Here is a 228,605-nt window from a genome sequence, read left to right on the forward strand (position 1 = left end):
ATTAAAGTCCGTGACCTGAAAATCGGGGCAACGGTCTATCCGCCCGGCGAACGGCCGCATGACATCGAAATCGTGCATGGCGTCAGCTTTGATCTGGAAAAGGGCAAGGTACTCGGTCTCATCGGGGAATCCGGTGCCGGCAAATCTACCATCGGTCTTGCCGCCATGGCCTATGGCCGCGGCGGTGTGAAGATCACCGGTGGAGAGGTCTGGATCAACGGGCGTGATATCCTGAAATCCTCGCTGCGCGATGTGCGCCGCCTGCGCGGCGGTGAAGTGACCTATGTGTCGCAATCCGCAGCTGCTTCGTTCAACCCGGCCAAGAAAATCATGGAACAGGTGACCGAGGCCGCGGTGGAGCAAGGCAAGTTCTCCAAGAAAGACGCCGAGGCCCGCGCTCGGACCCTGTTTGCCAAGCTCGGCCTGCCGGATCCGGACAATATCGGGGACCGCTATCCGCACCAGGTGTCGGGCGGTCAGCTGCAGCGCTGCATGACAGCGTTGGCGCTCTGCCCCGAGCCCGATCTCGTGGTCTTTGACGAGCCGACAACCGCACTGGATGTGACCACCCAGATCGACGTGTTGAAGGCGATCAAGGAAGCGATCCGCGACACCGGTGTGGCGGCGCTTTATATCACCCACGATCTGGCGGTGGTGGCACAGGTCAGCGATGACATCATGGTACTGCGCCATGGCGACATGGTCGAATACGGTGATGTGGATCAGATCATCAATGCACCGCAGGAAGACTACACCAAGGCGCTTGTCTCGGTCCGCTCGATCGAGCATGAGGAGAAGGCCCCGTCAGGCGATCCGGTGCTTAGCATCCGCAACATTACCGCGCGCTACAAGGGCACCAAGTTCGACGTGCTGCATCACGTCAACGCCGATCTCTACCCCGGCCAGACGCTGGCGGTGGTGGGTGAATCCGGTTCCGGCAAATCCACCCTCGCCCGCGTGATCACCGGCCTTCTGCCGCCGCGCGAAGGGGAAATCGAATTCGCAGGCCGCGTGCTCTCTCCCGATCTGGCAAGCCGGACAAAGGATGATCTGCGCGAATTGCAGATGATCTACCAGATGGCGGATGTGGCGATGAACCCACGCCAGACCGTGGGGACTATCATCGGGCGCCCGCTGGAGTTCTACTTCGACATGAAGGGCGCCGAAAAGCGCAAGCGGATCATCGAACTTCTGGATGAGATCGAACTGGGCGAAAGCTTCATCGACCGCTACCCGGCCGAGCTGTCGGGCGGTCAGAAGCAGCGTGTCTGCATCGCGCGGGCACTGGCGGCCAAACCCAAGATGATCATCTGTGACGAGGTGACATCGGCGCTCGACCCGCTGGTGGCGGACGGCATTTTAAAGCTGCTGCTGAACCTGCAGAAGATCGAGAACGTCGCCTATCTGTTCATCACCCACGATCTGGCGACGGTGCGGGCGATCTCGGACAATATCGCCGTGATGTATCAGGGCCGCGTGCAGCGCTATGGCAGCAAGACCGAGGTGCTGTCTCCGCCGTTCGACGATTACACCGATCTGCTGCTTGGGTCGGTGCCGGAAATGCGGCTGGGCTGGCTCGAAGAAGTCATCGCGAACCGCAAGATGGAAAGCGCCGGGAACTGATCCGGCGCCTCGGTCACAAAACACCACAGGCCCGCGCAGCTGCGTGGGCCTGTGCCGATAAGGGCGGTCTCACCCGCCGGGCAAACGCCAAGACAAGGATTGCCAATCATGGACAACAAACTCCTCCTCATCATTCTGGACGGTGTGCCGTGGCGCAATTTCCGCCGCCTGTTCGGAAATCTAGAAGGCTGGGTCGACAGCGGTGAAGCCCGCGTCTGGAAACACCGCGCCGTGCTGCCGTCGATTTCCGCCAGCTGCTATGCCTCGATCCACACCGGCGTGGCCCCGGCGGAACATGGCTGCACCGGCAACGGCAACGTTTTCCGCCTGTCGCACAAGGACGTCTTCAGCCAGGTACGCAGCGGTGGCGGCACGACCGGAGCCGTGGCGCATAGCTTCTGGTCCGAGTTCTTCAACCGGCACCCTTTCGATTTCGTGCGCGACATCGAATACGATGAACCCGAAAGCGAGACCATCAACCACGGTCGTTTTCACAGCATGACCGGTTACGGTCTCATCAACCAGATGACGCCCTCGGATGTGGATCTCTTCGGCACGCTCACCAACCTCGCCCACCGGTTCGATCTGAACTATGGCATGCTGCACACCTGCACGCTGGACAGCATGGGGCACCGGTTCTTCCACGACTGCCAGGAGATGGACCATGCCTGCGCGGTCATGGACGAGATGCTGGCGCCCTTCATTCCGCGCTGGCGCAAGATGGGTTACGAGGTGATCGTCACCGCCGACCACGGACAGGACGAACGCGGCCACCACGGCGGACGCAGCCCGCTGCAACAGGAAACCGCGCTCTATTATTTCGGCGATGCCGAAGGCCCCCATGCGGACACCGTCATCGACCAACTGCAACTGGCACCAACAATCCTGAACCGGCTGGGGGCGCCCATCGCCGATACAATGAAGGCCAAACCCTTTCTGAGCTGATGCAAACGGAGCACCCATGCTGAAACCCGCAGTTGCCTGCCTTGCCCTATTCGCCGCTCCGGCAGCCGCGGGCGATTTCTGCCATGATCTGTGGTACACACGGAACGCCATCATGGACCGGGCCGGGTATTGCTTTGGTTCCGCTCTGGGTCAGGCGGTGTTCGGCACGGGGCCCTGCATCGGCAAATCGGTCAGCCTGACGCCGCAGGATCAGCAACGTGTCGCGCAGATCCAGGGAATGGAGCGCGACATGTCCTGCCGGGTGAATACCAAACAGCACCATCTGGATCTGGATGATTTGCATATCCGCAGGCAGCTGTCGGATCTGCCGATCCCGGACGAGATACAGGGCGCGTGCCTCGGCTGGATGGGCCCCGCGACCGCGCTGCATGCCGGGCATAGCGAAGCCAGCCCCGTCATCGGGCAGATCCTGCCCGATGACACCGTATCCTATAGCCACTGGCCCGATGCGGGCTGGACCTACGTCACCACATCTGCGGGACATGGTGACTGGCGCGTCAAAAGCGGCGGCTGGCTGAACTATGAAAAGGCCGGGGAGGTCCCCTGCCGGGATTTCGCGGGCTGATCACCCGCCCCCAACCCTAATCGTAAGGCCAGATTTCCTGGCCCAGCGCCTCAATGGCGAGCGAGATACGTTCGAAACTGTCGCGGGCGCGGCCAACTGAATGGCGCGCGCGCAGATAACCGTGCACCAGCCCTTCTTCGTTGATCCAATGGGCCTTGCCCCCGGCCGCGAGGATGCGGTCCCGGTAATCGCGGCTGTCATCGCGCACAGGGTCGCAATCGGCGCTGATCAGAATGGTCGCGGGCAGTCCGGAAAAGTCGCCGTCCTGCAGCGGCGCATAGGTGGGATCGCCTTGGGGCACCTTGCCATCCTTGCAGCGTACCCCCTGATAAAACAGGATTTCATCCCTGGTCAGCATCGGAGCCTTGGCATGCTCGAGGTAGGATCCCGCATTCACATCGCCGCCAAAGGCGCCATAGATCAGCACCTGCCCCAGAATGCGATCCGTCCGCCCCCGGGCGTGATGGGCCACCGCTGCACAAAGGTTAGCGCCAGCACTGTCGCCAGAGAGGACAATACCGCCCTCATATTCTGACAGGATCCATTCAAAGGCCGCCCAGGCGTCATCGAACATCGCCGGGTGCATATGCTCGGGCGCCAGACGATAGTCGACTGCAACCACGCGATATCCGGTCTGGGCGCAGATCTCGGCGCAGACGTCATCATGGCTTTCCAGCCCGCCAACGACAAAGCCGCCACCATGGCAATACATCACCGTGCGCGTCGGGTCCCCGGCAGTATAGATCCGCACCGGCACCCCATTGACCTGCCGGTCCTCGGTCTCGACCACATCAGGGCGGGGCGCCAGAAAACTGCGGGCCATGGCGTTGTAGATCTCGCGTTGCTCCGGAACCGAACGCTCTGCCGTATCCGCCGGATAACAGTCGTTGGTGCGGCGAATGAACGCCCAGGTTTCCGCGTCGATCAGTTGTTCGTAGTCCATGATCTGGAAGCCTCCCTTTTGCCTGCTGAGGCAAACCCTAGGCCACGCCATGGCAGGAAGGGAATGCCCAAAACGACACAAAGCGCCCTTTCAGGCGCTTTGTGTAGAATTCTGATATCAGACCAGAGTCAGCCCTGATCCTGCGGCAGATGCTCCCACGGGCGGGTAAAGCCCCCCAGAACCTGACCGATTTCGCCGTCGCTGGCGCCGTTGGCCTCGACCTGCGCGACAAGGCCGCGCTTCTTGTCGTCGATCACTGCTTCAACGCGGGTCGGCAGCCCCGCCTTCAGCAGCGCTTCGTTGTAGATCCGGGTGATGGCATTCTTACGCAGGTCCGGTTTGAAAACCTTGCCAACGGCCGTCTTCGGCAGCTCGTCCAGCACCGTCAGATGTTTCGGGATCGCCGCGCGTTCGTGGATGTGCACCTTGCAGTAATCCATCAGCTCTTCTGCCGTGGCGCTGGCACCATCGACCAGTTCCACAAAGGCACAAGGCACCTCACCAGCGTGAATATCGGGCTGTCCGATCGCCCCGGCAAAGGCGACGGCCTCGTGCCCGAGCAGCGCCTCTTCGATCTCGGCGGGATCGATATTGTGACCGCCGCGGATGATCAGGTCCTTGGCCCGCCCGGTGATCCAGACATAACCATCAGCATCGACACGCCCCAGATCTCCGGTGCGCAGGTATTTATCGTGGAAATAAAGGTCGGCGTTCTTTTCCGCCTCGGTATAGGTATTGCCCGCATAGACACCGGGGTTGGACACGCAGATCTCGCCAACCTCGTCGGTGCCGCACTCCACCAGCCCGTCGGCAGTGGATTTGATGATCTTCACATCGGTATAGGGGAATGGAATCCCGATCGAGCCGATCTTCTTTTCTCCATCCACCGGGTTACAGGACACCAGGCATGTGGCCTCGGTCAGACCGTAGCCTTCGACAATATTGACGCCGGTGGCCTTCTCAAACCGGCGGAACAGTTCGACCGGCAGCGGCGCCGAGCCGGAAAAGGCCGTTTTCACCGTCGACACATCCGCATCAACCGGGCGCTGCATTTTGGCCGAGATCGCGGTCGGCACGGTGATGATAAAGGAAATCTTCCAGCGTTCGATCAGCTTCCAGAAATTGTCGAACACCCCATCGCCGCGATAGCCCTGCGGCGTCGGGAAAACCACATGCGCGCCCGAGGCCACTGCTGCCATCACGATCACATGGCAGGCAAAGACGTGGAACAGGGGCAGCGGACACATGATGTTGTCCTCTTCGGTAAAGAGCAGGCTATGCCCGATCCAGCCGTTGTAGATCATCCCCGAATAGGTGTGCTGCGCCACCTTGGGCATGCCGGTTGTACCACCAGTGTGGAAATAGCAGGCGACGCGGTCCTCGGTGCCGTCGGCAAACTGCAGCGTGGTGGGCTGACGGCGCATTTCCTTGGTGAAGCTCTTGTAATCGGCGTGGGCCAGCTGCGCCTTATTCTCCAGCTTGGGCCGCACCAGGGGCACGATCCAGGATTTCGGCGGCGTCAGATAGCGGTTCAGGTCCACCTCAAGGATGGTGTTCACATGCGGCGCATGGCGCACCGCCTCGGCCACCTTCTGGGCCACGTCGGTCTTCGGGAAGGGTTTGAGCGTCACCACGACCTTTGCGTTGGTTTCCCGCAGGATCGAAGCAATCTGCTCCGGCTCCAAGAGCGGGTTGATCGGGTTCACGATCCCCGCAACGGCACCCGCCAACATGGTCACCAGCGTTTCGGTGCAGTTCGGCAGGATATAGGCGACAACGTCCTTCTCCCCGACGCCCAGCTCGCGGAACAGATTGGCCGCTTGGGTGACCTGATCCTTGAGCTGGCTCCAGTTCAGGGTTTCCGCCTTGTCGTTCGGGCCGGAAAACAATTGATAGCTGATTGCATTATTGGTCGGGAACTTGCCTGCCGTGCGGTCCAGCAACCCGTACAGAGTGGTCGGCAGGTCCCGCGCCTCCCACGGCATCTCGTTCTCAACTGCCTTGCAATCTTCCACTGTGGCAAACGCCATTGCTTTCCTCCCCTGCCCCCTGTCCCGGGGGATTATCTCCTACGATCAAGATGGTTGTAAAACCCGCGCTGTGCAAGCGCAGCGCAAGGGTCACGTCAAGGCAGGGGCGCATTTAACGCTGCGACAAATCATTAGCTTACGAAAGGGAAACCGGGCCGTGGGGCGGAATGTGTCCGTGCAGGAAGGTTACTCTGCGGCAAGCCCGTCAGTGAACTGGAGGCGCGCCAGACGCGCGTAAAGCCCGCCTTCGGCAACCAGCGCATCATGCGTGCCGGTGGCCACGATGCGGCCCTCCTCCATCACCACGATCCGGTCGGCCTTTTTCACCGTCGCAAGCCGGTGCGCTACGATCAGCGTGGTGCGGCCTTGGCTCAGTTCATCCACGGCAGCCTGCACCAGACGCTCGCTTTCGGCATCCAGCGCCGAGGTTGCCTCGTCCAGCAGTAGAACCGGCGCATCGCGCAGGATGGCCCGGGCGATGGCGATCCGCTGTTTCTGACCACCAGACAGCATCACACCGCGCTCGCCCACATAGCTGTCATAGCCTTCGGGGAGGGCCGAAATGAAATCATGCGCAGCAGCGGCGCGGGCGGCGGCTTCGACCTCTGCATCAGTGGCGTCAGGGCGACCAAAGCGGATGTTTTCCCGCGCGGACGCGGCAAAAATAATCGGATCCTGTGGCACCATGGCGATATGTTTGCGGAAGGCATCCCGGCGCAGATCACTGAGCGCAACACCATCCAGGCGCACCGCACCGGCGTTCGGGTCATAAAACCGCTGGATCAGCTGAATGATCGTCGTCTTGCCTGCGCCCGACGGGCCGACAAAAGCCACCGTTTCACCGGGTTCGATGGAGAGAGAAACATCGTCCAGCGCCAGCACATCGGGGCGCGCGGGATAGCGGAACATCACGTTTTCAAAACTGATTTCGCCGCGCACCGGCTCAACCAGCGCCTTGGGCGCGCTGGGATCGTTGACGGCATCCTCGGCATTCAGCAACTCGACCAGCCGTTCGGTGGCCCCGGCCGCCCGTTGCAATTCGCTCCAGATTTCCGACAGGGCGGCGACGGAGCCCGCCACCAAAACCGAGTATATGACGAATTGGATCAGGGTGCCTTCGGTCATCACACCGGCGCGCACGTCGATGGCGCCCATCCACAGCACTCCGACGATGCCGGAAAACACCAGGAAGATCACGATGACCGTCAGAAACGCCCGCGTGCGGATCCGCTTGCGCGAAACGTCGTAGGAGGTTTCGGTCATCTGCGCGAATTGCAGACGGCTTGCGTCCTCATGAGTAAAGGCCTGCACGGTCTGCACCGCACCCAGCGCCTCTCCGGCATTGCCAGAGGAGGCCGCGATCCAGTCTTGGTTTTCGCGGCTGATAGCTCGCAAGCGCCGTCCCAGCACCAGAATCGGCACAATAACGGCAGGGACGATCAGCAGCACCAGACCAGTCAGCTTGGCCGAGGTCAGCAACATCAGGAACAGCCCGCCGCCAAACAACAGCATATTGCGCAGGGCAATGGAGACAGAAGAGCCGAGAACCGACTGGATCAGCGTGGTGTCGGTGGTGATCCGGCTCAGCACCTCGCCGGTCATGATCCGCTCATAGAACACGGGGCTCATCCCGATGACCCGGTCGAACACCGCCTTGCGGATATCAGCCACGACCCGTTCACCCAGCCGCGTCACCAGCGCATAGCGCAGGCCGGTGCCCACAGCCAAAAGGGCCGCCATCGCCAAGGCGGCCATGAAATACTGGTTCAGCAACGCATTGTCGGAGATGCGAAAGTTGTCCACCACCCGGCGCACGGCCAGCGGCAGGCTCAGCGACACGCCTGCGGTCAGGACCAGCGCGCAGGTGGCAACGAACATCAGCGCCTTGTAGGGGCGCATGAAAGGCCACAGCGCCGCCAGCACTCCGATTTTGCGCGAACTTTGCCGCTCTTCTTTCGCGTTCGGGGCTGCCGTCTTGCGCGCCATTGCTGATCCTTATGACAATTTCCTGGCAAAGCCATGAGCCTTGCGGTCCAGTGTGGTTCATGGCCCTCAAGGCCCCGCAGGTCAAGCGTTCCGCCCATGGGCATCTGGACGCACACCTTGTTAAAAGTGGCAAACGGCCCCTGAAACTGTGACCAATCAACAGAAGACCGTGCCGGTAAATCAGAAAATCTATGCTTGGGGGAGTTTCTGGAGCGGGTAGCGGGAATCGAACCCGCACCTTAAGCTTGGAAGGCTCTTATGATACCATTTCACCATACCCGCTCAGAGTAATCCGTGATTTATTTGAAGCCGCAGGTGAGGTCAACCACCTTCTTGACCACAAAACCCAGGATAAGGGATGCGCGCCCCTCCTGGCGCGAAAACTTCTATATCAAAGGGGCTTGCGCGGAATTCCTGCCCGAACCTGAGGGCAGCACACGCTCGTTCCAGCGGTCATCTCCCATCAATGTGCAACCGGCTGCGGCTCTGATCTTTCGGCCTTTGTAACAATCAGGATAGACAGGCGCCTGAGCGGCCCTAACTGTCACCCATCCCCATCGTCTTGCCGCCACAAACGCTGCATTGGAAACCGCCTCCATGACCACGAAGACCGCCATTCTGACATCCCACGGGCAACCTTCGGCGCCAGAGCCGCCGGAACGCGCCCTTGCCGCCTTGGCGGCAGAGGTGGCGGTGCATCTGCCAAGTTGGGATATTCGCTCCGCCACCCTGGCCAATCCCGGCAGGCTGGATGCGGTGATGACAGACGGCGCCATCATCTACCCCTTTTTCATGGCCCGGGGCTGGTTCACCGCAAAGGTCCTGCCCGAGCGGCTGTCGGGACGTGATTACACCATGGCCTGCCCCTTTGGGCTGGATCCCTCCCTGCCCGGTCTGACCGCAGCTGCCCTGCAAGACGCGCAAAGAGAGGCCGGATGGGTCGACGCCCCCCTCTCCGTGCTGCTCGCTGCGCATGGCTCCGCCCGCGGCCCAAAGGCAGCCGAAGCCGCAGAGGCGTTCGCCACCCACCTGCGCGCGCTTCTGCCCGGCGCCCAGATCAGCCCCGCCTTTGTGGAGCAAGCCCCCGGCATCGACACGGTTGCACGCATCCTGCCCCGCCGGACCCTGTGCCTGCCGTTTTTCGCTCAGGCCGGTGATCACGTACGCGAGGACATTCCAGAGGCTCTCAACAGCGCCGCGTTCGCGGGACAGGTCCTACCGGTTGTCGGCGCCCTGCCCGGCACCCCTGCCCTGATCGCAAAGGCCATTGCCGCCGCCAACAGCGGGTAAGACCAGCCAATCGATCGGCAAGCCATGACAAACGCATGGCCGCTGGCAGGTATCTGCTTGTTTTCCGGAGCTATGTCGCTGTGGATATTTGGAGGCGAGTACCGGAATCGAACCGGTGTACACGGATTTGCAATCCGCTGCGTCACCACTCCGCCAACTCGCCTTCTGCCCTGTCGCCAAGGTCTTTGTGGTGTGGCGCTGGAAGTAGCGTGATTCATTTCCAAGCACAAGGCCAAACCTGCATTCCGCGCCAATCATGGACAGCGCTTGTCCCATCTTCGGGACAAGCGCCAGCGAAGGTTCAACCTTTCAGGCGGAACCTCTGGATTTTTCCGGTTTCCGTCTTGGGCAGCGCTTTGGTGAAGACCACGGAGCGCGGGTATTTATAGGGGGCAATGCTCGCCTTCACGTGGTCCTGCAACAGCTTGACCAGCGCGTCCGAGGGCATATGTCCGGCGGTCAGCACCACATGCGCCTCGACGATCTGGCCGCGCGCCTCGTCCGGGGCGCCGACGACAGCGCATTCAGAAACGGCTTCATGCGCCAGAAGCGCGGCTTCCACCTCGGGGCCGGCAATATTGTAGCCGGAGGAGATGATCATATCGTCATTTCGGGCGGCGAAATGCAGGTAACCCTCTTCATCCATGACAAAGCTGTCGCCAGTGACGTTCCAGCCGTCCTGGACATAGGTTTTCTGGCGCTCGTCCGCCATGTAACGGCAGCCGGTTGGCCCCTTGACCGCCAGGCGGCCAATCTCTCCGCGCGGCGCCTCATTCCCATCGGCGTCCAGCACCCGCACCTGATAGCCTGAGACGGGTTTGCCGGTGCAGGCGGGCTTGTGGTCGGTGAACCGGTTGGTGATGAAGATATGCAGCATTTCCGTGGCACCGATGCCGTCCAGCATCGGTTTTCCGGTCTTCGCCATCCACTCGTCATAGACCGGCGCCGGCAGGGTTTCCCCGGCCGAAACAGCCGCCCGCAACGACGACAGGTCGGCGCCTTCCTCCATCGCTTGCAGCATCACCCGATAGGCGGTGGGCGCCGTAAAGCAGACGGTCGCCTTGTATTTTTCAATGATTTCAATCAGGTTTGGCGGTGATGCATTTTCCAGCAGCGTCGCGGCAGCGCCAAAGCGCAGCGGGAAGATTGCCAGCCCGCCAAGGCCAAAGGTAAAGGCCAGCGGCGGTGAGCCGACAAAGATATCCTCGGGCTGCACATCAAGCACTTCGCGCGCATAGCCATCCGCGATGATCAGAAGATCGCGGTGGAAATGCATGGTCGCCTTGGGGGATCCCGTGGTGCCCGAGGTAAAGCCCAGCAGCGCTACATCATCGCGCCCGGTTTCAACCGCATCAAAGGTCACCGGTTTTTCCAGCGCCAGACGGTCAAGTTCCGCATCGTGGTTGGAGGTGCCGTCAAAGCCGACCACCGACGTCAGGAAGTCCGAGGTCTTGGCGCAGGAGACCAACTCATCCATCAGCCGCGTATCGCAAAGCGCGTGGCTGATCTCGGCCTTGTCGACGATGGCGGCCAGCTCTCCGGCGCGCAGCATCGGCATGGTGTTGACCACCACCGCGCCCGCCTTGGTCGCGGCCAGCCAGCAGGCCACCATGGCCGGGTTATTGGCTGAGCGGATCAGCACACGATTGCCCGGTTTAACGCCCAGATCCTCGGTCAGCACATTGGCCAGCCGGTTGGTCCAGTCAGACAGTTCCTTGTAGGTGCGGCGCCGTCCGTTACCGATCAGAGCGGTGTGATCGCCAAAGCCCTTTTCCACCATGGCATCGGTCAGCTCGACCGCGGCGTTCAGCCGTTCCGGGTAGTCGAAGCCCTCTAGCAGGAAGTCCGGCCATTGGTCCGCAGGTGGCAGGTTATCGCGGGTGAAGGTGTCGCTATGTGCGGTCGGTCCCAGCATCTCATTTGCCTCCTTCAAAGGCGCCAAGTGTCTGGCGCGCGATCACCACCCGCTGGACGTCCGATGCGCCCTCATAGATGCGCAAGGCGCGGATATCGCGGTAAAGTTCCTCGACCTTCTGACCATGGCGCACACCGTCCCCGCCGTGCAACTGCACCGCCTTGTCGATGACCTGCTGCGCCTGATCGGTGGAGAAGAGCTTCGCCATCGCCGCTTCGCGGGTCACGCGGGCTGCACCGGAATCCTTAGTCCACGCGGCGCGGTAGACCAGCAGAGCCGCCGCATCCACATCCAGCGCCATATCGGCGATATGCCCCTGCACCATCTGCAGATCGAACAGCGGCGCGCCTTGGACCTGACGGCTGGTGACGCGGCTTAGCGCCTCGTCCAGTGCCCGGCGGGCAAAGCCAAGGGCCGCGGCCGCAACGGTAGAGCGGAAAACGTCCAGAACCGACATGGCGATCCGGAACCCCTGCCCCGGTCCACCGATCATCGCGCTTGCCGGGATCCGGCAATCGGTGAAGCGCAGGGTGGCAAGCGGGTGCGGCGCAATCACCTGCTGGCGTTCGACCACCTCGAACCCCGGCAGGCCGGCAGGCACGATGAAGGCAGACAACCCCTTGGCGCCCGGTCCCTCTCCGGTGCGGGCAAACAGAGTATAAACGTCTGCAATCCCGCCGTTTGAGATCCAGGTCTTTTCTCCATTCAGCACATATTCATCGCCATCCAGCGTCGCTGTCATTGTGGAATTTGCCACATCCGAACCAGATTGCGGTTCCGTGAGCGCAAATGCCGAAATCCCCTGCCCGGAGCGGGTCAGCGGCAGCCATTCTGCCTGTTGCGCTTCGTTGCCGAACAGGGAAATCGCCCCAGTTCCAAGACCTTGCATGGCAAAGGCAAAGTCGGCGAGCCCATCGTGACGGGCCAGAGTTTCCCGGATCAGGCACAGGCTGCGCACATCCAGGGTTTCACCGGCTGGCGCGCCGGAATGCTGCGCCCAGCCGCCCTCTCCAAGCGCGATCACAAGCGCCCGGCAGGCGGCATCGGTGTCCGAATGGTCGATACCGCTGACGGTCTCGGCCGCCCAAGCATCCAGATCCGCTGCCAGCGTTCTGTGCCGGTCCTCGAAGAATGGCCAGTTCAGAAATGTCCGGTCCGCCATGATGAAACTCCCCTTTGGCTGTCTTGTGCAGCTCTTCTCCGTCAATGCGAAGCCCGCCGCGGCATAGACCGGGCGGGCGATAGAACTCAGTCTCCTTCGAAGACCGGTTTTTCCTTGTTTACAAAGGCATGGTAGGCGCGTTCAAAGTCTGCTGTCTGCATGCAGATTGCCTGCGCCTGGGCCTCGGCCTCGATCGCCTGTTCGATGGACATCGACCATTCCTGCGCCAGCATTGTCTTGGTCATCATGTGACCAAAATTCGGCCCCGCCGCGATCCGCGTCGCCCATTGGCGCGCCTCTGCGGTCAGCTCTTCGGCCGGGACCAGCTTGTTATGGAAACCCCAGGCGGCGCCTTCCTCGGCGCTCATCGAGCGGCCGGTATAAAGCAGCTCAGCCGCGCGGCCCTGACCGATGATCCGGGGCAGGATGGCGCAGGCGCCCATATCGCAGCCCGCCAGACCGACGCGGGTGAACAGGAAGGCCGTCTTGGCCTCGGGCGTGGCGATACGCAGATCCGACGCCATCGCGATGATCGCCCCTGCGCCCACGCAGATGCCGTCAATCGCCGCAATTACCGGCTTGCCGCAATTCACCATCGCCTTGACCAAATCGCCGGTCATCCGCGTAAACGCCAGCAGTTCCTTCATGCTCATCTTGGTCAGGGGGCCAATGATATCATGCACATCCCCGCCCGAGCTGAAGTTGCCACCATTGGAGGCAAAGATCACCGCCTTGATGTCATCGTCATAGTGCAGCTCGCGGAACCAGTCGCGCATCTCGGCATAGCTGTCAAAGGTCAGCGGGTTCTTGCGCTCGGGCCGGTCCAGCGACACGGTCGCAATGCCATCTTCGACATGGCAGAGAAAATGTTTGGTATCCGTATTGATCATCGGCTTTCATCCTTGTTTTCCAAACGGCGGGCGACAGCATCCAGCGCCTCGGCCATGGTCTGCGCCGCCTCGGGGGGCACATCGGCGAACATCTTGTCGATCCAGGCTTCATGCGCTTCGGCCTGCCGTGCGAATTCGGCGCGGCCCTGCGCGGTCATCCGCACCAAGCTGGCGCGGCGGTCGCCCGGCACCGGTTCGCGCTGGACGTGGCCATCCTCGACCAGACGTTCGATGATGCCGGTCACGTTGCCGTTCGACACTTTCAGCACGCCAGAGAGCTGGCTCATCTTGAGCCCGTCTTCGTGCTGGACCAGCGCTGCCATCACATCGAAACGCGGCAGGGTGGTCGAAAAATCGCGGCGCAGGTTTTCGCGGATCTCGCTTTCCACCGCGCGGGTCGCCTTCAAAACCCGCAGCCACAGCCGCAATCTGTCTTTTGAGGTTTCCGCCACGTTCAGATCTCGCCTCCTGATATGGGCAGGGCAGAACCGTTCACCGATCCCGCCCCCTCGCTTGCCAGCCACAACGCCGCTTCGGCAACCTCGGCAGGTTGGATGAAACGACCCTGCGGATTGCTGGCGCGCAGTGATTTTTCCGCCTTCTCCGGGGTCATCCCGGTCTTGGCGACGATATTATCCACCGATCTTTGCAGGAGCGGCGTTTCAATGAAACCCGGACAAATCGAATTTACCGTGATGCCGGTGCGTGCCAGTTCCAGCGAGAGCGCCCGCGTCAACCCGATCACGCCGTGCTTTGCCGCGCAATATCCTGAAACATAGGGGTATCCCTTCAACCCCGCGGTCGAGGCGATGGCGATCATACGGCCCCAGCCTGCCTCTTTCATGCCAGGCAGCGCCGCCTGCCAGAGGTTGAAAACCCCCGCAAGATTGACCGACAGGGCGGCGCCGAAATCCTCGGCACTCATCCGGTCAAAGGGTTTGGAGGGCGCTGCCCCGGCATTGGCTAGGGCAATGGCGACCGGTCCGTTCTTGTCCGCCGCCTCGGTGAGCGCTGCCTCAACGGCAGCGCGGTCGGTGACATCGCAGGTCAGCGGCAGGGCCTTGGTCGCCGCGCTGACCTCTTCCAGCGGCTCCATCCGGCGCCCCAGGATGGTCACGCGGGCGCCCTGGCCCGCGAACTGTGCCGCCAGTTCGGCGCCAACGCCAGAGCCACCGCCAGAGATGACGACGTGTTTGCCCGCGACACTCATGCCCGGATCACCTCTGCGTCGCGGTCCGCCAGACGCCAGGCCTGATCCCGCCCCGCCTCGTAGGGCAACGGCCAGGCGGCCTGTCGATCCCCGATCCGGGTGGCTTCGTGAAGCGTCCAGTAGGGATCCGCCAGATGTGGGCGCCCCACACAGATCAGATCGGCGCGGCCTGCCATCAGGATCGAATTGGCATGATCGGCCTCGTAGATATTGCCGACAGCCATGGTCGCGATGCCTGCCTCATTCCGGATACGGTCCGAAAACGGCGTCTGGAACATCCGCCCATAGACCGGTTTCGCGTCGATCGAGGTCTGACCAGCAGAGACGTCGATAATATCGGCGCCTGCTTCAGAGAAGGCCTTGGCAATCTCGACCGCCTCTTCCGGTGTCACACCTTCGTCGCCGATCCAGTCGTTGGCCGAGATCCGGACGGACATCGGTTTATGGGCAGGCCAGACGTCACGCATCGCCTTGAAGACCTCCAACGGGTAGCGCAGGCGGTTTTCCAGCGAGCCGCCGAACTCATCCTCGCGAATATTGGATTTTGGCGAAATGAAGGAGGAGATCAGATAACCATGCGCCGCATGAAGTTCGATCATGTCAAATCCGGCGCGCTCTGCCATCTCGGCCGAAGCGACGAATTCAGCCTTCACGGCCTCCATTTCTGCGCGGGTGATTTCGCGCGGGGTGGCGTTATTGGGGGACCAAGGCAAGGGTGAGGCCGAGACCAGATCCCAGTTGTCCTCTTTCAAAGGCGCGTCCATCACTTCCCAGCCCACCTGAGTCGAACCCTTGCGGCCCGAATGGCCGATCTGGCAGCAGATCTTGGCCCGGGTTTCGCTATGTACGAAATCGGTCAGACGGGTCCAGGCGGCTTCATGTTCTGGCGCGTAAAGACCGGGACAGCCGGGGGTGATCCGCCCTTCGGCGCTGACGCAGGTCATTTCCGTATAGACCATTCCGGCGCCGCCTTTGGCGCGCTCACCATAGTGGATCAGGTGCCAATCCGTGGGACAGCCATCCACCGCCTTGTACTGCGCCATGGGGGAGACGACGATGCGGTTCTCCAACGTCATGTCGCGCAGTTTATAGGGGGCAAACATCGGCGCGCGCACTGGCGCATCCGCCGGAACACCCGCCCGCTCCTGGAACCATTTTTCTGCCGATTTCAGCCAGTCGGGATCACGCAGACGCAGGTTTTCGTGGGAGATCCGCTGCGAGCGGGTCAGCAGAGAATAATTGAACTGAACCGGATCCATATCCAGATAGCGTTCGACTTCCTCAAACCATTCCAACGAGTTACGCGCAGCTGACTGCAGGCGCAACACATCAAGGCGCCGCTCGTCCTGATAGCGTTCAAAGGCGCGTTCCATAGACGGTTCTACCGTCAGCAGCTCGGCCAGGGCGATGGCGCTGTCAAAGGCCAGCCGCGACCCCGATCCGATCGAGAAATGCGCCGTGGCCGAGGCATCCCCCAAGAGGACGATGTTTTCATGGTGCCATTTTTCGCAAAGCACCCGCGGGAAGTTGATCCAGACAGCCGATCCGCGCAGGTGGTCGGCGTTGGACATCAGATTGTGGCCACCCAGATGGTCGGCAAAGATCTCTTCGCAGGTGCGAATGATCTCTTCCTTGCTCATGTCCTCAAAGCCCCAGTTGTCCCAGGTCTCCGCAGAACACTCCACGATCACGGTCGCCGTATCCGCATCGAATTGATAGGCGTGGATCCAGACCCAGCCGTGTTTGGTGTTTTCGAACACGAATGTGAAGGCATCATCGAACTTCTGATGGGTGCCCAGCCAGATAAACTTGCACGGGCGCACGTCGATATTGGGTTTAAAGTGTTCCGCGAACTCATTGCGGACGCTGGAATTAAGCCCATCACAGGCGACCACGATGTCATAGTCATCCTGATAGTCCGCTGCCGGTCCGACCTCGGTTTCAAACTGCAGGTTCACCCCGAGCTCCCGCGCGCGCTCCTGCAGGATCAGAAGCATCTTCTTGCGCCCGATCCCGGCAAACCCGTGACCACCGGACACCGTACGCACGCCGTTGTGCACCACCGCGATGTCATCCCAATAGGCAAAGTTCCGACGGATGTCGGCGGCGCTTTCAGGGTCATTTTCCGTAAGATTTTCAAGCGCATCATCGGAAAGAACAACACCCCAGCCAAAGGTGTCGTCCGCCTTGTTACGCTCAAACACCGTGACATCAGCGTCCGGCTGACGCAGCTTCATTGAAATCGCGAAGTAGAGCCCCGCGGGACCACCTCCCAAACAGGCAACTTTCATGATCCTACCCTCCGCATGAGATTGTTATGTTGGGATCAGGATAAGCGAGACGACAAACACTTCAAGCTTAAAGTTTCATGCTTGAAATTTAAGCACCCCATTCCGGGGCCCATCGTTTACCACTTAGCAACCAAGAGAAGGTAAAATTGAATGCAAATAATTTGAGATTTGCAGGGCGTGCAGAGATCCTATCCCCCCGATTGGTTTGTCTTTTGTGTTTTTACATCAATACACAGGCATCATACATTAATGTGGATAAACCTGGGATAACTTTGGGATAAGACATCCCGTTTGGCGAGATCGTGAGCCACATCACTATGCGATCCGGCGCCCCACTGCCAATCTGACGCAGACCTCACCGGATATCCTTCGAACCTTCGCCAGAACAGAAGCCCCTCCTGTGGATGAACATGTGGGCAACATTTGAATGAATCTGGCAAACCAGTCAAAATCATTGAATTTTGTAAATTTGGAGAGGCCAAGGACGATCACACGTCAAATTTGCTAATATTTTAGACAAACCTTATCTCCCCGCAGTTTCATCTGATTCCCCCCTGTCCTCCCCTAAAATCCAGCATCACAAACGGTTCGGCTGACTGTAGCGGCTAATGGGACAAGCGCCTGGCCAATCTGCGGCAACCCAGCAGAAAAAGGCCCCGTTTCCGGGGCCGCGCCATTATTTACTGTCAGAAAGGTCGCCGCGCTCAGAGCTCCCGCAGGTATCGCATCACAGCAGGTCTGACGGATTGATCGCCCCGGTGGCGGGAGTCCGAAATAATCTTGCGGACATCTGAAAGGTTAACACGCATTAACAAAGACTTGACCGGCCCAATTGAAGCAGGCCGCATCGACAGCGTCCGGATTCCCATCGCAGCAAGACAGACGGCCTCGATCGGCCGTCCGGCATCTTCGCCGCAGAAACTCAGCGGTGTTTCGAACCTGTCGCAGCGCTCCACGATCTGCTCGATAAAGGTCAAAAAGCTGACGTTCAGCGTGTCATAGCGTTTTCGGACGCGCTCATTCTCTCGGTCGGCAGCAAAGAAGAACTGCTTCAGATCGTTGCCGCCGATCGAAAGAAAATCGACTTCTTCAAAGAACTTATGCGGCGCAAATGCCAGCGAGGGGGTTTCCAGCATCGCCCCCACTTCCAGCCGTTCCGGCAGCGCGTGGCCAAGGATTCGCTCGCGCTCCAGCGTCTTGTCGATCTCCTGGCGCGCAGCACGGTATTCTTCGAATTGCGCAACAAAGGGGAACATAATCGACAGCGGCCGCCCATTGGCCGCCCGCATCAACGCCTGCAGCTGCATGCGCATGACGCCCGGCTTATCCAGACCAACCCGGATTGCCCGCCAGCCAAGCGCTGGGTTCGGCTCATCCGTCGGCTTCATATAGGGCAGAACCTTGTCCGAGCCGATGTCGAGCGTCCGGAACACCACCCGCTTGCCATGCGATGCATCCAGAACCCGCTGATAGAGCGTCACCAGCTCAGACCGCTTAGGCATCTGATCACGCACAAGAAACTGCAGCTCGGTGCGGAACAGCCCCACCCCTTCGGCGCCAGAGCCTTCGAGCGACGGGAGGTCGGCCATCAACCCTGCGTTCATCAGCAAGGTGACGTGTTGCTCGTCTTGCGTAATGGCAGATTTTTCCCGGATCGAGGCATAGCGCTCCTGGGCATCGGCCTGCATCGCGATCTTGTCCCGAAAGGCGCTAACCACGGTTTCATCTGGGCGCAGATGTACGACTCCCTGATCGCCATCCACCATGATATGATCGCCGTTCAGCGCCTCGGTGGTGATGCGTTTGGCGTTCACCACCAGAGGAATCGCCAAGGCACGCGCCACGATCGCCGCGTGCGAGCCGACGGAGCCTTCCTCCAGCACGATGCCGCGCAGCGAGCGACCGTATTCCAACAGCTCGGCCGGGCCGATATTGCGGGCAATCAGAATCGGGTCCACTGGCAGATCGGCGCCGGTTTCGGCGCCCTGCCCAGTCAGAATCCTAAGCAGGCGATTCGACAGATCATCAAGATCGCTCAGCCGTTCCCGCAGGTAGGCATCCTGCACCTGAGACATACGCGCCCGGGCCTGGGACTGCTCCTTTTCAACCGCGGCCTCGGCGCTCAACCCGCGCGAGATGTCTTCTTCCATGCGCCGCATCCAGCCTTTGGAATTGGCGAACATACGATAGGTTTCAAGAACTTGCAGCTGATCCTTGTCTCCGTTTTCAGAGATCTTCAGCATCTTGTCGACACCAACGCGCAGCTCCTCCACGGCCTCGTTCAACCGTTCCAGTTCACGGTGCGGATCATCGGCAATCGGATTTGTCACCACCACACGTGGCTCATGCAGCCATACGTGGCCTTCGGCAGCGCCCTCTTGGGCGGCGGTTGCGCTCACCAGAACCGGTTGCTGGTGCATCGGAGACAGGGCTGCGCCCTCGCCCACAAAGGCACCGAGTTCCGCCATTTCGGCGATCACCATCGCCACCACTTCGAGCGCGTAAACCGCATCAGAGGAGAATTCGCGCGCTTCCTTGGACTGGACGACGAGCACGCCCATCATCTCGCCCAGACGCTGGATCGGAATGCCGAGGAAGGAAGAATACCGCTCTTCGCCGGTTTCCGGCATATAGCGGAACCCCTTGGCGTTCGGGGCATCGGGAGTGTTGACCACCTTGCCGTATCTGGCCACCCGGCCCACCAGACCTTCGCCAATCCGCATACGGGTCTGGTGCACGGATTCGACGTTCAGACCCTCTGTCGCGCAAAGCTCAAGGGTTTCGTCATCGCGGAACAGGTAGACCGAGCAGACCTCGGTCCCCATGCTGTCGGCAATCAGGTGAGTGATCTTATCCAGACGGGCCTGGCCAGGGTCATCCCCGGCCATGGCCTCGCGCAGGCGGCCTAGCAACCTGCGGCTCTCGGATTCAGTACTTTCGACCATGGGCCCTGTTCACGTAATTATTGTGCCAGGCAGCCCACGCACGATCAGGCTGCCTTATCCAGTTCAAAGGCATCATGCAGTGCCTGAACAGCAAGTTCCATGTATTTCCGGTCGATGAGCACGGAAATTTTGATCTCTGAGGTTGTAATGACCTTGATATTGATCCCCTCATCCGAGAGCACCTTGAACATCTTGGCCGCCACGCCCGATTGCGAGCGCATGCCAATCCCCACGACCGAAACCTTTGCAACGTCCTTGTCGGCAACCAGTTCGGCGTAGTTGAGATCGCCCTTTTCCTTGCTCTCCTGCAAGGCCTGTTCGGCGCGCGCCACCTGATCGGTGGGGCAGGAAAAGGTCATATCCGTGCGGCCCTCGTCCGAGATGTCCTGCACGATCATGTCCACATTCACGCCTGCATCCGACAGGCAGGTAAAGATGGTTGCCGCAATGCCGGGACGGTCGGCGACCGATTGCACGGTCAGCTTGGCTTCGTCGCGGGAATAGGCCACACCGGCCACAACGTTGGATTCCATGATGTCCTCCTCGGCACAGACCAGCGTGCCAGCATTGTCATTTTGTTCTTCGAAACTGGACAGAACGCGCAGCCGAACCTGATAGCGCATCGCCAGTTCCACCGAGCGGGTCTGCAGGACCTTCGCCCCCAGAGAGGCCAGTTCCAGCATCTCTTCGAATGCGATCTTGTCAAGCTTGCGGGCCTTATCGCAGATGCGTGGGTCCGTGGTATAGACGCCGTCCACATCCGTGTAGATATCGCAGCGCTCGGCATCGAAGGCCGCCGCAAAGGCCACCGCCGTGGTGTCCGAACCGCCCCGGCCCAGCGTGGTGATGCGCCCTTCGGGGCTGATGCCCTGGAAACCGGCAACAACGGCCACGCGCATGCCTTCGGCGAATTTGGCGCTGATATTCTCGGTCGGGATTTCTTCGATCCGCGCCTGGCTGTGGGCGCTGGTCGTCTTCAGCGGCACCTGCCAGCCCTGCCAGCTGCGCGCGGGAACATCCATTTCCTGCAGCGTCAGCGCCATCAGACCGGCGGTGACGTTTTCGCCGGAAGACACCACTGCGTCATATTCGCGGGCGTCAAACAGCGGCGAGGTTTCATTGACCCAGCCAACAAGCTCGTTGGTCTTTCCCGACATGGCCGATACGATGACAATGACATCATAGCCTTTGGCCACTTCGACACCGACCCGCTTTGCCGCGCGCCGGATCCGGTCAAGGTTGGCGACAGAGGTGCCGCCGAATTTCATTACTAGAACGGGCATGGGGCATTCGTCTCCGTGCGCTCGCAGATTCCGATCACCGCCTCATAGGGGAGGTCCGTGATCAGGGCAAGACTGCGGATTGTAGCAATACAAGGGCCAAACCGCCGCAGGGGGCCCTGCCTGAGGCCCCAATCCCCCTTACACGACCCCAGAGCTCCGGCGTGGTGTCAGTTGCGCCAGAACCGCAACGTCAGGATCGCGTAGACCGCCATCAGTTCCAGACGCCCGATCAGCATGGCCGCGCTCAGGATCCATTTAGCCGCATCATTCAAGGTGGAAAAATTGCCCGCAGGCCCGATGATATCGCCCAGCCCCGGCCCGACATTGGCCACTGCGGTTGCCGCGCCCGAGACGGCTGTGATGAAGTCCAGCCCTGTCAGAGCCAGCCCCCATGACACAACCCCCAGCGTCACCACGAAGAACATGAAAAAGGAAATCACCGAGCTGAGGACATCCGGCCCGACCGGGCGTCCGTCAAAGCGCGGAATGAAGATACCGTTGGGGGAGCGGATACGCTGGATCTGAACCCGGATCGAGGCAAACAGGATCTGATAGCGGAACACCTTGACCGAACAGGCTGTGGAACCCGCGCAGCCACCGATCAGACCGATGAAAAAGAACACCATGATCAGGAAGCTGCCCCACTCCATATAGTCAACGCTGGCATAGCCGGTGCCGGAAATGATCGAGGTGATGTTGAACAGCGCCTCGCGCAGGGCCTGCTCGGGGTGGTGCGGGAAGATATAAAGCAGCACGCTGGCGGTCACGATGATCAGCACCAGAATAGTGCCCAGAAAGGCGCGGATCTGGCTGTCGCGCAGCAGCGGCTGCCCCTGCCCGTTGATCAGCTGTACGTAGCGCACGAAGGGCAGCGCCGCCATGATCATGAAGAACGATGCCGCGTATTCGGCCGGACCGGAGAAGGTGCCGAAAGAGGCATCGTAATTCGAAAAGCCACCGGTCGACATGGTGGTCAGGGCATGCACCAGCGCATCAAACAGCCCCATGCCCAGCACCACATAGACCACCATGCACAGCAGCGTCAGCGCCACGTAGATCAACGAGATCTGACGTGCGATCGTCTGCGCACGGGGCAAAATCTTCCCCATGGTATCAAAAGCTTCGGAGCGGAAGATCTGCATACCCCCGACCCGTAGCTCGGGCAGAAACACCATGGCGACGACAATGATACCAATCCCGCCGAGCCACTGCAGGATACCCCGCCACAAGAGGATCCCCCGTGGCAGGTCATCAAGGCCGGAGATTACCGTGGACCCGGTGGTGGTCAGCCCCGACATCGCTTCGAAAAACGCATCTGTAAAGCTGAGCTCGGTCGCCCCCATCATCAGCGGGATCGCACCGAACACCGGCAGCGCCGCCCAGACCGAAGTGGTCAGCAGAAAGGTCTGACGAATGCTAAGCCCCTGCCGCACTGAATTGCCACAGCTGAGCGCCAGCAGCCCGCCCGCCAGAATGGTGATCAGGCCGCTTTCAAGAAACACCGGCCATTCGCCCTGCCCATCGTAAAGATCGATCAGGAACGGAAAGACCATCATGGCGCCAAGAATGACGACCAACAGGCCAATGACATATGCGACCGGGCGAAGATCCAACATGACGGGCAGCGTTGGCGCCCCCTGCGCAAAGTGTCAAGTCAAAGGCGGCGTCATGCCTTCTCGGCGTCACTCTTTGCCGCGGAGCGCTCTGGCAGCGCCGGAGGCTTGGACGGCGCGCGTTTTGCCTTGGACGCGGTGGATTGTGCTGGTGCTGCTGTGGTGGCTTCAGCCTTATTCGCCTGTGGCGGAGTGGATGCCGCAGCGGACGGCTTGGCTGTCGCCTTGGCCGCAGCTGTGACCGCTGCGGGCTTTGTTGCTGCAGGTTTGGCCGAGGAAGGTTTCGTTGGGGAGGCTTTTGCCGGTGCGGGTTTTGCTGCTGCGGTCTTGGTGGGTGTTCGTGTCGCTGGTGCAGGCTTAGCAGGCGATGTTTTGGGCGCGGTCGTCTTTGCCGCTGTCGACTTAGGCGTTGTCGCCGCAGGCTTGGTTGTCGTCGCCTTGCGGGCCGCTGCCTTGTTCTCAGTCTTACTCGCAGTCGCTGTGGTGGCAGCCGCCTTGGGCGTTGCGGGTCTGGCCGCGACCGGTTTCTCTGAGGCAGGTTTGGCAGCAGGCGATTTGCGCGCCGTAGTCCTGGCCGCCGGGGCGGCTTTGCTTTTACGCGCCGGACGTCGCGCAAGGGTCTTGGTTTTGGCGGCCGGACGTTCGCTGGTTGCCCGTTTTGCAGGTGTTTTCGCTTTTTGCGGCGCCGGGGCCGGAGCAGCAACAGCAGCCGGTCTGAACACCGCCGTTCCGGCGGTCAACAGTACATGCGTCAGGCGTATCTGTTCATAAGGCGCCTGAACCGCCAGCGCCGTCATCGCACGCCAGCATCGCAACTGTGTCCCGGCAGAATAGCCGACCCATTGCGGCAGCGTTGCAGGCTGATCTTGGAGGATGGGCGAAAAGAACATCGGGAACTCCTTACATCAAAGAGATCCGGCATGGATATCTGGCCAGCAGAAGGATTCCGTAGCCATCTGGGTCCGGACCTGATGGAAGGCTAACACGAGAATGCGGCAACGCAGCAAAAAAATGCGGCGCTGCAGCGGAAATTCGCGCTTGAGTGATACCGGAACAGGCAGGAGGCGGCGCAACGTGCGCCGCTGCCAACCTGTTACCCCCGATGGATCAGGGTCGAGAACAGCCCCGGATCAAGACTTGTTTCGGCAAACAATGGCCCTTGGGTCAGCACGCTGACTGCATCGTGGCTGTGCAGGCTTTCCTGATGGCTGGCCACCACGCGAAAATCGCCAATGCGCGGATCGCTTTGCAGGGCTTCGCAGAACAGGCGCGCAGCATCCTCGACAAAGATCGGGTTGGCAGCGTTCAGTTCGGCAAAGGCCTGTTCGTCCTCGCGCTTGACCATGACCTGCGTCTCGGTAGGCACCGCGCGGCGGCAATGATCAATCAGATCCTCGAACCACAGGCAGGGGGCCTCGGGGTCGATCTGCACCGACAGCCGCGCCACCGAGCGCTGCGAATGCGGGGTTGCCAGTTGCCCGCGCGACTGGCGCGCGTGTTCCGACAGTTCCAGCGAACAGGGGCAGGTCGAGGAATAGACATAGTCCAGATGCACGATCTTGTTGCGCACCCCGTCCCGATCCACCAGCTCCAGCGCGATATCGTAATATTGATAGCCCGACAGGCCCGAACGCAGGCTGTCGATCTTCACCGGGAAGGAGAACCGCATCTGGATGCGCGCGTCCATGCTGCCGAGATCGCTGAGGTAATCCTCAAGCGCGGCCTCGATCACCTCAAAGCTGAAGGTCTTTTCCGCGTGTTTGTAAAAGGACCGCATGATCCGGGACATGTTGATGCCCTTCTTGTCGGCCTCAAGGCTGACGGTGCCGGTCACGCTGGTTTCCAGCGTCAGATCGCCATTGTCCCGTGTGTGAAAGCGAATCGGCAGACGGAAGTTGGAGATCCCCACATGCTGGATCTGCTCATTGGCGCCGCGGATCAGGCTGGAAGGGCCGTTCTGCAGGTCGGGCAATGTGGCGCGATAGCCCTCATCCGCCACAAAATCCTCGGGGTAGTTGCGCGACAGATCGGGGTAGTTCTGCACCGCCCGCTCTGGCAGAAGCCGGGCAACGGCTGGGTCAAGCTGCGCAATTTCCGTCTGGGTGGCTGTCGCAGCCCATTGGCGAAGCGTCTCAAGAGCCGCCTCTGCCTCGGTCCGGTCCGGTGTCTCGTCCACGCCGCGCATATGGATATTCATACGACCACTTCCTCCGCTGCTGCTACGCCCCGGGGCGCAGCGATGTTCAGTATTACTCTGTTACGCGGGAAAACACAAAATGGATCAGACAAATACGGCAGGTTCCGGCCCGGAACTGACCCCGCACCACAAGTGAACCCGCCCCGGCCCGCGAACAACGCGGGCCACAGCGTCCCCAAGACTTCAGCCGCCGCAGGCGTCCAATGCCTGCGTCAGATCCGCAATCAGATCCTCCGGATCCTCAAGCCCAACCGAGAAGCGCACCAGACCCGGCGTGATGCCCAGCGCCACCTTCTGATCATCGGGCAGCCGCTGGTGGGTGGTGGTGGCCGGATGGGTTGCGATGGATTTCGCATCGCCGAGATTGTTGGAAATCACCGGAATCGTCAGGGCGTTCAGGAAGGCAAAGGCCGCCTCCTTGCCATCTTTCAGATCCAGCGACAGGACCGTTCCGCCCTTACCGCCCAGTTGCCGCTGAACCAGCGCGTTCTGGGCATGATCGGCTAGGCCGGGATAGATCGTGCGCGCCAGCTTCGGATGCCCCTGAAGGGCAGTCGCAATCTGCAGCGCCGTTTCGGCCTGTGCATTCACCCGCAGGGAAATCGTCTCCAGCCCCTTTAGCAGCGTCCAGGCGTTGAACGGGCTAAGGGAACCGCCGGTGTGCTTCATATAGGGCTCAACCGTGCCGCGGATGAAATCGCGTGTGCCAAGGATGACACCGCCCAGAACCCGGCCCTGACCGTCGATATGTTTGGTGGCCGAGTAGACCACCACATCCGCGCCTTGTGCGATGGCGTCAGAGAAGACCGGCGTCGAGAACACGTTGTCCACCACTACCGTCGCGCCGACGGCATGGGCGATTTCCGCGACCGCAGCCACGTCGATCACTTCCAGCGTCGGGTTCGACATGGATTCAAAGAAAACCGCCTTGGTGTCCGGTCGTACCGCAGCGCGCCATTGCTCCAGATCGGTTCCATCGACGAATGTCACTTCGACTCCGAAGCGGGTCAGGATGTTTTCAAGGATATAAAGGCAAGAGCCAAACAGCGCCCGCGCCGAAACAACGTGATCGCCCGCCTTAAGAAGCGAGGTCAGCGCGCCATTGACCGCTGCCATGCCAGAAGCGGTGGCAAAGGCATCCTCGGCGCCCTCAAGCGCGGCGATCCGCTCTTCGAACATCGCCACGGTCGGGTTGCCATAGCGGGCATAGATGAACTCATCCGGGCCGGTTTCGATGAACCGGGCCTCGGCCTGTTCGGCGCTGTCATAGACAAAGCCCTGAGTCAGGAAGATCGCTTCGCTCACCTCGCCCCATTGGCTGCGGCGGGTGCCGCCGTGCACCAGTTTGGTGCGGCTGTTCCAGTTGCTGTCTTTCGTGTCGTTCATGGCACACACTCCTGCGCGTCGGCGCAATAAAAAACCCCATTCGGCCAAGCGAAAGGGGTTCCTTTGCGTCCTGACCTCTTTAGCGGTGTGTTTAACGTGGCCCGCAATCCGGTAACAAATCCCACACGTCCAAGATGGCAAACCTCAGAAATTCGGCGGGACAGAAACCGGAGAATTAACCAATTTCTTTCATGGGGTCTTTGCCGCGACCCTGCCCCTCTCACCAGCAGTTCGATTGGGGCGACCCCAGACGACCGGTAAGGCTTGCGCCTTAACGCAGGCCGCCGCAACTGCGCAAGTCCAAATGCACCGCCCCTCGTCAGATTGAGCAGGCCTCGCACTCGCGTGCCGCCCACACAGGCAGGTGTCACCGCCGCCAGACGGCTTCGCGGCCGCGGACATCGATCCTGTCGGCCAGACCGGAAAACTCACCCTTAAGGAACTTCTGAAACCGGGACACCGCGGGGCGCACCGGGCGGTCGTTGCGCCAGAGCAAACCCAGTTGCCGGTCCGGGTGTTCAAGCTTCACCGGCAGCGCTGTGACCATATTGGACGGTCGCTGCATGAACACCACTGAATAAGGCAGCACCGTCAGCGCATCCGATCCGGACATGATGCGCAGGATCGCCGCCAGCGAGCCGCCAGTAAAACTGACGCGGAAATCGGTGATGCCTACGATCTCCAGCGCGTTTTTCAGGTCCGCATAAAGAGGGCTGCCCGCCGGGGGGGCGATCCAAGGGTATTGGGCGATATCTTCCAATCGAAACGTGGATTTACGCGCCAATGGGTGCGACGGCGCGCAGGCAATCACGTTGCGGCCACGCAGGATCGGTTCAAACGACAGCTCTTCCGGGATGTCATCGCCGCGCATCGGGCAGATCGCCAGATCGATGTTCCCCGTCTTCAGCTGTTCAGACAGCTCCGCGAAATAGCCATAGCTTTGCTGGATCGCCACATCCGGGAAAGCAGATTGGAACGACGCGATCATGTAGGAGATCACTCCATCCATGAAGATGGGCGTCCCGGCGATCCGCGCAGTGCCCGCCTTGCCCCCTGAATAAAGCTCCGCCGCGATGCGCGCCGCCTCACTTGCCTGACCGATCACCCGGCCCTGTTCGGCCAGCGACAGACACAGCTCGGTCGGCCGCAGCGGCCGGATACCCTTTTCAAATAATCGTGAACCGAGCCGCGACTCCAGCATCGCAACCGTGCGCGACAGGCTGGGCTGGGACTTGTTTAGCGCGGCCGCGCCTTCACTTAGCCCGCCCGAGTCGACGATCGCTGCCAGGATGCGCAGGTGATTGGGATCGATGTACATAACATCGTGGTATATTAAATGCCGTAATCTCGATCAACAGACCATTCACTGAGGTTTAACGTCCGGCACAACCGGAGGAGAAAGGTCTGAAATGACACAAGAGGCAGAAACCGCAACAGATGGTGTGCGCGTTGTATTCCAGGCTGGGGTGAAGGACATCCTTGTCGCAGAGACTCAGCGGCTGGGCGCGAAGAACGCCCTGGTTCTGTCCACCCCTCAGCAATCCGACGCAGCGCTGGAAATGGCCGAAACACTGGGCGAACTGGCCGCTGGCGTTTTCTGTCAGGCGGCGATGCACACCCCCGTCACCGTCACCGAAGCGGCCATGGCCCACGCCAAAGAGGTCGCAGCGGACTGCATCATCTCAATCGGCGGCGGCTCGACCATCGGGCTGGGCAAGGCAATCGCCTATCGCACAGGCCTGCCGCAGATCGTGATCCCGACCACCTACGCCGGCAGTGAGGCAACGCCGATCCTCGGTCAGACCGAGAACGGCATCAAGACGACGCTGAGCCACCCCGAGGTGCTGCCCGAGGTCATCCTCTATGACCCCGAGCGCGTCGCAACGCTGCCGGTTGCCATGACCGTGACCTCAGCGCTCAACGCCATGGCGCATGCAGCCGAGGCGCTTTATGCGCGCGACCGCACCGAAAAAACGGTGCATTTGGCCATCGACGGGCTGAAGGCCTTCGTCGACGGCCTGCCCCGCGTTCTGGCCGCGCCTACGGATCTCACAGCCCGCGCCGAGACGCAGCGCGGCGCATGGGCCTGTGGCACGGTGCTGGGCCAGGTCGGCATGGCCCTGCATCACAAGCTGTGCCACACGCTGGGCGGCTCATTCGACCTGCCCCACGCCGAAACCCACGCAATCGTTCTGCCCCATGCCATTGCCTATAACGCCCGCGCGGCAGCGACCGAACTGCTGCCGATCTGCGATCTTCTGGGCGGCGAGAATGCCGGGCGCGCCTTGTATGACTTTGCACAAAAACTCGGGGCGCCGCTGGCGCTGCGCGATCTGGGTCTGAAGGAGGAAGACCTGGACCGCGCCGCCGAACTGGCCACCACCAAACCCTACCCCAATCCGCAGCCTGTCACGCGCGACGATATCCGCGCGCTGCTGCAGGCGGCCTGGGCGGGAACACCACCCGCCCACTGAACCGGGGCTTCGCGAACACTTTTGATGACGTCAGGGAGGACATCATGATTACACGCCGTAAACTGCTCAAATCCACCGCCGCCACCGGCCTCACGCTTGCTGCCGGGGGCCTGGCGGCACCAGCTCTGGCCCGGGATGCCAAGATCCGGCTGGGCTATGTCAGCCCGCAATCCGGCCCGCTGGCCGCATTTTCGGACGCCGACCGGTTCATCATCGACGGTTTTCTGGCCTCGGATGCAGGCAGCAACTTCGAAGTGATCGTCAAGGACAGCCAGTCCAACCCCAACCGCGCCGCAGAGGTCGCCAAGGAACTGATCATCGACGACGAGATCGACATGATGCTCGTCGCCTCTACCCCCGAGACGACCAATCCGGTCGCCACCACCTGCGAGGCCGAGGAAATCCCGGTGATCTCCACCGTGGCCCCGTGGCAGCCCTATTTCATCGGTCAGCAAGGCAACCCGGGCGATCCCGGCAGTTGGCGGCCGTTTGATTTCAGCTTCCATTTCTTCTGGGGGCTGGAAGACGTGATTTCCACCTTCACGGCGATGTGGAACCAACTCGACACCAATAAATCGGTTGGTGCGATCTTTCCCAACGATGGCGATGGCAACGCCTGGGGCGATCCCAACGTGGGCTTCCCGCCGGTGCTGGACGCCCAAGGGTATAAGCTGACCGACACCGGCCGCTACCAGAACCTCACCGATGACTTCAGCGCCCAGATCAATGCCTTCAAGGCGGCAAATGCTGAGATCGTCACCGGTGTGCCGATCCCGCCGGATTTCACCACCTTCTGGACACAGGCCAAACAGCAGGGCTTCACCCCCAAGGCCGCAAGCATCGGCAAGGCCATCCTGTTCCCGCAGGCGGTCGAGGCTCTGGGCGATCAGGGGCACAACCTGTCCTCCGAGGTCTGGTGGTCACCGAACCATCCGTTCTCTTCCTCGCTGACCGGGCAATCCGCTGCCGATCTGGCCGCAGGCTATAGCCAGGCGACGGGCAAGCAATGGACCCAGCCCATCGGTTTCGTGCACGCGCTGTTCGAAATGGCGGCCAGTGTCATGGGCCGCGTCGAAGACAGCCGCGACCCGGATGAAGTTGCAGCCGCGATCGCCGCAACGCAGCTGGATTCGATGGTGGGACGCATCGCATTCGACGGCAAGGGCCTGCCGCCATTCGCCGCCGCGAATGTCGCCAAAACCCCGCTGGTGGGCGGTCAGTGGCGGCTTCAGGACGATGGCAGCTATGATCTCGTGGTGGTGGACAACTCCGATCACCCGGAGATCCCGACCGGCGGCAAGATGGAAGAGATTTCCTGATCCCATCCTGCCCTCGCGGGTCCTGCTGCACATAGGACCCGCGCCCTCCCCCGGCCTTTTCACACCCCGTCCTGCGGACTGGCAAAGGACCTTTCATGTCGATCCTCTCTCTCCAATCGGTTTCAAAAAGCTTTGGCGCCCTGACCGTGACCGACGATGTCACCTTCGAGGTGCCACAGGGCCAGGCGCTGGGTATCATCGGTCCCAATGGCGCCGGGAAATCGACGCTGTTCAACCTGATCACCGGCAACCTGACCGCCAATTCTGGCACCATCAATTTCGAAGGCCGCGACGTCACCCGCACCTCGGCAATGGACCGCTGCATGGCGGGGATCGGACGCTCGTTCCAGATCCCGCAACCCTTTGAAAAACTGACCGTCTACGAAAACCTTCTGGTCGCCGCCACCCATGGCCGCCGCCTGGGTGAGGCCGCCGTGCGGGACGATTGCGCCGATATCCTGGAACGCACGGAGATGATCCGGCGTGCCAACACCCCGGCCGGACAGTTGTCGCTGCTGGAGCGCAAGCGTCTGGAACTGGCCCGCGCCATGGCGACCCAGCCTAAGCTGTTGCTACTGGACGAAATCGCAGGCGGCCTGACCGAGGCCGAGTGCCAGTCGCTGATCGGCACCATCCGGGACATCCACGCGCAGGGCGTGACGATCATCTGGATCGAGCATGTCCTGCACGCGCTCACCTCGGTGGTGGAGCGCCTGCTGGTGCTCGATTTCGGCAAGGTCATCGGTCTGGGTGACCCCGACACCATCATGGCCAGCCGCGAAGTGCAGCAAATCTATCTGGGGATCGAAGTCTGATGTCATTGCTGGAAACCCATAACCTGACCGCCCACTACGGTGATTTTCAAGCCCTGTTCGGGGTGGATATCACCCTTGAAGAGGCGGAAACCGTGGCCATCATCGGCGCCAATGGCGCGGGCAAGACCACGCTGATGCGCTCGATTGCCGGGGTGCTGCGCAATGCAGCCGAGGCAGTCACCTACGATGGCCGCCCCGTTGGCGCGCAGCCCGCCGATGAAATCATGGCGCAGGGCGTCGCCATGGTGCCCGAGGGGCGCAAGCTGTTCCCCTCTCTCTCGGTCGAGGAGAACCTCCTGATCGGGACCTACGGGCGCAAAAAAGGCGGCCACTGGACGCTGAACACCGTCTACGATCTGTTCCCCATCCTGCGGGAGCGCCGCAACAGCCCCGGCACGGCCCTGTCGGGCGGGCAACAGCAGATGGTCGCCATCGGCCGCGCCCTGATGAGCAACCCGCGGGTTCTCTTGTGTGATGAGATCAGCCTTGGCCTTGCCCCGGTGGTGATCAAGGACATCTACGCCGCCGTCCCCGCGATCAAGGCGGCGGGCGCCTCGCTGGTGGTGGTGGAACAGGACATCGCCCAGGCCATGGCCGTCGCCGATCGCGTCTACTGCATGATGGAAGGCCGCATCACCCTGTCTGGCACCCCCGAGAGCCTCAGCCGCGAGGCCATCCACGACGCCTATTTCGGAGCAGCCGCATGATCTGGATCGACACGATACTCCAAGGCATCCTTCTGGGTGGCCTTTATGCCCTTTTTGCAGCCGGGCTGAGCCTGGTGTTCGGCATCATGCGGCTGGTAAACCTCGCGCATGGCGATCTGATCGTGATGGGCGCCTACCTGATCCTGTTGCTGGTGACGATGCTCGGGATCTCTCCCTTTCTGGCGCTGCTCATCGCCATGCCGGTGATGTTCGTCCTTGGCTGGGCCTTGCAGAAGTTCCTGCTGAACCTGACGCTGGGCGATGACATCCTGCCGCCGCTGCTGATCACCTTTGGCCTGTCGATTGCGCTGCAAAACGCCCTCTTGGAAGTCTTCTCCGCCGACAGCCAGCGCCTGCCGCCCAACGCGCTGACCACGGCATCGGTGCAGATGGGGCCGATCTCGCTTGGCGTGATGCCGCTGCTGACCTTTGCCTCGGCCGTTCTGGTCATCGTCGGGCTGAACCAGTTGTTCTACCGCACCGAACTGGGGCGCGCCTTCCGCGCCACCTCGGATGATCCGACCACGGCCAGCCTGATGGGGATCAAGCCCGCAAACATCTTTGCGACCGCGACCGGGATCGCATTGATCATCGTGACCATCGCCGCCCTTTACCTGGGCCTGCGCGCCAACTTCGACCCCAACATCGGACCGGCCCGGCTGATCTATGCCTTCGAGGCGGTGATCATCGGCGGGCTTGGCTCTCTATGGGGCACGCTGGCGGGCGGCATCATTATCGGTGTGGCGCAGACCCTCGGGGCCGCGATCACCCCGGAATGGCAAATCCTGGCCGGGCATGTCGCCTTTCTTCTGGTGCTGCTGATCAAACCGCGGGGGCTGTTCCCCCGGGCACACGACTAAAGGGGGCAGACATGACATACACTGTATCCACCCGAACCCCAGTCTCGCGCATCGCGGCAATCCTTGGCCTTGGCGGCACGCTGATCTTGGCGGCCCTGCCCTTCTTTGCCGGGCGCGGAACCATTCAGGACATGTTCTTTATCCTGACAATGCTGGTGCTGGCGCAGTTCTGGAACCTTCTGGCGGGCTATGGCGGTCTCGTCAGCATCGGTCAGCAGGCATTCGTCGGCATGGGCGCCTATGCGCTGTTTGGCGGCGTGATCCTTTGGGGACTTGATCCGGTCTCGGCCATCCTTCTGGGCGGCATCGCGGCGCTGGTGATTGCCGTGCCCACCGCATTTTTCGCCTTCCGCCTGAACGGTGCCTATTTTGCCATCGGCACCTGGGTCATCGCCGAGGTTGTCCGCCTCAGCGTCGCACAGTGGAAGACGCTTGGCGGCGGCACCGGCACCTCACTGCCGCGCAGCGCCACCCGCGACATGTGGCTGGTCGAGATGATCGAAGAGGTGCTGGACGTGCGCTCTGCTGCGGCGCGCGATATCCTCGCCTATTGGCTGGCGCTGGTGCTGGCGCTGGCGACGATCGGCGGCATCTACTGGCTGCTGCGCAGCAAGAACGGACTGGCCCTCGCTGCGGTGCGTGACAACACCGAAGCGGCCAAATCCGTTGGCGTCGACGCCGGACGCATGAAGCTGGTGGTGTTCCTGACCTCGGCCGTTGGCACCGGCCTCACCGGGGCGCTGATCTACCTGCAAAAAGCCCGGATTTCGCCCGACGCCGCCTTCAGCGTCACCGACTGGACCGCCTATGTGCTGTTCATCGTGGTGATCGGCGGCATCGGCACCATCGAAGGTCCGATCCTCGGCGTTCTCATTTTCTTTGCGCTGCAATCCCTGCTGGCCGATTTCGGTAGCTGGTACCTGCTGACGCTGGGCCTTCTGGCCATTGCCATCATGCTGATCGCCCCGCGTGGGCTCTGGGGACTGATCTCCGAGCGCACAGGGCTGCACCTTTTCCCAATTCGCCGACCCCTTCGGGGCGGCAAACTATCACCATCGGAGGAATAAACATGGCTGACATCACCACAGAGGTTCTGATCATCGGCACCGGGCCTGCAGGGTCGGTCGCGGCGGCACTGTTGTCGAGCTATGGCATCGAGAATGTCGCGATCAACCGCTATCACTGGCTAGCCAATACCCCGCGCGCGCACATCACCAACCAGCGCACGATGGAGGTCCTGCGCGATCTGGGCAAAGAGGTCGAAGACGAGGTCTACCTCAACGCGATGGACCAGAGCATCATGGGCGAGAACGTCTTCTGTGAAAGCCTCGCCGGTGAGGAAATCGGCCGGATGAAATCCTGGGGCACCCATCCCCTGTCCAAGGCCGAGCACATGCTCTCCTCGCCGACCTTCATGAACGATCTGCCGCAGACCTTTATGGAGCCGATCCTTTTCAAGACTGCCTGCAAACGCGGCACCCGGGCGCGGATGAGCACCGAGTACAAAAGCCACGTGCAAGACGCAGAAGGTGTCACCACCACCTGCTATGACCGGATGACCGGGCAAGAGTTGACGATCCGCTCGAAATATCTGATCGGCGCCGATGGTGGCAATTCGCTGGTGGCCGAGAATGAAAACCTGCCCTTCGAAGGCCAGATGGGCGTCGGCGGCTCGATGAACATCGTGTTCCGGGCGGACCTGTCGAAATACGTCGCCCATCGTCCTTCGGTCCTTTACTGGGTGATGCAGCCCGGCGCGGATGTCGGCGGCATCGGCATGGGGCTGGTGCGCTGTGTGCGCCCGTGGAACGAATGGCTGATCGTCTGGGGCTATGACATCAACGAACCCGCCCCCAACGTGGATGAGGCCATGGCGACGGATGTGGCCCGGCAGTTGGTGGGCGATCCCGAGCTTGAGATCGAATTGCTCAGCGCCAACACCTGGACGGTGAACGACACCTACGCCACCCAGATGTCGCGCGGACGTGTCTTCATCATGGGCGACGCCGCCCACCGCCACCCGCCGTCGAACGGTCTGGGCTCCAATACCTCGATTCAGGATGCCTTCAACCTGGCGTGGAAACTTGCCGCCGTGGTCAAAGGTCAGGCCGGGGAACGGCTGCTGGAAACCTATTCCGAAGAGCGCGCCCCGGTGGCCAAGCAGATCGTCACCCGCGCCAACCAGTCCATCGGCGAATTTGGTCCCATCTTCGAGGCCCTTGGCATGACCGGCGGCACCGACATTACCAAGATCAAGGCCAATATGGACGCCCGCTGTGACTCCACCCCCGAGGCCGAGGCCCAGCGCGAGGCGCTGAACAAGGCCATCGCCTTCAAGAAGTACGAGTTCGATGCCCATGGTGTCGAGATGAACCAACGTTACCGGTCAGATGCGACCGTGACCGATGGTCAGATCGAGCCGGATTTCAAACTGGATGCCGACCTGCACTACCAGCCAACCACGTGGCCCGGGGCACGCATTCCCCATGCCTGGTTGTTCGACGCGGCGGGGCAGAAACACTCCACCCTTGATCTGGCGGGCGGCGGTGCCTTCACAGTCTTTACCGGCCTTGGCGGCGAAGCCTGGGTCGAAGCGGCCAGCAAGATCGCCAAGGAGTTCGGCATCACGCTCAACGCCCATGTCATCGGCCCACGTCAGGAATACATGGATTACACCGGCGACTGGGCCCGCGCCCGCGAGGTCGGCGATAGCGGCTGCATCATCACCCGCCCCGACCAGCATGTCTGCTGGCGACACGATGGCGCGCCCGACAATGCCGAGGCCGAGCTGACCCGCGTCTTCAAAACCATTCTGGCCCGATAGGAGGCGACAATGAGCGATCAGGAACAAGGGTATTTCACCGAAGAAAACTCGGCCGAGGTTGTCATCAGCCGCAATGCCAACGCCAAGAATGAACGCCTCGCCGAGGTCATGGCGGTGGTGACAAAGCATCTGCATGCCGCCGTGAAGGAGATCGAACCGACGCAGGAGGAATGGTTCGAGGCGATCCAGTTTCTGACCAAGGTGGGTCACGCCTGCAACGACTGGCGGCAGGAGTTCATCCTGCTGTCCGACAGTCTGGGCGTCTCCATGCTGGTCGATGCGATCAACAACCGCAAACCCTCCGGCGCCTCGGAATCCACCGTCCTAGGCCCCTTCCACGTCGAGGATGCGCCCGAACTTCCCATGGGCGCGGATATCTGCCTGGATCAGAAGGGTGAGCCTATGCTGGTCAAAGGCCGCATCACCGGCACCGATGGCCAACCCATCGCCAATGCCAAGATTGATGTCTGGCAGGCCAATGACGAAGGTTTCTACGACGTGCAGCAGAAGGGTCTTCAGCCCGATTTCAACCTGCGCGGCGTGTTCCGCACCGGGGCCGATGGCACCTATCATTTCAAAGGCGTGAAACCGAAATACTACCCGATCCCCGATGATGGCCCGGTGGGGCAGATGCTGACGCAACTGGGGCGCCACCCCTACCGGCCCGCGCATCTGCACTACATCCTCGAGGCAGACGGATTTGATACGCTGATCACCCATATCTTTGACCCGGATGATCCCTATATCCACTCCGACGCGGTCTTTGGCGTGAAGGAAAGCCTGCTGGCCAAGTTCGATCTGATCGAAGATCCCGCCCGGATCAGCGCAGCCGGTTTCGACCGCCCCTACTACGAGGTCGTGCACGACTTCGTGCTGGCGCCGAAATCATGACGGCGCCCTGCATCATCTGCGTGGCAATCACCGGCAGCTTGCCACGCAAGGAAAACAATCCCGCCGTGCCGATCACCGTCAGCGAACAGATCGAAAGCACCCATGAGGCTTTTGAAGCGGGCGCTGTCATCGTGCACGCCCATGTGCGCAACGACGATGAAACCCCCTCCAGCGATCCGGACAAGTTCGCAGCGCTGAAGGAAGGTATCGAAAAACACTGCCCGGGGATGATCATCCAGTTCTCCACTGGCGGGCGGTCCGGCGCGGGCAAGACACGCGGCGGCATGCTGCCGCTTGCACCGGACATGGCGTCCTTGTCGGTGGGGTCGAACAACTTCCCCAACCGCGTCTATGAGAACCCGCCGGATCTGGTCGATTGGCTCGCCTCTGAAATGCGCAGTTATCAGATCAAGCCCGAGATCGAGGCCTTTGATCTGTCGCATATCCTGAAGGCCTCCCAGATGCATGCGTCCGGGCAGATCACGGACACGCCCTATGTGCAGTTTGTCATGGGGGTGAAAAACGCCATGCCTGCAGACAAGGCGGTGTTCGATTTCTACGTCGAAACGGTAAAGCGCCTGTTCGGTGCGGACGCGCCCTGGTGTGCGGCCGGGATCGGGGCAAACCAATCCGTTCTCAATGAATGGTCCGTGGCGGCAGGCGGGCATGCCCGCACCGGGCTCGAGGATAATATCCGGCTCGACAAGGATCGCCTCGCCCCCTCGAACGCGGCCTTGGTGAAGCGGGTGGTGGCCCTCTGTGAACAGAATGGCCGCAGCGTTGCCGATGCCGCCACCGCGCGCCGGATCCTGGGCCTGCGCCAAGGCGCGCAGTAGCGCATCATCGCGCGCAGCTTCCCCGGCCGTCCCAAGCCGACCGGGGAAGTCCTGATTGCGGCGTCCTCTTCGGTGCCGCGCCTTTCATTCCTCCCCTCCCTCTGCTCCCAACAGCTGCCGTCTGCGATCACAGAGTTGTGCGCGCGCCGCTGGTCGTCTTGCTGCCCCGGGGCGATCTATGATCACATGGCGCAGCCAATCACTGGCAACACCGGATAAGGGAACAGGGCATTGCAGGAACCGATCGATCTTTACTACTGGCCAACGCCGAACGGCTGGAAAGTCTCTATCGCGCTTGAGGAAATGGACCTCCCCTATCGGGTGCATCTGATCAATATCGGCAAAGGCGATCAATTCGCGCCGGAGTTCCTCAAGATCGCCCCCAACAACCGGATGCCCGCGATTGTCGATCCCGCTGGCCCGGGCGATGCGCCCCTGTCCCTGTTCGAAAGCGGCGCCATCCTGCAGTATCTTGCCCGCAAGACCGGGCGCTTCTACGGCAGCGATGAACGGGCGCGCCTAATGGTGGATCAATGGCTGATGTGGCAGATGGGCGGGGTTGGCCCGATGGCTGGTCAGGCGCATCACTTCCTGAAATACGCGCCCGAGGACCTGGCCTATGCCAAGGACCGCTACAGGTCCGAGGTCGCCCGGCTCTATGGCGTGCTGGACCGGCAGCTGGCCGAAAACGAATATGTGGCGGGGGATGAGTTCACCATCGCCGATATGGCGATCTGGCCCTGGGCGTCGCTCTGGGAAGGACAGGAACAGACGCTGGAGGACAAACCGCATCTGGCCCGCTGGCTGGACCTTCTGTGGCAGCGCCCCGGCTTGGTGGCAGGGCGTGCCCTCCACGCCGATCTGCGCGCCGACCGCTCGGACAGCAAGGCGCAGGAAATCCTATTTGGCGGCAAGGACTGACAGCGCCTTCATGATGCCAACCGCAGCGCGCCCTGCGCGCTGCCCGGCCCAAGGCTGTTTGTGGCGCATCCTTGATGAGCCACACAGGCGCGGGAGCCCTGCGCCCCGGAAATTTACGCCTTAGGGTCTTCGACCTCTTCGTCTTCCTCAAGACCGTATTTCTGCAGCAGCGGCCCCTGGGTCATGAAGAACAGGAACATCGCCACCGGCAGACCGAAGGTCTTGAAATAGACCCATGTGTCAGTGGTGAAGAACCGCCAGATCACCTCGTTGGCCACGGCCAGACCCAGGAAAAAGCCGCAGATCCGTCGGGTGAGGATCATCCAGCCCGCTTCTTCCATCGGCATGACTTCTTCCATCACCACCTTCAGCCAGCTTTCGCCGCGCATCAGCCCGACGGCCAGCAGCCCGCCGAACAACAGGTAGATCATCGTCGGCTTCATCTTGAAGAACCGCTCGTCGTTGAACCAAACCGACAGCCCGCCGAACAGTACGACCAGAACCAGCGTCGCCAGCTGCATCTTCGACAGATGCCCGGTCAGCTTCCACAGGGCGGCAGTCGACATCATCATCAGCGGCACAAAGGCAGCCGTCACCAGGATGAAACCCTTGTATTCCTCGCCCCCGATCAGAAAGATCTCATCCTTCAGCTTCAGATAGCCGATGAAAAACAGAACAATGGGGCCGAACTCCAGCACCATCTTCAGGATCGGATTGATTTTCTTGCCAGCCATTGGCGCTCCTGTTCGGTTGTCTTCCGGCGGCCCGCGTCAGCCGCCCACTTCCACAATCACCGCGCCCAGCGCGATCAGGGACATCAGCGCAATACGCCGCGGCCCCACGGTTTCTTTCAGCACCAGCCAGCCGATCAGCGCGGCAAAGACGGTCGAGGTCTCCCGCAGCACCGCCGCTTCGCCCACCTTGTCGAGCCGGGTCGCCAGCATCACCGCCCCGAAGGAGGCAAAGGCCACCAGCCCGCCAAAGACGCCCCGGACCAAAAGCGGCCCCGGATCCGGGCGCTCTGCCATCTTGCGCCAGCGCAGGTAGGCCACCGGAGGCATGGCGATCCCGTCGATCATGAAGAACCAGGCCAGAAAGGTGAACGGGTTCGCGGTGGCGCGGATGCCATAGGCGTCGTAGGTGGTGTAAAGTGCCACAAACAGCCCCGTCAGAACCGCAAGGCCCAGCGCCACCATCAGCGTGTCGCGGTTGGTTTCCAGATAGCGGTAGTTATAGGCCGCCAAACCAAAAATCCCCATGAGCAGCACCGCAACGCCCATCCATTGCATCACCGTGAAGGTCTCGGAGAACAGGTAATAGGCGCCGATGACGGTGAACAGCGGGCCGGTGCCCCGGACCACCGGGTAGACCACGGTATAGCTGCCCTTGGTATAGGCCAGCGCCTGCAGAACCTTGTAGGCGACGTGAATGACCCAGACCACGGCAAAGATCGGCCACATATGCGGCTCGGGCCAGGGCACGACGAAAAGCGCGAACGGGGCTGCCATCAGCCCGTAGGAGGCGTCAATCGCCCCGCGTGACAGCCAGGGATCGTGTCGCCCTTTTTGAAGTGCACCAAAGACCGCGTGCAGGAAAGCCGCCATCAAGGCCAGCATTAATGCAGCCTGGTGGCCCGCCTCGGTGCCCTCCAGCGAGATCAGCCAGTCGCTCATCCGCGGTGGCCCTCAGGGCGCGACGGCGCCGGGACAGTGGACCTCATCCGGCCGACGAACCGGCGGCTCAAGATCGGTCCAGCCCGGTCAGGGCCGCGGCAAATTCTTCCGGATCAAAGGGAGCAAGGTCATCGATCTGCTCACCCACACCGATGGCATGGATCGGCAGGCCGAACTTGTCCGCCAGCGCCACCAGCACGCCGCCCTTGGCGGTGCCGTCCAGCTTGGTCATCACCAGCCCCGAAACATCGGCCAGCTTCTGGAAGGTGTCGACCTGGTTCAGCGCGTTCTGGCCAGTGGTGGCATCCAGCACCAAAAGCGTATTGTGCGGCGCGGTCTCGTCCTTTTTGCGGATCACCCGCACGATCTTGGCCAGTTCCTCCATCAGGTCGGCGCGGTTCTGCAGCCGCCCGGCGGTGTCGATCAGCAACAGATCCGCCCCGTCCGCTTCGGCGCGGGCCATCGCGTCAAAGGCGAGGCTCGCCGGATCCGATCCTTCGGGCGCGGTCAGTACCGGCACCCCGGCGCGGTCGCCCCAGACCTGCAGCTGTTCCACCGCCGCGGCGCGGAAGGTATCGCCGGCCGCGATCACCACGTTCTTGCCCGCTGCCTTGAACTGGCTTGCCAGCTTGCCGATGGTGGTGGTCTTGCCGGATCCGTTGACGCCGACAACCAGCACCACCTGCGGCCGCTTGGCGTAGATCGGCAGTGGCTTGGCCACCGGCTCCATCACGCGGGCGATCTCGGCCGAGAGCAGTTCCTTGATCTCCTGCGTGGACAGGCGTTTTCCGAACCGGCCTTCGGCCATATTCGCGGTCACCCGCAGGGCCGTATCCACCCCCATGTCCGAAGCGATCAGCAGCTCTTCCAACTGCTCCAGCATATCGTCGTCCAGCACCCGGCGCGGCGCAGTGCCCCCGGCGCGCCCCATGAGCCGCCCCAGCAGCCCCGGCGATTTCTGCGGCTTTTCAGGCTCTGGTTCGGGGATTGGTTCAACAACAGGTTTGGGGGCGGCGGGCTTCGGTTCAGTCGCAACAGGCTGCGGCGTAGGCACCTCCTCCGCAACAGGCTCCGAAACTTGCGGTGCGGCCTCAGACGCAGCTTCAGGGGCAGCGGTATTCTCGACAGCAGCCTTATCCTCGGCCTTCTCGTCGGCCCCTTCCGCAACAATTGCATCCAGCCCATCCTCCAGTTTCGAAGAGGATTTGAACAACCGGTCCTTGAGCTTTGTGAAAAACGCCATCGGGGTCTCCGCAGTAAGTCTGTAACTCACCTAATGCGGTTTGCCCGCGGTTGCAAAGCGGATGACAGCCCTGAGGTCAGGAAAATGCATACCAAAAGCCAAGCTGGGCGCCCCAATAGAGCGGCCAGACCGCATAGGGGGCAATCCGGCGAAACCGGTGCCCCTCGGGCAGTACGAAGGTTTCAAAGGCCAGAACCACGTCCGATGCGACAAAGGCAAGGGCAGCAGGCAGCGCCCAGACCAACGCGCCCTGCCCAGGCAGGGTGGCGGCAGCCGCCCCCATCGACAGGATGATCGGGATATAGGCCAGCACCGCGCCCTTCAGCGCCCCTGCGCGCGGCGCAAGTACCCGCACCATGATACCGCCCAGAAGGACCAGAGCGATCACGATGGCCAGACCCGGCATCTGCACCAGCTGCGCCATATCGCTGCCGGGCGTGCTGAGGAACAGCACAACATAGGCCAGATGCCCGGCGGCAAAGGCCCCGACCCCGGCCATGAAGGCACCCTCCCCATCGCGGGACAGGCAATAGTCGCCCAGCGCGCAGAGCAGCAGCCCCAGCGCCAGCAGGACCGGTGCCCCGGCAATCAGCCCCAGCAAAGCCAGCAAGGCAACAGAGGAGGTTTTGAGAATACTGCGCAGCAGCCCTGCGGGGCGTGCCGTGAAAAACAGATAGGCCAGCGCGCAGCCTGCCGCGGCACTCAGCAATACGGTTTCCATTCTGGCCTCTCTCCCCTGCCTCATCTCGCTACGGCAGATGCCGCGCGTCATTGCCCCGTATGCTTGCCCGAGGCGCTGGCTTCGGTCAAAGGTAACCAAGGGAAAAGCACGCCCTTCATCCCTTTGCACCTGCACAAGGACCGCCCCCATGTTCTGGTTTGCCATTGCCAGCCTGACGCCGCCCGTTCTGATCGGGCTTGCCAGCCTCTGGGGCGGGGTCTGGAGCTGGGCAGCCCTTGGATCCATGTCCGCACTGGTGCTGGTACTGGACCGGATCGGGCAACGGGCGCAGAACCAGACCGGCGCGTGCGGCGCAGAGGCGCTTCAGGTCGCGTTGGCTCTTGCCCATTTTGCCTTGCTGCTGCCAGTGGCCACGGCCCTGCCCCGGATTAGCTGGGGCGGGGCGATACCGCTGGTTCTGGCGCAGGGGTTGTTCATGGGACAGATCTCACATCCCAACGCGCATGAGCTGATCCACCGCCCAGGCCGGGCCATGCGCCGCCTCGGCGTTCTGGTCTACGCCACCATGCTGATCGGGCACCATGCCTCGGCGCATCTGAAGGTGCATCATGTGCATGTAGCCACACCACAGGACCCCAACACGGCCCGACGCGGCGAAGGCTTTTACCGGTTCCTGCCGCGGGCCTGGATTGGCTCTTTTCGCGCAGGACTGGCTGCTGAAAACGCCGCGCGGCAGCGCAAGCAGGTCCCCCCGTCGAACCTCAGCCATCCTTATGTGGCCTATATCGCTATCGCCTTGCTGTGCTGCGCGGCCGCCTATCTGGCAGGCGGCGTCGTTGCACTCATTCTTTTCCTGTTTGCCACAGCCCATGCGCAGATGCAGATCTTTCTGGCCGATTACGTGCAGCACTACGGGCTGCTGCGCCAAACCCGTGACACGGGCCGCCCGGTGCCCGTCGGGCCGCAGCATTCCTGGAACGCACCGTATTGGTATTCTTCGGCGATGATGCTGAACGCGCCGCGCCATTCCGACCACCACGTCGTGCCCGCCCGCCGGTTCCCCGAACTGCAGTTGACGCCCGATATGCCGACACTGCCGCATTCCCTGCCCGTGATGGGCGCGATTGCGCTGATCCCCTCCCTCTGGCGGCGCAAGATGGGGCGGGAACTGGCCAAACTAAGCGGCAAGCGGTCCGAAGGCTTGGACTGAGCCCGACCTGTCTGGCACACTTCACTCCATGCGGACCTTGTTGATGATTCCCCTCTGCGCTTTGCTGGCTGTCCCCGGGATGGGCAAAGCCGCTGAGCCGATGGGCGCTGAGGAGTTCGACAGCTACACCCGGGGCAAGACGCTGTTCTATGGCTTTGATGGCACCGCCTACGGGGTAGAACGCTATCTGCCGAACCGCCGTGTCATCTGGTCCTTCCTCGATGGCCGCTGTCAGGAAGGGCACTGGTACCAGCAGGCCGATCAGATCTGTTTCCTCTATGAGGACCGCAATGATCCCCAGTGCTGGCGGTTCTCCCTTACCCCCAACGGTCTCAGCGCGCGGTTCCAGAATGACCCCGAAGCCACCGAGCTTTATGAGGCCGAGGATATCGGCGAAGAGATGATCTGCCTCGGCCCCGACGTCGGGGTCTGACGCGCGCTCACTCCGCGCCGAATAGTGAAGTACGGGTCGGCAGGATCAAATTGCTATCAGAACAGCGATCCCTGCTCCCCATCATCCGGGGTGCTCTTGGGTTTGGCCTTGGGCTTGCTGGCCTTTGGCTTGGCTGTCGACGCCTCACCGCCGCCTGTCTTTGCAGCTGGCGCAGGTGCACCGCCCAGATCAAGCCGTCCGTCTTTGAACTCGATTTCCAATGGCCCCGCTTTTTCGGCCGCGGCGCGGGTGGTGATGACGGTCTGACCGGACCGCACCACAGCATAGCCACGCTCCAGCGTTGCCTTGTAGCTGAGGATCTCAAGCTGCCGCCCCGCCGCCGAAAGCTGTTGCCGTTGCCGGTCAAGCCGTTGCCGCTGCACAGTGTCCAGCCGCTGGCCCAGCTGGGTGATCCGATCCTGACGCCGCTGGATTTCCTGCTGGATGGGCCGCAAGGACAGCCGAGATGACAGGTTGCGCAAACGGTCCGTCCGCCCCGCCACAAGCTGCCGCAGGGTGGAGGGGCGCAGGCTTGCTGCCGCCTCGCTCAGCTGCACGCGGCGGCGCTGCACCACCGAGGTCAGCGCACGCGGCAAGCCATCGCTGGCCTGATCCAGCCGCTGCCGTGGCGTTTCCAGCAAGGTTTCCGGGCGGGGCAAGGCCCGCGACAGATCGTTCAGGCGTTGGCGGCGCAACTGCACCGCCTGTCCCGCGGCGCGCGCCAGCCGGGCGCCCTGATTCTCGCTCCAGCCCAGAAGATCCAGCCGTACTGGCACCGCCAGCTCCGCCGCTGCGGTCGGCGTCGGCGCCCTACGGTCCGATACAAAATCAATCAGCGTGGTGTCGGTTTCGTGCCCCACGGCAGAGATCAGCGGAATATCCGAGGCCGCTGCTGCCCGGGCCACGATTTCCTCGTTGAAGCCCCAGAGATCCTCGATCGAGCCACCACCGCGCGCCACGATGATCAGATCCGGGCGCGGTAGAGCGCCGCCCGGGGTCATGCGGTTGAAACCTTCGATGGCGCGGGTCACCTCCGGGGCGCAATTGCTGCCCTGAACGGCAACTGGCCAGACCAGAACCTTGCGCGGGAACCGGTCCCGCAGCCGGTGCAGGATATCGCGGATCACCGCCCCCGAAGGCGAGGTCACGACCCCGATGATTCCCGGCAGATAAGGCAGTGGTTTCTTGCGCTCAGGCGCGAACAAACCCTCGGCCTCAAGCTGTTTTTTGCGTTTTTCCAGCAGCGCCATCAGCGCGCCCTGCCCGGCGACCGCGACCTCTTCGACGTTCATGTTGTACTTGGACTGCGCCCCGAAGGCCGTGAGGCGGCCGGTGACGATCACCTCCAGTCCCTCTTCGGGCACCACCGACAGACCCGCGACCTGACCTTTCCAGGTGGTACAGGCCAGCACGTTCCGGTCGTCCTTGATGTCGTAATACAGATGCCCCGAACGCGCCTTGAACACCCGCCCTACCTCGCCGCGTACACGGATCCGGCCAAAGGTGCTTTCGAGGGTGCGTTTCACCTCACCCGAGATCTCGGAAACGGTGAATTCCGGCGCGTTCTGACCGGGGGTGGGATCGTCGAGCAGGTCGGACATCGGCGGATCTTTCGGACTGTTATCTGGGCAGTTGAGGTGGCGGCAGGCCTGCGACCATACGCAGTTCTTGTTTTACAGGCCCGCGCAGCATAGAACCCGCGACAAGCATGGCAAGCCCCCGGCGCAGGTGTCATTTCCTGCTCCAGACAGGCCGCTGCCGCATGGCGATATACGCTCCGGTTCCGGGGCGGACAGACCGGAGAAGACGCGATGAATATCCTTATCCTTGGCAGCGGCGGGCGCGAACATGCTTTGGCATGGGCGGTGATGCAGAACCCCAAATGCGACAAGCTGATCGTGGCGCCGGGCAATGCGGGCATTGCCCAGATCGCCGATTGTGCCAGCCTTGATATCGAGCAAGGCGGCGCGGTGGTGACCTTTGCCGAGGAAAACGCCATCGATTTCGTCATCGTCGGCCCCGAGGCGCCGCTGGCCGCAGGCGTTGCGGACCGGCTGCGCGAGGCGGGCATTCTGGTCTTTGGCCCCTCGCAGGCGGCGGCGGAACTGGAAGCCTCCAAAAGCTTTACCAAGGAGATCTGCGACGCGGCCAAGGCGCCAACCGCAGCCTATGGCCATTTCACCGATGCCGAGGCCGCCAAGGCCTATGTGAAGCAACAAGGCGCCCCCATCGTGGTCAAGGCCGACGGTCTGGCCGCTGGCAAGGGCGTCATCGTTGCGATGGATGAACAGACCGCGCTGGATGCCATCGAGGACATGTTCGGTGGCAGTTTCGGCGGCGCGGGCGCCGAGGTGGTGGTCGAGGAGTTCATGGAGGGCGAGGAAGCGTCGCTGTTTGTACTGGTGGATGGCGAGGACGTGCTGTCCATCGGCACCGCGCAGGATCACAAACGCGTCGGCGAAGGCGATACCGGTCTCAACACCGGCGGTATGGGCGCCTATTCCCCGGCCCCCGTGCTATCGGCCGAGATCGAAGCCCGCGCCATGGAAGAGATCGTCAAACCCACCATGGCCGAAATGGCCCGGCGCGGCGCGCCTTATCAGGGCGTTCTTTATGCCGGTCTGATGATCAAGGATGGTCAGCCCCGTCTGGTGGAATACAACGTCCGCTTTGGCGATCCGGAATGTCAGGTTCTGATGATGCGTCTTGGCGCCCAGGCGCTGGACCTGATGCACGCCGCCGCCGAAGGCCGCCTGAGTGAAGCGCAGGTGAACTGGGGCGATGACCACGCCATCACCGTTGTCATGGCGGCAAACGGCTATCCCGGCTCTTACGAAAAAGGCACCGAGATCGGCGGTCTGGACGCCCTGCCCGAGGACAGCAGCAATATGGTCTTCCATGCCGGCACCAAGGCAGACGGCGGCAAGGTTCTGGCCAATGGCGGCCGGGTGCTGAACGTCACCGCCCGCGGCGACAGCCTGGCTGAAGCCCGCGACCGGGCCTATGCGATGGTCGACCAGATCGACTGGAAAGACGGGTTCTTCCGCCGTGACATCGGCTGGCGCGCCCTGTCGTAGCAGGTACAGTTTCCGGGGGCTGCCGACCTGGTCCGGGGCAGCCCTCAGTTGACCACTCCCACTTTTGTTGAAGGACCCTGCCGATGATCCTGCGCGAAAAGCCCGGCATTGTGGCGTTGCTGTTTGCGGTGCGTGGCTCTGTCCTGCCCCGCATACTGCCGCGCATTCTTGCGGTCTCCGCACTGGCCGCTGTGGTGGTCTGGCTGGACGGAAATATTCTTGCGCTGCCCCACACCAACGCCGCGCCCTTTGCGGTCTTCGGCGTGGCCCTGTCGCTGTTTCTCGGTTTCCGCAACAACGCCGCCTATGAACGCTGGTGGGAGGGGCGCTGCCTCTGGGGGCAGCTGCTTGCCGATCTGCGGGCGCTTGGCCGCGATGCGGAGCTGTTCCTGCCGCAGCGCGAAGATCGGCAACAACTGTTGCGACTGGCGCTGGGGTTCATCCACCTGCACCGGATCAATCTGCGCAAATCATCGGATTTCACCCAGGCAAACGCATGGGCCGGTGAGGATTTCTCGCAGGCGCCGCATCCGCCCTGCGCCGTGATGAACCGGATGACGACATTGGCCGCACAATCCGCGCCCGACGGGTTTGCCCGCAAGGCGCTGTCAGAGCGCCTGTCCTCGATCACCCTGGCCCAGGCCGGATGCGAACGGATCGCCGCGACGCCGCTGCCTTACGTCTACTCGCTGCTGGTGTTCCGGACCACCTATCTCTACTGCCTGCTGATCCCCTTTGCGCTGCTGGAAAGCACCGGCTGGATGACCCCCGTCTTTGTCGCCATCGTGGCCTATGTGTTCTTCGGCCTTGCCGAGGTGACCGAGGAATTGTCGCACCCATTCGGCGAAACCGTGAACGGCCTGCCGCTGGATGCGGTGTGCCGGACGGCCGAAATTTCTCTTTGCGACCATCTGGCGCAAACCCCGCCCGCGCCGATGACACCGCAGAACTATATCCTGACCTGAGAGCGCGCCCATTGCCCGGCCCGCCCTGCGGCTTTTGCGCTGTCTATAAGTGTTTTCAGCAGCTTTGCGGTAGGTTACTAACTTGGGTCAAGCCTGGGAGGCACAATGCACAATGGACAAACACCCGGATCCCGCCACGCTGGACAGGCTCTATGCCGACCGCGATCTGGCACAACTTGCCTTTGAATATTCCCCCGTCGGCATCGTGGTGACGGAAAACCGCGTGCTGCGGGAATGCAATCAACGGTTCTGCGACATGTTCGGTTATGCGCGCGAAGAGCTGCTGGACCAGCTGTTTTCCTTCCTCTACCCGTCGGACGAAGAGTTCCAGAACCTGCGAAACCGCGGTGACAAGAGCCTTGGACAGGGCAATCCCTACTGGGACGAGCGGGTGATGAAGCGCAAGACCGGGGATCTGTTCTGGGTGCGGGTGCGGGGCCATACCTTTACCCCAGATGAGCCGCTGGGCCGCGCGGTTTGGAGCTTTGCCGACCTGTCGGGTGTGCGCCCTTATCAGCCGCTCACCCGGCGCGAACGCGAGGTCTATTCGCTGCTGCGTGAAGGCAAGACCAGCAAGGAGATCGCCCGGATCCTGACGCTCAGCTATCGCACGGTCGAGGTGCACCGGGCGCGGCTTCTGAAAAAGGTTGGAGCCAACAATACCGCCAGCCTGTTCTCCTCGCTCGGGGATATCGGCGGCGATCACGTGGTGGGCGGCAACAGCCCGTGACTGGCGTTTCCTCACGGCTGACACCGGAGCGCCTGGCCGCGTCGGATGCACGTCTTGAGGCGGTTCTCGACCTGATCCGGCGCAGCTTTGCCTTCATGGAGGGGCGCATCGATCCGCCCTCCTCGATGCGGCGTCTGACGGTAGAGGCGCTGCAGGAACAATGCCGACGCGGCGAGATCTGGATCCTGGGCACGCCGCCCTTGGCCTGCGTGTTCCTGACCCCGAAACCGGACTGTTTGTATCTTGGAAAACTGGCGGTGGAGGAAAGCAGCCGCGGCGCCGGTCTGGCGCGCATTCTGGTGGATCATGCGGCCCAGCGGGCAAGGGAACTGGGCCTGCCCGCCGTGGAGCTACAAACCCGCGTGGAGTTGGTTGAGAACCACCAGACTTTTTCACGGCTGGGATTTGTGCAGGTCGGCGCCACGGCGCATCCCGGCTATGACCAGCCAACCTCGCTGACCTTTCGTCGCCCTGTCTGAGAGGTCTGCTTCGAGGGTGCATCGTCGCCCTCCCGCCCGCTGAGGCGCATTCACTGAATGCTTCCAGCCCTTGCGTCGGCGCCGCACCTCGGCAGGCATGTTGCCTTATTCGCAGGTCAGGGCATCCTCAACCGACTGCGTCCCGGAAAAGGGGCCAATGTCGCGGGTCTTGATCCCCGCGACGGTCAGGCGGGAGGCCATGATGCGGGACCAGCTGGCATTGGCGGTCACAATCTCGGGGTCGTTTTCACAGCTGCTAATGCCGGAGGTGATGAAATCCTGCCCGATCCGGTGATTGGTCAGCCCAGGCAGGCTTGCAACCTCGGTCAGCGTCCTGCCGTCATAGCGCCAGATGCGCAGTGTCTTGGCCAGATGCGGCCGGTCGATATAGGCAAGCTCCACATGGCCATCGCCATCCAGATCCGCCGCGCCGATAGGGGCCAGCCAGCGGTTGCTTTGCCCGATGTGTGGTGTCTCCGCGATCTTCCCGGTAGCGCCATAAAGCGCCAGCGCCGCCCCCCGCGCCATGTCCGTTTCCACGACCATGACAGCGTCGGCACGGCCATCCAGTGACAGATCCACCAGACGGGGCTGCAGATCCTCGAATACATGATCCTTGGGTAATTCGATCTCGACACGCATCGTGGTGCCATTCGGCCCTGCAAATGTCAGGGAAAGACCGGACCATTCTACCGCGTCCCCCAGTACGCCATGGGCATAGCGTGTCGTCGGGCCGGTATACTCGGCGAACAGGATCTCGCTTCCGCTCGGGTACCAATGACCGATGTCATTTTTTCCCATTTGCGCCGTGGCCGAACCGCTGCCAAAAACTCCCCCGCACAGGAGCCACATGCATAACACCTGCCCCGCGCGGCGGATGGTGCGGGGCCAGGATCGTGACGGCAGACGCCGCGCTCCTGCCCCCGGCAAAGTCATCAGATCTGCTTTTCGGGCATCTTTACAACGAGACCGTCCAGAGCATCCGTCACCTTCAGCTGACAGGTCAGACGGGAGCGCTCGGGATCGGGCTCAAAGGCGAAATCCAGCATGTCCTCTTCCATGTCATCCTTGGCGGGCAGCTTCTCGACCCAGGCAGGATCGACATAGACGTGGCAGGTGGAGCAGGCACAGGCGCCGCCGCAGTCGGCTTCAATCCCCGGAATATTGTTATCCCGCGCGCCTTCCATCACGGTCAGCCCGTTGGCCACTTCCACAACATGCTCGGTGCCGTTGTGCTCGACATAGGTAATCTTTGCCATGGTCGTTTCTTCCCCTTCTCGGTCCTTCCCGCTTGTTTATCCAAGGCCCCGCCGCTGCACCAGTGCAATCTGCCCTGCCCCGGGCCAGGGGTGGACTTTGACGGCACATGTTCTATTTTTGTTCCTAAATTTCCAAACCACCAAAGCGTCACGATGACACCCGCCCCACCACAGAAAAGCCGCACCGCCCCCGGATGGCCTCGCCCGCCCGCCTGCCTCAGGGCTGCCGAGCTGGAGCGGGTGCCGCAACAGGCCCGCGTCACGGTGGCCGGGCTGGTGATCCTGCGCCAGCGCCCCGGCACCGCCAAAGGGGTGATCTTCATCACGCTGGAGGATGAAACCGGGGTGGTGAATGTCATCGTCTGGCGCAAGGTATACGAGGCCTACCGCCGCGCCGTCATTTCCGGGCGGCTTCTGCGGATCACCGGCCGCCTGCAACGCGGCGACGGTGTCACCCATGTGATTGCCGAAGGGATCGAGGATATCTCGGGCATGCTGGACATCCTGCTGAGCCGTCAGGGACGCAGCGAGGATCCGGCCTTTGCGCCAGTGCAGAAAATGGACTAACCTGCGGCAAAACCCGCCGGTCTGCCTGCAGACCCTCAGAGGTCCGAGCATATGATCAGCGCCCCCTTGCCGAGGCTCCAGATACGACAGCTGAAACGCCCGTCGATGCCGCCCCAGATAAGACATCTGGCAGGGTTGCTGCGGCGGCCCCTGCTCCAGTCCTCGGTCATCCTTCTGACATTCGCAGCGCTCAGCGCCTGTACACCAGCCAGTGCCCCCGGCACCGGCGCCGATGCGCGCTCCCGACCTGCAGCCCCGCCCGGCGCGGCGCCGGACAGTTGCTGGGACCGCCACGTCAGCCCCGCCATCATCGAAACGGTAACTGTCCAGGTTCTGGCCGAGCCGGAACAGCGCGACGCCGATGGCCGGATTGTTCAGCCCGCTGTCTTCCGCACCGAAACCCGGCAGGACATCGTGCGCCCGCGCACCGAAAGCTGGCTGCAGATCACCTGCCCCGTCGACATGACGCCGGACTTCATCGCCTCGCTACAGCGCGCCTTGGCCGTGCGGGGGCACTACAAGGGCAGCGTTACCGGCAAGCTGGACCGGCCCACGCGGCAGGCGATCCTGCGCTATCAGCAGCGACACGGCCTTGAGAGCCACATCCTGTCGCTGGACAGCGCCCGCCGTCTGGGCCTGATCGCGATCCCGAAATCGTAAGCGCAACAGCAGTTCCCCGCCCGCCCTGCCTCTGATAGTGTCTGGCGCAAAAGACCGTACCGGCGCCGGAAAACGGCACCCCGGACAAACCTCTGCGGAGATGACACGATGCGACATGACCGCCTGCCGGACACAGGGTTCCTTTCCGGGGCCTCGGCGCCGCTGCGGCAGATGCTGGAAAGCCAGGCCAGTGACATCCGGCTGTCCCAAGGCGAAGTCCTGTTCGAGCAAGGCGATACCGGCGATGCGCTTTATGCCATCATCGAGGGCGCCCTGGAGTTCTCGATCCTGTCCATCGCGGGGCGCAAGCTGACGCTCGATCTGATGCGCCCCGGAGCGGTGTTCGGAGAGATCGCCCTGTTTGATCCGGGAGCCCGCACCGCGACAGTCACCGCCAGCGAGCCCAGCCGTATCCGGCGGCTGCGTAACCGGGATGTGCTGGCCCAGATCCAGCAGCACCCGGAGCTGGCCGGAGACTTGCTGCGGCTGGCCGGGCAGCGCATGCGCTGGATGAATGCACAGCTGAACGAGCAGGTGTTTCTGCCGATGCCGGTCCGGCTGGCCCGCAAACTGCTGTACCTCACCCCGGACGGCGGCGACGGGCGCCTCGGATTGTCGCAAAGCGAGCTTGCCGAATTTGTCGGTGCCACCCGCGAGGCGGTGTCGAAAACCCTGTCAAACTGGAAACGCAGCGGCATCATCGAAATCAACCGCGGCGCCCTGCAGATCCTGGATCGCACGGCCCTGGGCCTGCTGGCGGAACCAGAGCTGATCTGAGCCAGACGACATCCTGGCGCCAAACGCCCCTGAAACACATTTTCTGACATTGGTGTGAACTGGGTCACAGAGCCGGGACCGCTGATCTGCGAAGGTCATTTCAAGGGCAGGCATTTACCGTTCCATCCCAATGCCCGCCTGTACCTACAAGAGCCATGTGCCCGCCAGCACATGGCTCTTTTCTATTCGCGCCCAGAGCCCAGAGCCCAGAGCTCAGCGTGGCGCCACCCGCCTCCGGCCCCAAATAGAAAAGGCCGGGACAATGCCCGGCCTTTTGCACGAAGTCCTGCGCCGCGCCCGGCGGCAGGTCCGTGGATTATTCCGCCAGATTGAGCGCCACGAAACGCGGCTCACCGTTGCGGCGGACCAGCAGCAGGAGCGACTTGCGGCCCGCTTCCTTGGCCTCGTCGATACGGGCCTCCAGATCGCTGATGCCAGAGAGTTTCTGCTGCCCGGCTTCGGTGATCACATCACCTGCGCGCAGGCCCTTCTCCCAGGCTTCCGAGGTTTCGTCGACCGACAGGATCACCAGACCATTGGTGCCTTCGGGGACATTCAGTTCACCACGTAGCTGGTCGTTCAGAACGCCAACCGACAGACCCAGAAGCTGCTTCTCGGTCTGCTCCTGCGGGGTATCGTCCCCACCGGCAGGACCGGCCTTGCGCTCGGCATCTTCACGACGACCCAGCGTGACCTTGAGCGTCTCAGTCTTGCCTTCACGGTAGACGATCACGCGCACGGTCTTGCCGACTTCGGTGTTACCCACGGTGCGCACCAGGCTGCGGGTGTCTTCGACATCGTTGCCGTCAAAGCTGAGGATCACATCGCCCGCCAGCATGCCGGCCTCTTGTGCCGGACCTTCGGGAACGTCTGTAACCAGAGCGCCTTTGGCTTTGTCCATGCCCATCGCCTCGGCCACGTCACTGGTCACGTCCTGGATACGCACACCCAGCCAGCCACGGCGGGTTTCGCCGAATTCCTTCAGCTGTTTAACCACCTTGCTGACCACGTTCGACGCCATCGAAAAGCCAATCCCGATGGAGCCGCCATTAGGCGACAGGATCGCCGTGTTCACGCCGACAACCGAGCCATCCATATTAAACAGCGGCCCGCCCGAGTTACCCCGGTTGATGGCTGCGTCCGTCTGAATGTAGTCGTCATAGGAACCCGAAAGTTCCCGGTTACGGGCGGAGACGATGCCCGCCGACAGAGAGAACCCCTGCCCCAGCGGGTTACCCATGGCAATCACCCAGTCACCCACACGGGCGGTGTCACTGTCGCCAAAGGTCACGAATTTCAGCGGCATCGGCGCATCGACCTTCAACAGGGCGATATCGGTATTGGGGTCGGTGCCCACCACCTTCGCCGGGAGCGGCTGTGCAGGCTGGCCGTCGCCGGGGAAGAATTCGATCTCGATCTCGTCAGCGGATTCGATCACGTGGTTGTTGGTGACAATATAGCCGTCTTCGGAGATCACGAAGCCGGAGCCAAGTGCCGAAGAGCGGCGGGGACGGTCATTGCCGCCATTGCTTCCATTGCGGTCCTGGAACTCGCGAAAGAAATCTTCGAAGGGAGAGCCTTCGGGGACGATCCCCTGTGGACCAGACCGGCCTTCGATCACGGTCGTGGTGGTGATGTTGACTACAGCAGGGCTGACTTTTTCCGCCAGCGGTGCCAGGCTTTCGGGGCGGGCCTGGGCCATCAGGACCTGGGCCAGTACCATGATGCTGCTGATCAGGGCGAGCATCAGAAGCCGCCATAGCGCCCCTGTCCTGTCCTGCGCATCAGAATAAGAAATTGCCTGTGCTTGCACGGCACTACTCCTTGTCATCGCCATTCCGGTTTTTCCTCCTGACCTCTGCCTGCGGTTCCACGCGTGATCGGCAGAAGTACAGGATGGGATTAATGTAGGGACTCTCTCCCTCGCTGCAATGAATGTTGCACGTCTTCGAGGCAAAGTGAAAGCGGTAGAGAACCGGAGCACGCCATTTTCCCCCATTTAATCCGTCACTTAAAGGGCACCAAGAATCCACCAGGATGCCCGGCGCGGCGATCATCACAAGGTTTTGAACAAAATTGCAGGTTTGGTGCAGCTCAGGGTGTTCCTTGCAGCCCCTGCCTTTTCCCGCCTTTTCCCGCCAGACCAGGGCTGGGGAGACACCAGCAGCGGACGTCAGCCCGGCTGCCCCTCCAACGCGACGCAAGCCACGCAGAGCAAATGAAAAGGGGGCCGACGCAATGTCGGCCCCCTTTTATTTTTGAAACTCTTCGAAACCCTGTGAAACCAGCGCGTTATCGCGTCGAAACTCCACCGGTCGAGGATTTCAGGTAGTTGAAGAACTCGCTGTCCGGCGACAGAACCATCGAGGAATTGCCGTCCTGCATCGACCGCGCATAGGCGGTGAGGCTACGGTAGAACTCGAAGAACTCCGGATCGCGGCCATAGGCTTCGGCGAAGATCGCGTTGCGCTCCGCATCCGCTTCACCGCGAATGACTTCGGCTTCGCGTTCAGCTTCGGACACCAATTCGACCTCGGTCCGGTCCGCTTGCGCACGCACCCGCTGGGCGGCTTCCTCACCGCGGGCGATCTCGTCGGCGGCCTCTCGCTCACGCTCGGCGCGCATCCGCGCAAAGGTAGCATCGAGGTTGGCCTGCGGCAGGTCGGTACGCTTCAGACGCACGTCGATCACCTCAATCCCGAAACCGCTGGCCTCGCTGATCGCACCGTTGCGGATGCGCAGCATCAGGGCAGCCCGGTCCGAAGACAGGATGTCATTCGAGCTAACGGAGCCCAGTACCTCACGCGTCTGAGCGCGCATGATCTTGTCCAGACGGTTTTCTGCGCCCGGAATGCCGGAGGCACCCACCGCCTCACGGAATTGACGCAGATCGGTGATCCGGTAGCGGGCAAAGGCATCGACCACCAGACGGCGGTCATCCTCGGGTGTGACTTCCAGCGGGCCAACCTCAAGGCTGAGGATCCGGTCATCATAGGTGACAACCTCGTCGATCAGCGGCACCTTGAAGGCCAGACCGGGCTGTTCCTGTACCGCGACCACACGGCCAAAGCGCAGCACCAGTGCCTTTTCGCGCTCGTCCACGATGAAGACAGCGGACAGGGCCGCGACAACGGCGATCACCAGAATGGGGAGGATAAACGTAGTCTTTTTCATCATTTGCCCTCCGTCCGGCGCAACTCGTTAAGCGGCAGATAAGGCACCACGCCCTGGCCGCCTTCGCCGACGGACGAGTCGATGATGACTTTGTCCACGTTGCCCAGCACCTCTTCCATGGTCTCCAGATACAGACGCTTGCGGGTCACCTCAGGCGCCTTTTCATATTCGGCAAGAACCGCCGAGAAACGGCTGGCTTCACCGCTGGCCTGGTTGACCACCTGAGCACGATAGGCTTCGGCCTCTTCCAGCGTCTGTGCGGATTGACCCCGTGCGGAGGCCAGTTTCCGGTTGGCATAGGCATCCGCTTGTTTTTCCAGACGGTCACGTTCCTGACCGGCGGACTGCACTTCGCGGAAGGCATCCTTCACAGGCTCTGGCGGATCGGCACCATCAAAGTTGACCCTGACGATGTTCACGCCACTGTCGTAGCTGTCCAGCGTCGACTGGATCAGCTCCTCAAGCCGCGAGGTAATCACACCCCGGTCCCGGTTGAGGATCGGTGCCAGTTCGGACTGGGCAATGATTTCCCGCATAGCGGATTCGGCGACAGCCTGAATCGTGGCCCGCGGATCGCGCAGGTTGAACAGGTACTTGTCCGGCTCGTTGATGTTCCAGACGACCTGGAAATCGACGTCGATGATATTCTCATCGCCCGTCAGCATCAGCCCGGCATCAACCCCGCGCGAACCTGCGCCGATGTTCTCGGTCTGCTCGACCAGAACCGGGATCACCTCGTAGGTGACCAGCGGCCAGGGGGCAAAGTTCAGACCGGGCTGGCCGGTATCCCAGTATTCGCCAAGGAACAGTTCGACAGAGCGTTCTTCGGTCTTGACCGAATAGAAGCTGGCCATGCCCCACAAAACCGCAGCGGCAATCGCGCCAATGGCTACGGTGCCTTTGGTGAACAGCGGCGCACCGCCGCCGGAACCACCGCGACCACCACCGCCGGAGCCATCACCGCCCCGGCCGCCCATCAGGACCCGGAATTGCTCCTGGCCCTTCTTGAGCAGCTCGTCGATTTCGGGAATCTGAGGATCCTCGGGGCGACGGCCACCGCCGCCGCCACCGCCGTTGTTATCGCCCCGGTTGCCTCCACCGCCACCGGAAGAGCCTCCGCCCCCCCAGGGACCACCGCTATTTCCCGCCATGTGTCTCCTATCCCTTTGCTGCCGCATGGTTGCGGCACATGTTTTCCTGCGACCTAACCTGTGGTCCGAAACCGATAATTCAAGCGGTCCGGACCGGAGTCTTCATCGTCACAAGCTCTTCGGACATGGTCGGGTGCACCGCCACGGTCCGGTCAAAGTCTTCTTTTGTCGCGCCCATCTTGACCGCAATGCCTGCCAGCTGGATCATCTCGCCCGCGCCGGGTGCGACGATATGGCATCCCAGCACCTTGCGAGTGGCCTGGCTGACGACCAGTTTCATAAGAACCCGCTGCGCGCGCCCGGCAAAGGCCTGCTGCATCGGCTTGAACGATGTCGCATAGACCTCGATCGGCTCCTGCTTGGCTGCGTCTTCCTCGCTCAGCCCCACGGTGCCCATTTCAGGCTGGGTGAAGATTGCCGTCGGGATCAGCTCATGATCCGGGCTTGTCGGGTTGCCGTTGAACACGGTTTCGACAAAGGCCATGCCTTCGCGGATCGCTACCGGCGTCAGGTTGACCCGGTCGGTCACATCGCCAATTGCATAGACAGACGGCACCCCGGTTTGGCTGTACTCATCGACCAGAATCTCGCCCTTGCGGCCGCGTTCGATGCCAAGACCTTCGAGCCCCAGATCATCGGCATTGGGCGCACGACCGGTGGCATACATCACCTGATCGAACAGCGCCTCATCGCCATTGGTGGCCTTGACGCGGATCTTGTCGCCCTCGCGAGCCATCTCGATCACATTGGTGCCCAGATGCAGGTTGATCCCAGCCTGGCACATTTCATCGGAGACCAGACCGCGCGCCTCATCGTCGAAGCCGCGCAGGATCTGCGCACCGCGGTAGTATTGCGTGGTTTTCACGCCCAGCCCGTTCATGATGCCGGCAAATTCGCAGGCGATATAGCCGCCGCCGACAATCAGGATGCTCTCAGGCAGTTTATCAAGGTGGAAAATATCGTTTGAGGTGATCGCCAGATCGCTGCCCGGGAATTCCGGCACGATGGGGCGGCCACCGGTGGCGATCAGGATGTGCTTGGCGCTTTTGCGGGTCCCGTCGGACAGCTCCACCGTATGGGCGTCGACCAGTTTTGCGCGCGCATCAAAGCTTTCGACACCGCTGTTTTTCAGAAGATTGCGGTAGATCCCTTCGAGCCGGTCCAGCTCCGCTTCCAGCTTGCCCTTGAAGGCATCCCAGTTGAAGGCGCCGGGCTGAATGTCCCAGCCATAGGCCTGTGCATCCTCGACCATACCAGAGTATTCGCTGGCAAAAACCATCAGTTTCTTGGGCACACAGCCACGGATCACGCAGGTCCCGCCATAGCGGTCTTCCTCGGCCAGGGCGACCTTGGCACCACCGCCAGCCGCCACACGTGCCGCGCGTACGCCGCCGGAGCCACCGCCAATGACAAAGAGATCATAATCAAAACTCATGGAATTTCAGCCTTTTCAGTCCGCCAGATCCGTGAACAGGTTGTCGGTCTCGACAAAGTCGAGCCTGTCCTTCTCCACGGTTCCTTCATTGATATCGCGTGTTTCAACCTCACCATCGCCATAGCCGATGATGACGGTGTCACAAATATCGATAAAGAGTCCGTTTTCAACCACACCGGGGATCTGGTTCAGCACCATGGCAAGCTGCCGGCAATTGCCGATCCGCTTCAGATGCAGGTCCAGAATATAGTTGCCTTCATCCGTCACAAACGGCGCATCACCATTCATCCGCAACGTCGCTGTACGCCCCAGAACATCCATAGAAACAAGGGTTTCCTCGATCAACGCCTGAGTGGTCTGCCAACCAAAGGGAATCACCTCTGCCGGAAGCGGGAAAGCCCCCAGTGTTTCCACCTCTTTTCCGGCATCGGCGATAACAACCATTTGATCGGATGCGGTCGCGACGATCTTCTCCTGCAACAGCGCACCGCCGCCGCCCTTGATCAGGTTGAGGTCGGCGTCAAATTCATCAGCGCCGTCGATGGTCAGGTCGAGCCACTTGGCCTCATCCAGCGAAATCACCCGGATGCCCATTTCACGCGCCAGCTCCGCCGTGCGGGTCGAGGTCGGCACCGCCGTGAAATTCAGACCCTGTTCGCGCACCATCTCGCCAAGGCAGCGCACCAGCCAGGCGGCGGTGGATCCGGTTCCCAGCCCCACGCGCATGCCATCCTCGACCAGATCGGCAGCCCGTTTCGCGGCAACGAATTTTGCCTTGTCGATGGGTGACAGTTCTCCGGCCATAGTAACGGCTCCGTGATAAGGGTTTGATGGCCTTATAAAGAATGTCCCCCGGAAGGGCGAGAAACAATTCCACGGCTTTTGCCATGTATCCTTGGCGGCTGCGGAGCCTTTGGCGTGTTTCCTATTGGAAACGCCGGAAACGGACGTTACCCCTGTGACGAGTATTTCTAAGGTTGCCCCATGACGCCCAGCTACCGCCTTCACTATGCCCCTGACAACGCTTCGCTGGTGATCCGGCTGGCGCTGGAAGAGATGCAGCAACCCTATGAGACGGTTCTGATCGACCGCCGGGGCGGCGCGCTGGACAGCCCAGCCTATCGCAGCCTCAACCCGCAGGGGCTGATCCCGGTACTGGAAACGCCTGCTGGCACCCTGTTCGAGACCGGCGCGATCCTGTTGTGGCTGGCCGACCGCCACGCTGCGCTGCTGCCGATGGCGGATAGTCCGGACCGGGGATGGACGCTGAAGTGGTTGTTCTTTCTGTCTAACACCCTGCATGCTGACCTGCGCATGCTGTTCTACCCGCAGAAATACATCGGCGATGATCTGGCGCAGCAGGATACGTTGCACCGTCATCTGACCGACCGCCTCACAACACATCTGACCACGCTGGAGCGCGCAACCAGCGACGGCGGCATCTGGCTGGCGGCAGAGGATCCTTCGATACTGGACCTCTATCTCGCCTGCCTGATGCGCTGGATGGCGCTGTATCCCATGAGCCGGGATCGCAGCTGGTTCGATCTGGCCGCCTATCCGCGCCTCTCTGCCATGCTGCACCGCCTTGAGCAGCGCCCCGCTGCGGCTGCCGCCCAGACCGCCGAAGGTCTGGGTCCTGCGCCCTTCACCGCCCCTGTTTACGCAAATCCCCCAGAAGGATCGGCTACCTGAATGTTCCTCTCCGTTTTTGATATGTTCAAAGTGGGCATCGGCCCCTCGTCCTCGCACACCATGGGCCCGATGGTGGCAGCGGCGCGGTTCCTTGACCAGATGCGCGCCTCGCCCTTTGATTTTCACGGGCTGCGCGCCTCGCTGCATGGATCGCTGGCTTTTACCGGCGTCGGCCACGCCAGTGACCGCGCCACCACCCTGGGCCTCGCCGGGTTCCGCCCCGACACCTACGACGACGAAAAGGCCGAAACCGCGCTGGCCCAAATCCGCGAGACCGGTCAGGTCAGCCCCGAGGGGCTGGGCACGCTGGCCTACAACCCCAAGACGGATCTGATCTTCGACTACGATCACACGCTTGAAGGCCACGCCAACGGCATGATCCTGATGGGCACCGATGCGCAGGGCGACGTGATCCTGCGGCAGGTGTTCTACTCTGTCGGCGGTGGCTTTGTGCTGACCGAAGAAGAACTGGCCGCCGGCAAGGCGACGGATGAAGGCGCGCCGGTGCCCTACCCGTTCAAATCCGCCGCCGAGATGCTGGAAATGGCGAAGCGCAGCGGCAAAAGCATCGCCGCCATGAAACGCGCAAACGAGGTCTCCCGCTGCAGTGAAATCAGCCTGAAAGAGGGCACCGCGCGGCTGTGGCAGGTGATGAACGATTGCATCAACCGCGGACTGGAGCGCGACGGCATCCTGCCCGGTGGTCTCAGCATCCGCCGCCGCGCCAAGGGGATCCACGAGGCACTGATAGCCGAGCGCGGCATGAACCTGACTGCGCCGCATACGATCAACGACTGGATCAGCGTCTACGCGATTGCCGTCAACGAAGAGAACGCCGCCGGCGGACAGGTGGTGACCGCCCCCACCAATGGCGCAGCCGGGGTGCTGCCGGCCGTCATGCGCTATTACCTCGATCACGTCCCAGGCGCATCCGAGCGCAATATCGAGGATTTCCTGCTGACCGCCGCCGCAATCGGCGGGCTGGTGAAATTCAACGCCTCCATCTCGGGCGCCGAAGCGGGCTGCCAAGCCGAAGTGGGCTCCGCTGCCGCGATGGCGGCTGCCGGTCTTTGCGCCGTGATGGGCGGCAACCCCGAACAGGTCGAAAACGCCGCCGAGATCGCGCTGGAACACCATCTGGGCATGACCTGCGATCCGGTCAAAGGTCTGGTGCAGGTGCCTTGTATCGAGCGCAACGGTCTGGGCGCGATAAAGGCGGTTTCCGCCGCATCGCTGGCCCTGCGCGGCGACGGGCATCATTTTGTGCCGCTTGATGCGGTGATCGAAACCATGCGGCAGACCGGCGCCGACATGAATGAAAAATACAAGGAAACATCGCTTGGGGGGCTGGCCGTAAACGTGCCAAATTGTTGATCAGGCAGGATTACCTGTCTTGCCCTTCCCGGGACGCCCGCCTAGCGTGCGTTTCATGACCCAAGATCGTCCCCTTCTCGGCATCCTTCTGATGCTTGGCTTTTGCATCCTCGCGCCGCTGGGCGATGCGGTGGCCAAACTGCTTGGCCAGCATATCCCACTGGGAGAGCTGATTTTTGTCCGTTTTGCCGCACAGGTGATTCTGCTGATGCCGCTGGTCTGGGGGGGCGCCCGCATGTGGCGCATGCGCGGGCGTGTGCTGCGGCTGACCTTTTTGCGTACCCTGCTGCATATCGGCGGGATCGGCGCGATGTTTACCGCCCTCAAATACCTGCCGCTTGCGGATGCGGTGGCGATTGCCTTTGTCATGCCCTTTATCATGTTGCTGATCGGCAAGTTCATCCTGCTCGAAGAGGTCGGCCTGCGCCGCATCCTGGCCTGCGTTGTCGGCTTTGCGGGCACCCTCTTGGTGATCCAGCCCAGCTTTGCCGAAGTTGGCCTGCACGCCCTCTGGCCGCTGGCGGTGGCGGTGATCTTTGCCCTGTTCATGATGGTCACCCGGCAGATCGCCAAGGAGACAGATCCGATCAGCCTACAGGCCGTATCCGGCACGATGGCCTGTGTTATGCTGGCGCCGCTGCTGCTGATCGGCGATCCGCTGGGGATCGAGGGATTGCAGATCGTGATTCCGGATCTGTGGACCAGCTTTCTGATGCTTGGCATCGGGGTACTTGGCACCGGCGCGCATCTGCTGATGACCTGGAGCCTGCGCTATGCCCCGGCCGCAACCCTGGCGCCGATGCAGTATCTGGAAATCCCGGTGGCCACCCTGTTCGGCTGGCTGATCTTCATCGAACTGCCGGATGGCCTCGCCGCCCTTGGGATCACCATCACCGTTGCGGCGGGTCTTTACGTAATCCTGCGCGAACAGGCCGTGGCGCGGCAAGCGGCGCAATCTAGCAAGGCCCCGGTGACGCAATCACCTGCATAAGTGGTGCCAGATAGCGGCGCGGCACGATGCCCAGCAACCCCGGCCCATCCGCTTCGATCCAGACCGGCCCCACGGCGCGGTTGGATGTTCCGATCCGGCTGGTCGGGCACATCTGAAGCCCCTCGATCGGCCAGACCAGCCCACCGGAGCGTCCGGTTACCGGCTGCATCGGGAACAGCGACACCACATCGCCCGCCGCCATCGGCAGGGCAATACGCCGGGTGACGTGAAATACCAGTTCAGTCGCACCGATCAGAATGCAGGGGCTGCGCCCGGGCTGGATAAGCGTGTGAAAGGCCGCCAACTGGTGATCGACGCGCGCCCCAAGGAACCCCGCCCCCAGTACCACCGGCGCTCGGATCGACCGCAGCGCCTTGTCAAAATCCGTGGTGTCCTGCTCTGGAAGATGGAACAGGTTTTCCGCAGGCAAACGGTTTTGTACCGCCTCAGGCAGCGAATCGAAGTCCCCGATCACCGCCTCAGGTACGTGTCCCTGCTCCAGCGCGGCCCCCGCGCCGCCGTCCGCAGCCACGAGCACCGGCGCATGGCGCAACGCCTCATTCAGGTCTTCCAGACCCAGATGACCGCCACCAACCAGGGTTACTGGCGTCATCTCATCAACAATCAGCTTATTCATGCCGGGATTTCTCGCAGATCTGGAAACAGGCCACAATCTAAACACAAAATGATACGATCAATTGCACGGATTCGCGCAGAATTTGACGACCTGATCCATACTGTAAACGTCAACGACTTTGGTGAGGACGCGCAGCCCTATGGTACAAAATAACAAAGTTTTGACCGTTTCTTACGGGACATTCTCCTGCACGCTGGAAGGGTTCGAGGACTCCTTTGGCACCATGAAGGCGATTGCAGAGTATTTTCGTGACCTGGCCTCTGACGACCGATATTTCGGTGCCGAACCGCCGCAGCCCGACGCAGACATGCTCGCCCGTATTGCGCAGCGGGAGATCGCACGTCAGGTCGAGGCCCGCACCAGCACCGAAGGCATCCATCTGCGCGCCGCCACAGCGCCACAGCCCGCTGCAGACGCAGCGGTTTCAGACGCACCGACTGAAGAAGCGCAGGTTAGAGGTACCCAGAAAACAGATGTTGAAGACACTGTCGCTCCGACCAGCGAACAGCCAGAGCCGACAGAACACAGCGCAGCCGAGCCGAGCATCGAAGATTCCCCGGCGCCCGAAGCCTCCGCCGACGAGGCCGCAGAAGAACCCACGAAAGCAACGGATACTGATGAGGCGGACGGCGATGCCGACCCCCTAGCCGACGAAGAGCAGGCACAGCCCCCAGCTCCTGACGCGGACAAGATCGCCGCCATCTCGGCCGCTGCCGCAGCCCATGACAGTGAAGTCGCCGAAGCTGCAGAAGACGAAGACTCAAAGCCCGCCAAAGCAGCTGAAGACGAAAGCGCCGAAGTGGAAATCGCAGAGCCGAAAGCGCCGAAGCGTGACGCCGCTGCCGCCGAAAGCATCGCCGCCAAACTGCGCCGGATCCGTGCCGTGGTGTCCCAGACCCCACAAGAGGATTTCTCCGAAGACGAACACGCCGAAAGCATCCTGTCAGAGGCCGCAAGCGACATCTCCGAAGCCCTGGCCGAGGACGCGGCCGCAGAGGAAGCCAAAGTCGACGAAGACACTTCGGAGGATGACGAGATCTCTCGCGTTCTGGCCCAGCTGGACAAAAGCAACGCCGAAGCCGAGAACAGCGTAGCGGATCAGCCCGTTGTAGAGGCAGCGGTTGAAGCTGAACCTGCGCCCGAGACAGCCCCGGAACAGGAAACCGCGCAGCCAGAGGCACAGGCTGAACCGGAACAGGCTGAACCAGCCGCCGAACTTGACCAGGCCGAGCCGGAAGCGGCTGAGGAGCCGCGCCGTCCGATGCGCGCCCGTGTTATCAAAGTCAAACGGGCCGATCTTGAACAGGTTGTCGCCACAGGTGCCCTGACAAACCTTTCCGACAGCGCCGAGGACGAGCCCGCCACTGCCTCCGCAACCCCTGGCGTCGACAGCAGTCTGTCGGACGAGGATGAAGCCGATCTGATGCGCGAGCTGGCAGAAGTCGAGGCCGAACTCCTCGCCGCCTCGCAAGAGACCGAAGAAGACCGGCAGGAAGAGCAGAAAGCGGAAACCGCGACGGCAGAAGAAAGCACCGAAGAGGCCGAAGCGGCAGCTATCGCCGAGGATGCTGCAAAGAAACGCCCGGCAGCCCCTTCCGCAGATTTCCCCGACAGCGATGTATCGCGGCTGATGGATGCAGCAGATGCCAAACTCGACGCGCCGGAAACCGCCTCTTCGCGAGAAACCTACGGCCATCTGCGCGCCGCGGTGGCAGCAGCCGAGGCAGATCGCTCTGCCGGTGGCAGCGCAGGTAGCGAAAACAGTGAAGACGCCTACCGCCAGGATCTGGCCAGCGTGGTTAAACCGCGTCGGCCGGTACCGACCGGTGCCCGCAGCGCGCGCGAACGGAGCAATGCGTCCCGTCCCGCGCCTTTGAAACTGGTGGCGGAGCAGCGCATCGATCCCTCCCCCGCAGCCGAGGACAACGCCAGCAGCACGCCGCAAGCCACGCGCCCCGTGCGCCCGCGTCGGATTTCGGTGCTGAAGGATGAAGGCTCTGCCTCGGATGCCAATGCCGCAGATTTCGCGGCCTATGCCGCAGAGCGCGGCGCGGTCGAGCTGCAGGATTTGCTGGAGGCCGCAGCCGCTTATATGAGCTTTGTCGAAGGCCGCGATCACTTCTCCCGCCCACAGTTGATGAACAAGGTGCGCGATGCAGGCGCTGCCGAATTCAATCGCGAAGACGGGCTGCGCTCCTTTGGGCAGTTGCTGCGGGAAGGCAAGATCGAGCGCTCCGAAAACGGCCGCTTTGCCGCAACCGAGGAAACCGGCTTCCGCCCGGCCAAACGGGCCGTTGGCTAATCCGACGCGGTAGGGGTTTGCACCCAAACCATCCAAACGAAAAGGCGGGCCGAACAGCCCGCCTTTTTTGCATTTGGATATGCTCTTACCGGACCGGGTCTATTCTTCCGGTGGCTGATCCGGGTCGGCCTGACCGATACCCCGAAACACGAACTTGAACGGCAGCGCCCAGGCGATGCCCAGCACCGCATAGACCAGCAGTTCAACCACCACCGGCGGTCGGTTCAGCAGATTGAGGATAGTCACCGCGATGACGATATAAAGCGGCATGCCAATCAGCAGCAGCACCAGCGCCCAGCGACGACGGGCCTTGTAGCTGAGACGGGGTTTATCCGCCATCAGTCCGCAAACGGGTCTGTCACCAGAATGGTGTCATCCCGCTCCGGGCTGGTGGAGAGAAGCGCAACCGGGCATTCGATCAGCTCTTCCACGCGTTTCACGTACTTGATGGCATTGGCAGGCAGGTCGTTCCAGCTGCGCGCGCCTTCGGTGGATTCGGACCAGCCGGGCATTTCCTCGTAGATCGGCGTGCAGCGGGCCTGCTGGTCTGCCGCGGTCGGCAGGTAATCCAGACGTTCTCCGTCCAGATCGTAGCCGGTGCAGATCTTCAGCGTCTCGAACCCATCCAGAACGTCCAGCTTGGTCAGCGAAATACCGTTGATGCCAGAGGTGGCGCAGGTCTGGCGCACTAGGCAAGCATCGAACCAGCCACAGCGGCGCTGACGGCCGGTAGTGGTGCCGAATTCATGCCCGCGTGTGCCAAGGCGTTCACCATCCGCATCGGGTTTGCCGTCGGCGCCCAGCAGTTCTGTCGGGAACGGGCCTTCCCCCACGCGGGTGGTATAGGCTTTGACGATGCCCAGAACATAGTCGATGGACCCAGGCCCGATACCGACACCCGTGGCCGCTTGACCTGCAATCACATTGGAGGAGGTCACAAAGGGATAAGTGCCGAAATCGATATCCAGCAGCGCGCCTTGGGCTCCTTCGAAGAGGATCCGCTTTCCGGCCTTGCGTTTTTCGTTGAGAACCTTCCAGACCGGCGCCGCATAGGGCAGGATCTTGGGAGCGATCTCTTTCAGCTGCGCGATCAGCGCGTCGCGGTCGATCGGGTCGACGCCAAGTCCCTTGCGTAGCGGATCGTGATGCTGCAGCGCCCGGTCCACCCGGGCCTCCAGCGTGGCTTCGTCTGCCAGGTCGGCAACGCGGATGGCACGGCGGCCTACCTTGTCTTCGTATGCCGGGCCAATGCCACGACCGGTGGTACCGATCTTGGTGCCCTTGCTGGCGGCTTCTTCGCGGGCGCGATCCAACTCACCATGCAGCGGCAGGATCAGCGGCGTGTTTTCGGCGATCATCAGCGTCTCGGGCGTGATATCGACGCCCTGTTCCCGCACGGTTTCGATCTCCTTGATCAGGTGCCAGGGATCAAGAACCACGCCGTTGCCGATGACCGACAGCTTGCCACCACGCACAACACCAGAGGGCAGCGCGTGCAGCTTGTAGACCTTGCTGTCGATGACCAGCGTATGGCCAGCGTTATGGCCGCCCTGAAAGCGCGCGATCACATCGGCGCGCTCGCTCAGCCAGTCCACGATCTTGCCTTTTCCCTCGTCGCCCCACTGGGCGCCGACTACGACGACATTGGCCATATCCGGTCCTTTATAGCTGTCTGGTTCAAACCCGGGCCGGTATAGCGGTGCCGCAGGCCCAGTAAAACCGCAAATTCGCCGCAGCAGCGGGTCGGCGCCGTGATTCTTGCCGGTTACCCCGTGTTATCCGTCCTGCAGGACCACCGGATGCCCATGCGGAGTTTCCAGATAGGCCTGTTTCCACCCTTCGCGGGTGGTTTCGACCTCCTCGGCGGGGGCGACGCCGTCCTCTGCTAGAATCGCCTCCAGGGTTTCAAGCCAGGCGGTGAAGTAGTCATCGCCGCCGTTGAGGTCTCGCGACACGCCATGCCGGGCCAGGGTGGCCGAGAACCGCGAAACCCAGTCGGCCCAGGTGAAACGACCGCTTTCATTGAGATGCACCGTCAGCGCAAAGGCCTGCGCGTGCCAGGGCTGCTCAAACGCCGGTTCCGGGGCATCATCAGGACGACATATGTTCATGGTCATACAGCCTCCAGATAGCTTTGCCACAGGTCCAAAACCACCTCATCCGCCGGGTCTTCCGGATGGCTCCACAATTCCCCCGCCGGGAAAACGACCGTATAAAGTGGCTCCGGCGCCTCACCCAGACCGTGCGCAGCGCTGTCTGGCAGCACGTGGGTTCCTTGCAGGCGTAGAATGCGGCCCGTCGCGCCGGTGGCATAGGCAGGCAGCCGTGTGTGGCCGCCATCGACCAACCTGCTGCCACCGGGATGGCGCGTGCGCACGCTCTGGCCTTCGCTGAAAACCGGCTCCGGCCCGCCGGTGCGGGTAGCGGGACCGCCCTTGGCCAGCATCGCGGCCACGGCGTCGGCAGAAAGTTTTCGATCGGCCAGCGGGTGTGGGCCATCCCCTCCCTGCCCGGCCAGATCATCCTCGCTAAGGACCCCCTTCTGGACCAGAAGATCCGCGAGCGCGGCAAGCCAGATTTCATAGTAGGAAAACCGGGTGTAATCGAGCGGCGCCAGTTTTTCGCGGGCATGGCGGGAGGTATCGATGTTCCACTGCCCAAGGGCGCCACAGGCCAGCGTCACCGCCAATGCGCGGGCATGCCACTCTGCCGCAAACACCGGCGCATTCGCCCCCTCCGGCCGTACTGGTCCGTCGCCAAAGCGTCCTCCCATATCATGCAGTCGGGTCATCAGGGCGCCCCAGGCGTTTTCGGCAGGCCGGTGCCCACCATGCTGTCGCGGGTCACAAGCGCAGCAAGCGCATCTTCGTCCAGTCCTTCACTGCCCTCGGGACGCATTGGAAGGACCAGATAACGGACCTCGGCGGTGGAATCCCAGACCCGCACCCGGGTGCCTTCAGGCAGAGTCACGCCAAATTCAGAGAGCACCGCACGCGGCGCCCGCACGGCGCGGGCGCGGTAGGCATCCGATTTATACCAGCCCGGCGGGATTCCCAATAGCGGCCACGGATAGCAACTGCACAGGGTGCAGACGACCATATTATGTTGCTCGGGTGTGTTTTCGACCACCACCATGTGTTCTCCCTGACGGCCATAATAGCCGAGTTCGGACAACACCGGGTCCGCATCCGCCAGAAGCGCTGCCTTGAAGGCGGGATCGCTCCAGGCGCGGGCGACCACGCGGGCGCCATTCTGCGGGCCCACCTTGGTCTGATAGGTGTCGATGATCTCATCGAGTGCAGCCGGGTCGATCAGCCCCTTGCGGGTCAGAATCGTTTCAAGCGCCTTGACCCGCAGGGCGGGATCGGGCGGCAGCAAAGCATGCGGGTGGGCGGAATGATCATGTGGCATGGTCAAACAGTGCCCCCCGGGCGCCAATTCTGTCCAGTCACAAATACCGGAAATTCCGCAGAAGGGCGCGAAAACAGGGCGCTTCCCGCGTCCGGTTCTGTTTCATTTGACACATTCGGGCGCGACAGAATGCGGCCCGGCCAACTCGGCCCTTGCCCCTGTCTGCATTCTTCCCTATTTACCGCCCGATACTGAGCCAACCGCCGCAGGGACCCATGGAAAACGTTGTACTGATCATCCATCTTCTTCTGGCTCTGGGCCTGATTGCTGTCGTTCTGCTGCAACGGTCCGAAGGCGGCGGCCTTGGCATGGGCGGCGGTGGCGGTGGCGGCGCAATGACCGGCCGCGCTGCAGCGACGGCGCTGAGCAAAGTTACCTGGATCCTCGCAGCGGCCTTTATCGTCACCTCGATCACTCTGACCGTTCTGGCGGCCCAGAAATCCGCAGGTTCTTCGGTTGCTGACCGCATCGTTGCACCCGCTGGCGACGACGGCGCAGAGACGGCACCGGCGGCGCCCCTTGGCAGCGACCTGCTGCCTCCGGCAGAAGGCGACAACGCACCGCTGGTACCCAGCGCCGACTAACCTACTACAGCTAGAAAATAAAATGGGGACCGTAACAGCATCTTGCGGTTCCCTTGCGCTTATTGCGCGAATCCTTTATACGTAAAGTCCCGTGATGCTGCGGTTTTTACAGGCCGCCGGGCAGCTGAAATCTGACTTCTCACGGGGGCAGCCGAACACTCATGGCGCGATTTATCTTTATCACTGGTGGCGTTGTTTCATCGCTTGGCAAAGGGCTGGCATCTGCAGCCCTTGGCGCATTGTTGCAGGCACGCGGCTACTCCGTTCGCCTGCGCAAGCTGGATCCGTATCTGAACGTCGATCCCGGCACGATGAGCCCCTTTGAACACGGCGAGGTCTTCGTCACCGACGATGGCGCAGAAACCGACCTCGACCTTGGTCACTACGAGCGGTTCACTGGCGTACCGGCGCGCAAGACCGACTCGATTTCATCGGGCCGCATCTACACCAACGTGCTGGAGAAGGAGCGCCGTGGCGACTACCTCGGCAAGACTATTCAGGTGATCCCGCACGTCACCAACGAGATCAAGGACTTCATCTCGATCGGCGAAGACGAGGTCGATTTCATGCTTTGTGAGATCGGCGGCACCGTGGGCGACATCGAAGGCCTGCCCTTCTTCGAAGCAATCCGTCAGTTCAGCCAGGACAAACCGCGCGGTCAGTGTATCTTCATGCATCTGACCCTGCTGCCCTATATCAAGGCCTCTGGCGAGCTAAAAACCAAGCCAACCCAGCACTCGGTGAAGGAACTGCGCTCCATCGGTCTGGCGCCTGACATTCTGGTCTGCCGCTCAGAAGGCCCGATTCCGAAGAAAGAGCGCGAGAAGCTCGCCTTGTTCTGCAACGTGCGCCCCGACAGCGTCATCGCCGCGCAGGATCTGAAATCCATCTACGAGGCGCCGCTGGCCTACCACCGCGAGGGCATGGATCAGGCGGTTCTGGATGCCTTCGGCATTGCCCCGGCCCCCAAACCCAATCTGATGCGCTGGGACGATGTGGCCGACCGCATCTACAACCCCGAAGGCGAAGTGAAGGTCGCCATCGTGGGCAAGTACACCCAGCTGGAAGACGCTTATAAGTCCATCGCCGAGGCCCTGACCCACGGCGGCATGGCCAACCGCGTCAAGGTCAAGATCGAGTGGGTCGACGCCGAACTGTTCGACCGTGAGGACGCCACGCCGCATCTGCAGGGGTTCCACGCGATTCTGGTACCCGGCGGATTTGGCGAACGCGGCACCGAAGGCAAGATCAAGGCAGCGCAATACGCCCGCGAGCACAATGTTCCATATCTGGGGATCTGCCTTGGCATGCAAATGGCGGTGATCGAAGCCGCCCGCAACGTGGCCGGGATCACCGAGGCCGGTTCTGAGGAATTCGACCACGAGGCAGGCAAGAAACGGTTTGAACCCGTCGTCTACCACCTCAAGGAATGGGTACAGGGCAACCACAAGGTCAGCCGCAAGGCCGATGACGACAAGGGTGGCACCATGCGTCTGGGCGCCTATGATGCCACGCTGGCCGAAGGCTCCAAAGTGGCCGAAGTCTATGGCAGCACCCACATCGAGGAACGTCATCGCCACCGCTATGAGGTGGACATCAAATACAAGGACCAGCTGGAGGCCTGCGGGCTGAAATTCTCCGGCATGTCCCCGGATGGCCGCCTGCCGGAAATCGTCGAATGGTCCGACCATCCCTGGTTCATCGGCGTGCAGTTCCATCCGGAACTGAAATCCAAACCCTTTGCGCCGCATCCCCTGTTCAAGGACTTCGTGCGCGCGGCCAAGGAAACCTCGCGTCTGGTGTAAAACCAGAGTGACAAACCAAATTCAGCAAACGGCAGACCTAAACGTCTGCCGTTTTGCATTTCACCCTGCACTGTCGCCGCGACACTATACCGTTCTTGCAACTGGCTGCGGCCCACCCCATTCTGCCACTCATGATACGGGCCTTTCGCAAACTCATCGAAGATCAGATCCGCTCGGCCAATGCCCGGGGGCAGCTCTCTGGGCTTGAGGGCGAAGGCAAACCCCTCCCCGACCGCACCGGACAGGAACTGGTTGATCCCGGTTTAGCGGCGGGATTGCGGGTGATGGCCGAGGCAGGCGCGGTTCCCGAAGAATTCACGCTCAAGAAAGAACTCGACGCAGCCCGGGCGGAATATGCCACACTGACCGATGCAGAGGAGCGCCGCGCAGCCATGGCCCGTATCGCGGATCTGGAACTGCGCTGGGGCATGGCGCGGGATGCGCGTAAATCCTTCTTCCGTTAGCGCAATCGCTCACACTGTTAGCGCAACCGTATGACAGGCCAGTTGTTTCTGTTCACGGGCACGGTATAGACGGTTGGAAATAGTCCAACAGATATTCGCGGAGATCCCGACCCATGGCGCAAGAGACGTCCACCAAGCAGGAACAGTTTGACCGTATTGCAAAGGGCAAGGGCTTCATCGCCGCATTGGATCAGTCGGGCGGCTCCACCCCCAAGGCGCTGGCGCTTTATGGTGTGATGGAAGACGCCTATTCGAACGATGATGAGATGTTTGGCGAGATCCAGAAAATGCGCGCCCGGATCATCACCGCGCCGGATTTCAACAGCGACAAGATCCTTGGCGCGATCCTGTTCGAAAAGACGATGGACAATGCAATTGATGGCATTCAGGTCCCCACCTACCTGTGGGAAAAATGCGGCGTAGTGCCCTTTCTGAAGGTGGACAAGGGTCTGGCCGACGAACAGGACGGCGCCCAGATGATGAAACCGATGCCTGATCTGGACGCGCTTCTGGCGCGGGCCGTGGCAGCGGGGATCTTCGGCACCAAGATGCGCTCGGTCATCAAGGAAGCCAACGAGACCGGCATCAAGAATGTGGTCGCCCAGCAGTTCGAAGTGGGCAAGCAGATCGCCGCCGCCGGACTGGTTCCGATCATCGAGCCCGAGGTCGATATCCACTCCGCGACCAAGGCCGAAGCCGAAGCCATCCTGAAGACCGAGCTGAAAGCCGCGCTCGACGCCCTGCCGAGCGGCACCAAGGTTGCGCTGAAGCTGACCATCCCGAATGAAGCCGGTCTTTATGATGATCTGGCCGACCACCCCGAGGTGGTGCGCGTTGTTGCCCTCTCCGGCGGCTACAGCACCGACGATGCCTGCGCGAAACTGTCCCAGAACCCCAAGATGATCGCCTCCTTCAGCCGCGCGCTGACCGAAGGTCTGAACGTGTCGATGAGCGATGCGGAGTATAATGCCGCCCTTGGCGCGAATATTTCCAAGATCTATGACGCGTCGCTGTAAGGCGCGCTAACAGCAAAAGATCCGGGCCGCGTCTGATATCAGGCACGGCCTTTTCCTTTTGTCCCGGATGTGAAATCCTGTTTCTAGTATTGCAGCTCCGGGCAACAGCCACGGGCGTGATGATTTGCAGCAGGAACCATCCAGCGGGATTTACGATGGCACAGAGTGACGACGACAAGATTGATGGCCGTCTGCACGGCGAACAATTTGAACCCGAGGGCGAGGATGGCCTGCTGACACGGCTGATCTACATGCTGATCATCGCCGTCCTGATCTCACTGGCGCAGACGGTGCTGGGCGTGGTGACTGTCATTCAGTTCGTGGTGATGTTGCTCAACAACAAGCAGCCAAACGAACGGCTGGCGGAGTTCGGCACGGACCTTGGCATCTGGGTCGCAAAGGCGGCGCACTATCAGACCGCCGCCAGCAAGGTCAAACCCTGGCCCTGGACGGATCTGGACTGACAAGGGCATTCCACCCTATCGCAGGACAAAGACCAGCAGCGCCAACAGGGTCACACTGACCACCGCCCGGATCGCCAGAGCCACCCGGCGCCGCATTGGTCGGTTTCGCAGGAACTCAGCCATAGTCGAACCTTTCTGACAGGATTCGGCCGGATGAGACGCCACGTGCGATCAGGTGATCCTCGACCGTATCCATCATGATCGGCGGCCCGCAGAGAACGAACAGCCACTCTGCAAACTCATCATCCGTGAAACTCCCATCCAACAGGTCTGGGCCGATCATCCCGGTCTCCCCCTGCCAGCCCACAGGTGGCTCTGACAGTACCAGAATCGTATCCTCGCGCGGCAGGTCCTCCCGGAACACGATCTGCTCTTCAAGGCGGTTGCCATAGATCAGCCGGACCCGGCGCGAATCCCCGGTCAGGCGCATCTGGTTCAGAATGCTCAGCATCGGTGCGATACCAACGCCGCCCGCGATCATTGCGATCCCTGGCTCTGACCGCCCCTCCACGGACATGCTGCCATAGGGACCATCCAGATAGGCGCGCATACCCGGCTTCACCTGATCCAGAGAGCCGGTGAAATCGCCAAGCTCCTTGATCACGAATGACACCTCTGCCCCCGCAGCCGGGGCGGAGCTGATCGAGAAGGGGTTTTCATCAAGCGAGAAGGCCGAGTGACCAATGTTCAGCCAGGCAAACTGCCCGGCCTTGTAGCTCAGCCCATCGTGCCCTTCCGGCCTTAAGGTCAGGCCCCATTGCCGGGGCGTCAGGCGTTTGATCTTGGCCACCCGCCAGGGCCGCGCCCGCAGCGGCTCAACCACATAGACCCAGACCAGCGACCCCACCGCCACGGCGGTCATCCCACCCCAGAGCCAGACCATGGCAGGGTCAGCGCTGTAGCGCCCCGCCGCCAGGGCATGATGCAGCAAGGCACCGGCGATCAGCACCGCGCCAACCCCGTGCATCAGGCGCCAGGTCTCGTACTTGTAATCCAGCTGCGTGCGAAAGGCAGCCAACGCCACCAGTGTGGGCAGCAGCAGGAAGGCGACAATCCCGGTCGACAGGGCGGAAAAATCGGTCGTCACGGTCAAAACCCGCGTCTGATCCCAAGGCCGTTGCCCGCCGACAAGGCTGCCGCCGTAGAAAAACGGATGCAGCAGCGCAAACACCAGCGCCACCCGCGCCATGACCTGATGAAACCGCATGGTCACATCCATACCGATCTCGGACGACACCCGCCTGAACCGGCCAGACAAGACGAATTCGGCCAGGATCATGGCATAGGCGAGCATCCCCAGCCCGGTACCAAGTTCAGCCCCGAAAGAGCGCGGCGGTCCCCCGAAGATCGCAGAGACCACAAGCGGCGATATGACCACAGCAACGTAAAGCAGTATGAGAAATAGCGATTTCATAGGCCTTGTCTGATCGGTTTCCCTGTCGGCGTCCTTGATCCGTCTCAATATCCCGCAGTGCGATCACTGCCCTTGTGGCTTGTGGCCTATTCCGGTTCTTCCCACAGGTGGGCGGCGTCGGCCAAGATGGCATCGGCCCGGCTGCGGACCAGTTTGTAAAACACCCAGTTCTTGATTTTCTTGCTGGTCACCAGCCCGGTCTCTTGCAGGACGCGCATATGGTTCGTCACCGTCGGCTGTCGCAGCCCGATCTTCTCGGTGATGAACCCTACACAGACCCCGTCCCTGACCAGATCACCATCCTCCTGTGGCGGAAAATGCCGCTCCGGATCGCTGAGCCAGTGCAGAATTTGCAGCCGGTTCTCATTGGCCAGCGCCTTCAATGCGGTGGCCGTTGACAGCAAATCGGCATAAGTATAGTCAATCATCTATATAGATTCTCCGCTATGCAGGTCAGTCATGTCACAGCGCAACCGCTCTTACAACTTTGTCCATTGTGATGTCTTCGCATCCCGCCCCTACTCCGGCAACAGTCTTGCAGTTTTTCCCGATAGTGCGGGCCTCAGCGCCGCACAGATGCTGACCATGACGCAAGAGCTGCGCCATTTCGAATCCATCTTCCTGACGGAAACCGAAGGCCGGATCGAAGCGCGGGTCTTTGACCTGAGCGAGGAACTGCCTTTTGCTGGCCATCCGATCATCGGAGCGGCCTGTAGCCTTCATATGCAATGCGGGGCGCCCGGGCAAAAAACCTGGACCTTCACCCTGCAGGGCGGCCGAACAGTGCGCGTGACCACCATGTCCCGCGCCGGACGCTATTTCGGAACGCTGGATCAGGGACAGCCCGATTTCCTGGGCACCGCGCCGAACAACAGCCGCACCGCCTTCGCCGAAGCCTTCAACCTGTCCACTGGTGACCTGTCGCCCCTGCCGCTTGAGATCATATCGACCGGGTTGAAGTACCTTGTGGTCCCCGTGACCGGCGGACTACGTGAGGCCCGGATCATGGTTCCCGATCTTGAGGACAGGCTGCGGACCGTTGGCGCCGAATTCGCCTATCTTTTCGACACGGAAACCTTCGAAGGCCGCCACTGGAACAACGACGGTCTGCTTGAGGACGTCGCCACCGGCAGTGCCGCTGGTGTCATCGGCGCCTATGCATTGAAACACGGACTGGCGCAGGCGGACCACACCTTTACCCTGACGCAAGGCCACTACATCGGACGGCCCAGCGCCCTGCTCGTGACCCCCTATGGCACCCCTGATGCCATCAACCATGTCACCGTTGCGGGCGAGGTTGCCTTTGTCGGAACCGGAGAGATCAGCGCGCCATGATCCCGATCTACACCGCAGAGGATATTCGTCCCCATATGTCTGTCGCGGATCTGATCCCCTCCGCGAAACAGGCCTTTCGCGCGCTGTCCGAAGGGACGGCAACAGCGCCTGTGCAGGTGCTCTACCCATCACCGGGCGCAGACATTCATGTGAAATCCGCGACGCTTGCAGGCTGCCGCATTTTTACGGTCAAGATGGCGGGATGGTCGCAGGATCTCGCCAACATCGGCGCACCACCGTCGAGCGGAATGATCGCGGTGTTCGACAGCCAGACCTGCAGGCCAGTTGCTATCCTGCAAGATGATCATCTGATCTCGGATTACCGGACCGCCGCCGCTGGCGCGGTCGTGGCCGATCTTCTGGTCGCCGACCGGGCGCAACACGCCGTCGTCATCGGCACCGGCACGCAGGCGCGGCTGCAGGTTGAGGCGCTGCTTTTGGTACGTCCCGTGACCTCGGTTCAGGTCTGGGGGCGGGTGCGGGCCAAGGCGCAGGCGCTGGTGGATAAGTTGCAGGCACAATTTGCTGGGGTGCAGTTTGAGGTCGCCGATGATCTGGAACAGGCCGTCCGGTCCTCCGATGTGATCCTGACCGCCACCGGAGCAAAACAGCCGCTGATCCATGCCGATTGGCTCAGCCCCGGCCAACATATCACTTCGGTCGGATCAGACGACGAAACCAAATGCGAAATTGATCCCGTGGCCCTGTCGCAGGCGCAGGTCTTTGTCGATGCGCGCGCGTCAGGCCTGGCTTTTGGCGCGCCGCACCGTGCGATCCGATCCGGACTGATGGCCGCGACAGATCTGACCGAAGTCGGTGCGGCGCTGGAGGCGGGCATCTCCGAAAACCCTGAGCGGACAAGCATCGCCTGCCTGTCCGGGCTCGGGGTTCAGGATCTCACCGCGGTCAATGCCATCTGGCCCAAGCTGTTGCACAAGGCGCCGTTGCCGCCTCAGGGCGCGCCTATCAGTCCTTGAACTGCGGCGGGCGTTTCTGCATCTGCGCTGCAATGGCCTCCATCTGGTTGGGCGTGCCGATCAGGGTCACTTGCTCGCGGCTTTCCTCCATCAGCACTGCGGCCTGATCGGCGGTTTCGGCCACACCGATCAGCCGTTTGGCCGCGCGGATGCCTTCGGGGTTCTTGCCTGCGATCTCTGCCGCCAGCGCCTGCGCAGAGGCAAGGGGATCGTCGGACACTTCGGTCACCAGCCCCCAGTCCAACGCCTGCGGAGCCTCGAACACTTCGGCGGTATAGGTCAGGCGTCGCAGCACGTCCGAGCGCAACAGCCGGGGCAACAGCGCCATGCCGCCCATATCGGGGACGATGCCCCATTTCATCTCCATCACCGAAAACCGCGCATCCGGCGCAGCGATGCGGATATCCGCGCCCAGCGCCAGTTGCAAACCGCCGCCAAAGCAGACGCCCTGCACGGCCGCGATCACCGGCACCGGTACCCGGCGCCAGGCCATCGCAACCTCCTGCACCTCGTTTGCATCGTCAAAGCTGCGGGCCATCAGCCATTCTTCGGGATCCATCTGCCCCATCTTGGCAAAGCTCATCAGGTCAAGCCCGGCGCAAAACGCCTTACCCTCCCCCGCCAGCACCACGGCCCGCGCCTTGGAGGCGGCGACCTCGTGCCCAGCGGCGATGATCCCCTTGATCATCTCATCGTCCAGCGCGTTCATCTTGTCCCCGCGCGTCAGCGTCACATGGGCGATGTGGTCTTTGTACTCGACGGATACCCGTGCCATCTGCGGTTCCTCCTGCTTTCGGTTTGCGCCAGACTGCACCGCAACGCCGCCGCGATCCAGACTAACGCCGGGGCAGATTGGATCGGGACGAACCGGCCTAGCGCAGGATCGGCGGCAGATCCGCCACCGGCAGCCGCGCGAAACTGTCACTGTCCAGCGTCATCACATAAAGCCGGTCGCCGACAATGCGCCCGCCAGTGGTGATCCCCAGCCCGCCCGCAGGATCCTGCAGGGTGCGTAGAATGTTACCATCCGCATCGAACTGCATGATCATGCCGCGATGGATCGGCGCCGGGCGCACCTTCGGTCCCAGCCGCCACAGCACCTTGCGCAGGAAGGGATAGGGCATCAGCACTTCGGACGGCACGCGCGGGCTTGCAAAGGCCAGCCAGAAGGTGCCATCGCCCTGCGCCTCAAGGTTATCCGGATAGCCCGGCAAGTTGCCGAGAAACAGTTCCTGCTGCCCGGCGTTGGGACCGGTCAACCACAACCGATGCACCCGGGCGCGGCCCGTTTCGTTGATCAGCAGGAAATCCTCATCCGGCGACAGGGCAACACCGTTGGTATAGACAAACCCGGTGGCGATTTTCTCAACCGTGCCATCGGGGGTGCGGCGGGCCACGTAGCCCGTGTCGGACTGTTCCCAGACGGTCAGCACCGAGGTGGGTTTGGTGCCGCCCATGGTCTCCGGATCAAACCGGTCCGAGGAATTGGAGAAATAGATCGTGCCATCGCGCGCCACATCCAATTGGTTGGCATAGATCACCGGGGCACCGTCAATCTCGCTCACCAGGGTTTCCAGCGTGCCGGGGCCGTTCCAGCGCATGATGCCACGGAAACTGTCGGCGATATAAAGCGCGCCATCCGGCCCGGCCTTCAGCCCCAGCGGCCGCCCGCCCAGCGCCTCCACCAATTCGGGTTGGTCGCCATCAATGCGATAAAGGTTCCCGTCCAGATCGGTGGTGTAGACCGTCCCATCCGGCATCACCGCCAGATCTTCGGGACCGATGGCGCCATTGGGCAGGACCACCTTTTGCGCGCCCTCAAGGGCGGTGTTTTCCTCAAACTCTCCGGTAAAACCCGGCCCCTTGGGCGGGTCATAGGACACAGGTTCGACCGGTACCGGCCAGAACAGAAGGTAGGCCAGCCCCAGCGCCAGCACGCCCAGAAAAATGCGCATCGTTAAATTCTCCCAAAACTGGCGCCAGTCTGCGCTGCCCAGGCGCCCTCTGCAAGGCTAGCCACCCGCAGAACCTGCGACATTCGCTGCCGCCATGCCCACTTGATGCGGCGGGCCGGTTCACGTTATCTGCCCGCATGACCACACCTCGTTATACCCCGCTTACCCAGTCCCTGCCTGCAACCGTGCCCTTTGTTGGCCCCGAAACGCAGGAGCGTGAGCGCGGCGCGCCCTTTGCCGCCCGCCTTGGCGCCAATGAGAACATCTTTGGCCCCTCGCCCAAGGCGATCGCCGCGATGCAGGCCGAAGCGGGCGAGATTTGGAAATACGGCGACGCGCAAAGCTATGATCTGCGCATGGAACTCGCGACGTTCCACGGCGTCGCGCCTGAGAATATTCTGGTCGGCGAAGGCATCGACGGGCTGCTTGGCTATCTGGTACGCATGCTGGTGACCAGCGGCGATCACGTAGTGACATCGCTGGGCGCCTATCCGACATTTAATTACCACGTCGCGGGCTTTGGCGGCACACTGCACACGGTCCCCTATCGCGACGACCACGAAGATCCCGAGGCCCTGTTTGCCAAGGCTGCGGAGGTCGATGCCAAGCTGGTCTACCTTGCCAACCCCGACAACCCGATGGGCAGCTGGCACAGCGGCGCCGATATCGTTGCCGCACTGGATCACCTGCCCGATGGCTGCCTGCTGTTGCTGGACGAAGCCTATGTGGAATGCGCGCCCGAAGGCACCGCAGCGCCGATCGACATCAACGATACCCGCGTCATCCGCATGCGCACCTTTTCCAAGGCCTATGGCATGGCGGGCGCCCGCGTTGGCTATGCCATGGCGCAGGCGGATCTGATTTCGGCCTTCAACAAGGTGCGCAACCATTTCGGCATGAACCGCATGGCGCAGGCGGGCGCATTGGCGGCGCTGCGGGATCAGGACTGGCTTGCGCATGTGACGAATGAAATCGCAGTGGCCCGGACCCGCATTGGAGAGATCGCCAGTGAGAACGGCCTGACTGCCCTGCCCTCGGCCACCAATTTCGTTGCTATTGATTGCGGACAGGACGGAGCCTTTGCCAAGGCGGTACTGGACGGCCTGGTGGATCAGGGCGTTTTTGTACGCATGCCCTTCGCCGCGCCGCAAAACCGCTGCATCCGTGTCAGCTGTGGTCGGCCCCAGGACCTGGATGCCTTTGCCAAGGCCCTGCCCATCGCGCTGGAGCGCGCCCGACAAGCCTGAGTAAAGGGTATCGACCAAAACCCTGCGACCGACCGGCCGCAGGGCGCTTTACGCCGCATTCACTGAATTGTGTCAGTCTTGCCCCGAACCACGTCACATCGCGTTTGGGGAACTGCATCATGCAACAGGACAAGACCGCACGGAAACAGCCGCATCAGGCGGCGGCGCAGACACCGGATCTGCTGGAAACCACCCTGCGTTTTGCCGTCATCAACATGCCGTGGATCTTTTTCACCCTCTGGCTGCTCTACGGCATGGTGCCCGTGTTGCTACTGGCCGCGCTGATCAACCACATGATCACGCGCCTCGAGATGAGAACCTGAAACGCGAGCCTGACCTCAGACGGGGACAAGACCCCGTCTGATCAACTGTTTTGGCTCACGCCCTCTCAGGACGCCTTTTGCCCGGCTTCGGACAGAACTGCAGCCGCCGCATCCAGCGCCCCGGCGCCATGGTGAATATCAAGGGCGCGCAGGCCCGCCTCGATACCGCCCAGAAGCCCCATGACCATGTGACCGTTCAGGTGGCCCATATGGCCCAGCCGGAAGAACCCGTGCCATTCCGGGCTGCGCGGTGGCGCCATGCCAAGACCGATCCCCAATGTCAGCCCCAGAGTCTGCTCCAGCCACTCCCGCAACTCGGTCGCGCGGGATCCGCCCAGACGCAGCGCCGTTACCGCATGAGAACGCAGCGCCGGATCGGTCACGTTCATTGCCATGGGGCCGTCCTGCCCCCAGGCCTCACACGCCGCCCAGATCGCACGGGCCAGCTGCGCATGCCGTGCCCAGACGTTTTCGATCCCTTCGGCGTGGATCATGTCGAGCGAGGCCCGCAGCCCAAAAAGATGATGGGTCGGCGCGGTACCGCCGAAATACTGGTAGAACTCTTCCGGGTTGGCGCGCGGGGTCCAGTCCCAGTAGCGGCTGACCCGCGGCATCGCGGCGCGCACCCCGGCGGCCTTGTCGTTGAAGAACACGAAGGCCAGCCCGGCCGGGACCATCAACCCCTTCTGGCTGCCTGTGACCATGACATCGACGCCCCAGTCGTCCATCTCGAACCGGTCACAGCCCAGCGAGGCGATGCAATCGGCCATCAACAGCGCCGGGTGCTGCTCCGCATCCAGAACCGCGCGCAGGCCGGGTACCTCGTTACGGATCGAACTGGAGGTATCGACATGCACCCCCAGCACCGCCTTGATCTGATGGCTGGTATCCGCCTTCAGCCGCTCGGCCACACGGGCCAGATCCCAGGGCGCATGGTTGCCAAAGTCGATGACCTCCACGTCAATGCCCAGCCCCTCAGCCATTTCCGACCAACCGATAGCAAACCGCCCCGAGGACGGGACCAGCACCTTGTCCCCCGGCTGCAGCACATTCGAAAGGGCAGCCTCCCAGGCGCCATGACCGTTGCAAATGTAGATCGCCGCGTGATGCTTCGTGCGCGCCACCCGGCGTAGATCCGGGATCAGTGTCGCGGTCATATCCACCAGCTCACCCGCGTAGATATTGGGTGACGGACGGTGCATCGCCTGCAGCACCTGATCCGGAATCACCGAAGGTCCCGGGATCGCCAGATAGGATCGCCCTGCCGATAGGTTTAATGTCCCGCTCATTTTTGATCTTCCCTGCAATGGAACCCTGGGCCTGGGGCCGGTTCGCGCTCAAATTTCCGGTACAGTACAATGCGGCAGAGGAAGGTCAATTCCACAATGGGTGCAGTGCAACGGGACTGCCCATCAACCGGGCATGGCGCAAAGCTTGCGCCTAAAGCCTCAGCTGCTTAAATGGCCCGGGTCAAAAACAGAAAGCGCCGCATGACCCGCACATCCTGCAAATACACCAGCCGGAACCGTCCTGCATGACCCGCAAACACACCTCCTCGAAAGAGCTGATCATCTGGCTGTGGCGCGGTTATCTGCGCCATTACATGGGCCTGCTGGGCCTTGCGGTGGTCTTTATGCTGATCGAAGGCGGCACTGTTGGTGCGCTCAGCTACATGATGCAGCCGATGTTCGATCTGGTCTTTGTCGCCGGAAATTCCGACGCCCTGTTCTGGGTCAGCCTGGCCTTTCTTATCATCTTTTCCCTGCGCGGTGTCGCCAGCGTCTGCCAGAAGGTCATCCTGTCGAAGATCTCGCAGACTTCGGCTGCGCATATGCGCAAGGACATGCTGGACCGGCTGATCCGTCAGGATCCGGCCTTTCACCAGGTGCACCCGCCGGGCTTCCTGATCCAGCGCGTTCAAAGCGACGTCATGGCGATCAATCAGGTCTGGCAGGCGCTGATCACCGGTGCGGGGCGCGACATGGCACAGATGGTGGCCGTCCTTGGCGTTGCCATCAGCGTCGACTGGCGCTGGACCGCGATCATGCTGATCGGCCTGCCCCTGTTGTTGCTGCCGATCTCGGCGCTGCAACGCTATGTCCGCAAGAAAGCCGCCACCGCGCGCGATCTTGGTGCTTCGTTGGCGACGCGGCTGGACGAGATTTTCCACGGCATCGTGCCGATCAAGCTGAACAGCCTGGAACAGTATCAGGCGCGCCGGTTCAGCACCCATATGGACCAATTCGTGCGCTCCGAAGTGCGTGCCTCTTTTGGCACCGCCTCGATCACCGGCATGATCGATATCATGGCCGGTCTCGGTGTCATGGGCGTGGTTCTTTATGGCGGGCAGGAAATCATTAGCGGCGAAAAAACCGTCGGCCAGTTCATGAGCTTCTTCACCGCTATCGGTCTGGCCTTTGACCCGATGCGCCGCCTCGCCTCCATCAGTGGCACCTGGCAAAGCGCCGCCGCCGCGATGGAGCGCATCAAGGAACTGCTGGACGCACCTATCAAGCTACTGCCACCGGTGAAACCCGTGGCCGCGCCAAAGGGCCTTCCCGAGGTGCGTCTGGATCACGTCACCCTGAACTATGGCGACACCACGATCCTGAAGGATCTGTCGCTGATCGCCGAGCCGGGCAAGACCACGGCGCTTGTCGGGGCCTCGGGCGCCGGTAAATCCACCATTTTCAACCTTCTGACAAGGCTGGTCGATCCGCAATCCGGACTGGTCACCATTGGCGGCACCCCGGTGGGCGATCTCGCCTTCGAGGACCTGCGCGGCCTATTCTCGGTGGTCTCACAAGAGGCGCTGCTGTTTGATGAAACCCTGCGGGAAAACATCCTTCTGGGACGCACGGATGTCAGCGAGGCGCGCTTGAAAGAAGTCTTGGACGCCGCCCATGTGTCCGACTTCCTGCCCAAGCTGGCCAATGGTCTTGAGACGCTTGTTGGCCCGCGCGGCTCTGCCTTGTCGGGGGGACAGCGGCAGCGGGTGGTGATCGCGCGCGCCCTGCTACGCGACACGCCAGTGCTGCTGCTGGACGAGGCAACCTCGGCGCTGGACGCGCAATCGGAAAAGGTCGTGCAGCAGGCGCTGGACCGGCTGTCGGGCGGGCGCACCACGCTGGTCATCGCCCACCGCCTGTCCACCATCCGCAACGCGGACAAGATCGTGGTGATGGAGCGCGGCGAGGTGATGGATCAGGGCACCCATGCCGAGCTGCTGGAGCGCGGTGGGATCTACGCCGATCTCTATCGCCTGCAATTCCAGGACGGCAAGACGCTGGTAGAACGCGAAGACCTCAATATGGCGCAGCCTCTGGCGGCGCAGCAGTCTGCGGATCAATCCGGTCTGTTCCGGCGTGTCTGGCGCCGGGTCTTCCGGTAAAGAAACAGAGGGTTATTTGCGATAGGCCCGCGCCAGCCGCTCTGGGCTGACGCCAAGGGCATAGCGCGTGAGCGTCCAGAGATTGCGGGCGCCACGCCGCAGCCAGCCGTCGCGCTCGTATCGCGCGGCCGAGGTCTGCGCCTGAACCGGGATCTCGACAAGCCCCTTCAGACGCAGCGACAGGGCAACATCCTCCATCAATGGCTGATCGGGGTAGCCGCCCATTGCCTCATAATCGCTGCGGCGCACAAGCAGCCCCTGATCGCCGTAGGGCAGACCAAACAGACGCGCCCGCAGGTTCGCCCAGCCTGCCACCAGCGCGGGACGCAGCCCCCGGGCCCGGAACGCCAGGCGGAAATACCCCGGCCTGCCTTCGCCCTGCTCCAGATGGCGGGACACCGCATCGCTCCAGCCCGCGGACAGTCGGGTATCGGCGTGCAGGATCAGCAGCCAGTCGCCTTGTGCCGCTTCGCAGCCCCGGCGCAGCTGTCCGCCCCGCGACGGCGCGCCGCTCAGCAGTTCGGCACCGACCTCTTCGGCAATGGTGGCCGTGTGATCCTGCGATCCGCCATCCGAGATCACCAACTCCCGGATCAGTCCTGAGGCCAACCCCTCCATCAGCGCCTCAAGGCAGCCGGGCAGTTCCGCCTCGGAATTGAGTGTCGGGATCACGATACTGATCGGAGCGGGCATGGGCAGTTTCCTGTTCAACTCGGCTGTGATTTCTATATCACTTGCTGAAACAAGAACATGGTGATCTGCTGATCCGCCCCCATCAACTGGAGAACAGACATGAGTGCCCGCACAATTCTTCGCCTGTCCGGCCCCGACACCCGTGACTTCCTACAGGGGCTGGTCACCAACGATGTCGCAAAACTGGACCAGAACGTGCTGGTCTATGCCGCAATGCTGACGCCGCAGGGCAAATATTTGGCTGATTTCTTTCTGGCCCCTGACGGCGCGGACGTTCTGCTGGATGTCGACGCGGATCTGGCCGAAGGGCTGATGAAACGCCTGTCGATGTACCGCCTGCGTGCCGATGTTCAGATCGAGGTCACAGATCTGGAGGTGCGCCGAGGCACCGGCCCCGCCCCCGAAGGCGCCTTTGCCGATCCGCGCCACCCGGATATGGGCTGGCGCCTTTATGGCGCCGAGAGCGGCGATGACGGCAGCGACTGGGATGCGCTGCGCATCGCCCATTGCATACCCGAAAGCGGCGTCGAACTGACGCCGGACAGCTATATCCTTGAGGCCGGGTTCGAGTCGCTGAACGGGGTCGATTTCCGCAAAGGCTGCTATGTCGGGCAAGAGGTGACCGCCCGGATGAAACACAAGACCGAGCTGCGTAAGGGGCTGCAGATCGTGGAAATCGAAGGGTCTGCCCCCGTGGGCACCGATATTACCGCCGGAGACAAGGCCGCAGGCACCCTTTTCACGCAAAGCGGTGGCAAGGCGATTGCCTATCTGCGCTATGACCGTGCCAGGGACAAAGACTTGCAGGCGGGCGAGGCCCGGCTCTCCTGGTCCGAGTAGGCGGCCCTATAACACGCAAGCCTCATTTAACCTGTTGGGTTTAGTTACTCAGACGTCGGCATGTTATGGCGGCGACGGTATCACTGAGGGATTACTCAAATGCGTGCGATTTTTCTGCTGGCCCTGACCAGCCTGCCCTTGCAGGCAGGTGCAGCCGATTACTGGGAATACAAGGACTGGCGCGTTTGGAGCGAACAGATCGACACTGGCGAAGACCTGCGCCGCACCTGTGCGGCCTCAACCGGCGGCGATGGCGACCCGGTACTGCGCCTTGAGGTGTCGGACGGCGATGTCGGTCCGCCGGATTTCTATCCATACCCGGTGATCAGCGAAACCGCGCCGCGCCATTACACCACGCAGATGCAGGACGGTCAGGTCATACAGTTCCGCGTCGACACCGGCACCATCTTTTCCGGCGCCGCCTTCGTCACGCTCACGAATGAAGGTCTTGCGCACGCCGAGGCCGCGATTAACCTGCCCAACAACCGGCCGGTCCTGAAGGCCATGAAAAAGGGCAGCAGCATGGTGATCGAGGCGGGCGGACGCACCATCTTCCACGCCTCTCTCGCCGGGTTCACGGCAGCCTATGGCAAGATGATGGATGTCTGCGGCTTCAGCCTGTCGCTCGACTGACCGCAAAGAACGCAAAGACGTTATGCAAAAGAAAGCCCCGCGCAGGACTGCGCGGGGCATTATAGCGTCAATGCAGCAGGCCGGATCAGGCGCGCTCGGAGTATTCCATGGTTTCGGTGTTCACCACGATCATCTCGTCCTGACCGACGAAGGGCGGCACCATGACTTTGACACCATTATCCAGGATCGCGGGCTTGAAAGAATTCGCAGCCGTCTGGCCTTTTACAACCGGCTCGGTTTCGACGATCTTGCAGGTGACCTTCTGCGGCACGGTGGCGTTCAGAGCTTCGGACTCGTAGAACTCGACAACGATGGTCATGCCATCCTGCAGGAACGGGCGACGATCACCCAGCAGATCGGCGGGCAGTTCGATCTGCTCATAAGTCTCGGTGTCCATGAACACGAGCATGCCGTCGTTTTCATACAGGAATTGCTGGTCTTTCTGCTCAAGGCGCACACGTTCGACCTTGTCGGCGCTGCGGAACCGCTCGTTCAGCTTGGAGCCGTTACGCAGGTTGCGCAGTTCGACCTGAGCAAAGGCGCCGCCCTTGCCGGGTTTGACGTGATCGACCTTCACAGCGGCCCACAGACCGTCGTTGTGCTCCAGAACATTGCCAGGGCGGATTTCGTTACCGTTGATCTTGGGCATCGGAAAAATCCCTCTCGGGTGGTTGATGAACTCTTAACTGCCCCTATATCTGGCGTGGACTCGGCTGGCAAGACAACGATATCTCGTGGGCACCCCCGGCAAGCTATGCACAAATCGCATGAAAGCTATGCATCTACGGGCTATCCGAATCGTCATAGTTCCGTCATAAGGAGCGCCACGCCGAAATTGCAATAGCAAGAACAACAAAGGAAACGGGATGCGAGATTTCGTTGACGGCACCGCTTACAATAACGAGCAAGGCAACCGCGCACGCAAACTTTTTGCCGCCGTGGTGCTGGCCGCATTGGACGACGCCATCGCTGACGACAAGAAATACGGGAACGGCCCCGAGCAGATCGCGCGGTGGGCGCGCTCTCGCGATGGCCGTGAAGTCCTTTCCTGCGCCGGGATCGACCCGAACGAGCGCGTGGTCGAAGGGCTGATGGAATTCGTCGGTCGTGGCGTGCGGACTTCGGTCGCACTGTCGCGTGAAGAAAGCGAGCGCCGCAATGCTGCACAGGCCGAAGCTGCCTGATCTAAGCTGCCATTGAGACACAGAAAAGCGCGTCCTGGGGGGCGCGTTTTTCTTTTGTCGCTCCGCTTTTTTCGCCTGCGCTTTCCGTACACCTCCTGTGCACCCCGCTCGCCCCCCTGTACACCACCACAACATCGCAGCGTCACCTCAGCAGGCCCCTGCCCCACCATCCAAACAGGCCATGCTTTCGATTGCTGTTGACCTGCGCCCGCCCGCATTGCAACTGTCTGCGCGAACGAGTGTTAGCGGTGGGGCAAGCGCATGACGGCACGGGCACTGATGATCCAAGGCACCGGCAGCAATGTCGGAAAATCGCTTCTGGTTGCGGGGCTGGCGCGCGCCTATACGCGGCGCGGCCTGCGGGTGGCGCCGTTCAAACCGCAGAACATGTCGAACAACGCGGCTGTCACCCCCGAAGGTGGCGAAATTGGCCGCGCGCAGGCGCTGCAAGCCCGCGCTGCCATGCGCGTGCCGCATACGGATATGAACCCGGTGCTGCTGAAGCCCGAAACCGATACTGGTGCGCAGATCATCGTTCAGGGAAAACGGCGCGGAACCCAGGGCGCCGGATCCTTCATGCGCGATAAATCGGGGCTGCTCGAGGCTGTATTGGACAGCTATTACCGGCTGGCCACTGACGCTGATCTGGTGCTGATCGAAGGGGCCGGTTCTCCGGCGGAAACCAACCTGCGTCCGCGCGACATCGCCAATATGGGTTTTGCCTGCGCGGCAGAGGTGCCGGTGGTGCTGGTGGGTGACATTCACCGCGGCGGCGTCATCGCGCAGATCGTCGGTACCAAGGCAGTGCTGGAGCCCGCGGATCTGGAACGCATCGTCGGCTTTGCGGTGAACCGGTTCCGCGGCGATCTGAGCCTGTTTGACGGCGGGCGCGATGACATCGTGGCCCGCACCGGCTGGCCATCGCTGGGCGTTGTTCCCTGGTTCTGGGACGCCTGGAAACTGCCAGCCGAGGATATGATGGACATCGCCTCCCGCGCGGGCGGCGCCTGCAAGGTGGTGGTGCCACAGCTGGAGCGGATGGCGAATTTCGATGATCTGGATCCGCTGGCCGCCGAACCGGATGTGACGGTTGAAATCGTGCCGCCCGGGCGCGCCCTGCCCGGCGATGCGGATCTGGTGCTGATCCCCGGCAGCAAATCCACCATCGGCGATCTCGCCTTCCTGCGTGCGCAAGGCTGGGACATCGACATCCTTGCCCACCACCGGCGCGGAGGTCATGTTCTGGGTCTTTGTGGCGGCTATCAGATGCTTGGCCAAACCATCGATGATCCGGAGGGCGTCGACGGCCGCCCCGGCAAGGTCGCCGGGCTTGGCCTGCTGGACGTGCATACAACCATGGTGGGCGACAAGCGCGTGACCCTGACCGAGGCCACCACGCGGGAGGGCAACCTGCCGGTCTCTGGCTACGAGATCCACATGGGACGCACCAGTGGCCCCGATACAGACCGCGCCTGGCTCAGCGTCGTTGGCCGGGCCGAGGGCGCCGCCTCTCCGGATGGACGCGTGCGCGGTTCATATCTGCATGGGTTGTTCAGTTCTGACGCCTTCCGTGCTGCCTTTCTGGCCGGTCTGGGGCACGAAAGCCGCACCTCCTACGAGGATGGCGTCGATGCCGCTCTGGATGACCTTGCGACGCATCTGGAGCGCTACATGGATCTTGATCAACTGCTTCAGCTGTCACAGCCCGTCAGCGCCCGCACATAGGCGCAGCAACCCGCGCCAGAGCGCGACCGCGCCGCGCGCAGCGTGGCGCCCGGCCCAACGGGAGAGGGGATTTGAAAAATGCCCGATCCGGGCGGGAGCGCTCTGCCCTGATGTTCGGCTTGCGCGCCACTTACACGGGACATGACCGTAACTCAGGAGGCAACCAATGCCACCTAATGCCGTAGCGCAGGAGGTCAGAGCAGGTCTTGTGCGGCCAGCGCCCGGTGGATTTCCCGGCGCACCAGTTTACGGACGTTGCGGGTGATGCGCTCACCAAGCGCGCCCTGCAATTCTTCGCGAACAATCTCGGCCACCAACTCGCGCAGGCTGTCTTCGTCCAGATAGCTGTCCTCTTCGGTCAGCGCGTCCAGCGTCTCGGCTGTGATGGCCTCTTCGGCAATGCCGCGTGCTGGGTCAACAAAATCAGCTTCGGTCCCAAAGTCGGCATCTTCACCAGCAGCTTCTGCAGTCACGCTGTCAGACCAGGACACAACTTCTTCATGCTGTTCAGCGGTCTCCTCAGAAGACAGATCCTCTTCGTGATGATCCTGCCACTGCAGCGTTTCAACGTTGGTGCCTGCATAGGGGTCGCTGGACCTGCCGTCTGGCTCCCATTGCCCTTCGGAGCGCGCAACCTTGGCTTCCAGCTCCGTAATTTTCTGCACAACGGCGAACACCCGGTCAGCTGGGTCAGTCTCTTCCAGCATTGCATCGGAGAGGGAGGCTTCAGACTGCGCCTCTACCTCATCAGAAGCATCCTGAAAGCCTTCAACTCCGGTTACGCCCGCCGCTTGATAGAGGGTCGCCCAGGGATCTTTCCAGGGCGCATCTTCCCCCGCATCAGTGGCATCCTCATCGGAAGGGCTCTGGGCTTCCTCTGCCGGTGTTTCTTCTGCCGGTTCAACGGCCTGCCCCGCCGCCCCTGCGTCTGTCTCATCAGTCGCCACCGAGGCGAGGTCTGTATCGACTTCCACCCCCGGGATCGAACTGGCGCTGATGTTGGTGACCTCAGGGGGTACCTCCCGCGCATATGCGGTATCGATAGGGTCGGCCGCCTCTGGCTTGGCCTCTGACACCCGTAGCGCAGGCGTCAGCACAAGTCGCGTCGCCGCCTTCTCGGACCGTGGTTCGGCTGGCTCTGGTGACGCAGGCTCCGCAGACCCGGTGACCCGGGCAGCCCCTTTTCTGTCGTCTTCACTCACGAGACGACGGATAGAGGACAGGACATCTTCGATTTCTGCCTGTGTCACAGGTTCGGACATAATAATCAGCACCACTTTAGCCAGTGACACAACTGTAGCCGCCGAACGGCGGCCACACAACAATTAGGGTAAATTTTCAGTTGTTCCCGGCAGCACCCGCCGCCAGAACGCGCGTCAGTCGCGGCCCAGAGCCTTCAGCACCCGGTCCAGATCCTTGCTACGCTTGCTGATATGGGCCGGAGCGTCCTTGACCAGATTATAATACAGGGTCGGATCATAGATCTCGACGGCAAGCCCCAGATGCTCGGCTGTGAGCAGGCCCTGCGCCTGCAACAACTGATAGGCCGCCAGCGCCTGATTGGCTCGCGCCTGCACCCGCGCGGTCTGCGCGCCCAGAAGTTCCTGCTCAGCCTGCAGCACATCCAGTGTCGTGCGCGCGCCCAGCGTGGCCTCTTCGCGGATCCCTTCGAATGCGACCTGCGCCGCCCGCACCCGCTCGACCGAAGACACAAGGCTGGCCCGCGCTGCTTCAAGCGACACATAGGCCGCCGCCACCGATTGGGTCACGGATCTTTGGGTGGAGATCAGCGCGCCCTTTTCGGCATCCAGCCGGGCAATATCTGCCCGCCGCGCTGCGGCAAGCCCGCCGCCCGCGTAAAGCCGCTGGGACAGGGTCAGGCTAACACCTGAGGTATCCGAATCGCCGTTGCCGTTCAGATCATAGGTATGGCCTGCATCGGCGCGCAGGCGCACGCTGGGGCCAAGGTTCTTTTCAGTGCTGGCCGCAGTATGCTGCGCTGCCTTCACCGAATGCTGACGCGCCAGAAGGCTGGGATGATTACGCATCGCAACGCTTTCAGCGGCCTGCAAGGAGGCAACCCGCTGCGGCAGCGGCGGTTGGCCTGCAACTACGTTGATCGGGTTGCCGACCACCTCGATATAGGTCGCCTTGGCCTCCAGCAGATCGCCCTGGCTTTCGGTGAGGCTGGCCTGCGCGGCTGCCACACGGCTTTCGGCGAGGGCGACATCGGTGCGGGTCACTTCGCCGACCTCGAACCGGTCCTGAGCGGCGCGCAGTTCTTCGCGCAGAAGACGCAGGTTGTTGCCCCGCAGGCGCACGGTGTCCTGCTGCAACAGCACGTTCACATAGGCCTGAACGGCGGAAAACAGAACTTGCTGTTCGATATCCAGCAGGCTTTGACGGGTGGCCAGAACCGTTTCCTGCGCCGCCAGCTGACCCAGCCGCGAGGCGCCGCCGTCATAAAGCAGCCATTCCATCGAGACACCGACATCAAGCCCATTGGTATCGTGGTCGCGGAACCCGAAGGTGGAGATGCCCCGGCTGTAGCGGTGGCTTGCGGTCATCGCAAAATCAACGATCGGGCGCAAACGGGCAACCGCAACAGCGACGCTTTCATCCGTGGCGCGCAGCAGCGCCCTGTTTTGCTCCAGCAATCCGCTGGTTTTGTAGGCGCCTATCATGGCGTCCGACAGGTTGTCCGCCACCGCGGATTTTGGCGCGGCCAGCGCCGCTGCAACTGCGCCGACATATACAAACGTTTTCAAAAAACGGACCGAGAATTTCTTTCGCATCGGTTGCCTTATCGTTTGCCGCGCCGCCAGCCGCGGTTGGTTTGCCTCACCCCGCGCCCCCTGCCCGGGACGCGGGAATATTCTGCCCCGGCGGGTTATAGTGCGAATTCGCGAACCTTTTCAAAGCCCGGCAGTACCGGGGCGCCCGCGTTGAATGCAAAGCGCCAGGAAACCTGGCCGCCTGTCTTATGGCCGATCTTCACCTCTCCCAGCGCGCCGGTCATGAAGACCGCGGCGATCCGGCCACCATCGCGCAGCTGTTCGAGCAGCGCCGAAGGAACATATTCGACGCCACCCTGGATCATGATCACATCATAGGGACCATGTTCCGCTGCGCCTTCGGCCAACGCACCAACGTGCACGATGGCATTGTCAGCTCCGGCCTCGGCCAGTTGATCCTGAGCATCGCGGCCCATGTCCTCGTCCTGTTCGACGCCGATCACCATCTGGGCAACGCGGGCAGCCACAGCCGTGGAATAACCCAGCCCGCAAGCCACATCGAGCACCAGCTCATCATTCTGGATATCCAGTGCATCCAGAACCTTGGCCAGGGTGCGCGGCTCCAGCAGGACGCGGCTGTCGCCAAGATCGATGTTCTGATCCGCATAGGCGGCTTCACGTTGTGCATCAGGCACAAAGCTTTCGCGAGGTACCGCGAGCATCGCTTCGATAATCGGGTATTTCGTCACATCCGAGGGGCGGACCTGGGTGTCGACCATCATGCGGCGACGTTCGGCGAAGTCAGTCATGTGCTAAACTCGTCTGTTCAGTCTGTTGATATTGCTTGTGCCACATCGCGGAAGGCGCGGCAACGGTGGCTTTGGGAAATTGCTGGGCTGATGCCATGCGGCATCTACTTCTTCTTCACGAATTTCGTGAGGATAACGATCCGCTGACCTTCGACCCGCCCTTCGATGTGTTCGGGGTTGTCCTGAACCAGGGAAATACCGCGCACCGCCGTACCGCGTTTGGCGGTGAACCCGCCCCCTTTGACCGGAAGGTCCTTGATCAAGACAACGTTATCACCTTGCGCCAGAGGCGCGCCGTTGCTGTCCACATGGGCGCTGGCCGCCGGAATATTGTCGGCCCAGGCGCGGGTTTCATCGTCCAGCCACAGCTGCTCGGCCAGATCGCGGGCCCAGTCCTGATCGGAAAGACGTGCCAGAAGACGCGCCGCCAGCACCTGCACGGCAGGCTCTTCCGACCACATCGATGATGACAGGCAGCGCCAGTGGTTGGGATCAAGATCTCCGGCGATCTGCTCTGCACAGGTGGCACAGATCTCAACCCCGGCGCCGTCCGGCCCTCCCGGAACCTCAACAAAGGACAGGGGCGCGTCGGCGGAACAGAGGGCGCAGGGCATTAGGGTATCTCCGTGTCAGAATAGCTATGATCGCTTTAGACCCGGCGCGCGCCAAAGGAAAGCGCCGCCCGACGCCACGCGCGCCTATGCCCCGGTCACTAGTCTTATTTGGCGCACTTCTTGCAAAAAGGTGTCGCAGGAAGCAGGTCCAGCCGTTCAGCCGAAATGGCATCACCGCAGATCTGACAGAAACCGTAGTCACCGCTTTCGATACGCGCCAGTGCCGCATCGATCTGACGCAGCTCATCCAGTTCAGCCTTGCCAAGGCTTTCCAGCACCTCGTCGCCCTGCCGCTCGGACGATCGATCCTCCCAATCCTTGGGCATAGGCGCGTCCAGCGTGTGCTCCACCTCGACCAGATGCCCTGTCAGAGCCTTGCGCCGCGCCTCAAGCGCCTCTTTACGGATCTCAAATGCCATTCGTCTAATCCTCCCGATAGGTCGTGTTCGGTACATGTTGCCACGCGCTTATCCCCGAACACCTAATAGAGAACATTGACCTCCATCAACAAAGCTGTCGAACCGCGCAGCTCGATGAGCAGCGACTTTCCGCCTCTGGCTGCTCATCTCAGGCGATGCTAGACAACACGCAAAGAAGGATGGAGTACACCATGATCAAACATGTCCTGATTGCCCTGAGCCTGCTGAGCCTGGCTGCCTGCGAAACCGCAAAAGGTGCGGGCCGCGACATCAACAAAGCCGGAACCGCCCTTGAGCAGGCGGCCGACGACATTCAGAAGAAACTGTAAGGCTGGGCGCAGGTCAGCGCAGGTTGTAAAGCTTGCGCGCGACCAGCCACGTCACCGGAAAGGCCGCGATAAAGCCAAGCGCTGCCGCGATCAGGATGGGCTGAAGGCTGTCCTGCCCCGTGGCCAAGGCCGCTACCACGGCGCTACCTGCAAGGGTGGAGCCGATAAACAGATGCAGGATGAAAGCAAGACGATACATGTGATGGCCTTTCCGAATAGATGAATCGGGGTCCTGTCGGTGAACCGGACCCATGCCATCATGTTTCAGAATTTGCTGGTAATCGCCTTGATCTGGGTCAGCTTCGGCGCTGCGCGCACCTGAATGGCAGGCCCCTCACAACTTCAAGGCGGACAACCTCACGATTGCCCACCTCAGTCTATATTCAAAATGGTGTGAATTGGGCCAGAGGTCAGTCGCGCGGCTGTTTCCGGCGATCCTGCGGGCGCGGCGCCACGGCTTTTACCCGGATCGGTTCAAAATGGTTCACCACCGGAGTTCCCCGGCGCGGCCCTGCGTCATCATCGCGGGCCAGTGACATCACCGCCCAGGCGAATTGCACCCCGGCAAAGACAATCCCGTTCATGAACCAAAGAATGCCGATCGCCAGAAGCCCGACATCAGACGTACTGACCAGCCCCCAAAGGTTCATTACGTTGAACCAGAGCAGCAGCCCGACGAAGACCGCAGCGATTCCGAACCCCAGCGCAACGTTGCGGATATAGAGTTGAATGAGCTTTGGCATGAGATTCCCTCCATAGGCTGCTTCTTAATGTTAGCACCCGGCGGCAGGCGGTCCAGAGAATAAAGCGGAAAATACATGCGATCGGCGGAATTTGTCCTGCATCTCCTCCACGATCGGAACGAATATCGATCCCCCCCTGTAAAAACAAAAACAGGCGCACCGGGGTGCGCCTGATTGCAAAGGTCACCTGAAAAGAAGGTTCAGAACGCTTCGGGGCGCGCTTCGCGGGCCATGTGATCCAGAACCGCGTTAACGAATTTCGGCTCTTTGCCTTCGGGGAAAAACGCGCGCGCCACATCGACGAATTCGTTGATCACCACCTTGGGCGGGGTCTTCGTCTCGACCAGTTCCGAGCCTGCAGCGCGGAACAGCGCCCGCAGGGTCGGGTCGATCCGGGCAATCGGCCATTTCGCAACCAGCGCGCGGTCGGTCATCTGGTCGATCTTGGCCTGATGATTGACGGCGCCTTCGACCAGCTGGCGAAACAACTTGGGGTCACCCTCGGCATATTCATCACCTTCATAGACAGCGCCGAAACGGTGATCCTCGAATTCGACGATCACCTTGTCATAGGTCTGGCTGCTATGCTCCATCTGGAACAGCGCCTGCACGGCAAAAAGCCGGGCCGCCGATTTCATCTGAGTCTTGCCGTTGCCCTTCGGGGCGCTGTCTGGGTTGGTCATGCCGTGGTGGATCCGTTGTCTGTGCCAGCCAGCTGGATGGCCTCGGAAGGGGCCTTAAAGCCGACTCCCTTGCTCTGGGCGCTCCACTTACGCGTCAGTGCGATCAGATGCAAGGCCGCAGCCGCAGCGCCGCCGCCCTTATTCTGATCGGCAGGATCGGCGCGCACCTCGGCCTGGGCGCGGTTCTCTACGGTCAGGATGCCGTTGCCGATGCAAAGACCCTGCAGGCCCATCAGCTGGATCGCGCGGCTACTGTCGTTGCAGACCGTATCGTAATGGGTGGTCTCGCCGCGGATCACACAGCCCAGTGCCACGTAGCCGTCAAAGTTCGAGGTGCGGTCAGCAATCGAGATCGCCGTGGGCACCTCCAGCGCGCCGGGCACTTCGACCAGATCCCAGGTGCCGCCAGCGGCCTCGATCTCGGCCTTGGCGCCTGCGACCATATTGTCGGCGATATCCTTGTAATAAGGCGCAACCACGATCAGCAGCTTGACCGGTTTGTCAAAGCTGGGGCGCGGCAGGATGTAGTGGCTTTCGTGTCCGGCCATATCAGTCTTCCTTCAGGATGGGGCGGCTGCCGACGATGGACAGCCCATAGGCATCAAGACCCACATATTTGGTCGAGGGGGAATCGGTCAGCAGGATCAGGTCCTTCAGGCCGAGGTTCGACAGGATCTGCGCGCCAATGCCGGTCTGTTTGATGGTCACCGTGCGCGACCCGTCATCCTCATAAGCATAAAGCGCGTTGCGCGGCTGGCGGAACAGGGTCACAACCCCGCGCCCCTCGGCAGCGATGATCTCCATCGCGCGGGGCAATTGACGGGCGGATTTGGGACCGAGGCCCAGAATATCCGTCGCCTCGTGCAGGGCGTGGGTGCGGGCCAGAACGGGCTCGGGCGTGGTGATGTCACCCTTGATCATCACCACATGTTCAACGCCGTGGGTCTGATCGGTGAACAGGCGCATGTCCCATTCGCCGCCGAATTCCGAATTCACGATCTCCCGCGAGGTTTCGGTGACCAGATTGTCGTTGCGGGCGCGATAGGCGATCAGATCGCTGATGGTGCCGATCTTCTGGCCGTGCTCAGCCGCGAAGTCCACCAGATCGGGCAGCCGCGCCATGGTGCCGTCTTCCTTCATGATCTCGCAGATCACACCCGAAGGATGCAGCCCGGCCAGGCGGGAAATATCCACGGCGGCTTCGGTATGGCCCGCACGCACCAGAACGCCGCCGCGTTTGGCGCGCAGCGGGAAGACGTGGCCCGGCGTTGCGATTTCCGCCATCGAATTCTGCTCGTTGATCGCGGTCGCGACGGTCAGCGCCCGGTCGGCAGCGGAAATGCCGGTCGAGACACCTTCGCGCGCCTCGATCGAGACGGTAAAGGCAGTCTCATGCCGGGAGGAATTATTGACCGCCATCATCGGCAGCCCGAGGCTGTCGATCCGGTCCGCGGTCATCGGCAGGCAGATCAGCCCGCGCCCGTGTGTCGCCATGAAGTTGATGGCATCGGCATCCGCGAATTGCGCCGGGATCACCAGATCGCCCTCATTCTCGCGGTCCTCGTGATCCACAAGGATGAACATGCGACCCTGTCGGGCCTCTTCGATGATCTCTTCAATCGGGCTGATTGCGTCGCGCAGGCGGGCCTCGACCGGCCCCGGTGTTTCAAAGCTCATGTCATGGCCTTTCATGATCCGTGTCGCAGGCCCTCGAATGGCGCTGCCGCGTTGCCAGCGAAATAGCGCAGCCGCGCCCCAAAGGCCAGCCCGCTTGGCTCTCTTGGAATCACGGACGCGACGTTTGCAGATGCGCAGAAGGCTGCTAGCGTTCCAGCATAAAACCAAAATCAGACCAAACGCGAAAGCCAAGCCCATGCGCACTTCCCGTATCCTGCAAGCCTATGAAGCCCACGCCGAGGGCGAACCGGGCCGTGTCATCACCGGTGGCATGCCGCTGCTGAAGGGCGCCAGCGTGTTTGAGAAAATGCAGGACATGGCGGCCAACCACGATGAAATCCGCCTGATGATGCTGCGCGAGCCGCGCGGCAATCCAGGGCTTTGCGGCAATGTCCTCGTGCCGCCCTGCCATCCGGAGGCGGACGCCGGTTTCATCATCTTCGAGCAGACCGAATACCCGCCGATGTCCGGCTCCAACACCATCTGCGTGGTGACGGTGCTGCTGGAGACCGGAATCCTGCCGATGATTGAACCGGTGACCGAGCTGACACTAGAGGCCCCGGCCGGGTTGATCCGGGTGCGCGCCGAGTGCCGTGACGGCAAGGTTACACAGGTCAGCTTTCGCAATGCGCCCGCCTTTGCCGTGCATCTGGACGCCAAGGTCGAGGTGACGGGACTCGGCACCGTCGCGGTCGATGTGGCCTGGGGCGGGATGTTCTTCGTTCTGGCCAATGCGGACCGGCTGGGCGTCGATCTTTCAGCAGACAACGGCAAGGACATCACCCGCGTCAGCGAGGCCATCCGCCACGCCACGGCCGAGCAGCTACCCGTCATCCACCCGGAGAACCCCGCGATCACCGGCCCAACAATCACCAACCTCTGGGGGGCGCCCATTGCCAAAGACACCCATGGGCGTGGCGCCATCACGCTGTCGACCGGTGCCTTTGACCCGGCGCGCCCGCAGGATGCCAGCGGCATTCTGGACCGCTCCCCCTGCGGCACTGGCACCTGCGCCAAGATGGCGGTTCTACATGCACGGGGCCTGCTTGCGCCGGGACAGGACTACGTCAACGCCGGGCCGCTTGGCACCACCTTCACCGGACGTATTGTCGAAGAAACCAAAGTCGGCCCCTACCCCGCCATCGTACCAACCCTGTCCGGGCAAGGCTGGATCTATGGATTGTCCAGCTACACGCTGGATCCCAGCGATCCTTTTCCTGCGGGCTATACCGTCGGCGATATGTGGTGATGCGCGCCGCGGCAGCGGCGCGCCTGGCCCAACGCCTCGGGCCTGCATCTTCGATGCTGGCTCAGGGGGCGGGAGCCTCCCTGCGGTTCGCAGGATGGGCGGCTCAGGCGGACTGATGCGCGAAATACTCGCTGGCAGAGAGATAGGCAGCCGCACGCGCGGCGGTGCTCCATTCGCTTTCCAGCGGCGCATCCCCGATCACCACCACCGAGGCGCCGGGCAATCCCTGGCGACGCATCACGTCCTGAACCCGCACGCGCATCTCGGACCAGCTGTCACTGAACCGCGGCGCCGCACCCGCATCGTTCAGAACCGGGTGCGCGGTGAGGACCGCCTCGGGCGTATTGGGCCGGTGCACTAGCGCCAGTTTGCTGGCGTTCTGCACAGCCTCCAGCGCATGCCGCTCACGCTCAGGCATATGGGCGCCATAGGCAATGATGCGCAGCGCGTTGGAGGAGAACAGCAGCCCGGTGATGTCCTGCCCCGAAGTCTGCCGCACGCGGGCGTAGGTCTTGTAGTCCATGCCCAGCTCCGCGGAGCGTTTGATGCGCATCTGCAGAACCAGTTTCGGGATCGTGTTGGGCATCAGCTTTTTCTGGGCGCTGCGCCAGGCGTGTACGCGCCACGCCCGGCCCTGCTCCATGCTGGGGCCGTTATTGTGGCCGATCCCGGCGGGCGCCGCGCCGGATGCCAGACCAGACATCACCCGGCCTCCGCCAGCCGCGCCACGTAGCGGGCCAGCGTGTCGATTTCCAGATGGACCTTGTCGCCCAGCTTCACATCCCCCCAGGTGGTCACCTCTTTGGTGTGGGGGATGAAATTGATACCGAAATCACAGCCTTCCACATCGTTGACCGTCAGCGACGTCCCGTTGAGCGCCACCGAGCCCTTGGGGGCGATGAAACGCGCCAGATCCTTGGGCGCGCGTAGGGTCACCCGGGTGCTGTCGCCCTCATCCGTGATATCGACCACCTCGGCCACGCCATCGACATGGCCCGATACGATATGGCCCCCCAGTTCGTCCCCGACCTTCAGGGCGCGCTCAAGGTTGACGCGTTTGCCCACGGTCCAGGCGCCGATGTTGGTCTTGGAAACGGTTTCTGCAGAGATCTGAACATCGTACCAATCCGGTCCCAGCTCGATTACCGTCAGGCATACCCCATCCGAGGCGATGGAGGCGCCCAGGTCGATCCCTGCCGTATCATAGCTGGTGCTGATGCGCGCGCGCAGATCGCCCTCTTGTTCCAGCGCCTTGATGGTGCCGACGTCGGTGATGATACCTGTGAACATGGGGCTGCTCCTTGCCAGTCGCCTGAACGGGTCAGGGCCCGTCCTCCATTCCGTGTTGGCCAAGAGGTAGCGCCTGCACCCTGGCTTCACAAGTCCCCGCAGGCCCTGCACGCAGTGACTTGGCACCGAACCCGTTTGCACGCCCGCCGCCTCAGCCTTAGTTTCGCCCCAGTCATTCGTTAACCGGGAAATGGTACATTCCCGGAAACCCGAGAAATCGCATGTCCGAGCCTGACACAGATCCGCATCGTCGCTTCCTGTTTCTGCAGGGGCCGCATGGGCCGTTCTTCAACCGCCTTGGCGCGATGCTACGCGCGGCGGGCTGTTCAGTATGGCGGGTCGGGTTCAACGCCGGGGACAGCGCCTTCTGGCGCCACAGGTCCAGCTACATTCCCTATCAGGGCACGCCGCAGGACTGGCCCGCGACCTTTGCCGGGATCTGCGATCAGCATGAGATCACCGATATCGTGCTGTACGGTGACACCCGCCCGATCCACGCCGAGGCGATCAAGGCTGCAAAACAGCGGGGCCTCTGCGTGCACGTCTTTGAAGAAGGTTACATGCGCCCCTATTGGGTGACCTATGAACGGGGCGGCTCCAACGGCAATTCGCGGCTGATGGAGATGTCGGTTCCGGATATGCAGCAGGCACTGGCCCTATCGGATATGGAGGCGCCGCTGCCACCCTCGCATTGGGGGGATATGCGGCAGCATATCTTTTACGGTGCGCTCTATCACTGGTTCGTCATGTTCCGGAACCGGCGTTACCGAAACTTCCGCCCGCACCGATCACTGCCGGTGGCACGTGAGTTCCAGCTCTACCTGCAACGGCTCTTGCTGATGCCTGCCCAGGCGCTGGACCGGCGGCTGGCCACATGGCGCATCCGCAGCGGTGGTTTCCCCTATCATCTGGCGCTCTTGCAGCTGGAGCATGATAGCTCCTTCCAGATGCATTCCCCGTTTGAAAGCATGGCCGATTTCCTGGCCGAGGTGATCACCGGTTTCGCCGAAAGCGCGCCGCGTCACCACCATCTGGTGATCAAGGCGCACCCGCTGGAGGATGGCCGTGTGCCGCTGCGCAGCGTGGTGCGCAGGCTGGCGCGGGAGCACGGCATCAAGGACCGCATTCACTACGTTCGCGGTGGCAAGCTGGCGCAGCTGCTGAACGAGGCGCGCACTGCCATTACCGTCAATTCGACCGCCGGACAGCAGGTCCTGTGGCGCGGCATTCCGCTCAAGGTCTTTGGCCGCGCGGTCTATGACAAGGCCGAGTTCGTCTCGACCCAGAGCCTGGGGGAGTTCTTTGCCACCCCGGCCCGCCCCGACAACCGCGCCTATAAGGATTACCGTCGCTTCCTCCTCGAAACATCGCAATTGCCGGGGGGCTACTACTCTCGCAAAGGACGGCGGCAATTGCTGCGTCAGGTGGTGGACATGATGCTGGCGCCGGACGATCCCTATGATGCGCTGAGGCGTGGCACAGCGGCTCCTCGGCAACAGTTGCGTATCGTGAACTGAGCCGCACAGACCGCAAGACTGGATTTCCGTTCCCTGCTCCGCTATCCTGTCTGAAAAAATTGAGGCAAAACAATAACAGGTCGAGGAGACCGAGCAGTGACAAACGTCCCATTTCGCTGGGCGCGCCCTATCGCGATTCTCGCCGCAGTATCGCTTGCGGCGTCCTGTGGCTTGCCCAAGGTTGGCCCGAACAAACGCCAGATCTTTGCCGGTTCGGTGCAGAAAGAGGGCGATGCCTTTATCGTTTCCGTGAATGACCGGGTGGCGCGGGCAACCGCTGTGGTGCCCGCGCTTGGCTTTTCATCCGATTTTACCTCGGCCGGCCGACTGACGTCTGACATCATCCGGCCCGGCGACGTCCTGGGACTGACCATCTGGGAAAACGTGGATGATGGCCTTCTGGCCGCCGAAACCTCGAACGCGACCGCGCTTGAAGAAGTGCAGGTCGATGGCGCCGGCTATATCTTCGTGCCCTATGCCGGTCGTCTCAGGGCGTCGGGCAACACCCCGGAGCAACTGCGTGAAGAGATTACCAAGAAGCTTGAAGATCAGACCCCGGATCCGCAGGTGCAGGTCCGCCGCCTGGCCGGCGATGGCGCCACGGTCAGCCTGACTGGGGCCGTGGGCGGACAGGGGATCTATCCGATCGAGCGCCCCACCCGCACATTGGCCACCATGCTGGCCCAGGCTGGCGGCGTCACGATCCAGCCCGAAATCGCCCAGGTCACCGTGATCCGCGGCAAGCAGCAAGGCAAGATCTGGTTCCAGGACCTCTATGATCATCCCGAACTCGACATCGCCCTGCGCGGCGGTGACAAGATCCTTGTCGAAGAGGACACCCGTTCCTTTACCGCGCTTGGCGCCACCAGCGCCCAGGCCCGCGTTCCCTTTGAAAGCCAGGACCTGTCGGGGCTTGAAGCCATCGCCCAGGTTGGCGGTCTGATTTCCACCGCCTCGGACCCGACCGGGGTGTTCATCCTGCGCAACGAACCGGCAGAGATCGCCAATCAAGTGCTGGGCCGCGACGACCTGATCGGTGCCCAGCGGATGGTCTATGTGCTGAACCTGACGCAGCCGAACGGGCTGTTCATTGCCCGTGATTTCGTGATCCGCGATGATGACACGCTCTATGTCACCGAGGCGCCCTATACCCAGTGGACCAAGACGATTTCCCTGCTGGTCACGCCCCTTGGATCGCTGTCGAGCGCCGCGTCCATCGCTGGCGGGTAACGCCGCAATGCTAAGGTCGCCGACAGGCATAACGAAAGCCGGGAACGACAGATCCCGGCTTTTTGTTTACAACGGCGGTTTCCTGACCCAATCCCGATTGCGTCGGATCCTGTCCCTTGCCGGTTATGACATCCGGCTGGGGCTACCCGGCGATGGGGATCTGGTCGGGGTCTGGGGCAATTCCCCCACTGCCCACCGTGGAAAGGCTATCGCTCACAAATATGGTTCTGCCCTGCTGCGGGTCGAAGACGCCTTTCTACGCTCGGTCTATCCAGGCCGCGCGGGTGAGCCACCTCTGGGGCTGCTGCTGGACCGCTCGGGCGTGCATTTCGACGCCAACACGCCATCTGACCTGGAGCAGCTGCTGGCCACGCACCCCTTGGATGACAGCAGCATGATGCGCCGCGCCCGTGATGCCATCGGGCGGCTGATGGATGCGCATCTCAGCAAGTACAACGCCTATGCTGCCGAAGCGCCGGTTCCCGATCCCGGTTACGTGCTGGTGGTGGATCAGGCGCGCGGCGATGCCTCGGTCACGGCCTCAGGAGCAGATGCAGCTCGGTTCCGCGAAATGCTGGTTTTCGCGCAAGAGGAAAACCCCGGCGCCCGTATTCTGATCAAGACCCATCCGGAAACCCGCGCCGGATACCGGCCTGGCTATTTCGGCCCGGAAGATGCCAATGATCGGATAGAACTGCTGACGCGTCCCGTGTCCCCCTGGCCGCTGCTGGAGGGTGCGGTCGCGGTCTATACCGTCTCCTCGCAACTGGGGTTCGAGGCCATTCTGGCTGGCCACAAACCGCGCGTCTTTGGCCAGCCCTTCTATGCCGGTTGGGGCCTGACGCAGGACGAGATGCCGCCGCCGCGCCGCAACCGCCGCCTGACCCGCGCACAACTGTTTTCCGCGGCAATGATCCTGTACCCCACCTGGTACGACCCCTTCCGCGACCAGCTGTGCGAGCTGGAAACCGTGATCGACGCGCTGGAGGCCCGCGTGCGCGCCTGGCGTCAGGATCGCGTCGGCTGGGCCGCCTCCGGCATGCGGATGTGGAAACGGCGGCCACTGCAGGGCTTTTTCGGCAGTGAAAAGAAAATGCTGTTCACCGAGGATCCCGAAAAGGCACGCAAGAGCGGGCGCAACTGGATGGTCTGGGCCTCCAAAGCAGACAAATCCCACGCCGGGGCTTTTCATCTAGAGGACGGCTTCCTGCGCTCCCGCGGTCTTGGCGCCGAACTGGTGCCGCCGATGTCGCTGGTTCTGGACCGTCAGGGGATCTATTACGATCCGCGCCAGCCCTCGGATCTGGATGATCTGATCGCCCAGCGCGAGGACCTAAACGATGCCGAGGCCCGCCGCGCCGAGCGACTGATCAAGAGCCTGACGCAGAACAGCCTGTCGAAATACAATCTGGGCGGAGACATTCCGGACCTGCCCGATGGGCACCGGATCCTGGTACCCGGTCAGGTCGAAGACGATGCCTCGATCCTGGCGGGGGCGGGCAAGATACGCAGCAATCTGGATCTCTTGCGCGCTTTGCGCGCCGCCAACCCCAAGGCGGTGATCATCTACAAACCCCACCCCGATGTCGAAGCAGGTCTGCGCAAGGGGCAGATCGTGCCCGAGGATCTGGCCGATGTCGTGGCGCAGAATGCCGATCCGATGGCGCTTCTGGATCACGTGCAGGAGGTCTGGACCATGACCTCGCTCTTGGGGTTCGAGGCACTGCTGAGGGGCGTCAAGGTGACCGTGGTCGGATCCCCCTTCTATGCCGGCTGGGGGCTGACCCGGGATATCATCTCCGCCCCGGCCTGGCGCAAGGCCCGGCCAGGTCTTATGGGCTTGGCCCATGCGGTACTGATCGACTATCCGCGCTATCACGACCCGGTCACAGGACTGCCCTGCCCTGTCGAGGTCGTGGTTGATCGCCTGATCAAAGGCGAGCAACCATCGCCCGGCCTTGGCAACCGCAGCCTGTCAAAACTGCAGGGCCTGTTTGCAACCTACGCCCACCTGTGGCGGTGAGCTGTCGTCCTTAGCTCAGCGCCCGGCGCCAGCGGTGCAGGATATCGCCGCCCAACGGGCGCACCTCAGCCAGCTCAAACCGCGGCGCCTCGTCCAGCCGCCCAAGGCCAAGCGCGCCAATCGAGGGCAGCCCCTCGGCGCCAATGCCGATCCCGGCGGTAAAGCCGATCAGCTCATCCACCAGATCAAAGGCCAGCAATGAGGCCGCGAGCGCACTGCCGCCTTCGCAGAACACGCGGGTCAGACCCGCCTGACCAAGCTGCTGCAGGATATCCACCGCCGAGAGCTGCACTCCGTGGCTGGCACAGGGCAGCAACCGGGCGCCCAGCCCCTCCCAGGCGCGCAGCCGCTCAATATCGGCGCCCTGACCGTGGCAAAGCCAGACCGGCACCTCTTGCGCAGTGCGGGCCAGATGGCTCATCAGCGGCAGATCCAGATGGCGGGAGGCAATCACCCGCACCGGCTGTTTGTCGATGCCCAGATCGCGCACGGTCAGCGAGGGATCATCCGCCCGCACGGTCCCAGCGCCGACCATGACCGCATCATGACTGGCACGCATCGCATGCACTGCGCGGCGTGCTTCGGGGCCGGTGATCCATTTGCTCTGCCCCGATCCGGTGGCAATCCGCCCGTCAAAACTGCTGGCCAGCTTCAGTGTAACGAAGGGCCGCCCCTGTTCGGTCTTCAGGAAGAAACCGGCGTGATCGCGGGCGGCCTGTTCTGCGAGAACCCCGGTGGTGACCTCCACCCCGGCATAACGCAGCATTTCAAACCCCTGCCCCGAAACCCGCGGATCGCTGTCGCCGATGGCCGCGACCACACGCGCCACCCCGGCGTCGATCAGCGCCTGCGCACAGGGCGGTGTCGCACCATGATGCGAACAGGGTTCAAGAGTCACATAGACGGTGGCGCCACGCGCCGCCGCGCCTGCCTGTGCAAGCGCCTGCGGCTCCGCGTGCGGGCGGCCGCCCGGTTGGGTCCAGCCCCGTCCGACGATGCGACCATCCTTGACGATGACGCAGCCCACCGCGGGGTTGGGCCAGCAATTGCCATGCCCACGCCGCCCCAGGGACAGGGCCAGCGCCATGAACCGTTCATCCACGGCAATGTCATAACGGCTCATCGGGGTGATCACTCTTCCGGGGGGTGCGGGCGCAATTCGTGGACGAAGTCCTCGAAATCATCGGCGGCCTGGAAATTCTTGTAGACGCTGGCAAAGCGCACATAGGCGACGGTGTCGATCCGCGCCAAAGCCTCCATGACGATCTCGCCGATCTTCTTGGACTGAATATCCGTCTCGCCCATGCTTTCAAGGCGGCGGACAATGCCCGAGATCATCTGATCGATACGCTCGGGGTCGATCGGGCGCTTCTGCATCGAAATGCGGATCGAGCGCTCCAGCTTGTCCCGGTCGAAGTCTTCGCGTTTGCCGTTGGTCTTGACCACCACCAGATCGCGCAGCTGCACCCGTTCGTAGGTCGTGAAACGCCCGCCACAGGCCGGGCAGAAGCGGCGGCGACGGATCGACACGTGATCCTCTGCCGGGCGCGAATCCTTGACCTGAGTATCGATATTTCCGCAAAACGGGCAGCGCATCAGCCAGTCCCCTTCATGATCAATGCCTGTAGATTGCGCCTGACCCGGCGCAGTTATCCACAACTATAGGACAGCCTCAACAGTTTGGGTAGAGGCGAAATCACACCGCTAGATCAAGCAGTTCAGGCAAGATGCGCCGCAACCTTGCGCCGGTGCGGCGCGTCGCGGTGCTCAAACAGGTAGACCCCCTGCCAGGTGCCCAGAACAGCCGCGCCATCCGTGACCGGGATCGACAGGCTGACCGGCATCATCGCCGCCTTGATATGGGCGGGCATGTCATCGGGGCCTTCGTAGGTATGGCGCAGATAGGACATCGAAGGGTCCGTGCTGGGCGGCACCAGCCGGGCAAAATAGGCCCGAAGATCCGTCTGCACCTCGGGGTCAGCGTTTTCCTGTATCAGTAGGGAGCAGGAAGTGTGCCGCACGAACAACGTCAGCAACCCCTGCCGCACACCGCAGGACCCAACCCAGAACTGAAGCTCGCGGGTGAATTCGTAAAGGCCCTGCCCGGCCGTTTCGATCTGGAATTCGGTTTGCATGAGGACAGCATTGCCGCAGGACGCGCTGCTTCACAAGGGTCGTTACGAAGTGATCAGGGGCGCCGGAAGAAAGGATCGTCGAACCGGTCATAGCAGTAGTTGCGGGCGGTGGCGGCGTTCAGGTTGTAGCCCGGCTTTTTCACCGACAGGGAATACCCTTTTTCCGTACTCGCTCCCGGCGGCGGGGTCAGCGCGAATTTCACCGACTTTCTGCCGGGGCGGTTGACCGAAGGGCCGACGCCCTCCCAGACATAGATCCGCTGGGTGGCGCTGGTACGCAGCTGCGATATGGCAAAATCCCCGATCCCACACCAGTAATCCTGCGCCGAGGTGCCGACCCGGCTCACCACTTCCCAGACACCCTCTTCGACAGGCAGCACTTCGTGGCGGTTCCAAGACCACCAGGCCTGCACCGAGACTGATTGCGCGGTAACAGGCTGCACCGCAAGGGCTGTCGCAAAGGCCAAGGCAGGCCAGAACATCGGTTTCATCGGTCTACTCCCCTGTTGCGTCACCAGAAGTATAGCACAGGCCCGCTGTTCGGCGACCTCAGCCGGTTCGCCAGCGCCCGTCAGCGGGTCAGAAACCCGTCGGCAATTGGTGACAGAATGACAGGGCTGCGCGCACCTGCATCGCATCGCCGACGTTCAGGCGGTTGATCGGCGGATTAGTGATAGGCTCCGCTCCCGCCAGCATATTCACATCGAGCGTGAACTGCACCGCAGAGCGGCGGTTGGTGGTTTCGCTGGGTCCCATGGCGCGGGACACATAAACCATTGCCGACATCGGCGCGCCAAGCGCACGCACGGCATAATCCCCAGCGCCACACCAATAGTCCAATCCGGTCCCGCCTGCGATCGGAACGACCTCGAACACCTGCTCCGATACCGGATTGACCCGCGCCGACTTGCGGCTCGTAAAGGCGTCAGCCGCCCCGGCAAGGCCAAGAGCCGCCGAGGCCGAAAAGACGACCACTGCAAATGAAAATCTTCGCGCCATTGCGACACCCTCCAATACCGTCAAGTTCTATTCCTGACACGGTATGATCCTAGGGCCAGCCCCGCTTCGCGCCAGCCCCGGGGCTATCACGCTCTCGTGTATCTGTCGCTTCGAACGTGGCGCGCCCACCGGCCTGCGTATCAGGGACGGATCGGACGCTGGTTGCAATAGGTTCTGGCCTGCTGGACCGACATGGAGTCGCCGGGACGGATGCCAAAGGTGAACCAACCGCGATCCGTACCCAGCCCGGCGACCTGATCAGCCGAAAGGGTGAATTGCACGGCAGACCTCTTACCTGTGGTGACGCTTTCACCGCGCCCACGCAGGACATAAATCGGGTCGCGCCAATCGGCCCCAAGCACACGACGAGCATATTCGGAGGCCCCGCACCAGAATTCCTCAACAGTGCCAGAACTGCGCGGAACGACTTCGAACACCGTGTCACTCACGGCATTCACCTGCACCCCATTGGCAAGCGTGAAGGCCTGCCCGACGGAGGGAGACAGGAGAAAAAGGGCGCACCCGAGGCTGGATAGAAAATTCTTCATGGCAGGAAATCCGTTGTTTTCTCAAACATAGGGATCCCCGTCGGCAGAACCAAGGGGCGGCGCACTCACTTAGAGAAGATCAGCAAAGAGCTGCTTTAGTTCGCATTCCGCAGCAGGTACGCGGCCGTCGGCACATCCAGCTCCCCAGACGGGCCGGGATCAGTTGCGTTTGGGAAAGGGAATGATCTGCGCGCTTTGCTGTGTGCCGAGTGTCTGTTCCAGAATGGCCAGAACTTCGGGTTTCGGTGTCTTTCCCTTGGTCGGGCTGAACCGGCTTCGTGCCTGCTCCCGCAGCATGCTGCGCGCGGTATCGCCATCGATTTCCTGCAAGCGTTCGCCCTGATCCTTCAGAACCTCCAGCATGAACTGGTTGGCCTCGGTCAGGTTCTTGAGATGCAGCAGCTTTTCCTCAAGTTCACTCAGAGCGGCGGTGGTTCCCCGGTTTGCAGACATCATTTCCCCCGAAATGCAAAGTTCCTTAACCAAAAGTTTACGCAGCTCCCCCGCCAAGGGCAAGGATCAGGGTAAAGAGATGGTTAACGACGTGCGCAGGCCCGTCGCCCTTCCCGCGAGATGCCTGCACGGGAAGGGCATTCAACGCCTTTCGGAAGAAAGAAAAAGGCGCCGTGAGGGGCGCCTTTTTGATCACTGGTCGAGGAAGCTGCGCAGCTTGCGGCTGCGGCTGGGATGCTTGAGCTTCCGCAGCGCTTTCGCTTCGATCTGACGGATCCGTTCGCGGGTCACGCTGAACTGCTGACCGACCTCTTCGAGCGTGTGGTCGGTGTTCATGCCGATGCCAAAACGCATCCGCAGGACGCGTTCCTCGCGCGGGGTGAGCGAGGCCAGAACCCGGGTGGTGGTTTCCTTGAGGTTTTCCTGAATGGCGCTGTCGAGCGGCAGCACGGCATTCTTGTCCTCGATGAAATCGCCCAGTTGGCTGTCTTCCTCGTCGCCGATGGGCGTCTCGAGAGAGATCGGCTCCTTGGCGATCTTCATCACCTTGCGGACCTTCTCAAGCGGCATCTGCAGTTTTTCGGCCAGTTCTTCCGGCGTCGGCTCGCGGCCGATCTCGTGCAGCATCTGACGGCCGGTGCGGACCAGCTTGTTGATCGTCTCGATCATATGCACAGGGATACGGATGGTGCGCGCCTGATCCGCGATACTGCGCGTGATCGCCTGACGGATCCACCAGGTTGCATAGGTGGAGAACTTGTAACCGCGGCGGTATTCGAACTTGTCCACCGCCTTCATCAGGCCGATGTTGCCTTCCTGAATGAGGTCGAGGAACTGCAGGCCGCGGTTGGTGTATTTCTTCGCGATGGAGATCACGAGACGCAGGTTCGCCTCGACCATTTCCTTCTTGGCCTGACGCGCCTCTTTTTCACCCTTCTGCACCTGCTGCACAATGCGGCGGAATTCGCTGATGTCGAGACCGACATACTGGCCGACCTGCGCCATGTCAGCGCGCAGCTCTTCCACCTTGTCGGTGGAGCGTTCGATGAACATCTGCCAGCCCCGCCCCGGTTTCGCGGACATATCCGCCAGCCAGTTCGGATCCAGCTCGCGGCCACGGTATTCCTCGACGAATTCGCGACGGTTGATCCGGGCCTGGTCAGCCAGCTTCACCATGGCGCTATCGATCTGCATCACGCGGCGGTTGATGCCGTAAAGCTGATCGATCAGGGCTTCGATACGGTTGTTGTGCAGGTGCAGACCATTCACCAGTTCCACGATCTCGGACCGCAGCTGTTGGTAGGTCTTTTCGTCCTGCGCGCTGAACGATCCGTCCTCATTCAGAGTGGCCGAAATCCGGCTGTCCTGCATTTCGCTCAGCTGAGCGTAATCCGAGGAGATCTGCTCCAGCGTGGTCAGCACGCGATCCTTGAGCGCAGCCTCCATCGCAGCCAGGGACATATTGGCCTGTTCGTCCTCGTCATCGTCGTCATCGCTGGCAATCGGGTTGCCGTCGGCGTCGAGTTCGGGCCCCTTGTCTTCCTTGGCGGGTTTGGCGGCATCGGACACCGCACCGGTGTTCACCACCGGTTCGGCAACTTCGCCCTCTTCGTCCATCTGGTTGCCAAAGGTGGCCTCAAGATCGATGACGTCGCGCAGCAGAATGTCTTCGGACAGGAGTTCGTCGTGCCAGATGGTGATCGCCTGGAAGGTCAGCGGGCTTTCGCAGAGGCCCAGGATCATCGTATTCCGGCCGGCTTCGATCCGCTTGGCGATGGCGATCTCGCCTTCGCGGCTCAGCAGTTCGACAGAGCCCATTTCGCGCAGGTACATGCGGACCGGGTCATCGGTGCGGTCCAGTTTTTCCGCTGCCGCCCCGGCCACCGCGACTTCGCGGTTGGATTCGGTCGTCACCAGTTCGGTCGAGCCTTTGTTCTGCTCTTCCTCTTCGGCCTCTTCATCCTCGATGATATTGATGCCCATTTCGGAGAGCATCGACATCACGTCCTCGATCTGCTCCGAGCTGACCTGATCCGGCGGCAGGACCTGATTGAGCTGATCGTAGGTGATGTACCCCTTCTCGCGGGCCTCCGCGATCATCTTCTTGACCTGGGCCTGACTCATGTCCAGAGAGATTTCGGCTTCCTGATCGTCAGGTTTGCGGTCGTCGGTGTCTTTGGCGGCCATTCAATGCTCCTCTAAGAGGCTGGGGCGATTCGGGTATCGCGAATCATTAGCGCGAACTTCTGATTCGTCACCCCGTTTACCCAATTTTCTTTCGCTCTTCCTTAGGAAAACACCCTTTTGTCGAAAGGTGTGTCATTTCTCGGAAAAGCCGATTCGGTCCAGAAGGGCGCCAAATGCATCGCGTTCCTCGCGATCCAGACGGGCGCCGTTCTCGCCAACGTCATATTGTGCCCTGTCTTCATTTTCACTTCGCACGGCCCTGTTCCGCGCCTCGGCGGCCTGCTTCAACCGCCAGGTCAAAGCCTCGTCCGCAAGACCGCCCAGGTCCTCCTCCGCCTCGGCCAGTTCCGCGTCCAGCCCGCGCAGGGCTTCGAGTTTCGGGAACTCTTCGGCCAGTGTCAGCCGGGCAGCCTCAGCATCGCCGGGTTTGCGCAGGCAGGGGATAATTGCCACATGGCGAAGGGCTAAGAGATTTTCAAGAGCGTGCGGGCCTAGGCTGTATTCGATTTCTTCTTTCAGCCGCTCCGGTGCGTCGATGCCATAGCGCAGGACCATGTCGCGCAGGGCCGCCAGATCCGGATCGGTGCACAGCATCCGCTCCAGATTGGTTTCGAACTCATGGACCACCGCGGGGGTGGTGATCACGGTGGCCAGAATGACGGCCTCACGTGCGCGGGCCAGGCCTGCCTCATCCGATCCGGCCAGCAGCGAGCTGCGGGTGCTGGCCAGTGGGGTCAGAACCGCTCCCGGTCCGCGCCAGGGCGGTCGCGCTCCGTCGCGAAAGCCTCGCCCGCCCTTGGGGCTGCTGCCCGTCGGGGAAAACCCTTCGCTGCGCTGCGGACGGTTGCCGCGGAACAGCTGCCAGCGCAGCTCCTTGATATCCTCGCCATAGTGCTGGCGGATGGAGGGGTCTCGGATCAGGCGGATCTTTTCGCGCAGCGCCTTGTCCAGCGCCGCCTTGCGTTCGGGGCTGTCGAACACCCGCCCTTCGGTTTCGCGCTGCCACAGCAGTTTCACCATCGGCATTGCCTGTTCCAGCACCGCCTGCACCGCGGCGGGGCCTTCGCTGCGGATCATATCGTCGGGATCCTTGCCCTCCGGCATGATCGCAAAACGCAGGGATTTCCCAGCCTCGAGACGCGGCAGCGCCAGATCAATCAGCCGCATGGCCGCGCGGATACCCGCCTTGTCGCCATCAAGGGCGATCACGGGCTCATCCGACATCCGCCACAGCATCTGCAGCTGATTTTCGGTAATCGCCGTGCCCAGCGGCGCCACGCAGGAAGCAAAGCCGCCTTCTGACAAAGCGATCACATCCATATAGCCTTCGGCCACGATCAGTGGCGTGTCCCGCCCAGCGGCGGCGCGGGCCGGGCCGTGATTATACAGGCTGCGCCCCTTGTCGAAGAGCTCGGTTTCGGGAGAGTTCAGGTATTTGGCGTTGTCATTCGGGTCCATCGCGCGACCGCCAAAGGCAATCGCCCGTCCCCGCGCATCGCGGATCGGGAACATGATCCGGTTGCGGAAGGTGTCATAGGGTTTGCCGCCCTTGCTTGAGGGCTTGGCAAGCCCAGCCGCCATGATCAGGTCCTCGGGCACGCTTTTGCCGCGCAGATGATCCCAAAGCCCCTGCCAACCATCGGGGGCAAAGCCGATCTGCCAGCGCTCCAGCGCCTCACCGGTCAGGCCACGTCCCGCCAGATAGGCGCGCGCGGCGGTGCCACCCTGAGTGTTCAGTTGCAGGCGGAAGAATTGCACCGCCTGTTCCATCACCTCGGCCAGCTGGCTGCGGCGGTCCTGTTTCTGCTGCGCCTGCGGGTCGCGCCGGGGCATCTCCATGCCCGCCTCCCCCGCGAGGATCTCAACCGCCTCCATGAAACCGACGTTTTCGGTTTCCTGCACGAATTTCAGCGCATCACCTTTGGCCTGACAACCAAAGCAATAGTAGAAGCCCTTGCGGTCATCGACGTGGAAACTGGCGGATTTTTCGTGATGGAACGGACATGGCGCCCACATGTCGCCCTTGCCCATGTTGGATTTGCGCTGATCCCACATGACCTTGCGCCCGACCACAGCGGTGAGGCTGGTCCGGGTACGTAATTCATCCAGAAAACCGGGCGGCAGAGACATGTCAGTTCGATTGCAGCTGTTTTTTCATCGCCTGAATCTGATCCCAGTTTTCCAGGCACTGCTCTTCAAAGGTGGCGCCAAGGTCCACCTTGCGCAGATCGCGGCGTTTCATTGAGTAGACATGCGCGGTCAGTTGCGGGATCGCCTTGGAATACTGTTCCGGCCACTCCGGATTGTCCGCCAGAATCGTCTGTTCCACCTTTTCCTGCCGCACCCGGTCCATCCGCGCCTGCTGCACGGCGGCCATTACCTGCCCTTGATACCTGCAGCTTTCCTCTTTGCTTTCAGCGGCATAGGACGGTGCGGCGAGCAAGGCAGCCAGAATGGCTGCGACAGGGGTCGCGACGGGAAGAATGCGGATCATAGATACGCTCCGGGAATCAGTTGGTGATCCCGGAAGACTACCCCCGCGCGGCGACGGCTTCCATGGCTGTTTTCAGATCGTGCACTAGCGTGCGCGCCAGAGAGCGGAACACCATGATCTGGAAATTGTCCGCGCCAATGCGCGTGACCGAGGCCATCATGTGACGCAATTCGGTACGCGCTGTGTGGCCGCGCTTAAAGCTCTGCACGCGCAGATCGATGGGACACAGCCGAGCCAGGACGTCTTCAGCCCCTGCCCCTTCAAGCCGCACCACGGCCCAGGCATCGCTTTGATCCGTCAGCGCAGCATGGTCGGCCAGCGTCGCATCTGGCTGAGGCCCGGCCAGCAGCGCCATGTTCCGACCGAACCAGATGGCTCGGCTGCCCGCCTTGCCGGTGCTGCGTCCCGGCGCCGGGAGTTTCATGCCATGGGCGGCCTCAAGCGCCGCATCCAATGCCTGATCCTGGCCGTTGAACACCGCGATGGAGGTCAGATGGCCCAGATCCTCTTCGCTCAGCTTCAGTTTACCAACGGTGACCGGCAGCAGACCGTCACAGGGGCTTTTTGCAGTCAGTTCAGCCACGGGCACGCTCTCCTTCCGGGTCATAGAATTGCGGTTCAACCACTTCGCACAGGGTGTCGATGCCACGCATGTGATCGACCAGACGCACGGTATCGCCGATCCGTTTCGCTCCCTTCGTCAGGAAGGCCAGTGCAATGGAATGCCCCAGCGTGGGCGAGAACCCGGCCGAGGTGACATAGCCCTGATCGTGCACCCGCTCGACCGGGTCCTCGGGATTGAACAGATGCGCCCCGGCGGTGAGTTGCTTGACCGCGCCGACGGGTTTGAGGCCAACCATCTGCATGCGATCCTCTGCCATCAGCCCTTCGCGCTGGGACATGGGCTTGCCAAAGAAGTCCTTCTTCTTGGACATCATGCCCTGCAGACCAAGGTCAAAGGCCGTCACGGTGCCATTGATCTCGGCATGGGTGATAAAGCCCTTTTCGATCCTGAGGACATTCAGCGCCTCCATGCCGTAGGCGCCACCGCCTGCAGCCTCGGCGCGCGAGACCAGCTCACGGAACAGGGCATCGCCATAGCGGGCCGGAACCGCCAGTTCATAGGCTTCCTCGCCGCTGAAGGAGATGCGGAACAGCCGCCCCGCGACGCCCATCACCGAGACCTCGCCACAGGCCATGAAGGGCCAGCTTTCGCTGTCTATCTCACTGTCGAGAAGACCATTCAGCAGCGCCCGTGCCTTGGGACCGGCGACGGCAAACTGCGCCCATTGTTCGGTGACCGAAGCGATGCGCACATCCCAGTCGGGGCGCAGGACCTGCATCACATATTCCAGATGCGCCATCACCTGGCCGGCACCTGAGGTGGTGGTGGTCATTACGAAATGCTCGTCGCCCAGCCGCGCGGTGGTGCCATCGTCCATGACAAAGCCATCTTCGCGCAGCATCAGACCATAGCGCGTTCGCCCGACCTTCAGGGTCGAGAACATGTTGGTATAGACGTAATCCAACAGCTTGCCCGCGTCGGGGCCCTGAATGTCGATCTTGCCCAGGGTCGACACATCGCAGATGCCCACATGATTGCGCACATATGTGACTTCGCGGTCGCAGGACTGACGCCAGTTCGTCTCCCCGTGTTTCGGGAAATAAGCGGCCCGGTACCACAGGCCGACTTCCAGCTGCTGCGCGCCACGTTCATCGCTTGCCTGATGCGAGGTCAGGTGGCGCTGCGGCTTGAAGCCCTGCCCCTCGGCGCCCGCGCCCATGGCACCGATGCTGACCGGCACGAAAGGCGGACGGAAGGTGGTTGTGCCGGTTTCAGGGATGCTGCGCCCAGTAGCATCAGCCAGTACCGCCAGCGCCGCCACGTTCGAATTCTTGCCCTGATCGGTCGCCATACCTTGGGTGGTGTAGCGTTTCATATGCTCGACCGAGCGGAAGTTCTCCCCGGCGGCCTGTTTCACATCCTTGACGGTAACGTCGTTCTGGAAATCGAGCCAGGCGCGCCCCTTGCCCGGCACCGCCCACAAGGGGGTGATACGATAGGGATCATCCTCGGCCTGCGGCAGATCCGCAGAGACCACCTTGAGGCCCAGCGCCTCAAGCGCAGCACTTGCCGCTGCAGCGCCTTCGCGCAGGGCACCGGCAGTGGAGAACTCGCCATTGCAGGCCCCCGCTGTCACCAGACCCGGTACGCTGCCCTCGCGCGGCACAAAGGCGGCGATATCTCGGCGCCAGACCGGGCGGGCATTCAGATGGCAGGTCAGATGCACCGACGGGTTCCAGCCGCCCGACATCGCAAGGCAATCGGTCTGGATCTTTTCCTCTCCGGCGACCGAGCGCACGGTAATGCTTTCCAGCCGCTTGCGCCCGCCTGCATCGCAAACCTGCGCGCCCTTCATCACCGGGAAAAGATCACTTCCCGGCGCATCGTGGCGGCTGTCGATCAGCGCCGCTACATGCACGCCTGCCTGCGCCAGATCACGGGCGGTGCGGTGCGCATCGTCGTTATTGGCAAAGATGGTAACCCGCTCCCCCGGGGCAACGCCCCAGCGGTTGAGGTAGGCCCGCACCGCGCTGGCGGTCATGATGCCGGGGCGGTCGTTGTTGCGGAAGGCAACCGGACGCTCGATCGCGCCGGCCGCCAGTACCGCGTGTTTGGCGGCGATACGCCAGAAACATTCGCGCGGCAGATGGCATTCCTTCAGCGAATGACGGCGCGGCATGTGGTGGGCGACACGCTCCAGCGCGCCATAGGTGCCCTGATCATAGGCGCCGGTCACTGCTGTGCGCGGCATCAGGCGCACATTGTCCATCTCCGACAGCTCTTTCAAAGCGTCCTTTGCCCAGAGGTTGGCAGGCTTGCCGTCGATGTCTTCCTGTTCTGCCAGAAGACGCCCGCCCATGCGGCTGTCCTCTTCGGCCAGGATTACATCGGCGCCCGCGCGCCCCGCCACCAACGCCGCCATCAGACCCGCAGGCCCCGATCCGATCACCAGAAGATCGCAGAAGGCATAGGCTTTCTCGTAGCAATCCGGATCGGCCGCGCCGCTGAGTGCACCAAGCCCCGCCGCGCGGCGGATCATCGGCTCATACAGCTTTTCCCAGAAGGCTGTCGGCCACATGAAAGTCTTGTAGTAGAACCCCGCGCCCAGGAACGGCGCCGCCAGATCATTGACCGCCATCAGGTCCGTCTCGACCGAAGGCCAGCAATTCTGGCTGCTAGCGCTCAGCCCTTCGAACAGCTCCTGCGTGGTGGCCCGCACGTTGGGATCGGCGAATTCGCCGCTGCCCACGGTGACCAGCGCGTTCGGCTCTTCGCTGCCAGCGGTGAGGATGCCACGCGGGCGGTGGTATTTGAACGACCGGCCCACCAGATGCACGCCATTGGCCAGCAAGGCCGAAGCCAGCGTGTCCCCTTCGAGCCCCATCATGTGGCGACCGTTGAAAGAGAAGGTGACCGGCTTTGCGCCCTCGACCAGCCCCTTGCCGGGCAATCTCATACTCATGCCGCACCTCCCAGACCCGCGTCCGAGGCCAGTGTCACCTCAAGGATCTCATGGCTTGCGGTATTGCGCAGCACCTTCAACCAGGCGCCGCAGCCCATTTCGTGATACCAAAGCTCTTCCAGCGGGCCTGCCGGGTTTTCCCGCAGGTTCACGTGCTGGTGCCAGACGTCCAGATCCGCATCCGCTGCGGGCTGCTCCAGCGCCGCACCGCGATAGTAGAATTCGCGGCGGTCCCGCTCTCCGCAATTCGGGCAGGTGATCCTCATGACTGCCGCTCTCCCGTGGTTCTGATCCGTATTCCGTTCATCTGTGTTGCCGCTGTTCGCCGCGTCGCGGGGTCAATGCAGGTTATGCTGAGCACCGGTCCCCTCCTCATCCATGAGTCCGACGCCGGTGCGGAAACGATCCAGTTTGAACCGGGTAGCCGCGCCATGCGGGCGGTCGGTGGCAATAAGATGCGCGTAGACATTTCCGGAGCCCGGCGTTGCCTTGAAGCCGCCGTAGCACCAGCCGCAATTGAGATAGAGCCCGTCGATGGGCGAATGGTCGATGATGGGTGAGCCGTCCGGCGTCATATCCATGATGCCGCCCCAGCTGCGCAAGAGCCGTGCCTTGCCCACCGCAGGCACCATGGCCATGCAGGTTTCCATAGTGTGTTCCACCATCGGCAGGTTCCCCCGCGCCGCATAGGAGCTGTAGAAATCAAGATAGCTGCCAAAGACCAGCCCGCCCTTGTCGGACTGGCTGATATACAGATGCCCCTCGGCAAAGGTGATGACGTTGTCGATGATCGGCTTCACCCCTTCGGAAACGAAGGCCTGCAAGACGTGGCTTTCGATCGGCAGGGTCAGCCCCGCCATTGCCGCCACCTGACCGGAGCGCCCGGCGGCAGCCATCGCGACCTTCTTGGCCCGGATCGGCCCGCGCGCGGTCTGCACCCCCGTGACGCGTCCGTTTTCAACGTCGATACCGGTGACTTCGCAGTTCTGGATCAGATCGACCCCGCGCATGTCGGCGCCACGGGCAAAGCCCCAGGCCACCGCATCGTGGCGCGCAGTGCCGGCTCGGCGCTGCAGCAGACCGCCCATGATCGGAAAGCGGTTGTTGTCGAAGTTGAGGAAAGGCGCCATGCGGCGCACGCCTTCGCGGTCCAGAAGTTCCGCATCGTCCCCCTGATTGACGATGGAGTTGCCCCGCCGAACGATGGCATCGCGCTGGCCGTCGTTGTGAAACAGGTTGATGATCCCGCGCTGCGACATCATCGCGTTATAGTTCAGCTCCTGCTCCAGGCTTTCCCACAGGCGCAGGGAGTGAGAGTAGAATTCGGAGTTGCCCGGAAGGTAGTAGTTGGCGCGCACGATGGTGGTGTTGCGCCCTACGTTGCCACCGCCGATATAACCACGCTCCAGCACCGCGACATTGGTAATACCGTGCTCAGCGGCCAGATAGTAAGCCGTCGCCAGACCGTGGCCACCGCCGCCGATGATGATCACATCATATTCGCGCTTGGGCTCGGGATCGCGCCAATGCGGACGCCAGCCCTTGTTGCCGGTCAGCCCTTCCTTCAGCACCCGCCAACCCGAAAACCGCATCTGTGACCTCCACCTTTCAGTCCCGCCCTCGCTGCGCATGTATGGCGCCGCAGGCTCTATCGTAGTGCTAGCGATTTTACCGGGCGGCTCCTACCCCTTTTTCGACAGAAAGCCCCGGAACCGCGCATCGCACTGGCCGCAATGCACCCTTTCTGGGCAGGTCTGTCTAGTCCTCAATACGACAGATCGTGACGCAACTGGACCAAGGTGCAAATTCCCACACTGCCGTGGCCGCATCAGTAAGCCCTCCACACACAGAAACGGCGGGCACAGGGCCCGCCGCAAGATTGCGATCAGCTGTTTGCGAGAAATGCCCCTTACAACCCCTTGGCGCGGTAGCTAGCAGCGACTTTTTCGATCGAGACCAGATAGGCGGCAGTGCGCAGATCCATCACGTCGTCGCGGTCATGCCAGACCTCGCGCATCGACTGGTAGGCGATACGCATGGTATCATCGAGGCCGGAACGCACCAGCTCAAGCTCATCGGCACCGCGCAGATACCTCTGTTTGAAATCCGGGCTTGGCGACCAAGTCTTGCCCAGCGCCTCGCTCAGACTCTCCATCTGGTCCACCACCAGTTGGTGGCGCGCCTCTTCCTGACGGCGCTGCATACGGCCAAAGCGGATGTGGCTGAGGTTCTTGACCCATTCAAAGTAAGAGACCGTCACGCCGCCCGCGTTGGCGTACATGTCGGGAATGATCACCGTCCCCTTGTCGCGCAGCACCTCATCCGCACCGGCGGTGACCGGGCCATTCGCGGCCTCAATGATCAGCGGCGCCTTGATGCGGGCGGCGTTGGACATATTGATGACACCTTCCAGCGCCGCCGGGATCAGGATGTCGCAGTCCTGCTCCAAAAGCGCGGCACCATCGGCGGTATGGGTGGCGTCGGGATACCCGGAGATGCCGCCATGTTTGACGATCCAGTTGCGCACGGCCTCCACGTCCAGCCCCTCTTCGCGGTGCAGGGCACCGTCGCGTTCGATGATCCCGGTAATGAGGGCTCCATCTTCCTCGCTCAGGAACTTGGCGGCGTGATAGCCCACGTTGCCAAGCCCCTGCACAATGACGTGCTTGCCATCGAGGGTGCCCGACAGGCCCGCCTTGGCAATATCCTCGGGGTGGCGGAAGAACTCCCGCAGGGCGTATTGCACGCCGCGCCCCGTTGCCTCGACCCTGCCAGCGATCCCGCCAGCATTGAGGGGCTTGCCGGTGACGCAGGCACGAGAGTTGATATCGGTGGTGTTCATGCGCGCATACTGGTCGGCAATCCAGGCCATTTCGCGTTCACCGGTGCCCATGTCGGGCGCCGGAACGTTCTGGCTGGGGTGGATCAGATCGCGTTTCGCCAACTCATAGGCAAAACGGCGGGTGATCAGCTCCAGCTCGTGCTCTTCGTATTCGCGCGGATCGATGCACAGACCGCCCTTGGAGCCGCCAAAGGGCGCTTCGACCAGGGCGCATTTATAGGTCATCAGCGCCGCCAGCGCCTCGACCTCGTCCTGATTGACGCCCATGGCATAGCGGATACCGCCCTTGACCGGCTCCATATGTTCGGAATGCACCGAGCGATAGCCGGTGAAGGTATGGATTTTGCCGCGCAGGCGCACGCCAAACCGCACCGTGTAGGTCGCGTTGCAAACCCGGATCTTTTCCTCAAGCCCCGGCGGCAGGTCCATGATGGAGACCGCCCGGTTGAACATCAAATCGACGCTCTCGCGGAAACTGGGTTCGTTCTGGCTGCTCATGCTCGCTTCTCCGTGCTTTATTGCGCGACTCGTGATGAAACTTAAGGCAACTCTATGCACGGATGTTTAAGGCATGCGACCTTTTTGACCATTCCCATCCAAAAGAATCATCTTTGCAACTTTTGGTCAGCGATTCGCTCTTTGGTCTAACCGGCACTTTTTCCCAAACCGAAACAATCTACCGCCCCTCACCTAGCATTGATTAAGCGGGTGGTAACAATTGTTAAGGTTTTACCCCTGTCGTGCCCCATTTCCGCCATCTTCCCCAAGCAATCATAAACGCCAGCCACCAAAATCCGAAGACCGTCGTCCGAAACAGAACGGGCATAGGGGATGTGTAATATGAGTGTGCGTCGCAGAGCCGCAAAAGATATCAGTAAGGACGTCCTGACCCGGCAGATGGCCCGGACGCGCGCCTTTGCACGGGATGACAGCGGTGCCATGGCCGCGCCAACCATTTTCTTCTTTCTGGCCATGCTGGCCGTTGGCGGCATCGGTATCGACCTGATGCGGATGGAGCGCGACCGGACGGTTCTGCAATACACGCTGGACCGCGCGGTGCTGGCGGCTGCCGATCTGGATCAGCCACTGGCCCCCGAAGTGGTGGTGCAGGATTACCTGAGCAAAGCCGGAATGGAAGAATACTATCAACCGCCTCAGGTCTCTCAGGGGCTCGGCTACAAAAGTGTCGAAAGCACGATCAACACGACCTTCAATGCCCACCTGCTGAAGTTCTCTGGTGGCGGTGACATGCCGATGTACGCCAATTCGCGCGCCGAAGAGACCATCGGCAGCGTAGAGATTTCCATGGTGCTGGATATCTCTGGCTCGATGAACTCGAACCGGCGGCTGATCAACCTCAAGTCCGCCGCGCATAGTTTCATCGATCAGATCACCCAGAACACCAACACCGACAACCTGTCGATCTCGATCATTCCCTATGCCACCCAAGTCAACGCGGGCGAAGCGCTTCTGAGCAAGTACAACGCAGGCTTCGATGACCTTCCTGCAAGCGAATGGAACTATTCGCACTGCGTGAACTTCGTCTACGATCAATACGCCAAGACAACGCTGGATCCGACAGAACGACTTGAGCGTACGGCACATTTCGACCCGTTCACCTATTCCGAGAACATGATCGCCCGCCCGGTCTGCCCGACACGTGACGGATCGGCCATCCTGCCGTTCACCAACGATCCGACCACCCTGCACAATTACATCGACGGGCTGACAGCCTGGGGTAATACCTCGATCGATATCGGTATGAAATGGGGCTCTGCCCTGCTCGATCCGACCGCGCGGCCGGTGGTCAACGCACTGATTGACGATGGCGAGATCGAAGCGCAGTTTTTGAACCGCCCGACCGAGTACAACAACGGCGACACGCTGAAGATCATCATTCTGATGTCCGATGGCGAGAACACCAACCAATACATGATGAACCCTTCGCGCCGCAGCACCATGTCAGATGTCTGGTACAACGCTGAAACTGGGCGCTACTCCGTCTACCACTCCAATGGCACGAAAAATTACTACTGGCCGCACAAGAACGACTGGTACGACCATCCCTACGGCAATGGCACCCACACTGTATGCGATTACTACTACGGCAATCCCTACAACTGCAGAGATGAGGCGGAGCCCGGTACAGCCGTGCAGCTGAAGTACCATGAGCTTTTCGCGCGGGCCTCGCTCGCATGGAACGCGCGCTACAACTACGAGTTCAGTTCCAGCGCCTGGGCAGACTGGTACAATGCCGGAACGTATTTCCACAATCGCGTAGCCAAAGACCAGCACACCAAGAATATCTGCGACCGCACCCGGGACAAGGGCGTGATGATCTACACCGTTGGCTTCGAAGCACCGCGCAACGGGACTCGCGTGCTGGAAGACTGCGCCAGCTCGCCCGCACATTTCTTTGATGTGGACGGGCTGGAAATCTCCGAGGCCTTTGCCTCGATCGCCACCTCCATCCGCCAGCTGAGGCTGACCCAATGATCCGCCACATGCATACCGCCCTTACGCGTTTCCGCCGTCAGGACGACGGCAGCGCCACGCTGGAATTCGCCATCATCATCCCGGCCTTCCTGATGATCCTGATGTCCACCGTTGAGCTGGGTCTGGTCAATATCCGCCAGTCGCAGCTGGAGCGGGCACTGGATCAGACGGTACGCGAGCTGCGCCTTTCAACGGGCGAACCGGCGCAACATGACGCAATCCGCGACCGTGTATGCGACCTGTCAGGTTTCATCGAGAATTGTGCCACCTCCCTGCGTCTGGAGATGGTCAGCCAGGATCCCTTTAACTGGACCGGCATCAACCCCGAACCCGACTGCGTCAGCCGCATCGAAGACGTGCAGCCAGTGCGCACATTCACAAACGGGCAGTCAAACGAGCTGATGCTGATCCGCGCCTGCATGAAATTCCGTCCGATTTTCTCCGATTGGGGGCTGGGCGGAGATCTGGGCAAGGATGCGGACGGCCGTGTCAGCCTTTTTGCCGCGTCAGCCTTCGTTCAGGAACCGAGGTAAGCCATGTTCAAAGCCCTGCGTCACCGCCTGAAATCCTTCTGTCGCGACAGCGAAGGCTCGGTCTCGGTTGAATTCGCGCTTTATGCGCCGCTTCTTCTGGGAACCTTTGCGGCCTTTTACACCTTCTTTGATGCCTTCCGGCAGGAAAGCATGAACCTGAAGGCGGCCTACACGATCTCAGACCTGATCTCGCGCGAGACCAATTATATCAACGACACCTATCTGGACAGTATGTACGCCATGGCCGGGCTGCTGATCCGCGGTGACAGCTCGCTTGGAATGCGGGTATCTGTCGTGCGCTGGGATGAAGCAGACCAAAGCTATTACGTGGACTGGTCCAAAGTGCGCGGTGGTGGCTACGAGGAATGGACCGATGCCACCATCCATCTGGTTAAGGACGATCTGCCGTCGATGCCCGATCAGGAGCGCGTGATCCTGGTGGAAACCAACAACACAGTGGAACCGGCCTTCCGCATCGGCATTCCGACGATGGACATCAACAATTTCGTCTTCACCCGCCCGCGTTTTGCGCCGCAGGTCGTCTTTGTCGAAGACAAGGCCAACGGCAACAGCCATAACGACAATTCGATGGGCCTCTGAACCCGCCTCTGGCCGGAACGGGTTAGTCAGATAACAACAGGAGAGAACGCGCGCTCTGTGTCAGCGCGCTCAGCCCTCTAGGTCAGCACCCATATCGCGCCGGGCGATCATGGCCGCCAGGATTTCCGACATAGCCTTGCTTTGCGAGCCCGGCGTCACCCCACCAATTCCGATCCGGCGCCCCATGCGCCACCAGAGGCCTGGCATCCAGGCGCGGGAACCCGGGGTTTTCCGGCGCATCAGAAACCCGTTCGAAGGCTTGAAGGCAAAGAAACCGCGATCGATGGTTTCGATATCCGCAACCCGTGCAATCTCGGTCCCGTCCGTGCAGCGCAACACCTCTTCAGTGAGCTCGATCCGATAGGCCGTCGCCTGCCACATGCGCACCGCCAGCCACAGGGCGGCGCAGCCAACCACCAGAAGAAACACCAACCATGCTGCCGAGGGCGGCGTGGAAAAGGCCACGTAGATCAGGATAATCCCCACCGAAGCCAGCATCCCTACTCCCATGACACGCCGGGGACCGGATGCCTCGATCTTTGCCACCACCTCGTCATTCATGCGCCTGTCTCCTGCACTGTGCTCTAGCGCGGCATAGCCTGAAATGGCGCAGGCGAACAGCCCTGCGATGCAATGCGACCCTCGGCGGGCCGGTATTGCGCATTTGCGCACAGTGCCTCTCCCACCATCGTGATTTGCGGGCAGCCCAAACCCCTCTATCTGTACATCAAAGCGAAAAGGCCAGGAGACTCCAAATGTCCATCAGACCGATTGTCGAGACCCGCAACGCCATGCCGACCATGGAAGGCGCCGGTGTAAAGCTGCACAGGGCCTTTGGATTTCATGACCCCAGCGAACTGGATCCGTTCCTGCTGTTCGATGACTTCCGCAATGAGCACCCGCAGGACTATATGCGCGGCTTTCCCTGGCACCCCCACCGCGGGATCGAGACCATCACCTATGTGCTCTCCGGCACGGTGGAGCATGGTGACTCGCTTGGTAACACCGGCACGCTGGGCGCTGGTGACGTGCAATGGATGACCGCGGGATCCGGCATCCTGCACCAGGAGATGCCCAAGGGGAACATCAACGGCCAGATGCACGGTTTTCAGCTGTGGGGCAACCTGCCCTCCAGCCAGAAGATGACCGATCCGCGCTATCAGGATGTCGAAGGCAAGGAGATCCCCGAGATCATCGACGATGACGGCACCCGCGTCAAAGTCATCGTGGGCGAATTCTGGGGTAAGACCGGCCCGGTGGATGGCATCGCCGCAGACCCGCAGTATCTCGATATCTTCGTGCCTGCTGGGGTCAAGAAGACCTTCAAGATCGACACCTACCGCCGCGCCTTTGCCTATATCTTCGAAGGTCAAGGCGCCTTTGTGGATGCATCCCGCCCACAGGGTATTCTGCTGGAAAAAGAAGTCGCAGGCGAAGAACTGCACATCCGCGACATGTCTGGAGACCGCACCCTGGTGCGTTTTGGCACTGGCGAAGAGATCACCGTTCAGGCCGGTCCCGAAGGTCTGCGCTTCCTGCTTATTTCCGGCGCGCCGATCGAAGAGCCGGTGGCCTGGCATGGCCCGATCGTGATGAATACCCAAGCCGAGCTGCGTCAGGCCTTCCGCGATCTGAACAACGGCACCTTCATCAAACCGGCGCACTGAGCCCGGCCCCTACCCTGCCTCCGATCCATCCGGGGGCAGGCCAAACCGGCAGATCAGGCCGCGACGGCCTTGCGCACCATGTCCCAGTAGATCGTCTCGACCTCCTGCAACGACAGGCGGCCGCCGGTGCGATACCAGGTCATGACACCATTCAGCATCGCGATCACCGCCAGCGTTGCGATCTTGGTGTCAGGGATCCGGAACACACCCTCCTCCACGCCTTGCTTCAGCACCGCCTCTAGCGCGTCCTCATAGTTGCGACGCATGGTTTCGATGACGGCGAAGTTCTCATCTGACAGGTTGCGCAGCTCCATGTAGGCGATGAAGACCGCATCTGGCCGCTCCATATGGAAGCGAATGTGAAACCGCACGAAACGTTCCAACTCCCCCAGCGCGTCCTCCACCGCTGGATCCGCCTGCCAAGCCTCCATCAACTCACTCATGTGGCGCTGCATCAGGCTGAACAGCAGGCTTTGCTTGTCCGGCGTATAGTTATAAAGCGCCCCGGCCTGCACCCCGACCTCTGCCGCGATCTGGCGCATCGACACGGCGGCGTAGCCATGCTGTGCAAACAGCCGCAGCGCCGCCGACTGAATGCGCGGGCCGGTGATATCGGAGTGTGAGCCTTGAGTACGTGCCATGCGCTCAAAGCTAACTGAACATTTGTTCAGATAAAAGCCCCGCTTGTGCCCTTGTCTGCAATTGTGCATCAAGGAGGCGCGCGTAAGCGAGAAGGACCCGCCTGATGCTTCAACTCTCCGTGAACCGATGATGCCTCTGCGCCTTACCCATATCTCCCTTCTCGGCCTGCTGTCTGCAGCCATAGCGGTTGCGGCCTGTACCCGGGTGCCGGAAATCGAGGACAGACTGTCCCCGGATATGCGCTCGGCCAGTTATCCGCCGCTCCTGCCCGTAGACCAGTTGGTTACCCCTCTGCCGGTCCCCGAAGAGCAAAGCAGCGATCTGGAGCAGGAGATGGCGGCCCGCACCGCGCGCCTGCAGGCCCGGGCAGAAGAGCTCAGGAAAGCCCAGAACTGAGCCATTTGCGCCTCTGACGCCACCCTTTCCATTTTCTGAGACCGCTTTCCGGCGCCACTCGGTCCGGCGCCGTTGCACCGCTGCGCCGAACCCGCTAAGGCGGGGCAAAGATTATGTGACAAAGGATCTCCAGCTATGACAGAGCCGCTTCGCCTTGGGATTGCAGGTTTGGGCACGGTCGGCGTCGGCGTGGTAAGAATCATCCGCCGCCAGGCCGAACTGCTGGAGGCGCGCACAGGCCGCCCTGTTGTGATCACCGCTGTATCAGCCCGTGACGCGGCCAAGGACCGCGGCGTTTCGCTGTCCTCCTATGCCTGGGAATCCGATCCCGTCGCGCTGGCAAAACGCGACGATATCGACGTTTTTGTCGAACTGATGGGCGGCCACGAAGGCGCTGCCAAAGAGGCGACCGAGGCGGCGCTGGCCGCTGGCAAGGACGTTGTCACCGCAAACAAGGCGCTGCTGGCGATCCACGGTCAGGCTCTGGCCGAACAGGCCGAGGCCGCAGGCCGCGTGATCCGTTTCGAAGCCGCCGTCGCAGGCGGTATCCCGGTTATCAAATCCCTGACCGAGGGCCTTGCCGGCAACGAAATCACCCGCGTCATGGGCGTGATGAACGGCACCTGCAACTACATCCTGACTCGGATGGAGCATTCCGGCTTGCCCTATGAAACGGTCTTCAAGGAAGCCGACGATCTGGGCTATCTCGAAGCTGACCCGACGCTGGACGTGGGCGGCATCGACGCCGGGCATAAACTGGCGCTGCTTGCCGCGATTGCCTTTGGCACCAAACCGGCCTTTGACGATGTGCAACTGGAAGGCATCCAGCGGATCGCCATCGAAGACATCCGCCACGCCGCCGACATGGGCTTTAGGATCAAGCTTCTGGGCGTCGCGCAGACCTCAGCCCGCGGGCTGGAACAGCGCATGGCACCTTGCCTGGTGCCCGCGAATTCGCCGCTGGGCCAGCTGGAAGGTGGCACCAACATGGTGGTGATCGAAGGCGATGCCGTCGATCAGATCGTACTGCGCGGCCCCGGTGCCGGCGAGGGCCCGACCGCCAGCGCCGTGCTCGGCGATATCTGCGATATCGCGCGGGGTCTGCGCATTGCTACCTTTGGTCAGCCCGCCGCCACCCTGCAGGAGGCGCCCTCGGCCATGTCCGGCCTGCCCGCGCCCTATTATCTGCGCATGGCGCTTCAGGACAAACCCGGTGCCCTGGCCAAGGTTGCCGCGGCGCTTGGCGATGCGGGCGTATCTATCGACCGGATGCGCCAGTACGGCCATTCCGAAACAATCGCCCCGGTTCTGATCGTGACCCACAAATGCACCAGCGCCATGTTGGACGATGCCCTTGCCGGTCTGGCAGCCACTGGCGTCGTCGATGGCGCGCCTGTGGCCCTGCGTATCGAAGAGCTCTGAGGCGACGCCCTGCCCTCATCCAGAAGGCAGAACCATGAAATACCGCGCGGAATGGCCACGGAACTGGTCCAATCCGCGCGATCATCCCTTGCCCGCAGCGCCCTGCGCGGGGTATCGACAAGCAACCCATACGGATTGACACAGGATTATTGAGTATGACCTCGACCAGCTCTGACGCCCCCTTTCACGACCGCATGCTGTCTCTGGGCCTGGCCCGGGTCGCCGAACAGGCCGCACTGGCCTCTGCCTCGCTGATCGGGCGCGGCGACGAAAAAGCTGCCGACCAGGCCGCCGTGAACGCCATGCGTGAACAGCTGAACCTCTTGGACATCGCAGGCGTCGTCGTTATCGGCGAAGGGGAACGGGACGAGGCTCCGATGCTGTTCATCGGCGAAGAGGTCGGCACCGGCAATGGTCCTGGCGTGGACATCGCGTTGGACCCGCTTGAAGGCACCACCCTGACCGCCAAGGACATGCCCAACGCGCTGACTGTGATCGCCATGGGTCCGCGCGGCTCGATGCTGCACGCGCCCGACACCTATATGGACAAGCTGGCCATCGGCCCGGGCTACCCCGAAGGCGTCGTTTCGCTGGATATGTCCCCGCGTGAACGGGTCGAGGCGCTGGCTAAGGCCAAGGGATGCGCGCCGTCGGACATCACCGTTTGCATTCTGGAACGCCCCCGCCACGAAGCGATGATCGCCGAAGTGCGTGAAACCGGCGCTTCGATCCGCCTGATTACCGATGGTGACGTGGCCGGCGTCATGCATTGCGCCGAATCCGAAGTGACCGGCATCGATATGTACATGGGCCAAGGCGGCGCCCCCGAGGGTGTTCTGGCCGCTGCGGCGCTGAAATGCATGGGTGGTCAGATCTTTGGTCGTCTGCTGTTCCGCAACGATGACGAAAAGGGCCGCGCGGCCAAGGCTGGCATCACCGACCTGGACCGCGTCTACACCCGCGACGAGATGGTCACCCAGGACGTGATCTTTGCCGCCACCGGCGTCACCGGTGGTTCACTGCTGCCGCGCATCAAGCGCGAGCCGGGCTGGCTGGAAACCACCACCCTGCTGATGCGGTCGAAAACCGGTTCGGTCCGCCGCATGTCCTACCGCACCCCGGTTGAGGCACAGGGCTGATCCAGCCAGTGACCTGCCCGGATTGCGCCCGTACGGCGGGGCGGTCCGGCTGAATTTTCAAAGGGCCGGGTCCGCAGGGCCCGGCCTTCCTGCATGGGAGAGATGCGTGAGCTTTCTAGGGGTTGAACAGTCACTCACCGGACGGCGCTGGCTGGGGCCGGGCATCGATCTGGAACGCGCAGCCGAGGCCATGGCTCAGCAAACAGGCCTGCCCGCCGCCGTCTGTCAGGTCCTCGCCCGGCGCGGCGTTCCCGCCCATGAGGCAACAGGCTTCCTGACCCCCGCGCTGAAGGACCTGCTGCCCGATCCCCGGCGCATGAAGGACATGGAAACAGCCGCCGCCCGGTTCCTGGAGGCGGTCGAGCAACGCCAGCGCATCGCCATCTTTGCCGATTACGACGTCGACGGCGGCAGCTCTGCGGCGCTTCTCTTGGTCTGGCTGCGGGCCATGGGGCAGGATGCAACACTCTATATCCCTGACCGTATCGACGAGGGTTACGGCCCCAACGACGCGGCCATGTCAGCACTGGCGCGCGATCACGATCTGATCGCCTGCGTCGATTGCGGCACGCTGTCCCATGGACCGATCGCAGCGGCCAAGGGCGCCGATGTGATCGTGCTTGATCACCACCTTGGCGGCGAAACCCTGCCCGACTGCGTCGCAGTGGTGAACCCCAACCGGCAGGATGAGGACGGCGATCTGGGCTATTTCTGCGCTGCAGGCGTGGTGTTTCTGATGCTGGTCGAGGTGCGACGGCAGGCCCGAGAAAAAGGGCTTGGCACCGGGCCGGACCTTATGGACCTTCTGGATCTTGTCGCCCTTGCGACGGTGGCGGATGTGGCGCCGCTGATCGGTGCCAACCGGGCGCTGGTGCGTCAGGGGCTGAGGGTCATGGCGGCGCGCAAACGCGTGGGGCTGGTGGCGCTGGCCGATGTCAGCCGCATGGATTCGGCGCCCTCCACCTATCACCTCGGCTTTTTGCTGGGACCGCGGGTCAATGCCGGCGGGCGCATCGGCAAGGCGGATCTGGGCGCGCGTCTTCTGGCCAGCGACAACCCGCATGAGGCCGCAGCGCTGGCCGAACGCCTTGACCAGCTCAATACCGAACGCCGCGACATCGAGAACGCCGTGCGCGCCGCCGCACTTGAGCAGGCGGAGGCGCGTGGACTGGACGCACCGCTGGTCTGGGCTGCAGGCGAAGGCTGGCACCCGGGCGTTGTCGGCATCGTTGCCTCGCGCCTGAAAGAGGCCGCAGGCCGCCCAGCGGTGGTCATCGGACTGGACGGAGACGAGGGCAAGGGATCGGGTCGCTCGGTCAGCGGCATCGATCTGGGCGCCGCAATCCAGCGGCTGGCCTGCGAAGGCCAGCTGATCAAGGGCGGCGGGCACAAGATGGCCGCCGGTCTGACCGTCGCACGGGACAAGCTGGAAGAGGCCATGGCACGGCTGGGCGATCTGCTGGCGAAACAAGGCGCCGGGGACCTTGGCCCTGCCGATGTGAAACTCGACGGCATGCTGATGCCCGGTGCTGCCTCGGTCAGCCTGATCGAGCAGATCGAGCAGGCCGGCCCCTTTGGCGCTGGCGCCCCTGCCCCGCGCTATGCCTTTCCCGATCTTGAGGTCCGTTTTGCCAAACGGGTCGGGGAATCGCATCTGAAACTGTCACTGAGCGACGGGCTGAGCAGCGGCATCGACGCCATCTGCTTCGGCGCCTTCGACACTGCTCTGGGTCCCCGGCTGCTGGATCACGGTGGCGCCCGGTTCCACTTTGCCGGACGGCTGGAGATCAACACCTGGGGCGGTCGCCAGAGCCCGCAATTGCGCTTGGAGGACGCCGCGCCAGCGTCCTGACGGGCGCTTGTTCCGACTGGGAAATATTTTCGCTGAAACCCCGTTTTTTCGCTTGCGGCAACTGACGGGAATATCTAAACACCGCTCACACACAGAGTGGCCCGTTCGTCTATCGGTTAGGACGCCAGGTTTTCAACCTGGAAAGAGGGGTTCGATTCCCCTACGGGCTGCCACTTTTCCCTTCCTGATTAGCGAAAATTTACCGCCTAGTTTGTCGTGGTATTCACTGATTTGCGCCCAACCGCGTTCAGATCCGCATGTGCGTAGTAATGCCTTTCACAAAGCCAAGGCAGGGCCCCATCAGCCCCTGACGATCTCTGCGCCGTGAGGATGTCGGCCCCGGTGGCCAATTCAGGCACTCCGAAAAGAGAAGCGGCCGCAGACCCAAAGGTCCACGGCCGCTTCCAATCTCTATCTGTTCAGGCTCACGCCAGGATCAGCGTATCGTCAAAGACCAGGGTCTCGATGCTGGTCAGCGTATCGACATGGCCAGTGGCGTTATCGGTAACTTCCCAGGAGCCAGAGCCGTTGTCCACAACGGTAAAGTCAGCTTCGACCCCATCGAACTCAGCCCGGTCATCGCCCAAACCACCGTCAAGCACATCGCTGCCCCGGTTGAACAGGAAGGTGTCATCACCGGCCTCACCGTAGATGGTATCGGCACCCAGACCACCGTGCAGAACGTCGTCTCCGCCGCCGCCTTTCAGCAAATCGTCCCCTGCGCCACCGCCAAGACGATCGTTCGCCCGGCCACCGTCGAGGGTGTCGCTTCCAGCACCGCCCCGCAGAGTATCCTCACCCAGACGACCTACCAGATCATCGGCACCATCGTTGCCGATCAGCACATCCGAACCCAGTCGGCCAATCAGATTGTTATCCTCCGCGTCCCCGATCAGCCGGTCATCGAACAGCGAGCCGGTCACGGCTTCGACGTTCATCAGAACATCACCTTCCGCTTCACCACCGATACCGGTTCCCGCCTCGAGATCCACAGTTACAGCTTCGGCAGAGTCCACATAGTAAGCGCGGTCAGTGCCGTTACCGCCGTCCAGCGTATCTGCGCCGTCACCGCCGATCAGCAGGTCCCAGCCGCCGCCGCCTTCAAGCAGGTCGTCTCCGCTGCGGCCGTTCAGAGTATTGCCCTCGTCGTCTGAACCGATCAGCGTATCCGCAGCATTGGACCCGATAACGTTTTCGATTCCGGTCAGGGTGTCACCATCCGCCTTACCGCCCACACCAGTTCCGTTCTCAAGATTGACGGTCACACCTCTGATTGAAGTCGCATAGGTTGCCGTATCCGTGCCAGTGCCGCCGATCAGAACATCCGCACCAGTGCCACTGTCAAACAGATCGTCACCTGCACCGCCGTCAAGCGAATCCGCGCCACGGTTGCCGATGAGTTCATCATCACCACCAAGACCCAAGATTGTGTCGTCACCAGCCAAACCGACCAGAACGTTATCGAAATCATCGCCAACAATGTAATCATCATCGTTCGTTCCGGTCACGGCTGTATCGCTGCTGCGGTTGATCAGCAGGAAATCTTCCAATTCCAGCTCGGAGGTGACGCCGCTCAGCGTTGCGATCTCGTAATCGCCGAGGCTGACGTGCAAACCGTCACCTTCGACGCTTTGCGAGACCACATCCTTGAAGTTGACGTCGGTGACGCTGAGATCGATTAGTCCCAGAACATCCTCTCCCTGCTGGAAGTCGGTGACAGTGCTGCTGACGATCTTCGAATAGTCGTTGGTGACACCATAGGAAAGAACGAACAGGTCATCGCCGTCATCGCCGGTCATGGTGTTGCCGCCCTGGCCGACCAGAGTGTCATCCCCGGCGGAACCGGAAACACCTACACCCTTGCCGTTGATGGTGACTTCTTCATAGCTCATGACCAGCTGGGTGTCATAAAGCGTCGCAGGCTTGATATCGCCTTTGACGTAGAAGGCCACGTCAAAATTGTTGGTCATGTTGAGACCGTTGATCGACACCGAACCCGCGTTGTTCTGCCAGCCAGCACTGATCGCCAGCGGCGATACGGGGAATTCCCAGTCCAGAAGGTTGATCACGGTCTGGGTGTCTTCACCGACTTCGTATTTCACCTGATCGTTGGTGGTCGGCGGCTCCAGGCTCGGGTCGGTCGGAATGACGACGCTGGGCAGATCCTGACCGTATTTATCCGGCTGCAGGCGCCAGCGCGGCCCGACGATGTACTCGGTGCCATCTTCATTCAGCACCGCCTCAAAAGGCTCGCGATCCATGGTGGTGTACCAGGCGTTGGTATAGCCCTCTTCCAGATCTTCCGACATGGCGCCGATCTGATCCAGGGTCGAGCCTTGCGCCGCCGCAGCCAGCGCCGGATCTTTCAGAACGGTGCCAGCCGGATACAGGGTGCCATCACCGCCATAGTAGTCATCGGTGGTAACCCATTTGCCATCCTCAAGGATTTCATAGGTGGGCAGCTGACCAATGGCGGATTCGTTCTCGAAATCCTCGGGGCGGATCTGGTCGTTCGGGTTGTTGGTGATCGTGTGACGGGTGACCAGCTCGGCCTGGGTGATCTGGAACAGCGGGATCAGATCATCATTGTCGGCATCCGGAGTCGACCATTCGTCCGGCAAAGGCAACTCGGCCTCGATGCGCACATCGTTCGGCTTCTTGATGGTATTGCCCCAACGATAAAGCAGCTTGCCGTCATCCTTCAGCGTCACCGAATAGTCGTTACCGACCGCGATGTTTTCCTGAATGGTGGCTTCATTGGGCTCCAGCACATCCTTCAGATCCAGAACACCGTCGCCGTTTACATCGCCGACCTGAGGCAGCACGTCCGCCACATATTGACCGTCGTATTCGCCGCCAACAATCCACAGATTATCGTCCAGCTGGTATTCTGCATCCGGATCACCGGGGAAACGCTGATCCGACAGCACCTGCTGCATCACCACATAGTGTTCGGTCGAGGCTTTGACCGTGTTGCCACCAAGGCCAGCCAGCCAGGTGCCGTGAACTGCCGGGGTCTGAAAAACATCGGTGGGGGCGTTCGAAACCACCAGCCCCAGATGCTCTCCGCCCTCACCGGACAGATCGCCAACGAAGCCTTCTTCGTATTCCGGATCGTCGAAAAAGTCTTTTTCAATCGCTTGGTCAAAATCAATGACGTTATAGCCAAATTCGCTGTTTACCGGATAAAGCGCGACGCCCTCTTTGGTGATCACCGGTTCGGCGGAAAAATCCACAACGGCAGGATCACCGTCTTGGACGTCGCCCTGTGTCAGCCCACCGAAGGTACCAGTCACATCATTTGTGCTGAAGGTGTGTGTCACTGTATACGTGGGTGTCTGGTTGAGCACTTGATCTGCCATGATGGGTCCCCCGGCAATACGCTTCAAAGTTTCAAAATCTTCCGCCCGCAAAAGACCGGCTCGGCATCATGTGTTCGCGCGCCTTCACATGCGGATGTCTTGATGTTTACAAACCGCAGATCAAAAGACGCAAAAAAGACTGAGGACGAGGCTCCCCGCCCCGTATTATGCCCGCTGCACGCCTTCTGACGCGTACCGCAAAAGATGAATGCAAATAATTGAATTTATTTTACAAAAACGAACATTGGGCATGAGATCTCATAGTGAGCCGCCATTCGTTTTCAAGACCGGTGGCGATAGGCGATTTTTTGCCGACAGCCCCTGTTTTTGCGAGAAAAAGGACCACACCCGGACGTAACCCCGCCCGGAAATTACGTTTTTCGCAGAAGGTTCAGCGCAGGAGAATGTTGATTTTCCGAAAACTTGATTCTCCTGACTGCAGCCTGACCTACCCTTCCCGCCTCTCTTCACAAGCCCAGAGGCCGCGCGCGATGCACCGAAAACGCTCAGCGCCTAGCCCGCACCGCTTTCAATCGATATTTAGGCCAGTTTTCACAGCCGGAACCAAGACAACCATAAAGCGTTGCAGAAAATCGGGGAGTGATACGCAAAGAAGAGGCTGGCCCACGACATATCAATGTGGAGAAAACCTTTGACCGAATTGCAGCGCAGGCCTTCTGACGCCGCTTTTGGGGGGACGCGAACTGCCCATGAAACCACCCGGAACACCCGCCTCGAATATTTCTTCCCAAATGAGCAAAAATCACTCTTGCGCCCACTCACCTGACTGAGTAAATAGCGCCTCACGCACAGAGTGGCCCGTTCGTCTATCGGTTAGGACGCCAGGTTTTCAACCTGGAAAGAGGGGTTCGATTCCCCTACGGGCTGCCACTTTTCCTGAAAAGCTATTGAAATTTCTGATGATTTTTCATCGCAAACCAACTTTACCATCATTCATCCCATCAAGCTGGCATTCTTGCGCTTGAAGTATCAGGTTATCTCATCGTGTCTGTATGCGTCTCAACAACGGATCAGCGTCCTGAGTTGTCTTTCGAACGCCGAAACTACGACTGTCTTGTACTCCAGCAGTTCTTGCTGATGTCCTAGGTGCTCTTTGCTTGCGCCTGAACCAAAACAAAGGGCATGTTGGATAGGCGGTTTCCTCCAAGCCTAGGTCTTTAGAATGCAAATCTCCTCTATCCTCGACTACATCGATAACGGCCACATGGCGTTGCCCGAGTTCCAACGAGGCTATGTTTGGGGACGAGAGCAAGTACGCGGGCTCTTCCAATCCCTATACCGAGGACACCCTGTAGGAAGCTTACTCGTTTGGGCGACCGATGCTTCAACGGCAGCACATCGCGGCGACAACAAACTAGCACCCGGCGTAGTCAAACTTCTGCTAGACGGCCAACAACGTATCACATCGCTCTATGGCGTCATCCGAGGCCATCCGCCGAAGTTTTTCGACGGAAACGAAAAGGCATTTACTGACTTACGTTTTAACCTCGAAACCGAAGAATTCGAATTTTTTCAACCGATTAAGATGCGGGATGATCCGCTCTGGATCGATGTCACTGAACTTATGAAGAAAGGAAACGCCGGTATCGGCGCATTCGTGACAGAGTTGAGCAAGGACCCAAATAGCGTTGAAAAAGTAGGCGATTACATGGGGCGACTTAATCAGCTGCTGGGCATCCGCGACAAGGCGTTCCATATCGAAGAGGTTACAGGGGCAGACAAGACCCTTGATGTCGTGGTGGACATCTTCAATCGCGTCAACAGCGGAGGCACAAAGCTTTCGAAGGGCGACCTTGCACTCGCCAAGATATGCGCTGATTGGCCAGAAGCGCGCGATACGATGAAAGGCAGCATTTCTCGCTGGCGCTCCGAAGGCTACGACTTCTCTTTGGACTGGCTGTTGCGGTCGGTGAACACCATTCTTACTGGCGAGGCAAAATTTTTGTATCTCCACGATAAGAGCGCCGAGGCCATCGCAGACGCGCTCAAGCGCGCAGTGCGACAGACGGATGCTGTCTTGAATATGATCGCTGGCCGACTTGGACTTGACCATGATCGGGTGCTGTTCTCGCGCTTCGCAATCCCGGTAATGGTTCGTTACCTCGACACTCATGGAGGGAAGCTTGACGAAAAGACCCGTGACAAGCTTCTGTTTTGGTATGTGCAAAGTGGGATGTGGGGTCGGTTCTCAGCCTCTACTGAGAGCGTAATCGACAAAGACCTCGGCATTCTTGAACAGAGCGGGGGAGACCTCGACAAGCTGATTGCAGAACTGCGACTTTCGCAGGGCGGGTTGCGTGTCGAACCCGGTCATTTCCACAGCTGGAGCGTCGGGGCGCGTTTCTATCCAGTGCTTTATATGCTGACCCGGGTGACCGAGGCTCGTGACTGGGGAACAGGGCTGCCGCTAAAAAGCAACCTTCTTGGCAAGATGAACAAACTTGAGGTGCATCACATCTTTCCAAGAGCCAGGCTTTACGAAGCCGACTATAGCCGTCCTGAGGTGAACGCGCTTGCCAATTTTTGCTTCCTAACAAAAGACACCAACCTATTTATCAGTGATCGCAAGCCGGAGGAATATTTCCCCGAAATCGAAAATGCGCACCCCGGTGCGTTGGCATCTCAGTGGATACCAAACGATCCAGTGCTCTGGCCTGTCGAGAACTTTCGCGATTTCCTCGAAGCAAGGAAAGAACTCCTGTCTGAAGCAGCTAACAAATTCCTAGCATCACTCTTGCATGACGAGGCCTCAATCCTAGAAGCAAATCGGCCCGCTCGTTTGACTACTCGTTCGCTTCTTGGGGGGATCACTAGCGAAGAAGAGGCGCGAGAGCTGGAAGAGTTGAACGATTGGGTTGCAACCCAAGGTTACACCAGAGGCGAAACGTCTTGGGACTACGTCGACCCAGATACTGGCGAACAGCGCGCGATACTTGATCTGGCTTGGCCCCATGGGGTCCAATCGGAACTGACTGAGCCCGTTGCAGTATTGCTCGATGAAAGCGCCGAACTTATCTCGCTCGCAAGTTCCGCTGGTTTTCGCTGTTTCACTTCGGCCACCGCGTTCAAAAGGTACGTCCAAAGGCTGAGCGCTTCAGGTCAGGAGTTGGCCGCCGAGTAGACCTAGGCGCTGCACTCGGGCTGAAACAGGTCGCAAGCTTGCAATCGATTGCAAGTTACTCGCTTGCTAAACTTTGTGGCGACTTAACCCACAGCCTCTAAGAAACACATTACGATCCGATATGCTGGTTCATAGCAGGCCAGGACCGTTGGGTCTGGTTCGACCTCGCCATGCAGGAGTGCATTGCGCATCGCATAGATGGTCTCGATCAAACCGGAGAACAGCTCTTCATCGGTGCATTGAAACTCTACCGCAGCGATCTGCAAGGCAGGTGCGCCGTTGCGCAGCAGGTCGATCATGGGCCGAGGATTGCACGAATTGTACAACCCGCGAAGCCGCGTTCTTTGATCCTCCGACAAATTGTTCGTGAAAGACGGCAAGGCGTACAGCGCTGCCGGATCATACTGCTCTTGGGTTTCGTTGAAGCGTTCCGCTCCGTTCGCTATCGAGGCCACGCGGACTTGAATATGGCCTCCGGCCACCCGTCGCACTGTGAATTCATAGCGGCGATGCTCAATCCGCTCGTGGTTCAACTGCCGTGGGTAGATGCAGACCGTCCGCAAGGAGACACGCTCCTGAACACCCTTGCGCATGACCTCCAAATGGATCGCGTCGAGCCGTTGTTGCAACTCTGACACCGCCTGCTGGAAGGAGATCGCATCGGCCGTATCATTATCCTCACGCAGCAAAGGGAGAATACCGCGTCTGACTGCGTTGGGCTGGCGCTTCACCCAATCCAGCATGGCCCTTTCTTGTTGCTGGCCCGACGCATGGCGGAACCAAGCATTGAACGCGGCCCAGGCTTTGACGAAAGGACCGATGTAGTCGATCTCGGCCCGGTTCATCCAGTCTGCGGCATGGGGAGGCAGGGCCATTAGATCGCCTCCTCTGCTTGGTCGAGAAAGGCCATCGCGGCGGGTTCGCCGTCTTCTATGACAACCTCCACGGCGCGTTTCGCAGCTTCCAGCAGTTTGCGGGCGCGGTGGCGGGCGGCGAAGCCATCCTGCACGATCTGGGTGATCTCGTCGGAGACATCGGCAACGGCGTCTGGAACCGGGATCGAGAGCAAATCGCGCTCGCTGAAACGTGGGTGCTGCGAACCGTCCTGACACCATTTCAAGATGGTCTGCACCGGAGCGGAGCGAAGGAACACCATCAACGTCTCAGGCGAAATCGCTGTGCCATTGGGACGCAGGACGAAGAACTCCGACGATCCGACAGACGGTATGTCATCCCCGGTCCGCACCACGGCGACCTCTTTCAAGTAGGCCCGGAGGCGAGAAATTGCGACTTCGCCGTCCTTGAGCAACTTCTTCATACTCCCAATGTCGGCGGCGACGCTGGGTTCCTTCTCGGCATCCAGTAATGGCACAAGCGCGTCGGTCAGGTCATAGTTTCGGACCCGCATTGTCGGGTCCGCACGGCTTGGCACCCACTGGTCGCGGACGCTTCTCACGCGCTCTGAGAGAGGTTGACCCGGCAGCGCTGCAAGAGATTTCTTCACCTGCTCCTTCGCAGGCATGAAATACTGAGCATCTATGCGCCCCGACGAGAAAACATCTTCAACACTGGCGACATAGGTAAGCGGCTCGGGCGGCGTCCAATCAGCGAGGCCGAGCGACTTGGTCAGGGTATCTTCTGCTTGGATTTGCTTTCTCGTGTTCAAATCACGGGTGGTCCGCGACGTGCGAACCATCGAAACAATTCTGTTTTCGAACTCGTCTGATACCTTCGGCACCCAAAGCTGATCCATGTCTTCCAAGATCAGGCCTTTTTGGACCGCACCTCGCGTCATGCGCTCAATTTGGTTTTGACCATGTTCGGAGCGTAGGAATACCGCCAGGTATTCTGGCGAAACTTTTCGCGGGCGCAGAATGGCCAATTTGCAAGAACATGTCGCAGGCTCTTCGGACGCGACGAGGCTCAATTCCCCGATGGTTCCGATGATCGACAGAAGGACATCGCCCTTCTTGAGGTGCGAGCGCACCATGTGCTTTTGATCGAAAGCCTTGCGGGTGATGTGAATAGGCGCAGCAGTTTCGACGAAAAACCGCCCCGTTACATCTTGCCCGCGATAGTACGGCACGCCCTCATCAACAAAGTCCTGGCTGATCGAGAAGTGATTGCCATCCGAAACACGGGTTAGTGTGGCCACATCATCTCGATCCCATTTCTCAATCAATTCGGCAGACCGCAAAAAGCGCTTCTGGAAGTATTCCGCGTCGATCCGCGCGGTTCGTTCCAAATCCCCTGAGCTTGCAACAGTGGCTTCAAGCCCCTCCAACAGACCGCTTAGGCGGCCTTGATCGAAGGGGCGTCCCGAAAAAAACTGAGGCCCTCCTTGCGGGCAAACTCCTCGAAAGCTTCGGCCACCCCATCTTCGGTCAGCCCATCGTGATTGAACAGGTCATGGGCGACGACGAAATGCCCATGCGTGTCGCGCAAGAACGTTCCATCCGGGTTCTTGCGATAGACCTTGCGGCCCGAGTTATCCACGCTCTCGATCTGCTGCGTGGCGAAGAAGATGTCGTAGTCCTCGACCTTCGGGCAGAGCGGCCCCGCTTTCACATCGTCGTTCCATTTCTGGACGAACAAGACGCTGGTCTTGGTCCCGGTGTGCGGCTTGAACGTGTTTGGGTGCAGACCCACCACGGCGAGGATACGGCACTTCTCCATGATGTATTCACGCAACCGCTGGTCGGACGAGTTGTTGAACCGCCCCTGCGGCAACACCACCGCCATACGCCCACCGGGCTTGAGGAAATCGAGGTTCCGCTCGATGAAAAGCAGGTCACGCGCCACGGCCCGTTCCAGCTTGTTCGACTTGGCGTTGTGGGCCAGGTCATAGGGGGACAACATGTCCGACTGCTTGATGTCGCCCGCGAAGGGTGGATTTGCCATCAGCACGTCGAAAGCGAAGTTGCGGTAGTCTTTCTGCCTCGCGCTCTCGCGAAGCTTGCGGAGCCGCCGCCAGCCCTCGCCGTATGTGTCCTGCCAATCATCTTGCTTCACCGTCTCGTCCCACTTGGTGAAATCGAGCGTGTTTAGGTGCAGCACGTTGGTTTCCCCGTCTCCGGCAATAAGGTTCAGACAGCGCGAGACACGAACGCTTTTCTCATCAAAGTCGATGGCAAAGACGTTGTCGCGGACATAATCGACACAGCGAGCGGGCTTCTCATCCATTGTGAAGAGGTGGCTTTCCTCTTTGCCCATGTCCTTGATGATCTGCCTCCAGACGTGGAACATACTATGCACTGTGAAGCCAGCAGAACCGCAAGCGGTGTCGATCACCGTCTCATCCTCTCGCGGGTTCATCATTTTCACGCACATGTCGATCACCCAGCGAGGCGTAAAATACTGGCCCTTTTCGCCCTTAGAGGATTTGGAGACCAGGTACTCAAATGCGTCGTCGATAACGTCTAGGTTTGAATTGAAGAGTTTCCATTCCTCGAGAGACCCAACACAAACTTGCAGATGATCTGCCGACAAGCGGATACGCTCGTCTTCAAGAAACACCCCTTCCCACTTCTTTTTGGCCTCGTCGAAAAGGTTTTGGATCGCCTCTTTAAGCTGGGCGGCAGTATTCTGGTTACGAAAACGCAGCGCAGTACCCCGGCGGTGCGACGTCATCTCGTCGTAGAGCTTGGTGAAGATTAGCTTAAAGACTTCCTCGAAGACATCGACCCCGGCGTTGGCCAGCACTTCGTCTTCCATATCCTCAATCAGATCACGCAGGGATCGGGCAAACTTGCCTTCCTTCACCCGCTCGTTTTCGAGGTCGATCAGTGTTTGGATTGTCCATGGCTGATCAACCACCTGCTCAATGGTCTGATCTGCCCGAGGCAGCTCGTGGATCGGCATGAAATAGTTGGGGTTCTTGCGGTGCCAGACCTCCGCCAGAATTCCGTCGCTCCACACCGCAAGAGGTGCTCCAGTCGCATGAGCGTAGGACCGGAGTTGTTCTTTCCCGTCCTTATACTTCTTCTGCTTCACCTCGATAATTATGTAGGGGACCGTCGGACGGTGTTCGTCGAAAACGACAATATCAGCCCGCTTTGACGTATCGCGCCCGAAAGTGATTGGATATTCGACTTGGATACGAGATGGGCTGTATCCGAAAGCGTCAACAAGACGCGACAACCAGAGTTGGCGGTTGCGCTCCTCGGGCTTCAGCTGGACGTCCTTGTTTCGAATGATGCAAGTGACATAGATAACTTTCTTCCCGCGCACCTCTTTCTCGAAACTACGCTTGTCCAGGGCGTCATTTTCAGCCTCGGAGAATAGCACGTACTCGTTGAATTCTGCTGCAACCTGGTTCATCCGGATTTCCCACTTTTTGGCAATCGGTTAGCTATCTGCAGCCAACGACCGCAACCCTTCAGATCAGTTGTAACGGTTGCGCCCATCAAACCTCAAGCGCCTTCCGGAGCAAGCACAGGCATGGTGGAAGTTTGGCTGGGGCCAAAGGAAGGCATGTCTTGTGGAACAGCAGAGCGCGCGCAGGAACGTCTAGTTGTCGATCGGTAGGGTGTGGGTGCCCACGACGGGGAACCGGCCTGGTACGGCTCTAAAAACGCACAATACTAGTTGATTGGCACATCTTCGCCGCAAAGCGATGGCGTCGCCTTACAGCCACAAGTTCCAACTGTCCGCTCGTCGTCTACCGCAAGTCGTTTCCCCTGTTGCGATTGTTGCGCGCCCAAGCGCCCGTCGTCTCCCGCAATGCTTCCAGTGCGGCGGCGTACTCGTCGGCTATGACGTAAATGCGATTTCCGGGCCTTATTGTTTGAATGACCCCAGCGCGGGCCAAAGCATCTTTGGCACTGGCAAGCGCATCATTCAAACCCGGCGCGATCCGCCCGTAGGCGACGAGTGTCGACAGCATTGCGCGCGCAACATGGTGGTCTTCCACCGCCGCGTGAACGCGCGAAATCAATTCCACCGGCGTGTACTGAGGGACAGAATGCATTTCTCCGGGAGCGCCATCGAGCACTTGGTTCAATTCACGTGCTGCATCCGCCACCAAAAGATTGACCCAGCCCGCAGCCTCCTCCAAGTTAGTTGCCGTCCGCGCACCACATATGTCGGAAATCGCCACCGCTTCGAGAATAACCTCCATACGAACCCGACGGTTTGTCTTCGAGTAGACCCGCAAACGCTTTGCATGGGCGAGGCGAAGCTCGATTTTGAGGCTCTGTCCTTCCAGATGCTCGTGGTAGTCTTCGACGAACTCACGGGTGCGGCGCAATTCCCGTGAGAGACGACTGAGCCACGGCGACATAGTCTCCACAAGTCGGATCGGGTCGTGGTGATCGAACTCCCAATAGATTTCGATTTCCGACAATCCGAAATGTGGCAACCGCCTAATTTCCACGTCATACCCATCAGAACCAAACACCAGTGCCTCAGAGAGCAAGCGATCCGCAGTTTCCACGTTGTCGCGGAAATGATCAGATAGGTCATGAGCTAGCGCGTGTGCGTATTTCCGGCGTTCGCCAATGAGTACGTTGGTTGCCGGAACCAAAGGGAATTCATCCACGTACCACGCTTGGTTCGGTTCGATTGCAAGAACGTATTCGGAAACCAGACGCGGACGGCTAAGCCGGGTGATCCGCCGGAATTGTTGCGCTTGAATGAAACGGGTCACATTCAAAGTAGCATTCGCCACCATCCGAGTAACCTCACCAGCCTCGCGAGCTGATCGTGAATTTCGCAGTGATACGCGCTCAAGGTGCCCCGCGATCAACGGTGTTGCCGCGTTTCTGCTTCCACCAAAACCACTAGACGCAAACGTGATCGGTAAATCCCGGTATAGGTTCGTGACCGTTCGCCCCCGGAACAACGGCACCTCTGCCCCATCAGCGGTGGCGACGGTCGCCTGCCTAAGGTCTGAAAGCGCGTCTTTCACACTCTGCTCGGTTCCAAAGTACGCCCAATGCCCAATGGTTACCTGCATTCGGTCAATCATTGCGTTCCGAGTTGATACTGTGACACCTGGACCAAGATGGTTTAAGAAATCCTCTCTGTTGGGCACTACATCCGACATGGGGTCCTCAAGTTGTTGGTCGTACAGGTAGCGCAGAATATCGCTTCCAAACTCGTTGCACCGTGGACGGATGCCACTGCGCGCCCGTATAGGAAGGCACTTTGTCGAAATTTAGCCGATCCGCGATCTTCCTGACCGAAAGACCATTCTCCTTGTGCTGCTCTATGACTGGGCCGATCTTCTCGCTGTAGCCATTGGCATCGGCAATTTTCTTGTCTGCTAGGGCTTGGCATGATGCACCGAGCTTGACGCCTCTTGCTTTGGCCGCCGCCAGAGCAGCTTTGGTGCGCTCAGAGATTGCACGGCCCTCATGTTCGGCCACAGCGGCCATTATGTGGAGAACGAAACGATTTGCTTCGGGCATGTCCACAGCGCGAAAGGGAACGCCGCTTTCGATCAAACCTGAGATGAAGTGGACGTTACGGGCAAGTCGGTCGAGCTTGGCGATTACGAGCATAGCGCCTTCTCGTTTGCACTCTTCTAGAGCGCGTTGGAGCTGTTCCCGCGAATTGCGTTTGCCGCTTTCTACCTCAACGTATTCGCTGATCAACTTACCGCCAGACTGCGATATGAAACCGTTTACAACTGTTTTTTGGGCTTCAAGTCCAAGTCCGCTCTTTCCCTGTCGGTCAGTTGAGACCCGAATGTACGAAATGTATTTGTCCGATAAATCCATGATGTGCTCCTATGAACGTTGGTTCGTTTGAGCACACCTGGTCACCTGGACTGGTAGTTAATAGGTTTTTACTGTCGTTTTATGGAGTTGGGCTACCAGTGTGTCTCCGCGACACGGTTTCCGCCGATTTAGATAGGCGCAGAAGGGCAGATTACGCTGCAATCGATTGCAACGGACGTGTTTATGGAGTTTATGTAAGGCATGTCTCACCAATAGTTATTAAATTCAGACATTTAGGCCGAAATTTTTGGCAATCCGTTATGTACGGTTGCCCCTAGTTCTAGCTCTCATGTAGGGAATTTGGTTGAATGAGACGCTAGCAATCCGTGATGTCCCTTTGGTTTTTTGCCCACAGAGTTTTTTCGACTTCGTGTGTAAGGGGGATGTAGCGTAGGGATTTTTCGAAAAGATTACTCCTTCTACATTCCCATTTTGCGCCTGATGCTTTTAGGCATCTTGATCCTCCGCTTAACAGGAGCTTGCCTGCGTGATGTTGATGGTTGCCTTGCCATCCAATCATGCACCTCGCTTGCCACCCAACGAGCCGATGCACCGATTTTGCGCTGGGCAGGGAAATCGCCCTTTTGGACAAGTCTGTATATTTTGGCGCGGGAAAAGCGCGTTACCGCAACAACCTCATCGATTGTCATGAAGTGATCTGCATACTGTACTTGCTTCACAACCTGTTCCTATTGGTGCCTGCGCTTCGGTTTCGCCTACTACTACTGCCTTCGATCAGGAAAGTCTGCAAAGACCGCATTATCCGGGCTTTCCGCACCACAGTCAAAGGCGCGCCCTTCGGTGTTTGGCGAGTTTAACCCTCGGAGGTTTCGGCCAGACATGCTGCATCGCGTAGTCAGCCCATTTCTGCATCAGTTCTTGTCGCTTCTCGAACAAGTCGGTGCGGGCATAGGCCCGCTCGACAGAGTTTCCCGGTACGTGCGCAAGGGCTACCTCAGAAACCTCCCAGTCACCCACACCAGTATCCATACACCAGTCTTTGAACGTCGAACGAAATCCGTGCGTTGTGAAGCCGTCGACACCCATGCGCTTGTAAAGAGCCTTGTATACGTTCACCGAGAGGATTGATCGCTCACCAGTTTTTCGGCTGATCGAACCCGGAAACACAAGGCGTGGATCGTCTCTTGGGATTAGGTCCAAGACCTTTCGACATTGACGTGATAACGGCACACGGTGACGGTTCCGAGATTTCATTAGATGCGCGGGTATCGTTAGCGTATCTCCCTGCAGGAAAGCCCATTCTATTGAGCGCGCCTCCCCTGAACGCAGGCAAGTTAGGATCGTGAACTCGGTTAAGCGAGCGGACAAGCCCTCGCGTTGGTGAAGTTTAAGCATGAAATCCGGTAGGTCTTGCCAGGGCAAGGCATTGTGGTGATTGCTAGAATTTCGCGGAGATGGAAATGCAGACGTCAGACTAGAGACCGGGTTTTCCTTGTGATAATAGCCCGCCCCTTTTGCCCAAGCGAAGACTACTTTCATCCGCTGGCGAACGCGTTTTGCTGTTGGCGGTTTGGCCTGATAAATTGGCTCCAGCAACTCGTAGACATCTTTCGTATTGATCTTGTTCAACGGTTGATCGCCCAAGACCGGTATGACGTGCTGTTCTAATGTCGCCCACCAAGCCGCTTCGTGCTTGTCACTGCTCCACTTCACCTTTTGAGTTTCAAACGCACGTTTTGCAGCTTGCGAGAATGTAAGTTCGTCAGAGCTTTCAGGCGGCCTCGGGTCACCGCCAGAACGCGCGATACGGCGCATGTCGAGCGCGATGTCGCGAGCCTCCCTCAAAGTCACGAGGCCCGCTGATCCCAGCCCGTAATCCCTGCGCCTGCCCTGCACCATCGCCCGGAAAATCCAAGACTTTCCGTTTTCGCCGGAAACCTTAAGGTAAAGGTTGTTCCCGTCGCCGTACATTCCCGGCTTTGATAGCGAAGCAACCGTTTTCGCCGTAAGGGGCTGCCGAACTCTCCCTGCCATCATTCTTCCCATCATCAAGCACGAGAAACGTTGAGATAGCGTGCAACGAACTGAGACATCATATCAACTTAAATGTATGGTAAAAAAGGATTTTGATATGAGGTGAGACAGCGGTAGAGTATGACTGCCCGTCCTACGGGCTGCCACTTTCTCCCATACTGCTATCTTAGCCTGGCATGCTGTTTGCGGTCCTGTTGCGCGGTTCGAGCCAGTAAAATCCAGCCGCAGCGCCGCCCGGGTCCAGCCCTTTAATCCCTACCCTATCGGCTGCCCTGATCAGGCTTCATCCGTTCAAACCGCCGTAGGCCTCCCTCTCGAAGAGCAAAAGGGAACCGCCCTCTTGGGCAATTCCCTCTGTTCATGCTGCTCTGACCTTCGGCCGAGCTCAGATAGTCACAGCTCGGCCTCCCGGCTGCGGGCCAGGAACCACACGAAAGACACCACCGACAAAAGCAGCAAAGCGACGGCAACCGGGCTTTTCAGAACCTGGGTCAGATCCCCGTTCGTCAGCGCAAGCGATTGTGCGATGGATTTCTCGAATCTTGGTCCCAGAAAGAACGCGATGATGAAGATCACCAGCGGATAGCCGAAACTCGACATCAGGTACCCGATCACCGCGAAGATCAGCATGATCGCAACGCCGAACAATCCGTTGGTCGCCATCGACACCCCGACAAAACACAACAGAACCGCCGAGGAAAAGATGATGGACTCCGGCGCCGACACCACTTTGACCCAAAGCCGCAGTCCGACCAGCCCGATCCACAGGTTGATGAAATTCGCCATGATCATGGCCCCGAACAGCCCATAGACAAGCCGCCCCTGATTTTCGAACAGCAAGGGGCCGGGCTGCATGCCGTGGATCATAAAGGCACTGATGATCAGCGCCGCGCTGACACTGCCCGGAATGCCCAGCGTCAACAGCGGGATCAGGTTGGAGCCGACAACGGCGGAATTGGCGGATTCGGCTGCGGCGATGCCATGCAGGTTGCCCTTGCCAAAGCTTTGCGGATCTTTTGAGCGGGCCTTGGTGAAGGCATAGGACATGAAGGCGGCAGCGGTCGAACCGATCCCCGGTAAGGCGCCGAAAATGGTTCCGATGGTGGCACCGCGCAGCATGGTATAGCGACAGGACCAGTATTCCGCCCAGGTCACCCGACGGTCGTCCGGGTTGCCGGTATCCTCCATGATGATGGCGGAACGGACGCTGCCATGGGCATCGGACATGCGTCGCAGGATTTCCGAAATGGCGAGCATGCCAATCGCAACTGATGGCAGGGGCAACCCGTCGAACAGATCCCAATAGCCAAAGATGAGCCTAGGCGTGTAATGCTCCGGATCGCTCCCGACCGAAGCCACCAGCAATCCCAGCGCCGCTGCGATGATGCCTTTGGTCAGGGAATTGCCGATCAGCCCGGCCAGGACGGAAAAGGCAAAGATCATCAGCGCGGCGATCTCAATCGGGCCCATGCGCAGGGCCAGAACCGCCAGCGGCGCCGACACGGTAATCAATACGATGTCGCTGAAGGTATCGCCCGTCACCGAGGAAAACAGCGCCATCTTGGTGGCCTTGAGGGGCTTACCCTTCTTGGCGAGCGGGTAGCCGTCCATCGCGGTTGCGGCGGCATCGGGGGTGCCGGGGGTATTCATCAGAACCGCAGGCACCGCGCCGCCAACCAGTCCGCCCTTGTTGACCCCCACCAGAAAGGAAATCGCCACCAGCGGATCCAGCGCAAAGGTAAAGGGAATAGCAATCGCCATGGCCATGATCGGGCCGATGCCGGGCACCGCGCCGACGAATTGCCCCAGGATCACGCCGCAGATGACGAACAGCAAGTTGATCAGGGAAAAGGCATCGCCAAATCCGGCCAGTATTGTTGAAAAATCCACCATGGTCACACTCCCTCAGGGCAAGGCGCGGCCAAGCGCGTAGGTCACCAGGAACCAGATCAGCGCGGGCATGACGATGACGCCCGCCGCCAGCCAGGCCGGGCGGCGTTCCCCGATCATCCACATGATCGCAAACGCCAGCGGCGGGGCGACATATTCAAAACCGAACACGGACATCGCATAGATCCCACCTGCCAGAACCGCCACATAGGCGCCTGTAATCGCAAAGACATGCGGTCTTTGGGTGCGGTGACCGGTCGGTTTCAGCATCAGGAACGCGCCACTAACGGCGATCACAATGGAAATCAGATTGGGCATCGTATCCGGTGACAGATTTCCCCCTTCGACCCGCTCCACATAGGAGGGGATGACCAGGAAATAGAGCACAAGACCAAGCAGAAGAAAGAACGCGCCCGAAGCACGGTCGGCAGACAAACCCATGGAACCCTCCCAAGTTCTGAAACCGCCCTGCGCGCGAGCACGCGCAGGGCGGTTTGCGGTTTTATTTCGCGAACAACACGGCTGCGTTTGCCAGACCGTCGGTCATCATCTTATGGGTGCCCTCGGGTCCCATGTTGATCGGCGCGCCCTTGACCGCGTTCTGCACGATTTCAGCCATTTCCGGCGAGGCAACCGCTTCATCGATCGCGGCTGCGATGGCCTCGACCGCAGCAGGATCGGTGCCTTTTGTGGTCGCCAGATAGAACACCGGGTCGACATAGGCGTTGATGCCGGATTCCACGAAGGTCTTGACCTCCGGCGCATAGCTCAAGCGCGACTGGTTGGCGCCCGCGATCACCTTCATGTCGCCGGATTCAAGATAGGGAAACTGCTCGCCCGATCCGAAACCCGCCAGAACCTGACCGCCCAGGATCAGCTTCATCACCTCGGCGCCGCCATCAGCGGTCACCAGGTTGAAATCCGCTCCGGTGGTCTTGGTCGTTGCCTTCATCATCAGAACCTGCGGCGGTGCCATGGTGGCAACCGCCAGCTGCCCCTGCTCCTTGGAATAGGCGATCAGGCCCTCCAAATCGTCAAAGGGCGCATCGGCGCTGGCCACCAGCGCAAGCTCTGCCTTGGCGACGGTGCCAAGGTAATCAAAGCTGTCGACATCAAACGGCAGCTGATCGCCGCGCTGAACCAGCTGGACCAGAACGGGGATGCTAACCCCCATGCCAACGACCTTGCCCTGCGGGGGGCGCTGCGACAGGCCGGTGAACATGGCAACGCCGCCGCCGCCGGGCTTGTTCTCGACCACGATGTCCCAGCCGGTGTTCTTCTCCATCACGCTGGCCAGCACGCGGCCCATGGTGTCTGTCGATCCGCCGGCGCCAAAACCGACCTGAATGGTCAGCGCTCCATCGGGTTTCCAGCCCTCTGCGGCCAGCGGCGCGGCAAGCGTCATCATCGCGGCGGCGCCAAGCGCCAGAATCCGGGATTTAAGTGTCATGTGATTTCCTCCTCTTTGTTGTCTTTCCTCCGTCACCCACAAACAGGCGCGACGGGTCTCCTCCTGGAAAGTTACTTAACCAGTAAACTATTTACCTCTCCCCTTGCTCAACAGTGAATTTCCTCGGCCAGACGGCGCAGATCTCCTCACCTGCGCCGGATGGTTATGCCCCGGCGGTTTGCGCAACTCCCAGCAACGCCAGCCGCGCCGGACGCATTGCGGCAATCACTTCCAGCTGGCGCGTGGCGACCCGCGTCAGCCGCTGCGGATCCGAATGGGCCGATGCGGCCCGCAGAACCCGGCTCCACAGCGCCGTCAAAAGCGTATCGCGGGTCAGCAGATAGAATTCATGCGCAAAGGCGGTTGGGTCAGGGTTGTCCAGCAACTGTTTTCGCGCAAGGTTCCAGCCTTCCAAGGCAGCAGCAACGGCCTCTGCCTCCTTGCCCTCTGCCGCCATGAAGGCCGCGAAGGCCTCCGCCGGGGGTGTACCCAGCAGACGTGTCGCCAGCATGCGTTCGTGAATGCCGTTAGCCCCTTCATAGATCGCGGTGATGCGGGCATCGCGATAGGTCTGCTCCAACCGGTATTCGCGCAAGTACCCATAGCCGCCCAGCACCTGCACTCCCAGTTCAGCGCCGCGAATGCCTGCCTCGGTGCCGCTGACCTTGGCCAGGGGGGTCAGGAACTCCACCAGATCAGGATTGTCGCCCTTCTCCATGGTGACAAAGGCCAGATGCGCGATGGCGCGAGCGCCCAGCGCACCGGCGTCGATGTCGTCCAGCATCCGGCGCACATCCGCGTGCCCATCCAGCGTCACCGACTGTCCGTCGGCACCGCGCCCCTGCTGGCGCTCTGCCGCGTAGGAGGCCGCAACATCATAAGCACGCGCCGCATGGGCCACGCCCTGAAGCGCCACATCAGAGCGGGCGTGGTTCATCATCGTGAACATCGCCATCAACCCCTGCCCCTCGGCCCCGATCAGCTCGGCTTCGGCGCCATCAAAGGCCAGCTGGCAGGTGGGCGAGGCATGCAGGCCCATCTTTTCCTCGATCCGGGTCACGGTGACAGCGTTGCGGCTGCCATCGGCGCGGGTGCAGGGACACAGGAACAGAGAGAGCCCTTTGATCCCGTTGTCCGAGGTCCGCGCCAGCACCAGATGCAGGACCTTATCGCTCATGTCCTGATCGCCGCCGGAGATGAAGATTTTCTCACCTGTGATCTGCCAGCCATCCCCATCGGAGGTCGCACGGCAGCGCACGCGCGAGAGGTCCGATCCCGCTCCGGGTTCGGTCAGGCACATGGTCGCCAGCGTCTCCCCCGAGGCCAGCGACGGCAGGTAGCGGGCCTGCTGATCCGCCGTGCCGAACCGCGTCAGAGTGCGCGCAGCGCCCGGCACCAGCCCGGTGACCATCTGCATGGAATGATTGGCGCCTGAGAAAATCTCGGATGTGATCGCCAGCATCATCGCGCCCATGCCTTGGCCACCGAATTCCTCGGGGATGGTGAGGCCCGGCCAGCCTTGTTCAGCGTAAGAACGGTATAGACCCTTGAACCCAGCGGGCATCGCGACGCGGCCATTCGTCAGCGTGCAGCCCTCAAGATCACCGGGTTCATCCAGCGGTGCGATCTCACCTTCGGCAAAGGCCGCGAAATGCCCGGCAATCTCAGCTGCGAATTCCGCATCCCAATCCGGCAGATCCGCTGTGCCCACCACATGGTTCAGCGTGAACAGGATGTCCTCAACAGGGGCGGCAAAAGGCTTCATTGGTTATTCCACTGCATAATAGTCGATTTCAACGGCAGAGGCCCGGCGGATACCGGAGCAGACAAAGAGCATGTGATTGACCCAAGCATAGCGGTCATCGCCGGTCTCCAGCCGCGCGGCCGTGCGCATGTAATAGCTGGTGGGGTCCACATCCTCGCCCTTGGCCAGCCGCGCAATCACATCAGGCGGGCCGTGACGGCTGCCCACATTGACGATCTCGATCACCGCGCCGTCTTCGGTTTTCACCGCATAGCGCGTATCAAGATGGGCGGCGCCATCGCTGTAGATGGTCTGCCAGTCGGCCCCGAGGTTCAGCACCTCGCCGGTCAGATCGGGGCCAAGCGCCTTGCCCCCGATGATCGGTATGATCCGTCGCACACCCGCGCGTCCCTGCCCCATTTCAATCGAGGCACCCAGTTCCACCCGCAGGCGGAAGGCATGGCGCAGCTTTGGTGCTGGGATCTCCATCTCAGTCGACCCCAAGCAGACGCATGGCGTTGCCCTTGATGATGTCTTCGCGCAGGTGGTCCTTAATCGCAATTTTCTCGAAATCAGACAGCCAGCGTTCCGGCGTGATCATCGGCCAGTCGGATCCGAACAGCACCTTCTTCTTCAGGATCGAGTTGCAGTATTTCACCAAGATCTCGGGGAAATACTTGGGCGACCAGCCAGAGAGGTCGATATAGACGTTGGGCTTGTGCTGAGCGACCGACAGCGCCTCTTCCTGCCAGGGGAAGGACGGATGCGCGAGGATGATCTTCATGTCCGGGAAGTCCACCGCCACGTCATCCATATACATCGGGTTGGAATACTTCAGCCGCATGCCGTTGCCGCCGCGCATACCGCTGCCGACGCCGGTCTGACCGGTGTGGAACAGGGCGATACCGCCTTCTTCGGCAATCGCTTCATACAGGTCATAGGCCATACGGTCATTGGCATAAAAGCCCTGCATGGTCGGGTGAAACTTGAAGCCCTTGATTCCAAAATCCTTAATCAGGCGGCGCGCTTCGCGGGCGCCCATCTTGCCCTTGTGCGGGTCGATGCTGGCAAAGGGGATCAGAACGTCGTCGTTCTCGGCCGCCAGCTCGGCAACCTCTTCGTTCTTGTAGCGGCGATAACCGGTTTCGCGTTCGGCATCGACCGGAAAGATCACCGCGGCGATGTTCTGCTGGCGGTAATGGGCAGCGGTCTGCGGCACGGTGGGCGGATGCTGCCAGGGCGCGCCAAAATAGCTGGCCATGGTTGCCTGCAGCTCATCATAGCCGTCATCGGCATGGCAGCCGCAGGGTTCCTCGGCGTGGGTGTGGAAATCGATCGCGCGGACCTTGGAAAAATCTACCATCGTTGTGTTCCTATCAGAGTTTCGCAATGCCACTGGCAGCGTCATCATAAAGCCGCTCCAGCAGATCTGCGCGGCGCGTCAGCACCTTGCGGAAGTTGAGGTTGCCCTTGGCGGTGATCTCAGCATCGGTGAGCGAAGGCGGCTCGGCCAGCACAATGGCGCGCACCACCCGGGTGGAGGAGCCGGAAATGCGACCTGCGCGCTCGTTCAGCCGGTGATGAATGTCGGACAGAAGCTGCGGACAGACCAGCGCGCCGCCGTCTTCCTCCAGCGTGAAGCCTGCTGCCTCGATCGCCTCGCGGTTGGGGAAGATCATCACGCCGATCTCGTTCTTGTCCTGCCCGGTCACCACCAGATCGGCGGCCAGCGGTGCAAGGGTCGAGAGCATTTCGATCCTGAGGCCCGCCGCCCGCACCCAGGTGCCGGTCAGCAGTTTGAAGTCCTCGGAAATCCGCCCGTCAAAGCGCATGCCCTTGTTGATGTCGTCCTTGTCCACGAACACCATGGCATCGCCGGTGATGAAATAGCCTTCCTCGTCAAAGGCCTCTGCGGTCTTTTGCGGGTCTTCGAAATAACCGGGCATCACGTTCGGTCCCTTGACCCGCACTTCGCAGCGCATGTCGTCATCCGGGATCAATTTCAGGGTCACGCCGGTCATTGGCACGCCCACCACGCCCGAGCTTTCCGTCGGCTCCTGCTGGATCATGGTCGCCGGGGCGGTTTCCGTCAGCCCCCAGGAAGAGGTCATCAACGGCACCTCGCCCTTGATCTCCATCGCCATGGTTTCGAAACCCGACCAGACCTCCTGCGGCAATGAGGCGCCGGCGTAAAAGATCATGTCCAGCTCTTCAAAGAAACGCTGACGAAGCCCCGCGTCCTTTTCCAGCGCCTCCAACAGCATGGCAAAGCCCATGGGCACATTGAACACAAGGCTGCCGGTTACCATCGACAGGTTCTCGACGGTGCGATCAAACAAGCCCTTCACCGGCTTGCCATCGTCGATGTAGAAACTGCCGCCATTGGCCAGCATCATGTTGAAGTTATGCGAGCCGCCAAAGACATGATTCCAGGGCAGCCAGTCCACGATGCGCGGCGGGCGTGCCCGCAGGAACGGCAGGCTGTCGGCCAATTGTGTCTGGTTGACGCACATCATCCTCTGCGTGGTCAGCACCCCCTTGGGGTTCGAGGTCGACCCGCTGGTCATCAGGATCTTGGCGACGGTATCGGGCGTCACCTTGGCAAATCCCGCGTCCACATCAACGCCCGTATCGCCTTTCAGAAGGTCCGCAAAGGCCGTGACATCGGCGCCGCCGGTGCGGGTCGCAACGATCTCAACCCCCTCAAGGGCATCCAGTTTCAGCGCCTCGCCGTATTGATCGGCATCGACAACATAGGCCATCTTTGGCCGCACCAGTTCGATGGCGTGGCGCAGGCGGCCATGGGCGCCGTGGATCAGCGAATACTGCTCGGCCACCGGTACGGTCGGCACACCGGCGTATTGCGCGGCCAGCGACAACAGCCCGTGATCGACGCCATTGCCGGACATGATCAGGATCGGCGTATCCGCCCCCATGCCCCGCGCCAATAGCGCCGCCGCAATGGCGCGCACCTGCTGCAGGGTCGCCGCATAGCTTTCCTCGCGCCAGCCCGCCCCGCTGCGCTCGGCCAGGAATACCCGCTCGGGCGCCTCTTCAACCCAGCGGTGCAGCCAGTCACCAGTCCGCTCTGTCACCGGCCCTAGATCGTATTCAGACCGCAACAGCAGGCTGCCGTCGGGGCGCTCCTCGCGCGAGACTGCGTGTGGCAGGAAATTGGACGTCCGTTTCATGGTCTATCCTTTCGACAGGCTCTTCTGGATCAGCTGCATCGCCGCGATCACCGTGTCGCGGGTCGTTGCATCCATGTTCTCCAGCAAGCGTTGTTCATGGGCGGTCACCGCGGCAACCGCTTTTTCACAGAGCTGGCGACCGGCCAGCGTCGCCTTCAACGCATAGGCCCGCCGATCCGTCGGCACCCGGTCGCGCACGATCAGCTCGCGCCGTTCAAGCTCGTCTATGATCACGACCAGATTTGGCCGCTCCACATCCATCGCATCCGCCAGCTGTGACTGGCGCAATCCCGGATTGTCAACGATCAGCACCAGTGCCGTATAGGTTAGCATCCGCAGATCAAAAGGCTTCAACGTCCGGGCCAGATCGGTCTGTACGACGTTGAACGCCCGCTTCATGTGATAGCCGACAAACGCGCGCAGTGTTTCATCGCTGACGTGAGAAACGCCCATTTCAGGCTCAGGCTCTTTGATGACGGTCTTCATCGGATCACCGGAACTTAGGTGCGCGTTTTTCAAGGAAAGCACGCAGACCTTCCTCGGCGTCCGGCGTGGTCTGGGACAGTGCCGCCGCCAGCGATTCCGTGAACAGGCCATCGGCCTGCGACATATCGTTGATGCGGGCAATCGACTGGATCATCAGATAATTCGACAAGGGCGCATTGCGGGCGATCTTGCCCGCCAGCGTCTGCGCCAGCTCCAGTGCCTCACCCTCACCCACCGCATAGTGGGCAAGGCCAAGCGCCACGCCGGTTTCGGCATCGTATTTGCGGCCCGTCAGCATCATTTCGGTCATCCGGTCCGCGCCCAGAAGACGCCCGACCCGCGCGGTGGCGCCGCCCCCCACAAAGATGCCGCGCCGCCCTTCGGGCAGCTGGAAGATGGTCGAAGGTTCGGCGATGCGAACATGGGTCGAGCTTGCCAGCTCCAGCCCGCCACCGATCACCGCCCCGAACATGGCGGACACAACCGCCAGGCCGCCGAACTGGATCTTCTCCATCACCTGGTGCCACTGGCGCGAGTGATAGAGGTTTTCCTCGGCCGAACGGTGCACATGTTCAGACAGGTCCAGCCCCGAGCAGAAATGCCCCGCAGTGCCGGTCAGGATGACAACACGCACCTCCTTGGGCGGCGCCGAGAAGAAAGCATCAAGCGCCTCCAGCAGCTCTTCGCACATGGCGTTGCGCTTGTCCGGACGGTTCATCGTCAGGGTGGCGATGCTGTCATTGATGTCGATTTTGAGTATCTGATCGCTCATGCGCGGGATCCTTCAGCGCGGCGGCAGGCGCACAGCGCCATCCAGCCGGATGGTTGTTCCATTGAGAAATGGATTGGTGACGATCTGCTCGGCCAGAAGCGCGTATTCCTCGGGCGCGCCCAGCCGGGCAGGAAAGGGAATATTGGCGGTGATCTGCGCCGAAATCTCGGGCGGCAGCCCTTCCATCATCGGGGTCTGGAACAGGCCAGGCGCGATGGCCATGACGCGGATACCCGATTGCGCCAGTTCGCGCGCGGCCGGCAGGCACATGGAGGCAATCGCCCCCTTGGAGGCCGCATAGGCCGCCTGCCCCAGCTGTCCACCCTCGAAGGCAACCGAAGCGGTGTTGATGATCACCCCGCGCTCGCCATCCGCCAGCGGGTCCAGCTCTGCCATCAGGCGGGCGGCGTGGCTCATCACATTGTAGGTGCCAAAAAGGTTCACCCGCAGCGTCTTTTCGAACACATCGAACGACAGCTTGCCGCCACGACCAACGATGCGCGCCGCCATGCCGACCCCGGCGCAGCTCACCGCGATTCGGGGGGCGCTGCCCAGCTGCTCTGCGATGCTGTCGAGGGCTGCACCGACGGCGGCCTCATCACTGACATCTACATGCAGGGCGATGCCGCCGATCTCATCCGCGACCGCCTTTGCCCGTTCGATATCGAAATCCAGAATGGCGACTTTCGCGCCTTTTGCGGCCAGATGCCGGGCCGTCGCCGCACCAAGGCCACTGCCGCCACCTGTGACCAGCGCCACATGTCCATCTATCTGCATAGTTCCTCCCCGAACTGGATAACTGATATGATAGTTATCCCGCATATCTTCTTTTTAATCGTTATACGAAATACCTATCTCGCGCCAACAAAATTTTCACAAACACTTAAGCCACTAATTTTGAATACGTTTTGCGGACCGCCTCGGGTCTATCAGCACGAATCCATACTCCTGCGCAGCTCGCGCCGCCGTCAGGTTTGATCCTGTTTCAGCTCGGCCTCGCCGTCAAAAACCTGCGCCAGGCGGGCCAGCGCCTTGTCGATTTCGCGGATCTCCATGTGGCAACAGCCCAGAACGAGACCATTCAGCCCGGTGACCTCGGCGGCAAATCCCGAAAGCGGGCGCAACCCCAGACCGGCGTCCCGCGCCCGCTTGCAGACTTCGTGATCTTGCCAGCCGTCGTTCAGATGAAACACCAGCTGCATGCCCGCACCGTGGTCCGGCGCGCTGCCATAGGCGGAAAACTCCTGCTGCAGCCGCGCCAGCAAATGCTTGCGCCGCTCACCATAGATACGCCGCACCCGGCGCAAATGGCGGTAGAACTCGCCGCTGTCGATGAACTCGGCCAGGGCCTGCTGCGGCATGCCGCTGGCCCGGGTGCCAAAGCGCAGCAGGCTGTCGTGCAGCGGCGCAATCAGTGTCTCGGGCGCGACCACATAGCCGATCCGCAGCGCGTTCGAGAAGGTCTTGGAAAAACTGCCAAGGTATATCGTCCGGTTCAGCCCATCGAACCCCGCCATCGCCGGAATAGGGCGCCCCGCATATCGGAACTCGCTGTCATAATCATCCTCGATGATCCAGGCGCCGGTCCGTTTGGCCCAGTTGAGGAATTCCAGACGCCGCCCCGGCGCCATCGCCCCGCCCAGCGGATGCTGATGCGATGGCGTCAGCACCACCGCCTTCAGATCCGCATCCTCTGCGGGAACGCAGGCGCCAAGAGCATCGACACGCAGGTAATGCGAGCGCAGCCCCTGCGATTGCACGATACGGTTCAGAGGCGGATATCCCGGATCCTCGATCCCGATGGCGCTGCCGCGTGGTGCCAACGTGCGCAGGCAAAGCTCAAGCGCATCCGTCGCCCCCGCAGTGATAATGATTTGCTCGGCGCCCACCTCGATCCCCCGCCACTCTGCCACATAGGCCGCAATGGACCGGCGCAGCGCTGCATTGCCCCGGACCGTGCCACCATCCAGCATGGTTTCCGGCGCCACCCGGCAGATCCGCGACACGCAGCGCGCCCATTGCCGGTGCGGGAACAATCGCATGTCCGGCTCTCCACTGTTGAAGGGCAACAGGGCACGCGGCGTCTCCTTTGCATGCTCCGGGGGTGCAGGATGCACCGGCTGCAGTTCGACCTGCCCCATGGCGCAGACGGTAAACCCCGAACCGCGTTTTCCCGCGATGTAGCCTTCGGCTTCCAGCTGCTCATAGGCCGCCACCACGGTCGAACGCGACACCCCCAGCTCTACCGCGAAACTGCGGGTGGCCGGCAGCTGGCTGGCCTCCGGGATCTCTCCTGCCGCGATCCGCGTCCGCAGCGCCGTGCAGATCTGCTCGAACACGGGAACAGACAGACTGCGGTCAATGGAAAAGGTCGGCCCGGGTACCTGCTGCACGGTATTGGTCTCCACGTTCCGCCCAATACTGCCCCATTGCGTCAGTCCGGTCTACTGTCCCACCCACGCCGCAGATCCACAAAGGTTTCGTTATAGCAGGCGCCCCCGGCAATATCCGTGCGCAGAGCCGAGGGAATCAGCGCATTCGCCGTGCGGCCGCTGCGCGAGCTGGAAAGCCAGGTGCCCTTGGGGCTGTAGACCACGCCGGGCCGGGTGGCAGTTGTCACCTCCAGCGTAAAGGTCACCTCGCCCCGGGCATTCCAGACGGTGACGGGATCGCCATGGCTGAGTCCGCGTGCCTCGGCATCCTGCGGATGCACCTGTACCACCTCAGCCCCCGCCGACAGCGCATGATGGCCAAAGGTCGCGTTGGTCCGCTTGTCCGAACTGGGGGTGACCAGCACCAGCGGCAGATCCTGCGGGGCGGGGTCATAGCGCGGGACACCGCATCCGAACCGATCCTCAAGCTCCTGACTGAACAGCTCAATCCGCCCCGACGGCGTCTGCGGCATCACCGATTGGCACAGCACCAGCGGACTGCCACCCCCTGCGGTCAGCGCGATGGCCCGGTCGCAGGACATCTCGCTGGGTGGCATACCCCCGAACACCGGATGCGACGCGTCCATGGCCTGATCCATCAGGTCCTTGTCACTGTCGCGGAACTCGGGCTCCTGATACCCGAACCGGGCTGCCAAACGGCGAAAGATCTCGGTGTTGGGCAGGCTTTCCCCCACCGGCGCGATCACCGGTTCGGCCCTTTGGATGTAGTTCTGCCCATAGGCGCCATAGATGTCATCATATTCGAAATGGCTGGCGGCAGGCAGGATCACGTCGCAAAAAGCCATGGAATCCGTCATCACCACATCCGCGCCTGCGATGAACAGATCCTCTTGCATCAGGGCCTCGATCATCCGGTCCTGATCGGGGTGCGTTGCAACAGGGTTGTGGTTGTAGATCATCACGGCCCCGACCGGCACATCAAGGCTCCGGTCCAGCATCTTTTCCGCCACATCGACGATATTGAAACAGCGCGTGCCGGGCCGGATCAGATGATCCCCCTGCAGGCGGGACGAGGTCTTTGGCGCGGCGGCCCCGGATTTCGCGACCACCCCGGCACCGAGGCGCCCGTGATGGCCTGTCAGCGCATTCAGAGCCATCGCCGCCCGCAGCCCGGCACCGCCCGAGCGGGTCCGTTCGATCCCGTTGCCAAAGGAGCTTGCCATCCGGCGGGACGCGACGATCCAGTCCACCAATTGGTGCAGCTCTTCCGCAGGGAGGCCGCAGATGTCGGCGACACGATCCGGGGTATAGGCGCGGGCCTCCTCCATAAAGGCGTCAAACCCATGGGTCCATTTGCCGATGAAGGCCATATCCAGCGCATCGCGCCGCTCCAACTCGGCCGCCAGTCCCAGGGCAAGAACCACATCGGTCCCCGGTCGCAGTTGCAGGTGCATATCGCATTGCTCGGCCAGCTTGATCCGCTTGGGATCAATCACCACCACCCGCGCGCCGGATTTACGGGCCTCTTTGATCACGCGCATGAAATGCAGGTTGGAGACCGTGACGTTGTTGCCCCAGACAAGGATCAGATCCGATTGCACTGCCTGCTCCGGCGGCATGCCCGGCGCGCTGCCAAAGAGGCTGGCGTAGGCCTCTCCGCGCACACCACCACAGAGCGGCCCGCGATCCAGCAACGTCGCCCCCATCCGGTAGAAGAACCGCCGGTCCATTGAGCCCCCGGCCAGTTCACCATGCGGCCCGGCATAGTTAAGCGGCAGAACCGATTGCGGCCCATGCGCCTCGATTGCCTGGTTGAAACCTGCATGGATCAGGTCCAGCGCCTCCTCCCAGGTGATCCGCTCATAAGACCCCGATCCCCTCGGGCCGGTCCGCTTCAAGGGGTGCCGCAGGCGGGCCGCGCCATGCACGAAATCCGGATAGCAGCGGGCCACCTTGTTGCAAATCACCCCGGCGGTGAAGGGGTTCGCTGTCGATCCCCGGACTTCGGAAATCTTGCCACCCTCGACCTTGACGGAGAGGCTACAGGTATCCGGGCAATCCAGCGGGCAAACGCTTGGGCGAAAGGCGGTCGGGTCTTGATTGGTCATCTCGGCCTCTGAAAACAACACTCAAAGGGCGGATACACCGGCAACTGGGAGGGCGTTAAGCTCCAATTTTGGCAAAAATGACCAGACCAATCTGGTGAAAGCATGGGACAGGAGGGCCAAACTGGCCCGCTATCTGGCCGTCGCACGCGCTTTTGGCGCCTGCAAGAGGGCCAAAAATCAGGTGACGAGGAAAAGAACCTACGGCAACAGGCAGACAGACACGACGGAATTGGGCCGATCAGTGATCGAGGGCCAGAACCTTGTTTTCCATGCCTTTTTCATAGAAGCAATGCTGCGCCCGGCCAGATCCCTTGGCCGCATAAAGCGCGATATCCGATTCATTCAGAATTTCCGCAGCGGTAAAGGTGCCGCTGTGCCAAGCCGAAAGCGTAGTGCCCGCGCTCGCCGAAATCTTGCACATCTTGCCGCCATAGGGAATCGGCACCTCCAATTCGGAGATCAGCCGTCTCGCCAGCCCTTCGATCTGGCGCAGATCGCGCAGGTCATTGAAGATCAGGACAAATTCATCGCCGCCAACACGCGCAACCGTATCGGATTGGCGGGTGCATTCTACCATGACACGGGCCACATGCTGCAACACCGCATCCCCGGCGGCGTGTCCCAGCGTGTCGTTGACCTGTTTGAAGTAATCGAGATCCAGATGCATCAGGGCAAAATCCCGGCCGCCGCTGATCAACCGATCCAGAATGTGATCCATGGCGCGGCGGTTCTTGAGGCCCGTCAGCGTATCTGTGAAGGCCTGTTCCTCGGCCGCGATCTTGGCCCCTTGCAGACGCAGGTTCAGCTGGCGCGAGGCCTCCATCGCGGCGGACTTGGCCTCAACCAGATAAAGCATCTCGATGGTGAGATCGGTTGGAGAAAAATCCGCGCTGGTCAGATCATAATCCCGCACAGCTTCCAGAACCGAGATCCCGAAGGACAGGTTGATGATCGCGCCCTGCCCCTGTGGCAAAGGCACGAGAACGCCTTTCAGGCTGGTTTGCGGCGTGTCCCGAAAATGCAAATGCAATTTGGACCCGGCGGTATTGACCAGGTCCGCCATGGACCGAACCCGGCGCGGGCGCGACAGATCAAAGACACGGAAAAACCGGCGCCCCTCCCATTTCAGATCGGGTCGGAGCTTTCTGAGAGTGGGGCCGACGCGCTGGATATACCCCTTGGCATCCACGATCGCATACATCGGGCAGATCTGATCCGCGATGACGGCAAGCTGTTCATTGGTCATCATAGGGAATGCGCTCCCAGATCAAAGGTCCGCCCTTCGGCAAATTCTCTTTCCACCAGGGTGATGGAAATCACCTCTGCCCCGTCCTGCGCACCGCTTGAATCCAGAATAACGAGATCTCCGTAATCGTCGGCCATGGCCCGCAAAACACCCATCATGACATTTGAATAGCCGGGCAACCCCGGCTGGCAAACCAGTTCGAAATGACCCGGTGACTGTTCCAACAATTCCAAGCCCGGTAGATAAAGATCGGATACGGCAAGACGGGCACGCCCCGGAAGGTCATCCAGAGAATGCAAAAACTCAACATAATTGACCCCGCCGAACCGCAGCAGGCGGCGCAGGGCTTCGACCTGAGGGTTGGACACCAGAAAGGTCCCCATATCCTCAAGCATCTCAGGCAGCGGACGCTCCAGCACCGTTTCCATGGCACTCAGCATCTTGTTCGACTGGTCATCCGTATAGGTCAGCATGGCCTCGAATTGTCGAAACCCAAGCCCAGCCACATCCATGATTTCATACCAGCGGTCCGCGCCATAGGTGCTGGTCACAAAAGCCTGGATCGCCCTGTTGATCAGACCATGCATATCTTGGCCCCTTTTCCTACCGTGTCCCATTATTGGGCCCTGTGTGTTAAAAAACGCCCAACATCGGCAAAATTCATCCAAACAGCACCACGTTCCGGGCACATCCACGTGCCTCCCCCGAAACAGACCGCAGCCTCTAGGTATCCCTTACCGACAGGACAAGCCCCCGGAGGTGGTCGTGCGCACACAGCCCGGTAAACTCCCGGTGAAACGGCATAATCCGCACCAGGCTCACAGGACACGGGCACCTGATATCTTAGCGCCATGAGTAGGCGCCGACGCGACATCATTTGCTTGAAAGAGTTCCGGCGCGGACCCTAGCGATGCCAACCCGCACCCGTCAAGCCAGATGGTATCTTGCTAGCATCCTTTCCTGCATCAGTCGCGGGGCGGCAGCAGTGCCCGCACCCGCGCAAGGGTTGCCGTGCTGACCGCGACCCCGGCCTGTTCTGCCCGCGCCCGTGCTGCGGCACGCCCATCGCCCGGCAGGCGCGCGCCTTTCTGCGCCTGGACCGAGGCCACAAGCGCACCCATGCGGTCTGCATAACCTCCACCCGAGGTCGCGCCCGGATCGATGGCAATGAAAAACTGTCCGGTGCGGGGCGGCCCGCCCACGGGGCCAGAAAACGGGCTGGCCTCGCTGCCCAGGAAAGCGCCGGTCATCGCCGCCGCCATCATCTCGACCATCAGCGCGACGCCAACGCCCTTGTACCCTCCGGCAGGTACCATGGTCCCCTTCAGTCCCGCCTCCGGGTCCGTGGTCGGATTGCCCGTCGCATCTAGCACCCAGCCTTCGGGAACCGGTCTGCCATCGCGGGCGTGTTTCATCACCTCGCTTTTGGCGATGGCACTTGCAGATTGGTCGATCAGCACCGCGACCTGCCCATCGGGGCCTGGCGCCGCGATGGAAAAGGGATTGGTGCCCAGAACCGGCTGCGCTCCGCCTGATGGCGCGATCGACGCCGGTGCGTTTGTAAAGCCGATGCCCATCAGACCCGCCTGCGCCAAGCGCTGCGTGTGGCAACCCAGAACGCCGCAATTGTAGGAATTGCGGATCGCAAGTACCGCAACACCCTGCTCCCGCGCCATCGGGATCAGATGTTCAAACCCAAGATCGATCGCGGCATGGGCAAACCCTGTGGCTGCATCCACAGTCACTACGCCGGGCCGGGATCTGGAGACCTGCGGCTGGGCCTGACCGTCCACCTTGCCGCATGTCACATGCTCGGCGTAGATCGGCACATAGGCCAGACCATGCGAGGCAACTCCATCCGCTTCGGTCATGGCCGTAGCCCGGGCCAAAGGCGCGGCATTTTCACGGCTGGTCCCCGCCGCCATCAGCGCCCGGAGCGCCAGATCTTCGATCTCTGCCAGAGAGAGGGTTTCTGTCGCGCTCATCTGTCTCCGCTTTCTGTCCGTTTCACGTCTTCATCCCGTATCAATCTCCGTATCAGTCATCGTCCGCCAACCCGGCCCCTGCCCCGCGCAAGCGCGAGGCCTCAGTCGCCGGGGCATAGGTGCGATGGGCGAAGGTGGACAGCTGCGCCCAGACGTCATCTGTGACCTGCCCGCGCCTGACTGGCGCAAGGGGAGACCCCAACGTTGCCTCCGCGTGGCAGCGCAGCCAAGGCACATGATCGCGCAGCATCTCTTGCCGCGTGCCGGTCGCGCAGATCTGGCGACCATCGGTCACCAGCCGTATATTCGGCCAATCAAGCGCTACGGGCCGGTCCAACCGCTGCGCTGCCGCCGCCACAAAGGGCAAGAGCAGCAAGGGAAAATCCACCTCCTCCATCTCAAAAAACGCACCGGTCTCAAGCTGGGCGGCCCGGTCGCTCAGCGCACTGCCCGACACCAGAGGGCAAAGCCGCCCCATGGCCGCGCGCCAGCGTCCGCCTTCTATCGCCGTCGGAGCAAGCGCGGCCACGGGACGCAGATCGTTGCGCGCCAGCAGCGCGGCCAGCTGCTCCGGGCCGGGCAAAGCCACCCCGGCCAGAAGACGCGCCGCCGCGCCAGCTTCCTCCGCCAGCCCCCAGGGCAGCCCAGCGCCCCGCGCCGCGCGTTTGCACATGGCTTCGATCTCGTTCAGCGACAGGTTCATGCGTCCGGCATCTCCGTCGGATCCGGATAGATCCAGAAATCTCCATCGCGCGCCGACAGCTCTTCGGGATAAGGCGCATTACCGAACATGCAGATCCGCACCCAGCGATCGGACCGCGGATCGAAATGCATCGCCCCGAAGAAAGACAGTTTGCAGCGCAGCATGTCGATCGGCAGAAGATCGCAGGCAATCGTATTGTCGCGGATTTCGGCATAGGGCGCCTCGGCGACGATCTGTACCCGCCGCACCGCATGCCTGTGCTCCGGGTGGCGCAGCAGAAATTCCGCCACGCTCGCTTCCTCGGGCCAGCCTTCCATCGCGTGATACAGCGCCGCCACATCGCGCCCCGGGGCCAAAGGCTGCTCATAGGGGGCGATAGGCTCCTCGGCCCGTTCACCCAGGCGCGGTTCCAGTTTTTCCTCCGAAACATACCAGACGCGGGCAGTGGTTTCGGGAAGATCCCAGTCAATGGCCAGCGCCCAGTCATGGGAGCGCTGCACGAGTTGCCGCAGACGTCCCAGCGTCATGGCGCCAGCAATCCGCCGGGTTTCCCCCTCCCCACAGGCCATGGCGGTGGCCAGATCATCGACCAGCGCGCCATAGGGTTCCAGCATCAGCGACACCAACCATTCCTGCCCTTCGCAGGACAGAGAGCGCTCGGCCCAGAGGTACAAACCATCCCAGGGGTGCGGGACCGATAGAACATCGCCCTCCAGATGTCCGGCCAGATGGTCGATATCCGAGATCAGCACGGATCGCTTCCACGCCTGCCCCGGGTGCCCGGTCTGCCAGTGCGCCACGGAACGGCGGGCGCGGGCAAAAAGGTCACGAAACCGGGCCACCTCTTGCGGGCTGGCCTGCGGCAGGCTCCGCACCCGCTCCAGCGCGGTTTCCCGCGCGGTGATCCAGTTGTTGAAAAGAACCGGGTGGTTCAGCAGAAAGGGCGCCATGCCAAGGCCGGTGGAATTGCCGATGCCCAGACGCCGGGCCAGCGCCGGATCCAGACGTGCCGCAACCCCACCCGAACGAGCACGGGCGCGGGCATCCGCCATGTGCTGCACCAGATCCCGAACGAAGGTCCGGGTCAGATACACCGACAGCATTTCGGCCTGAAACGGTGCCGCGCATTCCGGCCTGTCCGCGATCATCTCGCGGTCGGCAGCGCCCAGTTTGCCCGAGCCATAGACCGCCGTGGTCCGCATCAGATAGCCGACCGCCTCGATCTGCGCCGGGTCTGGCTGGCAGCCTGCCGCCAGCGCCGAGACTACGTGTTCCCAAAGGCGCACCGAGCGGTTCGCCCGCGACACCGACAGCTCGCGCTCGCTCACCCGGCCAGCTTCTTGCAGCGGCACGTTCTGCGCCAGGCGGGCAATGTCGTCGGCGCCCGGAACACCATCGAACAAGGCAAAGGTCGCATCCCAGGCCTCGGCTATCACCCGGTCAGAGCGTTTTTCCGGCGGCAGGTCATGGGCAAAGGCCACAAGGGAATAGCTGCGTTCAGGGCCATGGGCGCTGTAGACCGCGTGTCCCGTCCCGTCGTCGCCGATCTCGAACACCGGCCTGTCAAAGCACCAGCCCTCGGCCTGCATCCGGCGGGTCAGAATGCGCATGAAGGACAGCCGCGACTGATGGAAAGATCCCAGCCGTGCAAGGCGCATCACGGTTTCAGGCGGACGCAGCCCAGCGGGTCGGTGATCCGATGCTTCCCTTTCCAAGCTGCCCTCCTTCTTTGCTTACCCTTGTTTTTCGTGTGTTTTCCTCTGACCCGGTGCAAATGACCTATGCCGGGCCGAACCCCTCGCTGAAAAAGCGGTACCAGTTGCCGCCCATGATCGCGGCGACCTCACCCGCGTTCATGCCAACAGCGCGCAAGCCGGTTTCGATATTGCCAAAATCGCGGTTGTCGCGGAACCAATCCGGCATCGGCGGAAATCCGGCGGCGTCAGCGGAACCTTCGCCATAGTCGATCTCCTTGCTCCAGCGCCCGACGCGCATCCATTCCACCACGCTGTCCGGCTGATCCTGACACAGGTCCGAGCCGATCCCCAAATGCTCCACTCCAAACCTATCGGCGGTGCGGGCGATCATGCTGCAGAAACTGTCCAGCGTGCAGTCGGATTTGTCCTTCAGATGATGCGGGTAGAGCGAAAAGCCAATCATGCCGCCGTTCTGCGTCACCGCCCGGATTACATCGTCACGCTTGTTGCGCAAGGCAGGCATCCAGCCGTGCGGGTTGGCGTGTGTGATGGCGATGGGACGCTGCGACAGATCTGCCGCTTCGATGGTGGAACGGTCGGCAGAATGGCTCATGTCGATCACCATGCCGACACGGTTCATCTCGCGGATCACCTGCCGCCCCATGCGGGTGATGCCGCTGTCCTCGGCCTCGTAACAGCCCGTCGCCAGCAGCGACTGGTTGTTATAGGTCAGCTGCATGAACCGAGCGCCGAGCGTGTGCAAGATTTCGACCAACCCGATGTCATCCTCAATCGGGGACGGGTTCTGAAACCCAAAGAAGATGGCGGTGCGCCCGCTGTCCCGCGCCCGATCGATATCGCCCGCCTGCGTGCCTTTGAGGATCAGATCCGGGTATTGCTCGAACCAGCGGTTCCATTGCTCAAAGTTCAGAACCGTTTCACGAAATCCTTCGTGATAGGCGATGGTGACATGCACCGCATCAACGCCCCCTTCGCGCAGCTGGCGAAAGATCTTTTCGGACCAGTTGGCATATTGCAGCGCGTCGATCCGCATCAGGGCCGCCCCCATGCAACACGGCGCAGTGCAGTTTGGTCCATATGGCGTTTCTCCGGGTCCGATATTTGCCTTGGATGAAACTATGGACTCGGCATCCGCTTTCACACAAACTCAAACAACTCAAACTCATTTCAGAAATTTTGAAAATGGCGCTGAAAATTGAGATGCTTCGATGCTTTGCCACGGTGGCCCATTCCGGCACGCTGACCGGGGCGGCACAGCAGTTGGGACGCACGCCATCAGCGGTTTCGATGACGCTGAAACAGCTGGAGGACCATCTGGGCGAGCCGTTGTTCGAGACCGGACGCAAGAACAAGCTGACTGCGCTTGGCGCCTTTGTGCTGGAACAGGCGGACCGAGAGTTGCAGCAATTCGACACCACGGTGCGCGCAATCGAAGGATTTGCCAGCGCCAGAACCGGCAGGGTGCGCGTGGCAGCGGTGCCCTCGGTGGCGGGCAGCATCTTGCCGCAGGCGATTTCCAGTTTCATCGCGCGGTTTCCCGGTGTCCAGATCGAGGTCTGGGATATGGAATCACGTGCCATCATCCGCGAGGTGAGCCGGGACCGGGTCGATATCGGCATTGCAACGGCCGGGTTGCCGGATTCAGATGCGATGCCCGCGCTGGATCCGCCAACGCATACCGGCCTTCATTGCAGCAACCTGATGTCAGATGCCTTTGGTCTGATCTGTCCCGACGGGCATCCGCTGGCAGCGCCCGGCGGGCCGGTGTCGTGGCGCGACATCGCCGAACAGTCCTTGATCGCCAATCCCCTGTCCGCCGGGATCCGGACCAAGGTCGCGCAGAGCCTGCACCGGGAGGCCCTGCTGCAAGGGCATAATGTGACCTCTCTTCTGGCCATGGTGCGCGCCGGTCTGGGCATAACCATCCTGCCGGAAATGACCATGCTGTTGCTCGGCTCCTCTGGTCTGGTCTTTCGCCCGCTGGCCGATCCCGAGGCCCGGCGCCACATTCACCTGCTGCGCAAGGCCGACGCCCCGCTGCTGCCGGTGGCCCGCGAGCTGGAGCGGCAGATCCAGCTGACGGCCGCCCCGTTCCAGACGTGATCCCCTGCCCCTCCACCGCTTTTTCACCGCCCCCTGCTCGCGAAGAGTTCATGACCCTGTAGGGTGGCTTTTCTTGACCGGGCAGAGTTTGGCGGGCATGCCCTATTGCACTCAGACAACAGAACACGGGTAGACCTGCGGTGGCACAGGCAACAGAAGCGCAGAACGGAAACGAGCTGACGGACCGGCTGGCGCAGGCCAGCATCCTGGTGGTGGATGACGAACCGGGCATGCGCAACTTCCTGGTCAAAACGCTCGCGCCCCACTGCCGAGAGGTCGCCGAGGCCGCGACGACCGAAGAAGCCGGGGAGCTGCTGGCCCAGCGGCATTTCGATGTGATGATCCTGGACAACATCATGCCCGGTCAAAAGGGCATCGACTGGCTGGCCCATCAGCGCAGCGCCGGCGGGTTTACCGATACCATCATGATCACCGCCTATGCGGATCTGGAAACCGCGATCGAGGCGATGCGCGCCGGGGCCGCGGATTTTGTTCTGAAGCCCTTCCGCTCGAACCAAATGCTGAATGCGGTACAACGCTGCATCCAGATGGCTCAGCTGCGGCGCGAGAACGCCCTTTTGCTGCACGAGCTGAACAGCGCCGACACCGGGCGCAGGTTGCGCAACCAACTGATCGGCAGCTCGGACGCGATAGCCGATGTGCGGCGGGTGCTGGATCAGGTCCGCGATGTCAGCACGCCGGTTCTGATCACCGGCGCCTCTGGCACCGGAAAGGAAGTCGCGGCGCGGCACCTGCACGCAGCCTCGGACCGGGCGGCGCATCCCTTCGTGCCGATCAACTGCGCTTCCATTCCGGCAGAGATGATAGAATTCGAACTCTTCGGCCATGCGCCCGGCGCTTTCCCCGGCGCGCAGGGCGGTCGCGAAGGTCTGCTGCCCTCGGCGCAGGGCGGAACCGTGTTCCTGGACGAGATCGCAGGTCTCAGCGCGTCGGCGCAGGCGGCATTGTTGCGGGTGCTGGAGGATGGCTTGGTCCGCCCTGTTGGCACCGAACGCAGCACCCAGCTGGATGTGCGCTTTGTCGTCTCGACCAGCAAATCTCTGAAGGACGAAGTCGCCGCCGGGCGTTTCCGCGAGGATCTGTTCTTTCGCCTCAATGTGATCGAAGCGGTGATGCCCCCGCTGAGCCAGCGCGGCACCGATGTGGTGGAACTGGCCGAGTTGTTCGTGCAGGAGATCGCCGAGCAGCTGACCCGCGCGCCCTTGCAGATCGATCCCCGTACCCGCAGTGCCCTGCTGCGCCACAAGTGGCCGGGCAATATCCGGGAGCTGCGCAACTTCATCGAGCGCTCCTTGATCTTCGGCAGCTTTCCCCTGGAAACGCTGGCCCACCCGGCGGACGGCAGCGGCCAGATCGAACCGCTGGATCAGATCGAGCGACGCGAGATCCTGCGCGCGTTGGAGGCTGTCGATGGCAACCGCTCGGAAGCCGCCCGCAGGCTGGGCGTGTCGCGAAAGACCATCGACCGTAAATGCGCCTCTTGGGGATTATAAGCCGGGAATCGTCCAGCCCCTCGCGCTCTGGCGCGCTCTGCCGACACCTGATCACGCATATTTTTACCGAATTGAACAACCGGACAAACTGGCGCAAATTTTACCCCCTGGCCGGGAAACAATTTCCAAAATGTCCAAATTGCCCCAGGTGGCGACTATAGCACCCCGACAAAACGTCAATGTAAGTTATTGTTTTTTATATTTAAAACATTGACGCACCCCTTCACAACAGCCGAAGACTACCACGTCGCATGCGCTCGCATGCCCAGCTTCGGCAGCCGACCTCGGGGAGGAGAGAGACGCCAGCCGGTCAATAATTTGGAGGATAATCCATATGAGTTCCGCACCCAATCGGGGGCCGCTTTCCTTTCTGCTGAAGGAAAACATCGTCGCAGGCCCCGGCTTCAACCGCTGGCTGGTCCCCCCGGCCTCAATCGCCATCCACCTGTGCATCGGCTCGGTCTACGCCTGGTCCGTATTCAACCCTGCTCTGACGCGCCAGTTGGGCGTTGTCAGCCCCGCTGCTGACGACTGGAGCCTGACCTCGGTGGTCTGGATCTTCTCGGTCGCCATCGTGTTCCTCGGCCTGGCTGCTGCCTTTGCCGGCAAATGGCTGGAAAAAGTTGGCCCGCGCATGGTCGGCACCGTTGCTGCCTTCTGCTGGGGCGGCGGTTTCCTCATCGGCTCGGCAGGGATCGCCAGCCATCAACTGTGGCTCGTTTACCTTGGCTATGGCGCCCTCGGCGGCTGCGGTCTGGGTCTTGGCTATGTTTCGCCGGTTTCGACCCTTCTGCGCTGGTTCCCGGACCGTCGCGGCATGGCAACCGGCATGGCCATCATGGGCTTTGGCGGCGGCGCGATGATCGCGGCCCCGGTCAAAGGCTGGCTGCTGTCCATCTATGCCAAGGCACCTGAATACCTTGGCACGCGCGAAGCCATCGACACCGTGATCGAAGGCGGACGAGTATTTGCCCAGACCGCAAACGGCATGGTTGAGGTTGTCATCGCATCGGCGTCCCAGGCGGCAGCCCTGCCCGGCGGCGGCGAGGCTGGCGTCTATGTGGTTGGCACCGGCGACACCGGCGCATCCTCCACCTTCCTGACCCTTGGCATCGTCTATTTCATTGTGATGATCATCGCCTCCTTCAGCTATCGCGTTCCGGCAGAGGGCTGGAAACCTGAAGGTTGGGAGCCGAAACCGGCCGCTTCGTGTCTGATCACCAAGAACCACGTCCATATCGACCAGGCGCTGAAAACACCGCAGTTCTGGCAGCTGTGGGTGATGCTGTGCTTCAACGTGACGGCTGGCATCGGTGTGATCGGCGTCGCCAAGACGATGATGTCGGAAATCTACGGCACCACCATGCCGCTGATCGTGACCGCGGCTTTTGCCTCGACCTATGTTCTGATGATTTCGGTCTTCAACATGGTCGGCCGCTTCTTCTGGGCCTCGACCTCTGACTTCATCGGGCGCAAGAACACCTATCACGCCTTCTTCATCCTTGGCACGATCCTGTACCTGTCGATCCCCTATTTCGCGACCGCAGGCGCAGCAAACCCGTCGATGTTCTACCTGATCGGCTTCTACGTCGCGACGATGATTATCTTCTCGATGTATGGCGGCGGCTTTGCCACCATCCCGGCCTATCTGGCGGATATGTTCGGCACCATGCACGTGGGCGGCATTCACGGCCGTCTGCTGACCGCATGGTCCACCGCCGGTGTGCTGGGTCCGCTTGCGATCACGTCCTTGCGTCAGATGTCGGTGAACAATGCGATTACGGATCTTGCCGCCAAGGTAGATGCGCAGGCCTTTGAAACCGCCTTCGGCGCGCCGGTGTCGCAGCTGGACGCTCTGGTGTCCGCGAAGACGGTGACAATCGCCAAGCTGATGGAGATCGCGCCGCAGGGCATCGTCGATCCGACGCCGAGCCTTTACAATACGACCATGTATTGCATGGCGGGTCTGCTGGTAGTGGCCTTCTTTGCCAACCTCCTGATCCGGCCGGTGGGCTCGCACCACCACCACCCGGAAACCGGCGCAGCACCTTCGCCCGCCGAGTAACTCCGACACAATCCCAGAACCTGAAGGGGGCCTGCAAGCGCAGGCTCCCTTTTTTTGCATTTATCGCCACGCACGGCCCATGCGCCGGTCACGCCCGTAAGGTTCGCGTAAGCGGCACCACCCATATCGGGCGCCAACCCTGTACAAAAATAGCAAGGAGCGTGTCATGCAGATCCTCAGGAAACTCGCCGTTCTGGTCACAGCCATCGGGCTGGCAACGCCGGTATTGGCCTCTTCCCCACCCAGCCAGGGCGCATTGCGCTTTGACGTCATTCGCAAGGGCAAGGACATCGGAGAGCTCAGCTACAGCTTCTCCGGCTCTGCCGCCAAATACTCCGTCCAGGTCGTCACCGATATCGCCGTCAAGATCCCGCTGATCCGCGTCAATGCCTATGCCTTCAAGCAGAACAGCGTCGAGACATGGGCAAATGGCAAGATGACCTCGATCCGCTCGGCCACCGATGATGACGGCGACGCGCATCAGATCAGCGAAAAGGGGCGTGGCCTGCTGCCCGCCAGCCTGTGGAACGATGATATTCTGAAACGCCGCCAGTTGCTCAACACCATCGACGGTACCGTCATGTCGGTGCGGGTGATCGATCTGGGTGTTCAGAATGTCCCCACCCGCAGCGGCCAGCTGCGCGCCCATCACTATCGTATCTCAGGCGATCTGGAGCGCGATGTCTGGTATGACCAGAACGGAGACCTTGCACATGTTTCCTTCAAGGCCGATGATGGGTCAACCGTGACCTACCTGCGCAAATAGGATCGCAGCCCATGCGGCTTCTCTATGTGGAAGACAACGAAAGGTTGGCGCAAAACACCTGTGCCAGCCTTGAAAGCAATGATTTCGTCGTCGACTGGGTGGCGACTGGCGCGGATGCGGTGCATTCCGCGCGCAGTTATTCCTATGACGCTATCATCCTCGATCTGGGCCTGCCGGACATGGACGGGCTGTCGGTGCTCGATGGGATCAAACAGGCCAATGCCGACACGCCGGTGATCATCTGCACCGCCCGTGATGCACTGGACGAACGAGTAAAGGGCCTCAACGCCGGCTCTGACGATTATCTGGTCAAACCCTTTGACAGCAGCGAGTTGATCGCCCGCATCCGCGCCGTTCTGCGCCGCCCGGGCGGTGCGCTGGGGCTGAAGCTGAGCCTTGGCAACATCCGCTTTGACACCAACGATCGTTCCGTTGAGATTGCTGGCCAGCCCGCCCGGTTTTCCCGTCGCGAGCTGGATTTGCTGGAGGTCTTCATGCGCCGCAAGGGGCGCATCCTGTCCAAGGACAGCATTGAGAACGCCCTTTACGGATTTGATGCGCCGCCAACGCCGAACGCCATCGAGGTCGCGATTCACCGGCTGCGCAAGAAACTGCAGGATCTGGGCGCTGCCAGCACGGTCCACACGCTGCGCGGCATTGGCTATCTGATGGAAGACGACGGTCAATGAAGTCCCTTGCCCAGTCTGTCCATGCCCCCCTTGGCGGACCCGGCTCGCTACAGCGCAAGCTGGCGGTCAATATCGTCCTGGCGTTGCTGCTTGCCATCGCAATGTCGGTCACAATCCTGATTTCCGAGTTTTTCGAACATCTGGAAGAAAACCTCGAAGAGACCCTGCTGCGCGAAGCAAACGAGGTCCTGGTCCAGACCGACCCAGAGGCCGAACATTATGGCCTGCCGGTGCAATCACTCCGGTTTCGCGGCGCCGAGGGGGCCTATCGCTATACGGTGTTTGGTCCGGAGATGGAGCTGCTCGCGGGCGGCGAGACCTCTCCGCAGATCAAGGCGCAGGTTGCACCGCTGCCGCTTGGCACCGCAACCGAAATCGATCTACCGGGAGAGCGGCGCGGCATGGCGCTGTGCGGCATCAATGCAGGGATGAAGATCTGCGTCCTTGCCTCGGCCTATGCCCCGATCGCCGATACCAGCATCCTTGATGCCATGTGGCACGAGGTAGAAGAGCAGATCATCTGGATCGTTCTTGGTGCGGTGCTGGTACTGTCATCGGCGCTGCTGGCGGCGCGGCTCTCCGTGCGGCCGCTGGATCGCGTCATGCAGCAGGCCGGCAGTATCGGCCCCGACGCCCCGGACCAGCGCCTTTCGCCCGAAGGATTGCCGTCCGAGATCGTGCCCCTCGTCGCTGCCGTTAACAGCGCCTTTGCCCGGCTGGAAAAAGGCTACCGGTCGCAGCGCGCGTTTTCCTCGAATGTGGCGCATGAGGTCCGCACGCCCCTCGCGGTGCTGCACTCCAGCGTCGATACCATCGGTGACGCCGAGGTCCGCCAACGCCTCAAACAGGATCTGAAACAGCTAGAGCAGATCTTTGAACAGCTGATCGATCTGGCCCGCGCCGACGCACTGGAACCTTCGACTTTTCAGAAGATTACTCTGGACGATCTGGCGGTGCAGATATCCTGCGCTCAGGCCCCGAACGCCATCCGCGCGGGCAAAAGCCTCGCCGTCACCGGCGCCAAGGGCGTCCGGATCCGCGGCAATGCGGGCCTTCTGGCCATCGCGCTGGACAATCTCGTGCGCAACGCGCTGATCTATTCCCCCGCCGGAACCGAGGTTGAAATCTGCGTCATGGCAAATCCGCCCGGCATCGCGGTTATGGATCGCGGTCCCGGGGTGCCGGAGGCGGAACGCGAGGCGCTGTTCGAACGCTTCAACCGCGGCTCCGAGCCGGGCCGGGGCAAGGGATCGGGGATTGGTCTGGCTATCGTCAAGGCCGTCGCCGAGGCTCATGGCGCCAAGGTCGACATCGCCGACCGGGATGGCGGCGGCAGCCGGTTCAGCATCGAATTTTCATAAAACATCACAGATACTTGACCTCCTCCGCCCATGGTTCTGCGAACCTGTAAGCGGGCTGTAAGCCTAGCGCGCGATTTCCCTAGACAACAGGAAATCCAAACGAGGCGCTCCATGCGAATTGAGTTTTTGACACCGACCTCTCCCGGCCGTGCAGCCGCTGAGGCCCATATCCGTGACGTTTACGACACCACCTATGCGGCGCAGGTCAAAGGCTTTGCCCCGGTTCTGGCAGCAGCTTCCAACGCAGAAGGCAAGATTCTCTGTGCGGCCGGGATCCGCACGGCGCAGGACGGGTTCTTCTCGGACTGCTACCTGAATGGCGATTTCTGCGAGGTCCTGAAGGAGCGCACCGGGCGCGACATCCGCGCGGACCAGATCATGGAGGTCACATCGCTGGCCTCGGTGTCACCCTTTCCGGTGCTGCCGCTCCTAGACCGCATGATCGACTGGGGACGGCAGCAGGGCGTGGTCTGCGGGGTCTTCACCGCCACCCTGCCCCTGCGCCGCCTGCTGACCCGCACCGGGCTGGGCTATATTCCCCTTTGCGCCGCTGCGGCGGACCACGTGGCGGATCCGGACAGCTGGGGCAGCTATTACGACACCGATCCCTGGGTCTGCGCCTTCATCGAGACCGAGACGGATCTGGCATTGCTGACGCCCGGCACCGCTGCGCCTGGATCGCTGCCCGGTCTTCAGGGAGGCGCTGCATAATGGACATGGTATTCGAGGCCCTGTGGCGCCACGCGGCAGAGCGCCCGCAAACGGTCGCCTTTTCCGGCGATGGCGACAACCTGACCTGGGCCGATCTTGCCGCCGAAGTCACCGCGCTGGCGGCGCGGCTGAACGGTGCGCCGCGCACTGTCGGCATCGCTCTGCCGGGCGGCTGCGCCTATGTGGTGGCCGATCTGGCGCTCACCCTCACCGGCCGTCGGCAGGTGCCGCTGCCGTTTTTCTTTGCGCCCAAGCAGATTGCCCATGTGATCAAGGACGCCGGGATCGGCGCACTCATCACGGCTCCCGAAACCGCCGGGCAAAGCGGGTTGCCGGAGATCCCCCTGTCGCTCGGCCATGCCGATGCCACAGCCCCGGCCGTCCCGACCTCGACAGCGGCGCAGGCAGAGCGGGTCATCTACACCTCCGGCTCCTCCGGGCGGCCCAAGGGCGTTGTCATCGGAAGCAGCCAGTTGCAGGCCTCGCTGAATGCGCTGCTGCCCGTGGTGTCCCCGACGCACACCGACCGTCACCTGTCGATCCTGCCCATGGCGCAGCTTCTGGAACAGATCTGCGGCATTTTCCTGCCCATTCTGGCGGGCGCGGAAACCCGGTTTGACTTCAACGCCACCCGCGCCCTCTTCGGCGCCGATATCGCTCCGCTGACCGCCGCCTTTGCCCGCGAAAGGCCCACCACCAGCCTGCTGGCGCCCGCGCTTCTGGGGCGCTGGGTTCAGGATCTCAGCAGCAAGGATGGCGGCGCGCCCAACTCGCTGCGCTTCGTGGCTGTCGGCGGCGCCGCCAGTTCGCCCGCGCTGCTACGCGCCGCCGAGGCTCTCGGCATCCCGGCGCACGAAGGCTATGGTCTGTCGGAATGCTGCGCCGTGGTGGCGATGAACCGCCCCGGACACAATGCCATCGGCACCGTCGGAGAGGTTCTGGAGGGGCTCGACGTTCAGATCATCGACGGCGAGATCACCGTCGCAGGTCCCACCGTGATGACCGGGTACCTCAATGGCGATCCGCCCCCCGGCCGCTGGCACACCGGCGATCTGGGCCGCATCGAGAACGGGCGCCTGATCGTGGACGGGCGCAAGGATGCGCTGATCGTCACCGGCGCCGGGCGCAATATCTCGCCCGAGTGGGTCGAGCAAAGGATCAACGCTGATCCCCGCGTCGTCAGTTCGGCCCTTGGCCTGCACGAGGACGGATCGCTGGTTTTGGTGGTCGCTGCCGCGGCCCCGGTCAGCGGCGCAGAGATCGCCGCCGCACTCGGAGGGATCCCGCCCTATGCACGGCCTGCGGCGGTAGTCCTGACCTCTCCGGCAGAGCCGGGCCTGCTCTTTGCAGCAGGCACCCCGAACCGCGCTGTCGCCGCCCGGATCATCAACGACCGCCCGGCGCAGCCTCTTTCCCAGACAGCCGAAAGCCTTGCCTCATGACCCAGAAAAAGACCGTTCTCATCACCGGCGCGGGATCCGGCATCGGCCGCGCGCTGACGATGGAGGCCGCACGCCTTGGCCATATGCCGCTGATCACCGGACGCAGTCGGCACAAGCTGGAAGAGACCGCCACGCTCGCAGGATTGCCTGAGAGCGCCATCCTTCCCGCAGACGTGACACTCGCCGAAGATCGCGCAAGGTTGCTCGCGCAGGTCGGTGGGCGGCTTGATATCCTGATCAACAATGCCGGCTGCCTGACCGTCGGGCGGCTGACGGATCTCGGCGATGCTCAGCTGCAGGCGATGACGGACACAAACCTGATGGCCCCGATCGCGTTGACCCGGGATCTGTTGCCCGCCCTGCGCGCAGGCAAGGGACGCGTGGCAAACATCGGCTCTGTCTTCGGCGATATCGCCTACCCCTATTTCGCGGCCTATTCGGCGACGAAATTCGGCTTGCGGGGCTTTTCTGACGCGCTGCGGCGCGAATTGTCTGGCAGCGGCGTTGGTGTCACCTATATCGCCCCGCGCGCCGCCCGCACCGCCGCCGAAAACGAGTTCGGCGCCCTGATCGAACCGCTGGAGATGACGCTCGACAGCGCGGAACGGGTGGCTACAGAAGCCTGGGAGGCAATCCGCAAAGGCAAACGCGAGAGCTTTCCCCGCGGCAAAGAGCGGTTCTTTGTCAAAGTCCAGCGGCTGTTCCCGCAGCTGGTCGACCGCTCTGTCGGGGCTCAGGCCCGCGCCGAGAAAACCATCGCCGCCCTGGACAGCCTGCGCCGCGTCTAGACCCTTCTGATTTCAAGTAGAAAGACCAATCATGACCTATACCGTGATCCGCGCCGCGCGCACCGGCAGCCAGATCGACGCCCCCGCCATTGCCGCCGTCCGCGACCATCTGAGCCGCGACGGCTGGGCGCTGCTGCGGGGCTTTGATGTCGACATGGCCGCCTTCAGCGCCCTGACAGCCGAGCTGTGCAGCACCATCACCTTTGACCCCGCACGGGAATTTTCCGAGCGCAACACCCAGATGGTGGATGCCGGGCTTGGCCCGATCGGGTTGCATATCGAAAACGGCAACACCCCGGTCTGCCCCGATATCGTTGCCTTCTATTCCGCCAAGGCCGCCTTTGAAGGCTCGCAAACCACGATCTGCGACGGGCGCGATGTGCTGGCCAGCATGTCGGAGGCGCAGCGCGCCCGGTGGAGCCAGCCGATGACCGTCTCGCGCAAGCTGCCGGAACTTTTGTGGAAACGCTACCTGGCCAATGAACACCCCGCGATCTCGGAACCTGAAGAGGTGACCGAAGAGCATATCCTGCAATTCAAGGCAGCGATCCCGAACCAGGATTTCGACATGCATGAGGATGGCTCGCTCACCTATCATATCACGCTGAACCCGGTGCGGCCCTCGGCCCTGTCCGGCGCTGCAGGCTTTGCCAATGCGGTTCTGGGCCCGTCGCACAATTACGAGCCGCCCGTCTACCGGCTGGCAGATGGCAGCCTGGTCAGCGCCGAAGAGATCGAGGAGCTGCGCGAACTGGCCGAAGACAGCACCACCGAGATCAACTGGCAGGACGGCGATATCGCTGTGCTCGACAATACCCGCATCATGCACGGGCGCCGGGCAATCAAGGATCAGGATCGCCAGCTGTTCATCGGCATGGGCCGGGTCTGACTCCAAGCGCCGCCTGCGCCTTCACCCGTTGCCGGGAAACCGGCTGCGGGTCCGGTTGGCAAAGGACACCAGCGACAGCATCACCGGCACCTCGACCAGCACACCGACCACGGTGGCCAGCGCGGCGCCGGAATTCAGCCCAAACAGCGAAATCGCAACCGCGACCGCCAGCTCAAAGAAATTCGAGGTCCCGATCAGCGCGCAGGGCGCGGCGATCCGGTGCGGCACCTTCAGCGCGAAGGCCGCGCCATAGGCCAGCGCGAAGATCCCATAGGACTGGATCAGGATGGGCACCGCGATCAAGGCGATAACCTCGGGCCGGTCCAGGATCACCTGCCCCTGCAGGCCGAACAGGATCGTCACCGTCGCGATCAACCCGATCACTGACCAGGGTTTGACGTGGGCCTGAAAGCCCTCAATCCGCGCCGCGCTGCCCAGACGTTTCCGGGTCCAGATCCCCGCCAATAGCGGCAGCAGCACAAAGAGGATCACCGACAGGACCAGCGTTTCCCAGGGCACCTCGATATCGGTGACGCCCAGCAGGAAGGCGACGATGGGCGCAAAGGCAAAGACCATCACCACATCATTCAGCGACACCTGCAGCAGGGTGTAATTCTCATCCCCGCGCGTCAGCTGCGACCAGACAAAGACCATAGCCGTGCAGGGCGCCGCGCCCAGAAGGATCAGACCGGCAATGTACTGTTGCGCATCCTCGGGCGATACCAGATCGGCAAAGACGCCTTCGAAGAACAACAGCCCCAACAGCGCCATGGTGAAGGGTTTGATCAACCAGTTGACCACCAGCGTGATGCCCAAGCCCCGCGGCTGTTTGAAGGCATCCTTCACCGCGGCCGGATCGACGCCGACCATCATCGGATAGACCATCGCCCAGATCAGCACCGCAACCACCAGATTGACCCGCGCCAGTTCCGCCGCCGCGATCATCTGCACCAACGCCGGTGCGATATTGCCGATGACGATGCCTGCCACCATGGCCAGCGCGACCCAGACGCTCAGATATCTTTCAAAGATGCTCATGGTGCGACCTCCGCCCCTTCGACATGCAATTTTCCTGCGGCAAGCGCCGACAGCGCCACCATTAGGGCCGCCGTCCCCAGAACAAGCGCCAGCCCCCCGGCCTGATAGGTCAGCCCGGACAGAAGCGTACCAGCGAGGCGCCCGCCCGCATTGGCCATGTAGTAGAACCCGACATCCATTGTCACCCGCTCAGCCTTGGTGAAGGCGAGGATCAGGTAGGAATGTAGCGAAGAGTTCACCGCGAACAGCGCCCCAAAGGCCAGAAGGCCAAGGACCAGAACAGCGGTCATCCAAGGCTGCGGCGCCGGGGACATCCAGACGGCAAGGGTCAGCGCCGCAGGCACGGTAAAAAGCGCCAGCGCCCAGCCGCGCGCGGCGCGGATCAAGGCGCCCTCGGGCCGTTTGGCTGCACCCAGCAGCCAGGGCGCCGCAGCCTGCACCGCGCCATAGAGGATGATCCAGACTGCCATGAATGTGCCGATCATGAAAAAGGCCGCGCGGTTGCCCGCTTCGGATCCATCCGACAGCACCGCGTAGAAATAAATCGGGATGCCCACCACAAACCAGACATCGCGCGCGCCGAACAGAAACACCCGCGCCGCCGACAGCCAGTTCACATTGGCGGATTTCGAGAACACCTCGGAAAACTTCGCGCCCTTGCGCCCGGTCGGTAGTCCCGGTGGCATCAGCATCACGATGGCGGCAAAGACCAGCGCCAGAACCATAGCCATGGCAATGATCGACCAGCTAAACCCAAGCGTCGCCAGCAGCGCCGCACCCAGCAAGAACCCCAGCCCCTTCACCGCGTTCTTCGCTCCGGTCAGCACCGCCACCCAACGGAACAATCCGCCGTTTGCCGAGGGCGCCAAGAGCTTCACGGCCGATTTCGACGACATCTTGGCCAGATCCTTGGCCACGCCCGAAATCCCCTGCACACACATCACGAAGACAACCGAGGCACCAATGGCCCAGTCCGGATCAAGCTGCGTCAGCGCGCCCAGCGCCGCGATCTGCAACGCCAGCCCGGCATAAAGCGTCGCCGCCAGCCCGAAGCGCGCCGCGATCCAACCCGCCGAAAGGTTCGTCACCATCCCGGCGATCTCATATAGGACAAAGAGATAGGCCAGCTGCACAGGGGAAAACCCCAGCGTGTGGAAATGCAGGAGGACCAGCATCCTCAGCGCCCCATCGGTGAGCATGAAGGCCCAATAGGCCGCCGTCACCGCTATATAGGCTGAAAGTCCCTCGGGGCGCTGACTCACAGCGAGGCTCCGACCATAAGGGCCACATCGACAAGCCGCCAAGCGTAGCCCATTTCATTGTCATACCAGGCATAAACTTTCACCTGGGTGCCATTGATCACCATGGTCGAGGGCGCATCCACGATCGAAGAGCGCTGATCATTGGTGTAATCGGTCGAGACCAGCGGGCGGGTCTCATAGCCAAGGATGCCCTCCAGCTCCCCTTCCGCGGCCGCTTTGAACAGGGCGTTGACTTCCTCGTCCGTGGTTTCACGCTCCACCTCGAAAACACAGTCGGTGAGCGAGGCATTCAGCAGCGGTACCCGCACCGCATGGCCATTCAGGCGCCCGGTAAGCTCCGGATAGATCAGCGTGATTGCCGTGGCGCTGCCGGTGGTTGTCGGGATCAGCGAATTCAGCGCCGAGCGCGCCCGGCGCAGATCCTTGGCGGGGCGGTCGACGATAGTCTGGGTATTGGTGACATCGTGGATGGTGGTGATGGAGCCGTGCCGGATACCCAGATTTTCGTGGATCACCTTGACCACAGGCGCCAGGCAATTGGTGGTGCAACTGGCAGCCGTCACGATCCTGTGGCGCGCCGGATCATAGGTGCCCTCATTGACGCCATAGACGATATTGGCCGTATCGCCATCCTTGACCGGGGCGGAGACCACGACCTTTTTCACGCCCGCGTCGAAATAGGGGGCAAGCTTGGCCTCTGTCTTGAACACACCGGTGCAGTCGATGACCACATCCACGCCGTCGAGCGGCAGTTTGGACAGATCGGAGGTGCCGATGAAGGGAAGACGCATGTCATTGATCGTCACGCTGTCTGCATCATGGGAAAACTCTGCATCCCAGCGCCCATGCACCGTGTCGAACTCCAGAAGATGTGCGTGCATTTCCGGATCACCCACCGCGTCGTTAATCCAGGCGATTTGCGCGCCCTGCTCCAGCAGCGGTTTCAGGGCAAGTTTTCCGATCCGGCCAAGGCCGTTCACAGCATATGTGGTCATTGGGTGTCTTCCTGTGCTTGGCTGGCGATATCATCCACCGCGTGTTGCAGGGCGATGCGGTCCAGTGTTTCGATGGGCAGCGCCGTAAAGGCCTCGATCCGGCGTTTCAGCGCGCCATAGGCCTGATGAAAGGCGAGGCTTTTTTCGGCATCGGTGCCCTCGGCCTTGACCGGGTCCGGCATGCCCCAGTGGCCACTGATCGGCTGACCGTCCCAGGCGGGGCATTCCTCGTTTGCGGCCTGATTGCAGACGGTAAAGACGAAATCCATCTGCGGCGCATCCGGTCCCGTGAACTCGGCAGTATTCTTGGCCCGCAGATGCGCGGTGTCGTGCCCCTTGGATTGCAGCACCTCCACCGCGAAGGGGTTCAGGTCTGACTGGGGTCGGGTTCCGGCGGAATAAACGTTGAACCGGTCCGGCGCCCGGTCGCGCAGGATGCTTTCGGCAAAGATCGAGCGGGCGGAATTTCCGGTGCAAATGAATAGCACGTTGTATTTGCGCGCGGTCATGGCGGGATGTCCTGTTTGGGGGGAAGTGGCGGCGGGCAGGCAAAGGTCCGGACGCCCACGGCAACAATCGAGCATCAGATAGTCAAAGGTCTGTTGCACCGCTGACATATCGACAGTGTAGAGCAGCGAGGTCCCGGCCCGGTCCTGCGTCACCAACCCCGCCTGCATCAGCGCAGACAGATAGGTGGAAAGGGTGCTGGCCTTCAGACCCAGCGCCCCGGCGATTTCACCTGCGGGCATCCGGTCCGGATAGCGCCGCATCAGCAGCCGGAAGATGGCCAGTCGCTGTGGATGGCCAAGCGTGGTCAGGCGGGAGGGAATCTTTTTCTCCATACTTCATGAATATAGGAAATAAAGAGAGTATGACAGTGAAGATTTTGTAACGGCCCGATGACAGGGGCCGAAACAAAACCGCCCCCAGGATGGAGGCGGCTACAGGTTACAGAACGGCAAGCGGGGTTATTCCCACTCCATCTCCTCATAGACCGTCTGCGCATTGCGCCCGGCCAGGCTGTCGAATTGCTCAAGCCCGACAAAAGCAGACTGATCAACCCCGGGCGCGTCCATGATGTCACCGCCCTCTTCGATCAGGGCACCGATTTGGGAGCGCAGGTTCACAAGGTATTCGTAGGTGTCAGCGCGGGCCTGTTCCAGCGTGGTGGCATGGCCATGGCCGGGAACCACATGGGTCGGCTCATAGGCCGCCATCGCCTCAAAGGTCTCGATCCAGCTTTTGGCATTTGACTGCGGCCCGACGCCAAGGATCCGCTCCACATAAACAATATCCCCGGTGAACATCACATCCCGGTCCTTGAGCCAGACAAAACTGTCGCCCGGCGTATGGGCCTGCCCGTGATGGGTGATCTGGAAAGTCAGACCGCCGACAGTGAGATCATAACCGGCGTCAAAGGTCACATCGGCATAGCGCGGCTCGGTGCCTGCCAGTTCATCCCCCAAAAGCTGCGAGAGCATCGTCATCTGCATGGATTGGCGGTCCTTGTGATCCGCCACGGCAGCCTCGGATGCGATCACGGTTGCGCCCTGCGCCTGCCAGTAACCATTGCCCAGCCAGCGGTGATCCTGCCCGCCGGTGTCGATCACATAGGTCACCGGCTGGTCGGTGATCTGTTCGATGGTGGCGTCAATCATCTCGGCGCCTTTCCACGATCCACCGGGATCCATCAGCACCACGCCTTCGGAGGTCACCACCACGCCAAAGGTGGCATTGTTGCCAAGGTTCTCGGGGTTGCGCTGGCTTTTCGGGCCGACCAACGCCCAGACATCATCGGTGACCTTCTGCACCTCCAGCACATCCGCGAAGGCGGCCAGCGGCAAGGCCGTCGTTAGGACAAGGGTCGAGGTGAGTAATTTCATGTGCAGCCCTCCCGGCATCTGCGCGCGTTCCCGTCAGACCCTGCCAGAGTGGGCGAGCGTCAGACAGAGGACCATCCGACGCAGACAAAAAGACTGGCCCGGCATGTCCGCCCGGGCCAGTTCATAATTTCAGGGCTAATACTCAGTCGCCGTCGGAAACGCCCGCTTGCCGCAGCCGCGCCCGGCGCGCGCGATAGCTTGGCAACAGCACCAGAAGTCCCGCCAACACCAGAAGCGCCAGCGTCATCGGCCGGTCCAGTAGGAATCCCAGCCCGTCATAAAGCTGCATCGCCCGGGCAAAGTTATCCTCCAGCATTGAGCCAAGGATGAAGCCGATCAGCAAGGGGGCAAGTGGGTAATCCGCGAACCTCAGTATGGTCGCGCAGACGCCAAGCCCAACGAGGATGAGCAACTCGGTCGCGTTGTTCTGCCCAATGTAGGCCCCCATCAGGGTGAAGAACAGGATGAAGGGGATCAGGTAGTTGCGCGGCACCGCCAGCACCTTGGCAATGTATGGGATCAGCGGCAGGTTCAGCACCAAGAGCACCAGATTGCCCACATACATGGAGATGATCACCGCCCAAAAGATCTGCGGCTCGTCGATCATCAAACGCGGTCCGGGCGAGACATTGAGCGCGATGAGCGCACCCAAGAGGATCGCCGTGGTGCCCGATCCGGGAATGCCCAGCGTCAGCAGCGGCACGAAGGATCCGGTGCAGGCCGCGTTATTGGCGCTTTCCGGTGCGGCCAGCCCCTTGACCGAGCCCTTGCCGAACTGCTCCTGCTCCTCCTTGGGCGCAATATTGCGCTCCACCGCGTAGCCCAGGAAAGACGCAATGGTGGCCCCTGCCCCCGGCAACACCCCGATCAAAAACCCTTGGATCGATTGGCGACCAATCACCGGGGCAATCGCGCGCGCCTCGTCCCGCGTGATGCGCAGGTCCTTGATCTCGCTGCTGCCACCGTCCGTCTTGGAACGGCTGGGATCCAGCACCAGATACAGCGCCTCGGGCAAGGCGAACATCGCCATGGCAAGGGTGATGAAGCCAAAGCCGGACTGCAGATCCATGATCCCCATCGTGAAACGCGGCATGTTGAACAGCGCGCCCTCGCCCACAGTGGCCATGATCAGCCCCAACAACGTCATCAGCAGCGCCTTCACCACCTGACCGGTTCCGGCAAAGGCCGCGATGGCCGACAGCCCCACCACCATCAGCGCAAAATACTCTGCGGAATGGAACAGCAGCGCCACGGTTGCCAGCGCGGGCGCAAAGATCATCAACAGCACCGCGCCGATGCTGCCCCCGCAGAAGGACGAGATCGCCGCCACCGTCAACGCCTTACCGGCCTTGCCCTGCCGCGCCAACGGATAGCCGTCAAACGAAGTCGCCACGGTCGAAGCAACCCCCGGCGCATTGATCAGGATTGACGAGGTCGAGCCGCCAAAGATCGCGCCATAATAGACCCCGGCCAGAAGGATCAGCGCCGCAGAAGGGTCGCCAATGGTGATCGCCACCGGGATCATGATGGAGATGATGCTCATCGGGCCTAGGCCCGGCAGCATGCCGATGAATGTGCCGATCAGACAGCCGCCGATCACCATCATCAGGTTCGTCAGGGAAAAGGCGCTGGAAAGGCCAATCATGATACCTTCGAACATATCAGCCTCCCACGCCAAAGAAGATCGGCCAGGGGCTGAGGAAGATCCCCAGAACCTCTTGCACCAGATACCAGACGGCGCCCGCCGCAAGCGCCGCGATGGGCAGCAGGACGTGCAGCTTGCGCTCACCCAGGATCACCGCGCCAAGGGTCAGGAAGCCTACCGTGGAGATCAGGAACCCGGCGGGCCGCAGCAAGAGCGCATAGGCCACCATCAGGGCCAGCAATGCCAGCGCCTGCCCCAGTTTATAATCGCCAAGCCGCCGGTGATCGATGTCGCCAACCTTGGGGCCGCTGTCGCCCTTTTGCGGGCTCAACACAATGATCAGGGCGCAGATGGCCGCCAGCACCGACAGGACCTTGGGAAAGGTGCTGGGCCAGATGGCATTGAATTTCATGAAGGGGGGAAGGCCTGCGTCCATGGTGAAATAGGCCGCATAGCCATAGGTGAGGCTGATCAGCAGGATGACCAGCGCGATCCATCGGTCAAGCGCCATGCTCTTCTCCGGGGAAATCTTGGATAAAGGAAGGCGTCACCTCCCGGGCAGATCTTTCGATGCCCCGGAGGCGACGCCGATTGGGCGACACGGGATCAGAGGAACCCGAGTTCCTGCATAAGCGATTTGATGACCTCTTCCTGACCTTCGAGGAACTTTTCAAAGTCTTCGCCGCTGTTGTGGATGTTTACCCAGCCATTGCGAGCCCGCACCTCTTCCCATTCGGGCGTGTCGTACATCTTCGCGATGGCTGCCTGATAGGCCGCCTTGCGCTCCTCCGGCAGGCCGGGGGCACCGAAGAAACCGCGCCAGTTGACAAAGCTCGCGTCTATGCCCTGCTCCTTCATGGTCATGGCATCGGCATAGGCCGGTACGCGGTCATCTGCGGTAACACCGATGATCTTCACCTCGCCCGCGTTGGCCAGATCGATGGCCTCGGAGAACCCGGTGGAAAGCGCCTTGATCTCGCCCGACAGCAGCGCCGCCATGGCCATACCGCCCGCGTCATAGGGGATGTATTTGACCTCAGTCGGGTTCTCGCCCGCTGCCTTCATCACCATGGCCGCGACCAGATGATCCATTCCGCCCGGAACCGAGCCGCCGCCGATGGCAGTGCCGCGCGGGTCTGCCTTGTAGGCGGCGATCAGGTCGGCCATGGAATTGATCGGGCTGTCCTTGCCCACCACGATGGCTGCGTAGTCGCCGATGGTGCCTGCAACCATGGTCAAGTCGCGGAAGTTATGCGGGAAGACCCCGGTCAGCGAACGGATCACGATGGGGGTAGAGTTCACCATCAAGGTGCCGTGGTTGCTGTCGGCGTTCTCGATCAGGTAGCCGATGGCCTTGCCGCCGCCACCACCCGACATGTTCTCGAACGATGCCGTGCCCACAAGACCTGCCTTGGTCAGCGCCTCGCCGGTGCCGCGCGCGGTGCCGTCCCAGCCACCGCCGGCGCCGCCGGGAATCAGGAAATGGATGCTGTCGACGGCCATGTCTTCGGCCATCGCGGGTGCGCCAAGGGCAAGGGTCGCGGTCGCCGCAGCCATCAGGGCCCGTCGGGTCAAGGTAAATGTCATGTGTTGTCCTCCCATTTGACAAGTGGCGGCCAAGCCGCTCATGACTGAATGAAGAACACGCAAAGCTGACACGGACCTGTCACAGACCTGTCAGCATGCGCCGGATCAAGGACAAGGATGGGATGCGATTTCTGCTGGTTGAGGACAACATGAGCCTGGCAGCTGCGGTCTGTGACCGGTTGCGGATGGATGGCCATGTTGTCGACCATGCGCCAGGCGCCCGGGACGCCGAGGCATTTTCCGCAACCACGGATTACGATCTGATTTTGTTGGATATTATGTTGCCGGACGGGGATGGCCGCAGTTTCCTGAAAGCCCATCGCGCCCGCGAGGGAAAGACCCCGGTGATCGTGCTGACGGCGCGATCAGAAGTGTCGGACCGGGTCGGCGTGCTGGACCTTGGCGCTGACGATTACATCACCAAACCCTTTGATTTTTCCGAGTTGGAAGCCCGCTGCCGTGCGGTTCTGCGGCGTCAGGGCGGCAACAGTTCCAACCAGCAGCGATTCGCGAATCTGGTCTTTGATCCGCTGGCCGGCACGCTTGTGGTGGCCGGAACCCCGGTGCCGCTACGCAACAAGGAACTGCGGCTGCTAGAAATCTTCCTGAGCGCCCCGGACCGCATTTATTCCAAGGCAAAACTGGTGGACCGGTTGTTTTCCTACGACGAGGAAGTGTCGGAGAACGCCATCGAGGTCTATGTGGGTCGGCTGCGCAAGCGCCTTGCCGGATCCGGCGCAGCCATCGTAACCGTGCGCGGGCTGGGCTACCGGATGTCGCTGGCATGACCCCGCCGCAGCCCCCCGCACCCCAGCCCCCTCCCCTGCGCACCAGCGGATCGCTGCGGCGCCGGTTGATCCTGCAGGTGGTGATGAGCGCGGCGTGTCTGGCCACGATCCTGTTTTTCACCGTTCTTGTCTTTACGCGCGACGTGTCTCAGCGCACCCATGACAGCATCCTGCTCGCCTCGGCGACATCGATCATGGATTCGGTGCGGGTACAATCCGGCGCCGTCACCCTCGATATTCCCTATGCGGCGCTTTCTATGCTGGGCAATGTCAGCGACGACAGGGTGTTCTACAGTGTGCGTCAGGATGGCCAGCTGCTGACCGGATACGAAGACCTGCCGCAGACCGCCCAGCGCCCTGCCCCGGGAGATCCCGCCTTTGATACCGAAAGCTACCGCGGCAGCAGCCTGCGCATGGTGGCGCTGGTCCGGCGCCTGTCCCTGAATAACGGACCGGTTGATGTGGTCATCACCGTGGCTCAGACCCGCGAAGGACAGGCGGCCGAGCTGGGGCGGCTGACCCGCTGGGCCATGCTGATGGGCGGCGGTTTTTTCCTGATTTCCGCCCTGCTTGGTGTCTGGGCCGCACAATCCAGCATCCAGCCGCTGCACGCGCTCAGTGCAGTTGTCTCGCGCCGCGGCCCTAAGGATCTGCGCCCGGTCCGCCATGCGGTGCCCAGCGAAATGCTGCCACTGGTGCAATCACTGAACCGGTTCATTGAACGCCTGCGGGTCTCCCTCGCGCGATCCGAAGACTTCATCGCCGAGGCCGCGCACCGGGTCCGCACGCCGCTGGCCACGGTCCGGGCACAGGCCGAAATCACCCTGCGCCGGGTGGACAAGGCAGAAAATCGGGCCTCCTTGCGTGAGATGATCCGCGCTATCGACGAAAGCTCCCGCGCGGCGGGGCAGCTTTTGGATCATGCCATGGTGACCTTCCGCACCGACAGTCTGGAGCGTAAGGAGGTGGCCCTTGATACGCTGACCCATGACCTGGTCGACCGGCTGCGGCCCGTGGCGGATCTGAAGGATATCGACCTGCAGTTTGCCTGCGACGGGGTTGCGCCGCTCTGGGGCGATGCCATTCTGATCCAGAACGCAGTGCGCAATATTCTGGATAACGCCATCAAATACGCCCCTTCGGAAACCAATGTTGAGGTCACGGTGCGGCAGGGACCGCTGGACGCCATCGTCTCAGTCCAAGATCAGGCAGGTGGATTTCCCGAAGACACAGATACAGCCGCCCTGACCGAACGGTTTGTGCGCGGCAGCAATGCCGCCGGGACAATCGGCTCCGGCCTCGGGCTGACCATTGCCCGCGAAGTTGCCGAAGCCCATGGTGGTAAGCTGGTCATCGCCCCTTCAGATACAGGAGCCGGAGCATGCGTTTCCTTGTCTTTTCCCTTGCGCTGATGGTGTCGGCCCTGGGGCTGGCCTTGCCCGCATCCAGTTTTGAAGTAGAGGAATTCCGCCGTTTTGGCCCCGAGGGCGCCCCGGCGCTGCGGGTATTGTCCACCACGGACATGGATGTTCTGGCGCCGCTGGTCGAGAGTTTTCTTGCGGACAGGCCGGGCACCGCCATCGAATACACCACCGTCAGCAGCGCTGTTTTGATGGAGGTGGTGACCACGGGTTCGGGCCCGCAGGCGCGGTTTGATATCGCCGTCTCTTCTGCCATGGACCTGCAGACCAAACTGGCCAACGATGGCTATACCTGGCGCCACAGGTCTGCCGCGACCGACGTCATGCCGGACTGGGCGAACTGGCGTGATCATGTCTTTGCCTTTTCGCAGGAGCCTGCGTCCCTGCTGTTGTCGCGCGCCGCCTTTACCGGGCTGGAACTGCCCCGGACCCGACAGGATCTGATCCGCCTTTTACGACAGAACCCCGATCGCTTCCGAGGCCGTCTCGGCACCTATGACATCGCCACCAGCGGCCTTGGTTATCTGTTTGCCACCCAGGATGCGCGGACCTCGGATTCTTACTGGCGCCTGATGGAGATCTTTGGCGGGCTAGAGGTGCGGCTTTACTGCTGTTCGGGGCAGATGATCCGCGATGTCGCGCGCGGAGATCTCGCCATCGCCTATAATGTGCTGGGCAGTTACGCGCTGGCGCGCACGGACCTGACAGACAGTATCGTGATCATCGATCCGCAGGATTACACCAACATGATGCTGCGCACCGCCGTGATCCTGGAAAATGCCCAGCAGCCGGATCTGGCCGGAGCCTTTGTCGATCATTTGTTGCAGGCAGCCTGGGGTTCTGATCCCGATCCCGGCTACCCGTTTCACCGCTACCCGGTCGAAGCCAGCGATCACAGCGCTCCCCTTCGGCCGATCCAGCTGGGGCCGGGGCTGCTGGTGTTCCTGGATCGACTGAAGCGGGCGCGGTTCCTGAACGAATGGCACAGCGCCGTCAGTCAGAAATAGCCTGCGCGCGCCGCGTCACATCCAGCGCGGATCATCCACCTCTAGCGGGAAATGCCGCGGCAGCAACCCGGCCTGGAACCAGTTGATGAAACTGTAAATGGAATAAACCGGTACCCCGGTGACCTTGCGCAGGTCCCGCGCATAGGGAACCATATTGGTGCATTCCAGCACGATGGCGCCAACGTCCGGATAGCTTTGCATCATGCCAAGACCCGCATCGATCATGTCGAGACGACAGGCCGCGAAGTCGATTGTCGGCTTGTCCCCCAGAAAATCGCGGGTCATGCAGCGCCCGCCATCGGTTCCCACCACCGGCGTGTCCGGCGGCGCCCCCGCAGCGGCCAGATGTTCCGGGCCCAGTGCCTCTTCGGAGATCGTCAGAACGCCACAGCGTTTCCCGGCGGGCAGCAGGCTTTGCACCATCGGCACCTGCATCAATGAGGATGTAGCCACCGGCACGCCAAGCGCCGATTTCACCTCCTCCTGTATCAGCGACAGGAAACCGCAAGTGGTGGTAATACCATCGCAGCCCGAGCGGATTAGGTCATGCCCCGCCTCGATAAAGCGCTCGGCCAGGTCAGATGGGTCATTGCGCACCACCCGGTCGGGACTGGCGCCTTCGACAACACGATACTGCACCGGAAAATCCCAGGTCAGCGCATTTCCCACATCGCCATGCACCCGGGGAAACTGCGTTTCAAGCATCAGGATCCCAACAGTCGCTCCGTAAACCGTCTTGCCACCGCGCTCCATATCCGTGCCCTCCCGCTTTGCGTTCTCAAACAGTCATAAATCGTAAAATTATCATAAATTCACGCGATAGCAGGCCCTCAAGTCAATAGATAAGCGTCGTTGAAATGCCCCCTTGTGGCCTCTTCGATGCAGGTATGACCGCGCGGGGTCAATCTGACACGGCCCGGGTATAGGGCACCAGGGCGGTTTTCAGCCGGTCCAGAAATTCCTGACCGATCGCGGAAAGCGGTCGTGCGCTTGAGGTGATGACGGCCATTTCCATCAGGATTGCGGGCTTAAACTGGCGCGAGACAAAGCCGCCGTCCCGGTCGAAATCCAGCACAAAGGGATCAATGATGGCAACGCCCATGCCTTCTTTGACGAAACTCAGCAGGTTCTTGAACAGATGCGCATGGACCCGCGCCCGCAGCGGCACCCCCGCCTGCAGAAACGCTTCACGTGTGCGGCGGTGGGTCATGTGATCCGGCCCCATCACGATAAACGGTTCGCCCTCCAGCAATTCGGGCGTGATTACCTCGTGCCGGGCCAGCGGGCTGGCCTCCGGCATGGCGATGCGACATTCCACGGTGACCGGATGCACATCCAGCGCATCATACAGAAGCGGCATTTCGCAGATGCCGATCTCAAACAGGCCCGACAGCACCCATTCCTGTATCTTGGACGAATATTGCGACTGGAAGGAAATCGACAGATCCGACCGGTCACGGGCGAATTCGGCGATCAGCCGCGGCATGAAACCAAAGGACATCGAATGCTGCGAGGCAACCTGCAGTTGGCCCACCTGCTTGTTCTGCAAATCGATCACCGCCTGGGTCACATGATCAAAGCCCCGCACCACGGTGTCGATTTCCCGGAACAGAAGCGTTGCCTCGGGCGTGGGGGTCAGCCGCCCCTTGACCCGTTCGAACAGTTTGATCCCGGTCTGCCGCTCCAGTTGGCTCAGCAAATTGGAAATGCCCGGCTGCGAAATCCCAAGGGTCGCCGCCGCCCCGGTGACCGTCCCGGTTTCCATGACGGCATGAAAAGCCTGCATCTGACGAAATCTGAGGTTCATATCACAAGCATATCATTTTTCCTGATACCCCTGCCAGATAATAGTATTTGAAATGATATAATTCCCTATGCATGGTTGGCCAAAACCAGCAGAGACGATGACAGAAATCATGACCACCTACAGTTTCGCAGAACGTTCCCCCGCATGAGCGCGCCTCAGACCATCGTGATCGGCGCGGGCATTGTCGGCGCCGCCACCGCCATCTGGCTGCGCCGCGCGGGCCATGAGGTAACGCTTATCGACAAGGGCGAGCCGGGCATGGGCGCGTCCTATGGCAACGGCTGCATTCTGGCCAGCTGCGCCATCGTTCCAGTCACCACGCCCGGGCTGCTGCCTAAGGGGCCGAAATACCTGATGGACCCCAATTTCCCGCTGTTCATGCGCTGGTCCTATGCACCGAAACTAGTGCCCTGGCTGGTGAAATACCTGTCGCATGCCAACGATGGCGACACCCGCCGCATCGCCAAGGGGCTGACCCATGTTATCGGCGACAGCGTCGAACAGCATCAGGCCCTGACCCACGGCACACCCGCGGCCAAATGGGTGCAGGAAAGCGACTATTGCTTTGCCTATGAAAACCGCGCGGCCTTTGACGCGGATAAATACGTCTGGGATCTGCGCCGCGAGGCCGGGTTCGTGCCCGAGTTGATCGAAGGCGCCGAAGTACAGGAACGGGAGCCGATCCTTGCGCCCGAGATGAAGTTGCTCGCGGTGATGAAAAATCACGGCTTTATCCTCAACCCCGGCAAATATGTTCAGGATCTGGTGAAATTGCTGCAAGAGATGGGCGGACGCTTCGTACAGGCCGAGGTTAAGGATTTTGACCTGTCCGGTGGGCGCATCAGCGCCGTGGACACCGACAAGGGTCGCTTTGAATGCCGCGAGGCGGTGCTGGCCACCGGCGTCTGGTCCAAGCCGCTAATGCACAAACTGGGCCTCAACGTGCCGCTGGAGGCGGAGCGCGGCTATCACATCGTCTTCAAGGGGCCCAGCCAGACCCCCAACAACCCGATGATGCTTGCCTCGGGGAAATTCGTTGCGACCGCGATGGATCAGGGGCTACGCTGCGCGGGTGTGGTGGAGTTCGGCGGCCTCAGCGAAGAAAAATCCAAGGCACCGCTGGCGCTCTTGCGCCGCAAGGTGAAGGAATGTTTCCCGCAGATGGTCGCGGAGAGCGAGGAAGAATGGCTAGGCTATCGCCCCGCGCCCTCGGACAGCCTGCCGCTGATCGGAGAGGTCGGCAGCACCGGCGTCTATGCCGCCTTTGGCCATCACCACGTGGGTCTAACCGGCGGCGCCAAGACCGGCCGTATGGTCGCCGATATGATCGCAGGCCAGCCCAGCAATATCGACCTGCGCCCCTATGAACCGGACCGGTTCGCCTGAGGCGCCAAAATCATAAGAACCATAAAAAAGACCAACCAAAACAGGGAGATCACAATGATCGCTAATTTCACAAAGACCGTCGCATATTCCGTCTCTGCCCTGGCCCTGTCGGCTGCGGCAGCCGCAGCGGAAAAATGGGACATGCCCATGGCCTATGCCGCCACCAACTTCCATTCGGAAATGGGCGTCGTATTTGCCGACAAGGTCCGCGACTATACCGGCGGTGAGATCGACATCACCGTGCATCCGGGCGGCTCGCTGTTCAAAGGCGGCGAGATCAAGCGCGCCGTGCAGACCGGGCAGGCCCCCATCGGCGAACGCTTCATGTCCGCCCATGCCAACGAGGCGCCGCTTCTGGGCTGGGACAACCTGCCCTTTGTCGCCACCACATACGCGGACAACGAAAAGCTGTGGGCCGCCGCCAAGGACAAGGTGAACGCCCAGCTGTCCGATCTCAACCTCGTGGCGCTTTACACCTGCCCCTGGCCCGGTCAGGGCTTCTACTTCAACAAGGAAGTCGGCTCTTCGGCCGATACTCAGGGCGTGAAGTTCCGCTCCTATAACACCGCCACCGCCACCTTTGCCGAAGAACTGGGCATGATCCCGGTGCAGATCGAAGCGGCAGAGCTGTCGCAGGCGCTGGCCACCGGCGTTGCCGAGGCCTTCATCTCCTCCGGCTCCACCGGCTATGACCGCAAGGTCTGGGAGCATCTGAGCCATTACTACAAGGTCAACGCCTGGCTGCCGCGCAACTATGTCATCGTCAACAAGCAGGCCTGGGAAGGCCTGGGCGATGATATGCAGGCCGCAGTTCAGAAGGCCGCCGATGAAACCGGTGCCGCCTGCGCCGCCAAGTCCGAGGAACTGGCCAACTGGTATTTCGACCAGCTGAGCGAAAATGGCATGACCGTCACCGACGCCAGCCCCGAATTCCTGGGCGAGCTGAAGGCAATCGGCGCCAAGATGACCGAAGAATGGCTGGCCTCGGTCGGCGATGACGGCAAGGCCATTCTCGACGCCTATAACGGCAACTGATCCGCCCACCCGGGCGCAACGGCTCCGCCCTGCCTGGTGCGGGCGGAGCCTAATCTTTTCTGACTTTCTGGGGGTGTCGACTTGCGCGACTGGCAACCGTTTCTGGGCCTGCCGCTGTGGCTGTGGCTGTTTGTAATTCCAACCCTGGTGGCGCTGGCCTGCCTGCTGGCCCCCGGCCCCACCGGGCGCATCCTGCGTCCCGTGCAACGCGTGACAGACAGGCTGTATCTCGGCTCTGGTGTTCTGGCGGCGGGATTCATGCTGCTGATCCTTCTGCTGATCGTGGCGCAGATGGTCGCCCGCTGGAGCAACCTGACTTTTCCAGGATCCACCGAATACGCCGGCTATGCCATGGCCGCGACATCCTTTCTGGCGCTGGCCCATGCATTGACGCGCGGTGCCCATATCCGGGTGTCGATCTTTCTCAATATCAGCCCCCGGATCGGTCTGGTGCTGGATGCCGTGGCGATGTGGATCGCGGCCATCACCGCGACCTATTTCGCCCGCTACGCAATCAAGACTAACATCTTTTCCAAGATGCTGAATGACCGCACGCAGGGGCAGGATTTCGTGCCGGAATGGCTCTTGTCCTTTTTCGCCATGTTCGCGACCGCCCCTAGCAAATGGGGGGAGCTTTGGGCCAAGACCGGGTCCGAATGGGTCTATACCCCGGTGTGGCTGCCGCAGCTGCCCATGTCCATCGGCACCGTTCTGCTGGCGCTTGCCTTGTGGGACTACCTGTGTCGCCTGCTGATCACCCGCCGGTCCAGCATCACCTCGGAGGCCGTGGAATGAGCGAGATCTACACCACAATCATCTTTCTCTTTGTGCTGTTTGCCCTGCTTGGCAGCTCGGTCTGGATTGGCCTTGCGCTGATGGGCGTGGCATGGGTCGGGATGGAGTTGTTCACCACCCGCCCCGCAGGCGACGCGATGATCACCACGATCTGGACCGGCGCCTCCAGCTGGACGCTGACAGCGCTGCCGCTCTTCATCTGGATGGGAGAGATCCTTTATCGCACCCGCCTGTCCGAGGATATGTTCCGTGGCCTTGCGCCCTGGATGCGCTGGCTACCGGGTGGCCTGCTGCACACCAATATCGCCGGCTGCACCATCTTTGCGGCTGTCTCGGGCTCCTCCGCCGCGACGCTGACCACCGTTGGCAAGATGTCGATCCCCGAGCTGCGCAAGCGAGGGTACCCTGAGTTCATGATCATCGGCACGCTGGCGGGCGCGGCAACGCTGGGCCTGATGATCCCGCCTTCGCTGACGCTGATCGTCTATGGCGTGTCGATCAATGAATCGATCACCAAGCTGTTCATGGCAGGGATCTTTCCGGGGCTGGTGCTGGCCGGTTTGTTCATGGCCTATATCGTCGGTTGGCATTTTTTCTACAAAGGCGAACGCCCACAGGAAGAGCCGAAAATGACTCTTGGGCAGATGCTAGCCGAAAGCCGGTTCCTGATCCCGGTGCTGCTGCTGGTCGCCGTTGTCATCGGCTCGATGTACCTGGGCTATGCCACCGCGACCGAAGCCGCCGCAGTCGGTGTCCTTGGTTCGATGACGCTGGCATTGGCGCAGGGCTCGCTGACCTGGAACACCTTCTCGGCCTCGCTGATGGGCGCGACACGCACCTCGGCGATGATCGCACTGATCCTGATGGGCGCCTCCTTCCTGTCGCTGGCCATGGGGTTCACCGGACTGCCGCGGGCACTGGCTGGCTGGATCGATCAGATGAACCTGTCGCCCCTGGTGCTGATCATTGCATTGACGCTGTTCTACGTGGTGCTAGGGATGTTCCTTGATGGCATTTCCTCAGTCGTGCTGACCATGGCCATTGTCGAGCCGATGATCCGACAGGCCGGAATCGACGTGATCTGGTTCGGCATCTTCATCGTCGTAGTGGTGGAGATGGCGCAGGTGACACCGCCCATCGGCTTCAACCTTTTCGTTTTGCAAGGCATGACCCGGCACGAGATCTCCTACATCTCGAAGACTGCCATTCCCATGGTCGGCCTGATGCTGGTGATGGTGGTGATCCTTGTGGCCTGGCCCGAGCTGGCCACCTGGCTGCCGGAGAACATCCGCAGCACGCCGTTCGGCTAAGGAGCGGGCTGAGAGCATGCTGACTGCGCTTGCCTTTGTGGCCCGGCACGGCCGGGCCGCTTTGGTTCTGGGCCTTGTGGCAGGGCTTTTCCTGCCGGATCTGGCTCGGCTCCTGCGTACCTGGCTGCCGCAAATGGTGGCGGGACTGTTGTTCCTGACCGCCTTCCGCATCGGTGCCCGCGCCGCCCTTGGTGGCCTCTCCGAAGGGATGTCATCGCTGCGGGCGGTTCTGGTTCTGCAACTGATGCTACCTCTGGTGGCGCTGCTGCTCCTTTGGCTCGCCGGTCTCGCCGGAACGCCCGCGGCAATTGCGCTGGTTCTGATGCTGAGCGCCCCGTCAGTCACCGGCGCCCCCAATATCACCCTCTTGCTGGGACACGCGCCAGAGCCCGCCTTTCGCGTTCTGGTGCTGGGCACGGCGCTGATGCCGCTGACGGTGATCCCGGTCTTCCTGCTGGTGCCCGATCTTGGCGGGCTGGAAGCTGTCCTCTGGGCCACACTGCGGCTCATCGGCACTATCGCCCTCACCGTCCTTGCCGCCTTTGTACTGCGCCAGCTGATCCGCCCCGACCTGCGTCAGGCGGAGGTGCAGGCGCTGGACGGGATGACGACCCTGGCGCTTGCGGTGATCGTGGTGGGATTGATGGCGGCGCTGGGACCTGCGCTGCGACAGGATCCCTTCTTGGTCGCCAAATGGATGACCTTCGCTCTGGCTGCCAATTTCGGCATGCAGCTGTTGACCTATGCCGTGCTGCGCCGCCGGGGCCACGAAGCGGTTGCCGCCCCCTATGCCGTGGTCGCGGGCAACCGCAATTTTGCTTTGTTTCTGATCGCTCTACCCGCAAGCACCACCGATCCGCTGCTGATCTTTCTCGGCTGTTATCAGGTGCCGATGTATCTGACTGCTGTCGTGATGCACCGCGTCTATGCGCGCTCTCGCCCCGGAAAAAAGGCCGGGTAACACATGGCCCGCTGTCAGCCCGGGAATAGCTGTGCCATTTCCTTGTCGAACTTGGCCCAGCTCAGCACTGCCTTATTGCCCGCCAGACCGTGATAGTAGGACTTCCCGCTGGAGGTCGGCAGTCCGGCCCAGATCTTGGCCAGATTGTTCATAAAGTCATGGCGGCTCATATCCCCTGCCACGGTCGCGCTGAAGCCGGCCTCTTCGAGAAGCTGTTGCGCCAGCCGGTCTTGAAGCTGTGGAGAGAACCGGTCAGAGCGGTTGGCCCCCACATGTTTCACCAGCCGTTTCAGGGTGGCCGGAATGAACTGATAGCGGCCGATGGCATGCTGCTGACCAGGGGTGTCGTCGATCCATTTGTAAATATCGCCGATGGTCATATGCGTCGGCAGTTTCGAAGGACGGATCGTTGCCGCGTATTGCACCGCATCATATTGCGCCTTGCCCGCCTCGGCGCTGGCAATCAATTGCATCAGCCTGCGCGCCGCATCGCCACCGACAGTGCTGCGGCGCGTTACATCCCGGAACATGCTGGTGCCGCTGCGGCCCCGGAAAAGGCTGGCCAGATTGGCCTGCACCGCCTCCATCTCAGCCTCCAGATCGGGCTGTGCCCGTGTCTCTGTACTCGTGCGCGGAATGATCTCTGCCTTGGCAGGGATGGCCAGAACCGGGCGCCTGTCTCCCGCGCCCTTCTGAAAGAACTGTTCACTGACGATTGAGAACTGTTCGCTCGCCCCCAGACCGGAGGCCAGAAAAGAAAACGACAGGGCTGTAAACGCCAGTGCAGAATTGCGATGGGCCATGGAAACCTTCTGTTTCGAGCGACAAGCAGCCCTCATCCTGACCGGACAGAATTGATATTTCCTTTAATTGCATTCGAGAAAATACGCGAACCGCCCCTAAAACGGACAGGCAAAGGCCACCGCCCCGGGTTAGCCCGTCTCTGACAGGACCTTCTGCATCAGCACCAGATCCAGCCATTGCCCCCATTTGCGCCCGACCTGCGGCATGCGGCCTACCTCGGCAAAGCCAAGCGAAGCATGAAAAGCGATGCCGCCGGGATTGGCGCCACTGACACCGGCCACCAGCACATGGATGCCGTCGGCGCGGGCGACATCCTCAAGCCGCGCCATCAGCCGCCGCCCCAGCCCACGCCCTTGCGCTGCCGGAGCAAGCTGTATCGAATGCTCCGCCGTGTGCCGATACCCCGGCCCGCCGCGAAACGCGCCATAGGTCGCAAATCCAACCACCTGCCCGTCGACTTCGGCCACCAGATAACGCGGACCGCGTTCCCCGATGACGTCCTGCAGGGCAGCGGGGGTCTTTTCGTCGTTGGTAAAGGTGATCAGCGTATCCCGGATCATGTCATTGGCGATCCTTGCAATCGCCTCGGCATCCTCAAGGTCGGCCTGACGGATAAGCTCGGCCATCTTGTTTCCTCTGAGCTGTTCCAACCTGTTGTCGCCGCGGACCCTGCGCCCGCAGCATCGCATCCTTGGAGCAGCCATAGCACGGACAAGATCAGCGCATATTGCGAAAGAAGATCGGGGGGTGATCGCATCATGCAATCGGTGGCGGGGAGACAGGGATTCGAACCCTGGGAACGCTCTCACGTTCAACGGTTTTCAAGACCGCCGCATTCGACCACTCTGCCACCTCCCCGGTCAGCTGGCGGTTTAGGCCGCGCCAGCACATCGTGCAAGGGAAAATCGTGCCATCTTTTTCGAACAAGGAGTTGCGCCCGATGTAAACGCACGCGAAATAATGCCAATTGCCATGCTTTTGTGCCGCCCGCTTGGGGACAGGGTTTTCATGCAAGAAGACGCAGGCTATCATTTGCAAAATCAAACGATGACCGGGAACCCGGCAAGCAGCGCATCGCCGCTTTGAGCACAGGCAAGGGAAGAACCATGACACAGGCCAGAACTCGGGCCACGCCAATCGGAAAAACCGGCGCGCGGATCTGCGCGTCTGCTTTATGTCTGCTGATGCTGACCGCCTGTGAAGACGGCGCCGGGCTGCCGTTCCTGCAGCCCAAAGCCTCTGCGACCGACACAGCGCCGACATCCGCCAGCAGCACCAAACTGGTGGAGCGCGACGTGGAATCGCCGGATGTGTTTCAGGTGACCGAGGCCGGGCTTTGGGACGGGCGTCCCTCCCTTGGTGGTGTCTGGGTGGCCCACCCCGATGCGCAGGATCCGGAACGGGTCATCATCCGCAACAGCGCCAATGGAAAATTCGTAATCGGCGCCCTGTTCCGCCGCGAGCGTGAAATTCCCGGACCGCGCATTCAGGCCTCCTCGGATGCGGCAGCGGCTCTGGGCATGCTGGCAGGCGCCCCGGTCGAACTGAACGTCACCGCCCTGCGCCGCGAAACCGCACCGGAAGAGGTCGCTGCAGAACCGGCGGAGGATGCCGCAGATACCACGGCACAGAGCGAGGCACTGACGCCCGATGCGGTAGCAGAGGCACCGCTGGACCCGATCGCCGGGGCTGCTGCTGCCATTGATGCGTCGGCTCAAGACGCGAGCACGGCGGCTGCACCTGCAAAACCACAGCCCACGCCTGCGACGCCAAAAACACGCGTTTCGCCACTTGAAAAGCCTTATATCCAGATCGGCATCTTCAGCGTCGAGGCAAACGCCAATCGCACCGCAGGTCAGATGCGCAATGCAGGCATGATCCCGATCGTTTATGAGCAATCTTCCAACGGCAAACCCTTCTGGCGCGTTGTCGTCGGACCGGCACAGACCAAGAGCGAGCGCAGCCAGCTGCTGAAAAGCGTCAAACAGGCTGGCTTCTCGGATGCCTACGCGGTGACCAATTGACCTGCATGACGCCCCCAGCCCCGCGTCGCCTGCACACAGACCAACAAGGATGACACACCGGTGATCGATCTTGTCAAATCCGCACTGAAACTGACCGCCTGCGCCGGGTTTATGCTGAGCATTGCCTCTGTTCCGGCCTCGGCCTTTGATACAAAGGCCCGCGCCGCCTTCGTGCTAGATCAAAGCACCGATACGGTTCTGCTTTCGAAGAATGCCGAGGTACCTTTGCCCCCGGCCTCCATGTCCAAGCTGATGACGCTTTATGTGGCCTTTGAAGCCCTGAGCGATGGGCGGCTGACGCTGGATGAACAGCTGCCGGTCAGCGAACACGCGATGAGCTATGGCGGCTCCACCATGTTCCTGGACACAACCGACCGTGTCCGGGTCGAGGATCTTTTGCGCGGCATCATCGTGCTGTCTGGCAACGATGCCTGCGCGGTGATCGCCGAGGCCCTGAGCCCGGACGGAACCGAGGCCGGTTTCGCCCGTTACATGACCAAGCGCGCGCGCGAACTGGGCATGGCCAATGCCACCTTTGCCAATTCCAACGGTTGGCCCGCCGCTGGGCATCGCATGTCGATGCAGGATCTGGGCATTCTCGCTCAGCATCTGATCGAAGATTTTCCGCAGTATTACCCGCTGTTTTCAGAAAAGACCTTTGAATTTGATGGACGCGCGCCGTCGAACACCCGCAACCGCAATCCGCTGCTGACGCTGGGCATTGGCGCCGATGGTCTGAAAACAGGCCACACGAGTGAGGCAGGCTATGGCCTTGTTGGATCGGCCAAACAGGGCGACCGGCGGGTGATCTTCGTGATCACGGGGCTGGCCAGCACCAAGGCGCGTGCAGAGGAGGCAGAGGCCCTCGTTAACTGGTCGTTTCGCCAATTTACCAAGAAAACCATCGCCAAAGCTGACACCCCTGTCGCCGAAGCCGAAGTATGGCGCGGCGCTGCACGATCGGTAGGCCTGGTGCCGGCCGAAGATCTGGAAATCCTGGTGCCCGCCCTGACCGGCAGTGAGATCAACGCCGAGGTGGTCTACACCGGCCCCATCGACGCGCCGGTCCGCAAGGGCGACAAACTGGCCGAGCTGGTCTTCCAGCCCGATGAGTTGCCCGAGGTGCGCTTACCGCTGGTGGCGGCGAATGACGTGCCCGCAGGTGGCTTTCCGGTGCGGGTCAAGACCGCCGCGCAGGTTCTGATCAAACGCTTTCTGAACGGCCCCGAGGACGCGCTGTGACACCCGGTCCCGAACGCGGATTGTTCATCACCTTCGAAGGCATCGACGGGTCCGGAAAATCCACCCAGTGTCGGCTGCTGGCCGAGACGCTTCAGGCGGCAGGGCGCGAGGTGGTGCTAACTCGCGAGCCCGGCGGCTCCCCCGGGGCCGAAGAGATCCGGCGGCTGGTGCTGGAGGGCGATCCCGACAAATGGTCGGCGGAGACCGAAATCCTGTTGTTCACAGCCGCGCGCCGGGATCATCTGGAGCGCACCATCGAACCGGCGCTCGCCGCTGGCAAGGTGGTGATCTGCGATCGGTTTGCCGACAGCACCCGCATGTATCAGGGCCTGTCGCGCGGCGATCTGCGCGCTACGGTGGACCAGCTGCATGACCTGATGATCGGCCGTGAACCGGATCTGACCATCCTGATCGACATGGACCCGGCCACCGGCCTCTCGCGCGCCAAGGGGCGTCAGGGCACCGAAGAACGGTTCGAGGATTTCGGCCTGTCCTTGCAGGAAAAGATGCGCGCCGGGTTTCTGGCACTGGCGCAGGAATTCCCCGACCGGTTCCGCGTTCTGGACGGCGACCGTGCTCTGGATACGGTCGCGCAGGACGTTCTGTCGCAGGCGCTGGCGGCCCTTTCCCCCGAAGGACACCCGGTATGAGCGCGCAGGACGAGCTGCCGCGGGCAGATCAGGCCGCAGGCGCGCCACACCCGCGGGAAACCCCACAGATATTCGGCCAGAACAAGGCAGAGCAGGATTTTCTTACCGCCTTCAACTCGGACCGGTTGCATCACGGCTGGCTGTTGACCGGACCGCAGGGCATTGGCAAGGCGACGTTGGCCTGGCGCATCGCGCGCTTTCTTCTCGCACCCCCCCCGGCCGAGGACGGGTTGTTCGGCGCGCCGCCGCCAGCAACCACGCTCGACATCGACCCGGATCACCCGGTATCGCACCGGATCCACGCCCTGGCCGAACCGGGGCTGGCCGCGATCACCCGCAGCTATAACGACAAGGGCAAGCTGCGCGATCAGATCGTTGTCGATGATATCCGCGCACTGAACCGGTTCTTCGGCCTGTCTGCCACTGATGGCGGGCGCCGCGTGGTGATCGTGGATGCCGCCGATGACATGAACCCCAGCGCCGCCAACGCCCTCTTGAAAATGCTGGAAGAGCCGCCCGCGCGGACCACCATGTTTCTCATTTCGCATCAGCCCTCGCGCCTGTTGCCGACGATCCGCTCGCGCTGCCGCACGCTGCGCCTTGGCCCCCTGTCGGCAGAGGATATGCAGGCCGCCCTCAGTCAATCCGGGGCCGAGCTGCCAGAAAACGCCGATCATCTTGCGGCGCTGGCTGCGGGATCGGTCGGCGCGGCGCTGCGTCTTCTGAACCTTGGCGGGCTGAAGACATACGCCGAACTGGTGCAGATCCTCGATTCGCTGCCCCGTTTGGATCGCCAGCGCGCCATGGCGCTGGCCGAAACCGCTGCCCAGCGCGGCGGCGCGGAGAAATTCGAACTCCTGCTGACCCTGACCGAGGTCGCTATGGCCCGCCTTGCCCGCACCGGCGCCACCGGCCAGCCGCCCCAGCCAGAGGCCGCCCCCGGTGAAACCGCCATGTTGCAGCGCCTCGCCCCCGATCCGCACAAAGGCCGGGCATGGGCTGACCTTTCTGCCGAAGCAACGGCACGCGCCCGCCACGGTCAGGCCGTGAACCTTGACCCCGCCGCGCTAGTCCTAGATACGGTTTTCAAGATGCAGGAAACCGCGTCGCGCTGATCCCGACTCGTCCGGGCTGGTCTGGGCAGGTCCGGGGCTGCGGCGCACAAGACGACGAAAGACAGGCATGAGCAGCACATCCCTTCCCCAGATCACCGACAGCCACTGCCATCTGGATTTTCCGGATTTCGCTGGCGAGCTGGATCAGGTGATCGCCCGTGCCACCGAAGCCGGGGTCACCCGGATGGTCACCATCTGCACCAAGATGAAGAATGAACCCTCGGTGCGCGCCATCGCCGAAACCCACGCGCCGGTGTTTTACGCCGCAGGCACCCACCCGATGAGCGCGGCTGATGAGCCGCTGGTCAGCGTGGATGAACTGGTGGCGCTGGCCAAACACCCCAAATTCGTCGGCATTGGCGAAACCGGGCTGGACTATCACTACACCGCGGACAGCGCCGAGATTCAGCAGGTCTCGCTACGCAATCACATTTCCGCCGCCCGTGAAACCGGCCTGCCGCTGATCATCCACGCCCGCGCCGCGGATGACGACATGGCCCGCATCCTGTCCGAAGAAATGAAAAACGGCAGCTATTCCTGCGTGATGCATTGCTTCTCCTCCTCGGCGGAACTTGGCCGGGCGGCGCTGGATCTCGGGTTTTACCTGTCGATGTCCGGGATTGCCGCTTTCCCCAAAAGCCAGGAGCTGCGCGACATCTTTGCCGCCGCGCCCATCGATCGCATTCTGGTGGAAACCGACGCGCCCTATCTGGCACCGCCGCCGCACCGGGGCAAACGCAATGAACCGGCCTATTCTGCCCTGACCGCCAAAGTCGGCGCCGAGGCTTTTGGCATGGACTACGCCGATTTCGCGGCCCAGACGCAGGAAAATTTCGACCGGCTGTTCTGGAAAGCAGCGCAATATCAGGCGGCCGCCTGATGGCGGAACTGCGCTTTACCATCCTCGGCAGCGGCTCTTCGGGCGGGGTGCCGCGCCTTGGCGGTCACTGGGGCGATTGCGACCCTGAGAACCCGCGCAACAGACGGCGGCGCTGCTCCATGCTGGTTGAGCGCGACGGCCCGGACGGCACCACCACGGTGCTGATCGATACTTCGCCGGACATGCGTAGCCAGCTGCTGGATGCAGAGGTCGGACGTCTGGACGCGGTCGTCTATACTCATTCCCACGCCGACCACGTGCATGGCATCGACGATCTGCGCATGCTCGTCTTCAACATGCGCAAGCGGATCCCGGTCTACGCCGATGGCGATACCCAGAATGCCCTGCTGTCGCGCTTTGGCTATGCCTTTGTGCAACCCGAAGGATCGCCCTATCCGCCGATCCTGGATCTGCAAAGCATCAATGGCCCCTTTGTTATCGATGGCCCTGGCGGAGAAATCCCCTTCCGCCCCTTCGAGGTCGGGCATGGATCGATCGACGCGCTGGGGTTCCGGATGGGCGGGCTGGTCTATCTTCCCGACGTGGTCGACATCCCCGACAGTGCCCTGCCCGAGCTGCAGGATATGGATTGCTGGGTTCTGGACGCCCTGCGCCGCACCCCACATCCCACGCATTTCAACATGACGCAGGCGCTGGAGTGGATCGAGCGGATGCAGCCCCGGCGCGCGGTGCTGACCAACATGCATATCGATATGGATTATGCCACGGTCGAGGCAGAAACCCCCGATCATATCTCTGCCGCCTATGATGGCATGGTGATCCGCAGTCCGATCTAGGGCCGCCCAACCGGGCGAGCGCCCATTAGGACTACGACTATATGCTGCAAAGCCTGATCGACGTCATTCTGCCCGTTTTCCTGGTGGTCGCTGCGGGCTATGCCGCAACGATGAAGGGATATTTCACGCACAGCCATATCGAAGGGCTGATGAAATTCACCCAGAGCTTTGCCATCCCCTGCTTGTTGTTCCGGGCGATTGCCAATCTGGATCTCTCCAGCAGTTTTGACCCGACATTGCTCGTCAGCTTTTACACCGGGGCGGGGATCTGTTTTCTGATCGGCCTCTTCGGTGCGCGGCTGATCTTCAAACGCGACTGGGAAGACTGCGTGGCCATCGGCTTCTGCTGCCTGTTCTCCAATTCGGTTTTGCTGGGCCTGCCGATCACCGAACGCGCCTTTGGCCCCGACAATCTGACCGGCAACTATGCGATCATCGCGTTCCATTCGCCTTTTTGCTACGGCATCGGCATCACCGTGATGGAGATCGTCAAGAACCGCGGCAACGGCAGCATGAAGATGGCGCGCTCGGTGCTGACTGCGATGTTCCGCAACGTGCTGATCCTCGGGATTGCACTGGGATTTGCCGCCAACCTGATCGGCCTCACCATCCCCGGTGCAATTGACGATGCCCTGCAGCTTCTGATCCGCGCCGCGCTCCCGGCGGCGCTGTTCGCCCTTGGCGGCGTACTGGTGCAATACCGCCCCGAGGGTGATCTGCGCACTATCGCATTTGTCTGCGTGACCGCCCTGATGGTGCACCCGGCCATCGTCTGGTCCCTTGGCAGCACTCTTGGCCTGAAACAGGATCTGTTCCGCTCCGGTGTTCTCAATGCTGCGATGGCGCCGGGCTTTAACGCCTATATCTTTGCCAATATGTATGGCCGCGCCCGGCGCGTCGCCGCTTCCTCGGTATTGATTGCAACCGGGGCCTCGGTACTGACGGTGTGGTTCTGGCTCGTGGTCCTCACCTGAGGCACCCCCCCTGCCCGCCTAGGCCTCGCGCAGGTTCAGCCGGGCAGTCGCACCGCCCAGAGCAGCGGCTCATCAAAGTTATACATGACCAGCTGTCCGTCCTCGGCCAGTTCCATCCGGTTGACCAGACCCAGCTGCTGTAGGAACCCGCGCTCTGCGATCATCGTTTGTTCGTCACAGAGCCCGCCGCCGATATCAAACGGCGTGAACATGAGGTTCTGCAGGTCCGGCCCATAGGTGGTGGTGAAGCTGCGGCAGGGGCTGGAGCCGTAGAGCGTGCCCTCGGCAAAATCGAACCGCATTTCGTCAAAGCCCGCAATGTCGATGCCCTTTACCCGCTGCACGATCCAGGCGCCATCGAAACTCTCTGCCGTGGGTGAAACCATGGGGAACCCTCCACTGGGTGCATTGGCGTGCTCCGAGGCATAAGAAAATCCCGCCAAACTCCAACCGCAAACCCCGGCACTGACTGCCAGGATCACGGCCAGAAAGGGACCTGAAATCCTCATGTGGCAGAGCCGGTTATCGGGAAAATCGGCATAATCTCACCTTGGTGCATATGCCCCCAGAGTCTGCGCAGTCTGTACGGTTTCACAAGAAAAAAATTCTTGCCGAAACGTTAACCGCGTGCGACCCTGAAAGAGGCAAGTGTGTAGCGTGCTATTTTTAAACAGTTTTTCAGTCCAGGAGCTGCCCAATGCCTCTTGATGGATCTGCCGCGAAAGAAATCAAACAACAGATGGCAATCGCCCGCAAACGCGAGCTGGCCTTTGGTTTGTGTTTTGGCAAGAAGATCGAAGACTCGGTCTTTCTCACCCACAAGACCAAAGCCGCCAAGGTGCTTGGCAAGCAGGCGAAATCCGATGGAGAGACGCCGCAGTTCACCTTTGGACGGCTGAAACTGGACGGCAAGGAACTGACCCTCATTGTCGAAGGAAAGATCCCGCCGGGCATGGCCCGCAAGACCAAGAAAATGTTCATGGTCGTCGGGCTGAAATACAGCATCATCATTCAGAACCCCGACGGACAGGTCGTCGAGGCGGAAAAAGATGAGGACGAAGAGCCCCCCGCCGCAAAGGAGGCCGCAAGCGGCGAGACGGCGACGGAAACGGCAGAACCGGATGGCCCTTCAGCGCCCACAGGCGCCACTGATCCGGCAGAGGAGAAATGGGCTGCAGCCGCGAAAAAGGTCGAAGCCAACCTCGTAAAGCTGCGTCAGATCGCCAGGATTGATCTTTCCCGGGTCGAGACGCTTTGGAAGGCGTTGCAGGCCAAGGCGGACACCGGCGCCTTTGCCACGGCGCTAGAACATGTGGCCAAGCTGTCGGCCGAGATGAAGACTGCGGCCCAGGACGCCGCTGCGCGGGCCAAGCGGCAAACCCTGCTTGAGGCAAAGTGGCAGCAGGCAGAAGCCAAGCTGAAGCCGCTGATCGACGAGGTACTCTCCTTCAAGACAACCCAATCCGAGAAAATTCAGGCGGTCTGGGCTCAGATCACCGCGAGGGTGGAAGCCACGCCGCCTGATTTCGAAGGCGCGCTTAAGGCGGTCGGTCCGCTGGCACAGGCCATTTCCAAGGCTCGTCAGGCCGCGGCCGAGGCACCTCAGGAAGAACCGGCCCCGCCAAGCGGAGGGGCCGAGGCGGCCGAAGGCGGCGACACGACAACGATCCCCCGCCCGGACGCACCGGAAAAAGCGCCCGAACAATCCGCTCCGCCCTCAGGCGAAGCCGGTGGCGATACGGATGATACCGACCTTTCCGACCAGATTGCCCGTATCGAAGCCGCGTTGAAAGAGCTGCGCGACGGGCCGGTGAAGACCTATAACACCATCGTGCCCGAGGCGGTCAGCCAGACCCCGGACAAATGGAAGACCGCCCTGGAGAAAGTCGAGGCGCTGGCGAACGAAGCCAAGGCCAAGCCCGAAAGCAGCAGCACGGCCAAGCTGGACGCTGGCGAAAAGGCCCTTGCCGGGCTGAAAAGGCAGTTGCCACCGACACCGAAGCCAAGACCGGTTTTGGCAAGGCGCTGGCGATCTTTGACCTGCGGATGGTCCCCCTGACCAGCCATCCAAAGGCCGGGGCTCCGGAAATCACGCCCGAAATCGCCAAGATCAACGACATCCGCACGGACGCCATCGCAAAGGCAAAGGCTCACGATCTGAAAACCGCGACTGAGGCGCTCACGGCTGCTGAGGCCGAGATCACCAAGGCCGAGGTGCTGGCCGATGACTTTGCCCATTTCATGGCGCTGGACCCCGACCGCAAGGAGCTGGCCGACGCTGCGCGTGGGGTGACGGTCGGCGATCCAGCGATCGATGATGCCGCCCGCGAGATGGAACGCCTTTACGATGCGGCGCAGCAGGACAAGGCCGCGAAGAAATTCAAGGATGGCATCAAGAAGCTGGATGAGATCGCCGCAGTTTACGCCAAAACCGCCCGGGTGCGGACGCTGCGGGAAAGCTATGAAGACGCCCGGCCCAAGGCCAAGACTTGGGTCGATTACTGGGCCACGCTTCCCGGCGCTGTCAAAAACCTGCTGACGGTCAAGCTGGCCGAGGCGAATGGCTATTACAACGATTCCGATGTCGCCACGAGCAAGGACTACGCCGAGTCACTCAAGACCCTTGGCAAGTTCTGGCACCTGCGCGCATTTCTGGAAACCGAAATTCCCGTGGTGCAGCAATACGCGCCCAAGCTAACCGCCTTTGAGGCCAAGCTGAAAGAGTTCAAGGACCACGATGGCGCCTCGGGCATCCAGGTGATCATTCTGAAAATGGAAAGCGATCTCGCCTCGGCCAAGGCGGAAGCGGCGCTTCACAAATACTCAACCGCCATATCCCTGCTGGATGCCACGGCCGGGGATTGGGCTGCGACCACTGCACAGGCGGACGCCTGCAAGGCCTACAAGGAAAAGCGCCAGGTCGTTCAGGGCAAGATCGCACCGCTGAAGAACGTACCGCAAGCCGCAGGCATGCTGGCCGATGCCGAGGCGCTGCTGGCCGAAGCCGTGGCCCATGCGCTCAAGCTCGACTTCACCACGGCCAACACCTGCCTTGCGGATGCGGAAAAACGCATCGACAGCGCTAAGGCTGCGGCAGAAGCCTCGGTTGAACTCGACGGGCTGACCGATACCGCCGCGCTGGATAACCTGAAAAAGAAATGGGATCCGGCCTTCAAGGTCTTCACCGATATCCGGGACAAGGTGGTCGCGGCGGATACCGGCAATGATTTCACCGTGCTGATCGCCAAGGCCCAGGTGCCTGCTGCCGAGCCTGAAAAAGCCAAGAAGGCCAAGAAATATGACGACGCGCGCGCGCATCTGGACAGCGCCATCGCCAATCTGAAACTCGCCATGGTGCTGGTCCATCAGCATCACGCCTATGAGGAACTGAAAACCTCGCTGGGAACGCGGGTGGCTGGGCTGGCGGCGCTGAACGATGCCAATTGCCTGCAGCCGCATCTGGATGACATCACCCGTCTGACCAGCGAAGCAGACGATCTGATCAAGCCCGAGGCCTATGACTACGACGGCGCCGAGGCCAAGCTTGCCGCCGCACGCGCTATGGTCGACCAGGCCCGCGCGGAAGGTGAGCTCTACAAGACGATCAAGGCGGACCGAGCCAAGGCAACCGCAGTGATCGCCAAGATCACCACCGAGGGAGGCGATGTAGAAACACAGCTGGAGCATCGAAAGACCGAGATACAGGCGCTGATCGACGAGAGTATCCGGCTGCAAACCGCGCGGGATTTCAAAGGCGCCGCGGAGAAGGCCAAGGATGCAGCCGGTTGGGAAAAGGCCACCGACGCGGATCTGACGACACTCAAAACCGTGCTGGGCTGGGAAGGTCCCTATTTCAAGGTGCCCCGTGCCACGCTGATCGGACCGGGCAAGGAAGCCGGGGTACATCAGATCGCCCGCGCGGATGCGGATTTTGCCAAATATGAGGCGATGAAGGCCGCGCATACCTACACGGCCGCGCGCGGGATGTTCGAAAAGGCCTATCAAAAGATCGAGGCCTGCAAGGTTCTTCTCGCAGCGGCGGCGCCCTACCCTCAGGCGGTTACAGATGCGCAGGCAGCGGTCGATGCATTGGCCGCCGAAGGCAACGATGCCACCAAGGACCGGATCAAGGAGATGACAGACCGGCTGGCGGCAGCCAAGCTCGATACCACCCGGACCGACCTGACGGAAAACGATTACTCACAAGCCGTGAAGGAGTTGAAGGCTCTCACCGAGACCGCCAAGGCGTTGCTGACCGCGATCACCGGATCCTCGGCGTATGAAACCGCCCGGGCAGAGGCAAAGGCCAAGCTGGACGAGGCGCAGGCGCACAAGCAGGCCGACGCCATCGCGGCGCAGCTGACCCGGCTGACAGCCAAATATGACGCGCTGGTCAAACTGGCACCAAGTGACTACGCGACGGCAAAAACCATGGCAGAGGAAGTGGCAACCTCGGCCGAAGAGGCCCTGTCGACTGCCAAGACGCATGGCATCCTTGAAGTGGTGAATTCTGCCATTGGCGGCGACGAGGACAGCGCCCCGTGGTGGCCGCAGGTGCAGGCGGCGAAACTGTCGATCAAAGTTGTCGGCAGCCGTGAAAACGCCGATGTCGCAGCGGTACACCTGAAGACCGCGACGGCGGAAATCGAAAACTGCCAGAAAGACGGATTGGCGCCAAAGGTCGCCAAAGCGCATCTTCTTGCCGCGCTGGAGGCCTGCAACACGGCGGATGAGGTGATTTCGCAAAATGCCTTCATCACGCAGGAAATCGCCCGCGCCCGCACGGCCCTGACCCCGGTCGAGGACCACGAAGAAGCCGCCTATGTCGCCGTCGAGGTCGCCGAAGTTGAAAAGCTGCTGACTGGGGCGCAAACCGCTGCCAGAGGTGGCCAGAACTATGCTGCGGTCAGCGCCGATATCGAAAAGGCCATCGCCCTGACCAAGACGGCGCTGGAGCTGGCCAAGCAGCATAAGACGTACAAAGAGCTGCGCGCCGAACCGGAAGTGGAGCCCCGTCTGGCCGTGCTCGAAGGGCACGAACACCGCTACGCCATCAAACCCAGCATCGACACCATGCGCAAGAAACTGGCGGATGCCGCGGCGCAGGACGCAGGTAAACAGCCTGCAGATGCTATCAAGCTGCTGGAAGAGGCACGCGCCATTGGCACCAGCGCCTATGTCATGGCGCAGATGCGGGCCAATACGCCGCCAGACCCGGCAGACATCGAGAAAATCCTGGCACGCCCGGGTGGCACCGCCGAGCTGGATGCGATGATCGACAATCTGGAGCCGGAAGCCCAGCGCGCGGTGGTCAAGGTCGCCTTCAAGGCGCGCTTTGGCTGCGATATCAAGAACTTCAGCAACAAGAACTTGGCGCCAGCCACCGAAATCGCCGATGGCGATCTGAAAGGCCCCAATATCGTGGCCTTCTACAAGGCAATGCAAGACCTGCCGCTGGACCACACGCTCAACAATGACTCGCTGAAGAAATTCGCCATCAACGAAGCCGACAAAGGCGGATCCATGTACCAGGGCAACGAGAAACGGATCGTGATGCACGAAGGTGATGCGGGCCTATCGCCCAACTATGCCTTCGGCAGTGATGACGCGGTCGGCAGCCTGGATGATGCGGCCACCCCGGAAGAGCGCGCCGAGCTGGAAAAATGCAAACCCGCGAACGAAGAACCGGTGACCTATTTCAACTGGAACACCCTGCACGAGGTTGGCCATGCGGTGGATGACAAACACGGTTTCATGAACAGCAACGGCAGCAAAAAGGATTTCGGTGGCTGGACCGAATACGGCATGGCGATTTCGGACATCGCCGAGAAATTTGCCAAGAAGTTCAAATACGACAAAGACTATATCACCGAATACATGGCCCATAGCACAAGCGCCCATGCCCCGGACAAACCCGCGGACGAGACCTGCACGGACGAAGAATGGGAAACCCGGCGCGTTCAGGTTCAGGCGCATATCGATAGCGCCTCGGAGCCCGCAAAACCATGGTCCAGCATGACCTCTGCCAAGAAGCTCGCGATCGACGGGGTGGTGTATCAGGAGAGTTATACCAACAGCTGGACCTCCTATCTGCTTGGCGCACGCGCCAAGGGCATGACCGGCTACCAGTTCCGGGCGCCGGGCGAATGGTTTTCCGAACTTTATGCCGCCTATCACTCGGGCAAGCTGAAACCGAACCATCCGGCGATTGACTGGTTGTCCAAACTCTGACTGATCGAAAGGCCGCCGACCGATGTCCCTGTTTCATCCCGTCAATCTGCTCTGCCCGCAATGCGAGGCGCCCGTGTCCATGTCCGCCGTCGGCAGTGTCAACGCCGACCGTCGTCCCGACCTACGGGACGACATCCTGGAGGACCGGTTTCAGGACGCGGCCTGCCCCGCCTGCGGCGAGAGTTTTCGCCTGCAACCGCAGTTCAATTACCTCGACGCCGGGCGCGGGCAATGGATCGCTGCTATGCCCGCCAACCGGTTGCGCGATCATCTGGAGCTGGAGGATGAGGCCAATGATCTGTTTTCCACCAGCTATGGGTCGCAGGCCCCCGCTGCCGCGCAGGAGGTCGGCAAAGGGCTAACCGTGCGACTGACCTTTGGTTGGCCAGCGGTGCGGGAAAAATTGCTGCTGCGGCAACTGGAGTTGGACGATGTGATCGTCGAGATGATGAAACTGCATATCCTGCGCAGCGTAGAAACCGCCCCCTTGGCCGAAGGCATTGAACTGCGACTTGTCGATGTGGACGAAGAGACCGGCAGCTATGTCTTTGCCTGGCTGGAAACCGCATCGGAAAAATACATCGAATACCTGAACGTGCCATCAGAGCTGTATCAGATAATCCGTGACAACCCGGAGGGATGGGCCGCGATCCGCGGTCGGCTGGAGACAGGACCTTTCGTCGATATGCAGAAACTCTACATGGGTGAAGGCCGCCATACGGGCGATGAACGCCAGGCAGGTTAACACCGCGCAGCCGACACTCAGCGCAAACCGCGGCGGCGGAGGGGCAAAAACGTTCCTCTTGTCGGGCAGACATCAGGCGATCTGCCCTGCCACTAGGTGCGGTTAAACCCATCCGTGCCCTGCCCTTTGCGAGTGGAAACGCAGGCCATAGAAAGTGGTTTCCACCGTAGAATGCATCAAAATTTAGCTCAAAACCGACAACTTGTAACATGTTCCCGGCACTACTGTTGCGTGGCAGCTACGGCTGTGTATGCTCCCAGACACATCCGAAATGACAGAAAGGTAAGTGGGCTTCATGCAGGATCTGACCCCGGCGACACTCGACAACAATGCAATCGAAAGCGCGGAGGATCTGTCGTCCATCGCTTTCAGTTTCATGGCATCAAAGGCGCTGTTCACCGGTCTGCATGTCGGTATCTTTTCACTGCTCGCAGACGGCCCCAAGACGGCCAAAGAACTGTCAGAGGCTGCGGATGTGCCGCTCAACCGCATCGTCACGCTGACAACCGCGCTGGCCAGCGTCGGGTTGCTGAGCAACACGGACGATGACAAGATCAAGAATTCCCCCGCCGCGCAGAATTTCCTTTCGAAAACATCGAAATACGATTTCGGCGATTATCTGCGCTATCAGATCGACCAACAGATGTACCCCTTCCTGCTGCAGCTGAATGCGGTGATGAAAGGTGAACTCTCCGAGGATGCAATCGCTTCTTACCGGCACTGGATGGCGGATGAAGAACAGGCTTCGGTCTATTCCGAAAGCCAGCACGCCGGCTCTCTTGGCCCGGGGCGCACACTGGCCCGCACTGTGGACCTGTCCCATGCCAAGACCCTCTTGGACGTGGGCGGCGGCACCGGCGCGATGACCATCAGCCTGTGCAACGAATATGAGAACCTTGAGGCCACCATCATCGACTTCCCCAACGTGGCAGAAATCGGCTGGGGTTTTGTCTCCGAGGCCGGTCTGATCGACCGGGTGCGCTATATTCCAGGCAACGCCATCGAAATCCAGTGGCCAGGCAATCAGGACGCCATCCTGATGTCCTATCTGATGAGCGGCGTTCCCGGCGACGACGTCGAAGGCCTGCTGACGAAAGGCTTTGAGGCGCTGGCTCCCGGTGGCAACCTGATGGTGCATGACTTCATGGTGGAAGAGAACCGCCGCGGACCCGCGCTGGCCGCACTCTGGCAGTTGCAGCATATGGCCTTCACCCCCGACGCCCGTTCGCTGTCGGTGGGCTGGCTGACGGAAATGGGCAAAACGATCGGTTTCGAGGTAGAGACCGTCGACAACCTGATCCCGGCGATGACCAAACTGGTCGTCTTTTCCAAACCTGCCTGAGCCGGGGGAGCGAAGATGTCGACATTTCGCGTACACGAAGAGCCGCTTCAGCAGGAGTGGCTGGATGCCTATGGCCACCTGAACGAAGCCTACTATCTGGTCCCGTTCAGCAATGCGACATGGAAACTGCAGGACCGTTTCGGGATCGGTACCGCATATTTCGAGGAAACGGGCTGCGCGCTATATACGCTTGAGACGCACCTGCGGTACGTGGGGGAAGTGCGCGCTCCGGCAACCTTGTCAATCGAAGCGGCGATCCTGGGCGTGGACAGCAAACGTTTGCAGATCGGGCACACAATGTGGTCGGCTGATCAGGAATGCGCGACCTTTGAATGCATGCTGCTGCACTACGATACGCGACAACAACGGGCGACAGCTTTCCCCGAGGCAGTTTATAATAGCCTTTTGGATGCCGTCCTGTCCCCGCCCCCGGAATGGGCCGGGCGGGCTGTGCGCCAATTGCGCGGAACTACTCCCGGTTGACGCCACCCCGACCAGCTGGTCTGCCTTTACCTGCAAGGTCCGTGGCTGCAGCCTCAAAGGCATCAAGGTGCGCATATGAGCCCTGCAACAGGTTTTCATAGATGTCCGCCAGAGCAGTGTCCGGCACGGCCTCGGCCGCAGCCGCGATATCGACGATGTCTTTCTCCTCGATCGCCACACCGACCTCCAGCGCGTCTTCTAGCGAGGTCAGCCCCTGCTCCAGAAGCGTGTCGTACATCTCCTGCAACTCGGGATTGGAGAATTCGCCAGCGGTGTCGAAAACGAAGGAATCGACATCGACGCCGATCTTCTCTGCATAGTCGACAAGCGCGTCAAAGTGCTGGTCTTCGGACTCCTCGATATTGGCGAAGATCTCCTCTCCATAAACATCGTAAAAGGCCTCGTAGAGATCGCCCGCAAGCTTTTCCTCTTCGATCATGAACTTCAGCTCTGCGATGGCCTCAGCGCTCAGCGTCACAGCAACAGAGGCATCATCGGTTGATACCGTTTCAACCTGCTGTGTCTCAGCTTCGTTGCGGTGCCATTTGCCACCGCCAATACCTGTATCAAGGCCGGTTTCGGCCGACAGCTTAACACGGTCGGCGCCTTCGAAACTCACTGTGTACTCGCGGTAGGAAACACTGTTCATGCTCATGTCTTTCTCCTGTGCCGGTTGCTGATCTCAAGGTGAACGAGGCCCGGCGCGCCCATTACATTCGGAAAAATATATATGTAAATTGGCTCGTGAATTGAAACTGGCCTGCCAGCAGACCGGCGTTGCGCCGCTGATTTGGCAGCGAAATTTTGCCGTGTGCCCGCTGCAACGACTGCACTCGTGACGTCGTGCCGCAAGCCTTGGAAGCCGATTGGCAACCTCTGCATGCTGCCAGACATGCCAGCGCATGCGTTCTGACAACAGCCATTAGAATGCTTAGAGCACATTTCAAGATCGCATTGGAGAGATCGGAGCAAAGCCTCACTGCTGAGAGGCCCACTCACGTCGAGCACCTAGGCGATCGGGATCTTTGCGACCTCGGATTTGAACCATTCGCCAAAGGCAATGAGCCGCGGATCGGGGAAATCCGTATCCGGATAGACCAGCCACATCCCCCGTCCGGTGGTCAGGCGGGCCTCATTGAGGCGCACAAGATGCCCAGCAGCCACGTCGGCAGCGGTCAGGCTGACATCGGCCAGCGCAGCACCATGCCCGGCAAAGGCAAGGTCCACGACCCGCGCCCGGCTATCATAGGCAACCATGTCCTGTGGTGGCGCCCCCGCATAACCCAAAAGGTTCAGCCAGGCCTGCCAATCGTCCTTGCGGCCCTCGATGTAGGCCAGGGTCAGCTTGGCAATCTCATCGGCGGACAGTGGCAGACGCCGCCCCGAGACAACCGAGGGCGCCGCCACCGGCACCAGTTCATCACGGTGCAGTTCGACTGCGGTCAGCCCGGGCCACTCCCCGGTGCCGTAGCGCATGCCACCATCAAGATCCGATTTGCGAAAATCGGTATCCGTGGCGCTCATCTCCGGTTCGACCGTGATCTCCGGATACATGGCATGAAACCGCGACAAGCGCGGCAATACGATGCGATTGCCGTAAAAGGGCGTGACCGCCACCCGCAATGTCCCGCTCATCGGATTGCCCTGCAGTTCAATCGCAGCGGCCTCAATCGTGTCGAAGGCCTTGCCGATCCGGTCTGCAAAACGTTTTGCCGCGTCGGTCGGTTGAACCGCACGCCCACGACGCCGGAACAGGCTCATCCCAAAGGCTTCTTCAAGCGATTTGACCTGATGGCTGATGGCGGCATTGGTCACGTTCAGCTCGGCCGCAGCCTCCTTGAAGCTTTCATGCCGGGCGGCAGCTTCGAAGGATCTGAGGGCGTTTAGGACAGGGAGACGTCGAGGCATGGCACCACAATCAAAATTTTCTAATCCATAGTGCTAGAATGTTTCATTTTTATCAACCACGAGATTTTGATAGCCATGGTTCCGCAAAACTTTGAAGGCGCCCGCTCATCGGCCCAAGCCGATCAGCAGCCCACTTGCCCCGCCGCCGCCAAGACAACGCAGCGCGGCCTGTCACGGCAAGGACGGCGCGCGCAAAAAGCGGTCCCGCCCTTATGGCGACCGCTATGGAACCGATTGAGGACCAAGAACCATGTGTGGATTTGTTTGTTTCTGGAATATCAGCGACGCCGGACTGGCCGAGGAGATGATCGCGAAGATCGCCCATCGCGGCCCCGACGAGGTGCATGTCCTCCGGCATGCAGATACCCCCACCATCGAGCCCCCTGCAACAGAGACCGCCTTCACCATGGCCCATTGCCGGTTGTCGATCATCGGCCCCGAGGACGGCGCTCAACCGATCCACCAAACGGGAGACATGCTGGTCGCCAATGGCGAGATCTACAACCACGCCGACCTGCGGGCTATCTTAGGCGATGCGGCGTTTGAAACGGCTTCGGACAGCGAAACGATTATGCACCTGTTCCGCTCCGGGCGCTCCCGCTGGGTCACCCAGCTGGATGGTATGTTCGCCTTTGTCCTGATCACCAAGGACCGCATCATTGCCGCGCGCGATCCCTTGGGGATCAAACCGCTCTACATGGCGCGGCTGGGCGACGGGCTGGTCTTCGCTTCCGAGCTGAAAGCGTTCGACGGCGTCCCGGTCGAGCAGGTCGAAGCGGTCCCGCCCGGACATCTGTTCGACAGCCGCACCGGCTGGCGGCAATGGTATCGCACGCCTCAGGGCGCCGCAGCGGCTGAGCCTGATCTCGATATCAACGGCACCGCGCAGGAGCTGCGTCTGGTGCTGGAGGGGGCCGTTTCCAAATGGATGGTCGCGGATGTGGAGGTCGGCAGCTTCCTCTCCGGCGGGCTGGACAGTTCGATCATCGCGGCGCTGGCGCAGAAGGCACGCAAGGCGCAGGGACTGGGTCCGCTCAAGACCTTTGCCGTCGGCACCAAGGGCAGCCCCGATCTGGTCGCCGCGCGCGCCGTGGCCGACCATATCGGATCAGACCACTACGAGACCGTCTTTACCGCGCAGGACGTGGCAGAGGCCTTGCCGCATGTCCTTTATCATCTGGAATCCGCTGATGTGGACCTGGTGCGCTCAGCGCTGCCCACCCTGTTCGCTGCGCGGCTGGCACGCGCCAAAGTGAAGGCGGTGCTGACCGGTGAAGGCGCCGACGAATTGTTCGCCGGCTATACCTACCACCACGAGTATGTCGACGATCCCCGGGCGCTGGCGGATGAGCTGACCCGCTCCCTTGGCACCATGCACAACATCAATCTGCAACGGGTCGACCGCGTCACCATGTCCGAAAGCCTTGAGGCCCGCACGCCGTTCCTCGACCGGGAGCTGATCGATTTTGCCCAGGCCATCCCCGCCGACCTGAAGATGCGCCGCACCGACCCCGATGCCCCGGATGCAACCGGCGCTACAACGGAAAAATGGATCCTGCGCAAGGCCTGCGACGACCTGCTGCCGCCGGATCTGGTCTGGCGCAAGAAGGCGCAGTTCGACGAAGGCTCCGGCACCGTCGATGCGCTGGAAGAGGCTCTTGCAGCGCTGATCGGCGGCCCCGTCACCCGGCAGTCAGAAGGCGCGCTGTATGAACACCTGCTGCGCGAGGCCTATCGCGACCCCGAGCGGATCCTGGAGGCAGCCGGGTCCTGGGAGGCAGACCGGGTGGTCGCCTGAACCACCGCCTGCCCTCGTCACTAAGAGCACGCGCCCTGATGCAAAATCATCAAGGCGCGCGCTTTTGCTTGTCGGTATATTCGTCTCAGGAACCGCCGGGCACCACAGTCAGCCCCAGCATGTTCCAGCTTTGCATGCCACCGCGATAATAGTAGATTTTCTCGGCCGGGAAGCCCGCCTCGATCATGCGGCGCGCGGCCGTCGGGGATTGGCCGCACCATGGCCCGTTGCAGAACAGGACGACCGAAGGCACCTCGCCCTCGCAGATCCAGCCATCGAAATCCACCTCGCAACCGAATTCCCCCAGCCGGTCGGCCGCCTCGGTATAAGGCACCGACATGGCACCCGGAATTGTGCCTTGCTCATATTGCGGGCGAACGCGCCCATCGACAAGCAGCGCCTCCCCCGATTTCAGGAACTCCAGCACTTCCAGCTCGCCGATGGTTGTCACGCCCGGCGCAGGGGTCATCGGCTGGATGCAAAAATTGGGGCACGGACGCGAGGTTTTGGTCCAAGGTTCACCCAGACGCGCTTCGGGATCCTGATTGCGCTTGATCTCAACAGCGCCGCCAGGCGTTGTCACGGTCACGCTCATCATGTCCTTTGTGATGCCGACCTTATCCGCCAGTGCAGGCGCCGCGATGGCGGCTATACAAAGGCCCAATAGCATTCCACGCATGTCTGAATCCTCCCTCATCTCGTGCGCTTATCACATTCTAAAATTCGAATAACACACAGTCGAGGCATTTTTGATGCGTTCAGATCTCTCTCACTGCCTATGCCCGACGATCCTTGCAACGGCTATGATCCTTGCAGCGGCTATATGGAAGCTCCCCCAAGCGGCCCGCAAGCTTATGAAATCAATAATTTTTGCGCGCGGCGTATTCTTATGAATCGATTTCGCCACGGGTAAATCGCATATCGAGTTCGGACTGCGCGCCGGACGCTTTGCGCTGCGATGACGTCCCGTCGCCCCCGCGCCCCAGCCAGATCAGCCCGGCGACCACCAGACCCAGGTCGATCATCCAAAGCACGGGGCCAAAGATCATTCCGACCCCGTGACTATGGTCCCAGCCCACCATGTGCCCGTATTCTCGCGCCCTAACTGTCGCGGGCACGCCAAGCAGAACCGACAAATAGACCGGCGGGACCACAGGCCCCACCGGTTGTTTCAGTATCGGCCGATCCTGAAGGCGCCGCTTACATCTTGCCGCCGTAGACCGGGAAGAAACTATGTTCGCCATAGTCCTTGATCTTCTCGATGGACTTCAGTGCATCCATATCTGTGTCGGAGATTTCGAAATCCACCGCCGCGTTGTTGGCCATGTGATCCGGGTTTCCGGTCTTCGGCAAAGGCAGCAGGCCCAGCTGCAGACAATAGCGAATGCCAAGCTGCGGGATGCTGACGCCGTATTTCTCGGCCATTGCGCCGACCTCGGTATTCTTGAACAGCTCACCATGACCGACAGGCGAATAGGCCTCGACAAGGATCCCTTTGCTCTTGGTGTAGTCGATCAGGTCAAAGGGCGTGTTGCTGATATGGGCCAGGATCTGGTTCAGCATCGGTTTGACGGTGGCGTTCTCGATCAGGTTGTCGAGATCTTCCTTCTGGAAATTGGACACACCGATGGCGCGCAGTTTGCCTGCTTCAAGCGCCTCTTCCAGCGCTTTCCACGCGGCAAGATTGCCTTCGAAGTACCGGTCGTCGCCTGCAAAATTTTCCCACGGCTGCGGGCTGTGGATGATCATCAGATCGATATAGTCCAACCCCATCGTGGCAAGAGAGCCGTCGATGGCTGCCTTGGCCTCGTCATAGGTCTTGATGCCGGCGTCCAGCTTGGTGGTCACGAAAATCTCGCCGCGGTCCACGCCGCAGTCACGGACTCCTTCGCCAACACCGCGTTCGTTGGCATAGGCCTGCGCGGTGTCGATGTGGCGATAGCCAAGGTTCACAGCCGCCTTGACCGCATCCGCAACTACCGCGTCGTCGATCATCCAGGTGCCAAGACCAAGTTTCGGAATCTCGACGCCATTGGAAAGAGTGTAAGTTTCTTGAAGGATCATTGGGGTTTTCCTTTGTCATAGTGTATCGCCAATGGCTCCCCTGCCGTCGATCGAGCGGCAGAAGTTCCAGTGCGTATCTGATGGGGTGGAACTTATGGCAGGCAGGCTCCTGCGATAATCCATGCAGAATTGAACCCACTGATGAGTTCAGATCATTAATGGCGGAACGCCAAGGCGGCGCGCACTGTGCCATGCGTCCTTGATGCCCGCGGCAACTATCGCCGATGCAAGACCCTTGGGCAGCGAGCAGGTCTAACCCGCCTGCTCGCCCCAAAGATCAGCCGTTGTAGTCTTCGTCGCTGACCTTCTCCATCCAGTCAACGGCGACACCATCGATGCTTTCCTGGATGGCGTGGTGGCTCATGGCGGTGTCAGGCGATGCGCCGTGCCAGTGTTTTTCACCAGCCGGGAACCAGACTACATCGCCTGCGCTAACCTCTTCGACGGGGCCGCCTTCGCGCTGCACACGTCCGCGGCCAAATGTGATGATGATGGTTTGCCCTGCCGGATGAGTGTGCCACGCGGTGCGGGCGCCGGGTTCGAATGTCACATGGGCACCGCTGACCCGCCCGGGGTCTTCGGCCTGAAACACCGGGTCGATCCGGACCGAGCCGGTGAACCAGTCTTCGGGGCCCGGTCTGGACGGCGCGCTGCCGGAACGGATGATTTTCATGGTTGATCTCCTTTCATGCGCGGTCAGCCGCGCAGTTTTTCAAATCGATAGGTCAGCGCCGGACCGCCGGGCTGCACATAGGCCAGCTCGACCGTCGCCATGGCAAAGGGTTCGACAAAACGCCCATTGCGCAGCCCCCCGGTTTCAAGCGGTTCAAACCCGATGTCCCGGATCAGCGTTCCTGCGATCTCTTTTGCCTCCGCATCATCACCATAGGTAAAGACCTGCGGCGCGGGCGTTTGTCCCTTTCGGTCAAACACAGGCCGGAAACTCTCGGACGGGATGGTGTTGAAACACGACACCCAGCGGGCTTTGGGCCGGGCCTTGGCCAGCTCTTCGGCGCCCGAGGACGTTGTGCCCACCACCAGCTCTGTGTTGCTGTCATTCAGCGGCACGCAGCAATTGAGCACGACCTTTCCCGCCAGATCTCCGGCCTGCTGCAGGACATCGTCGATGCGTGACCAATGCACCGCAATAAGCAGCACATCCGCTCCTGCGACCGCGTCGGCAACCGTGCCCGATGTTCCGCCGCAATCGCCTGCGAGACGCGCGAGCTTGGCAGTGCTGCGAGAATAGGAGAAACACACGTCATGACCACAGGCTGCCCAGAGTGCGCCAAGCTTGGCGCCCATAAGGCCGGAGCCGAGAATTCCGATCTTCATCCATCTCTCCTTCTGACTTTGCTGCCTTTCCCAAACCTTCATGCGGTCTTATTGCCCGCGATTTTCAAACACCTCTTTGGCAATGGGCATGGCCGAGAATACCTTTGGCCAGCCCGCGTAGAAGGCAAGGTGCGACAGCATGGCCCCAGCTTCCTCCTGCGAGAGACCATTGTCCATGGCGCGGTTCAGGTGAAAGGTCATCTGCTCAGGCTGACCTGCGGCGATCAAGGCGGCGACGGTCACAAGGCTGCGGTCGCGGGGGGCAAGATCTGGGCGCAGCCAGAGGTCCAGAAACAGCACCTCGCGGGTGTTGTCGACAACACCGATACTGACGTCGCTATAAAGGCCACTGACAAGCTTTTCACGGGCGGCTTCGGCCTCTTTATTGAGCGGCAACAGATCCGGGGACACGGGCGGCAAGGCATCGATCGACACGCCGCGAGCGGCAAACACAGGCGCTGCGGCCTCGGACGCTGCGGTTGCATTGCCAAAACCAGTGTAGAAGGCCAGGTGGGTGATCGTCTCGGACAGCTCTGCCGGGGTCACGCCCGCGTCCAGTGCCAGCGCGACATAGCTGCCAAGATTTTCCGTTTCGTGACGTGTCACAAGCGCTGCGAATGTCAGCAGTGCACGGTCACGCATCGACAGCGCCTCATTGGTCCATTCCGAGCCGAAGATCGTATCCGTGGCATAGGCTTCCAGCGCCGGGGAGACTTGCCCCACTGCATCGGGCAACGTGGTTTTCACATCCTGGGCAAAGGCCGGGCTGGTCATCAGCGCAAAGGCAGAGGCGGCAATAGAGGTCTTCATCGGGATCTCCTGTTGGGTTGCTTCTGCCTGATGATGTGGCCCCTTTTTCCGAAAGCTTAATGCGCGTCCTGATCACCCCACTCATGATGCCATTTCATGAATGCCTAGCCTCATACCCTTCCTTTGGTCTCAGCCGCGTTCACGCAGAGCCTCCAGCACCACGCTGAACGCCGAGGACGGGCGCTGGCGGCTGGGGTAATAAAGGTGGAAGCCCGGAAAATAGGGAGAATAATCGCCAAGGCACATCTGCAGCGCGCCACTGTCGAGACGCGACTGGGCAAGGCGTTCCGGGATGAGGGCAAGACCATGCCCATCCGTGGCCGCCTGCATCACTGGATTGACCGTGTTGAAACAGGCCTGACCTTTGACTTTGACGTTGATCTCGTTGCCGTCCTTGTCCTCAAACTCCCAGGCATAAAGCGCGCCGTGGGTGGAAAGACGCAGGTTGATACAGCGGTGATCGGACAGGTCCTGCGGCACCTTTGGTGTGCCCATTTCCTTGAAATACTCAGGGGCACCGACACAGACCATCCGCTCATCCGGGCCGATCCGCATAGCGATCATCCCCTCGCTGACCTGATCACCATAGCGCACCCCTGCATCGCATTGTGACGCCGCCAGATCGGTATAGCCGTAGTCCATGACAAACTCGATATTCACCGAAGGATACTTCTTGAGCACCGGCGACAGCTTGGGCCACAGGATGCTTTCGATGGCGTATTCCACTGCCACGATCCGCACTGTCCCCGTTGGCTGATCCTGCGCGTCATTCAGCGCCTGCAACCGATTTTCGATCTTCTCGAAACAGGGGTTGAGCGTGGCAAGCAGGTCCTCTCCCTCGATGGTCGGGGCAACACTGCGTGTGGTGCGCGTCAGAAGGCGCAAGCCCAGCCGCTGCTCCAGCCCCTTGATTGTATGGCTCAGCGCGGATTGCGACACGTTCAGCCGTGCCGCAGCCCGCGTGAAACTGCGCTCTTCCGCAACAGCGGCAAAGGCAATCAGGTCGTTGATGTTCTCGCGTATCATGAAAGGGGCCGGGATTTGTGTGTTGTTGCTCATGGTCGTTCTTCCACAATCTATGTCCGGCCTTCATGAAATCGATGGTTAAGTTGCGCTTCAGTCGAGGTATTCCTCCTCCGTGACCTTCTCACCCCAACTGACGGCCGAGCCATCGACCACGGCCTGAATGGCGTAATGTGTCACCGATGTGCTGTCGCTTGCGCCGTGCCAGTGTTCAACACCGGGCGGGCACCAGACCACATCACCGGCCTTGATGACCTGCTTGTCCTGACCGCGCTCCTGGGTCCAGCCGGTGCCATGGGTAACGACCAGCATCTGCCCTGCCGGATGCGTATGCCAAGCAGAGCGGGCGCCGGGAAGAAACGTCACCTCGCCAGCGCTGACATTATTCATCTGGGGGCCGAATACAGGGGAGATATAGGCCGTACCGGTAAAGACCGTGCCGCTTCCAATTTGGCCGGGCCGGTCTTCGTGCCGGCTGATCTCCACGGATTGGGCAAAGGCGGTTGAGGCGGCGAGCATGAGCGCGGGGGCCGTGAGCATGAGTTTCATGGCATTTGTCCTTTTTGGTTGATCGCGTTGGATAGGACAAAAGGTAGAGAGCTCCGCCAGCCGGATCATGGGCCTGTTCTGCACAGCATTCATGACGGCTTCTCATGAATGCTGTGCAGCAGGCCGGGATTATCCAATGCGGAGAATGGAGTATCTTGGTCCTGTACCTCGTAGCCAACCGTCCAAGGAGATCCCCATGTGTGAAGCCTGCAACCAAAAGGCCGAAATCCTGACCCGCGAGGGCGAAAGCCGCCGGTCCTTCCTCGGCGGCACCGCGGCTATGGCAACTGCCCCGCTCGCCGCTGCGGCCCTGTCCAGCGCGGCCAAGGCGCAGGAGGCCGCAAGCCCGCTTGGCGCCAGCAATGTACAAAGCTGGGCCGCCTTCGACACCAGCGGATCCTTTGCACCGCACACCATCCCTCGCCGTGCAGCCGGTCCAAAGGATGTGGTGGTCGAAATCCTGTACAGCTCGATCTGCCACTCGGACATCCACACCTACAAAGGCGACTGGGGCATGCCGACCTTTCCGCTGGTCCCTGGCCATGAAATGGTGGGCCGTGTCACCGGCGTCGGCGCCGAGGTGACCAAGTTCCGCGAAGGCGACATCGCAGGTGTAGGCACCATGGTCGACAGCTGCGGCGAATGTGCGAACTGTCTCGCTGACCGGGAACAGAATTGCCTGAATGGCACCACCTTCACCTACAACTCCCCGGACAAGATCTCGGGCGGGGTCACATATGGTGGTTACTCGAAGAAGATCGTCGTGAAAGAGGACTTTGCCCTTCGCATTCCGCCGGGGGTGGATGTCGCGGGTTTTGCGCCTCTGCTGTGCGCAGGTATCACGACTTTCTCGCCGATCAACCACTGGGATTTGCAGCCCGGGCAGCGCTATGGCGTGATCGGCATGGGTGGTCTTGGCCACCTTGCGGTAAAGCTCGCCGCTGCAAAAGGTGCCGAGGTTGTCGTCTTCACCACATCCAAGGATAAGCTGGAGGACGCGAAATCCTTTGGTGCATCCGAGGCTTATCTCTGGTCCAATGAAGACGCCATGCGCCGGCAGATGGGCAGTTTTGATCTTATGCTCTCCACGGTGCCGGTGGCCTACCCGATGCAACCATTCCTCAATATGCTCAAGCTCGACAAGACCCTGGTCAATGTTGGCGCGCTGTTCCCCATCGAAGGGGCGCATGGCATGATGATGGGGTTCGGCCGTCAAAGCCTGGCAGGTTCGATGACCGGTGGCATCGCCGAAACGCAGCAGGTCATTGATTTTGCCGCCCATCACGGCATCGCAGCGACCTATGAAATGATCACTCCGGATCAGATCGGCGCGGCTTGTGAAAAGGTCGTCAGAAAACAGGCCCGCTATCGCTATGTGATCGACATGACCAAGGCCTGATCATCATGGCCAAGGCGGGACACTCAATTACGCCTTGGTCGCATTTCAGGAAATCTGAGGAGGACAATGAACGTGAACTGGCTCAAAACTCCGGCTTTGGCACTGATGAGTGCGCTCGCGCTGTCCGCTCCCGTCGTGGCAGAAACATCTGGTACAGCGACACAGAAAGAAGGCACCATGACCAAAATCGAGTTCATATTTGGCGAAGACCGCCTCTCAGCAACGCTGGACGATACTGCTGCCGGACGGGATTTTGCGGCGATGCTGCCGCTTGAGCTGACCCTTACGGATTACCACGGGGTCGAAAAGGTCGCGGACTTGCCCCGCAAACTTGACACAACAGGCGCACCGGCAAGCTACAAGCCCGAAACCGGCGACATCACGTTATATGCGCCTTGGGGCAATCTGGCGATCTTCTACAAACCGTTCCAGAACTCCCGCGGCTTGGTGCGTCTCGGGGCGTTCGATGGCGATATCGCACCTTTGGTGCGTTCCGCCCCCTACACAGTCCGCATAGAAATCGCCGACTGACACGGTTGCCGGTCAGCAGGTTTCCAGCGGTCATCCAGTGGCACAGAAATGCCTCCCGACCGGCATGTCCTGCGCGGCATTTACTGTACTCCTTGTTCCTGTCCCGAGGACGCTGAACTGCAAGCGTCACCTAGTGAAACGGGGTGAGAAATCGAAGGTATAGGTACCCGGCGCCAGCGCCTTGGGAGCACGTGGGTACCGTGTTTTTTGCGCCGCCTGCAATGCGGCATGGTCCAGCGTCGAACTGCCGGAGCTGCGCACGACAGAGGCCCCGATCAGCCGTCCTTGGGTCGAAACTTTCAGGCGCACGCGGGCTTTGCCCTGATCGCCGCCACGGGGGCGCCGCATCTGGCGTTCAATCCTAGACAGGATGGCCGCGCCCCAGCGGCGTTTCAGCTTGGCATCCCGGGCAGCGTTTCCGGTGCTGGCTTCGTCGCCCCCATTGTCACCACGGGCGCTGCGCTGGCCGCTGCCTGCTGCCTGCTGGTTCACGGCCACCGAGGTCGCTGCCGGTTTTGCCTCTGCCGGAGCCTCAGCTGCTGGCGCCGGTTTGGGCGGCGGGGCTGGCGCAGGCGGTGCCGGAGCAACCGGCGGAGGCGCAGGCGGTGGGGGAGCAGGCGGCGGCGGTGGGGGTGCGGGTTTTTCGGGTGCGGCCTCTGCCTGGGCCGCCGGGGCCAGCACGGCCAGAGCGGAGGTTGGAAGGTCCGGCACAGAGGACGGGCTGGCAGACGGGACGGGCTGCGGATTGGCGATTGGAGCGGGCTGCACTACGGCAGACATCTGAGTGGTGATCTCCTGCGGGCGCCGCCATTTGGACACCTGCTGGGCCAGCTCAGCCGATGCCGCCACCAGCGTGATCTGACCCGTGCCGCCGCTGCCCTCTGCCTCTGTGCCGCCATCCGGAAGCGCCAGAAAGGGCAGCGCGTGCAAAAGCGCCGCCGAGGCAAGGCATGCCGGAAAGAGCGCGATACGGCTCATGATCCGGTTCCGGTCAATGTCACCGATGCGATGCCCGCCGCCCTGAGCCTGGCAATCAGCGCCGCAACTTCATGTGCCGGAACTTGGGCATCCGCCCGCAGGGTCAGCACCCCAATCTGCCCGGCCTGCGCCGTCACTGCAGCGATGGCGCCCTCGTCCTGCGCGCCCGCGAAATGCAGGCGGCCATCGGCGGCCATGAACAGCACGGCCTCGGGCGCCGAGGGATCTCCGCTCTCCAGTTTCGGCGGCACCACCGCAAAGGGCGCGCGCGGCGCGATTTGCGAGGACAGGAGGAAGAAGATCAGCAGCAGGAAGACCACGTTGATCATCGGCAGGATCGGCTCACCCGTCTCGCGCTTTTTCGGTGTGGAGAAATCCATGCCGCTCACTCCATGACCACAAGGCCGGTAAAGCCTGCATCAGTCAGAAGCACCGCAGCATCCATCATCTGCTGGAGCGACGCTGTTTTGTCCGGTTGCAGTATAATGGCGTCCGACATCTCCTGCGTCAGCGGGATCAGCCGCGCCGCCAAGGCATTAGCTGCGACCGGAACTCCGTTCAGATGCAGCCCGTCCGCTGTGACCAGCACTAGCCGGGGCGGCCCCTGATAGGCGGCTCCTGCCCCGCCCATAGTGAGCGGAACCACCCGGTCGCGGCCGAATTGCGAGGCCAGCATGAAGAACACCAACAGCAGGAACACCACGTCGATCATCGGCGCGAGGCTGATGCGCTTTTTCCGGCGCGGTGTTCCGAAGGCCAGTGTCATTGCGCGGCCTGAGGTTGTGCCGGTCGGGCAGCGGCTGCGGTGAAGACGCGGGTGGCGGCATCCTCCATCCGGGCCTGTTCACGCTCGGCCAGTCCTTCGATCCAGGAGGCCAGCGCCGAGGCCGGGATCGCCACGGCCATGCCTGCCGCCGTGGTCAAAAGCGCCTCCCAGATGCCGCCAGCGAGCACCGAAGGATCCGCGCCGCTGCCGCTTTCCTGCAGCGCCTGAAAAGCGCCGATCATGCCGAGCACGGTCCCCAAGAGGCCGACCAGCGGCGCAATCGCCGCGATCAGCTCCAGCGGGCGCAGACCATGACGCAAAGCGGCCAGCTCGGCCTTGGCGATGCGGGTGGTTTCCTTTTCTGCGGTTTCGGGACTGAACTCGGGCGTCAGCAGCGCCATCATCGCCGACCGGGTGACCCGGTCCAGCGGCGTGCGCCCGGGTGCAATAGGCACCGCCCCTCCGGCCCGCCATTGATCCAGCCATGTTTCGGATTGCGGCCTGCGCCAGACCCCGACCTGTGCCAGCCCGATCAGGCGCCACAGAAACAGGGCGAGTGTCAGAACCGACAGCGCGCCGATGACCCAGAGTGCGGGACCGCCGCGGGCCATGAAATCGAAAAGAGGGGCAAAGGACATAGCAGCCTCCGTCAGTGGCCCGGAAGTCCCGGGGTGGTTTGCTCAGCGCCGCGGTCAAAACGTGCCGAATAGAAGTCTGCCGGACGGTCGTGACCCGGCCAGATGGTGCAGGCGCGGCCCGCCTGCGTCAACGCCGCTGCCTGCATCTGCACGCGCTCAGGCATCGACCGCCCTCCGGGCGTTGGATACCTTCCACTCCAGCGCGCCGCTGTGGACGGCCTTGTAGACGGCTTTTCCGATGGCTTCGCCGGTGGCGGTGTGCAGCCCGGCATAGGGATTTGCCCCGGCAGGTGCAGCAACCGCGACGCAGTCGGTGCCGGTGCCCGTTGCGGTTCCACCGCCGCCCGGCAGCTCAAACCCTGCTTCCATCACGGCTGCGGTGCGGGCCTGAACAACGATGCTAAGCGCCTCAATCAGCCCGGCCTGCGTCAGCCCTTCGGAAAGGCGCAGGGCGACATTGATGGTGCCCCAGTCGCGGCGGGAATAGTCCACCCGGCTGCCGATCCGTTCACCGTTTGACAAGCCGACGGTGGCCACCGCATGGGCCGAAATTCCCTCGATCGTGGCCAAGGCTTCGCAATAGTGCCGCACATCGCGCGAGGTGAGGAAAGCGACCGCGTCGCTGCTGCCGCGCTCTGCCAATTCGTCCGCGAACCATTCGGTGACATCCAGATCGCGCGGCAGGTCGCTGTTCCTGACCTCGCGCCACAGGATGCGGCGAGCGGTGACAAATCCGGGCCGGTTCACCGCCCAGCTCAGCACCTGCATCTCGGCGCCGAGATCAAACTCGATCCATGGGCGCTGCAGGGTGACCGCGCCCATCACAGCACCTCCAGCGGCTGGAATATCGGGCCCTGCTCTGTGGTCTCGTGCCAGACCGAGATGCCAAAGGCGCGCGCCATCAGATCGGGCGTCAGCACCTCGGCGGGCGGGCCATCGGCCATGATACCGCCCTCGGCCAGCAGGATCAGCCGCGTACAGTGACGAGCAGCCAGTCCCAGATCGTGCAGGGACACCAGCGCCGCGCGCCCTTCTGCGGCGAGGCTGGCAAAGACCTCCATGGTGGAGATCTGATGCGAGGGATCCAGCCCGGCAGAGGGCTCATCCGCCATCAGGAGTGGCGTATCCTGGGCCAGCGCCCGGGCGATCAATGCGCGGGCCTGCTCGCCGCCTGACAGGCGCGAGGCGGCCCGCTTGCGGAACGAGTCCAGTCCCATGCGAGAGATTGCCTGATCCACCAGGGCCTGATCGGCGGCTGGCAGTCGCCGCCCCTGCGGCAAATGCGGCAGACGGCCCAGCGCCACCAGTCGCTCCACCGGGATCGGCCAGGCGATCTCGCGCGATTGCGGCATCCAGGCCACTGTGTGGGCTCTTTCAGAAGCATTCATTGTGGCCAGCGAACTGCTGCCCGTAGCCGGGATGAGCCCTAGCGCGGCCCGCATCAGGCTGGTTTTCCCGGCGCCATTCGGACCCAGCAAGCCGACAAACTCACCCTTGCCAATCTCAAAGGACACATCGCGCAGCACCGGACGGTCGCGCAGGGTTACAGAAAGGTGCTGAACCGAAAGGACGCTCATGCCAGCCCCTTCCGCGTCTTGTAGATCAGGTGCAGGAACAGGGGCGCGCCAACCAGAGCGGTGACCACGCCCAGCTTCAGATCGCGGGTGGGCAGGATCAGCCGCACGGCAATATCCGCCAGTTGCAACATGATCGCGCCGCCAAGGGCGGAGGCCCAGAGCAGCCGCGAGGGTTGCCCGTCGACGAACGGACGCAGAATATGCGGCACCACCAGCCCGACAAAGCCGATGGCGCCCGCAACTGCCGTGGTACCACCGGCAATACTGGCCGTGCCGACGACCAGAAGCCAGCGCAGCTGCCTCAGGTTCACGCCCATGGTCTGGGCAGCATCCTCGCCCAGAGTCAGCGCATCCAGCCCGCGCCCCAGCGGCAGCAGGATCACCATCCCGGCCAGCACAAAGGGCAGCGCCAGCCAGACATGTTGCATCGAGCGGTCCGATAGCGACCCCATCATCCAGAAGACGATCTCATTAGCAGCAAAGGGATTGGGCGAGAGGTTCAGAACCAGCGAGGTCAGCGCCCCTGCCATTGCCGAAATGGCGATACCCGCGAGGATCAGCGTCAGTGATCCCCCATGCTGCCCGGCCAGCGCCATCACCAGAAACACACCGCCCAGAGCCCC

At 61.6% G+C, this 228,605-nt stretch carries 215 protein-coding genes, 5 tRNA genes and 1 riboswitch (2 of these 221 cut by a window edge); of the genes, 91 read left to right on the forward strand and 129 right to left on the reverse strand.

Annotated elements, in window-relative coordinates:
• The 3 genes from SM763_RS03710 to SM763_RS03720 form a co-directional block, all read left to right on the forward strand.
• A protein-coding gene (locus tag SM763_RS03710; protein ID WP_368997598.1) for an ABC transporter ATP-binding protein crosses the window boundary here: on the forward strand, positions 1-1,623 show its 3' portion. It extends 15 nt beyond the left edge of the window; only the last 1,623 of its 1,638 coding nucleotides appear in the window; its start codon lies beyond the left edge, outside the window; the stop codon is at positions 1,621-1,623.
• Between the two features lie 108 nt (positions 1,624-1,731).
• On the forward strand, positions 1,732-2,568 hold the full coding sequence (locus tag SM763_RS03715; protein WP_274835756.1) for an alkaline phosphatase family protein: 837 nt from the start codon (positions 1,732-1,734) through the stop codon (positions 2,566-2,568).
• Between the two features lie 16 nt (positions 2,569-2,584).
• Positions 2,585-3,154, forward strand: a complete 570-nt coding sequence (locus tag SM763_RS03720) for a DUF4453 domain-containing protein (RefSeq protein WP_274838620.1) — start codon at positions 2,585-2,587, stop codon at positions 3,152-3,154.
• 16 nt (positions 3,155-3,170) lie between these two features.
• Here SM763_RS03720 and SM763_RS03725 read toward each other — a convergent pair whose 3' ends face one another.
• The 4 genes from SM763_RS03725 to SM763_RS03740 form a co-directional block, all read right to left on the reverse strand.
• The gene (locus SM763_RS03725) at positions 3,171-4,097 is read right to left on the reverse strand and encodes an alpha/beta hydrolase (RefSeq protein WP_274832471.1); all 927 of its coding nucleotides are present in this window, start codon (positions 4,095-4,097) and stop codon (positions 3,171-3,173) included.
• Positions 4,098-4,225: 128 nt separating this feature from the next.
• Positions 4,226-6,127, reverse strand: coding sequence for an acyl-CoA synthetase (locus tag SM763_RS03730; protein WP_368997600.1), 1,902 nt, complete (start codon positions 6,125-6,127; stop codon positions 4,226-4,228).
• 186 nt (positions 6,128-6,313) lie between these two features.
• On the reverse strand, positions 6,314-8,113 hold the full coding sequence (locus SM763_RS03735; protein WP_368997602.1) for an ABC transporter transmembrane domain-containing protein: 1,800 nt from the start codon (positions 8,111-8,113) through the stop codon (positions 6,314-6,316).
• 208 nt (positions 8,114-8,321) lie between these two features.
• Positions 8,322-8,395 (reverse strand) — tRNA-Gly (locus SM763_RS03740).
• Between the two features lie 315 nt (positions 8,396-8,710).
• Here SM763_RS03740 and SM763_RS03745 point away from each other — a divergent pair.
• Positions 8,711-9,403, forward strand: coding sequence for a CbiX/SirB N-terminal domain-containing protein (locus SM763_RS03745; RefSeq protein WP_368997604.1), 693 nt, complete (start codon positions 8,711-8,713; stop codon positions 9,401-9,403).
• Between the two features lie 89 nt (positions 9,404-9,492).
• On the opposite strand, the gene SM763_RS03750 is transcribed toward SM763_RS03745, so the two are convergent.
• The 10 genes from SM763_RS03750 to SM763_RS03795 all read right to left on the reverse strand — a co-directional run bounded on the left by SM763_RS03750 (position 9,493) and on the right by SM763_RS03795 (position 22,715).
• Positions 9,493-9,566: transfer RNA gene (locus SM763_RS03750), tRNA-Cys, on the reverse strand.
• A gap of 138 nt (positions 9,567-9,704) precedes the next feature.
• On the reverse strand, positions 9,705-11,318 hold the full coding sequence (locus SM763_RS03755) for an AMP-binding protein (protein WP_065270823.1): 1,614 nt from the start codon (positions 11,316-11,318) through the stop codon (positions 9,705-9,707).
• 1 nt (position 11,319) lies between these two features.
• The gene (locus SM763_RS03760) at positions 11,320-12,480 is read right to left on the reverse strand and encodes an acyl-CoA dehydrogenase family protein (RefSeq protein WP_368997605.1); all 1,161 of its coding nucleotides are present in this window, start codon (positions 12,478-12,480) and stop codon (positions 11,320-11,322) included.
• An 86-nt stretch (positions 12,481-12,566) separates the two neighbouring features.
• The gene (locus SM763_RS03765; protein ID WP_065270825.1) at positions 12,567-13,370 is read right to left on the reverse strand and encodes an enoyl-CoA hydratase family protein; all 804 of its coding nucleotides are present in this window, start codon (positions 13,368-13,370) and stop codon (positions 12,567-12,569) included.
• Positions 13,367-13,822 (reverse strand): MarR family winged helix-turn-helix transcriptional regulator, encoded by a 456-nt coding sequence (locus tag SM763_RS03770; protein WP_274831161.1) that lies wholly within the window; start codon positions 13,820-13,822, stop codon positions 13,367-13,369. The genes SM763_RS03765 and SM763_RS03770 overlap by 4 nt, the downstream gene beginning before the upstream one ends.
• Before the next feature lie 2 nt (positions 13,823-13,824).
• Positions 13,825-14,580 carry an SDR family NAD(P)-dependent oxidoreductase gene (locus tag SM763_RS03775; RefSeq protein ID WP_274832464.1) on the reverse strand — a complete coding sequence of 252 codons (756 nt, stop codon included), beginning with the start codon at positions 14,578-14,580 and terminating at the stop codon, positions 13,825-13,827.
• Positions 14,577-16,871 (reverse strand): bifunctional salicylyl-CoA 5-hydroxylase/oxidoreductase, encoded by a 2,295-nt coding sequence (locus tag SM763_RS03780; protein WP_368997608.1) that lies wholly within the window; start codon positions 16,869-16,871, stop codon positions 14,577-14,579. Before SM763_RS03780 ends, SM763_RS03775 begins: the two co-directional genes overlap by 4 nt.
• A 704-nt stretch (positions 16,872-17,575) precedes the next feature.
• Positions 17,576-19,816, reverse strand: coding sequence for a phosphoenolpyruvate--protein phosphotransferase (gene ptsP / locus SM763_RS03785; RefSeq protein ID WP_368997609.1), 2,241 nt, complete (start codon positions 19,814-19,816; stop codon positions 17,576-17,578).
• A 44-nt stretch (positions 19,817-19,860) separates the two neighbouring features.
• The gene (locus SM763_RS03790; RefSeq protein ID WP_065270830.1) at positions 19,861-21,099 is read right to left on the reverse strand and encodes an aspartate kinase; all 1,239 of its coding nucleotides are present in this window, start codon (positions 21,097-21,099) and stop codon (positions 19,861-19,863) included.
• Positions 21,100-21,266: 167 nt separating this feature from the next.
• Positions 21,267-22,715 carry a TrkH family potassium uptake protein gene (locus SM763_RS03795; protein ID WP_065270831.1) on the reverse strand — a complete coding sequence of 483 codons (1,449 nt, stop codon included), beginning with the start codon at positions 22,713-22,715 and terminating at the stop codon, positions 21,267-21,269.
• Between the two features lie 159 nt (positions 22,716-22,874).
• Between SM763_RS03795 and SM763_RS03800 the strand changes: the two genes are divergently transcribed.
• Positions 22,875-23,483, forward strand: a complete 609-nt coding sequence (locus tag SM763_RS03800; RefSeq protein WP_368997610.1) for a hypothetical protein — start codon at positions 22,875-22,877, stop codon at positions 23,481-23,483.
• Between the two features lie 322 nt (positions 23,484-23,805).
• On the opposite strand, the gene folE2 is transcribed toward SM763_RS03800, so the two are convergent.
• From folE2 to SM763_RS03815, 3 genes are all read right to left on the reverse strand, one after another.
• The gene (folE2, locus tag SM763_RS03805; RefSeq protein WP_065270833.1) at positions 23,806-24,909 is read right to left on the reverse strand and encodes a GTP cyclohydrolase FolE2; all 1,104 of its coding nucleotides are present in this window, start codon (positions 24,907-24,909) and stop codon (positions 23,806-23,808) included.
• A gap of 183 nt (positions 24,910-25,092) precedes the next feature.
• The gene (gene metZ / locus SM763_RS03810; RefSeq protein ID WP_368997612.1) at positions 25,093-26,295 is read right to left on the reverse strand and encodes an O-succinylhomoserine sulfhydrylase; all 1,203 of its coding nucleotides are present in this window, start codon (positions 26,293-26,295) and stop codon (positions 25,093-25,095) included.
• A 58-nt stretch (positions 26,296-26,353) separates the two neighbouring features.
• Positions 26,354-26,430: riboswitch (SAM riboswitch) on the reverse strand.
• Between the two features lie 232 nt (positions 26,431-26,662).
• Positions 26,663-27,613 carry a LysR family transcriptional regulator gene (locus SM763_RS03815; RefSeq protein ID WP_065270835.1) on the reverse strand — a complete coding sequence of 317 codons (951 nt, stop codon included), beginning with the start codon at positions 27,611-27,613 and terminating at the stop codon, positions 26,663-26,665.
• A 91-nt stretch (positions 27,614-27,704) separates the two neighbouring features.
• Here SM763_RS03815 and SM763_RS03820 point away from each other — a divergent pair, with 91 nt between their 5' ends.
• The 10 genes from SM763_RS03820 to SM763_RS03865 all read left to right on the forward strand — a co-directional run bounded on the left by SM763_RS03820 (position 27,705) and on the right by SM763_RS03865 (position 37,942).
• On the forward strand, positions 27,705-28,769 hold the full coding sequence (locus SM763_RS03820) for a maleylacetate reductase (RefSeq protein ID WP_368997614.1): 1,065 nt from the start codon (positions 27,705-27,707) through the stop codon (positions 28,767-28,769).
• A 44-nt stretch (positions 28,770-28,813) separates the two neighbouring features.
• Complete coding sequence (locus tag SM763_RS03825; protein WP_368997615.1) at positions 28,814-30,088, forward strand: ABC transporter substrate-binding protein; 1,275 nt, start codon at positions 28,814-28,816, stop codon at positions 30,086-30,088.
• 95 nt (positions 30,089-30,183) lie between these two features.
• Entirely contained in the window at positions 30,184-30,903 is a 720-nt protein-coding gene (locus tag SM763_RS03830) for an ABC transporter ATP-binding protein (protein ID WP_368997616.1), read from the forward strand.
• The gene (locus tag SM763_RS03835; protein WP_274867273.1) at positions 30,903-31,610 is read left to right on the forward strand and encodes an ABC transporter ATP-binding protein; all 708 of its coding nucleotides are present in this window, start codon (positions 30,903-30,905) and stop codon (positions 31,608-31,610) included. The genes SM763_RS03830 and SM763_RS03835 overlap by 1 nt, the downstream gene beginning before the upstream one ends.
• Positions 31,607-32,470, forward strand: coding sequence for a branched-chain amino acid ABC transporter permease (locus tag SM763_RS03840; protein WP_368997619.1), 864 nt, complete (start codon positions 31,607-31,609; stop codon positions 32,468-32,470). Before SM763_RS03835 ends, SM763_RS03840 begins: the two co-directional genes overlap by 4 nt.
• An 11-nt stretch (positions 32,471-32,481) precedes the next feature.
• Positions 32,482-33,537, forward strand: a complete 1,056-nt coding sequence (locus SM763_RS03845) for a branched-chain amino acid ABC transporter permease (protein ID WP_368997620.1) — start codon at positions 32,482-32,484, stop codon at positions 33,535-33,537.
• Positions 33,538-33,539: 2 nt separating this feature from the next.
• Positions 33,540-35,294 (forward strand): FAD-dependent oxidoreductase, encoded by a 1,755-nt coding sequence (locus tag SM763_RS03850; RefSeq protein WP_274835971.1) that lies wholly within the window; start codon positions 33,540-33,542, stop codon positions 35,292-35,294.
• Positions 35,295-35,303: 9 nt separating this feature from the next.
• The gene (locus SM763_RS03855; protein ID WP_274828306.1) at positions 35,304-36,185 is read left to right on the forward strand and encodes an intradiol ring-cleavage dioxygenase; all 882 of its coding nucleotides are present in this window, start codon (positions 35,304-35,306) and stop codon (positions 36,183-36,185) included.
• Positions 36,182-37,021, forward strand: coding sequence for a 3-oxoadipate:acetyl-CoA acetyltransferase (locus SM763_RS03860; RefSeq protein WP_368997622.1), 840 nt, complete (start codon positions 36,182-36,184; stop codon positions 37,019-37,021). The genes SM763_RS03855 and SM763_RS03860 overlap by 4 nt, the downstream gene beginning before the upstream one ends.
• A gap of 231 nt (positions 37,022-37,252) precedes the next feature.
• The gene (locus SM763_RS03865) at positions 37,253-37,942 is read left to right on the forward strand and encodes a glutathione S-transferase N-terminal domain-containing protein (protein ID WP_368997624.1); all 690 of its coding nucleotides are present in this window, start codon (positions 37,253-37,255) and stop codon (positions 37,940-37,942) included.
• Between the two features lie 113 nt (positions 37,943-38,055).
• Here SM763_RS03865 and SM763_RS03870 read toward each other — a convergent pair whose 3' ends face one another.
• The 4 genes from SM763_RS03870 to SM763_RS03885 form a co-directional block, all read right to left on the reverse strand.
• Positions 38,056-38,676: an inner membrane-spanning protein YciB gene (locus SM763_RS03870; protein WP_065270846.1), complete on the reverse strand. Its 621-nt coding sequence runs from the start codon at positions 38,674-38,676 to the stop codon at positions 38,056-38,058.
• A gap of 36 nt (positions 38,677-38,712) precedes the next feature.
• Positions 38,713-39,615 carry an EamA family transporter gene (locus tag SM763_RS03875; RefSeq protein ID WP_065270847.1) on the reverse strand — a complete coding sequence of 301 codons (903 nt, stop codon included), beginning with the start codon at positions 39,613-39,615 and terminating at the stop codon, positions 38,713-38,715.
• A gap of 67 nt (positions 39,616-39,682) precedes the next feature.
• Positions 39,683-40,858 carry a signal recognition particle-docking protein FtsY gene (gene ftsY / locus SM763_RS03880; RefSeq protein WP_368997625.1) on the reverse strand — a complete coding sequence of 392 codons (1,176 nt, stop codon included), beginning with the start codon at positions 40,856-40,858 and terminating at the stop codon, positions 39,683-39,685.
• A 76-nt stretch (positions 40,859-40,934) separates the two neighbouring features.
• Positions 40,935-41,579 carry a lysoplasmalogenase gene (locus tag SM763_RS03885; RefSeq protein ID WP_368997627.1) on the reverse strand — a complete coding sequence of 215 codons (645 nt, stop codon included), beginning with the start codon at positions 41,577-41,579 and terminating at the stop codon, positions 40,935-40,937.
• Positions 41,580-41,727: 148 nt separating this feature from the next.
• Here SM763_RS03885 and SM763_RS03890 point away from each other — a divergent pair, with 148 nt between their 5' ends.
• Positions 41,728-42,750, forward strand: coding sequence for an alkane 1-monooxygenase (locus SM763_RS03890; RefSeq protein ID WP_368997629.1), 1,023 nt, complete (start codon positions 41,728-41,730; stop codon positions 42,748-42,750).
• A 43-nt stretch (positions 42,751-42,793) separates the two neighbouring features.
• The gene (locus SM763_RS03895; protein ID WP_237028416.1) at positions 42,794-43,183 is read left to right on the forward strand and encodes a hypothetical protein; all 390 of its coding nucleotides are present in this window, start codon (positions 42,794-42,796) and stop codon (positions 43,181-43,183) included.
• Positions 43,184-43,239: 56 nt separating this feature from the next.
• Here the strand turns inward: SM763_RS03895 and xseA are convergent, their stop codons facing one another.
• A complete protein-coding gene (gene xseA / locus SM763_RS03900; RefSeq protein ID WP_368997630.1) occupies positions 43,240-44,784 on the reverse strand; it encodes an exodeoxyribonuclease VII large subunit in 1,545 nt (514 codons plus the stop codon).
• A 210-nt stretch (positions 44,785-44,994) separates the two neighbouring features.
• On the opposite strand from xseA, the gene purD reads away from it, so the two are divergent.
• The 4 genes from purD to SM763_RS03920 all read left to right on the forward strand — a co-directional run bounded on the left by purD (position 44,995) and on the right by SM763_RS03920 (position 48,434).
• Positions 44,995-46,260: a phosphoribosylamine--glycine ligase gene (gene purD / locus SM763_RS03905; RefSeq protein WP_368997632.1), complete on the forward strand. Its 1,266-nt coding sequence runs from the start codon at positions 44,995-44,997 to the stop codon at positions 46,258-46,260.
• Positions 46,261-46,343: 83 nt separating this feature from the next.
• On the forward strand, positions 46,344-47,225 hold the full coding sequence (locus SM763_RS03910; RefSeq protein WP_368997634.1) for a bestrophin family protein: 882 nt from the start codon (positions 46,344-46,346) through the stop codon (positions 47,223-47,225).
• Positions 47,226-47,337: 112 nt separating this feature from the next.
• Positions 47,338-47,955, forward strand: a complete 618-nt coding sequence (locus tag SM763_RS03915) for a LuxR C-terminal-related transcriptional regulator (protein WP_065270854.1) — start codon at positions 47,338-47,340, stop codon at positions 47,953-47,955.
• Positions 47,952-48,434, forward strand: a complete 483-nt coding sequence (locus tag SM763_RS03920) for a GNAT family N-acetyltransferase (RefSeq protein ID WP_368997636.1) — start codon at positions 47,952-47,954, stop codon at positions 48,432-48,434. Before SM763_RS03915 ends, SM763_RS03920 begins: the two co-directional genes overlap by 4 nt.
• 105 nt (positions 48,435-48,539) lie before the next feature.
• Here the strand turns inward: SM763_RS03920 and SM763_RS03925 are convergent, their stop codons facing one another.
• Together SM763_RS03925 and SM763_RS03930 are read right to left on the reverse strand one after the other, a co-directional pair.
• The gene (locus SM763_RS03925) at positions 48,540-49,235 is read right to left on the reverse strand and encodes an FG-GAP repeat domain-containing protein (protein ID WP_368997638.1); all 696 of its coding nucleotides are present in this window, start codon (positions 49,233-49,235) and stop codon (positions 48,540-48,542) included.
• A 134-nt stretch (positions 49,236-49,369) separates the two neighbouring features.
• Entirely contained in the window at positions 49,370-49,693 is a 324-nt protein-coding gene (locus tag SM763_RS03930) for a 2Fe-2S iron-sulfur cluster-binding protein (protein ID WP_065270855.1), read from the reverse strand.
• Positions 49,694-49,846: 153 nt separating this feature from the next.
• Here SM763_RS03930 and SM763_RS03935 point away from each other — a divergent pair, with 153 nt between their 5' ends.
• The 3 genes from SM763_RS03935 (at position 49,847) to SM763_RS03945 (ending at position 51,697) form a co-directional block, all read left to right on the forward strand.
• Complete coding sequence (locus SM763_RS03935; RefSeq protein ID WP_368946980.1) at positions 49,847-50,260, forward strand: OB-fold nucleic acid binding domain-containing protein; 414 nt, start codon at positions 49,847-49,849, stop codon at positions 50,258-50,260.
• A gap of 51 nt (positions 50,261-50,311) precedes the next feature.
• Positions 50,312-50,920: a peptidoglycan-binding domain-containing protein gene (locus SM763_RS03940; protein ID WP_368997640.1), complete on the forward strand. Its 609-nt coding sequence runs from the start codon at positions 50,312-50,314 to the stop codon at positions 50,918-50,920.
• Between the two features lie 108 nt (positions 50,921-51,028).
• Positions 51,029-51,697 (forward strand): Crp/Fnr family transcriptional regulator, encoded by a 669-nt coding sequence (locus tag SM763_RS03945; RefSeq protein WP_368997642.1) that lies wholly within the window; start codon positions 51,029-51,031, stop codon positions 51,695-51,697.
• A 316-nt stretch (positions 51,698-52,013) separates the two neighbouring features.
• On the opposite strand, the gene SM763_RS03950 is transcribed toward SM763_RS03945, so the two are convergent.
• The 5 genes from SM763_RS03950 to rpiA all read right to left on the reverse strand — a co-directional run bounded on the left by SM763_RS03950 (position 52,014) and on the right by rpiA (position 58,261).
• A complete protein-coding gene (locus SM763_RS03950) occupies positions 52,014-53,444 on the reverse strand; it encodes a Do family serine endopeptidase (RefSeq protein WP_237028448.1) in 1,431 nt (476 codons plus the stop codon).
• A 545-nt stretch (positions 53,445-53,989) separates the two neighbouring features.
• Positions 53,990-54,871, reverse strand: coding sequence for a protease modulator HflC (hflC, locus tag SM763_RS03955; protein ID WP_065270860.1), 882 nt, complete (start codon positions 54,869-54,871; stop codon positions 53,990-53,992).
• Positions 54,871-56,022 carry an FtsH protease activity modulator HflK gene (gene hflK, locus SM763_RS03960; RefSeq protein WP_065270861.1) on the reverse strand — a complete coding sequence of 384 codons (1,152 nt, stop codon included), beginning with the start codon at positions 56,020-56,022 and terminating at the stop codon, positions 54,871-54,873. Before hflK ends, hflC begins: the two co-directional genes overlap by 1 nt.
• Positions 56,023-56,101: 79 nt before the next feature.
• Positions 56,102-57,457 (reverse strand): glutathione-disulfide reductase, encoded by a 1,356-nt coding sequence (gor, locus tag SM763_RS03965; RefSeq protein WP_274828290.1) that lies wholly within the window; start codon positions 57,455-57,457, stop codon positions 56,102-56,104.
• A gap of 15 nt (positions 57,458-57,472) precedes the next feature.
• Positions 57,473-58,261 (reverse strand): ribose-5-phosphate isomerase RpiA, encoded by a 789-nt coding sequence (rpiA, locus tag SM763_RS03970; protein WP_274828289.1) that lies wholly within the window; start codon positions 58,259-58,261, stop codon positions 57,473-57,475.
• A 180-nt stretch (positions 58,262-58,441) separates the two neighbouring features.
• Here rpiA and SM763_RS03975 point away from each other — a divergent pair, with 180 nt between their 5' ends.
• Genes SM763_RS03975 through SM763_RS03985 form a run of 3 tightly spaced genes read left to right on the forward strand, consistent with a single transcriptional unit; the run spans position 58,442 to position 61,514 of the window.
• Positions 58,442-59,149 (forward strand): glutathione S-transferase family protein, encoded by a 708-nt coding sequence (locus SM763_RS03975; RefSeq protein ID WP_368997644.1) that lies wholly within the window; start codon positions 58,442-58,444, stop codon positions 59,147-59,149.
• Positions 59,150-60,523: an L-serine ammonia-lyase gene (locus SM763_RS03980; protein ID WP_368997646.1), complete on the forward strand. Its 1,374-nt coding sequence runs from the start codon at positions 59,150-59,152 to the stop codon at positions 60,521-60,523. It abuts the gene before it with no gap.
• A 55-nt stretch (positions 60,524-60,578) separates the two neighbouring features.
• Positions 60,579-61,514: a DMT family transporter gene (locus tag SM763_RS03985; RefSeq protein WP_368997648.1), complete on the forward strand. Its 936-nt coding sequence runs from the start codon at positions 60,579-60,581 to the stop codon at positions 61,512-61,514.
• Here SM763_RS03985 and SM763_RS03990 read toward each other — a convergent pair.
• Entirely contained in the window at positions 61,480-62,151 is a 672-nt protein-coding gene (locus tag SM763_RS03990) for a thiamine diphosphokinase (RefSeq protein ID WP_368997650.1), read from the reverse strand. The genes SM763_RS03985 and SM763_RS03990 overlap by 35 nt on opposite strands.
• 139 nt (positions 62,152-62,290) lie before the next feature.
• On the opposite strand from SM763_RS03990, the gene SM763_RS03995 reads away from it, so the two are divergent.
• Entirely contained in the window at positions 62,291-64,453 is a 2,163-nt protein-coding gene (locus tag SM763_RS03995; protein WP_368997652.1) for a chemotaxis protein CheA, read from the forward strand.
• Positions 64,454-64,552: 99 nt separating this feature from the next.
• Here the strand turns inward: SM763_RS03995 and SM763_RS04000 are convergent, their stop codons facing one another.
• The 5 genes from SM763_RS04000 to nthA form a co-directional block, all read right to left on the reverse strand.
• Positions 64,553-64,792, reverse strand: coding sequence for a DUF2842 domain-containing protein (locus SM763_RS04000; protein ID WP_065270869.1), 240 nt, complete (start codon positions 64,790-64,792; stop codon positions 64,553-64,555).
• Positions 64,792-66,105 carry an adenylosuccinate synthase gene (locus SM763_RS04005; RefSeq protein WP_065270870.1) on the reverse strand — a complete coding sequence of 438 codons (1,314 nt, stop codon included), beginning with the start codon at positions 66,103-66,105 and terminating at the stop codon, positions 64,792-64,794. The genes SM763_RS04000 and SM763_RS04005 overlap by 1 nt, the downstream gene beginning before the upstream one ends.
• 123 nt (positions 66,106-66,228) lie before the next feature.
• Positions 66,229-66,564, reverse strand: coding sequence for a nitrile hydratase accessory protein (locus SM763_RS04010; protein WP_065273524.1), 336 nt, complete (start codon positions 66,562-66,564; stop codon positions 66,229-66,231).
• Between the two features lie 2 nt (positions 66,565-66,566).
• Complete coding sequence (gene nthB / locus SM763_RS04015; protein WP_368997653.1) at positions 66,567-67,244, reverse strand: nitrile hydratase subunit beta; 678 nt, start codon at positions 67,242-67,244, stop codon at positions 66,567-66,569.
• Positions 67,244-67,864 carry a nitrile hydratase subunit alpha gene (gene nthA / locus SM763_RS04020; protein WP_368997835.1) on the reverse strand — a complete coding sequence of 207 codons (621 nt, stop codon included), beginning with the start codon at positions 67,862-67,864 and terminating at the stop codon, positions 67,244-67,246. The genes nthB and nthA overlap by 1 nt, the downstream gene beginning before the upstream one ends.
• Before the next feature lie 215 nt (positions 67,865-68,079).
• Between nthA and secG the strand changes: the two genes are divergently transcribed.
• From secG to SM763_RS04045, 5 genes are all read left to right on the forward strand, one after another.
• Positions 68,080-68,448, forward strand: coding sequence for a preprotein translocase subunit SecG (secG, locus tag SM763_RS04025; RefSeq protein ID WP_065270873.1), 369 nt, complete (start codon positions 68,080-68,082; stop codon positions 68,446-68,448).
• A gap of 161 nt (positions 68,449-68,609) precedes the next feature.
• Positions 68,610-70,253, forward strand: coding sequence for a CTP synthase (gene pyrG / locus SM763_RS04030; protein WP_065270874.1), 1,644 nt, complete (start codon positions 68,610-68,612; stop codon positions 70,251-70,253).
• Between the two features lie 131 nt (positions 70,254-70,384).
• Positions 70,385-70,717, forward strand: a complete 333-nt coding sequence (locus SM763_RS04035; protein WP_274828281.1) for a DnaJ family domain-containing protein — start codon at positions 70,385-70,387, stop codon at positions 70,715-70,717.
• A 113-nt stretch (positions 70,718-70,830) separates the two neighbouring features.
• The gene (locus SM763_RS04040) at positions 70,831-71,733 is read left to right on the forward strand and encodes a fructose bisphosphate aldolase (protein ID WP_274838306.1); all 903 of its coding nucleotides are present in this window, start codon (positions 70,831-70,833) and stop codon (positions 71,731-71,733) included.
• Positions 71,734-71,888: 155 nt separating this feature from the next.
• Entirely contained in the window at positions 71,889-72,197 is a 309-nt protein-coding gene (locus SM763_RS04045) for a DUF4389 domain-containing protein (protein WP_368997655.1), read from the forward strand.
• A gap of 115 nt (positions 72,198-72,312) precedes the next feature.
• Here the strand turns inward: SM763_RS04045 and SM763_RS04050 are convergent, their stop codons facing one another.
• A complete protein-coding gene (locus SM763_RS04050; protein WP_368997656.1) occupies positions 72,313-73,611 on the reverse strand; it encodes a ferredoxin reductase family protein in 1,299 nt (432 codons plus the stop codon).
• Positions 73,612-73,697: 86 nt separating this feature from the next.
• On the reverse strand, positions 73,698-74,039 hold the full coding sequence (locus SM763_RS04055; protein WP_368997658.1) for an ArsR/SmtB family transcription factor: 342 nt from the start codon (positions 74,037-74,039) through the stop codon (positions 73,698-73,700).
• 31 nt (positions 74,040-74,070) lie between these two features.
• Between SM763_RS04055 and SM763_RS04060 the strand changes: the two genes are divergently transcribed.
• Both SM763_RS04060 and SM763_RS04065 read left to right on the forward strand, forming a co-directional pair.
• Entirely contained in the window at positions 74,071-74,946 is an 876-nt protein-coding gene (locus tag SM763_RS04060; protein ID WP_274838309.1) for a PhzF family phenazine biosynthesis protein, read from the forward strand.
• On the forward strand, positions 74,943-75,923 hold the full coding sequence (locus SM763_RS04065; protein ID WP_368997659.1) for an ornithine cyclodeaminase family protein: 981 nt from the start codon (positions 74,943-74,945) through the stop codon (positions 75,921-75,923). The genes SM763_RS04060 and SM763_RS04065 overlap by 4 nt, the downstream gene beginning before the upstream one ends.
• Here SM763_RS04065 and SM763_RS04070 read toward each other — a convergent pair.
• Both SM763_RS04070 and SM763_RS04075 read right to left on the reverse strand, forming a co-directional pair.
• A complete protein-coding gene (locus tag SM763_RS04070; RefSeq protein WP_368997660.1) occupies positions 75,913-76,698 on the reverse strand; it encodes a crotonase/enoyl-CoA hydratase family protein in 786 nt (261 codons plus the stop codon). The two genes, SM763_RS04065 and SM763_RS04070, sit on opposite strands and share 11 nt — an antisense overlap.
• A 97-nt stretch (positions 76,699-76,795) precedes the next feature.
• The gene (locus SM763_RS04075; protein WP_368997661.1) at positions 76,796-77,878 is read right to left on the reverse strand and encodes an SMP-30/gluconolactonase/LRE family protein; all 1,083 of its coding nucleotides are present in this window, start codon (positions 77,876-77,878) and stop codon (positions 76,796-76,798) included.
• 137 nt (positions 77,879-78,015) lie between these two features.
• On the opposite strand from SM763_RS04075, the gene SM763_RS04080 reads away from it, so the two are divergent.
• Complete coding sequence (locus SM763_RS04080) at positions 78,016-79,125, forward strand: pyridoxal phosphate-dependent aminotransferase (protein ID WP_368997663.1); 1,110 nt, start codon at positions 78,016-78,018, stop codon at positions 79,123-79,125.
• 119 nt (positions 79,126-79,244) lie between these two features.
• On the forward strand, positions 79,245-79,448 hold the full coding sequence (locus tag SM763_RS04085; protein WP_368997664.1) for a histidinol phosphate aminotransferase: 204 nt from the start codon (positions 79,245-79,247) through the stop codon (positions 79,446-79,448).
• A 65-nt stretch (positions 79,449-79,513) separates the two neighbouring features.
• Here SM763_RS04085 and SM763_RS04090 read toward each other — a convergent pair whose 3' ends face one another.
• Positions 79,514-80,737: a pyridoxal-phosphate-dependent aminotransferase family protein gene (locus SM763_RS04090; RefSeq protein WP_368997665.1), complete on the reverse strand. Its 1,224-nt coding sequence runs from the start codon at positions 80,735-80,737 to the stop codon at positions 79,514-79,516.
• Positions 80,738-80,982: 245 nt separating this feature from the next.
• Here SM763_RS04090 and SM763_RS04095 point away from each other — a divergent pair, with 245 nt between their 5' ends.
• Positions 80,983-82,839, forward strand: coding sequence for an ABC transporter ATP-binding protein (locus SM763_RS04095; RefSeq protein ID WP_368997666.1), 1,857 nt, complete (start codon positions 80,983-80,985; stop codon positions 82,837-82,839).
• Positions 82,840-82,851: 12 nt separating this feature from the next.
• Here SM763_RS04095 and SM763_RS04100 read toward each other — a convergent pair whose 3' ends face one another.
• Positions 82,852-83,532: a TIGR04283 family arsenosugar biosynthesis glycosyltransferase gene (locus SM763_RS04100; RefSeq protein WP_347508313.1), complete on the reverse strand. Its 681-nt coding sequence runs from the start codon at positions 83,530-83,532 to the stop codon at positions 82,852-82,854.
• Positions 83,533-83,631: 99 nt separating this feature from the next.
• On the opposite strand from SM763_RS04100, the gene ygfZ reads away from it, so the two are divergent.
• Together ygfZ and SM763_RS04110 are read left to right on the forward strand one after the other, a co-directional pair.
• The gene (ygfZ, locus tag SM763_RS04105) at positions 83,632-84,372 is read left to right on the forward strand and encodes a CAF17-like 4Fe-4S cluster assembly/insertion protein YgfZ (protein ID WP_368997668.1); all 741 of its coding nucleotides are present in this window, start codon (positions 83,632-83,634) and stop codon (positions 84,370-84,372) included.
• Positions 84,373-84,471: 99 nt separating this feature from the next.
• On the forward strand, positions 84,472-85,005 hold the full coding sequence (locus tag SM763_RS04110) for an invasion associated locus B family protein (RefSeq protein WP_274832425.1): 534 nt from the start codon (positions 84,472-84,474) through the stop codon (positions 85,003-85,005).
• Positions 85,006-85,090: 85 nt separating this feature from the next.
• Here SM763_RS04110 and efp read toward each other — a convergent pair whose 3' ends face one another.
• Positions 85,091-85,654, reverse strand: coding sequence for an elongation factor P (gene efp, locus SM763_RS04115; RefSeq protein ID WP_065270890.1), 564 nt, complete (start codon positions 85,652-85,654; stop codon positions 85,091-85,093).
• 217 nt (positions 85,655-85,871) lie between these two features.
• On the opposite strand from efp, the gene SM763_RS04120 reads away from it, so the two are divergent.
• Together SM763_RS04120 and SM763_RS04125 are read left to right on the forward strand one after the other, a co-directional pair.
• Positions 85,872-86,189 carry a DUF6280 family protein gene (locus SM763_RS04120; protein WP_065270891.1) on the forward strand — a complete coding sequence of 106 codons (318 nt, stop codon included), beginning with the start codon at positions 85,872-85,874 and terminating at the stop codon, positions 86,187-86,189.
• Positions 86,190-86,450: 261 nt separating this feature from the next.
• The gene (locus tag SM763_RS04125) at positions 86,451-87,914 is read left to right on the forward strand and encodes a cobyric acid synthase (RefSeq protein ID WP_368997670.1); all 1,464 of its coding nucleotides are present in this window, start codon (positions 86,451-86,453) and stop codon (positions 87,912-87,914) included.
• A 194-nt stretch (positions 87,915-88,108) separates the two neighbouring features.
• Here the strand turns inward: SM763_RS04125 and SM763_RS04130 are convergent, their stop codons facing one another.
• The 5 genes from SM763_RS04130 to SM763_RS04150 form a co-directional block, all read right to left on the reverse strand.
• On the reverse strand, positions 88,109-89,176 hold the full coding sequence (locus tag SM763_RS04130) for a hypothetical protein (protein ID WP_368997672.1): 1,068 nt from the start codon (positions 89,174-89,176) through the stop codon (positions 88,109-88,111).
• Between the two features lie 114 nt (positions 89,177-89,290).
• Positions 89,291-90,709 (reverse strand): TolC family outer membrane protein, encoded by a 1,419-nt coding sequence (locus tag SM763_RS04135; protein WP_274836013.1) that lies wholly within the window; start codon positions 90,707-90,709, stop codon positions 89,291-89,293.
• A gap of 95 nt (positions 90,710-90,804) precedes the next feature.
• Entirely contained in the window at positions 90,805-91,458 is a 654-nt protein-coding gene (locus tag SM763_RS04140) for a protein-L-isoaspartate O-methyltransferase family protein (protein WP_368997674.1), read from the reverse strand.
• A gap of 104 nt (positions 91,459-91,562) precedes the next feature.
• Positions 91,563-92,072, reverse strand: a complete 510-nt coding sequence (locus tag SM763_RS04145) for a PhnA domain-containing protein (protein ID WP_274828263.1) — start codon at positions 92,070-92,072, stop codon at positions 91,563-91,565.
• A 104-nt stretch (positions 92,073-92,176) separates the two neighbouring features.
• The gene (locus tag SM763_RS04150; protein ID WP_065270897.1) at positions 92,177-92,491 is read right to left on the reverse strand and encodes a TraR/DksA family transcriptional regulator; all 315 of its coding nucleotides are present in this window, start codon (positions 92,489-92,491) and stop codon (positions 92,177-92,179) included.
• Positions 92,492-92,682: 191 nt separating this feature from the next.
• On the opposite strand from SM763_RS04150, the gene SM763_RS04155 reads away from it, so the two are divergent.
• Complete coding sequence (locus SM763_RS04155; protein WP_116560370.1) at positions 92,683-92,820, forward strand: entericidin A/B family lipoprotein; 138 nt, start codon at positions 92,683-92,685, stop codon at positions 92,818-92,820.
• 13 nt (positions 92,821-92,833) lie between these two features.
• On the opposite strand, the gene SM763_RS04160 is transcribed toward SM763_RS04155, so the two are convergent.
• The 5 genes from SM763_RS04160 to ribB form a co-directional block, all read right to left on the reverse strand.
• Complete coding sequence (locus tag SM763_RS04160) at positions 92,834-93,019, reverse strand: CTP synthetase (protein ID WP_065270898.1); 186 nt, start codon at positions 93,017-93,019, stop codon at positions 92,834-92,836.
• A gap of 211 nt (positions 93,020-93,230) precedes the next feature.
• Positions 93,231-93,563, reverse strand: coding sequence for a hypothetical protein (locus SM763_RS04165; protein WP_274828262.1), 333 nt, complete (start codon positions 93,561-93,563; stop codon positions 93,231-93,233).
• A 200-nt stretch (positions 93,564-93,763) separates the two neighbouring features.
• Positions 93,764-94,246, reverse strand: coding sequence for a transcription antitermination factor NusB (nusB, locus tag SM763_RS04170; RefSeq protein ID WP_065270900.1), 483 nt, complete (start codon positions 94,244-94,246; stop codon positions 93,764-93,766).
• Positions 94,243-94,794, reverse strand: coding sequence for a 6,7-dimethyl-8-ribityllumazine synthase (locus SM763_RS04175; protein ID WP_274828261.1), 552 nt, complete (start codon positions 94,792-94,794; stop codon positions 94,243-94,245). Before SM763_RS04175 ends, nusB begins: the two co-directional genes overlap by 4 nt.
• Before the next feature lies 1 nt (position 94,795).
• Entirely contained in the window at positions 94,796-95,923 is a 1,128-nt protein-coding gene (ribB, locus tag SM763_RS04180) for a 3,4-dihydroxy-2-butanone-4-phosphate synthase (protein WP_065270902.1), read from the reverse strand.
• Positions 95,924-96,119: 196 nt separating this feature from the next.
• On the opposite strand from ribB, the gene SM763_RS04185 reads away from it, so the two are divergent.
• Positions 96,120-97,172 carry a proline racemase family protein gene (locus tag SM763_RS04185; protein WP_368997675.1) on the forward strand — a complete coding sequence of 351 codons (1,053 nt, stop codon included), beginning with the start codon at positions 96,120-96,122 and terminating at the stop codon, positions 97,170-97,172.
• 103 nt (positions 97,173-97,275) lie between these two features.
• Here the strand turns inward: SM763_RS04185 and SM763_RS04190 are convergent, their stop codons facing one another.
• Complete coding sequence (locus SM763_RS04190; RefSeq protein WP_368997677.1) at positions 97,276-97,875, reverse strand: hypothetical protein; 600 nt, start codon at positions 97,873-97,875, stop codon at positions 97,276-97,278.
• Positions 97,875-98,462: a riboflavin synthase gene (locus tag SM763_RS04195; RefSeq protein ID WP_368997679.1), complete on the reverse strand. Its 588-nt coding sequence runs from the start codon at positions 98,460-98,462 to the stop codon at positions 97,875-97,877. The genes SM763_RS04190 and SM763_RS04195 overlap by 1 nt, the downstream gene beginning before the upstream one ends.
• A gap of 221 nt (positions 98,463-98,683) precedes the next feature.
• Here SM763_RS04195 and SM763_RS04200 point away from each other — a divergent pair, with 221 nt between their 5' ends.
• From SM763_RS04200 to SM763_RS04210, 3 genes are all read left to right on the forward strand, one after another.
• Positions 98,684-99,979 carry a capsule polysaccharide biogenesis protein gene (locus SM763_RS04200; RefSeq protein WP_368997681.1) on the forward strand — a complete coding sequence of 432 codons (1,296 nt, stop codon included), beginning with the start codon at positions 98,684-98,686 and terminating at the stop codon, positions 99,977-99,979.
• A gap of 96 nt (positions 99,980-100,075) precedes the next feature.
• Complete coding sequence (locus SM763_RS04205) at positions 100,076-101,209, forward strand: polysaccharide biosynthesis/export family protein (RefSeq protein WP_274828256.1); 1,134 nt, start codon at positions 100,076-100,078, stop codon at positions 101,207-101,209.
• Between the two features lie 7 nt (positions 101,210-101,216).
• Positions 101,217-103,232 carry a capsule polysaccharide biogenesis protein gene (locus tag SM763_RS04210; protein ID WP_368997683.1) on the forward strand — a complete coding sequence of 672 codons (2,016 nt, stop codon included), beginning with the start codon at positions 101,217-101,219 and terminating at the stop codon, positions 103,230-103,232.
• A 10-nt stretch (positions 103,233-103,242) separates the two neighbouring features.
• Here SM763_RS04210 and ribD read toward each other — a convergent pair whose 3' ends face one another.
• The 15 genes from ribD to SM763_RS04285 all read right to left on the reverse strand — a co-directional run bounded on the left by ribD (position 103,243) and on the right by SM763_RS04285 (position 118,915).
• Positions 103,243-104,319, reverse strand: a complete 1,077-nt coding sequence (gene ribD, locus SM763_RS04215; RefSeq protein WP_368997836.1) for a bifunctional diaminohydroxyphosphoribosylaminopyrimidine deaminase/5-amino-6-(5-phosphoribosylamino)uracil reductase RibD — start codon at positions 104,317-104,319, stop codon at positions 103,243-103,245.
• Positions 104,320-104,363: 44 nt separating this feature from the next.
• The gene (gene nrdR, locus SM763_RS04220; protein WP_065270909.1) at positions 104,364-104,828 is read right to left on the reverse strand and encodes a transcriptional regulator NrdR; all 465 of its coding nucleotides are present in this window, start codon (positions 104,826-104,828) and stop codon (positions 104,364-104,366) included.
• A 122-nt stretch (positions 104,829-104,950) separates the two neighbouring features.
• A complete protein-coding gene (locus tag SM763_RS04225; protein ID WP_368997684.1) occupies positions 104,951-105,367 on the reverse strand; it encodes a secondary thiamine-phosphate synthase enzyme YjbQ in 417 nt (138 codons plus the stop codon).
• Positions 105,368-105,420: 53 nt separating this feature from the next.
• Positions 105,421-105,858: a hypothetical protein gene (locus tag SM763_RS04230; RefSeq protein WP_274828253.1), complete on the reverse strand. Its 438-nt coding sequence runs from the start codon at positions 105,856-105,858 to the stop codon at positions 105,421-105,423.
• Between the two features lie 88 nt (positions 105,859-105,946).
• Entirely contained in the window at positions 105,947-106,366 is a 420-nt protein-coding gene (locus SM763_RS04235; RefSeq protein ID WP_368997685.1) for a hypothetical protein, read from the reverse strand.
• A 140-nt stretch (positions 106,367-106,506) separates the two neighbouring features.
• On the reverse strand, positions 106,507-106,914 hold the full coding sequence (locus SM763_RS04240) for a hypothetical protein (protein ID WP_065270912.1): 408 nt from the start codon (positions 106,912-106,914) through the stop codon (positions 106,507-106,509).
• A 159-nt stretch (positions 106,915-107,073) separates the two neighbouring features.
• Positions 107,074-107,367 carry a hypothetical protein gene (locus SM763_RS04245; RefSeq protein WP_065273528.1) on the reverse strand — a complete coding sequence of 98 codons (294 nt, stop codon included), beginning with the start codon at positions 107,365-107,367 and terminating at the stop codon, positions 107,074-107,076.
• 192 nt (positions 107,368-107,559) lie between these two features.
• Positions 107,560-109,554, reverse strand: coding sequence for an RNA polymerase sigma factor RpoD (gene rpoD, locus SM763_RS04250; protein ID WP_065270913.1), 1,995 nt, complete (start codon positions 109,552-109,554; stop codon positions 107,560-107,562).
• A gap of 132 nt (positions 109,555-109,686) precedes the next feature.
• Entirely contained in the window at positions 109,687-111,684 is a 1,998-nt protein-coding gene (gene dnaG, locus SM763_RS04255) for a DNA primase (RefSeq protein ID WP_368997687.1), read from the reverse strand.
• A 1-nt stretch (position 111,685) separates the two neighbouring features.
• Complete coding sequence (locus SM763_RS04260) at positions 111,686-112,048, reverse strand: hypothetical protein (RefSeq protein ID WP_274836026.1); 363 nt, start codon at positions 112,046-112,048, stop codon at positions 111,686-111,688.
• Between the two features lie 37 nt (positions 112,049-112,085).
• On the reverse strand, positions 112,086-112,631 hold the full coding sequence (locus SM763_RS04265; RefSeq protein ID WP_274836027.1) for a sarcosine oxidase subunit gamma: 546 nt from the start codon (positions 112,629-112,631) through the stop codon (positions 112,086-112,088).
• Positions 112,624-115,569, reverse strand: a complete 2,946-nt coding sequence (locus SM763_RS04270; protein ID WP_368997837.1) for a sarcosine oxidase subunit alpha family protein — start codon at positions 115,567-115,569, stop codon at positions 112,624-112,626. Before SM763_RS04270 ends, SM763_RS04265 begins: the two co-directional genes overlap by 8 nt.
• Positions 115,570-115,571: 2 nt before the next feature.
• Entirely contained in the window at positions 115,572-115,841 is a 270-nt protein-coding gene (locus SM763_RS04275) for a sarcosine oxidase subunit delta (RefSeq protein ID WP_065270917.1), read from the reverse strand.
• A 72-nt stretch (positions 115,842-115,913) separates the two neighbouring features.
• Positions 115,914-117,167, reverse strand: a complete 1,254-nt coding sequence (locus tag SM763_RS04280; protein WP_065270918.1) for a sarcosine oxidase subunit beta family protein — start codon at positions 117,165-117,167, stop codon at positions 115,914-115,916.
• A 317-nt stretch (positions 117,168-117,484) separates the two neighbouring features.
• Positions 117,485-118,915 (reverse strand): Glu/Leu/Phe/Val family dehydrogenase, encoded by a 1,431-nt coding sequence (locus SM763_RS04285; protein WP_368997689.1) that lies wholly within the window; start codon positions 118,913-118,915, stop codon positions 117,485-117,487.
• A gap of 342 nt (positions 118,916-119,257) precedes the next feature.
• Here SM763_RS04285 and SM763_RS04290 point away from each other — a divergent pair, with 342 nt between their 5' ends.
• Genes SM763_RS04290 through SM763_RS04300 form a run of 3 tightly spaced genes read left to right on the forward strand, consistent with a single transcriptional unit; the run spans position 119,258 to position 122,046 of the window.
• Complete coding sequence (locus tag SM763_RS04290; RefSeq protein ID WP_368997691.1) at positions 119,258-120,913, forward strand: TadE/TadG family type IV pilus assembly protein; 1,656 nt, start codon at positions 119,258-119,260, stop codon at positions 120,911-120,913.
• An 8-nt stretch (positions 120,914-120,921) separates the two neighbouring features.
• A complete protein-coding gene (locus SM763_RS04295) occupies positions 120,922-121,446 on the forward strand; it encodes a TadE/TadG family type IV pilus assembly protein (RefSeq protein ID WP_237028419.1) in 525 nt (174 codons plus the stop codon).
• Positions 121,447-121,449: 3 nt separating this feature from the next.
• Positions 121,450-122,046 (forward strand): TadE/TadG family type IV pilus assembly protein, encoded by a 597-nt coding sequence (locus tag SM763_RS04300; RefSeq protein WP_274832402.1) that lies wholly within the window; start codon positions 121,450-121,452, stop codon positions 122,044-122,046.
• A gap of 69 nt (positions 122,047-122,115) precedes the next feature.
• Here the strand turns inward: SM763_RS04300 and SM763_RS04305 are convergent, their stop codons facing one another.
• Complete coding sequence (locus SM763_RS04305; RefSeq protein ID WP_065270923.1) at positions 122,116-122,607, reverse strand: hypothetical protein; 492 nt, start codon at positions 122,605-122,607, stop codon at positions 122,116-122,118.
• A gap of 194 nt (positions 122,608-122,801) precedes the next feature.
• On the opposite strand from SM763_RS04305, the gene SM763_RS04310 reads away from it, so the two are divergent.
• Positions 122,802-123,713: a pirin family protein gene (locus SM763_RS04310; protein WP_368997693.1), complete on the forward strand. Its 912-nt coding sequence runs from the start codon at positions 122,802-122,804 to the stop codon at positions 123,711-123,713.
• Between the two features lie 53 nt (positions 123,714-123,766).
• On the opposite strand, the gene SM763_RS04315 is transcribed toward SM763_RS04310, so the two are convergent.
• The gene (locus tag SM763_RS04315) at positions 123,767-124,354 is read right to left on the reverse strand and encodes a TetR/AcrR family transcriptional regulator (protein ID WP_274836029.1); all 588 of its coding nucleotides are present in this window, start codon (positions 124,352-124,354) and stop codon (positions 123,767-123,769) included.
• 130 nt (positions 124,355-124,484) lie between these two features.
• On the opposite strand from SM763_RS04315, the gene SM763_RS04320 reads away from it, so the two are divergent.
• From SM763_RS04320 to SM763_RS04340, 5 genes are all read left to right on the forward strand, one after another.
• Positions 124,485-124,751: a hypothetical protein gene (locus SM763_RS04320; protein WP_274832399.1), complete on the forward strand. Its 267-nt coding sequence runs from the start codon at positions 124,485-124,487 to the stop codon at positions 124,749-124,751.
• A 135-nt stretch (positions 124,752-124,886) separates the two neighbouring features.
• Positions 124,887-126,173 (forward strand): homoserine dehydrogenase, encoded by a 1,287-nt coding sequence (locus SM763_RS04325; protein WP_368997695.1) that lies wholly within the window; start codon positions 124,887-124,889, stop codon positions 126,171-126,173.
• Positions 126,174-126,328: 155 nt separating this feature from the next.
• Positions 126,329-127,312, forward strand: a complete 984-nt coding sequence (glpX, locus tag SM763_RS04330) for a class II fructose-bisphosphatase (RefSeq protein WP_065270928.1) — start codon at positions 126,329-126,331, stop codon at positions 127,310-127,312.
• Positions 127,313-127,418: 106 nt separating this feature from the next.
• Positions 127,419-129,164 carry a single-stranded-DNA-specific exonuclease RecJ gene (gene recJ, locus SM763_RS04335; protein WP_368997696.1) on the forward strand — a complete coding sequence of 582 codons (1,746 nt, stop codon included), beginning with the start codon at positions 127,419-127,421 and terminating at the stop codon, positions 129,162-129,164.
• Between the two features lie 98 nt (positions 129,165-129,262).
• A tRNA-Glu gene (locus SM763_RS04340) sits at positions 129,263-129,337 on the forward strand.
• 252 nt (positions 129,338-129,589) lie between these two features.
• Here SM763_RS04340 and SM763_RS04345 read toward each other — a convergent pair.
• Positions 129,590-132,526, reverse strand: a complete 2,937-nt coding sequence (locus SM763_RS04345) for a calcium-binding protein (protein ID WP_368997698.1) — start codon at positions 132,524-132,526, stop codon at positions 129,590-129,592.
• 816 nt (positions 132,527-133,342) lie between these two features.
• On the opposite strand from SM763_RS04345, the gene SM763_RS04350 reads away from it, so the two are divergent.
• Both SM763_RS04350 and SM763_RS04355 read left to right on the forward strand, forming a co-directional pair.
• A tRNA-Glu gene (locus tag SM763_RS04350) sits at positions 133,343-133,417 on the forward strand.
• Between the two features lie 292 nt (positions 133,418-133,709).
• Positions 133,710-135,668: a GmrSD restriction endonuclease domain-containing protein gene (locus SM763_RS04355; RefSeq protein ID WP_368997699.1), complete on the forward strand. Its 1,959-nt coding sequence runs from the start codon at positions 133,710-133,712 to the stop codon at positions 135,666-135,668.
• A gap of 83 nt (positions 135,669-135,751) precedes the next feature.
• Here the strand turns inward: SM763_RS04355 and SM763_RS04360 are convergent, their stop codons facing one another.
• The 25 genes from SM763_RS04360 to SM763_RS04480 all read right to left on the reverse strand — a co-directional run bounded on the left by SM763_RS04360 (position 135,752) and on the right by SM763_RS04480 (position 165,104).
• Positions 135,752-136,543, reverse strand: coding sequence for a hypothetical protein (locus SM763_RS04360; RefSeq protein ID WP_368997701.1), 792 nt, complete (start codon positions 136,541-136,543; stop codon positions 135,752-135,754).
• Complete coding sequence (locus SM763_RS04365; protein ID WP_368997702.1) at positions 136,543-137,952, reverse strand: restriction endonuclease subunit S domain-containing protein; 1,410 nt, start codon at positions 137,950-137,952, stop codon at positions 136,543-136,545. The genes SM763_RS04360 and SM763_RS04365 overlap by 1 nt, the downstream gene beginning before the upstream one ends.
• Positions 137,953-137,960: 8 nt before the next feature.
• Positions 137,961-139,988: a type I restriction-modification system subunit M gene (locus SM763_RS04370; RefSeq protein ID WP_368997704.1), complete on the reverse strand. Its 2,028-nt coding sequence runs from the start codon at positions 139,986-139,988 to the stop codon at positions 137,961-137,963.
• Between the two features lie 340 nt (positions 139,989-140,328).
• A complete protein-coding gene (locus SM763_RS04375) occupies positions 140,329-141,624 on the reverse strand; it encodes a hypothetical protein (protein ID WP_368997706.1) in 1,296 nt (431 codons plus the stop codon).
• A gap of 97 nt (positions 141,625-141,721) precedes the next feature.
• Complete coding sequence (locus SM763_RS04380; RefSeq protein WP_368997707.1) at positions 141,722-142,390, reverse strand: recombinase family protein; 669 nt, start codon at positions 142,388-142,390, stop codon at positions 141,722-141,724.
• Positions 142,391-142,809: 419 nt separating this feature from the next.
• Positions 142,810-143,040 carry a helix-turn-helix transcriptional regulator gene (locus SM763_RS04385; RefSeq protein WP_368997838.1) on the reverse strand — a complete coding sequence of 77 codons (231 nt, stop codon included), beginning with the start codon at positions 143,038-143,040 and terminating at the stop codon, positions 142,810-142,812.
• 133 nt (positions 143,041-143,173) lie between these two features.
• Positions 143,174-144,388, reverse strand: a complete 1,215-nt coding sequence (locus SM763_RS04390) for a tyrosine-type recombinase/integrase (RefSeq protein WP_368997709.1) — start codon at positions 144,386-144,388, stop codon at positions 143,174-143,176.
• 390 nt (positions 144,389-144,778) lie between these two features.
• On the reverse strand, positions 144,779-146,278 hold the full coding sequence (locus SM763_RS04395) for a tripartite tricarboxylate transporter permease (protein ID WP_368997710.1): 1,500 nt from the start codon (positions 146,276-146,278) through the stop codon (positions 144,779-144,781).
• A 12-nt stretch (positions 146,279-146,290) separates the two neighbouring features.
• Positions 146,291-146,716, reverse strand: a complete 426-nt coding sequence (locus tag SM763_RS04400) for a tripartite tricarboxylate transporter TctB family protein (protein ID WP_274828234.1) — start codon at positions 146,714-146,716, stop codon at positions 146,291-146,293.
• A gap of 61 nt (positions 146,717-146,777) precedes the next feature.
• On the reverse strand, positions 146,778-147,725 hold the full coding sequence (locus SM763_RS04405) for a Bug family tripartite tricarboxylate transporter substrate binding protein (protein WP_065270933.1): 948 nt from the start codon (positions 147,723-147,725) through the stop codon (positions 146,778-146,780).
• A gap of 163 nt (positions 147,726-147,888) precedes the next feature.
• Positions 147,889-149,490 (reverse strand): acyl-CoA dehydrogenase family protein, encoded by a 1,602-nt coding sequence (locus SM763_RS04410; RefSeq protein ID WP_368997712.1) that lies wholly within the window; start codon positions 149,488-149,490, stop codon positions 147,889-147,891.
• Between the two features lie 3 nt (positions 149,491-149,493).
• Positions 149,494-149,958 (reverse strand): DUF3237 domain-containing protein, encoded by a 465-nt coding sequence (locus tag SM763_RS04415; protein WP_368997714.1) that lies wholly within the window; start codon positions 149,956-149,958, stop codon positions 149,494-149,496.
• A 1-nt stretch (position 149,959) separates the two neighbouring features.
• Positions 149,960-150,832 carry an amidohydrolase family protein gene (locus SM763_RS04420; protein ID WP_368997715.1) on the reverse strand — a complete coding sequence of 291 codons (873 nt, stop codon included), beginning with the start codon at positions 150,830-150,832 and terminating at the stop codon, positions 149,960-149,962.
• Between the two features lie 13 nt (positions 150,833-150,845).
• A complete protein-coding gene (locus SM763_RS04425) occupies positions 150,846-152,660 on the reverse strand; it encodes a feruloyl-CoA synthase (RefSeq protein ID WP_368997717.1) in 1,815 nt (604 codons plus the stop codon).
• Positions 152,661-152,663: 3 nt separating this feature from the next.
• Positions 152,664-153,146 (reverse strand): MarR family winged helix-turn-helix transcriptional regulator, encoded by a 483-nt coding sequence (locus SM763_RS04430; protein WP_065270938.1) that lies wholly within the window; start codon positions 153,144-153,146, stop codon positions 152,664-152,666.
• A 4-nt stretch (positions 153,147-153,150) separates the two neighbouring features.
• Positions 153,151-153,918, reverse strand: a complete 768-nt coding sequence (locus SM763_RS04435; RefSeq protein ID WP_274832390.1) for a crotonase/enoyl-CoA hydratase family protein — start codon at positions 153,916-153,918, stop codon at positions 153,151-153,153.
• A gap of 12 nt (positions 153,919-153,930) precedes the next feature.
• Positions 153,931-154,695 (reverse strand): SDR family NAD(P)-dependent oxidoreductase, encoded by a 765-nt coding sequence (locus SM763_RS04440; RefSeq protein ID WP_368997719.1) that lies wholly within the window; start codon positions 154,693-154,695, stop codon positions 153,931-153,933.
• 191 nt (positions 154,696-154,886) lie between these two features.
• A complete protein-coding gene (gene pdxR, locus SM763_RS04445; RefSeq protein ID WP_368997721.1) occupies positions 154,887-156,311 on the reverse strand; it encodes a MocR-like pyridoxine biosynthesis transcription factor PdxR in 1,425 nt (474 codons plus the stop codon).
• Positions 156,312-156,352: 41 nt separating this feature from the next.
• Positions 156,353-158,419 (reverse strand): molybdopterin-dependent oxidoreductase, encoded by a 2,067-nt coding sequence (locus SM763_RS04450; protein WP_368997722.1) that lies wholly within the window; start codon positions 158,417-158,419, stop codon positions 156,353-156,355.
• Between the two features lie 238 nt (positions 158,420-158,657).
• Complete coding sequence (locus SM763_RS04455) at positions 158,658-159,668, reverse strand: GGDEF domain-containing protein (protein WP_274839579.1); 1,011 nt, start codon at positions 159,666-159,668, stop codon at positions 158,658-158,660.
• On the reverse strand, positions 159,665-160,252 hold the full coding sequence (locus tag SM763_RS04460; protein ID WP_368997725.1) for a heme NO-binding domain-containing protein: 588 nt from the start codon (positions 160,250-160,252) through the stop codon (positions 159,665-159,667). Before SM763_RS04460 ends, SM763_RS04455 begins: the two co-directional genes overlap by 4 nt.
• A gap of 378 nt (positions 160,253-160,630) precedes the next feature.
• Positions 160,631-161,650: an Ldh family oxidoreductase gene (locus SM763_RS04465; protein WP_368997726.1), complete on the reverse strand. Its 1,020-nt coding sequence runs from the start codon at positions 161,648-161,650 to the stop codon at positions 160,631-160,633.
• A 52-nt stretch (positions 161,651-161,702) separates the two neighbouring features.
• Entirely contained in the window at positions 161,703-162,353 is a 651-nt protein-coding gene (locus SM763_RS04470) for a DUF3726 domain-containing protein (RefSeq protein ID WP_368997728.1), read from the reverse strand.
• On the reverse strand, positions 162,350-164,011 hold the full coding sequence (locus SM763_RS04475; protein WP_368997839.1) for a hypothetical protein: 1,662 nt from the start codon (positions 164,009-164,011) through the stop codon (positions 162,350-162,352). Before SM763_RS04475 ends, SM763_RS04470 begins: the two co-directional genes overlap by 4 nt.
• 121 nt (positions 164,012-164,132) lie before the next feature.
• Entirely contained in the window at positions 164,133-165,104 is a 972-nt protein-coding gene (locus tag SM763_RS04480) for a membrane dipeptidase (RefSeq protein ID WP_368997730.1), read from the reverse strand.
• Between the two features lie 149 nt (positions 165,105-165,253).
• Here SM763_RS04480 and SM763_RS04485 point away from each other — a divergent pair, with 149 nt between their 5' ends.
• The 10 genes from SM763_RS04485 to SM763_RS04530 all read left to right on the forward strand — a co-directional run bounded on the left by SM763_RS04485 (position 165,254) and on the right by SM763_RS04530 (position 176,399).
• The gene (locus SM763_RS04485; RefSeq protein ID WP_065270947.1) at positions 165,254-166,174 is read left to right on the forward strand and encodes a LysR family transcriptional regulator; all 921 of its coding nucleotides are present in this window, start codon (positions 165,254-165,256) and stop codon (positions 166,172-166,174) included.
• 140 nt (positions 166,175-166,314) lie between these two features.
• Positions 166,315-167,688, forward strand: coding sequence for a sigma-54-dependent transcriptional regulator (locus SM763_RS04490; RefSeq protein WP_274835851.1), 1,374 nt, complete (start codon positions 166,315-166,317; stop codon positions 167,686-167,688).
• Positions 167,689-168,022: 334 nt separating this feature from the next.
• A complete protein-coding gene (locus tag SM763_RS04495; RefSeq protein WP_368997732.1) occupies positions 168,023-169,753 on the forward strand; it encodes an OFA family MFS transporter in 1,731 nt (576 codons plus the stop codon).
• Positions 169,754-169,919: 166 nt separating this feature from the next.
• Positions 169,920-170,519 carry a DUF6134 family protein gene (locus SM763_RS04500; RefSeq protein WP_368946924.1) on the forward strand — a complete coding sequence of 200 codons (600 nt, stop codon included), beginning with the start codon at positions 169,920-169,922 and terminating at the stop codon, positions 170,517-170,519.
• Between the two features lie 11 nt (positions 170,520-170,530).
• The gene (locus SM763_RS04505) at positions 170,531-171,208 is read left to right on the forward strand and encodes a response regulator transcription factor (protein ID WP_274832381.1); all 678 of its coding nucleotides are present in this window, start codon (positions 170,531-170,533) and stop codon (positions 171,206-171,208) included.
• Positions 171,205-172,569, forward strand: coding sequence for a sensor histidine kinase (locus SM763_RS04510; protein WP_368997734.1), 1,365 nt, complete (start codon positions 171,205-171,207; stop codon positions 172,567-172,569). The genes SM763_RS04505 and SM763_RS04510 overlap by 4 nt, the downstream gene beginning before the upstream one ends.
• A 111-nt stretch (positions 172,570-172,680) precedes the next feature.
• The gene (locus SM763_RS04515) at positions 172,681-173,280 is read left to right on the forward strand and encodes a thermostable hemolysin (protein WP_368997736.1); all 600 of its coding nucleotides are present in this window, start codon (positions 172,681-172,683) and stop codon (positions 173,278-173,280) included.
• A complete protein-coding gene (locus SM763_RS04520) occupies positions 173,280-174,722 on the forward strand; it encodes an AMP-binding protein (RefSeq protein ID WP_368997737.1) in 1,443 nt (480 codons plus the stop codon). The genes SM763_RS04515 and SM763_RS04520 overlap by 1 nt, the downstream gene beginning before the upstream one ends.
• Positions 174,719-175,510, forward strand: coding sequence for an SDR family NAD(P)-dependent oxidoreductase (locus tag SM763_RS04525; RefSeq protein WP_368997738.1), 792 nt, complete (start codon positions 174,719-174,721; stop codon positions 175,508-175,510). The genes SM763_RS04520 and SM763_RS04525 overlap by 4 nt, the downstream gene beginning before the upstream one ends.
• Positions 175,511-175,541: 31 nt before the next feature.
• Positions 175,542-176,399 carry a TauD/TfdA family dioxygenase gene (locus SM763_RS04530; protein WP_274828215.1) on the forward strand — a complete coding sequence of 286 codons (858 nt, stop codon included), beginning with the start codon at positions 175,542-175,544 and terminating at the stop codon, positions 176,397-176,399.
• Positions 176,400-176,420: 21 nt separating this feature from the next.
• Here the strand turns inward: SM763_RS04530 and arsB are convergent, their stop codons facing one another.
• The 8 genes from arsB to SM763_RS04570 form a co-directional block, all read right to left on the reverse strand.
• Positions 176,421-177,437 (reverse strand): ACR3 family arsenite efflux transporter, encoded by a 1,017-nt coding sequence (arsB, locus tag SM763_RS04535; RefSeq protein ID WP_368997740.1) that lies wholly within the window; start codon positions 177,435-177,437, stop codon positions 176,421-176,423.
• Positions 177,434-178,699 (reverse strand): organoarsenical effux MFS transporter ArsJ, encoded by a 1,266-nt coding sequence (gene arsJ / locus SM763_RS04540; RefSeq protein WP_368997741.1) that lies wholly within the window; start codon positions 178,697-178,699, stop codon positions 177,434-177,436. Before arsJ ends, arsB begins: the two co-directional genes overlap by 4 nt.
• A complete protein-coding gene (locus SM763_RS04545) occupies positions 178,696-179,694 on the reverse strand; it encodes an ArsJ-associated glyceraldehyde-3-phosphate dehydrogenase (protein WP_368997743.1) in 999 nt (332 codons plus the stop codon). Before SM763_RS04545 ends, arsJ begins: the two co-directional genes overlap by 4 nt.
• Positions 179,691-180,536: an arsenate reductase/protein-tyrosine-phosphatase family protein gene (locus tag SM763_RS04550; protein WP_368997745.1), complete on the reverse strand. Its 846-nt coding sequence runs from the start codon at positions 180,534-180,536 to the stop codon at positions 179,691-179,693. The genes SM763_RS04545 and SM763_RS04550 overlap by 4 nt, the downstream gene beginning before the upstream one ends.
• A gap of 126 nt (positions 180,537-180,662) precedes the next feature.
• Positions 180,663-181,577 carry an MBL fold metallo-hydrolase gene (locus SM763_RS04555; protein ID WP_368997747.1) on the reverse strand — a complete coding sequence of 305 codons (915 nt, stop codon included), beginning with the start codon at positions 181,575-181,577 and terminating at the stop codon, positions 180,663-180,665.
• 142 nt (positions 181,578-181,719) lie between these two features.
• A complete protein-coding gene (locus SM763_RS04560) occupies positions 181,720-183,237 on the reverse strand; it encodes a tripartite tricarboxylate transporter permease (RefSeq protein ID WP_274839588.1) in 1,518 nt (505 codons plus the stop codon).
• 1 nt (position 183,238) lies between these two features.
• Positions 183,239-183,733, reverse strand: a complete 495-nt coding sequence (locus tag SM763_RS04565; protein WP_368997749.1) for a tripartite tricarboxylate transporter TctB family protein — start codon at positions 183,731-183,733, stop codon at positions 183,239-183,241.
• A 95-nt stretch (positions 183,734-183,828) separates the two neighbouring features.
• Positions 183,829-184,809, reverse strand: coding sequence for a Bug family tripartite tricarboxylate transporter substrate binding protein (locus SM763_RS04570; RefSeq protein ID WP_065270963.1), 981 nt, complete (start codon positions 184,807-184,809; stop codon positions 183,829-183,831).
• Between the two features lie 122 nt (positions 184,810-184,931).
• On the opposite strand from SM763_RS04570, the gene SM763_RS04575 reads away from it, so the two are divergent.
• The 3 genes from SM763_RS04575 to SM763_RS04585 are packed head-to-tail and all read left to right on the forward strand — an operon-like array spanning position 184,932 to position 188,025.
• A complete protein-coding gene (locus tag SM763_RS04575; RefSeq protein ID WP_274832371.1) occupies positions 184,932-185,597 on the forward strand; it encodes a response regulator transcription factor in 666 nt (221 codons plus the stop codon).
• A complete protein-coding gene (locus tag SM763_RS04580; RefSeq protein ID WP_368997750.1) occupies positions 185,594-187,009 on the forward strand; it encodes a sensor histidine kinase in 1,416 nt (471 codons plus the stop codon). The genes SM763_RS04575 and SM763_RS04580 overlap by 4 nt, the downstream gene beginning before the upstream one ends.
• Positions 186,979-188,025 carry an ABC transporter substrate-binding protein gene (locus SM763_RS04585; RefSeq protein ID WP_368997751.1) on the forward strand — a complete coding sequence of 349 codons (1,047 nt, stop codon included), beginning with the start codon at positions 186,979-186,981 and terminating at the stop codon, positions 188,023-188,025. Before SM763_RS04580 ends, SM763_RS04585 begins: the two co-directional genes overlap by 31 nt.
• A gap of 15 nt (positions 188,026-188,040) precedes the next feature.
• Here SM763_RS04585 and SM763_RS04590 read toward each other — a convergent pair whose 3' ends face one another.
• Both SM763_RS04590 and SM763_RS04595 read right to left on the reverse strand, forming a co-directional pair.
• The gene (locus SM763_RS04590; protein ID WP_065270966.1) at positions 188,041-188,778 is read right to left on the reverse strand and encodes an aspartate/glutamate racemase family protein; all 738 of its coding nucleotides are present in this window, start codon (positions 188,776-188,778) and stop codon (positions 188,041-188,043) included.
• 148 nt (positions 188,779-188,926) lie between these two features.
• Positions 188,927-189,832, reverse strand: a complete 906-nt coding sequence (locus SM763_RS04595) for a LysR family transcriptional regulator (protein ID WP_368997753.1) — start codon at positions 189,830-189,832, stop codon at positions 188,927-188,929.
• 144 nt (positions 189,833-189,976) lie between these two features.
• Between SM763_RS04595 and SM763_RS04600 the strand changes: the two genes are divergently transcribed.
• The 5 genes from SM763_RS04600 (at position 189,977) to SM763_RS04620 (ending at position 195,319) form a co-directional block, all read left to right on the forward strand.
• Positions 189,977-191,218 carry an NAD(P)/FAD-dependent oxidoreductase gene (locus SM763_RS04600; protein ID WP_368997755.1) on the forward strand — a complete coding sequence of 414 codons (1,242 nt, stop codon included), beginning with the start codon at positions 189,977-189,979 and terminating at the stop codon, positions 191,216-191,218.
• 54 nt (positions 191,219-191,272) lie between these two features.
• A complete protein-coding gene (locus SM763_RS04605) occupies positions 191,273-192,253 on the forward strand; it encodes a TRAP transporter substrate-binding protein (protein ID WP_368997757.1) in 981 nt (326 codons plus the stop codon).
• Between the two features lie 81 nt (positions 192,254-192,334).
• On the forward strand, positions 192,335-193,048 hold the full coding sequence (locus tag SM763_RS04610; RefSeq protein ID WP_368997759.1) for a TRAP transporter small permease: 714 nt from the start codon (positions 192,335-192,337) through the stop codon (positions 193,046-193,048).
• A complete protein-coding gene (locus tag SM763_RS04615; protein WP_368997761.1) occupies positions 193,045-194,358 on the forward strand; it encodes a TRAP transporter large permease in 1,314 nt (437 codons plus the stop codon). Before SM763_RS04610 ends, SM763_RS04615 begins: the two co-directional genes overlap by 4 nt.
• A 16-nt stretch (positions 194,359-194,374) precedes the next feature.
• Positions 194,375-195,319, forward strand: a complete 945-nt coding sequence (locus SM763_RS04620; protein ID WP_368997763.1) for a hypothetical protein — start codon at positions 194,375-194,377, stop codon at positions 195,317-195,319.
• 14 nt (positions 195,320-195,333) lie between these two features.
• Here SM763_RS04620 and SM763_RS04625 read toward each other — a convergent pair whose 3' ends face one another.
• From SM763_RS04625 to SM763_RS04635, 3 genes are all read right to left on the reverse strand, one after another.
• Complete coding sequence (locus tag SM763_RS04625) at positions 195,334-196,122, reverse strand: lysozyme family protein (RefSeq protein WP_368997764.1); 789 nt, start codon at positions 196,120-196,122, stop codon at positions 195,334-195,336.
• Between the two features lie 129 nt (positions 196,123-196,251).
• The gene (locus SM763_RS04630; RefSeq protein WP_368997766.1) at positions 196,252-196,749 is read right to left on the reverse strand and encodes a GNAT family N-acetyltransferase; all 498 of its coding nucleotides are present in this window, start codon (positions 196,747-196,749) and stop codon (positions 196,252-196,254) included.
• 142 nt (positions 196,750-196,891) lie between these two features.
• A tRNA-Ser gene (locus tag SM763_RS04635) sits at positions 196,892-196,981 on the reverse strand.
• 248 nt (positions 196,982-197,229) lie between these two features.
• Between SM763_RS04635 and SM763_RS04640 the strand changes: the two genes are divergently transcribed.
• The 7 genes from SM763_RS04640 (at position 197,230) to SM763_RS04670 (ending at position 203,805) form a co-directional block, all read left to right on the forward strand.
• Positions 197,230-198,147 (forward strand): SPOR domain-containing protein, encoded by a 918-nt coding sequence (locus SM763_RS04640; protein WP_368997767.1) that lies wholly within the window; start codon positions 197,230-197,232, stop codon positions 198,145-198,147.
• A 111-nt stretch (positions 198,148-198,258) separates the two neighbouring features.
• On the forward strand, positions 198,259-199,389 hold the full coding sequence (locus tag SM763_RS04645) for a D-alanyl-D-alanine carboxypeptidase family protein (RefSeq protein WP_368997840.1): 1,131 nt from the start codon (positions 198,259-198,261) through the stop codon (positions 199,387-199,389).
• Positions 199,386-200,039, forward strand: a complete 654-nt coding sequence (gene tmk, locus SM763_RS04650; protein ID WP_274828198.1) for a dTMP kinase — start codon at positions 199,386-199,388, stop codon at positions 200,037-200,039. Before SM763_RS04645 ends, tmk begins: the two co-directional genes overlap by 4 nt.
• Positions 200,036-201,154: a DNA polymerase III subunit delta' gene (locus tag SM763_RS04655; RefSeq protein ID WP_368997769.1), complete on the forward strand. Its 1,119-nt coding sequence runs from the start codon at positions 200,036-200,038 to the stop codon at positions 201,152-201,154. The genes tmk and SM763_RS04655 overlap by 4 nt, the downstream gene beginning before the upstream one ends.
• A 67-nt stretch (positions 201,155-201,221) precedes the next feature.
• Positions 201,222-202,034: a TatD family hydrolase gene (locus tag SM763_RS04660; protein WP_368997771.1), complete on the forward strand. Its 813-nt coding sequence runs from the start codon at positions 201,222-201,224 to the stop codon at positions 202,032-202,034.
• On the forward strand, positions 202,034-202,831 hold the full coding sequence (locus SM763_RS04665) for an MBL fold metallo-hydrolase (RefSeq protein ID WP_368997772.1): 798 nt from the start codon (positions 202,034-202,036) through the stop codon (positions 202,829-202,831). Before SM763_RS04660 ends, SM763_RS04665 begins: the two co-directional genes overlap by 1 nt.
• Before the next feature lie 41 nt (positions 202,832-202,872).
• A complete protein-coding gene (locus SM763_RS04670; RefSeq protein ID WP_368997773.1) occupies positions 202,873-203,805 on the forward strand; it encodes an AEC family transporter in 933 nt (310 codons plus the stop codon).
• Positions 203,806-203,840: 35 nt separating this feature from the next.
• On the opposite strand, the gene SM763_RS04675 is transcribed toward SM763_RS04670, so the two are convergent.
• Positions 203,841-204,191, reverse strand: coding sequence for an META domain-containing protein (locus SM763_RS04675; RefSeq protein WP_368997774.1), 351 nt, complete (start codon positions 204,189-204,191; stop codon positions 203,841-203,843).
• A 311-nt stretch (positions 204,192-204,502) separates the two neighbouring features.
• Between SM763_RS04675 and SM763_RS04680 the strand changes: the two genes are divergently transcribed.
• The 5 genes from SM763_RS04680 to SM763_RS04700 all read left to right on the forward strand — a co-directional run bounded on the left by SM763_RS04680 (position 204,503) and on the right by SM763_RS04700 (position 212,606).
• Positions 204,503-205,864 (forward strand): hypothetical protein, encoded by a 1,362-nt coding sequence (locus SM763_RS04680; protein ID WP_368997776.1) that lies wholly within the window; start codon positions 204,503-204,505, stop codon positions 205,862-205,864.
• Entirely contained in the window at positions 205,852-210,036 is a 4,185-nt protein-coding gene (locus SM763_RS04685; RefSeq protein WP_368997777.1) for a coiled-coil domain-containing protein, read from the forward strand. The genes SM763_RS04680 and SM763_RS04685 overlap by 13 nt, the downstream gene beginning before the upstream one ends.
• Positions 210,037-210,058: 22 nt before the next feature.
• Positions 210,059-210,781, forward strand: a complete 723-nt coding sequence (locus SM763_RS04690) for a CpXC domain-containing protein (RefSeq protein WP_368997779.1) — start codon at positions 210,059-210,061, stop codon at positions 210,779-210,781.
• A 295-nt stretch (positions 210,782-211,076) separates the two neighbouring features.
• Complete coding sequence (locus SM763_RS04695; protein WP_368997781.1) at positions 211,077-212,123, forward strand: methyltransferase; 1,047 nt, start codon at positions 211,077-211,079, stop codon at positions 212,121-212,123.
• A 15-nt stretch (positions 212,124-212,138) separates the two neighbouring features.
• A complete protein-coding gene (locus tag SM763_RS04700) occupies positions 212,139-212,606 on the forward strand; it encodes a thioesterase family protein (protein WP_368946855.1) in 468 nt (155 codons plus the stop codon).
• Here the strand turns inward: SM763_RS04700 and SM763_RS04705 are convergent.
• The gene (locus SM763_RS04705; protein ID WP_368997783.1) at positions 212,593-213,261 is read right to left on the reverse strand and encodes a DUF2202 domain-containing protein; all 669 of its coding nucleotides are present in this window, start codon (positions 213,259-213,261) and stop codon (positions 212,593-212,595) included. The two genes, SM763_RS04700 and SM763_RS04705, sit on opposite strands and share 14 nt — an antisense overlap.
• 353 nt (positions 213,262-213,614) lie before the next feature.
• The gene (locus tag SM763_RS04710) at positions 213,615-214,514 is read right to left on the reverse strand and encodes a LysR substrate-binding domain-containing protein (protein WP_368997785.1); all 900 of its coding nucleotides are present in this window, start codon (positions 214,512-214,514) and stop codon (positions 213,615-213,617) included.
• A gap of 250 nt (positions 214,515-214,764) precedes the next feature.
• Between SM763_RS04710 and asnB the strand changes: the two genes are divergently transcribed.
• Entirely contained in the window at positions 214,765-216,312 is a 1,548-nt protein-coding gene (gene asnB / locus SM763_RS04715; protein ID WP_368997787.1) for an asparagine synthase (glutamine-hydrolyzing), read from the forward strand.
• Between the two features lie 85 nt (positions 216,313-216,397).
• Here the strand turns inward: asnB and SM763_RS04720 are convergent, their stop codons facing one another.
• The 8 genes from SM763_RS04720 to SM763_RS04755 all read right to left on the reverse strand — a co-directional run bounded on the left by SM763_RS04720 (position 216,398) and on the right by SM763_RS04755 (position 222,093).
• On the reverse strand, positions 216,398-216,991 hold the full coding sequence (locus SM763_RS04720; protein ID WP_342455925.1) for a rhodanese-like domain-containing protein: 594 nt from the start codon (positions 216,989-216,991) through the stop codon (positions 216,398-216,400).
• A gap of 208 nt (positions 216,992-217,199) precedes the next feature.
• On the reverse strand, positions 217,200-217,394 hold the full coding sequence (locus SM763_RS04725; RefSeq protein ID WP_368997789.1) for a hypothetical protein: 195 nt from the start codon (positions 217,392-217,394) through the stop codon (positions 217,200-217,202).
• A 118-nt stretch (positions 217,395-217,512) separates the two neighbouring features.
• Positions 217,513-218,376, reverse strand: a complete 864-nt coding sequence (locus SM763_RS04730) for an aldo/keto reductase (protein ID WP_368997791.1) — start codon at positions 218,374-218,376, stop codon at positions 217,513-217,515.
• A 277-nt stretch (positions 218,377-218,653) separates the two neighbouring features.
• On the reverse strand, positions 218,654-219,049 hold the full coding sequence (locus tag SM763_RS04735; protein WP_065271027.1) for a (R)-mandelonitrile lyase: 396 nt from the start codon (positions 219,047-219,049) through the stop codon (positions 218,654-218,656).
• 23 nt (positions 219,050-219,072) lie between these two features.
• Positions 219,073-219,711 carry an NADPH-dependent F420 reductase gene (locus SM763_RS04740; protein WP_368997792.1) on the reverse strand — a complete coding sequence of 213 codons (639 nt, stop codon included), beginning with the start codon at positions 219,709-219,711 and terminating at the stop codon, positions 219,073-219,075.
• A 48-nt stretch (positions 219,712-219,759) separates the two neighbouring features.
• The gene (locus tag SM763_RS04745) at positions 219,760-220,521 is read right to left on the reverse strand and encodes a carboxymuconolactone decarboxylase family protein (RefSeq protein WP_274832348.1); all 762 of its coding nucleotides are present in this window, start codon (positions 220,519-220,521) and stop codon (positions 219,760-219,762) included.
• A gap of 129 nt (positions 220,522-220,650) precedes the next feature.
• Complete coding sequence (locus SM763_RS04750; protein WP_368997794.1) at positions 220,651-221,580, reverse strand: LysR family transcriptional regulator; 930 nt, start codon at positions 221,578-221,580, stop codon at positions 220,651-220,653.
• 57 nt (positions 221,581-221,637) lie between these two features.
• The gene (locus SM763_RS04755; RefSeq protein ID WP_274828182.1) at positions 221,638-222,093 is read right to left on the reverse strand and encodes a (R)-mandelonitrile lyase; all 456 of its coding nucleotides are present in this window, start codon (positions 222,091-222,093) and stop codon (positions 221,638-221,640) included.
• Positions 222,094-222,289: 196 nt separating this feature from the next.
• Between SM763_RS04755 and SM763_RS04760 the strand changes: the two genes are divergently transcribed.
• Positions 222,290-223,492 (forward strand): NAD(P)-dependent alcohol dehydrogenase, encoded by a 1,203-nt coding sequence (locus SM763_RS04760; RefSeq protein WP_368997796.1) that lies wholly within the window; start codon positions 222,290-222,292, stop codon positions 223,490-223,492.
• 72 nt (positions 223,493-223,564) lie between these two features.
• On the forward strand, positions 223,565-224,023 hold the full coding sequence (locus tag SM763_RS04765) for a cyclophilin-like fold protein (RefSeq protein ID WP_368997798.1): 459 nt from the start codon (positions 223,565-223,567) through the stop codon (positions 224,021-224,023).
• 126 nt (positions 224,024-224,149) lie between these two features.
• Here the strand turns inward: SM763_RS04765 and SM763_RS04770 are convergent, their stop codons facing one another.
• The 8 genes in view from SM763_RS04770 to SM763_RS04805 are tightly spaced (at most 11 nt apart) and all read right to left on the reverse strand, a layout consistent with a single transcriptional unit that may run on beyond the window.
• The gene (locus SM763_RS04770; protein WP_368997800.1) at positions 224,150-225,001 is read right to left on the reverse strand and encodes an energy transducer TonB family protein; all 852 of its coding nucleotides are present in this window, start codon (positions 224,999-225,001) and stop codon (positions 224,150-224,152) included.
• On the reverse strand, positions 224,998-225,381 hold the full coding sequence (locus SM763_RS04775; protein ID WP_368997801.1) for a biopolymer transporter ExbD: 384 nt from the start codon (positions 225,379-225,381) through the stop codon (positions 224,998-225,000). The genes SM763_RS04770 and SM763_RS04775 overlap by 4 nt, the downstream gene beginning before the upstream one ends.
• Before the next feature lie 5 nt (positions 225,382-225,386).
• A complete protein-coding gene (locus SM763_RS04780) occupies positions 225,387-225,767 on the reverse strand; it encodes an ExbD/TolR family protein (RefSeq protein WP_368997802.1) in 381 nt (126 codons plus the stop codon).
• Positions 225,764-226,405 (reverse strand): MotA/TolQ/ExbB proton channel family protein, encoded by a 642-nt coding sequence (locus tag SM763_RS04785; RefSeq protein WP_368997804.1) that lies wholly within the window; start codon positions 226,403-226,405, stop codon positions 225,764-225,766. Before SM763_RS04785 ends, SM763_RS04780 begins: the two co-directional genes overlap by 4 nt.
• An 11-nt stretch (positions 226,406-226,416) precedes the next feature.
• Positions 226,417-226,569, reverse strand: coding sequence for a hypothetical protein (locus tag SM763_RS04790; RefSeq protein ID WP_368997805.1), 153 nt, complete (start codon positions 226,567-226,569; stop codon positions 226,417-226,419).
• Positions 226,562-227,227, reverse strand: a complete 666-nt coding sequence (locus SM763_RS04795; protein ID WP_368997807.1) for an adenosylcobinamide amidohydrolase — start codon at positions 227,225-227,227, stop codon at positions 226,562-226,564. The genes SM763_RS04790 and SM763_RS04795 overlap by 8 nt, the downstream gene beginning before the upstream one ends.
• Entirely contained in the window at positions 227,227-227,982 is a 756-nt protein-coding gene (locus tag SM763_RS04800) for an ABC transporter ATP-binding protein (RefSeq protein WP_368997809.1), read from the reverse strand. The genes SM763_RS04795 and SM763_RS04800 overlap by 1 nt, the downstream gene beginning before the upstream one ends.
• Positions 227,979-228,605, reverse strand: the 3' portion of a protein-coding gene (locus tag SM763_RS04805) for a FecCD family ABC transporter permease (protein ID WP_065271038.1). It continues 357 nt past the right edge of the window; the window shows 627 of its 984 coding nt (coding positions 358-984); the start codon falls outside the window, past its right edge; the stop codon is at positions 227,979-227,981. The genes SM763_RS04800 and SM763_RS04805 overlap by 4 nt, the downstream gene beginning before the upstream one ends.

The organism is Pseudophaeobacter sp. C1-32P7 (genome assembly GCF_041008775.1).
In the GTDB taxonomy this organism is placed as follows: Bacteria; Pseudomonadota; Alphaproteobacteria; order Rhodobacterales; family Rhodobacteraceae; genus Phycobacter; species Phycobacter gallaeciensis_A.

Coding starts and splice junctions, on each gene's coding strand:
- SM763_RS03715 (WP_274835756.1), top strand. CDS start 1,732: ATGGACAACAAACTCCTCCTCATCATTCTGGACGGTGTGCCGTGGCGC.
- SM763_RS03720 (WP_274838620.1), top strand. CDS start 2,585: ATGCTGAAACCCGCAGTTGCCTGCCTTGCCCTATTCGCCGCTCCGGCA.
- SM763_RS03725 (WP_274832471.1), bottom strand. CDS start 4,097: ATGGACTACGAACAACTGATCGACGCGGAAACCTGGGCGTTCATTCGC.
- SM763_RS03730 (WP_368997600.1), bottom strand. CDS start 6,127: ATGGCGTTTGCCACAGTGGAAGATTGCAAGGCAGTTGAGAACGAGATG.
- SM763_RS03735 (WP_368997602.1), bottom strand. CDS start 8,113: ATGGCGCGCAAGACGGCAGCCCCGAACGCGAAAGAAGAGCGGCAAAGT.
- SM763_RS03745 (WP_368997604.1), top strand. CDS start 8,711: ATGACCACGAAGACCGCCATTCTGACATCCCACGGGCAACCTTCGGCG.
- SM763_RS03755 (WP_065270823.1), bottom strand. CDS start 11,318: ATGCTGGGACCGACCGCACATAGCGACACCTTCACCCGCGATAACCTG.
- SM763_RS03760 (WP_368997605.1), bottom strand. CDS start 12,480: ATGGCGGACCGGACATTTCTGAACTGGCCATTCTTCGAGGACCGGCAC.
- SM763_RS03765 (WP_065270825.1), bottom strand. CDS start 13,370: ATGATCAATACGGATACCAAACATTTTCTCTGCCATGTCGAAGATGGC.
- SM763_RS03775 (WP_274832464.1), bottom strand. CDS start 14,580: ATGAGTGTCGCGGGCAAACACGTCGTCATCTCTGGCGGTGGCTCTGGC.
- SM763_RS03780 (WP_368997608.1), bottom strand. CDS start 16,871: ATGAAAGTTGCCTGTTTGGGAGGTGGTCCCGCGGGGCTCTACTTCGCG.
- ptsP (WP_368997609.1), bottom strand. CDS start 19,816: ATGGTCGAAAGTACTGAATCCGAGAGCCGCAGGTTGCTAGGCCGCCTG.
- SM763_RS03790 (WP_065270830.1), bottom strand. CDS start 21,099: ATGCCCGTTCTAGTAATGAAATTCGGCGGCACCTCTGTCGCCAACCTT.
- SM763_RS03795 (WP_065270831.1), bottom strand. CDS start 22,715: ATGTTGGATCTTCGCCCGGTCGCATATGTCATTGGCCTGTTGGTCGTC.
- folE2 (WP_065270833.1), bottom strand. CDS start 24,909: ATGAATATCCATATGCGCGGCGTGGACGAGACACCGGACCGGACCGAG.
- metZ (WP_368997612.1), bottom strand. CDS start 26,295: ATGAACGACACGAAAGACAGCAACTGGAACAGCCGCACCAAACTGGTG.
- SM763_RS03815 (WP_065270835.1), bottom strand. CDS start 27,613: ATGTACATCGATCCCAATCACCTGCGCATCCTGGCAGCGATCGTCGAC.
- SM763_RS03820 (WP_368997614.1), top strand. CDS start 27,705: ATGACACAAGAGGCAGAAACCGCAACAGATGGTGTGCGCGTTGTATTC.
- SM763_RS03825 (WP_368997615.1), top strand. CDS start 28,814: ATGATTACACGCCGTAAACTGCTCAAATCCACCGCCGCCACCGGCCTC.
- SM763_RS03830 (WP_368997616.1), top strand. CDS start 30,184: ATGTCGATCCTCTCTCTCCAATCGGTTTCAAAAAGCTTTGGCGCCCTG.
- SM763_RS03835 (WP_274867273.1), top strand. CDS start 30,903: ATGTCATTGCTGGAAACCCATAACCTGACCGCCCACTACGGTGATTTT.
- SM763_RS03840 (WP_368997619.1), top strand. CDS start 31,607: ATGATCTGGATCGACACGATACTCCAAGGCATCCTTCTGGGTGGCCTT.
- SM763_RS03845 (WP_368997620.1), top strand. CDS start 32,482: ATGACATACACTGTATCCACCCGAACCCCAGTCTCGCGCATCGCGGCA.
- SM763_RS03850 (WP_274835971.1), top strand. CDS start 33,540: ATGGCTGACATCACCACAGAGGTTCTGATCATCGGCACCGGGCCTGCA.
- SM763_RS03855 (WP_274828306.1), top strand. CDS start 35,304: ATGAGCGATCAGGAACAAGGGTATTTCACCGAAGAAAACTCGGCCGAG.
- SM763_RS03860 (WP_368997622.1), top strand. CDS start 36,182: ATGACGGCGCCCTGCATCATCTGCGTGGCAATCACCGGCAGCTTGCCA.
- SM763_RS03870 (WP_065270846.1), bottom strand. CDS start 38,676: ATGGCTGGCAAGAAAATCAATCCGATCCTGAAGATGGTGCTGGAGTTC.
- SM763_RS03875 (WP_065270847.1), bottom strand. CDS start 39,615: ATGAGCGACTGGCTGATCTCGCTGGAGGGCACCGAGGCGGGCCACCAG.
- ftsY (WP_368997625.1), bottom strand. CDS start 40,858: ATGGCGTTTTTCACAAAGCTCAAGGACCGGTTGTTCAAATCCTCTTCG.
- SM763_RS03885 (WP_368997627.1), bottom strand. CDS start 41,579: ATGGAAACCGTATTGCTGAGTGCCGCGGCAGGCTGCGCGCTGGCCTAT.
- SM763_RS03890 (WP_368997629.1), top strand. CDS start 41,728: ATGTTCTGGTTTGCCATTGCCAGCCTGACGCCGCCCGTTCTGATCGGG.
- SM763_RS03895 (WP_237028416.1), top strand. CDS start 42,794: ATGATTCCCCTCTGCGCTTTGCTGGCTGTCCCCGGGATGGGCAAAGCC.
- xseA (WP_368997630.1), bottom strand. CDS start 44,784: ATGTCCGACCTGCTCGACGATCCCACCCCCGGTCAGAACGCGCCGGAA.
- purD (WP_368997632.1), top strand. CDS start 44,995: ATGAATATCCTTATCCTTGGCAGCGGCGGGCGCGAACATGCTTTGGCA.
- SM763_RS03910 (WP_368997634.1), top strand. CDS start 46,344: ATGATCCTGCGCGAAAAGCCCGGCATTGTGGCGTTGCTGTTTGCGGTG.
- SM763_RS03915 (WP_065270854.1), top strand. CDS start 47,338: ATGGACAAACACCCGGATCCCGCCACGCTGGACAGGCTCTATGCCGAC.
- SM763_RS03925 (WP_368997638.1), bottom strand. CDS start 49,235: ATGGGAAAAAATGACATCGGTCATTGGTACCCGAGCGGAAGCGAGATC.
- SM763_RS03930 (WP_065270855.1), bottom strand. CDS start 49,693: ATGGCAAAGATTACCTATGTCGAGCACAACGGCACCGAGCATGTTGTG.
- SM763_RS03935 (WP_368946980.1), top strand. CDS start 49,847: ATGACACCCGCCCCACCACAGAAAAGCCGCACCGCCCCCGGATGGCCT.
- SM763_RS03940 (WP_368997640.1), top strand. CDS start 50,312: ATGATCAGCGCCCCCTTGCCGAGGCTCCAGATACGACAGCTGAAACGC.
- SM763_RS03945 (WP_368997642.1), top strand. CDS start 51,029: ATGCGACATGACCGCCTGCCGGACACAGGGTTCCTTTCCGGGGCCTCG.
- SM763_RS03950 (WP_237028448.1), bottom strand. CDS start 53,444: ATGCTCGCCCTGATCAGCAGCATCATGGTACTGGCCCAGGTCCTGATG.
- hflC (WP_065270860.1), bottom strand. CDS start 54,871: ATGAAAAAGACTACGTTTATCCTCCCCATTCTGGTGATCGCCGTTGTC.
- hflK (WP_065270861.1), bottom strand. CDS start 56,022: ATGGCGGGAAATAGCGGTGGTCCCTGGGGGGGCGGAGGCTCTTCCGGT.
- gor (WP_274828290.1), bottom strand. CDS start 57,457: ATGAGTTTTGATTATGATCTCTTTGTCATTGGCGGTGGCTCCGGCGGC.
- rpiA (WP_274828289.1), bottom strand. CDS start 58,261: ATGGCCGGAGAACTGTCACCCATCGACAAGGCAAAATTCGTTGCCGCG.
- SM763_RS03975 (WP_368997644.1), top strand. CDS start 58,442: ATGACGCCCAGCTACCGCCTTCACTATGCCCCTGACAACGCTTCGCTG.
- SM763_RS03980 (WP_368997646.1), top strand. CDS start 59,150: ATGTTCCTCTCCGTTTTTGATATGTTCAAAGTGGGCATCGGCCCCTCG.
- SM763_RS03985 (WP_368997648.1), top strand. CDS start 60,579: ATGACCCAAGATCGTCCCCTTCTCGGCATCCTTCTGATGCTTGGCTTT.
- SM763_RS03990 (WP_368997650.1), bottom strand. CDS start 62,151: ATGAATAAGCTGATTGTTGATGAGATGACGCCAGTAACCCTGGTTGGT.
- SM763_RS03995 (WP_368997652.1), top strand. CDS start 62,291: ATGGTACAAAATAACAAAGTTTTGACCGTTTCTTACGGGACATTCTCC.
- SM763_RS04000 (WP_065270869.1), bottom strand. CDS start 64,792: ATGGCGGATAAACCCCGTCTCAGCTACAAGGCCCGTCGTCGCTGGGCG.
- SM763_RS04005 (WP_065270870.1), bottom strand. CDS start 66,105: ATGGCCAATGTCGTCGTAGTCGGCGCCCAGTGGGGCGACGAGGGAAAA.
- SM763_RS04010 (WP_065273524.1), bottom strand. CDS start 66,564: ATGAACATATGTCGTCCTGATGATGCCCCGGAACCGGCGTTTGAGCAG.
- nthB (WP_368997653.1), bottom strand. CDS start 67,244: ATGACCCGACTGCATGATATGGGAGGACGCTTTGGCGACGGACCAGTA.
- nthA (WP_368997835.1), bottom strand. CDS start 67,864: ATGCCACATGATCATTCCGCCCACCCGCATGCTTTGCTGCCGCCCGAT.
- secG (WP_065270873.1), top strand. CDS start 68,080: ATGGAAAACGTTGTACTGATCATCCATCTTCTTCTGGCTCTGGGCCTG.
- pyrG (WP_065270874.1), top strand. CDS start 68,610: ATGGCGCGATTTATCTTTATCACTGGTGGCGTTGTTTCATCGCTTGGC.
- SM763_RS04035 (WP_274828281.1), top strand. CDS start 70,385: ATGATACGGGCCTTTCGCAAACTCATCGAAGATCAGATCCGCTCGGCC.
- SM763_RS04040 (WP_274838306.1), top strand. CDS start 70,831: ATGGCGCAAGAGACGTCCACCAAGCAGGAACAGTTTGACCGTATTGCA.
- SM763_RS04045 (WP_368997655.1), top strand. CDS start 71,889: ATGGCACAGAGTGACGACGACAAGATTGATGGCCGTCTGCACGGCGAA.
- SM763_RS04050 (WP_368997656.1), bottom strand. CDS start 73,611: ATGAAATCGCTATTTCTCATACTGCTTTACGTTGCTGTGGTCATATCG.
- SM763_RS04055 (WP_368997658.1), bottom strand. CDS start 74,039: ATGATTGACTATACTTATGCCGATTTGCTGTCAACGGCCACCGCATTG.
- SM763_RS04060 (WP_274838309.1), top strand. CDS start 74,071: ATGTCACAGCGCAACCGCTCTTACAACTTTGTCCATTGTGATGTCTTC.
- SM763_RS04065 (WP_368997659.1), top strand. CDS start 74,943: ATGATCCCGATCTACACCGCAGAGGATATTCGTCCCCATATGTCTGTC.
- SM763_RS04070 (WP_368997660.1), bottom strand. CDS start 76,698: ATGGCACGGGTATCCGTCGAGTACAAAGACCACATCGCCCATGTGACG.
- SM763_RS04075 (WP_368997661.1), bottom strand. CDS start 77,878: ATGCGCATTTTTCTGGGCGTGCTGGCGCTGGGGCTGGCCTACCTTCTG.
- SM763_RS04080 (WP_368997663.1), top strand. CDS start 78,016: ATGACCACACCTCGTTATACCCCGCTTACCCAGTCCCTGCCTGCAACC.
- SM763_RS04085 (WP_368997664.1), top strand. CDS start 79,245: ATGCAACAGGACAAGACCGCACGGAAACAGCCGCATCAGGCGGCGGCG.
- SM763_RS04090 (WP_368997665.1), bottom strand. CDS start 80,737: ATGAGCGGGACATTAAACCTATCGGCAGGGCGATCCTATCTGGCGATC.
- SM763_RS04095 (WP_368997666.1), top strand. CDS start 80,983: ATGACCCGCAAACACACCTCCTCGAAAGAGCTGATCATCTGGCTGTGG.
- SM763_RS04100 (WP_347508313.1), bottom strand. CDS start 83,532: ATGCCCGCTCCGATCAGTATCGTGATCCCGACACTCAATTCCGAGGCG.
- ygfZ (WP_368997668.1), top strand. CDS start 83,632: ATGAGTGCCCGCACAATTCTTCGCCTGTCCGGCCCCGACACCCGTGAC.
- SM763_RS04110 (WP_274832425.1), top strand. CDS start 84,472: ATGCGTGCGATTTTTCTGCTGGCCCTGACCAGCCTGCCCTTGCAGGCA.
- efp (WP_065270890.1), bottom strand. CDS start 85,654: ATGCCCAAGATCAACGGTAACGAAATCCGCCCTGGCAATGTTCTGGAG.
- SM763_RS04120 (WP_065270891.1), top strand. CDS start 85,872: ATGCGAGATTTCGTTGACGGCACCGCTTACAATAACGAGCAAGGCAAC.
- SM763_RS04125 (WP_368997670.1), top strand. CDS start 86,451: ATGACGGCACGGGCACTGATGATCCAAGGCACCGGCAGCAATGTCGGA.
- SM763_RS04130 (WP_368997672.1), bottom strand. CDS start 89,176: ATGTCCGAACCTGTGACACAGGCAGAAATCGAAGATGTCCTGTCCTCT.
- SM763_RS04135 (WP_274836013.1), bottom strand. CDS start 90,709: ATGCGAAAGAAATTCTCGGTCCGTTTTTTGAAAACGTTTGTATATGTC.
- SM763_RS04140 (WP_368997674.1), bottom strand. CDS start 91,458: ATGACTGACTTCGCCGAACGTCGCCGCATGATGGTCGACACCCAGGTC.
- SM763_RS04145 (WP_274828263.1), bottom strand. CDS start 92,072: ATGCCCTGCGCCCTCTGTTCCGCCGACGCGCCCCTGTCCTTTGTTGAG.
- SM763_RS04150 (WP_065270897.1), bottom strand. CDS start 92,491: ATGGCATTTGAGATCCGTAAAGAGGCGCTTGAGGCGCGGCGCAAGGCT.
- SM763_RS04155 (WP_116560370.1), top strand. CDS start 92,683: ATGATCAAACATGTCCTGATTGCCCTGAGCCTGCTGAGCCTGGCTGCC.
- SM763_RS04160 (WP_065270898.1), bottom strand. CDS start 93,019: ATGTATCGTCTTGCTTTCATCCTGCATCTGTTTATCGGCTCCACCCTT.
- SM763_RS04165 (WP_274828262.1), bottom strand. CDS start 93,563: ATGCCAAAGCTCATTCAACTCTATATCCGCAACGTTGCGCTGGGGTTC.
- nusB (WP_065270900.1), bottom strand. CDS start 94,246: ATGACCAACCCAGACAGCGCCCCGAAGGGCAACGGCAAGACTCAGATG.
- SM763_RS04175 (WP_274828261.1), bottom strand. CDS start 94,794: ATGGCCGGACACGAAAGCCACTACATCCTGCCGCGCCCCAGCTTTGAC.
- ribB (WP_065270902.1), bottom strand. CDS start 95,923: ATGAGCTTTGAAACACCGGGGCCGGTCGAGGCCCGCCTGCGCGACGCA.
- SM763_RS04185 (WP_368997675.1), top strand. CDS start 96,120: ATGCGCACTTCCCGTATCCTGCAAGCCTATGAAGCCCACGCCGAGGGC.
- SM763_RS04190 (WP_368997677.1), bottom strand. CDS start 97,875: ATGTCTGGTCTGGCATCCGGCGCGGCGCCCGCCGGGATCGGCCACAAT.
- SM763_RS04195 (WP_368997679.1), bottom strand. CDS start 98,462: ATGTTCACAGGTATCATCACCGACGTCGGCACCATCAAGGCGCTGGAA.
- SM763_RS04200 (WP_368997681.1), top strand. CDS start 98,684: ATGTCCGAGCCTGACACAGATCCGCATCGTCGCTTCCTGTTTCTGCAG.
- SM763_RS04210 (WP_368997683.1), top strand. CDS start 101,217: ATGCTAAGGTCGCCGACAGGCATAACGAAAGCCGGGAACGACAGATCC.
- ribD (WP_368997836.1), bottom strand. CDS start 104,319: ATGGCGCTGGCCCTGTCCCTGGGGCGGCGTGGGCATGGCAATTGCTGG.
- nrdR (WP_065270909.1), bottom strand. CDS start 104,828: ATGCGCTGCCCGTTTTGCGGAAATATCGATACTCAGGTCAAGGATTCG.
- SM763_RS04225 (WP_368997684.1), bottom strand. CDS start 105,367: ATGCAAACCGAATTCCAGATCGAAACGGCCGGGCAGGGCCTTTACGAA.
- SM763_RS04230 (WP_274828253.1), bottom strand. CDS start 105,858: ATGAAACCGATGTTCTGGCCTGCCTTGGCCTTTGCGACAGCCCTTGCG.
- SM763_RS04235 (WP_368997685.1), bottom strand. CDS start 106,366: ATGGCGCGAAGATTTTCATTTGCAGTGGTCGTCTTTTCGGCCTCGGCG.
- SM763_RS04240 (WP_065270912.1), bottom strand. CDS start 106,914: ATGAAGAATTTTCTATCCAGCCTCGGGTGCGCCCTTTTTCTCCTGTCT.
- SM763_RS04245 (WP_065273528.1), bottom strand. CDS start 107,367: ATGTCTGCAAACCGGGGAACCACCGCCGCTCTGAGTGAACTTGAGGAA.
- rpoD (WP_065270913.1), bottom strand. CDS start 109,554: ATGGCCGCCAAAGACACCGACGACCGCAAACCTGACGATCAGGAAGCC.
- dnaG (WP_368997687.1), bottom strand. CDS start 111,684: ATGTCTCTGCCGCCCGGTTTTCTGGATGAATTACGTACCCGGACCAGC.
- SM763_RS04260 (WP_274836026.1), bottom strand. CDS start 112,048: ATGATCCGCATTCTTCCCGTCGCGACCCCTGTCGCAGCCATTCTGGCT.
- SM763_RS04270 (WP_368997837.1), bottom strand. CDS start 115,569: ATGAGATTGCCCGGCAAGGGGCTGGTCGAGGGCGCAAAGCCGGTCACC.
- SM763_RS04275 (WP_065270917.1), bottom strand. CDS start 115,841: ATGAGGATCACCTGCCCGAATTGCGGAGAGCGGGACCGCCGCGAATTC.
- SM763_RS04280 (WP_065270918.1), bottom strand. CDS start 117,167: ATGCGGTTTTCGGGTTGGCGGGTGCTGAAGGAAGGGCTGACCGGCAAC.
- SM763_RS04285 (WP_368997689.1), bottom strand. CDS start 118,915: ATGAGCAGCCAGAACGAACCCAGTTTCCGCGAGAGCGTCGATTTGATG.
- SM763_RS04290 (WP_368997691.1), top strand. CDS start 119,258: ATGAGTGTGCGTCGCAGAGCCGCAAAAGATATCAGTAAGGACGTCCTG.
- SM763_RS04295 (WP_237028419.1), top strand. CDS start 120,922: ATGCATACCGCCCTTACGCGTTTCCGCCGTCAGGACGACGGCAGCGCC.
- SM763_RS04300 (WP_274832402.1), top strand. CDS start 121,450: ATGTTCAAAGCCCTGCGTCACCGCCTGAAATCCTTCTGTCGCGACAGC.
- SM763_RS04305 (WP_065270923.1), bottom strand. CDS start 122,607: ATGAATGACGAGGTGGTGGCAAAGATCGAGGCATCCGGTCCCCGGCGT.
- SM763_RS04310 (WP_368997693.1), top strand. CDS start 122,802: ATGTCCATCAGACCGATTGTCGAGACCCGCAACGCCATGCCGACCATG.
- SM763_RS04315 (WP_274836029.1), bottom strand. CDS start 124,354: ATGGCACGTACTCAAGGCTCACACTCCGATATCACCGGCCCGCGCATT.
- SM763_RS04320 (WP_274832399.1), top strand. CDS start 124,485: ATGCCTCTGCGCCTTACCCATATCTCCCTTCTCGGCCTGCTGTCTGCA.
- SM763_RS04325 (WP_368997695.1), top strand. CDS start 124,887: ATGACAGAGCCGCTTCGCCTTGGGATTGCAGGTTTGGGCACGGTCGGC.
- glpX (WP_065270928.1), top strand. CDS start 126,329: ATGACCTCGACCAGCTCTGACGCCCCCTTTCACGACCGCATGCTGTCT.
- SM763_RS04345 (WP_368997698.1), bottom strand. CDS start 132,526: ATGGCAGATCAAGTGCTCAACCAGACACCCACGTATACAGTGACACAC.
- SM763_RS04355 (WP_368997699.1), top strand. CDS start 133,710: ATGCAAATCTCCTCTATCCTCGACTACATCGATAACGGCCACATGGCG.
- SM763_RS04360 (WP_368997701.1), bottom strand. CDS start 136,543: ATGGCCCTGCCTCCCCATGCCGCAGACTGGATGAACCGGGCCGAGATC.
- SM763_RS04370 (WP_368997704.1), bottom strand. CDS start 139,988: ATGAACCAGGTTGCAGCAGAATTCAACGAGTACGTGCTATTCTCCGAG.
- SM763_RS04375 (WP_368997706.1), bottom strand. CDS start 141,624: ATGCAGGTAACCATTGGGCATTGGGCGTACTTTGGAACCGAGCAGAGT.
- SM763_RS04380 (WP_368997707.1), bottom strand. CDS start 142,390: ATGGATTTATCGGACAAATACATTTCGTACATTCGGGTCTCAACTGAC.
- SM763_RS04385 (WP_368997838.1), bottom strand. CDS start 143,040: ATGACAATCGATGAGGTTGTTGCGGTAACGCGCTTTTCCCGCGCCAAA.
- SM763_RS04390 (WP_368997709.1), bottom strand. CDS start 144,388: ATGATGGCAGGGAGAGTTCGGCAGCCCCTTACGGCGAAAACGGTTGCT.
- SM763_RS04395 (WP_368997710.1), bottom strand. CDS start 146,278: ATGGTGGATTTTTCAACAATACTGGCCGGATTTGGCGATGCCTTTTCC.
- SM763_RS04400 (WP_274828234.1), bottom strand. CDS start 146,716: ATGGGTTTGTCTGCCGACCGTGCTTCGGGCGCGTTCTTTCTTCTGCTT.
- SM763_RS04405 (WP_065270933.1), bottom strand. CDS start 147,725: ATGACACTTAAATCCCGGATTCTGGCGCTTGGCGCCGCCGCGATGATG.
- SM763_RS04410 (WP_368997712.1), bottom strand. CDS start 149,490: ATGAAGCCTTTTGCCGCCCCTGTTGAGGACATCCTGTTCACGCTGAAC.
- SM763_RS04415 (WP_368997714.1), bottom strand. CDS start 149,958: ATGGAGATCCCAGCACCAAAGCTGCGCCATGCCTTCCGCCTGCGGGTG.
- SM763_RS04420 (WP_368997715.1), bottom strand. CDS start 150,832: ATGGTAGATTTTTCCAAGGTCCGCGCGATCGATTTCCACACCCACGCC.
- SM763_RS04425 (WP_368997717.1), bottom strand. CDS start 152,660: ATGAAACGGACGTCCAATTTCCTGCCACACGCAGTCTCGCGCGAGGAG.
- SM763_RS04430 (WP_065270938.1), bottom strand. CDS start 153,146: ATGAAGACCGTCATCAAAGAGCCTGAGCCTGAAATGGGCGTTTCTCAC.
- SM763_RS04435 (WP_274832390.1), bottom strand. CDS start 153,918: ATGAGCGATCAGATACTCAAAATCGACATCAATGACAGCATCGCCACC.
- SM763_RS04440 (WP_368997719.1), bottom strand. CDS start 154,695: ATGCAGATAGATGGACATGTGGCGCTGGTCACAGGTGGCGGCAGTGGC.
- SM763_RS04450 (WP_368997722.1), bottom strand. CDS start 158,419: ATGACCAATCAAGACCCGACCGCCTTTCGCCCAAGCGTTTGCCCGCTG.
- SM763_RS04455 (WP_274839579.1), bottom strand. CDS start 159,668: ATGATGACCAATGAACAGCTTGCCGTCATCGCGGATCAGATCTGCCCG.
- SM763_RS04460 (WP_368997725.1), bottom strand. CDS start 160,252: ATGCATGGTCTGATCAACAGGGCGATCCAGGCTTTTGTGACCAGCACC.
- SM763_RS04465 (WP_368997726.1), bottom strand. CDS start 161,650: ATGAGCGCGACAGAAACCCTCTCTCTGGCAGAGATCGAAGATCTGGCG.
- SM763_RS04470 (WP_368997728.1), bottom strand. CDS start 162,353: ATGAACCTGTCGCTGAACGAGATCGAAGCCATGTGCAAACGCGCGGCG.
- SM763_RS04475 (WP_368997839.1), bottom strand. CDS start 164,011: ATGCGCCTTGCACGGCTGGGATCTTTCCATCAGTCGCGGCTGTCCTTC.
- SM763_RS04480 (WP_368997730.1), bottom strand. CDS start 165,104: ATGCGGATCGACGCGCTGCAATATGCCAACTGGTCCGAAAAGATCTTT.
- SM763_RS04485 (WP_065270947.1), top strand. CDS start 165,254: ATGGCGCTGAAAATTGAGATGCTTCGATGCTTTGCCACGGTGGCCCAT.
- SM763_RS04495 (WP_368997732.1), top strand. CDS start 168,023: ATGAGTTCCGCACCCAATCGGGGGCCGCTTTCCTTTCTGCTGAAGGAA.
- SM763_RS04500 (WP_368946924.1), top strand. CDS start 169,920: ATGCAGATCCTCAGGAAACTCGCCGTTCTGGTCACAGCCATCGGGCTG.
- SM763_RS04505 (WP_274832381.1), top strand. CDS start 170,531: ATGCGGCTTCTCTATGTGGAAGACAACGAAAGGTTGGCGCAAAACACC.
- SM763_RS04510 (WP_368997734.1), top strand. CDS start 171,205: ATGAAGTCCCTTGCCCAGTCTGTCCATGCCCCCCTTGGCGGACCCGGC.
- SM763_RS04515 (WP_368997736.1), top strand. CDS start 172,681: ATGCGAATTGAGTTTTTGACACCGACCTCTCCCGGCCGTGCAGCCGCT.
- SM763_RS04520 (WP_368997737.1), top strand. CDS start 173,280: ATGGACATGGTATTCGAGGCCCTGTGGCGCCACGCGGCAGAGCGCCCG.
- SM763_RS04525 (WP_368997738.1), top strand. CDS start 174,719: ATGACCCAGAAAAAGACCGTTCTCATCACCGGCGCGGGATCCGGCATC.
- SM763_RS04530 (WP_274828215.1), top strand. CDS start 175,542: ATGACCTATACCGTGATCCGCGCCGCGCGCACCGGCAGCCAGATCGAC.
- arsB (WP_368997740.1), bottom strand. CDS start 177,437: ATGAGCATCTTTGAAAGATATCTGAGCGTCTGGGTCGCGCTGGCCATG.
- SM763_RS04545 (WP_368997743.1), bottom strand. CDS start 179,694: ATGACCACATATGCTGTGAACGGCCTTGGCCGGATCGGAAAACTTGCC.
- SM763_RS04550 (WP_368997745.1), bottom strand. CDS start 180,536: ATGGAGAAAAAGATTCCCTCCCGCCTGACCACGCTTGGCCATCCACAG.
- SM763_RS04555 (WP_368997747.1), bottom strand. CDS start 181,577: ATGAAATTACTCACCTCGACCCTTGTCCTAACGACGGCCTTGCCGCTG.
- SM763_RS04560 (WP_274839588.1), bottom strand. CDS start 183,237: ATGTTCGAAGGTATCATGATTGGCCTTTCCAGCGCCTTTTCCCTGACG.
- SM763_RS04565 (WP_368997749.1), bottom strand. CDS start 183,733: ATGGCGCTTGACCGATGGATCGCGCTGGTCATCCTGCTGATCAGCCTC.
- SM763_RS04570 (WP_065270963.1), bottom strand. CDS start 184,809: ATGACATTTACCTTGACCCGACGGGCCCTGATGGCTGCGGCGACCGCG.
- SM763_RS04575 (WP_274832371.1), top strand. CDS start 184,932: ATGCGATTTCTGCTGGTTGAGGACAACATGAGCCTGGCAGCTGCGGTC.
- SM763_RS04580 (WP_368997750.1), top strand. CDS start 185,594: ATGACCCCGCCGCAGCCCCCCGCACCCCAGCCCCCTCCCCTGCGCACC.
- SM763_RS04585 (WP_368997751.1), top strand. CDS start 186,979: ATGCGTTTCCTTGTCTTTTCCCTTGCGCTGATGGTGTCGGCCCTGGGG.
- SM763_RS04590 (WP_065270966.1), bottom strand. CDS start 188,778: ATGGAGCGCGGTGGCAAGACGGTTTACGGAGCGACTGTTGGGATCCTG.
- SM763_RS04595 (WP_368997753.1), bottom strand. CDS start 189,832: ATGAACCTCAGATTTCGTCAGATGCAGGCTTTTCATGCCGTCATGGAA.
- SM763_RS04600 (WP_368997755.1), top strand. CDS start 189,977: ATGAGCGCGCCTCAGACCATCGTGATCGGCGCGGGCATTGTCGGCGCC.
- SM763_RS04605 (WP_368997757.1), top strand. CDS start 191,273: ATGATCGCTAATTTCACAAAGACCGTCGCATATTCCGTCTCTGCCCTG.
- SM763_RS04615 (WP_368997761.1), top strand. CDS start 193,045: ATGAGCGAGATCTACACCACAATCATCTTTCTCTTTGTGCTGTTTGCC.
- SM763_RS04620 (WP_368997763.1), top strand. CDS start 194,375: ATGCTGACTGCGCTTGCCTTTGTGGCCCGGCACGGCCGGGCCGCTTTG.
- SM763_RS04625 (WP_368997764.1), bottom strand. CDS start 196,122: ATGGCCCATCGCAATTCTGCACTGGCGTTTACAGCCCTGTCGTTTTCT.
- SM763_RS04630 (WP_368997766.1), bottom strand. CDS start 196,749: ATGGCCGAGCTTATCCGTCAGGCCGACCTTGAGGATGCCGAGGCGATT.
- SM763_RS04640 (WP_368997767.1), top strand. CDS start 197,230: ATGACACAGGCCAGAACTCGGGCCACGCCAATCGGAAAAACCGGCGCG.
- SM763_RS04645 (WP_368997840.1), top strand. CDS start 198,259: ATGCTGAGCATTGCCTCTGTTCCGGCCTCGGCCTTTGATACAAAGGCC.
- SM763_RS04655 (WP_368997769.1), top strand. CDS start 200,036: ATGAGCGCGCAGGACGAGCTGCCGCGGGCAGATCAGGCCGCAGGCGCG.
- SM763_RS04660 (WP_368997771.1), top strand. CDS start 201,222: ATGAGCAGCACATCCCTTCCCCAGATCACCGACAGCCACTGCCATCTG.
- SM763_RS04665 (WP_368997772.1), top strand. CDS start 202,034: ATGGCGGAACTGCGCTTTACCATCCTCGGCAGCGGCTCTTCGGGCGGG.
- SM763_RS04670 (WP_368997773.1), top strand. CDS start 202,873: ATGCTGCAAAGCCTGATCGACGTCATTCTGCCCGTTTTCCTGGTGGTC.
- SM763_RS04675 (WP_368997774.1), bottom strand. CDS start 204,191: ATGGTTTCACCCACGGCAGAGAGTTTCGATGGCGCCTGGATCGTGCAG.
- SM763_RS04680 (WP_368997776.1), top strand. CDS start 204,503: ATGCCTCTTGATGGATCTGCCGCGAAAGAAATCAAACAACAGATGGCA.
- SM763_RS04685 (WP_368997777.1), top strand. CDS start 205,852: ATGGTCCCCCTGACCAGCCATCCAAAGGCCGGGGCTCCGGAAATCACG.
- SM763_RS04690 (WP_368997779.1), top strand. CDS start 210,059: ATGTCCCTGTTTCATCCCGTCAATCTGCTCTGCCCGCAATGCGAGGCG.
- SM763_RS04695 (WP_368997781.1), top strand. CDS start 211,077: ATGCAGGATCTGACCCCGGCGACACTCGACAACAATGCAATCGAAAGC.
- SM763_RS04700 (WP_368946855.1), top strand. CDS start 212,139: ATGTCGACATTTCGCGTACACGAAGAGCCGCTTCAGCAGGAGTGGCTG.
- SM763_RS04705 (WP_368997783.1), bottom strand. CDS start 213,261: ATGAGCATGAACAGTGTTTCCTACCGCGAGTACACAGTGAGTTTCGAA.
- SM763_RS04710 (WP_368997785.1), bottom strand. CDS start 214,514: ATGCCTCGACGTCTCCCTGTCCTAAACGCCCTCAGATCCTTCGAAGCT.
- asnB (WP_368997787.1), top strand. CDS start 214,765: ATGTGTGGATTTGTTTGTTTCTGGAATATCAGCGACGCCGGACTGGCC.
- SM763_RS04720 (WP_342455925.1), bottom strand. CDS start 216,991: ATGCGTGGAATGCTATTGGGCCTTTGTATAGCCGCCATCGCGGCGCCT.
- SM763_RS04725 (WP_368997789.1), bottom strand. CDS start 217,394: ATGGTGGGCTGGGACCATAGTCACGGGGTCGGAATGATCTTTGGCCCC.
- SM763_RS04730 (WP_368997791.1), bottom strand. CDS start 218,376: ATGATCCTTCAAGAAACTTACACTCTTTCCAATGGCGTCGAGATTCCG.
- SM763_RS04735 (WP_065271027.1), bottom strand. CDS start 219,049: ATGAAAATCATCCGTTCCGGCAGCGCGCCGTCCAGACCGGGCCCCGAA.
- SM763_RS04740 (WP_368997792.1), bottom strand. CDS start 219,711: ATGAAGATCGGAATTCTCGGCTCCGGCCTTATGGGCGCCAAGCTTGGC.
- SM763_RS04745 (WP_274832348.1), bottom strand. CDS start 220,521: ATGAAGACCTCTATTGCCGCCTCTGCCTTTGCGCTGATGACCAGCCCG.
- SM763_RS04750 (WP_368997794.1), bottom strand. CDS start 221,580: ATGAGCAACAACACACAAATCCCGGCCCCTTTCATGATACGCGAGAAC.
- SM763_RS04755 (WP_274828182.1), bottom strand. CDS start 222,093: ATGAAACTCATGCTCACGGCCCCCGCGCTCATGCTCGCCGCCTCAACC.
- SM763_RS04760 (WP_368997796.1), top strand. CDS start 222,290: ATGTGTGAAGCCTGCAACCAAAAGGCCGAAATCCTGACCCGCGAGGGC.
- SM763_RS04770 (WP_368997800.1), bottom strand. CDS start 225,001: ATGAGCCGTATCGCGCTCTTTCCGGCATGCCTTGCCTCGGCGGCGCTT.
- SM763_RS04775 (WP_368997801.1), bottom strand. CDS start 225,381: ATGGATTTCTCCACACCGAAAAAGCGCGAGACGGGTGAGCCGATCCTG.
- SM763_RS04780 (WP_368997802.1), bottom strand. CDS start 225,767: ATGACACTGGCCTTCGGAACACCGCGCCGGAAAAAGCGCATCAGCCTC.
- SM763_RS04785 (WP_368997804.1), bottom strand. CDS start 226,405: ATGTCCTTTGCCCCTCTTTTCGATTTCATGGCCCGCGGCGGTCCCGCA.
- SM763_RS04790 (WP_368997805.1), bottom strand. CDS start 226,569: ATGCCTGAGCGCGTGCAGATGCAGGCAGCGGCGTTGACGCAGGCGGGC.
- SM763_RS04795 (WP_368997807.1), bottom strand. CDS start 227,227: ATGGGCGCGGTCACCCTGCAGCGCCCATGGATCGAGTTTGATCTCGGC.
- SM763_RS04800 (WP_368997809.1), bottom strand. CDS start 227,982: ATGAGCGTCCTTTCGGTTCAGCACCTTTCTGTAACCCTGCGCGACCGT.